At 68.3% G+C, this 227,467-nt stretch carries 221 protein-coding genes and 3 tRNA genes (2 of these 224 cut by a window edge); 123 read left to right on the forward strand and 101 right to left on the reverse strand.

Going from position 1 to position 227,467, the window contains the following annotated elements; genetic code table 11:
- Nucleotides 1-575, forward strand: the 3' portion of a protein-coding gene (locus tag AXZ95_RS02570) for a biliverdin-producing heme oxygenase (RefSeq protein ID WP_018189432.1). The gene continues 73 nt to the left of window position 1, outside the view; only the last 575 of its 648 coding nucleotides appear in the window; its start codon lies off the left edge, out of view; the stop codon is at nt 573-575.
- A gap of 12 nt (nt 576-587) precedes the next feature.
- On the opposite strand, the gene AXZ95_RS19555 is transcribed toward AXZ95_RS02570, so the two are convergent.
- Together AXZ95_RS19555 and AXZ95_RS02575 are read right to left on the reverse strand one after the other, a co-directional pair.
- On the reverse strand, nt 588-731 hold the full coding sequence (locus AXZ95_RS19555) for a hypothetical protein (protein WP_166645306.1): 144 nt from the start codon (nt 729-731) through the stop codon (nt 588-590).
- A 67-nt stretch (nt 732-798) separates the two neighbouring features.
- Nucleotides 799-1,281, reverse strand: coding sequence for a nucleoside deaminase (locus AXZ95_RS02575; protein WP_018189434.1), 483 nt, complete (start codon nt 1,279-1,281; stop codon nt 799-801).
- 128 nt (nt 1,282-1,409) lie between these two features.
- Here AXZ95_RS02575 and AXZ95_RS02580 point away from each other — a divergent pair, with 128 nt between their 5' ends.
- The 3 genes from AXZ95_RS02580 (at nt 1,410) to AXZ95_RS02590 (ending at nt 2,858) form a co-directional block, all read left to right on the forward strand.
- Nucleotides 1,410-1,760 carry a helix-turn-helix transcriptional regulator gene (locus AXZ95_RS02580; RefSeq protein WP_018189435.1) on the forward strand — a complete coding sequence of 117 codons (351 nt, stop codon included), beginning with the start codon at nt 1,410-1,412 and terminating at the stop codon, nt 1,758-1,760.
- Between the two features lie 110 nt (nt 1,761-1,870).
- Nucleotides 1,871-1,952, forward strand: a tRNA-Tyr gene (locus AXZ95_RS02585).
- Nucleotides 1,953-2,045: 93 nt separating this feature from the next.
- Nucleotides 2,046-2,858, forward strand: coding sequence for an inositol monophosphatase family protein (locus AXZ95_RS02590; RefSeq protein ID WP_018189436.1), 813 nt, complete (start codon nt 2,046-2,048; stop codon nt 2,856-2,858).
- A gap of 11 nt (nt 2,859-2,869) precedes the next feature.
- On the opposite strand, the gene AXZ95_RS02595 is transcribed toward AXZ95_RS02590, so the two are convergent.
- From AXZ95_RS02595 to AXZ95_RS02605, 3 genes are all read right to left on the reverse strand, one after another.
- Entirely contained in the window at nt 2,870-4,618 is a 1,749-nt protein-coding gene (locus AXZ95_RS02595) for a glycoside hydrolase family 13 protein (protein ID WP_018189437.1), read from the reverse strand.
- Nucleotides 4,619-4,643: 25 nt separating this feature from the next.
- On the reverse strand, nt 4,644-5,672 hold the full coding sequence (locus AXZ95_RS02600; RefSeq protein ID WP_018189438.1) for a LacI family DNA-binding transcriptional regulator: 1,029 nt from the start codon (nt 5,670-5,672) through the stop codon (nt 4,644-4,646).
- Nucleotides 5,673-5,805: 133 nt separating this feature from the next.
- Nucleotides 5,806-6,663: a pentapeptide repeat-containing protein gene (locus tag AXZ95_RS02605; protein WP_018189439.1), complete on the reverse strand. Its 858-nt coding sequence runs from the start codon at nt 6,661-6,663 to the stop codon at nt 5,806-5,808.
- A 110-nt stretch (nt 6,664-6,773) separates the two neighbouring features.
- Between AXZ95_RS02605 and AXZ95_RS02610 the strand changes: the two genes are divergently transcribed.
- The 3 genes from AXZ95_RS02610 to AXZ95_RS02620 all read left to right on the forward strand — a co-directional run bounded on the left by AXZ95_RS02610 (nt 6,774) and on the right by AXZ95_RS02620 (nt 8,039).
- A complete protein-coding gene (locus AXZ95_RS02610; protein WP_018189440.1) occupies nt 6,774-7,730 on the forward strand; it encodes an aldo/keto reductase in 957 nt (318 codons plus the stop codon).
- A gap of 118 nt (nt 7,731-7,848) precedes the next feature.
- Nucleotides 7,849-7,920, forward strand: a tRNA-Thr gene (locus AXZ95_RS02615).
- Nucleotides 7,921-7,965: 45 nt separating this feature from the next.
- Nucleotides 7,966-8,039: transfer RNA gene (locus AXZ95_RS02620), tRNA-Met, on the forward strand.
- A 79-nt stretch (nt 8,040-8,118) separates the two neighbouring features.
- On the opposite strand, the gene AXZ95_RS02625 is transcribed toward AXZ95_RS02620, so the two are convergent.
- Nucleotides 8,119-9,258 (reverse strand): site-specific integrase, encoded by a 1,140-nt coding sequence (locus tag AXZ95_RS02625; RefSeq protein WP_018189441.1) that lies wholly within the window; start codon nt 9,256-9,258, stop codon nt 8,119-8,121.
- A 71-nt stretch (nt 9,259-9,329) separates the two neighbouring features.
- On the reverse strand, nt 9,330-9,926 hold the full coding sequence (locus AXZ95_RS02630; RefSeq protein WP_026307015.1) for a helix-turn-helix transcriptional regulator: 597 nt from the start codon (nt 9,924-9,926) through the stop codon (nt 9,330-9,332).
- 103 nt (nt 9,927-10,029) lie between these two features.
- On the opposite strand from AXZ95_RS02630, the gene AXZ95_RS02635 reads away from it, so the two are divergent.
- The 14 genes from AXZ95_RS02635 to AXZ95_RS02700 all read left to right on the forward strand — a co-directional run bounded on the left by AXZ95_RS02635 (nt 10,030) and on the right by AXZ95_RS02700 (nt 24,207).
- Complete coding sequence (locus AXZ95_RS02635; protein ID WP_051087285.1) at nt 10,030-10,227, forward strand: hypothetical protein; 198 nt, start codon at nt 10,030-10,032, stop codon at nt 10,225-10,227.
- Between the two features lie 465 nt (nt 10,228-10,692).
- Nucleotides 10,693-11,436: a sigma factor gene (locus AXZ95_RS02645; RefSeq protein ID WP_133638755.1), complete on the forward strand. Its 744-nt coding sequence runs from the start codon at nt 10,693-10,695 to the stop codon at nt 11,434-11,436.
- Between the two features lie 197 nt (nt 11,437-11,633).
- A complete protein-coding gene (locus AXZ95_RS02650; RefSeq protein WP_018189446.1) occupies nt 11,634-12,536 on the forward strand; it encodes a hypothetical protein in 903 nt (300 codons plus the stop codon).
- An 86-nt stretch (nt 12,537-12,622) separates the two neighbouring features.
- Complete coding sequence (locus AXZ95_RS02655) at nt 12,623-13,276, forward strand: hypothetical protein (protein ID WP_018189447.1); 654 nt, start codon at nt 12,623-12,625, stop codon at nt 13,274-13,276.
- Between the two features lie 4 nt (nt 13,277-13,280).
- Nucleotides 13,281-13,436 (forward strand): hypothetical protein, encoded by a 156-nt coding sequence (locus AXZ95_RS19560; protein ID WP_018189448.1) that lies wholly within the window; start codon nt 13,281-13,283, stop codon nt 13,434-13,436.
- Nucleotides 13,433-13,756, forward strand: coding sequence for a hypothetical protein (locus AXZ95_RS02660; RefSeq protein ID WP_018189449.1), 324 nt, complete (start codon nt 13,433-13,435; stop codon nt 13,754-13,756). Before AXZ95_RS19560 ends, AXZ95_RS02660 begins: the two co-directional genes overlap by 4 nt.
- 4 nt (nt 13,757-13,760) lie before the next feature.
- Nucleotides 13,761-14,804, forward strand: a complete 1,044-nt coding sequence (locus AXZ95_RS02665) for a hypothetical protein (protein WP_133638759.1) — start codon at nt 13,761-13,763, stop codon at nt 14,802-14,804.
- A gap of 3 nt (nt 14,805-14,807) precedes the next feature.
- The gene (locus tag AXZ95_RS02670; protein WP_018189451.1) at nt 14,808-16,340 is read left to right on the forward strand and encodes an SCO6880 family protein; all 1,533 of its coding nucleotides are present in this window, start codon (nt 14,808-14,810) and stop codon (nt 16,338-16,340) included.
- A gap of 1 nt (nt 16,341) precedes the next feature.
- Nucleotides 16,342-17,790: an ATP-binding protein gene (locus AXZ95_RS02675; protein WP_018189452.1), complete on the forward strand. Its 1,449-nt coding sequence runs from the start codon at nt 16,342-16,344 to the stop codon at nt 17,788-17,790.
- A complete protein-coding gene (locus AXZ95_RS02680; RefSeq protein WP_133638761.1) occupies nt 17,787-19,592 on the forward strand; it encodes a type IV secretory system conjugative DNA transfer family protein in 1,806 nt (601 codons plus the stop codon). The genes AXZ95_RS02675 and AXZ95_RS02680 overlap by 4 nt, the downstream gene beginning before the upstream one ends.
- Nucleotides 19,592-19,996, forward strand: coding sequence for a hypothetical protein (locus tag AXZ95_RS02685; RefSeq protein WP_018189454.1), 405 nt, complete (start codon nt 19,592-19,594; stop codon nt 19,994-19,996). The genes AXZ95_RS02680 and AXZ95_RS02685 overlap by 1 nt, the downstream gene beginning before the upstream one ends.
- Nucleotides 19,993-20,463, forward strand: coding sequence for a hypothetical protein (locus AXZ95_RS02690; protein ID WP_018189455.1), 471 nt, complete (start codon nt 19,993-19,995; stop codon nt 20,461-20,463). Before AXZ95_RS02685 ends, AXZ95_RS02690 begins: the two co-directional genes overlap by 4 nt.
- Nucleotides 20,464-20,574: 111 nt before the next feature.
- Entirely contained in the window at nt 20,575-21,018 is a 444-nt protein-coding gene (locus AXZ95_RS02695) for a single-stranded DNA-binding protein (RefSeq protein ID WP_018189456.1), read from the forward strand.
- Nucleotides 21,019-21,348: 330 nt separating this feature from the next.
- Nucleotides 21,349-24,207 carry a TrlF family AAA-like ATPase gene (locus AXZ95_RS02700; RefSeq protein ID WP_347876568.1) on the forward strand — a complete coding sequence of 953 codons (2,859 nt, stop codon included), beginning with the start codon at nt 21,349-21,351 and terminating at the stop codon, nt 24,205-24,207.
- Between the two features lie 169 nt (nt 24,208-24,376).
- On the opposite strand, the gene AXZ95_RS02705 is transcribed toward AXZ95_RS02700, so the two are convergent.
- On the reverse strand, nt 24,377-24,790 hold the full coding sequence (locus tag AXZ95_RS02705; protein ID WP_018189458.1) for a hypothetical protein: 414 nt from the start codon (nt 24,788-24,790) through the stop codon (nt 24,377-24,379).
- 93 nt (nt 24,791-24,883) lie between these two features.
- On the opposite strand from AXZ95_RS02705, the gene AXZ95_RS02710 reads away from it, so the two are divergent.
- Nucleotides 24,884-25,285 (forward strand): hypothetical protein, encoded by a 402-nt coding sequence (locus AXZ95_RS02710; protein WP_133638763.1) that lies wholly within the window; start codon nt 24,884-24,886, stop codon nt 25,283-25,285.
- Nucleotides 25,286-25,294: 9 nt separating this feature from the next.
- Here the strand turns inward: AXZ95_RS02710 and AXZ95_RS02715 are convergent, their stop codons facing one another.
- The 6 genes from AXZ95_RS02715 to AXZ95_RS02740 form a co-directional block, all read right to left on the reverse strand.
- The gene (locus AXZ95_RS02715) at nt 25,295-28,018 is read right to left on the reverse strand and encodes an AAA family ATPase (RefSeq protein ID WP_231374312.1); all 2,724 of its coding nucleotides are present in this window, start codon (nt 28,016-28,018) and stop codon (nt 25,295-25,297) included.
- A gap of 525 nt (nt 28,019-28,543) precedes the next feature.
- Nucleotides 28,544-29,092, reverse strand: a complete 549-nt coding sequence (locus tag AXZ95_RS02720) for an XRE family transcriptional regulator (RefSeq protein ID WP_231374313.1) — start codon at nt 29,090-29,092, stop codon at nt 28,544-28,546.
- A gap of 142 nt (nt 29,093-29,234) precedes the next feature.
- Nucleotides 29,235-31,616 carry a glycoside hydrolase family 2 TIM barrel-domain containing protein gene (locus tag AXZ95_RS02725; RefSeq protein WP_133638765.1) on the reverse strand — a complete coding sequence of 794 codons (2,382 nt, stop codon included), beginning with the start codon at nt 31,614-31,616 and terminating at the stop codon, nt 29,235-29,237.
- 102 nt (nt 31,617-31,718) lie between these two features.
- The gene (locus tag AXZ95_RS02730; protein ID WP_018189462.1) at nt 31,719-33,881 is read right to left on the reverse strand and encodes a glycoside hydrolase family 3 C-terminal domain-containing protein; all 2,163 of its coding nucleotides are present in this window, start codon (nt 33,879-33,881) and stop codon (nt 31,719-31,721) included.
- Nucleotides 33,882-33,968: 87 nt separating this feature from the next.
- On the reverse strand, nt 33,969-34,649 hold the full coding sequence (locus tag AXZ95_RS02735) for a TetR/AcrR family transcriptional regulator C-terminal domain-containing protein (RefSeq protein ID WP_018189463.1): 681 nt from the start codon (nt 34,647-34,649) through the stop codon (nt 33,969-33,971).
- Nucleotides 34,650-34,741: 92 nt separating this feature from the next.
- A complete protein-coding gene (locus AXZ95_RS02740; protein ID WP_018189464.1) occupies nt 34,742-36,163 on the reverse strand; it encodes an MFS transporter in 1,422 nt (473 codons plus the stop codon).
- 227 nt (nt 36,164-36,390) lie between these two features.
- On the opposite strand from AXZ95_RS02740, the gene AXZ95_RS02745 reads away from it, so the two are divergent.
- The 5 genes from AXZ95_RS02745 to AXZ95_RS02765 are packed head-to-tail and all read left to right on the forward strand — an operon-like array spanning nt 36,391 to nt 43,735.
- Nucleotides 36,391-38,796: a glycoside hydrolase family 3 N-terminal domain-containing protein gene (locus AXZ95_RS02745; RefSeq protein ID WP_018189465.1), complete on the forward strand. Its 2,406-nt coding sequence runs from the start codon at nt 36,391-36,393 to the stop codon at nt 38,794-38,796.
- A gap of 15 nt (nt 38,797-38,811) precedes the next feature.
- Nucleotides 38,812-39,807: a Gfo/Idh/MocA family oxidoreductase gene (locus tag AXZ95_RS02750; RefSeq protein ID WP_018189466.1), complete on the forward strand. Its 996-nt coding sequence runs from the start codon at nt 38,812-38,814 to the stop codon at nt 39,805-39,807.
- A gap of 25 nt (nt 39,808-39,832) precedes the next feature.
- A complete protein-coding gene (locus AXZ95_RS02755) occupies nt 39,833-42,244 on the forward strand; it encodes a glycoside hydrolase family 2 TIM barrel-domain containing protein (protein ID WP_018189467.1) in 2,412 nt (803 codons plus the stop codon).
- Nucleotides 42,244-42,915 (forward strand): GDSL-type esterase/lipase family protein, encoded by a 672-nt coding sequence (locus AXZ95_RS02760; RefSeq protein ID WP_018189468.1) that lies wholly within the window; start codon nt 42,244-42,246, stop codon nt 42,913-42,915. Before AXZ95_RS02755 ends, AXZ95_RS02760 begins: the two co-directional genes overlap by 1 nt.
- 25 nt (nt 42,916-42,940) lie before the next feature.
- The gene (locus AXZ95_RS02765) at nt 42,941-43,735 is read left to right on the forward strand and encodes an SGNH/GDSL hydrolase family protein (protein WP_043742025.1); all 795 of its coding nucleotides are present in this window, start codon (nt 42,941-42,943) and stop codon (nt 43,733-43,735) included.
- 103 nt (nt 43,736-43,838) lie between these two features.
- Here AXZ95_RS02765 and AXZ95_RS02770 read toward each other — a convergent pair whose 3' ends face one another.
- The 8 genes from AXZ95_RS02770 to AXZ95_RS02805 form a co-directional block, all read right to left on the reverse strand.
- Complete coding sequence (locus tag AXZ95_RS02770; RefSeq protein WP_018189470.1) at nt 43,839-45,431, reverse strand: amidohydrolase family protein; 1,593 nt, start codon at nt 45,429-45,431, stop codon at nt 43,839-43,841.
- Nucleotides 45,428-46,261 carry an MBL fold metallo-hydrolase gene (locus AXZ95_RS02775; RefSeq protein ID WP_081626584.1) on the reverse strand — a complete coding sequence of 278 codons (834 nt, stop codon included), beginning with the start codon at nt 46,259-46,261 and terminating at the stop codon, nt 45,428-45,430. The genes AXZ95_RS02770 and AXZ95_RS02775 overlap by 4 nt, the downstream gene beginning before the upstream one ends.
- Complete coding sequence (locus AXZ95_RS02780; RefSeq protein ID WP_051087269.1) at nt 46,258-47,715, reverse strand: cytosine permease; 1,458 nt, start codon at nt 47,713-47,715, stop codon at nt 46,258-46,260. Before AXZ95_RS02780 ends, AXZ95_RS02775 begins: the two co-directional genes overlap by 4 nt.
- A gap of 145 nt (nt 47,716-47,860) precedes the next feature.
- Complete coding sequence (locus AXZ95_RS02785; RefSeq protein ID WP_133638769.1) at nt 47,861-48,517, reverse strand: TetR family transcriptional regulator C-terminal domain-containing protein; 657 nt, start codon at nt 48,515-48,517, stop codon at nt 47,861-47,863.
- 69 nt (nt 48,518-48,586) lie between these two features.
- The gene (gene speB / locus AXZ95_RS02790) at nt 48,587-49,534 is read right to left on the reverse strand and encodes an agmatinase (protein ID WP_026307020.1); all 948 of its coding nucleotides are present in this window, start codon (nt 49,532-49,534) and stop codon (nt 48,587-48,589) included.
- Between the two features lie 56 nt (nt 49,535-49,590).
- A complete protein-coding gene (locus AXZ95_RS19755; RefSeq protein ID WP_231374315.1) occupies nt 49,591-50,232 on the reverse strand; it encodes a zinc-binding dehydrogenase in 642 nt (213 codons plus the stop codon).
- A gap of 598 nt (nt 50,233-50,830) precedes the next feature.
- The gene (locus tag AXZ95_RS02800) at nt 50,831-52,294 is read right to left on the reverse strand and encodes a cytosine permease (protein WP_018189479.1); all 1,464 of its coding nucleotides are present in this window, start codon (nt 52,292-52,294) and stop codon (nt 50,831-50,833) included.
- Between the two features lie 36 nt (nt 52,295-52,330).
- On the reverse strand, nt 52,331-53,950 hold the full coding sequence (locus AXZ95_RS02805) for a N,N-dimethylformamidase beta subunit family domain-containing protein (RefSeq protein ID WP_043742028.1): 1,620 nt from the start codon (nt 53,948-53,950) through the stop codon (nt 52,331-52,333).
- A gap of 113 nt (nt 53,951-54,063) precedes the next feature.
- Here AXZ95_RS02805 and AXZ95_RS02810 point away from each other — a divergent pair, with 113 nt between their 5' ends.
- Nucleotides 54,064-54,417, forward strand: a complete 354-nt coding sequence (locus tag AXZ95_RS02810; RefSeq protein WP_018189481.1) for a cupin domain-containing protein — start codon at nt 54,064-54,066, stop codon at nt 54,415-54,417.
- Between the two features lie 9 nt (nt 54,418-54,426).
- On the opposite strand, the gene AXZ95_RS02815 is transcribed toward AXZ95_RS02810, so the two are convergent.
- On the reverse strand, nt 54,427-55,296 hold the full coding sequence (locus AXZ95_RS02815; RefSeq protein WP_018189482.1) for an ArdC-like ssDNA-binding domain-containing protein: 870 nt from the start codon (nt 55,294-55,296) through the stop codon (nt 54,427-54,429).
- 509 nt (nt 55,297-55,805) lie between these two features.
- On the opposite strand from AXZ95_RS02815, the gene AXZ95_RS02820 reads away from it, so the two are divergent.
- Entirely contained in the window at nt 55,806-56,111 is a 306-nt protein-coding gene (locus AXZ95_RS02820; RefSeq protein WP_018189483.1) for a hypothetical protein, read from the forward strand.
- Nucleotides 56,112-56,175: 64 nt separating this feature from the next.
- On the opposite strand, the gene AXZ95_RS02825 is transcribed toward AXZ95_RS02820, so the two are convergent.
- The 4 genes from AXZ95_RS02825 to AXZ95_RS02840 all read right to left on the reverse strand — a co-directional run bounded on the left by AXZ95_RS02825 (nt 56,176) and on the right by AXZ95_RS02840 (nt 58,920).
- Nucleotides 56,176-57,573, reverse strand: a complete 1,398-nt coding sequence (locus tag AXZ95_RS02825; protein ID WP_018189484.1) for a ParB/RepB/Spo0J family partition protein — start codon at nt 57,571-57,573, stop codon at nt 56,176-56,178.
- A gap of 279 nt (nt 57,574-57,852) precedes the next feature.
- Nucleotides 57,853-58,122 carry a hypothetical protein gene (locus AXZ95_RS02830; RefSeq protein WP_018189485.1) on the reverse strand — a complete coding sequence of 90 codons (270 nt, stop codon included), beginning with the start codon at nt 58,120-58,122 and terminating at the stop codon, nt 57,853-57,855.
- Nucleotides 58,123-58,322: 200 nt separating this feature from the next.
- Complete coding sequence (locus AXZ95_RS02835) at nt 58,323-58,613, reverse strand: hypothetical protein (protein ID WP_018189486.1); 291 nt, start codon at nt 58,611-58,613, stop codon at nt 58,323-58,325.
- 37 nt (nt 58,614-58,650) lie between these two features.
- Nucleotides 58,651-58,920 (reverse strand): hypothetical protein, encoded by a 270-nt coding sequence (locus AXZ95_RS02840; RefSeq protein ID WP_018189487.1) that lies wholly within the window; start codon nt 58,918-58,920, stop codon nt 58,651-58,653.
- Nucleotides 58,921-59,001: 81 nt separating this feature from the next.
- Here AXZ95_RS02840 and AXZ95_RS02845 point away from each other — a divergent pair, with 81 nt between their 5' ends.
- The 3 genes from AXZ95_RS02845 (at nt 59,002) to AXZ95_RS02855 (ending at nt 60,009) form a co-directional block, all read left to right on the forward strand.
- The gene (locus tag AXZ95_RS02845) at nt 59,002-59,346 is read left to right on the forward strand and encodes a hypothetical protein (RefSeq protein ID WP_026307022.1); all 345 of its coding nucleotides are present in this window, start codon (nt 59,002-59,004) and stop codon (nt 59,344-59,346) included.
- Between the two features lie 46 nt (nt 59,347-59,392).
- Nucleotides 59,393-59,704, forward strand: a complete 312-nt coding sequence (locus AXZ95_RS02850; protein WP_018189489.1) for a hypothetical protein — start codon at nt 59,393-59,395, stop codon at nt 59,702-59,704.
- 116 nt (nt 59,705-59,820) lie between these two features.
- A complete protein-coding gene (locus AXZ95_RS02855; RefSeq protein WP_018189490.1) occupies nt 59,821-60,009 on the forward strand; it encodes an excisionase family DNA-binding protein in 189 nt (62 codons plus the stop codon).
- A gap of 508 nt (nt 60,010-60,517) precedes the next feature.
- Here AXZ95_RS02855 and AXZ95_RS02860 read toward each other — a convergent pair.
- The 9 genes from AXZ95_RS02860 to AXZ95_RS02900 all read right to left on the reverse strand — a co-directional run bounded on the left by AXZ95_RS02860 (nt 60,518) and on the right by AXZ95_RS02900 (nt 70,385).
- A complete protein-coding gene (locus AXZ95_RS02860; protein ID WP_133638771.1) occupies nt 60,518-61,411 on the reverse strand; it encodes a hypothetical protein in 894 nt (297 codons plus the stop codon).
- On the reverse strand, nt 61,404-62,867 hold the full coding sequence (locus tag AXZ95_RS02865; protein ID WP_133638772.1) for a hypothetical protein: 1,464 nt from the start codon (nt 62,865-62,867) through the stop codon (nt 61,404-61,406). The genes AXZ95_RS02860 and AXZ95_RS02865 overlap by 8 nt, the downstream gene beginning before the upstream one ends.
- A 294-nt stretch (nt 62,868-63,161) precedes the next feature.
- Nucleotides 63,162-63,887, reverse strand: coding sequence for a hypothetical protein (locus AXZ95_RS02870; RefSeq protein ID WP_018189492.1), 726 nt, complete (start codon nt 63,885-63,887; stop codon nt 63,162-63,164).
- A gap of 505 nt (nt 63,888-64,392) precedes the next feature.
- The gene (locus tag AXZ95_RS02875; RefSeq protein WP_018189493.1) at nt 64,393-65,772 is read right to left on the reverse strand and encodes a HEPN domain-containing protein; all 1,380 of its coding nucleotides are present in this window, start codon (nt 65,770-65,772) and stop codon (nt 64,393-64,395) included.
- A 75-nt stretch (nt 65,773-65,847) separates the two neighbouring features.
- Nucleotides 65,848-66,612 carry a hypothetical protein gene (locus tag AXZ95_RS02880; protein ID WP_018189494.1) on the reverse strand — a complete coding sequence of 255 codons (765 nt, stop codon included), beginning with the start codon at nt 66,610-66,612 and terminating at the stop codon, nt 65,848-65,850.
- Nucleotides 66,613-67,096: 484 nt separating this feature from the next.
- Nucleotides 67,097-67,549: a MarR family transcriptional regulator gene (locus tag AXZ95_RS02885; protein ID WP_018189495.1), complete on the reverse strand. Its 453-nt coding sequence runs from the start codon at nt 67,547-67,549 to the stop codon at nt 67,097-67,099.
- 11 nt (nt 67,550-67,560) lie between these two features.
- Nucleotides 67,561-68,319, reverse strand: coding sequence for an SDR family NAD(P)-dependent oxidoreductase (locus AXZ95_RS02890; protein WP_018189496.1), 759 nt, complete (start codon nt 68,317-68,319; stop codon nt 67,561-67,563).
- A 141-nt stretch (nt 68,320-68,460) separates the two neighbouring features.
- The gene (locus tag AXZ95_RS02895) at nt 68,461-68,937 is read right to left on the reverse strand and encodes a nucleoside deaminase (RefSeq protein WP_018189497.1); all 477 of its coding nucleotides are present in this window, start codon (nt 68,935-68,937) and stop codon (nt 68,461-68,463) included.
- Complete coding sequence (locus AXZ95_RS02900; protein WP_018189498.1) at nt 68,934-70,385, reverse strand: cytosine permease; 1,452 nt, start codon at nt 70,383-70,385, stop codon at nt 68,934-68,936. Before AXZ95_RS02900 ends, AXZ95_RS02895 begins: the two co-directional genes overlap by 4 nt.
- Nucleotides 70,386-70,612: 227 nt before the next feature.
- On the opposite strand from AXZ95_RS02900, the gene AXZ95_RS02905 reads away from it, so the two are divergent.
- Nucleotides 70,613-72,037, forward strand: a complete 1,425-nt coding sequence (locus tag AXZ95_RS02905; protein WP_018189499.1) for an FAD-dependent oxidoreductase — start codon at nt 70,613-70,615, stop codon at nt 72,035-72,037.
- Between the two features lie 9 nt (nt 72,038-72,046).
- On the opposite strand, the gene AXZ95_RS02910 is transcribed toward AXZ95_RS02905, so the two are convergent.
- Both AXZ95_RS02910 and AXZ95_RS02915 read right to left on the reverse strand, forming a co-directional pair.
- On the reverse strand, nt 72,047-72,970 hold the full coding sequence (locus AXZ95_RS02910; protein ID WP_231374316.1) for a hypothetical protein: 924 nt from the start codon (nt 72,968-72,970) through the stop codon (nt 72,047-72,049).
- A 92-nt stretch (nt 72,971-73,062) separates the two neighbouring features.
- Nucleotides 73,063-74,229 (reverse strand): NAD(P)/FAD-dependent oxidoreductase, encoded by a 1,167-nt coding sequence (locus AXZ95_RS02915; RefSeq protein WP_043742033.1) that lies wholly within the window; start codon nt 74,227-74,229, stop codon nt 73,063-73,065.
- Between the two features lie 87 nt (nt 74,230-74,316).
- Between AXZ95_RS02915 and AXZ95_RS02920 the strand changes: the two genes are divergently transcribed.
- Nucleotides 74,317-74,622, forward strand: coding sequence for an NIPSNAP family protein (locus AXZ95_RS02920; protein ID WP_018189502.1), 306 nt, complete (start codon nt 74,317-74,319; stop codon nt 74,620-74,622).
- A gap of 28 nt (nt 74,623-74,650) precedes the next feature.
- Here AXZ95_RS02920 and AXZ95_RS02925 read toward each other — a convergent pair whose 3' ends face one another.
- Entirely contained in the window at nt 74,651-75,487 is an 837-nt protein-coding gene (locus AXZ95_RS02925; RefSeq protein ID WP_018189503.1) for an NAD(P)H-binding protein, read from the reverse strand.
- A 90-nt stretch (nt 75,488-75,577) separates the two neighbouring features.
- Here AXZ95_RS02925 and AXZ95_RS02930 point away from each other — a divergent pair, with 90 nt between their 5' ends.
- Complete coding sequence (locus AXZ95_RS02930) at nt 75,578-76,258, forward strand: TetR/AcrR family transcriptional regulator (RefSeq protein WP_026307025.1); 681 nt, start codon at nt 75,578-75,580, stop codon at nt 76,256-76,258.
- Here the strand turns inward: AXZ95_RS02930 and AXZ95_RS02935 are convergent.
- Genes AXZ95_RS02935 through AXZ95_RS02945 form a run of 3 tightly spaced genes read right to left on the reverse strand, consistent with a single transcriptional unit; the run spans nt 76,245 to nt 77,959 of the window.
- Entirely contained in the window at nt 76,245-77,198 is a 954-nt protein-coding gene (locus tag AXZ95_RS02935; protein WP_231374317.1) for an oxidoreductase, read from the reverse strand. The two genes, AXZ95_RS02930 and AXZ95_RS02935, sit on opposite strands and share 14 nt — an antisense overlap.
- A gap of 33 nt (nt 77,199-77,231) precedes the next feature.
- Entirely contained in the window at nt 77,232-77,597 is a 366-nt protein-coding gene (locus AXZ95_RS02940) for a DUF202 domain-containing protein (protein ID WP_018189506.1), read from the reverse strand.
- On the reverse strand, nt 77,594-77,959 hold the full coding sequence (locus AXZ95_RS02945) for a DUF202 domain-containing protein (protein ID WP_018189507.1): 366 nt from the start codon (nt 77,957-77,959) through the stop codon (nt 77,594-77,596). The genes AXZ95_RS02940 and AXZ95_RS02945 overlap by 4 nt, the downstream gene beginning before the upstream one ends.
- A 244-nt stretch (nt 77,960-78,203) precedes the next feature.
- On the opposite strand from AXZ95_RS02945, the gene AXZ95_RS02950 reads away from it, so the two are divergent.
- Nucleotides 78,204-79,454, forward strand: a complete 1,251-nt coding sequence (locus AXZ95_RS02950; RefSeq protein ID WP_018189508.1) for a low temperature requirement protein A — start codon at nt 78,204-78,206, stop codon at nt 79,452-79,454.
- A gap of 96 nt (nt 79,455-79,550) precedes the next feature.
- Nucleotides 79,551-81,344, forward strand: a complete 1,794-nt coding sequence (locus AXZ95_RS02955) for a DUF4832 domain-containing protein (protein WP_018189509.1) — start codon at nt 79,551-79,553, stop codon at nt 81,342-81,344.
- A gap of 51 nt (nt 81,345-81,395) precedes the next feature.
- On the opposite strand, the gene AXZ95_RS02960 is transcribed toward AXZ95_RS02955, so the two are convergent.
- On the reverse strand, nt 81,396-82,532 hold the full coding sequence (locus tag AXZ95_RS02960; protein ID WP_231374318.1) for an ROK family transcriptional regulator: 1,137 nt from the start codon (nt 82,530-82,532) through the stop codon (nt 81,396-81,398).
- Nucleotides 82,533-82,760: 228 nt separating this feature from the next.
- Between AXZ95_RS02960 and AXZ95_RS02965 the strand changes: the two genes are divergently transcribed.
- From AXZ95_RS02965 to AXZ95_RS03060, 20 genes are all read left to right on the forward strand, one after another.
- Nucleotides 82,761-83,687, forward strand: coding sequence for a sugar ABC transporter permease (locus AXZ95_RS02965; protein WP_018189511.1), 927 nt, complete (start codon nt 82,761-82,763; stop codon nt 83,685-83,687).
- Between the two features lie 9 nt (nt 83,688-83,696).
- Complete coding sequence (locus tag AXZ95_RS02970) at nt 83,697-84,653, forward strand: carbohydrate ABC transporter permease (protein ID WP_133638775.1); 957 nt, start codon at nt 83,697-83,699, stop codon at nt 84,651-84,653.
- Between the two features lie 58 nt (nt 84,654-84,711).
- Nucleotides 84,712-86,052: a sugar ABC transporter substrate-binding protein gene (locus AXZ95_RS02975; protein ID WP_018189513.1), complete on the forward strand. Its 1,341-nt coding sequence runs from the start codon at nt 84,712-84,714 to the stop codon at nt 86,050-86,052.
- 74 nt (nt 86,053-86,126) lie between these two features.
- A complete protein-coding gene (locus AXZ95_RS02980; protein WP_018189514.1) occupies nt 86,127-87,629 on the forward strand; it encodes a glycoside hydrolase family 36 protein in 1,503 nt (500 codons plus the stop codon).
- An 81-nt stretch (nt 87,630-87,710) separates the two neighbouring features.
- A complete protein-coding gene (locus tag AXZ95_RS02985; protein WP_018189515.1) occupies nt 87,711-88,880 on the forward strand; it encodes a Gfo/Idh/MocA family oxidoreductase in 1,170 nt (389 codons plus the stop codon).
- Nucleotides 88,877-89,521 carry a hypothetical protein gene (locus tag AXZ95_RS02990; RefSeq protein WP_018189516.1) on the forward strand — a complete coding sequence of 215 codons (645 nt, stop codon included), beginning with the start codon at nt 88,877-88,879 and terminating at the stop codon, nt 89,519-89,521. The genes AXZ95_RS02985 and AXZ95_RS02990 overlap by 4 nt, the downstream gene beginning before the upstream one ends.
- Nucleotides 89,518-91,305, forward strand: a complete 1,788-nt coding sequence (locus tag AXZ95_RS02995) for a DEAD/DEAH box helicase (RefSeq protein ID WP_018189517.1) — start codon at nt 89,518-89,520, stop codon at nt 91,303-91,305. Before AXZ95_RS02990 ends, AXZ95_RS02995 begins: the two co-directional genes overlap by 4 nt.
- 80 nt (nt 91,306-91,385) lie before the next feature.
- On the forward strand, nt 91,386-92,411 hold the full coding sequence (locus tag AXZ95_RS03000; protein WP_018189518.1) for a LacI family DNA-binding transcriptional regulator: 1,026 nt from the start codon (nt 91,386-91,388) through the stop codon (nt 92,409-92,411).
- Nucleotides 92,412-92,571: 160 nt separating this feature from the next.
- Entirely contained in the window at nt 92,572-93,900 is a 1,329-nt protein-coding gene (locus AXZ95_RS03005) for an extracellular solute-binding protein (RefSeq protein WP_018189519.1), read from the forward strand.
- A 60-nt stretch (nt 93,901-93,960) separates the two neighbouring features.
- A complete protein-coding gene (locus AXZ95_RS03010) occupies nt 93,961-94,872 on the forward strand; it encodes a sugar ABC transporter permease (RefSeq protein ID WP_018189520.1) in 912 nt (303 codons plus the stop codon).
- On the forward strand, nt 94,869-95,765 hold the full coding sequence (locus tag AXZ95_RS03015) for a carbohydrate ABC transporter permease (RefSeq protein ID WP_018189521.1): 897 nt from the start codon (nt 94,869-94,871) through the stop codon (nt 95,763-95,765). The genes AXZ95_RS03010 and AXZ95_RS03015 overlap by 4 nt, the downstream gene beginning before the upstream one ends.
- 39 nt (nt 95,766-95,804) lie before the next feature.
- Nucleotides 95,805-96,899 (forward strand): hypothetical protein, encoded by a 1,095-nt coding sequence (locus AXZ95_RS03020; protein ID WP_018189522.1) that lies wholly within the window; start codon nt 95,805-95,807, stop codon nt 96,897-96,899.
- 31 nt (nt 96,900-96,930) lie between these two features.
- Nucleotides 96,931-101,517, forward strand: coding sequence for a polysaccharide lyase family 8 super-sandwich domain-containing protein (locus AXZ95_RS03025; RefSeq protein WP_018189523.1), 4,587 nt, complete (start codon nt 96,931-96,933; stop codon nt 101,515-101,517).
- A 16-nt stretch (nt 101,518-101,533) separates the two neighbouring features.
- Nucleotides 101,534-102,595: a LacI family DNA-binding transcriptional regulator gene (locus AXZ95_RS03030; protein WP_018189524.1), complete on the forward strand. Its 1,062-nt coding sequence runs from the start codon at nt 101,534-101,536 to the stop codon at nt 102,593-102,595.
- Nucleotides 102,595-103,338 carry an HAD-IIB family hydrolase gene (locus AXZ95_RS03035; protein ID WP_018189525.1) on the forward strand — a complete coding sequence of 248 codons (744 nt, stop codon included), beginning with the start codon at nt 102,595-102,597 and terminating at the stop codon, nt 103,336-103,338. The genes AXZ95_RS03030 and AXZ95_RS03035 overlap by 1 nt, the downstream gene beginning before the upstream one ends.
- A 450-nt stretch (nt 103,339-103,788) precedes the next feature.
- Nucleotides 103,789-105,072, forward strand: coding sequence for a hypothetical protein (locus tag AXZ95_RS03040; protein WP_133638777.1), 1,284 nt, complete (start codon nt 103,789-103,791; stop codon nt 105,070-105,072).
- A 13-nt stretch (nt 105,073-105,085) separates the two neighbouring features.
- Nucleotides 105,086-105,862 carry a hypothetical protein gene (locus tag AXZ95_RS03045; protein ID WP_133638779.1) on the forward strand — a complete coding sequence of 259 codons (777 nt, stop codon included), beginning with the start codon at nt 105,086-105,088 and terminating at the stop codon, nt 105,860-105,862.
- A gap of 251 nt (nt 105,863-106,113) precedes the next feature.
- On the forward strand, nt 106,114-106,545 hold the full coding sequence (locus AXZ95_RS03050) for a VOC family protein (protein WP_018189529.1): 432 nt from the start codon (nt 106,114-106,116) through the stop codon (nt 106,543-106,545).
- 90 nt (nt 106,546-106,635) lie between these two features.
- Nucleotides 106,636-107,199 (forward strand): TetR family transcriptional regulator, encoded by a 564-nt coding sequence (locus tag AXZ95_RS03055; protein WP_018189530.1) that lies wholly within the window; start codon nt 106,636-106,638, stop codon nt 107,197-107,199.
- An 86-nt stretch (nt 107,200-107,285) separates the two neighbouring features.
- On the forward strand, nt 107,286-108,050 hold the full coding sequence (locus AXZ95_RS03060; RefSeq protein ID WP_018189531.1) for an SDR family NAD(P)-dependent oxidoreductase: 765 nt from the start codon (nt 107,286-107,288) through the stop codon (nt 108,048-108,050).
- Nucleotides 108,051-108,069: 19 nt separating this feature from the next.
- Here the strand turns inward: AXZ95_RS03060 and AXZ95_RS03065 are convergent, their stop codons facing one another.
- From AXZ95_RS03065 to AXZ95_RS03085, 5 genes are all read right to left on the reverse strand, one after another.
- Entirely contained in the window at nt 108,070-108,372 is a 303-nt protein-coding gene (locus AXZ95_RS03065) for a YciI-like protein (RefSeq protein WP_018189532.1), read from the reverse strand.
- A gap of 72 nt (nt 108,373-108,444) precedes the next feature.
- Nucleotides 108,445-108,840, reverse strand: coding sequence for a RidA family protein (locus AXZ95_RS03070; protein ID WP_018189533.1), 396 nt, complete (start codon nt 108,838-108,840; stop codon nt 108,445-108,447).
- Nucleotides 108,841-108,934: 94 nt separating this feature from the next.
- Nucleotides 108,935-110,824, reverse strand: a complete 1,890-nt coding sequence (locus AXZ95_RS03075; RefSeq protein ID WP_231374319.1) for an amidase family protein — start codon at nt 110,822-110,824, stop codon at nt 108,935-108,937.
- Nucleotides 110,821-111,558 (reverse strand): cohesin domain-containing protein, encoded by a 738-nt coding sequence (locus tag AXZ95_RS03080; protein ID WP_231374320.1) that lies wholly within the window; start codon nt 111,556-111,558, stop codon nt 110,821-110,823. The genes AXZ95_RS03075 and AXZ95_RS03080 overlap by 4 nt, the downstream gene beginning before the upstream one ends.
- A gap of 229 nt (nt 111,559-111,787) precedes the next feature.
- The gene (locus AXZ95_RS03085) at nt 111,788-112,228 is read right to left on the reverse strand and encodes a MerR family DNA-binding transcriptional regulator (RefSeq protein ID WP_231374321.1); all 441 of its coding nucleotides are present in this window, start codon (nt 112,226-112,228) and stop codon (nt 111,788-111,790) included.
- On the opposite strand from AXZ95_RS03085, the gene AXZ95_RS03090 reads away from it, so the two are divergent.
- The gene (locus tag AXZ95_RS03090) at nt 112,227-112,997 is read left to right on the forward strand and encodes an SDR family NAD(P)-dependent oxidoreductase (protein WP_018189537.1); all 771 of its coding nucleotides are present in this window, start codon (nt 112,227-112,229) and stop codon (nt 112,995-112,997) included. The genes AXZ95_RS03085 and AXZ95_RS03090 overlap by 2 nt on opposite strands.
- Nucleotides 112,998-113,011: 14 nt before the next feature.
- Here the strand turns inward: AXZ95_RS03090 and AXZ95_RS03095 are convergent, their stop codons facing one another.
- Nucleotides 113,012-113,425, reverse strand: a complete 414-nt coding sequence (locus AXZ95_RS03095) for a MarR family winged helix-turn-helix transcriptional regulator (RefSeq protein WP_018189538.1) — start codon at nt 113,423-113,425, stop codon at nt 113,012-113,014.
- A gap of 50 nt (nt 113,426-113,475) precedes the next feature.
- Here AXZ95_RS03095 and AXZ95_RS03100 point away from each other — a divergent pair, with 50 nt between their 5' ends.
- On the forward strand, nt 113,476-114,255 hold the full coding sequence (locus tag AXZ95_RS03100) for an alpha/beta fold hydrolase (protein ID WP_018189539.1): 780 nt from the start codon (nt 113,476-113,478) through the stop codon (nt 114,253-114,255).
- Between the two features lie 57 nt (nt 114,256-114,312).
- On the opposite strand, the gene AXZ95_RS03105 is transcribed toward AXZ95_RS03100, so the two are convergent.
- The 5 genes from AXZ95_RS03105 to AXZ95_RS03125 form a co-directional block, all read right to left on the reverse strand.
- Complete coding sequence (locus AXZ95_RS03105; protein WP_018189540.1) at nt 114,313-114,726, reverse strand: ATP-binding protein; 414 nt, start codon at nt 114,724-114,726, stop codon at nt 114,313-114,315.
- Nucleotides 114,719-115,051, reverse strand: a complete 333-nt coding sequence (locus tag AXZ95_RS03110; RefSeq protein ID WP_018189541.1) for an STAS domain-containing protein — start codon at nt 115,049-115,051, stop codon at nt 114,719-114,721. Before AXZ95_RS03110 ends, AXZ95_RS03105 begins: the two co-directional genes overlap by 8 nt.
- Entirely contained in the window at nt 115,048-116,991 is a 1,944-nt protein-coding gene (locus tag AXZ95_RS03115) for a glycosyltransferase family 2 protein (RefSeq protein WP_133638843.1), read from the reverse strand. The genes AXZ95_RS03110 and AXZ95_RS03115 overlap by 4 nt, the downstream gene beginning before the upstream one ends.
- Before the next feature lie 5 nt (nt 116,992-116,996).
- Nucleotides 116,997-118,172 carry a SpoIIE family protein phosphatase gene (locus tag AXZ95_RS03120; RefSeq protein WP_018189543.1) on the reverse strand — a complete coding sequence of 392 codons (1,176 nt, stop codon included), beginning with the start codon at nt 118,170-118,172 and terminating at the stop codon, nt 116,997-116,999.
- A gap of 86 nt (nt 118,173-118,258) precedes the next feature.
- Entirely contained in the window at nt 118,259-119,035 is a 777-nt protein-coding gene (locus tag AXZ95_RS03125) for an SDR family oxidoreductase (protein WP_018189544.1), read from the reverse strand.
- 122 nt (nt 119,036-119,157) lie between these two features.
- On the opposite strand from AXZ95_RS03125, the gene AXZ95_RS03130 reads away from it, so the two are divergent.
- The 16 genes from AXZ95_RS03130 to AXZ95_RS03205 all read left to right on the forward strand — a co-directional run bounded on the left by AXZ95_RS03130 (nt 119,158) and on the right by AXZ95_RS03205 (nt 137,129).
- Nucleotides 119,158-119,760: a TetR/AcrR family transcriptional regulator gene (locus AXZ95_RS03130; RefSeq protein ID WP_018189545.1), complete on the forward strand. Its 603-nt coding sequence runs from the start codon at nt 119,158-119,160 to the stop codon at nt 119,758-119,760.
- 112 nt (nt 119,761-119,872) lie between these two features.
- Nucleotides 119,873-122,710, forward strand: a complete 2,838-nt coding sequence (locus tag AXZ95_RS03135) for a discoidin domain-containing protein (RefSeq protein WP_231374323.1) — start codon at nt 119,873-119,875, stop codon at nt 122,708-122,710.
- Between the two features lie 97 nt (nt 122,711-122,807).
- Nucleotides 122,808-124,184 carry a GH1 family beta-glucosidase gene (locus tag AXZ95_RS03140; protein ID WP_018189547.1) on the forward strand — a complete coding sequence of 459 codons (1,377 nt, stop codon included), beginning with the start codon at nt 122,808-122,810 and terminating at the stop codon, nt 124,182-124,184.
- A 58-nt stretch (nt 124,185-124,242) separates the two neighbouring features.
- Entirely contained in the window at nt 124,243-125,490 is a 1,248-nt protein-coding gene (locus AXZ95_RS03145; protein ID WP_269209382.1) for an extracellular solute-binding protein, read from the forward strand.
- 53 nt (nt 125,491-125,543) lie between these two features.
- A complete protein-coding gene (locus AXZ95_RS03150) occupies nt 125,544-126,422 on the forward strand; it encodes a sugar ABC transporter permease (protein ID WP_018189549.1) in 879 nt (292 codons plus the stop codon).
- Entirely contained in the window at nt 126,409-127,320 is a 912-nt protein-coding gene (locus AXZ95_RS03155; RefSeq protein ID WP_018189550.1) for a carbohydrate ABC transporter permease, read from the forward strand. The genes AXZ95_RS03150 and AXZ95_RS03155 overlap by 14 nt, the downstream gene beginning before the upstream one ends.
- A 25-nt stretch (nt 127,321-127,345) precedes the next feature.
- On the forward strand, nt 127,346-128,788 hold the full coding sequence (locus AXZ95_RS03160) for a cellulase family glycosylhydrolase (protein ID WP_018189551.1): 1,443 nt from the start codon (nt 127,346-127,348) through the stop codon (nt 128,786-128,788).
- 17 nt (nt 128,789-128,805) lie between these two features.
- The gene (locus tag AXZ95_RS03165) at nt 128,806-130,038 is read left to right on the forward strand and encodes an ROK family transcriptional regulator (RefSeq protein WP_018189552.1); all 1,233 of its coding nucleotides are present in this window, start codon (nt 128,806-128,808) and stop codon (nt 130,036-130,038) included.
- A 167-nt stretch (nt 130,039-130,205) separates the two neighbouring features.
- Nucleotides 130,206-131,162, forward strand: coding sequence for an ABC transporter permease (locus AXZ95_RS03170; RefSeq protein ID WP_018189553.1), 957 nt, complete (start codon nt 130,206-130,208; stop codon nt 131,160-131,162).
- Nucleotides 131,162-131,989, forward strand: coding sequence for an ABC transporter permease (locus AXZ95_RS03175; RefSeq protein WP_018189554.1), 828 nt, complete (start codon nt 131,162-131,164; stop codon nt 131,987-131,989). Before AXZ95_RS03170 ends, AXZ95_RS03175 begins: the two co-directional genes overlap by 1 nt.
- Nucleotides 131,990-132,027: 38 nt before the next feature.
- On the forward strand, nt 132,028-133,092 hold the full coding sequence (locus AXZ95_RS03180; RefSeq protein WP_018189555.1) for a spermidine/putrescine ABC transporter substrate-binding protein: 1,065 nt from the start codon (nt 132,028-132,030) through the stop codon (nt 133,090-133,092).
- Between the two features lie 46 nt (nt 133,093-133,138).
- Complete coding sequence (locus AXZ95_RS03185) at nt 133,139-134,290, forward strand: ABC transporter ATP-binding protein (RefSeq protein WP_018189556.1); 1,152 nt, start codon at nt 133,139-133,141, stop codon at nt 134,288-134,290.
- Nucleotides 134,291-134,328: 38 nt separating this feature from the next.
- Nucleotides 134,329-135,123, forward strand: coding sequence for a carbon-nitrogen hydrolase family protein (locus tag AXZ95_RS03190; RefSeq protein ID WP_018189557.1), 795 nt, complete (start codon nt 134,329-134,331; stop codon nt 135,121-135,123).
- Between the two features lie 31 nt (nt 135,124-135,154).
- Nucleotides 135,155-135,823, forward strand: coding sequence for an RraA family protein (locus AXZ95_RS03195; RefSeq protein WP_018189558.1), 669 nt, complete (start codon nt 135,155-135,157; stop codon nt 135,821-135,823).
- 39 nt (nt 135,824-135,862) lie between these two features.
- Nucleotides 135,863-136,594, forward strand: coding sequence for a 3-keto-5-aminohexanoate cleavage protein (locus AXZ95_RS03200; RefSeq protein ID WP_018189559.1), 732 nt, complete (start codon nt 135,863-135,865; stop codon nt 136,592-136,594).
- A 49-nt stretch (nt 136,595-136,643) separates the two neighbouring features.
- A complete protein-coding gene (locus AXZ95_RS03205) occupies nt 136,644-137,129 on the forward strand; it encodes an Lrp/AsnC family transcriptional regulator (RefSeq protein WP_018189560.1) in 486 nt (161 codons plus the stop codon).
- 9 nt (nt 137,130-137,138) lie between these two features.
- Here AXZ95_RS03205 and AXZ95_RS03210 read toward each other — a convergent pair whose 3' ends face one another.
- Complete coding sequence (locus AXZ95_RS03210; protein ID WP_018189561.1) at nt 137,139-137,657, reverse strand: Lrp/AsnC family transcriptional regulator; 519 nt, start codon at nt 137,655-137,657, stop codon at nt 137,139-137,141.
- Between the two features lie 31 nt (nt 137,658-137,688).
- Nucleotides 137,689-138,270, reverse strand: coding sequence for a TetR/AcrR family transcriptional regulator (locus AXZ95_RS03215; RefSeq protein WP_018189562.1), 582 nt, complete (start codon nt 138,268-138,270; stop codon nt 137,689-137,691).
- 79 nt (nt 138,271-138,349) lie between these two features.
- Here AXZ95_RS03215 and AXZ95_RS03220 point away from each other — a divergent pair, with 79 nt between their 5' ends.
- Nucleotides 138,350-139,267 (forward strand): aldo/keto reductase, encoded by a 918-nt coding sequence (locus tag AXZ95_RS03220; RefSeq protein WP_018189563.1) that lies wholly within the window; start codon nt 138,350-138,352, stop codon nt 139,265-139,267.
- Nucleotides 139,268-139,275: 8 nt separating this feature from the next.
- Here the strand turns inward: AXZ95_RS03220 and AXZ95_RS03225 are convergent, their stop codons facing one another.
- The 7 genes from AXZ95_RS03225 to AXZ95_RS03255 form a co-directional block, all read right to left on the reverse strand.
- Nucleotides 139,276-139,794, reverse strand: a complete 519-nt coding sequence (locus tag AXZ95_RS03225; protein WP_018189564.1) for a hypothetical protein — start codon at nt 139,792-139,794, stop codon at nt 139,276-139,278.
- A 21-nt stretch (nt 139,795-139,815) separates the two neighbouring features.
- Nucleotides 139,816-140,922, reverse strand: a complete 1,107-nt coding sequence (gene mraY / locus AXZ95_RS03230; RefSeq protein WP_018189565.1) for a phospho-N-acetylmuramoyl-pentapeptide-transferase — start codon at nt 140,920-140,922, stop codon at nt 139,816-139,818.
- 115 nt (nt 140,923-141,037) lie between these two features.
- The gene (locus tag AXZ95_RS03235; protein ID WP_231374325.1) at nt 141,038-143,152 is read right to left on the reverse strand and encodes an RICIN domain-containing protein; all 2,115 of its coding nucleotides are present in this window, start codon (nt 143,150-143,152) and stop codon (nt 141,038-141,040) included.
- Between the two features lie 83 nt (nt 143,153-143,235).
- Nucleotides 143,236-144,519, reverse strand: coding sequence for a family 1 glycosylhydrolase (locus AXZ95_RS03240; RefSeq protein ID WP_018189567.1), 1,284 nt, complete (start codon nt 144,517-144,519; stop codon nt 143,236-143,238).
- Nucleotides 144,516-145,400 (reverse strand): carbohydrate ABC transporter permease, encoded by an 885-nt coding sequence (locus tag AXZ95_RS03245; RefSeq protein ID WP_018189568.1) that lies wholly within the window; start codon nt 145,398-145,400, stop codon nt 144,516-144,518. Before AXZ95_RS03245 ends, AXZ95_RS03240 begins: the two co-directional genes overlap by 4 nt.
- Nucleotides 145,397-146,347, reverse strand: a complete 951-nt coding sequence (locus AXZ95_RS03250) for a sugar ABC transporter permease (protein WP_043742038.1) — start codon at nt 146,345-146,347, stop codon at nt 145,397-145,399. The genes AXZ95_RS03245 and AXZ95_RS03250 overlap by 4 nt, the downstream gene beginning before the upstream one ends.
- Nucleotides 146,348-146,403: 56 nt before the next feature.
- Nucleotides 146,404-147,663, reverse strand: a complete 1,260-nt coding sequence (locus AXZ95_RS03255) for an extracellular solute-binding protein (RefSeq protein WP_018189570.1) — start codon at nt 147,661-147,663, stop codon at nt 146,404-146,406.
- A gap of 239 nt (nt 147,664-147,902) precedes the next feature.
- On the opposite strand from AXZ95_RS03255, the gene AXZ95_RS03260 reads away from it, so the two are divergent.
- Nucleotides 147,903-149,126, forward strand: a complete 1,224-nt coding sequence (locus tag AXZ95_RS03260) for an ice-binding family protein (RefSeq protein WP_166645311.1) — start codon at nt 147,903-147,905, stop codon at nt 149,124-149,126.
- Here the strand turns inward: AXZ95_RS03260 and AXZ95_RS03265 are convergent.
- Complete coding sequence (locus tag AXZ95_RS03265; protein WP_018189571.1) at nt 149,123-149,791, reverse strand: winged helix-turn-helix transcriptional regulator; 669 nt, start codon at nt 149,789-149,791, stop codon at nt 149,123-149,125. The genes AXZ95_RS03260 and AXZ95_RS03265 overlap by 4 nt on opposite strands.
- 78 nt (nt 149,792-149,869) lie before the next feature.
- Here AXZ95_RS03265 and AXZ95_RS03270 point away from each other — a divergent pair, with 78 nt between their 5' ends.
- Nucleotides 149,870-151,366 (forward strand): DHA2 family efflux MFS transporter permease subunit, encoded by a 1,497-nt coding sequence (locus AXZ95_RS03270; RefSeq protein WP_231374326.1) that lies wholly within the window; start codon nt 149,870-149,872, stop codon nt 151,364-151,366.
- Here the strand turns inward: AXZ95_RS03270 and AXZ95_RS03275 are convergent.
- Genes AXZ95_RS03275 through AXZ95_RS03290 form a run of 4 tightly spaced genes read right to left on the reverse strand, consistent with a single transcriptional unit; the run spans nt 151,363 to nt 153,629 of the window.
- Entirely contained in the window at nt 151,363-151,836 is a 474-nt protein-coding gene (locus tag AXZ95_RS03275; protein ID WP_018189573.1) for an SRPBCC domain-containing protein, read from the reverse strand. The two genes, AXZ95_RS03270 and AXZ95_RS03275, sit on opposite strands and share 4 nt — an antisense overlap.
- A gap of 9 nt (nt 151,837-151,845) precedes the next feature.
- Nucleotides 151,846-152,490 (reverse strand): dihydrofolate reductase family protein, encoded by a 645-nt coding sequence (locus tag AXZ95_RS03280; RefSeq protein ID WP_018189574.1) that lies wholly within the window; start codon nt 152,488-152,490, stop codon nt 151,846-151,848.
- A 1-nt stretch (nt 152,491) separates the two neighbouring features.
- Nucleotides 152,492-152,839 (reverse strand): metalloregulator ArsR/SmtB family transcription factor, encoded by a 348-nt coding sequence (locus AXZ95_RS03285; protein ID WP_018189575.1) that lies wholly within the window; start codon nt 152,837-152,839, stop codon nt 152,492-152,494.
- Between the two features lie 43 nt (nt 152,840-152,882).
- Nucleotides 152,883-153,629, reverse strand: coding sequence for a hypothetical protein (locus AXZ95_RS03290; protein WP_018189576.1), 747 nt, complete (start codon nt 153,627-153,629; stop codon nt 152,883-152,885).
- A gap of 159 nt (nt 153,630-153,788) precedes the next feature.
- On the opposite strand from AXZ95_RS03290, the gene AXZ95_RS03295 reads away from it, so the two are divergent.
- The gene (locus AXZ95_RS03295; RefSeq protein ID WP_018189577.1) at nt 153,789-154,655 is read left to right on the forward strand and encodes an AraC family transcriptional regulator; all 867 of its coding nucleotides are present in this window, start codon (nt 153,789-153,791) and stop codon (nt 154,653-154,655) included.
- 7 nt (nt 154,656-154,662) lie between these two features.
- On the opposite strand, the gene AXZ95_RS03300 is transcribed toward AXZ95_RS03295, so the two are convergent.
- The 3 genes from AXZ95_RS03300 to AXZ95_RS03310 form a co-directional block, all read right to left on the reverse strand.
- Complete coding sequence (locus tag AXZ95_RS03300) at nt 154,663-155,754, reverse strand: epoxide hydrolase family protein (protein ID WP_018189578.1); 1,092 nt, start codon at nt 155,752-155,754, stop codon at nt 154,663-154,665.
- Nucleotides 155,755-155,806: 52 nt separating this feature from the next.
- A complete protein-coding gene (locus tag AXZ95_RS03305) occupies nt 155,807-156,103 on the reverse strand; it encodes a DUF2277 domain-containing protein (protein WP_018189579.1) in 297 nt (98 codons plus the stop codon).
- Nucleotides 156,104-156,238: 135 nt separating this feature from the next.
- Complete coding sequence (locus AXZ95_RS03310; protein ID WP_018189580.1) at nt 156,239-157,198, reverse strand: zinc-binding dehydrogenase; 960 nt, start codon at nt 157,196-157,198, stop codon at nt 156,239-156,241.
- Nucleotides 157,199-157,282: 84 nt separating this feature from the next.
- Between AXZ95_RS03310 and AXZ95_RS03315 the strand changes: the two genes are divergently transcribed.
- The gene (locus tag AXZ95_RS03315; RefSeq protein WP_018189581.1) at nt 157,283-157,861 is read left to right on the forward strand and encodes a TetR/AcrR family transcriptional regulator; all 579 of its coding nucleotides are present in this window, start codon (nt 157,283-157,285) and stop codon (nt 157,859-157,861) included.
- A 10-nt stretch (nt 157,862-157,871) separates the two neighbouring features.
- Here AXZ95_RS03315 and AXZ95_RS03320 read toward each other — a convergent pair whose 3' ends face one another.
- Nucleotides 157,872-158,435, reverse strand: a complete 564-nt coding sequence (locus tag AXZ95_RS03320) for a TetR/AcrR family transcriptional regulator (RefSeq protein ID WP_018189582.1) — start codon at nt 158,433-158,435, stop codon at nt 157,872-157,874.
- An 81-nt stretch (nt 158,436-158,516) separates the two neighbouring features.
- Between AXZ95_RS03320 and AXZ95_RS03325 the strand changes: the two genes are divergently transcribed.
- Together AXZ95_RS03325 and AXZ95_RS03330 are read left to right on the forward strand one after the other, a co-directional pair.
- Nucleotides 158,517-159,416, forward strand: a complete 900-nt coding sequence (locus tag AXZ95_RS03325) for an NAD(P)H-binding protein (protein WP_018189583.1) — start codon at nt 158,517-158,519, stop codon at nt 159,414-159,416.
- A 7-nt stretch (nt 159,417-159,423) separates the two neighbouring features.
- Nucleotides 159,424-160,212 (forward strand): thioesterase family protein, encoded by a 789-nt coding sequence (locus tag AXZ95_RS03330; RefSeq protein WP_018189584.1) that lies wholly within the window; start codon nt 159,424-159,426, stop codon nt 160,210-160,212.
- Nucleotides 160,213-160,218: 6 nt separating this feature from the next.
- Here the strand turns inward: AXZ95_RS03330 and AXZ95_RS03335 are convergent, their stop codons facing one another.
- Genes AXZ95_RS03335 through AXZ95_RS03345 form a run of 3 tightly spaced genes read right to left on the reverse strand, consistent with a single transcriptional unit; the run spans nt 160,219 to nt 162,412 of the window.
- The gene (locus AXZ95_RS03335) at nt 160,219-160,623 is read right to left on the reverse strand and encodes a RidA family protein (RefSeq protein WP_018189585.1); all 405 of its coding nucleotides are present in this window, start codon (nt 160,621-160,623) and stop codon (nt 160,219-160,221) included.
- Between the two features lie 29 nt (nt 160,624-160,652).
- Nucleotides 160,653-161,399: an IclR family transcriptional regulator gene (locus tag AXZ95_RS03340; protein WP_026307033.1), complete on the reverse strand. Its 747-nt coding sequence runs from the start codon at nt 161,397-161,399 to the stop codon at nt 160,653-160,655.
- On the reverse strand, nt 161,396-162,412 hold the full coding sequence (locus AXZ95_RS03345) for a sugar kinase (protein WP_018189587.1): 1,017 nt from the start codon (nt 162,410-162,412) through the stop codon (nt 161,396-161,398). Before AXZ95_RS03345 ends, AXZ95_RS03340 begins: the two co-directional genes overlap by 4 nt.
- 98 nt (nt 162,413-162,510) lie before the next feature.
- On the opposite strand from AXZ95_RS03345, the gene AXZ95_RS03350 reads away from it, so the two are divergent.
- The 6 genes from AXZ95_RS03350 to AXZ95_RS03375 all read left to right on the forward strand — a co-directional run bounded on the left by AXZ95_RS03350 (nt 162,511) and on the right by AXZ95_RS03375 (nt 167,883).
- A complete protein-coding gene (locus tag AXZ95_RS03350) occupies nt 162,511-163,761 on the forward strand; it encodes an alanine racemase (RefSeq protein ID WP_018189588.1) in 1,251 nt (416 codons plus the stop codon).
- A gap of 8 nt (nt 163,762-163,769) precedes the next feature.
- Complete coding sequence (locus tag AXZ95_RS03355) at nt 163,770-164,393, forward strand: bifunctional 4-hydroxy-2-oxoglutarate aldolase/2-dehydro-3-deoxy-phosphogluconate aldolase (RefSeq protein ID WP_018189589.1); 624 nt, start codon at nt 163,770-163,772, stop codon at nt 164,391-164,393.
- Nucleotides 164,390-165,991 (forward strand): D-aminoacylase, encoded by a 1,602-nt coding sequence (locus tag AXZ95_RS03360; protein ID WP_018189590.1) that lies wholly within the window; start codon nt 164,390-164,392, stop codon nt 165,989-165,991. The genes AXZ95_RS03355 and AXZ95_RS03360 overlap by 4 nt, the downstream gene beginning before the upstream one ends.
- A 102-nt stretch (nt 165,992-166,093) precedes the next feature.
- The gene (locus tag AXZ95_RS03365) at nt 166,094-166,606 is read left to right on the forward strand and encodes a hypothetical protein (RefSeq protein WP_018189591.1); all 513 of its coding nucleotides are present in this window, start codon (nt 166,094-166,096) and stop codon (nt 166,604-166,606) included.
- Between the two features lie 113 nt (nt 166,607-166,719).
- A complete protein-coding gene (locus AXZ95_RS03370; RefSeq protein WP_018189592.1) occupies nt 166,720-167,415 on the forward strand; it encodes a YafY family protein in 696 nt (231 codons plus the stop codon).
- Nucleotides 167,416-167,502: 87 nt separating this feature from the next.
- Nucleotides 167,503-167,883, forward strand: a complete 381-nt coding sequence (locus AXZ95_RS03375) for a VOC family protein (protein WP_018189593.1) — start codon at nt 167,503-167,505, stop codon at nt 167,881-167,883.
- A gap of 23 nt (nt 167,884-167,906) precedes the next feature.
- Here AXZ95_RS03375 and AXZ95_RS19565 read toward each other — a convergent pair whose 3' ends face one another.
- Nucleotides 167,907-168,167, reverse strand: coding sequence for a hypothetical protein (locus AXZ95_RS19565; protein WP_166645307.1), 261 nt, complete (start codon nt 168,165-168,167; stop codon nt 167,907-167,909).
- A 112-nt stretch (nt 168,168-168,279) separates the two neighbouring features.
- Here AXZ95_RS19565 and AXZ95_RS03380 point away from each other — a divergent pair, with 112 nt between their 5' ends.
- Nucleotides 168,280-168,897, forward strand: a complete 618-nt coding sequence (locus AXZ95_RS03380; protein ID WP_018189596.1) for an XRE family transcriptional regulator — start codon at nt 168,280-168,282, stop codon at nt 168,895-168,897.
- Nucleotides 168,898-169,023: 126 nt separating this feature from the next.
- Here the strand turns inward: AXZ95_RS03380 and AXZ95_RS03385 are convergent, their stop codons facing one another.
- From AXZ95_RS03385 to AXZ95_RS03400, 4 genes are all read right to left on the reverse strand, one after another.
- The gene (locus AXZ95_RS03385) at nt 169,024-169,959 is read right to left on the reverse strand and encodes an NADP-dependent oxidoreductase (protein ID WP_018189597.1); all 936 of its coding nucleotides are present in this window, start codon (nt 169,957-169,959) and stop codon (nt 169,024-169,026) included.
- A 72-nt stretch (nt 169,960-170,031) separates the two neighbouring features.
- Complete coding sequence (locus AXZ95_RS03390; protein WP_018189598.1) at nt 170,032-170,607, reverse strand: TetR/AcrR family transcriptional regulator; 576 nt, start codon at nt 170,605-170,607, stop codon at nt 170,032-170,034.
- A 70-nt stretch (nt 170,608-170,677) separates the two neighbouring features.
- A complete protein-coding gene (locus AXZ95_RS03395; protein WP_018189599.1) occupies nt 170,678-172,828 on the reverse strand; it encodes a phospholipase C, phosphocholine-specific in 2,151 nt (716 codons plus the stop codon).
- Nucleotides 172,825-175,311, reverse strand: coding sequence for a hypothetical protein (locus tag AXZ95_RS03400; protein ID WP_018189600.1), 2,487 nt, complete (start codon nt 175,309-175,311; stop codon nt 172,825-172,827). Before AXZ95_RS03400 ends, AXZ95_RS03395 begins: the two co-directional genes overlap by 4 nt.
- Before the next feature lie 291 nt (nt 175,312-175,602).
- On the opposite strand from AXZ95_RS03400, the gene AXZ95_RS03405 reads away from it, so the two are divergent.
- Nucleotides 175,603-176,340, forward strand: coding sequence for a GntR family transcriptional regulator (locus AXZ95_RS03405; RefSeq protein WP_018189601.1), 738 nt, complete (start codon nt 175,603-175,605; stop codon nt 176,338-176,340).
- Nucleotides 176,341-176,518: 178 nt separating this feature from the next.
- The gene (locus AXZ95_RS03410; protein ID WP_018189603.1) at nt 176,519-177,262 is read left to right on the forward strand and encodes an alpha/beta hydrolase; all 744 of its coding nucleotides are present in this window, start codon (nt 176,519-176,521) and stop codon (nt 177,260-177,262) included.
- A 56-nt stretch (nt 177,263-177,318) separates the two neighbouring features.
- Here the strand turns inward: AXZ95_RS03410 and AXZ95_RS03415 are convergent, their stop codons facing one another.
- A complete protein-coding gene (locus AXZ95_RS03415; protein WP_018189604.1) occupies nt 177,319-178,143 on the reverse strand; it encodes an alpha/beta hydrolase in 825 nt (274 codons plus the stop codon).
- A 123-nt stretch (nt 178,144-178,266) separates the two neighbouring features.
- Between AXZ95_RS03415 and AXZ95_RS03420 the strand changes: the two genes are divergently transcribed.
- From AXZ95_RS03420 to AXZ95_RS03485, 14 genes are all read left to right on the forward strand, one after another.
- A complete protein-coding gene (locus tag AXZ95_RS03420) occupies nt 178,267-178,701 on the forward strand; it encodes an MSMEG_6728 family protein (RefSeq protein ID WP_231374327.1) in 435 nt (144 codons plus the stop codon).
- A gap of 9 nt (nt 178,702-178,710) precedes the next feature.
- Nucleotides 178,711-178,938: a hypothetical protein gene (locus AXZ95_RS03425; RefSeq protein WP_018189606.1), complete on the forward strand. Its 228-nt coding sequence runs from the start codon at nt 178,711-178,713 to the stop codon at nt 178,936-178,938.
- A 91-nt stretch (nt 178,939-179,029) separates the two neighbouring features.
- The gene (locus tag AXZ95_RS03430) at nt 179,030-180,043 is read left to right on the forward strand and encodes a LacI family DNA-binding transcriptional regulator (protein WP_018189607.1); all 1,014 of its coding nucleotides are present in this window, start codon (nt 179,030-179,032) and stop codon (nt 180,041-180,043) included.
- A 421-nt stretch (nt 180,044-180,464) separates the two neighbouring features.
- Nucleotides 180,465-181,472: a LacI family DNA-binding transcriptional regulator gene (locus tag AXZ95_RS03435; RefSeq protein WP_018189608.1), complete on the forward strand. Its 1,008-nt coding sequence runs from the start codon at nt 180,465-180,467 to the stop codon at nt 181,470-181,472.
- Nucleotides 181,473-181,542: 70 nt separating this feature from the next.
- On the forward strand, nt 181,543-182,793 hold the full coding sequence (locus AXZ95_RS03440) for an extracellular solute-binding protein (RefSeq protein WP_018189609.1): 1,251 nt from the start codon (nt 181,543-181,545) through the stop codon (nt 182,791-182,793).
- Nucleotides 182,794-182,830: 37 nt separating this feature from the next.
- Nucleotides 182,831-183,802, forward strand: coding sequence for a sugar ABC transporter permease (locus AXZ95_RS03445; protein ID WP_018189610.1), 972 nt, complete (start codon nt 182,831-182,833; stop codon nt 183,800-183,802).
- The gene (locus AXZ95_RS03450) at nt 183,799-184,617 is read left to right on the forward strand and encodes a carbohydrate ABC transporter permease (protein ID WP_018189611.1); all 819 of its coding nucleotides are present in this window, start codon (nt 183,799-183,801) and stop codon (nt 184,615-184,617) included. The genes AXZ95_RS03445 and AXZ95_RS03450 overlap by 4 nt, the downstream gene beginning before the upstream one ends.
- 2 nt (nt 184,618-184,619) lie before the next feature.
- A complete protein-coding gene (locus AXZ95_RS03455) occupies nt 184,620-186,335 on the forward strand; it encodes a hypothetical protein (protein ID WP_018189612.1) in 1,716 nt (571 codons plus the stop codon).
- Nucleotides 186,332-188,287 carry a beta-L-arabinofuranosidase domain-containing protein gene (locus AXZ95_RS03460; protein WP_018189613.1) on the forward strand — a complete coding sequence of 652 codons (1,956 nt, stop codon included), beginning with the start codon at nt 186,332-186,334 and terminating at the stop codon, nt 188,285-188,287. The genes AXZ95_RS03455 and AXZ95_RS03460 overlap by 4 nt, the downstream gene beginning before the upstream one ends.
- A 158-nt stretch (nt 188,288-188,445) precedes the next feature.
- A complete protein-coding gene (locus AXZ95_RS03465) occupies nt 188,446-189,180 on the forward strand; it encodes a DUF4397 domain-containing protein (RefSeq protein ID WP_018189614.1) in 735 nt (244 codons plus the stop codon).
- Nucleotides 189,181-189,196: 16 nt separating this feature from the next.
- The gene (locus AXZ95_RS03470) at nt 189,197-189,610 is read left to right on the forward strand and encodes a hypothetical protein (RefSeq protein WP_018189615.1); all 414 of its coding nucleotides are present in this window, start codon (nt 189,197-189,199) and stop codon (nt 189,608-189,610) included.
- Nucleotides 189,611-189,618: 8 nt separating this feature from the next.
- Nucleotides 189,619-189,807 (forward strand): hypothetical protein, encoded by a 189-nt coding sequence (locus AXZ95_RS03475; protein WP_018189616.1) that lies wholly within the window; start codon nt 189,619-189,621, stop codon nt 189,805-189,807.
- Between the two features lie 54 nt (nt 189,808-189,861).
- On the forward strand, nt 189,862-190,317 hold the full coding sequence (locus AXZ95_RS03480) for a hypothetical protein (protein WP_018189617.1): 456 nt from the start codon (nt 189,862-189,864) through the stop codon (nt 190,315-190,317).
- The gene (locus tag AXZ95_RS03485) at nt 190,318-190,659 is read left to right on the forward strand and encodes a hypothetical protein (RefSeq protein ID WP_018189618.1); all 342 of its coding nucleotides are present in this window, start codon (nt 190,318-190,320) and stop codon (nt 190,657-190,659) included.
- A gap of 31 nt (nt 190,660-190,690) precedes the next feature.
- Here the strand turns inward: AXZ95_RS03485 and AXZ95_RS19760 are convergent, their stop codons facing one another.
- The 5 genes from AXZ95_RS19760 to AXZ95_RS03510 form a co-directional block, all read right to left on the reverse strand.
- Nucleotides 190,691-191,365 carry a class F sortase gene (locus tag AXZ95_RS19760; RefSeq protein ID WP_231374328.1) on the reverse strand — a complete coding sequence of 225 codons (675 nt, stop codon included), beginning with the start codon at nt 191,363-191,365 and terminating at the stop codon, nt 190,691-190,693.
- The gene (locus AXZ95_RS03495; protein ID WP_026307035.1) at nt 191,362-192,216 is read right to left on the reverse strand and encodes a DUF4397 domain-containing protein; all 855 of its coding nucleotides are present in this window, start codon (nt 192,214-192,216) and stop codon (nt 191,362-191,364) included. The genes AXZ95_RS19760 and AXZ95_RS03495 overlap by 4 nt, the downstream gene beginning before the upstream one ends.
- Before the next feature lie 133 nt (nt 192,217-192,349).
- Complete coding sequence (locus AXZ95_RS03500) at nt 192,350-193,123, reverse strand: anti-sigma factor (protein WP_018189622.1); 774 nt, start codon at nt 193,121-193,123, stop codon at nt 192,350-192,352.
- Nucleotides 193,113-193,655, reverse strand: coding sequence for a sigma-70 family RNA polymerase sigma factor (locus AXZ95_RS03505; protein ID WP_018189623.1), 543 nt, complete (start codon nt 193,653-193,655; stop codon nt 193,113-193,115). The genes AXZ95_RS03500 and AXZ95_RS03505 overlap by 11 nt, the downstream gene beginning before the upstream one ends.
- 65 nt (nt 193,656-193,720) lie before the next feature.
- The gene (locus tag AXZ95_RS03510; protein ID WP_018189624.1) at nt 193,721-193,987 is read right to left on the reverse strand and encodes a lipopolysaccharide assembly protein LapA domain-containing protein; all 267 of its coding nucleotides are present in this window, start codon (nt 193,985-193,987) and stop codon (nt 193,721-193,723) included.
- Nucleotides 193,988-194,043: 56 nt separating this feature from the next.
- Between AXZ95_RS03510 and AXZ95_RS03515 the strand changes: the two genes are divergently transcribed.
- Nucleotides 194,044-194,787, forward strand: coding sequence for a phosphotransferase (locus AXZ95_RS03515; RefSeq protein WP_018189625.1), 744 nt, complete (start codon nt 194,044-194,046; stop codon nt 194,785-194,787).
- Between the two features lie 77 nt (nt 194,788-194,864).
- On the opposite strand, the gene AXZ95_RS03520 is transcribed toward AXZ95_RS03515, so the two are convergent.
- The gene (locus AXZ95_RS03520) at nt 194,865-195,704 is read right to left on the reverse strand and encodes a helix-turn-helix transcriptional regulator (protein ID WP_018189626.1); all 840 of its coding nucleotides are present in this window, start codon (nt 195,702-195,704) and stop codon (nt 194,865-194,867) included.
- A 102-nt stretch (nt 195,705-195,806) separates the two neighbouring features.
- Here AXZ95_RS03520 and AXZ95_RS03525 point away from each other — a divergent pair, with 102 nt between their 5' ends.
- From AXZ95_RS03525 to AXZ95_RS03560, 8 genes are all read left to right on the forward strand, one after another.
- Nucleotides 195,807-196,490, forward strand: a complete 684-nt coding sequence (locus AXZ95_RS03525; protein WP_018189627.1) for an SDR family NAD(P)-dependent oxidoreductase — start codon at nt 195,807-195,809, stop codon at nt 196,488-196,490.
- A 40-nt stretch (nt 196,491-196,530) separates the two neighbouring features.
- Complete coding sequence (locus tag AXZ95_RS03530; RefSeq protein WP_018189628.1) at nt 196,531-197,529, forward strand: LacI family DNA-binding transcriptional regulator; 999 nt, start codon at nt 196,531-196,533, stop codon at nt 197,527-197,529.
- A 142-nt stretch (nt 197,530-197,671) separates the two neighbouring features.
- On the forward strand, nt 197,672-199,774 hold the full coding sequence (locus tag AXZ95_RS03535; protein ID WP_018189629.1) for a beta-galactosidase: 2,103 nt from the start codon (nt 197,672-197,674) through the stop codon (nt 199,772-199,774).
- 28 nt (nt 199,775-199,802) lie between these two features.
- The gene (locus AXZ95_RS03540; protein WP_231371112.1) at nt 199,803-201,161 is read left to right on the forward strand and encodes a sugar ABC transporter substrate-binding protein; all 1,359 of its coding nucleotides are present in this window, start codon (nt 199,803-199,805) and stop codon (nt 201,159-201,161) included.
- A gap of 71 nt (nt 201,162-201,232) precedes the next feature.
- Nucleotides 201,233-202,186, forward strand: coding sequence for a sugar ABC transporter permease (locus tag AXZ95_RS03545; RefSeq protein ID WP_018189631.1), 954 nt, complete (start codon nt 201,233-201,235; stop codon nt 202,184-202,186).
- Nucleotides 202,179-203,120 (forward strand): carbohydrate ABC transporter permease, encoded by a 942-nt coding sequence (locus tag AXZ95_RS03550; protein ID WP_018189632.1) that lies wholly within the window; start codon nt 202,179-202,181, stop codon nt 203,118-203,120. The genes AXZ95_RS03545 and AXZ95_RS03550 overlap by 8 nt, the downstream gene beginning before the upstream one ends.
- Nucleotides 203,117-205,114: a beta-galactosidase gene (locus AXZ95_RS03555; protein ID WP_018189633.1), complete on the forward strand. Its 1,998-nt coding sequence runs from the start codon at nt 203,117-203,119 to the stop codon at nt 205,112-205,114. The genes AXZ95_RS03550 and AXZ95_RS03555 overlap by 4 nt, the downstream gene beginning before the upstream one ends.
- Before the next feature lie 86 nt (nt 205,115-205,200).
- Nucleotides 205,201-206,283, forward strand: coding sequence for a LacI family DNA-binding transcriptional regulator (locus tag AXZ95_RS03560; protein WP_018189634.1), 1,083 nt, complete (start codon nt 205,201-205,203; stop codon nt 206,281-206,283).
- A gap of 12 nt (nt 206,284-206,295) precedes the next feature.
- Here AXZ95_RS03560 and AXZ95_RS03565 read toward each other — a convergent pair whose 3' ends face one another.
- The 4 genes from AXZ95_RS03565 to AXZ95_RS03580 form a co-directional block, all read right to left on the reverse strand.
- Nucleotides 206,296-207,282 (reverse strand): aldo/keto reductase, encoded by a 987-nt coding sequence (locus AXZ95_RS03565; RefSeq protein WP_018189635.1) that lies wholly within the window; start codon nt 207,280-207,282, stop codon nt 206,296-206,298.
- Between the two features lie 87 nt (nt 207,283-207,369).
- Nucleotides 207,370-208,071 carry a type 1 glutamine amidotransferase domain-containing protein gene (locus AXZ95_RS03570; RefSeq protein ID WP_018189636.1) on the reverse strand — a complete coding sequence of 234 codons (702 nt, stop codon included), beginning with the start codon at nt 208,069-208,071 and terminating at the stop codon, nt 207,370-207,372.
- 91 nt (nt 208,072-208,162) lie between these two features.
- Complete coding sequence (locus AXZ95_RS03575) at nt 208,163-209,032, reverse strand: LysR family transcriptional regulator (protein WP_018189637.1); 870 nt, start codon at nt 209,030-209,032, stop codon at nt 208,163-208,165.
- Between the two features lie 26 nt (nt 209,033-209,058).
- Nucleotides 209,059-210,063 carry an amidohydrolase family protein gene (locus AXZ95_RS03580; protein ID WP_018189638.1) on the reverse strand — a complete coding sequence of 335 codons (1,005 nt, stop codon included), beginning with the start codon at nt 210,061-210,063 and terminating at the stop codon, nt 209,059-209,061.
- A gap of 104 nt (nt 210,064-210,167) precedes the next feature.
- Here AXZ95_RS03580 and AXZ95_RS03585 point away from each other — a divergent pair, with 104 nt between their 5' ends.
- Complete coding sequence (locus AXZ95_RS03585) at nt 210,168-210,704, forward strand: TetR/AcrR family transcriptional regulator (RefSeq protein ID WP_018189639.1); 537 nt, start codon at nt 210,168-210,170, stop codon at nt 210,702-210,704.
- Between the two features lie 40 nt (nt 210,705-210,744).
- Here the strand turns inward: AXZ95_RS03585 and AXZ95_RS03590 are convergent, their stop codons facing one another.
- A complete protein-coding gene (locus AXZ95_RS03590) occupies nt 210,745-211,215 on the reverse strand; it encodes a MarR family transcriptional regulator (RefSeq protein ID WP_018189640.1) in 471 nt (156 codons plus the stop codon).
- Nucleotides 211,216-211,271: 56 nt separating this feature from the next.
- Here AXZ95_RS03590 and AXZ95_RS03595 point away from each other — a divergent pair, with 56 nt between their 5' ends.
- Nucleotides 211,272-212,174, forward strand: coding sequence for an alpha/beta hydrolase (locus AXZ95_RS03595; RefSeq protein WP_018189641.1), 903 nt, complete (start codon nt 211,272-211,274; stop codon nt 212,172-212,174).
- A gap of 20 nt (nt 212,175-212,194) precedes the next feature.
- Here AXZ95_RS03595 and AXZ95_RS03600 read toward each other — a convergent pair whose 3' ends face one another.
- Complete coding sequence (locus tag AXZ95_RS03600; protein WP_018189642.1) at nt 212,195-212,590, reverse strand: helix-turn-helix domain-containing protein; 396 nt, start codon at nt 212,588-212,590, stop codon at nt 212,195-212,197.
- Nucleotides 212,591-212,683: 93 nt separating this feature from the next.
- Here AXZ95_RS03600 and AXZ95_RS03605 point away from each other — a divergent pair, with 93 nt between their 5' ends.
- On the forward strand, nt 212,684-213,553 hold the full coding sequence (locus AXZ95_RS03605; protein ID WP_018189643.1) for an SDR family oxidoreductase: 870 nt from the start codon (nt 212,684-212,686) through the stop codon (nt 213,551-213,553).
- An 81-nt stretch (nt 213,554-213,634) separates the two neighbouring features.
- On the opposite strand, the gene AXZ95_RS03610 is transcribed toward AXZ95_RS03605, so the two are convergent.
- Both AXZ95_RS03610 and AXZ95_RS03615 read right to left on the reverse strand, forming a co-directional pair.
- Nucleotides 213,635-215,581 carry a potassium transporter Kup gene (locus AXZ95_RS03610; protein ID WP_018189644.1) on the reverse strand — a complete coding sequence of 649 codons (1,947 nt, stop codon included), beginning with the start codon at nt 215,579-215,581 and terminating at the stop codon, nt 213,635-213,637.
- 26 nt (nt 215,582-215,607) lie between these two features.
- Complete coding sequence (locus tag AXZ95_RS03615; RefSeq protein WP_026307036.1) at nt 215,608-216,642, reverse strand: LacI family DNA-binding transcriptional regulator; 1,035 nt, start codon at nt 216,640-216,642, stop codon at nt 215,608-215,610.
- Between the two features lie 318 nt (nt 216,643-216,960).
- Here AXZ95_RS03615 and chvE point away from each other — a divergent pair, with 318 nt between their 5' ends.
- The 4 genes from chvE to AXZ95_RS03635 all read left to right on the forward strand — a co-directional run bounded on the left by chvE (nt 216,961) and on the right by AXZ95_RS03635 (nt 221,787).
- A complete protein-coding gene (chvE, locus tag AXZ95_RS03620) occupies nt 216,961-218,082 on the forward strand; it encodes a multiple monosaccharide ABC transporter substrate-binding protein (protein ID WP_029042853.1) in 1,122 nt (373 codons plus the stop codon).
- 75 nt (nt 218,083-218,157) lie between these two features.
- On the forward strand, nt 218,158-219,702 hold the full coding sequence (gene mmsA / locus AXZ95_RS03625; RefSeq protein WP_018189647.1) for a multiple monosaccharide ABC transporter ATP-binding protein: 1,545 nt from the start codon (nt 218,158-218,160) through the stop codon (nt 219,700-219,702).
- On the forward strand, nt 219,699-220,874 hold the full coding sequence (gene mmsB, locus AXZ95_RS03630) for a multiple monosaccharide ABC transporter permease (RefSeq protein WP_018189648.1): 1,176 nt from the start codon (nt 219,699-219,701) through the stop codon (nt 220,872-220,874). Before mmsA ends, mmsB begins: the two co-directional genes overlap by 4 nt.
- A 103-nt stretch (nt 220,875-220,977) precedes the next feature.
- Entirely contained in the window at nt 220,978-221,787 is an 810-nt protein-coding gene (locus AXZ95_RS03635) for an NADP-dependent oxidoreductase (RefSeq protein ID WP_018189649.1), read from the forward strand.
- Nucleotides 221,788-221,814: 27 nt separating this feature from the next.
- Here the strand turns inward: AXZ95_RS03635 and AXZ95_RS03640 are convergent, their stop codons facing one another.
- The 5 genes from AXZ95_RS03640 to AXZ95_RS03660 all read right to left on the reverse strand — a co-directional run bounded on the left by AXZ95_RS03640 (nt 221,815) and on the right by AXZ95_RS03660 (nt 224,783).
- Nucleotides 221,815-222,219 (reverse strand): hypothetical protein, encoded by a 405-nt coding sequence (locus AXZ95_RS03640; protein ID WP_018189650.1) that lies wholly within the window; start codon nt 222,217-222,219, stop codon nt 221,815-221,817.
- A gap of 9 nt (nt 222,220-222,228) precedes the next feature.
- Complete coding sequence (locus tag AXZ95_RS03645; protein ID WP_018189651.1) at nt 222,229-222,894, reverse strand: DUF433 domain-containing protein; 666 nt, start codon at nt 222,892-222,894, stop codon at nt 222,229-222,231.
- A gap of 104 nt (nt 222,895-222,998) precedes the next feature.
- Nucleotides 222,999-223,331 (reverse strand): carboxymuconolactone decarboxylase family protein, encoded by a 333-nt coding sequence (locus AXZ95_RS03650; protein ID WP_018189652.1) that lies wholly within the window; start codon nt 223,329-223,331, stop codon nt 222,999-223,001.
- Nucleotides 223,328-223,735 (reverse strand): cupin domain-containing protein, encoded by a 408-nt coding sequence (locus AXZ95_RS03655; RefSeq protein ID WP_018189653.1) that lies wholly within the window; start codon nt 223,733-223,735, stop codon nt 223,328-223,330. Before AXZ95_RS03655 ends, AXZ95_RS03650 begins: the two co-directional genes overlap by 4 nt.
- Nucleotides 223,736-223,760: 25 nt before the next feature.
- A complete protein-coding gene (locus AXZ95_RS03660; protein ID WP_018189654.1) occupies nt 223,761-224,783 on the reverse strand; it encodes a zinc-dependent alcohol dehydrogenase family protein in 1,023 nt (340 codons plus the stop codon).
- Nucleotides 224,784-224,909: 126 nt separating this feature from the next.
- Between AXZ95_RS03660 and AXZ95_RS03665 the strand changes: the two genes are divergently transcribed.
- Together AXZ95_RS03665 and AXZ95_RS03670 are read left to right on the forward strand one after the other, a co-directional pair.
- Nucleotides 224,910-225,839, forward strand: coding sequence for a helix-turn-helix transcriptional regulator (locus AXZ95_RS03665; RefSeq protein ID WP_196802418.1), 930 nt, complete (start codon nt 224,910-224,912; stop codon nt 225,837-225,839).
- Nucleotides 225,840-225,871: 32 nt separating this feature from the next.
- Nucleotides 225,872-226,648 carry an isocitrate lyase/phosphoenolpyruvate mutase family protein gene (locus tag AXZ95_RS03670; RefSeq protein ID WP_018189656.1) on the forward strand — a complete coding sequence of 259 codons (777 nt, stop codon included), beginning with the start codon at nt 225,872-225,874 and terminating at the stop codon, nt 226,646-226,648.
- Nucleotides 226,649-226,685: 37 nt separating this feature from the next.
- Here AXZ95_RS03670 and AXZ95_RS03675 read toward each other — a convergent pair whose 3' ends face one another.
- On the reverse strand, nt 226,686-227,467 hold the 3' portion of the coding sequence (locus AXZ95_RS03675) for a CBM35 domain-containing protein (RefSeq protein WP_018189657.1). Its footprint extends 1,927 nt past the window's final position; the window shows 782 of its 2,709 coding nt (coding positions 1,928-2,709); its start codon lies beyond the right edge, outside the window; its stop codon occupies nt 226,686-226,688.

A 227,467-nucleotide genomic window follows, 5' to 3' on the forward strand; every position in this document is an offset into this window, starting at 1 on the left:
CCGGGTTCATGCAAGACCTGATGAGCGGCCGGGGCTGCCGCGACGACTACATCCAGCTTCTCTCGCAGCACTACTTCATCTACGAGGCCCTCGAAGAGGCGGCCGTGTGGATGCGCGAAGACCCGGTCGCCGCCCTGTTCATCAGCCCCAAGCTGACCCGCCTGCCGGCGATCGAGGCCGACCTCGCCTTCCTGCTCGGCGACGACTGGCGCGAGCGGATCGCGCCCCTGCCCTCGACGGCGCGGTACACGGCCCGCATCCGCGAGGTCGGGCGCACCTGGCCGGGCGGCTTCATCGCGCACCACTACACGCGGTACCTCGGCGACCTGTCCGGCGGCCAGATCATCCGCACTCTGCTTCAGCGCCAGTACGGGTTCGAGACCAACGGCGTCGGGTTCTACCTGTTCGCCGACATCGCCAAGCCGAAGCTGTTCAAGGACACCTATCGGTCGCAGCTGGATGCGGTCGAGTGGACCGAGGAGGAGCGCGACCGCGTCATCGGCGAGGTGTCGCTGGCGTTCCGCTTCAACACGGAACTGTTCGACGACCTGGCGACGGCGAAGGCCGCCGCCTGACGCTGACCGGGATCAGGCCGTCTGCGCGAGCTCGGCGTAGTAGGTGACGTGGCAGCCGTCACCGTTGCACTCGACGCAGAGGGTGATCTCCTCACTGCGCTGGGCGGGGTCGGCCCCGGTCCCGTCGCACCGTTCGCAAATCTCCAACGTTCTCATGCCCCCGATTGTGCGCCCGACCACCGACATCGGCCGCAGGCCCGTCGGGGTGTCGCGATCACGGCCTTCAGTCGTGCCAGAAGCCGCGGTGCGGATCGGCCGCTTCGTCTTCGAGGACCGGGCCGAGGACAGTGACCTCGCGGCTCCCGTCGGCGAAGATGAGGCGGCACGGGTGGTCCAGCGTCGGATTCTCGGGGTGGTCGCCCGTCAGGGCGCGCAGCCCCTGCTCGGAGAGGCCGTAGACCACCGTGCCGATCCCGGCCCAGTAGATCGCGCCGCTGCACATGGCGCACGGCTCGCACGAGGTGACGAGGGTGTATCCGGGGAGCTCGGCGTGCGGGATGGCCTCCCACGCCTTTCTCACCAGATTGGTCTCCGCGTGGCCGGTGATGTCGTTCTCGGTGACCACGGTGTTCTCCGCTTCGAGGGAGATCGTGCCGTCGGGAGCGACGAGGATCGCGCCGAACGGGTGGTTGCCGTGGGCGCGGGCGTCGAGGGACACCTGGATCGCGCGTCGCACGTGGTCTTCGGTCGCTGCTGCTGCGGTCATGGGTCGGGTCCTCCTGAGTGGATGCGCGGGCGGCTGGGCCCGATACCTGTCTATCGGTGATTCTGCCCAGAGCAGAACCGCCGAAATCGACGGGCGCGGATGCGGCCGAGCCGACATAGGCTGGCGGCATGCTCGTACGGCATGCGATCGGATCGGTGCTCCGCCGGATCAGGACGGAGCGCGGGACGACGCTGCGCGAGCTCTCCGAGACCTCGAGGGTGTCGGTCCCGTACCTCTCCGAGATCGAGCGGGGCCGCAAAGAGGCGTCGTCCGAGATCCTCGCCGCGCTGTGCCGCGTGCTCGGGATCAGCGAGGGTGAGCTCCTGACCCGCGTCGCGGCCGAGTTCGCGGGCGCGCAGGTGCTGACTCTGGTGCCGGAGCGGGAGATCGAGCGCGAGCCCGCATCCACTCTGGAGCTGCAGTCCGCTGCGGTCGGCGGCACTGCGCAGACCTCCGGAGTCGTCGCGCTCGCCGCCTGACGCCGGCCGTGTGGCCGCTGAGCGGGCGCTGATTTCGTCTGCAGCCGCCCGCCGAGTATTCTTGTGTGGCGCCTTCGGTCACGAGTGAACTGGTGGTCGAAAGCGCCAATGGCGAGTTACCCAAGCGGCCAAAGGGATCTGACTGTAAATCAGCTGTCTACGACTTCGGGGGTTCGAATCCCTCACTCGCCACCGCGTTCAGAACGCTTCGCGACAAGCCCTCGGCCACCGGCCGGGGGCTTTCGTCATGAGACGCATGCCACACAGGTCTGACAGGCTGGAGGCATGACCTCCAACGCCGAGCTGCTCGAGATCGCCGCCACCGTCGCCCGCCGCGCCGCCGCCTTCGCGCTGCAGCGCCGTCAGGACGGGGTGGAGATCGCCGCGTCCAAGTCGTCGCTCAGCGACATCGTCACGCGCGCCGACCGCGAGACGGAGCAGCTGATCCGCGACGCGCTCTCGGCCGCACGCCCGCGTGACGGGTTCCTCGGCGAGGAGTCCGGCGGCGGCAGCAGTCAGAGCGGTCTGACCTGGGTCGTCGACCCGATCGACGGGACGGTCAACTACTTCTACGGCATCCCGGCCTGGGCCGTCAGCATCGCCGTCGTCGAGGGCGATCCGGAGCCCGCGACCTGGAAGGCTCTCGCCGGTGCCGTGGTGAACCCCATATCCGGAGAGGTCTTCACCGCGTACACCGGGGGAGGGGCGCGGCTGAACGGGGAGCCCATCCACGTCACCGAAGGGGTGGAGCTGCCGCTCGCCCTCATCGGCACCGGCTTCGGCTACGACGCCGAGGTGCGGCGCCGGCAGGCGGGATTCGTCGCCGAGCTGATCGGCGACGTGCGCGACATCCGCCGCATCGGCGCCGCGTCTCTCGACCTGTGCTCGGTCGCCGCCGGCCGGCTCGACGGGTACTACGAGCGCGGACTGAACCCGTGGGATCACGCCGCCGGCGCCCTGATCGCCCAGGAGGCCGGAGCGCGCGTCGCCGGAATCGGCGGAGGCCCGGCCGACCGCCGCCTCACGGTGGCGGCCGCGCCGGACCTCTTCGAGCAGCTGCACCCCCGCGTCGAGCGCTTCTACGCCGACTGGGAGTGACGCCGAGCGGCTCAGACCAGCCAGGCGGTCGTGTCGCGGGGAAGGGTGCCTCCGTCGAGCGCCCCGCTCGCCAGGACGACCTCGCCCTCGGGCAGTTCCACCGGCTCCTCCCCGAAGTTGACCACCACGGTGACCTCGCCGGAGCGGAAGGCGAGCGTGTCGCCGCCCAGGTCGATCCATTCGGGGGAGCCGAACGCCAGGTCGTAGCGACGGCGAGCCTCCAGGGCGTCCTGGTACATCGTCAGCGTCGAACCCGGAACGCCCGCCTGCGACGACCGCGTATATGCCGCCCAGGTCGCCGGCTGGGGCAGCCAGCTCGCGGCGGTCGGACCGAAACCGTACGACGCCTCGGTGCCCTCCCACGGGATGGGGACGCGGCAGCCGTCACGGCCGTACCGCTCGCCGTTGGTGCGGAACCACGTCGGGTCCTGGCGCGCGTCGTCCGGCAGGTCGATCGCCTCGGGCAGCCCGAGCTCCTCGCCCTGGTAGAGGTAGGCGGAACCGGGCAAGGCCAGCATGAGTGCCGTCGCCGCCCGCGCCCGATGGAGAGCGAAGACCGGGTCCGGGAGCCCGGTGGTCTTCGGACCGATGCCGTGCCCCTGCAGGTTCTCGCCGTGCAGAGCGAGGCGCGTCGCGTGGCGGACGACGTCGTGGTTCGACAGCACCCAGGTGCTCGGGGCGCCGACGCTGCTGAACGCGGCGATCGAGCGGTCGATCACGCTGCGGAGAGCGGACGCGTTCCACGGGGTCTCCAGGTACGCGAAGTTGAAGGTCTGCTGCATCTCGTCCGGCCGGACCCAGCGGGCCAGCTTGTCGAGCGGCTCCACCCAGGCCTCGCCGCACAGCACGCGGTCGCCGGTGTACTCATCCAGGACCTTGTGCCAGTCGCGGTAGATGGCGTGCACGCCGTCCTGAGCGAAGTAGGGAGGCGTCGGCGGCTCGCCGTCGGCGTGCGCCGCGATCTCCGGCTCCAGCGGGATGCCGCCGGTCTCCTGCGTCGACGCAGTGCCGCCCATGCTGCCCATGTGCGCGGGCGGGGTGTAGTCGGGGAGGCCGGCCTCCTTCACCATGCCGTGGGCGACATCCACCCGGAAGCCGTCGACACCGCGGTCGAGCCAGAAGCGCAGGACGTCGCGGAACTGCTCCCAGACCCACGGGTTCTCCCAGTCGAAGTCCGGCTGCGACTTGTCGAACAGGTGCAGGTACCACTGGCCGGGCCGCCCGTCGGCCTCGGTGATGCGCGTCCACGCAGCACCGCCGAAGATCGACTCCCAGTTGTTCGGCGGCAGTTCGCCGTTCTCGCCCTTCCCGTCACGGAAGATGTACCGCGCCCGCTCGGGGCTTCCCGGACCGGCCGCGAGCGCCTCCTGGAACCAGCGGTGATCGCTCGACGAGTGGTTCGGGACGATGTCGATGATCACGCGCAGACCGAGGTCGTGCGCGGTCGCCAGCATCGTGTCGAAGTCGGCGAGGGTGCCGAAGCGGACGTCGACGTCGCAGTAGTCGGAGACGTCGTACCCGGCGTCGCGCTGCGGCGAGCTCTGGAACGGAGACAGCCAGACGGCATCCACACCCAGCTCGCGGAGAGCGGGGAGGCGGTGGGTGATGCCGGGCAGGTCGCCCATCCCGTCGCCGTCCGAGTCGGCGAAGGAGCGCGGATACACCTGGTAGATGACGGCGGAGCGCCACCATTCGCGGCCGGGGGCCGACGGCGTGAGCTCGGTGTGGGGGAGGGGGGTCGGAGCGGCGATGGTGGTCACCTCGTGTTCGTGTCGGTTGTGATGGTCAGGGGTGGACGGCGGTGCTGGACCGCACGATCAGATCCGCCGGAGCGGTGTGGCTGAGGGGTTCGGGGCGTGCCCGGGTCGGAGCGGCCCGCGCGGCCTGGAGGGCGTCGAGCAGCAGGGCGGCGGCCTGTTCGCCCTGCCGGTCGGGATGCTGCGCGACCGTGCTCAGTCCGAAGAAGTCGGCGAGCGGATGGTCGTCGATGCCGATGATGGAGACGTCGCGGGGGACGGAGAGCCCGAGGTCGCGTGCGGCGAGGATGGCGCCGATGGCCATCTCGTCCGAGGCCGCGAAGATCGCCGTCGGGCGCTCGTGCGGCGACCCGAGCAGCTGCTTCGCCGCGTCGTATCCGCCGGGGAGCGTGAAGTCGGAGGCGCGGTGCAGCTGCTCGTCGACGGGGAGGCCCGCATCCCGCAGCGCCTGCTCGTAGCCGAGGCGCCGGCTGGTTGGGATGTGGAAGTCGAGGTCGAACTCCTGCGAGCCGCCGATGTGGGCGATGCGGGTGTGCCCAAGCGAGATCAGGTGATCGGTCGCGAGGCGGGCGACGGCCAGGTCGTCGATGGTCAGGGTGCTGACGCCGGGGAGGGGGCCGCCCACGCCGACGACGGGCTTTCCGAGCGCGAGGAGCCGGCCGACCTCCTCCTCCGCCAGCTCCAGCGAGACGGTGAAGACCGCATCCACCCGGTTGCGCAGGAGGTGGTGGTCGAAGACGCGACGGCGCTCGCCGCCGTCCCCGCTGAGGTTGTAGAGCGTGAGGTCGTAGCCCTGTCCGAGCAGGACGCGCTCGGCACCCTCGATGACGGACGTGAAGAACCAGCGGTTGAGGTGCGGCACGACGGCGCCGATGTTGCGGGTGCGGCCGGAGGCGAGGCTCGACGCGTCGGAGGAGACGACGTACCCGAGCTCCGACGCCGCCTGGACGACGCGTGCCCGTGTGCCGTCGGAGACCGGGCCGTTGCCGCTCAGGGCGCGGGAGACGGTGGCCGTGGAGACGCCGGCGAGACGCGCGACATCGTCGATCCCGGGCATCCCACCTCCTGCGTCTCGCGTCGTGTCTGATGCGGTGGAAGCGTTTGCGTCCGCCGGTGTCCCGCGGTCGGCCGCGCACAGCGGCAGTATAGCGAGTGGGGTGGAAGCGTTTGCACTCTGTGACGCGATGCGGTCACGCCCAGTGGCCGGGGCGGTCGAGCGTCGGCGGCAGGAGGGTGCGGCCGTCGCCCGTCGCGGCGTTGACCTGGACCTGGGTCAGATAGATCGCCTCGCGGAGGTCGGCGCCGTCGAGGCGCGCGTCGCGGAGGTCGGCTCCGATCAGTTCGGCACGGGACAGGTCGGCGTCGCGGAGGTCGGCGGCGATCAGGAGAGCGCCGCGGAGTTCGGCCCCCCGGAGGTCGGCCCCGCGGAGGTCGGCGCCCAGGAGGTCTGCGCCCGGTTGGATGCGCGAACGCGCGGTCCGCTTCCTGCCGGCACCGAGGGGTCCGGTGCCGACGGGTCCGGCCTCGCGGGTGAGCCGAGCGGCCTCGCGGAGGAGCTCGGCGGCCGGTGCGCGCAGGTCGTCGATGTCGGAGTCGACGATGACCGCGCTCGGCGCGTCTGTCAGCTCCAGCACCTCCGCACGCGCACGGCGGAGCGCGGGATGGATGCGGGCTGCCGCGGGTAGTGCGAGCGCCTCCTCGAGGTACCAGAGGAGCTCGTGCAGCTGGCGCATGAGCGGGAAGACGGCGAACATCTCGCGACGGCGGTCGGCGTCGCCGCGCCACCCCATCCCGTCGAAGGTGTGCTGCGTCACCTGCTGGCCGGCTCCGAAGCAGTCGAAGACCGTGCAGCCGCGGAAGCCGCTCTCGCGGAGCCTCGGGTGGATGGTGCAGAGGTCGTCGTGGGCGAGGTTGACGCAGGGGTCGCCGGCGGGCTTGTCGAACGCGAAGTCGGCGGAGCGTGCGAAGGCGAGGGCGACGCAGCAGAGTCCGACGCACCGGGAGCAGTCGGCTCTCAGCTCGCGGCGGGGTTTTTCAGCGGTGCGCACCCGTCCACAGTACGGGTCCGCTGCAACCTTTCCACACCCTCAGGAAGAGCCGGAATAGCCCTGGGCCGACCGCGTTAGCGTGGAAGAACGACACAACGAAGGAGAACAGCATGACTGCACCGCGCCGCACGATCGGTTCGTCCGACCTCGAGGTCTTCCCGCTCTCTCTGGGGGGTAACGTCTTCGGCTGGACGGCCGACCGCGAGACATCGTTCGACGTCCTCGACGGGTACACCGCGGCGGGCGGCAACTTCGTCGACACCGCCGACGGCTACTCGGCGTGGGTCCCTGGCAACACGGGCGGCGACTCCGAGCGCATCCTCGGCGAGTGGTTCGAAGCACGCGGCAACCGCGACCAGGTGGTGCTCGCCACGAAGGTGAGCCAGCACCCCGACTTCAAGGGACTCGCCGCCGACAACATCCGTCGGGCGGCCGACGCCTCGCTGGAGCGGCTGAAGTCGGACTACATCGACCTCTACTACGCCCACTTCGACGACGAGACGGTGCCGTTGGAGGAGACCGTGGCGGCGCTCTCCGGCCTCGTCGATGCGGGGAAGGTGCGCTACATCGGCATCTCGAACTACTCACCGGAGCGCATCGAGGAGTGGTTCCGGATCACCGAGCGCGAGGGGCTCCACCGCGCCGTCGCCCTCCAGCCGCACTACAACCTGGTCGAGCGCGGGTACGAGACGACGTACCGCCCGATCGCCGAGCGCGAGGGCCTCGGTGTGATGCCGTACTTCGCTCTCGCCGCCGGCTTCCTGACGGGCAAGTACCGCGAAGGCGTCACGGTCGACAGCGCTCGCGCCGGCGGTGCCGCGAAGTACCTCGACGACACCGGCCGCGCCGTCCTCTCGGCCCTGGACGAGGTGGCCGCCGCCCACGGCGCCTCCGTCGCATCGGTCGCCCTCGCCTGGCTCGCCGCGCAGCCGACCATCACCGCCCCGATCGCCAGCGCCCGCACCACGGAGCAGCTGCCGGACCTCCTCGCGTCCGTCGAGCTCGAGCTCACGGGCGACGAGCTGGAGGCGCTCGCCGGAGCCTCGGAGGCGGCCAAGGCGGCCTGACCCTCGCAGGGGGCGGGGCCGCCGCTGCCGGGCGTCCGCAATGGTACGGAGCACCCTGTCGTGGGTGGTATCCTCGAACGGTTGCCGAAAACGACGTGCCTCCGGCCGTCACGGCTCCGCCCCCTTAGCTCATTGGTAGAGCACTTCCTTGGTAAGGAAGAGGTAGTGGGTCCGATTCCCACAGGGGGCTCCGTCTCCCGTCCTGCGACTGGCTCGCTCGACGTGGGGATGCCACGGCGGGGTAGCTCAGGTGGTTAGAGCACACGGCTCATAATCGTGGTGTCGCGGGTTCGAGTCCCGCCCTCGCTACAAAACCCCCGGAATCTCAACGGTTCCGGGGGCTTTTTCGTCTCTGCGGAAGGCGGCGCCCCGCATAAACCCCGCACATTCATTTCGCTCCCACGACCGTGTTGAGCGCTGCTGCGGCCCGTGCGCCGCCGGTGTTCTTGGCCATGTAAACGTCCTGGGTGAGAGAGGGATTCTCATGCCCGAGGTACTCGGCGATCTCGCGCGCAGTCATCCCAGCCTGGTCTAGCGCGGTTGCAACGGTCTTCCGGAAGCTGTGACTGGTGACCTTAGGAAACCCGAGCCGTTCCCGTGCGTCGCGCCAGTCGCGGGAAGTGTTGCGGGGGTCGCGGATCTTGCCCCGGATCGTCGGGAAGATTAGGTCATGCGCGTTGGCCACCTTGAACTCGGACTGGCGGCGACGCAGCAGCTCGACGAGGGAGTCAGCGATAGCGATGGTCCGAGTGCCAGCCGCGGTCTTGGCATGGTTCTGGATGATCACCCCTTTACCGTGTGCTCGGACAACGTTCGCCTTGATCGTCAGCAGGCGTGCATCTAGGTCGACGGCATCCCAGGAGACTGCCAGTACTTCGCCGAGCCGGCAGCCGGTGCTGGCGAGGAAGAAGATCACATCGACTTGGTCGAGTTGACGGAGGCGTTCGTCGTTCTTGACCGCGTTGAGAAGCGCCGGCAGCTCGTCCAGCGTGATCGCCGTAGCACCCTCACGCGCGCGCTTGATGTGGCCGATCTCGCGCACCGGATTTGTGCGCACGAGGTCTGAGCGCGCGGCAAGACCCATCATTCCGGACAGGACGGCCCGGCATGCTTTGGCGGCCCCTGGGCCGCTCGTGGAGCTCACGCTAGTGATGAAACGGTCGAGTCGTTCGGTGGTGGCTTCCGAGACGGCGAGCGAGCCGATCCTCGGGCGGATTAGGTGTTCGATCGTCTGACGGTACGTGTCCACGGTACGGGGAGCTCGATCTGCTTTGCTTTCCAGGAAGGCGTCCGCGAGGGCAGAGAGAGTGGTCTCTCGTTTGAGACTCTTGCGGGTGCTGGGCTCGACGGTGGTGAGGGCGCGCTGAAGTGAGTTGCGCGCCTTCGCCCTTGTGGAGCCGAATCGCTCGATCTGTCGAAGGAAGCCATCGTCGAAGCGGTATCGCGTCCGGGCGCGCCACTTCCCGTCTTCGATCTGCGCCACCGAGACGTTGCCATAGCTTCCGATCGGCGTTCTCGGCCGAACCATGTTGCACTCCTTCCGACTGCTGGATGCGCCGGCGGTCGCTCGGGTGCTGCCTGTGCCCGCAGGCTGACCGCCTAAACTCCCGCCCGTTCGCTAGCGATTCCGATAAGCCCGGCGCTCTCAAGCAAGCCGCTCACTCGGGCCGCCTCCCGTGTAATGCGGTCGATCCGCTCGTCGACTTCGGCGCTCGAGGCCGAGAGTTCCGGGTCGCCAGACGTCAGGTGGACGTCGCGGACGATGCGGAGCCGGTTGACCTCCCGGCGCAGTGTTCCGAGCTCCCGCAATGACGTCAGGATGTCGATGTCGAACCGTTCGGCGGCCAGGCCAGGAACGTAAGAACTGGCCGGTGTCGCGGAAAGCCAGCAATCGAACTCGGCGGCCGTCATGCCATTGAAGTCGTCACTTAGGTTGGGCAGGTCCAGTTCGGTGTTCGGTCGGCCGATCGGGGCGAGGAGCATGGTTGGCGGAACGCCGAGGGCACGTGCGATGTTCAGGAGCTGGCTGACGCTGATGTCAGCCTTTCGCCCGGACTCGATGTTCTCCAGGATCGCGGCGGTCACGTTGCCGCCGGGGATCGCCTCGGCCAAGTCCCGAGTGGTGCGGAAGCCCCGCTGTCGTCGGGCGTGTTTGATGCGAGCGCCCACGCTGCTTTCCGATCGAAAGTCCGTCATTTCGACAGAGTAACCCTGAAGGTCTTGTCAAAGCAACAGATGCACGCTATTGTCACCGTGACAAGCAACTGATCCGTCAGTTGTCGAATCGGAGGTGATCGAAATGACGGGGGACTTCATCCAGCCCGCGGAGGTGACTGAATTGACCGGCCTCTCCATCGCGGCGCTAGCTCAGCTGCGCCATCGCGGGCAGGGGCCACGGTTCTATAAGCCGACGCCGCGGACGGTGCTGTACAAGCGCGAGGAGGTGATCGCATGGCTGGAGGCGAGCGCGCAGACCGCGACGACGGCGTACGCGTAAGCCCGCCGACGACTCAGTCGGCTGGCGTCATCCAGGACTTCGTCGACGGCTACGTCGTGCCGGTCGATCCGATGGATGACCTGCAGTGCGAAAGCTGTCAGTAGAACCCGCCGTCCACCCCGGCGTGGCATGTTGGAGCAACCCCCGAATGGGGGTAGCGTCCGGCACCAAATGGAGCGGCCGATCCTTACCCTCTTCACCGTGACGCGCGACTCACAGACCGAGTCCGGGCGGCGGTGACGCATCGTGGCTGAGACTGCCGAACCGCAGAGTCCGCCTCGCCACTCCATCTCCCAATCCGGGCACGCCGCCCACTTGAATCCCCGGCGTGATCCTGGCTCACCGTCCTCGCTCATTCAGGGCTGCCGCACACCCATGCGCGCCGGCGCCCCGCACTAACGGGTCCTCAGACCCGAACCCGATCCTTCACACAAGCCACCTCCGCAAAAGGAAGGTAGAGATCTCGTGGCTGAAGGAATCCAACTCCGCACGCGTGCCGATGACCGACTGACGGAGCTACTCAGCGAAGTAGACACACTGCTACCGTATGTCCGCTTTCAACTGCGCGGCTGGCCGAACGAGGTCGACGCAGTGCTACAGCTGGCCCGGGAGACGGTATGGCACCGAAGCTCTCGGTACGACCCTGAACGCGGCTCACCCCACGCGTTCGTGTTCGGCATCACCCGCCACGTCGTACTTCGAGAAGTCGCGCGGAAGCACGTCGTCATGGACGAGGTTCCGATCGACGTCGAGTCCGATACGGACATTGACCCCCTGGATGCGCTGATCCGTCGATTCGACGCGCACCGCTGGATGGTGCTGGTCGCCGACTTCGTCGGTCCATCCGACTGGCACGTGATGAGCGACCTGAGCTTGGCCAACGGCGACGTCGACCGGGTGGCGCACGCCCATCAGATATCTAAACGGGGTCTCCGCTCGGTGCACGACCGCGTGTGCCAGACCGCCCGAACCGTACTCGCCGCCCTGGCAGCCGCAGACGCCGGGCTACCGCTGACCGGGTCCGTCATCGTGTCTTGCATCCCTGAGATCGGTGGCTTCCGGGAGGTCGCCGAGATGATCGGCGAGGACGCCGCCAGCATCGCCGCCACCCTGCAGATCCACCCTGGCTCGGCGCGGGCTCGGATCGCGACCGCGAAGCGGCTGCTGATGATCGCCCGGATCGTCCTCGAGCAGGAGGCCGCTGAATGATCAGCGCTGGGGCGGCGGCAGTTCACGGGGTAACGCATCCAAAGACGATTCGGAACCTGCTGATCGTTGCCGCCGTCATCGTCCTCGTTGTCCCGCTGGCACTGGTTGTGGTGCCGGTCACCCTGGTGGTCGCGATGGGAGCCAACGGGTTCGGGGGTGGTGGGGGAGTTTGCGGGGGATCCGCACCATCGGTGAGTGTGGGTAGCACGGTCGATGGGTACGGGCCGGAGCAGCTGAAGATAGCCGCGACGATCATCACCGTCGGCCAGCAGATGAGCGTTCCCCCGCACGGCCAGACTCTGGCGCTCATGGTCGCGATCGGCGAGTCCGGGCTCCGCAACCTCGACCACGGCGACGCGGTCGACAACAGCACCATCGGTGTCTTTCAGCAGGGCACCAGTTACGGCACCCGGGCGCAGCGGATGGACCCGGCGACCGCGGCCGCCGCGTTCTACACGCGGATGCTGCACGTCCCGGACTGGCAGACGCTCGCGCCGACCCTGGTCGCTCACGCGGTTCAGATCAACGCCGACCCGAACCACTACGCCCTGTTCTGGGCACCGGCCGAGCACGTGTTGGCGGCGCTGACTGGGGCGGCCACGGGCAGGTGTGAGGTGCCGGCGGATGCCCGCGCCGCTGCCGCCGTCCTGGTCGGTGCGATCCAGGCGAAGAAGCTGAACTTCCTCGAGCCCCGCTACCAACAGCAGGTCATCAACATGGCCGACGGGACCGCGACCCCCGACTGCACGATCGACGCCCACGTCCTCCAGCTGATCGTCGTCGCCGTCCAGTCCTTCCAACAGGTCGGCGTCAGCGACCTGAACCGGCGCTGCACGGGCATGACCCCCGGCGCCGGAACCAAGTCGGCGCACTGGAAGGGCAAAGCGGTGGACTTCTACGCGATCAACCGGCAGTCCCTCACCGGCGCGGACACGCTTTCGGTCCAACTGATCCACGTGCTGGACCCGTACGCCCCACACGGGTCATCGGCCGGTCAAAGCGACTGCCGCGCACGCGCCCACGTGTCGCTGGGCGTCTTGGCGAACATCACCAGCGACTTCCCCGACACCTGCAACCACCAACACATCCAGGTGCCCTGACCAACGAAGTCCGGAAGGTGCGCGCCAAAAGCTGCGCCGAACCGGAAGTTCCAAGTGAAGGCGCATACGAAATCGAGGAGAACCAGATGAACAAGAGGCTGATCGCAATCGCGGCTCTCTTCCCATTCCTTGCCCTGACGGGCTGTGCAGCAAGTGCTCCAGCCCCGAAGCTTTCGTTCACGACCGTCGCACCGGCCACACCGACCGCGACGCCGTCCAGCGACGCGACGCCCGCAGCTGACGGCATCGTCGACACCGTCTACGTGCAGGTCTTCCCCGCGAAGACCTTCAAGGCGAAGCACGGCTGCCGATGCACCCTTCCGGATTCGAACCAGGAACTTTTCCCGATGGGGACGCCCGTAATCTTCGTGAAGTTCTCGATGACCGGCGAATGGAAGCCCTCGCAAGGAAACCAGACCTACCAGGACGTCACCGGCGCCACGCTCAAAGGCACGCAGTTCGACGGACGTCCCGAACCGGCCGTCCTGGACACCGCCGACGGACCCGCCGCCGCCAAAGCCGCCGGCCTTGCGTGGCTTCCGAGCGGGCTCTTCCACGGCAAATCGACCTGGACAATCCCGAACGACAAGGAACGATCCTTCGCCGCCGCGTGGTATCTCCCGCCCGGCGTCGACCGGCTTCTCCTCACCATGAACGTCCCCTCCGAGGGGCAGCCCCTTCGTCTCATCGTCCCGCTGCCAACCTCCGCGACCGACGCAGCGAATGCGAGCGGGGAGTAACCCCATGGAGCTCCTGCTGAACGTGCTCGGCCTCCTGCTCATCATCGGCATCACCCTCCTCGGGATCGTCGGTTCCGGGTTGCTGGCGGCGAAACGGATGACTGAGACCGAAGAACCCGAGTTGAGAACAGATACCGCCGAAAGGAAGACCCAATTATGAACGCACTCAACGAAGCACTTGTCACCGCGCACTCCCGCGCGATCAACGTGCTGACGGTAAACAACCCGTCACCCGACTTCTCCGGTCCTGGCGTTGGCGCCCTCCAGTCGATCGCGAACGTCGTGTTCGCCATCGTGCTCACCCTCGGCGTGATCGGCGGCCTCATCGCAGCCGGGTTCATCGTCGTCGGCCACATCTCCAGCAACGGACGCGTCCAAAAGATGGGCATCGTCGGCGTGGTGAGCTGCGTCGCCGGGGTCGCCGTCGCCGCCGGAATCGCGGGACTGATCAACTGGGGCCAGTCACTTCACGTGGCGTGACATCATGCTCGCCATTGCTGCTGCTGCTCCGCCGGATCCGTTCTCGCCGAACTACGGCTGCTTCATGGCCGACTTCGGCTGCCAAGCCTCGCAAACCGTCGCCCAATTCATGGGATCCACGATCCGCAACCTTGGCGACTTCATCGCCACCATGATCGCCGGTTCGTTCAATACGAACATCGACCCGAGCAGCTGGGAGATCGCCCACTCGCAGTTCCTGTTCTGGATCGCCGTCACCGCCCCCGTCATCCTCATCGTCGCGCTCGTGCAGATTGGGATCGCGATGATCTTGCAGGACTGGTCTCGGATTGGGCGCACCGCCGCCGGCGCTGCCCTCGCCATCCCGTTCTCGGCGATCTGTGTGTGGGGTATGCAGAAGGCATCGGGAGTCACCGACGCCGTGACCACCAGCCTCACCTCCACCGTCCAAGGCGGCGATCTCAGCAAGGGGCTCTTGCGGGTGGTGGGGCTTCTTGACATCACCAAGCAAGCCCCCAACGCGGTCATGCATAACGCTCAATTCACGCAAGGCGGGGCCATCTTCACCATCGCCGCCCAAGGCGCCCAAGGTCCCGGCTCAGTCGGCGAGTACGTGATGGCCTTGCTCGTAGTCGGGCTGATGATGATCGCCTCGCTCTTCCTCTTCATCGCCATGTCGATCCGCGAATTCGGGCTCCTCGCCCTGGCGGCGATGGCTCCCGTGGGGCTGATGATGATCGGCCAGCCCAAGCTCACAGCTTGGGCGCAACGATGGATGAACTTGACCATCGGCTTGCTGATCGCCAAACCTCTCGCCGCCGGTGTCGTGCTCCTCGCCGTGGAGCTGACGAAAGCCAGCCTCAGCATCGGAGTCATCCTCGTCGCTGCCGGGGCCGTGATCGCTGCCTCGTTTTCCCCGTTGTGGGCGACGAAACTCGTGTCCTTCGCCGGCGCCGAGGTCGGCACAGCTCTTCACCATCGATTCTCCGTGCGTGACCAGTTCTCGCGGGTGAACACCGCCGCCGGTCCGGTCCGGTCCGCCGCCCGGGTCATCAAGGTTGGGAGATAACTCATGACCAGCTTCACCGCCGACCAGCTGATTAGCGACGAAGGCGCACCCCGCGTCCGCTTCGCCGCCCGGGAACGACGAGGTATCTTCCTCGGCCTCACCTTCCTGCAACTCGTTGTCATCGGCGCCGCGGTCGCCGTCTTGCTGGCAACCCTGTTCATCAACCCCAACGCGTTCTGGGTGATGCTCCCGCTCATCGCACTCGTGGTGTTCTTCGCGCTCGCCACCTACCGGCGTGAGCCCGTGCTCATCATCGCAGCACAGGCCGCCCGCTACGCCTACCGCAGCCTCACCGGTCAGACCGCCTTCCGCCGCGACGTCTGGCTCCGGGTGACCATGGCATCCCTGAACGTCGGCCAAGCCAAGCTGGCCGCCGTGGCACCCGTCGTCACCTCCAAATTCCTGCTTCCCGGTGCGCTCGGCGACGTGCAGGTGATCCAGATCCCGGGCGCGGGCGGATTCATCTATAACGCCCGCGGCCGACTCGCATCCGTCACTGTCCGAGTTGGCTCCAGAGCGTGGGCGCTGCGAGACAAGGGCACACAAGAGGCCGCCTACGACGGATTCGTCGAATGGCTCAGCTCCCTCGAGAACCTCCCCGGTGTGCGCGAGACCACGATCCGGATCCGGGTTGACCGTGCGTCGTCGACACAGCTGAAGGACTACCTCGTTGCTCGCGAGGACGAGTTCGACCCGCAGGTGAGCGCGGAGCTTCGGCAGGAGTACTGGGCGCTGACGCAGGCGGCGTCGAAGCGATCGATGGGGTTCACGAACTACATTACTCTGACCTTCGATACAGCCGCCCTCAACGGCGCTATCCGCGACGCCGGCAAGGGTCTCACCGGTCTCGCCGCCGTCCTCAAGGAACGCGTCGCGGGTATCGAGACTTCGATGGAGCACGCCCGGCTCACTCCGGCCGGCTGGCTCACCGCTGACGAGCTCGACGAGTTGAACGCGCTGTCCTCGGATCCGGTCGCTGCAGCGACGCGGCGCGAGCAGGACTCCGACGTCGTCTCGGCGCCATCGCCGGTGATGGGGATCGACGAGGGGTGGGATTCGATGCGGGTCGACGAGTCCTGGCATCAGACGTTCTGGGTCGCTGAATGGCCGCGCACCGACGTCCGCACTGGCTTCCTGGAGCCCCTGCTCTACGCCGGGGATGCGACGCGGGTGATCACGCTGCAGGTTCGCCCGGTGGCCACGCACAAGGCGCTGGCCCAGCTGAACCGTGCCCAATCGGATATGGAAACTGCCGCGACGATCCGGATGAAGCTGTCCTCCCGGATCCCGCTCACCCACCTTCGCGAGGAGGAAGACCTGGCGGTGCGCGAGCACGATCTTGTCGACGGGTTCGGCGATGTCCAGTACCGCGGCTTCGTCACCATCTCTGCCGAGTCCAAGGATGCCCTCGCGAAGGCACGCACGGACATCGAGCAGGCCTCGCACCCCGCCCGCCTCGTGCTCGCATCAATGTCCGGCCAGCAAGCGGCAGGGTTCGTCACCGCGGCGCTACCGGTCCCGCTGGAAGGGGAATGAGATGAAGCAGTCAGCCGTCATCGGCCGCATCCCAGCAAACGAAAAGCCCGGCGCCAACGGCCGCCACCGCCAGCCCACCCTTTCGGCCAAGAAGTCGGGCTGGAAGGTTCAGTCCGCGGAGCTGCCCGCATCGAAGATGCCGACCTGGGGGTGGAAGCAGCCGCACAACCTGCGCGGCCCGCTGCGCGCCACTCCACCCGCACACCGCTGCTCCTCGAAGGTCCTCGGCGGGGCGTATCCATTCCTGGCGGAGACCGGAGACATCCTGACGGGGGCGTACATCGGGGAGAACCTCCTCTCGCGGGCGCCGTTCTGCTTCGACCCCTGGGACGCCTACTCCGCCGAAGCCGTCCGCTCCCACTCGGTCGCCATCCTCGGCGTGAAGGGAACCGGCAAGTCGATGCTCGCGAAATCCTGGTCCTCGCGGCTCGCGCGGCTTGGACGCAAGATCGCCGTTCCGCACGACCCGAACGGGGAGTGGGTGCGCGTCGCCGCCTACGTCGGCGGCACGTCCATCTCCGTCGGCCCCGGCAAGGCCGCCCGAATCAACCTCCTCGATGAGGGCCCGCGGGACGCGTCGTTCTCTGATGAGGACTGGAGCCAGAACGTCCTCCAATACCGGCGCGCCACCGTGAAGACGATAATCCGCCGCCTCCGGGAAGGCGGGAACCTCGAACCGGTCGAGCACACCGCCCTCGACGTCGCCCTCGATGCCCTGCGCGGCCAGTCCACCGTCACCATCACGCACGTGTACGACCGTCTCGTCGATCCCGATCAGAGCCAGCCGCTTGAGGTGGTCGAGGCTGGCCACCGGCTCGCGCACTCGCTGCGCCGCATGGTCTCCGGCGACCTCACTGGGTTCTTCGACGGACCCTCCACCGTCCGCTTCGACGCCGACGCCCCGATGATGGTCGTCGACACCTCCGCCCTGAAAGGAGCCTCGCCCGAGGCGCAGGCGCTGGCCCGGCTGGCGACAGCGAACTGGATCCGTCGATCTTCCCTGGGTGCGAACCGGCAGGCCCGGGTGATCATTCACGAAGAGGCCGCCGTTGAGCTGCTCAACGACGTCTCCGGGGGCGACGGCCTCGCCGACCGGGTCGAGGACGAGAAGGTCGCCCGTCACCTCGGCACCTCCAACTGGTACCTGCTGCACCGGGTCGCCGACCTTGACGCGCTGGGCGACCGCAACAGCGCCCTCCACTCACGGGCGCTCGGTCTCCTCGCTGACTGCGAGACCCGGATCTCCTACGCGCAACACTCCGGTGAGATCGCGAGGTCGCGGGAGATCCTGGGCTGGAACGACACCCAGGCCGACCTGGTCCGCAAGCTTCACAAGGGCGAAGGGCTCTGGCAGATCGGGCAGGACCGGGTCGCAAAGGTCCGCAACATCTGCACCGACTACGAACTCGGCATCTTCCGCACCGACGCGATGGGCGGCGAACGCGCATGAGACCCCACAGCTCTTCCTGGACGCACGCTGCCCTCTACAGCCTGTTCGCCATCGTCGTCGCGGGCGCCCTTGCGACCGGTGTTGCGAGCGCGACCATCACGTCCACCTGTGGCGGGGGCGGCCGGCCCGGCAGCGTCTTCGCTGGCCTGCAACTGGCAATAGGCGGCGACTCGAGCGGGTTCGCCCTCGTGCCCGGATGCACGGCTCCCGTGACGTCGATCCGCGTCCTCGATCTGCTCGCGGTGCTTCTCCTTCTCGGCGGGATTGCAGTCGGGGTGATCTGGTGGCTTCGGTATCGGCAGTCCGACCGGTACTTCATCCGCGATCTCCGGGGGCGTGACGGACTCGCTAAGCCCGGCGAAGTGCGCAAGCACACATCCGCGCGCACAGCTATCCGTCGAGCCAAGACGCTTCGCCCGTCGCTGGTCGATCCGTCCCCAGCTGCGGCGGGGTGGAAGGTCGGCAGCGCCCATGGGCAGGACGTTTACGTGTCGATCGAGGACTCCATCGTCGTGGAGGGTGCGCCTCGTTCCGGAAAGGGGTACCGGTTCATCATCAACGCCATCCTCGACTGGTCCGGTCCCCTGATTACCACCTCCACCCGGAACGACAACCTCTCCGCCACGATGCGCGAACGCGCTCGGGTCGGCGAGGTCACCGTCTTCGACCCTCAGCAGCTCACGGGCATTCGCTCCGGACTGCGAATTTCGCCGGTGGCCGGATGTGAGGATCCGCTCGTCGCGGACCAGCGGGGTCAGGCGATCATCGCCGGCACCGCCCTCGGAGCGTCCAAGACCAATCAGGAATGGGCGCAGGTGTCCTCCAACGTGCTGTCCCGGCTCCTGCACGCCGCCGCAGTCTCGGGCCGCGGCACCGACGCCCTGGCGCGGTGGGGATCCAATCCCCGGATCGCACGGGAAGCCGTCAGCGTGCTCGCCAGCCAAGGAACGCCGGGCTGGTCAGAGGACCTGGACGCGATCATCAACGGTGACGAGAAGCTCCTGGCCAACACGTGGTTCGGCGTCTTCGGCGCCCTGCGCCCGCTATCTATCCCTGCGATCCGGGGCGCTATGACGCCTGGGCCGGGGGAGCAGTTCGACCTCGACGCGTTCCTCGCCGGATCCAACAGCCTCTATCTCGTCGGCACCGGCGCTGGCGCCGGCTCCGTCGGGGGGTTCCTCGGCGCGGTCCTCGACGACATCGTCGAGACCGCGCGCCGCAAAGCGCTCGCCTCACCCGGCTCCCGCCTCGACCTCCCACTCGCGCTGATTCTGGACGAGATCGCGAACATGTTCTCCTGGCCGGCGCTGCCGCGGATCATGGCCGACGGCGGCGGCATCGGCATCTCCACCATCGTCGTGCTCCAAGCCATCTCGCAAGCCGAGACCGCCTGGTCCCGGTCGGAGGCCGACACGATCTGGTCTGCCGCCACGGCCAAGCTCCTGCTCGGTGGGGCGTCCGACGTGGACCACCTCCGTGACATCGAATCGCTTCTCGGAACTCGTCGGATCCGGAACACCGGGCACTCGTATAACGACAACGGGTCGTCTACGAACGTGCAGAACGAGAAGGTGCCCGTGATGACACTCGACGAGATCCGCCGCATGCCAGAAACAGTTGGGCTCCTGGCTTACCGGAACCGTCGCGGGATCCTCCTCGACCTGCGCGGGTGGACCGACCGCGACGACGCCCGTCAAGTCAGCGCGGGTAAGAAGCTCACCGAGCTCGACCAGCAGGTCGTATTCGCCGAACAGTATCAAGCCGCGCTCGATCGCCGAGATTCAGCGAGGGAGGGAAACTGATGTCCAACCGTCGCCGGCCTTCACGGGACAACAGCTACCGTAACCGCTACCTGCACTCAGGGGCCTGGTTCGCCCGCCGCGACCGCTGGTTCCTCGACGAAGAACACCGCAAGGGCACTGTCCGCTGCGCCCTCTGCCTTGGCACCGGCAGCGCCCGCTCCCTCGAACTGCACCACCTCGACTACCGAGGCGTCACCCAGACGCCGCTTGGCTGGACCGCTCACGAGCGACACGAGGACCTGACCGCGCTGCACCCCCGCTGTCACGAGTACGTGCACCAGCTGATCGAACGCGACAGCGCACTCTCCGGGTTCGTCTCCCGCCGCACCGCCTCCGTCCAAGCGATCGCCCGCCTGCAGGCCAAGATCGCTCACTACATCGAAGCCTCGCTGGAACAGCAATGACCGAGGACATCCCACTCGACGACCTCGTCGCCTCCCTCGCCGACGGATGGGAGGACCAGGCGCCCCGGCAGAGCCCAGGGATGCTCGGCATCCGCGCCATCAACTGGCGTACCCTGGAGGATGAGGACGCTCCTCAGGTCTGGACCGATCTGCGGAGGTGGGTGATCTGGTTCACGCACCGCTACAACATCGCTACCCGGAAGATCCCGCCGTGCTGGTTCCAGCACGGTGCCCTCGTCGAAGAACTCTCCGCCCTCCACACCGCCTGGCTGGTCTCCTACGACAGCCTCGACGCCGGCTACGGACCCATCGGCTGGCACGAACGCCTCGCCGTCGCCCTCCCGCGGCTGGGCACTTGGTACAACGGCGAATGCCACAACGGCCACACCGAACTGCCACAAACCGGCGACGACGCAGTCCCCGCCGAGTGGGCCGACTGGATCCGCCAAAGTCACGCCCAGCCGTGAGATGTGCTGGCGAGATTTGCGCGCCATCTGCGCGCATTCTTCGATGTCGAATCGGAAGTTCTAAGTGAAAGCGACCCAACCACCGGGCGCGCGAAGGAAAGGAACGGAATCATGAGCACACGAGTCCCGATCAGCATCGAAGGCAACCTCGTCGCCGACCCCGACTACGGCGAATCCCAGAACGGCACCAAGTTCGCCAAGTTCACCGTCGCAGTCACTGACCGCAAGCTCGAAGACGGCAAATGGGTCGACGGCGACACCCAGTACCACCGCACCACCGTCTTCGGCCGCACTGCCGAGAACGTCCGCGCCAGCCTCGCCAAAGGTGACACCGTCATCGTCAACGGCAACCTCGAGTTCCGCCACTGGACCGACCAAGCCACCGGCGAACCCCGAGCCGCAACCGAAGTCGTCGCCGACAGCGTCGGCCCCTCCCTCCGCTACACCACCGCGGAGGTCACCCGTCGCGCCCCAAAAGCTGACGGCCCGGACGCATCCGCGACCGGGCCGCGCGCAGCCATCCAGGACCGCACCGATCCGGCTGCGCTGGTGTAGGCCCGGTCACCGAAACGCCCAGCGCGCAAGTAGAATCGGGCGTTAGCGAAAACCCTGATCAGAGCAAAAAACGTTAGGGGCAGCCGGCCAGTAAGCTCGCTGTTGCCTCCGTGATCCTGCTTGAAGCGGAGCGCGGCGAGCTTACTGGCCGGAGTCGCGTTCTCGTAGTCGCCGCGCCAGCCTTTGAGTGAACTCGAATTCTTGCTACGCGCCTAATATCTCGCAGCCGTGAGGCGTCGATCTTGCGTGTACAGCGAAAGGGGGGTGGGGCAACCGCCCATAGCATCGTGGCTGTCCTCTAGGCTCACGCGAGGAGGAGGAGACACGCGCGTGACTCGATGGTGGAAGTGTGACCTGCAGGTAGCGACGCCGGGGGAAGCACGATTCCGAGGCGAGCCCAGTTGGGATCTAAACACTCCCGAAGGCCGTGCAAGAGCCGCGGACGAGTACATGGACAGGGCGCAGGCAGCTGGGCTTGAGGTGCTCGCGCTCGCTGATCACAACAGCGTGGAATGGGTCGACGAGATGGTGTCCGCCGGCAAACGCCGGGGCATTGTGGTCTTTCCGGGCTTTGAAGTCACGACCGCTAGCGGATCAGATGGCGCGCACCTCATTGTCATAGCTGACCCCAATGCGGATACTCCCCAGTTGGGTGAGTTGCTCATCTCTGCATGTGGATTCGACATGAACAACCCGAGATTCAACCCGGCCCAGCCTGGCAATCCGGCATCTTCGCCTCGAACACTGCCTCAAATACTTGATTTTCTCGACGACCGCTTCTTGGCGATCGCACCCCACGCGTTCACGGACAACGGGGTCGCGAGCGGCGAAACTCTCAAGGGAGATCTCCGGTGGAAGGTCCTGCACCACGACAGGCTCGCAGCCATCGACGTCGGCGACATCGCCACCCTGCTCGAGGGCGAACTGTCCCCGAAGGCGGGGTATAGGGAGCGATTCGTTCGTCGGGAGCTCGACCACCTTCCCGCTCTCAAGCGTCTCCCGTTTGTATCGACGAGCGACGCCTATTCGCTGGACGAGCTTGGCGCCCGGTACACCTGGATCCGCATGGAATCTCCAAGCCTTGAAGCGCTGAGACAGGCATTTCTTGACTTCGAGGCGCGCGTAATTTGTGATTGGGATCCGCGTTACGTGGGGACGGACAAGACCCCGAACGACATTACTCACGCGTGGGTAAGGCAGGTGACGCTCACCGGAGCGAAATCAACCCAGGTGCCTCTAGCGGTTCAGTTTGATCCGCGTCTGACTGTCTTGATTGGGGGTAGAGGCGCCGGAAAGTCGACGGTCGTCGCAGCGTTGCGGCACTTGTACGGGGACATCGCCGCTTTGCCTGCCCAAGCGCGCCTTGAAGCCGAACAGCTTCGAGAGGCGGTCTTTTCTAACGCCGTGCTGACATCGACCCACGTACTTCCATACAGCGGGGAAGAACAGAGCGCTTCTTGGACGCTCTCCGCAGGCTCCCAAACGGTTCGCGGCGACGGTCGAGAAACTCCGACCGAATTCGCTGTTCGAGTCATCAGCCAGAAGGAATTGTTCGAGCGCGCTGCAGTGAGTGCGGACGGAGCCGATTCCTCATCGCGGAACCTACTCAAGTTGGTTGACGACGCTCTTGCAGCAAGTGGCCATCTAGCCCTGTCCCGGTTCTCCACGCAACTGGACGAACTCCGCACGAAGTGGGTGACGTCGGCACGCAGGGCTCAAACCGAACGAGATGCGATTGGCACGCGTACGAGCCTCTTCGAGGCGGAGCAAGAGTTGAGCCGTCAGGTCGCGGCGTTCGATGATGAGAACAACAAATCACGGCGAGCCGCAAACGACCTCGCAGATCGTGAGGCCATCTGGCTGGACGCTTTTCATTCGCGTCTCCTCACGGCTCTCGAGGATGTTGCCTCGAACATCGAGGGTGAGCTCGGGAACACCGAAGCCGGACTCCCGCCTGAGACCGTCGACTTCAGCGACGAACTGAAGGAGCACGTTCGAACCCTGCTTGCTTTGCAGCGCCAGGTTAAGTCGGACCTCGACAAGACGGTTGAGCGGGGTCACTCCGAATTGGCGCGGATCAAGTCCAAGCTCGAGGAGTCCGATTGGCCAGCTCGTATCGCCGCCGCACGAACAGACAGTGCCTTGTACCTCGCGGAGCTCGCGGAAATTGGGCTGGATCCGACCGCCTACGAAGCGGTTAGGAAGGCTTGGGTGTCAAAGCAAGCAGAGCTCGCCGACATCGACCGCCGGGCACGGGAGCTTCCTGAGGTTGAGGCTCAAGCCGCACGAGACTGGGCCTCTTTCCATGACTTGATGGAGCAGCGTTATGCCGACCGCTCCTCCCTCCTCGACGAAGTCTCGCGCCGCAGTGCAATGCTCCGTTTCAAGACCCGCAGAAGGGCGGATGTTGGGTCCTGGGTTGAGTCCGTGCGTTCCCTACTGAATCTACGTTCGGATGGCTTCTTGGAGGATGTTCCCGAGCTCGGTAAGTGGCTGTGGGGCGGGGACGCAGCGGAGCAAACCCTGAGGTTTCAGGCTTGGCAGGAAGCTTGCATCACAGGTGACTTCTCGGACGTCGCCGCACAGGCAGCGCTTCGAGCGACGTGGGTCCAGCGGCTCACAAATCTTGATCCGTTGATTCGGGTACGACTGGCAGCAGAGATTGCGGATGATGCCGTCGATATGGAGTTCCTGCGCTACGGCGACCCGGCGGCGGGAATCGAACGGTGGGAACCGCTGATGACCGGTTCGCCCGGCCAGAGAAGCGCGGCGATGCTTAGCTTTGTGCTTCATCAGGGCATGGAGCCTCTGGTTCTTGATCAACCCGAGGACGATCTGGACACCGAGTGGATTTCTGAACTAGTCGTCAGACAGCTTCGCGCGAGTAGATGGACGCGGCAGGTAATCGTCGTAACGCATAACGCGAACATTCCTGTGAACGCGGACGCCGAGCGTGTGGTTGTCCTTGAAAACAAGAGCGACGCAATCCATGTGAGAACCTCGGAGGGCGAGGCCGGCGTCCCCGTCAAGCACGTAGGCGCACTCGAAAACGAGCTCGTCCGGTCGGACATCCAGAGAATCATGGAGGGCGGTGTTGAAGCATTCGTTCGGCGTGAGCGTCGATACAACAACGAAGTAAACACCTATCGCCTCGCGATGCAGGAAATCTCTGAAGAGACCAAGCCGTGACTTGCACTATCGGAACCGACCCCCTGCGCATGGGGACGCATTACCCGGCGCGTCACGTCCAGTCGGCATCAGTTCCGAGGGGTCGATGTCTTGCTGCGCCTGATCGCGGGGCGATTGCATCTGACACCGCACCGCTTGCGACTGTTGGGAGATCAAGTAGGAGGGGTACCTACTCGTATCGAACCCCGTCGTCCTTGTAGAGCAACTTAACGGCCAAGCGGCTTAGAGCGATCCCCAGCCCTACCAACATCGAGGCCGCACCCACCCACATAAGAAAGTCGTTCTCCCAGCCCGTGAACTGCCAGATGGCGAGAATCACGCTGCCCAAGGCCAGCCAAAACAACAGCACCAATGTCCGGGCAATCCCCGACCGCTTCCACCTGTGACGACGCAGATACTCGACGGCTAGATCTTGCCTGGCCTGGTGTAGAGCATCGACCAGCTCCTGATCGTCCTTCCCCCACTCGCCGAAGCTGCTCGAAAGGCGTTGCAGATCTCGGAGCGCAGTCTGTTCTCGGTTCGCGTTCCAGAATGCAAGGGCGAAGGTAAGCAACGGTGCGAGCGGAAGAAGCCAAGCAAACACTCACCGATGATATTGGTACCAGGCCGAGCTGCCGGGACGGCCATCCGCGCTCAGCGCCGCTCAAACCTCCGTGGTTGGGTGGACACTGTTGTCGTGACTATTGATGCGCCACCGCCTAGGTCGTTCGGTGCTACCGACCGCGAAGCCGCGGAGGTCTGCCGCCAGTGGATGGCCCACCTGGGGGCGGTCGACGCTGTCGTAGCCGATGGCTCTGCCCGCGAGATTTGTGACTTGTACAGCTCGCTGTATCTCGGATGGGTCGAAAGTCGCCGGGGAAACCTCAATCTTGGCGTGGTCGAGCGTGCTGCGGCCGTCAGTGCTGCGGATGGTCGCGCACCGCTTGTCTTTCTTGCCGGAGGTGTTTTCCCATCGGTCCAGGACCGCGCCGATGCGTTGGGGGTAGGACTTCTTCGCTTCAACCCTCGCGCCGGTGATCTGGATGGCGCGAACACCGTCGGTCGACGGTTGCTCGCGAGCGGCCTAGCCGTGCCATAGCCGATCCAGCTAGAGCAGGCCCGGACCAATTGATATGAGAGGCAACTCGCTGTTTACAGGGCCCGAGTGAGAGCGAGCCGCGCGGTTGAGTTCGGTTCGCGCAGCCGCGCGCGACTTCTCGATCGTTTCTTCTACGGTCTGACGTTGCATGGTCTCGACTAGTTGAGTCCGAGCCGACGACACCGTTGGAGCGACAACGACCACTTGATTACTTGCCTTGCCTCTCGTCATTCCAACGTACAAGCCGGCCGCATCCACGCCCGGGCCAACCATAGATCGGTCTGTCGTCTCGCCTTGCACGCCGTAAACGGTAGTGGCGTACGACAAGTGGAGGTGTGAACCCGCATATTCGTGACTGATTCTTCTCAGGTCTGTCGAGTCGGTTGCGGACGCCAACGTTACATATTGGTCAGTAACGCTCTTCACTATCCAGCTCTGGCGATTCTGCACATCCATCGTGCTGTCGTTCCGTCGCGTTTGGACCACATCACCGACAAAGATCGGCTGTCCCGCCTGTCCCAAGACCGCTCCACTGGTGTCGATCTCGCCGCCCGAGATCCGACGCGCCTGGATATCTTCGCTCAGCGACTGTGCCTCGGCGTGGCTCGCGGCGACGATAGCGATCGACAGGCGTGCTCTGGCCGCGTCAAACCATGCACTCACGAGGGCATCGTGAGCTTCCCTTTCGCTGTTTGAGAGCACTACGTGCCCTGTGCCTAACAGTTCATCGGCGGTACGAACTGCCTCTTCTTGGTCATCTGGTTGCCGAAGTCGAAGGCTCAAATCGGCCCACGTTGGGTCCGTGAATCGGTGGATAGTCAGGAGTTCGACCTGGCGAGTTGCGCGGCGCCAGAACAGCGCCATGGCGCCGGAGTGGCCAACCGGAAGAGCTTGGTGCTGATCTCCCACGAGAGCGACGCATGCGCCGGTACGGCCGACGACGTCAAGCAGAGCGTTTGCCGCCTCGAGGTCAAGCATGCCGGCCTCGTCCACGACGATGCGGTCACCCGGTCGAATGCGGATGCGCGGACCGAGGTAACACCCGCCTGTTGTCGGATCGGCTTCGCCGATCGAGAGGCATGACCACTTTGTAGCCCCGGCACGATCGCTGATCCACCGCCACCCGTAGTCGTGCAAGAGCTGATGGAGGGATGATGACTCGCTCCCGGTTTCGCGTCCCGCGACCGCGGAGGCCTTCTTCGTCGGAGCGACGATGATCATGGTTCGACCGATGCGGCGGAGCGCCGCTCCCGCCACCTTGAGCATGGTCGTTTTGCCCGTGCCAGCGGCGCCGGAGATCGCCACTACCCGGTCGGAACCAGCGATCGCGGAGGCGCCCTCCAACTGCCCCTCATCCAACGCGCGGTTGGGATCAAGGGCCTTCGCTACTGCGGTGATCTCGGCAACAGAAGGTACCGCACCAGGCGCGGCGAGGGACTCCGTCCGATGCGCGACGGTCGCCTTCAGAGTTGCGGTGGCAATGGCCATCCGGCTCTTGATGTGTGTGGGAATGTCGGCCTCCGACAGCAGAGTCACCGTGTACGTCCGAGTGGCGTAGGAAATCACTTCGTCGACGATCCTGTCTAGCTGGGTCCGCTCAGAGATCAGGCCCGCTTCGGCGATCGCTCGGATGGCTCCGGCCCGGACGTCCAAGTCGCTGAATCGCCCTCCGGTCCCGGTCGACCGACCGTCTGCATCGACGATCGCCTTCGCCGCGAGTAGCTCGATGTCGAGGTCATCGATGGCGACCGACCGTGCCACTCTTGCCCTTCGTGGCAGCCCGAGTCCTGGATCGGCATGTAGAAGCTCAGCCGTCATTATGGCCGTCCAGTACTCCTCGTCCAACTGCCCCGGCTTGTTTGGCCGCCCAGCCGCCCAGGCCCACTGATCGATCTGGGTCAGGACGGTCGCGGAGGGCTCCTCGCCGGGGTGCTGTTCCTTCCATTCGCGCACGTGAGCTGCTTTGTTAATTTCGATCTGTGCGGACCGCTTCGATAGCGGCCGCACCAGATGGTGCAGCTGCTCGATCTCCCCGCCCGAGGTCAGGGTGAAGCCCTTCGACGCCAGGGCTGCGATCCATATTGGGTCAGTCCGCGACGCTAGATCGCCTTCGGCGTTCACGACGTTCTGGAACCGGAGGGCGACCCGGGTGTCAACGTTCGACCACTTCCCGTCGCGTCCTTGGACTTTGACGTTCAGCCATAGGTGGCGGTGCTTGTGCGGGTCAAGTGATCGGGATCGTTCGTGCCGGAGTTCGACGACTTCGATTCGAGAGAGGTCCTCGCGGATGGCACCCTGTTTCCCGCGACGGGCGTTGAGCTCGGTCTGCCACAGCTTGATTATCCGATCCCGCAACCGGTCCTGCAGATCTTCGTACGCCGCCGCCAACTCCGGGTCCAGCATCGCCGCGATCGAGAACGACTTCGGCGCGTTGATCGTCGCATCCAGAATCAGATCCGCGACCGGTGACTCCAGGTCACGGCCCCGGCGCTCACCAGTGAGAGGGTCGACGCCGTCGACCCAATCCTTCAGCTGGGTGCGGGTGAGCAGGTCGTCACGGATGACGCCGTTCTCGACGATGTACCGCGTCATCACGGCGTCCGCGTAGCCGGCTGCAGCGAGGGCGCCGTTAGCGGTCCTCGCAGTCAGGGTCGCGTCGCAGACCCCGCCGAAGGCGTAGCGCACCGCTTGCTTGACCCCTTGGGCAGCCTGCCCGCGCTTCCAGCGCGCCACTCCACCTCTCACACTTAGAACTTCCGGTTGCGCGCGCTTTCTGGCGCGCATCGCGCGCGCACATCTCGAAGAGTGCCTACGTGCATTCAGCTTTTCTTCTCGATGTGTCGATCCGTCGCTCTCGGGTTCGTCGCCGCCGCATGTTTTTCCCGCTCGTGTCTTTGGCTAGTGCCCTGCTTCGTTACCGGCCTGCTTTCAGTCGAGTTCGGCCCTGATGACCTGGCTTTGGTCCTTGCTACGAAGTGCGCACAACGTCGACTAAGCAATGCTTCGGGCTCGTCCCGGGCGCGTTAGGACTACGGCGTTGCGCCGGTCGGCGGTCCCCCCGGGTGGGATCGGGCACGATTGCCAAGCAGCGTGGCCGCTGATTGAGGTTCGTTGTGCGCTGGACTTCACGGCGTCAGAAATCCTCACTCTTGGGCGCTGCCCGTTCGTTGGAGCGGGCACTGCTCCGTCGCGGATGTCGCAGGTCGCTCTACAAAGAGTCGGTCGCGAATTCGAGGTGTGTCGACGCCGCACCGCCGGCTACTGTGAACCGCTCCACGCCGCCGGGATCATGGTCCAGCTGACCTCAGCCACCTCGGAGCCGTCATTGCGCCAGGTGTGCGGCACGCGGCCAGGGAACGTGAGGGTAGCGCCCTCGCCTACGCTTAGCTCTTCCTCCACGAACACAACAGTGAGTGTTCCCTTGAAAACGTGTAAGACCTCGACTTCGCAGTTGATCGTATAGAGCTCTTGACCGCCACTTGCCCCAGGATTCACCGCGGAGCGGAGCATCTGTAAGGCCGCCTGGCCGCGCGGTGTGACCAGCCGGTCAGTCGTTCCCGCTCCGCCCATATTGATGGGTGGAGCATCGTCCAGCTCGATCAGGGCCGTGTCGGCGGCCTCGAAGAGGGCTCCGATCTGGAGAGAAAGCGCTTGGCAGATCATGACCAGGGTGGCGACGCTAGGCGAGGATTCGTCTCTTTCCACGCGGCTGATGAAACCCTTGCTCAACCCAGTAGATGCTGCCAGTTGGTCGATGGTTATCTGTTGCGCGAGTCTACTTGCCCGGAGTTTGGCGCCGATCTTCACTGGGGCACCTGAGGGCTCGGGATGTACTGCGCGCACTCTCCTACTCTCGCAGATTGCTGGCCTCGGTGCGCAGATCGAGTAAGCAAGCCGATCTGGTTCCGGTGGGTGTTGCATTCGCGCGACAGCATGAGTGGCGGGGACCTCAGCGAGAAATCGCGGCGGCCGTCGTCGACTCGCGCGAGAAGACGACGGGGCTGCATCCTTCTGCATCGACCGTAACGGTGACGGGGCCCTGTTGTAACGTCGTCCGCAGAATGGCTTGTGCTCGTCCTTGGAAGGTGGTGTGCGTGTCGACTTTGAAGCTCTGAATGGAAGAGGGGGCAGCGGAGCCCAACGCGAGCGTTGCGGGCCCGTCGATGGAGATTGTCACCGGTCGGTCGAAGGTCGGTTTGACGATTCCGGCGGGGTCGACCAGTTCGATGCCCAGGTAGAGCAGAGACTGCCCGTCGGCGCGAAAGTCGTCGGCCTCGGCGGTGACCTTGATCCGCAAGTCGGTCGACGCGCTCGCGAGCCGATCACGTCCGACCTCTCTGCCTCGGCCATCGTAGGCAGTGGCCACGAGTACGCCCGTGCGGAATGGCATCCGGAATGTTGTAAGGAAGTTCCCCCGCCGCTTACCGCGGCCCACCGGAATGCCGTTGAGCTCGAGCGTCACCCGAGCGGCACGTGCGTAGACCTCGACCGTGGCGGGCGTGCCTTCAAAACCATCCCAACTCCAGCTGCGGATGGCGTCAGTTGCTCGGAAGAGAGAGGGTGTTCGCTTGTCACGTGAGTGATTGACCGGGCGTACGGCGATGTAGGGGTCGGTGCGTAGGCCCCAGATGATCTCGTTGACGTAGGTCTGCGTCTGGCGGTGGCCTGTGATGTCGAAGTTTGACGTGTCGGCGAGGCGCCCGGGCCAGGGTGAGAACAGGCGGGGCCGGTCGTTGTAGCGGATTGTCCCGATTCCGGCTTCGCCGAGGTAGTCCCACCCGGTCCAGACGAAGTCGCCGATGATCTGCGGATGCGACTCGACGAGCGGCCAATTCTGCTCGAGTTGTCCGGGGCCGGTCTCCGTGCCGACGATCGGCTTCACAGGGTACCGCTTGGCGTCCTGCACGTAGCGGGCGCCCCCGTAGTTGTAGCCGGCGACGTCGAGCGCGTCCATCACTGCCCGGATCTTGGTGTCGGTGAACTTCCTGCGCAGGATGATCGGCGTGATCTTCTGCATCGCCGACATGAGCAGGTTCAGCACGGTGATGAGGCTTCGTCCGCTCCCCTTGCCCGGTCGCTCGTCCTCGTCGCCCGGTTTGGCGGATTTCGCGAGTTGGGCCGCGTGCTTCTCGTCGCTTGGTGCGAGGAGGTTCAGGAAGGGATTCACGCCGTTGGTGATGGGTCGCGTAGCGTCGGCGGCCCGGAGGATGCTGACTAGTCGTTGGTTCAGACCGATGCCGGAAGGCTGCCCGGTCTCAGCGATCTCATTACCGATCGAGTACATGATCACCGACGGGTGGTTGTAGGCGTTCGCGACCATCGCTTCCAGGTCTCTCTCGTGCCATTCCTCGAAGTCGGTGGCGTAGTCGTGGGTCGTCTTGGCGCGCGTCCAGACGTCGGTGAACTCCTCCATCACGAGCAGCCCGTGCCGGTCGGCGGCGGCTAGGAGTGCGCGTGCTGAGGGGTTGTGGGCGGTGCGGATGGCGTTGAACCCCGCGGACTTGAGGAGGCGTGCCCGGCGGTCTTCGGCCTGGTCGAGCGTGACCGCGCCGAGAATTCCGTGGTCGTGGTGGACGCAGGCGCCGCGAAGTTTGGTGACGTGACCGTTGATTCGGAGGCCGTGCTCGGCATCCACGGTGACGGTGCGGATGCCGATGGAGTCGACAACTTCGTCCTGGATGGCAGAGTCAACCGTAACCGTCGCGTGCACCTGGTACAGGTTGGGGTCGTCGGGTGACCAGAGCGCAGGGTGGTCGATTCCTATTTCGGCCGTCGCCGTCCCGGTCCCGAATCCGTCGACCGGCACATGTGCGCGGCCGGATGCGACCTCGCGGCCGTTCCGCTTCAGCGTGACGACGACCTCCGCTTCTGTCGCGTCCCTGGTCCCATTCTCGACGGCGACGGACACGGCGACGGTCGCTTGCTCGGCGTCGGCGGAGAGGGTGGTTGCTCGGAGGCCTGTCGGAAGAACTCGCACGGGTCCGCCGGTAAGCAGGTGCACCGGCCGGTAGATGCCGCTGCCGGTGTACCACCGGCTGTTGGGCATGTCGTCGTTGTTCGCGACGACCTCGATGACGTTCTCCTCCCCGAAACGCAGGTGCGTTCCGAGCGGCACGTGGAACAGCGCGTATCCAGAAGGACGGCCGCCGGCGAGGACACCGTTCACGAAGACCCGCGACCGGTGGTAGACGCCCTCGAACTCGAGCGTGGGATGCTGGTCCTGCCATTCCGGCGGCGCGATGAAGCGTTTGGTGTAGCGGTATATCCCGCCCGGATAGTAGCCGGTGTTGTGCCCGTTCGGCGTGTGCGGAGAGCGAGTCTCGGTGATCATCGCATCGTGCGGGAGCGTGATGGGGCCGAGGTCGTCCCGTCGGTCGTCCTGGTCGCGGCCGACGAACCAGTCGTCGTTGAAGGAGGTGCGCAGCACGGGCGGTCAGTGGAGGTCGAGGGCGGTGGTCGCAGCGTCGGGATCGCCGGCATATGCCGCCGCTTCAAGCGTGGCGTGGGTCGCGGCGGGGACGAACCCGTCGCCGGTCCAGCGCTGCAGCGGCCGCGTCGATGCTCCGACCTCGACGGTGCGCGTCTGGCCCGGCTCCAGTTCCACGGTCGCGAATCCGAGTAGGACGCGGGAGGGGAAGTCGGCGGCGTGGATCACACCATAGAGCTGCACGACGTGGCGACCGCGGCGGCTGCCGGTGTTGGTGACCGTCGCCGCGGCGGTGAAGTGTTCGCCGTTGACGGGGTGCGCCTCGACCTGATCGATGTGGAATGTCGTGTAGCTGAGGCCGAAACCGAGCGGGTAGGCGGCGGGGTGGCCGTCGCGGTCGAGCAGCCGCTGTCCGAACCAGCGGTCGTAGACGATGCTTGTCGCCTCGCGGTCGAAGAAGGGCAGGTGCTCCTCGCTGGTGGGGATGGAGTAAGGCAGTCGGCCGGAGGCGTCGACGCGGCCGAGCAGCACGTCGGCGAGGGCGTGACCGCCTTCGCAACCGGAGTACCAGGAGATCACCGTGGCCGGGACTTTGGTCCGCCACCGCTCGGTGATGACCGCGCCGGCGGTCACGACGACGACGACGGTTCGGGGGTTTGCTGCCGCGGTGGCGAGGATGATCTCCTCGTCGATGGGCCGGAGTCGCAGACTCGCCCGGTCGCCGCCCTCAGCGCTACCCATTGCGGTCGCGGTGGCGCCCGGCTCTCCGCCGAGCATCATGCCCTCGGGCATGGGCGGGAACAGAGCCAGCAACTCGGGATTGTTCATGGCGTCGGTGCCGAGGTACTCACCTTCGTCGTCCGCGGTGTATCCGACGACGACGATGGCGACATCAGCTTCCGTGGCGGCGACGGCGGCGGCGGCGGGGTCGTCTGCTTCGACATGGGTCACGGTCGCGTTGGGAAGCGCGGCGACGATGCCGTCGAGTGCGGTGGTCACTTCGGGGCTGTGAACGTCGGAGGACCCGTGGTCGCCGGTGTTCGGAACGCCGGCGAGCCGCCCGATGACGGCGACGCTTGAAAGCGAGCTGGCGTCGAGCGGGAGAAGGGGACCGTCGGCGACGTTCTCGTTGCGGAGCAGGACCATGCTGCGCTGAGCGACCTCGTGGGCCAGGTCGCGGTGCTCGCGCGAGAAGACAACGGACGGCTCCGGCTGCGGCTCCAGGTCGGAGGCGTAGTAGGCGAGCTGTGTGCGGAGGATCCGGCGTGCTGCCCGGTCGACGTGCTCCCATGAGGCCTTGCCGGCGACGATCTCGTCGGGCAGGTAGGCTGCGCGCTGCTGGCGGGCCGGCTCTTCGACATCGAGCCCGGCGACGAGGGAGACCGCCGCACCGCGGATCCCGGAGATGAAGTCGGAGACGGTGACACCCTGGAACCCCCACTGTTTGCGGAGGATGCCCTCGAGGAGCACGTCGTTCTGTCCGGCCCATTCGCCGTTGACCGAGTTGTAGGAGGTCATGATGCCGTCGGCACCTTCTTCGACCGCGCGGCGGAAGTGCGGCAGGAACACCTCGTGCAGTGTGGCGTCGTCCGCCCGGACGTCGACGGTGAAGCGGGCGTTCTCCATGGAGTTCAGGGCGTAGTGCTTGGCGACGGCCATTGCGTTGCGGTGCACGCCGCGGATCAAAGCCGCGCCGAACTCACCGAGCAGGTACGGGTCCTCACCGTAGGTCTCCTGTGCGCGACCCCAGGCAGGATGCCGCGGCAGGTTGATGCAGACGCCGCCGAAGAAGTTGGCGCCCTGCGCGCGCAGCTCGCGGCCGATGGCGATGCCGATCCGTTCTTCGAGGTCGAGGTCCCATGTCGCTCCGCGGGCCATGGAAACCGGGAACGCCGTGGAGGCGCCCATAACGACTCCACGCGGGCCGTCGCTGAACCGGAGACCTGGGATGCCGAGGCGCTCGACCGCGCCCATGGTGATCGGGCGGGCGTTGTAGGCCTGTGACATCTCGGCGATGGCGGCCCAGAACTCCTGGTCACCGTCCAGGAGCCAGAGCTTCTCCTCCGGGGTGAGTTGAGCGAGAAGTGCTTCGACGGCAGTCTCCAGCGATTCTCCACGCTGGATCTGTCGGACTGCGTCCTCAAAAGCGGTGGTGGTTGTCGTCGACATGAGATGAGTTCCTTATACGTGCGGGTATGCGAAAGGCGTGGGGCATCCACGCGAGACGGCGAAGAGAATGGCGGCGAAGGCCGGTGGTCAGGAGTCCGCGTGACGGTCGGCGACGAGCTTCTCGACGCCGAGCATGATCAGGTTGAGGTCGAAGGCGAACTGCTCGTCGCTGCCCAAGGAAGCGGAGTGCGCGCCGACGAGACGCCGCACCAGAGCGAACTCGCCTTCCGGCGCTGCTTCAAGGGCGACCTCGAGCTCGGGTTCCTGTGGGTGGGTGCCAGCGCCCGTGATCGCCCGATCTCGGGCGGACGTGTAGGCGAGCTCGGCGAGGAGAGCAATGACGCGGCCGGCCTCATTCTCCGGCAGTCCGGCTGACACGAGCGCACGTCCGGCGGCTTCGGCCGGCCGCACCGCTTCGAGGTCTTCTTCCTTCTCCATCGCGACGTAGCTTGCCCATGCGCCGGCGCTGATCACGGCCTCACGAGTGATGGTGGCAAAGGCTCGCAGTGCGTCGCGCCAATCGTCTTGAGGCGTGAAATGGTGCTGCATCAGGGCTTCCCGGAAGGCGTCCGCCGCGACCATGCGGAGCAGGGTGGCCCGGTTCTCGACGTGGTAGTGCAGCGTCTTGCGGTCCACCCCCATTTCGACCGCCAGTTGCTGCATCGTCAGAGTCGACGGGTCCAGGGCCCGTGCGGCCTCGATGATGCGTTCGCGGTCGACACGCCGCGGCCGACCCCGTCGGGGTGTGGCGCTGCTCGTGTTCGTCATCCCGTCACTTCCGCTTCCTGTTCTTGATTATGTCGGCCGCCGCCGCTGTTTTCCACCGGGCGGGAGAAAACAGCGGCGACCGCTGCGTCGGGCTATCGGACTCGCTTGACCCGCAGGACCAGCAGGGATGCGATGGTGACCAGTGCGAAGGCGATCGGCCAGACGGGCGCGTAAGCGCCGGCGAAGATGCCGACGACGGCGCCGGCGACGATGGGGCCGAGAGCGTTTCCGAGGTTCTGGCCGAGCGAGGAGAGTCCGAGGTCGCGTCCGGCGGCCTCCTTGTCGGGAAGGACATCGATGAACAGTGCCTGATCGACGACCACGAAGGTCCCGTATCCCAGGCCGGTGACCATCACCTGGATGAACATCGCGGGGAGTGTAGGCGAGATGAACGGGATGAGGAAGCTGCCCGCCATGAGCAGGCCTGCGGCCACCACGAACGGCTTGCGGCGCTTGATCTTGTCGGACCAGCGTCCGCTGATGAACATGGCCAGGAGGGTTGTCGGCAGGGCGGCGAACTGGAGCAGCGGTGCGGTCTGGGCGGCCTGGGTCGCTGACAGGGCGGGGCTGATGTAGCTCTGCAGCATGTAAAGCGAGTAGACGCTGCTGATGCCGTAGCCCAGGTAGAGCAGGACTTTGGAGATCCAGGCCCAGCGATAGTCTGCGTCGCCCAGCGCCACCCCATAGGACTTCACGACCGACTTGAAGCGCAGTCGCTTGGTGATCATTTCCCGGGACGTGTTGTCTCGAGCGAAGAGGACGAACGCCATTGTGGTGAGCAGGAGCAGGATGCCGATCGGGAAGTAGGCTGCCAGTCCGATGCTGGCGAACAGGCTGCCTGCGGCCACGGCGCCGATGATGGCGCCGAAGTAGGACGCCAGTCCCGAGATTCCGGAGACGACTCCGATGCGGGCTTCGGGGACGCGGTCGGCCACGGTGGCCGTCAGCGGGCCCTGCGCTACCCCGACCAGTACTTGCAGGAGCGACCAGATGACGACCATCACCGCGATTGTGGGCGCAACAGGCATCAGGCAGATCAGGGCGGTCCCACCGATGCCACCTGCTGCGATCCACGGTGCTCGTCGCCCCCACCGCGACTTCGTCCGATCGGAGAGCATGCCGATGATCGGAGAGAGCAGCATGCCGAGCAGCACGCCGACCGAGGAGACGATCGACAGGCTGGTGGCGCGGGAGGAGTTGAACTCTGCCAGCAGCCCGAGCTGTCGCTGCTGATCCGGGTCCGGTGTCACCGTTCCCGCGGCGACCTTGCTCTGCAGGGTCGTCAGCGCTTGGAGGTCCACTCCGGAGTCTGCTCCCGTAAAGATGCGGTGGAACTCGATGCCCTGTACCTGCAGGGGGACGAGGATAGCGAGCAGCGAGCCCCAGAGGAGCGCGATGCCCAGCGAGGCCAGCGAGTAGAAGGTGATGTAGCGGCGCATCGCGCGGGTCTTCACCTGGTACTGCACGGCGTTGGAAGCCGTCTTCGGTGCAGCTTCGGAGGAGGCGTTGGTCATGGTCTTCTTCCTTGAAGTCGGGGCGGGCGCCGGTCGCGGCGGGGTTTTTCCCCGGAATGGGGGAAAATATAGATCGCCCCGTGCCTCGTCGTCAAGCCCGAGGAAAAAAACTGTGTGGGGCGCGACTTGACGCTTTGCCGATGCGCTGTCTAGAGTTTTCCCCACCACGGGGAAAAACCGTGCGTCGCCGCGCGAGGCGCGCGACTTCAACGACGAAGGAACGAGTGATGGCGAACCACCTCGAGACCAGCCCCCGCGTCGAGCTGGGGATCGACGAACTTCTCAGCGAGATGACGCTCGAGCAGAAGGTGGCGCAGCTGCAGTGCACCATCCTGGTGGCCGGACACGACGAAGCCGGCCTCGCGAACTTCCCCCACGGCACCGGCGCACTCGGCAGCATCAGCACCGGCAACGGCCCGGCGGCCGATGCGGAGTTCTACGGTTCTCTGCAGCGCGAGATCGCCGGGCGTAGCGGGCACTCCATCCCGCCTCTCATGCACGGCGAGGCCGTCTCCGGGTGGACCGGCCCGGGCGGCACCGTGTTCCCCTCGGCCATCGGCCTGGGGGCGACCTGGAACCCTGCGACCGTCGAACAGATGACCGAGATCGTCCGCAAGCAGATGCTCAGCGTTGGCGTCCGCCAGGCACTGTCCCCGGTCATGGATGTCGCGCGCGACCCCCGGTGGGGCCGAGTGGGCGAGACTTACGGCGAGGACCCGACCCTGTGCGCGGCCATGAGCGTCGCGTTCGTGAAGGGCCTGCAGGGAGACCGTCTGGAGGATGGGGTCGCCGCGACGGGCAAGCACTTCCTCGGCTTCGGCTTCTCCGAGGGCGGCCTGAACATGACCTCCAACCCGATCTCGCCGCGCGAATTGCGGGAGGTGTACGCCAAGCCGTTCCAAGCTGCGATCAGCGAGGCGGGTCTCGCGTCGATCATGAACTCGTACGGCACCATCGACGGCGAGCTCATCATCACGTCCAAGCACATCCTGCAGGACCTCCTGCGCGACGAGATGGGCTTCGACGGCCTTGTGGTCTCGGACTACATGTCGATCAACCTCGCCGTCGACCTCAACGTAGGCGCCGACCCGGCCGACGGCGGCATCAAGGCGATCAGCGCCGGCCTCGACGTCGAACTGCCGACCCCGTTCGGGTTCGGAGCCGGCCTGATCGACGCCGTCCGGGACGGGCAGCTCGACGAGGCGGTCATCGACCGCGCCGTGAAGAACATGCTGACGCTCAAGGCCAAGCTGAACGTGTTCGAGAACGGCGCGCCCCGCACCGAGCTGATCGCCGAGGCCTACGACCCCGAGCGCACCACCGCGCACAGCCTCACCGCCGCGCACGAGTCCATCGTTCTGTTGAAGAACGACGGCATCCTCCCACTCCGCCGGGACACGAAGAAGATCGCCGTGATCGGCCCGCACGCCGACTCCGTCCGGCTCTTCTTCGGCTGCTACACCGGGCCCGCCTCCATCGACCTCGCCATGAGCGGCACCATGTCCGAGATGGCAGGCATGCTCGACCTGCCGGAGCTGACCGCATCCCTCGAACTGCCGCCGCTGGCGCCGCTGTTCGAAGGCAGCGACGTCCGCTCGGAGCCCCCGTTGGTCGAGCAGACGCTGCGCGGAATGTTCGGCGACAAGACCCCGACCATCGTCGACGCGATCCGCCGCGCAGCGCCCGACGCCGAGGTCGTCTACGCCAAGGGATGCGAAGTCGCGGGCACCGACCGCACCGGATTCGATGCCGCGGTCGCGGCCGCCCGTGAGGCCGACGTCGTCATCCTCACCGTCGGAGGCAAGTACGGGTGGGGAAGCTCCTCCACCTCCGGTGAAGGAATCGACACCGCCGATGTCGGACTGCCCGGTGTGCAGGAGGAGCTGGCCCGCCTCATCCACGCGACGGGCACGCCCGCCGTGCTCGTGCACATGGACGCCAAGCCGCTCTCCAGCGAGTTCATCGCCGAGAACTACGCGGCCGTACTGGAAAGCTGGTTCCCCGGCGAAACCGGCGGGACCGCCCTCGCCGACGTGCTCTTCGGGGACTACAACCCGGCCGGGCGGCTGCCGATGACGGCCGTGCGGCACGCGGGCCAGATCCCGATCTACGCCGCCCACCGACGCAGCAACAGCGTCAGCAGCCGCGGCACCATGATCATGAACCGCTACGTGGACGGGACCAAGGAGCCGCTCTTCGTCTTCGGCGAGGGCAAGAGCTACACCACCTTCGACTACTCGGACCTGACCATCGATTTCGACGGCGACCCCGAAAGCGTCGTCACGATCTCGTGCCAGGTCACCAACACCGGCGCATATGACGGCGACGAAGTGGTCCAGCTCTATGTGCGGGACGAGCTCTCCAGCATGGTCCGCCCCGTGCAGGAGCTCGCCGGCTTCGCCCGCGTCCACCTCGCCGCCGGGCAGTCACGAGCGGTGACTTTCGAGGTGCGCGCCTCCCAGTTCGCTTTCCTCGATCTGGACATGCGGTGGATGGTGGAAGCAGGCGAGATGACCGCCCGCATCGGCGCTTCGTCCGAAGACACCCGCCTGACCGGAGCGTTCACCATCGACCGGACCGCGTGGGTCGACGGCAAGACGCGCGGCTTCTTCGCCCGCGTCGCGGTCGACTGACCACGAGCATCGCTGATGTCGGCACAACCGATCCGGGTAGGCATCGTCGGAGCAGCGCGCGTCGCCCCGAGTGCGCTGCTCCGACCCGCCGCCGAGGTCGACGAGGTCACGGTCACGAGCGTCGCGTCCCGAGATCACGCGCGTGCCCGATCCTTCGCCCGCCGACATGCCATCGCGAGAGCACACGCCAGCTACGAGGACTTGCTGAACGACGACGAGGTGGACGCTGTATACATCGCCACCCCGGCAGCACACCACGCACGCTGGATAATGGCGGCCATCGCAGCGGGCAAACACGTTCTGTGCGAGAAGCCCTTCACCAGCAACGCCACCTCAGCGCGCGCGGTCGAAGCGGCAGCGTTGGACGCGCCCGGACTGATGGTGATGGAGGCGTACCACTCCGCCTACCACCCGTTCCAACAGAGACTCCGGGACGTCATCGCCTCCGGCGACCTGGGCACCGTTGTCTCGGCTCGCGCCACCTTCGCGATCCCCCTCATCTCCAGGAAAGCGATCCAGTGGAATCCCGCGCTCGGCGGAGGCGGGCTGCTCGATGTCGGGTACTACCCGCTCCGACAGTTGCGCGAGCTGTTCGGTGAACCCGAGGGAATTCTGAAGTCGCGCGCCTGGGCGAAAGGCGACGTGGACCGCCGCCTCGAAGCGACCCTGCAGTTCCCGCACGGCGTCCGAGCCCAAGTGATCTCCGCCATCTGGTCCCACCGCGTCCTGGCTTCACACCTCGAAGTCGTCGGCGAGAGGGGTCTCCTCCGAGCGTCCTGGCCGTACCACCCGCAGAGCGGAACGCGCATGGTCGTCGTATCCGGCCAGACCCGGCGCAAAGAAGTGGCCGATCGCCGGCCCACCTACGCGTTCCAACTCGAAGCCTTCCGCGACGCCATCCGGTCCGGGGTCCCACCGATCACCGGGCCGGCACAGGCTGTCGCCCAACTCGAAGCCATCGACGCCCTCTACGGGGCGGCGGGGCTCCACCCTCGAACCTCCATCAACTGACCGCACCCCGACGATAAGGACAACCGTGCGCAAGACGAGCTTCAACACCGACTGGGGCGTGCGCCACCAAACCAGCCCCTTCCTCGAAATCCTCGGGCAGGCTGAAGCCCCCCAGCCCGTAACCCTCCCGCACGACTGGCTGATCTCACAGCCGCGCTCCGCCGAGAACAAGCCAGGCGCTCTCACCGGCTACCACGGCGAAGACGTCGTCGAGTACGTGAAGACCTTCACCGCCCCCGGCGGCTTCGAGACCGGGCGCGTCGAAGTGCAGTTCGACGGCATCTACCGCGGCGCCATGATCTACATCAACGACGCATTCGTCGCACAACGCCCATACGGCTACATCCCCTTCTCGGTGCGCATCGACCCCTACCTGCACGAGGGGGAAAACCAGATCCGCGTCGAATGCCGCAACCACCTCGATGCACGCTGGTACTCCGGACTCGGCATCTACCGCGACACCTGGCTCCTCACCGGTGGTGCGACGCACATCGCACGAAACGGCGTCCGCGTCCGCACCCGCGACGCCGACGCGTGGAAGGCCGTCATCGACGTGACCACCACCATCGAGAACGACTCGCAACGCCTCGACACCGTCACCGTGGTCACCGAGGTCGTCGCCCCGACCGGTGAGGTCGTCGCCGCCGAGTCGGCCCGGCTCTCGGTCCGACCGGGTGAGGCGGCACCGCTGCGGCAGCGGTTCGCCCTCTCCAAGCCGTCGCTGTGGAGCCCGCAGACCCCATCGCTCCACACCATCCGCACCCGGCTCGTACCAACCAGTGGTGGCGAAGAAGTGCACGAGGAACGATTCGGCATCCGCACCCTCAGCTGGGACGCGCATGACGGCCTGCTCATCAACGGCCAGCCGGTCAAGCTCCGCGGCGGCTGCATCCACCACGACAACGGCGTGCTCGGCGCGGCGACGATCGCGCGGGCGGAGGAACGCCGCGTCCAGTTGCTGAAAGATGCCGGCTACAACGCCATCCGTTCCGCCCACAACCCCATCAGCACCGCCTTGCTCGAGGCGTGCGACCGCCTCGGCATGCTCGTGCTCGACGAGTTCACCGACGGCTGGACCACCCCCACCCTCGGCTTCGGCTACGGTCTCGACCTCAACGAATGGTGGCAGCGCGACCTCACCGAACTCATCGAACGCGACTACAACCACCCCAGCGTGATCATGTACTCCATCGGCAACGAGGTCGCCGACACCGGCAACAGCTGGGGCGCCACGTTCGGACGCGACCTCGTCGACTGGATCAAGAGCATGGACGACACCCGCCCGGTCACCAACGCCATCAACCCCATGATGACCGTCCTCCACGACCTCAAAGCCGAACTCGGCAAGGATGACAGCGCTGGCGTCAACGCCTTCATGCGCGACCTCGGCGAGCAGACCCACGACCTGGTCGTCTCCGACCTCGCCACCGAACGTCTCGAGGAGCCGATGTCGCAACTGGACATCTCCGGCTACAACTACGCCTACGGACGATACGAGCTCGACATCGAGCGGCACCCACAGCGTCTGCTGCTCGGCACCGAGGGACTGCCGGGCAAGCTTGACGAGGTATGGCCGTACGTGGTGCGCTACCCACAGGTGATCGGCGAATTCAGCTGGACCGCCTGGGAGTACGTCGGAGAGGCCGGACTCGGCGCCGACAAGCCTGCCGAGGAGGCCTTCTTCGGCAACTACCCGTGGCGGTTCTCCGGGACCGGCGATCTTGGCATCACCGGGCAGCGTCGGACCATCTCGTATTGGCGGGAGACCGTCTGGGGGCTGCGATCCGCTCCGTTCATCGCCGTACACCGCCCGGACGCCGGCGACCGGGACCAGCTCAGGCCGTCCATCTACACATGGAGCGACAGCGTCAACAGCTGGAGCTGGCCCGGCAACGAAGGCGCGACCCTCACCGTCGACGTCTATTCCGACGCTGACGAGGTCGAACTGCTGCTGAACGGAAACACGATCGGCCGGGCGCCGGTTGGAGCGGAACACCGCTTCATCGCTTCGTTCCAGCTGCCCAACCAGCCGGGTGAGCTCACCGCCGTCGCGTATCGCGGCGGTACCGAAAGCGGCCGGTCGACCATTCGGACAGCGGGTGGCGACGTCACCTTGACGCTCAGCACCGAGCGCAACGAAATCATCGCCGACGATCGAGACCTCGCGTTCATCGAGATCGCCTTCACCGACGGCCAGGGAACGGTGCACATCTCGCGAGACGACGAAGTCACCGTCACTGTCTCCGGCAGCGGGGTTCTTCAGGGGCTTGGGAGCGACAACCCGGCGTCCGAAGACGACTACACCGGCGCCAGCTGCCACGCCTACCGCGGACGAGCTCTCGCGGTCATCCGGCCGACCAGTGCCGGTCTCATCACCATCCGCGTCGAAGCGGGAGATCTCTCCTCTGAGATCACCGTTACTGCTGTGGAAGCGTGATGAAGACCAACCGTTCGCGAATCACGATCAGCGTCCTCGGCTGCCTGGCACGTCACCTCGGAAACCCTCTCGTCGAGAAGACCATCCGCATGCGTCGCGATCAACTCGATCACCTCCCGCCGGCCCCTGGCAGCATCGTCATGCTCGGCGATAGCATCACCGATCAGGGCGAGTGGCAGGAGCTGCTTCCCGATCTCGCTGTCGTAAACCGTGGCGTCGGCGGAGAAACCAGCGCCCAGGTACGGGACCGTGTCGCCCGCTCGATCCACGAGCCGACCGCCGTCAGCGTCCTCGTCGGCACCAACGACCTGACCGCAGGTACTCCTCACTGGCAGATCGCGGCGAATGTCGCAGCGATTCTCGATGAGATCCAGGCACTCACCCCGGGCACACCCGTGCTTCTCAACGCCATCATGCCGCGAAGCGACAAGTTCGCCCGGGAAATCCGCTCCGTCAACGCGCTGTACAAGCAGGTGGTGGAGAAGCGCCCTACCGTCGAGTTCATTGACACATGGTCCGTGCTAGCAGAAGGAGAACACATCCGCGCGGACGTCAGCGACGACAACCTCCACCTCAACGGGTCAGGTTACGCCCGGTGGCTGTCGGTGCTTCGGCCGGCGCTCGATCGGGCGTTGCACAGGCCTTCCCGCGCATCAGCAAGCGGCACGTGAGGGAGAAGCCGTGGCTGTGAGACACATGGTCGCGTTGGGAAGCTCCTTCGCAGCCGGGGCAGGCATTGCGCCCATCATTGATCGGCATGCCAATAGGTCCGCGAGCAACTACCCGCACCTTGTAGCCGGCGCGATTGGTGCGCACCTCACTGATGTCACTATCAGCGGAGCGACGACCGAAACGATTCTTCGCAAGCCGCAAAGAGTGGGGTTGCGACGTCTGGCTCCCCAGATGGAGTCGTTTCCGCCGCACGCGGACGTTGACCTGGTAACAGTCACGGCCGGTGGGAACGACCTGCGCTATCTTGGCACCCTTATCTCGGTGGCTTACGGCAGCTGGCTCGAGGCCCGTCCGGCTACGCGGATGTGGGGCCGTCGCTTACGGGCCGCGGTCGTAGCATCGCCGCCTACGCAGCGGGACGTTGAGGCCGCCGCTGAAGGGCTCGCCTCCATCGTGGAGGCCATCCACGAGCGAGCGCCTTCCACACGTGTGCTGCTCGTCGACTACCTCACGGTCGTCGGACCCGATACCGCCCCGTCGAGGGCTGCGCCCTTCACGTACTCGGAACTGGATGTGTTTCGGAGGATCGCCGGCCAGCTCAGAGAAGCTTCTGCCATGGCTGAGGGTTCGTCCGCTGCTGAGCTGGTTGATGTGGCGTCGATGAGCGAGACGCATGGCCTGGGGTCGGCTGATCCGTGGGTCCAGGGTTTCGCTCCGCGCAGCACGCGACAGGCGGCGCGATTTCATCCGACACTCGAGGGGATGCGTGCAGTTGCCGGCGCAGTTGTTGACCATATTGGGTCTGTGAATCGACAGTAGGGACTTACTAAGGGTGGTGTGCGGCGGCGTAAGCCGCGCCGTGGTGTCGCCGCCGCACACGTTCATGTGGTCGCAAATTGGCGACCGGCGTTATTGGTTACCTCTAGACGGTGCGGTGACTGAAGGTGCCGTCCACCATGGTCGCTAGCACTCGGGTCTCGAGAAGCTCGTCCGGAGGAGTCGTGAGCGGGTCGCGGTCCAACACGGTGATGTCCGCTTCGGCGCCCACAGTGACGACGCCCTCGGATCGACCGATGGAGGCGTACGCGCTCGTCGTGTAGCCGGCGAGTGCCTCGCGCGCTGTGAGGCCCTGTTCCGGGTGAATCGGGGATTGCTCCGGGCGACCAGCGACTCGTCGAAGTTGTGCATCTGCCATTGTGGCCAGCGGTGCGAACGGTGCGATCGGCCAGTCGGATCCGAGGGCGAGGGTGGCCCCCATGTTGAGGATGTCGCGAGTTCTCCAACCGGCGTCGGCGCGCTGCCGCCCGAGACGGACGGACCAATTGTCTTTGCTGTCGGCGCTGGTGAAGTGGGTGCAGTGCGTTGGTTGGACGCTGGCTGCGATGCGCGGGTGGGCGAGCAGGCGAACCGTTTCGAGGGGCATCGTCTCCAGATGCTCGATGCGGTGATGAGTTCGCAGTAGCTGGCGGTGCAGTGTCTTCAGCGCGTGGGCGATCGCCGCGTCGCCGATCGCGTGTGTAGCGGTCGGGATGTTGTGCTCATCGAACCACAGGACGCGCTCTGCGTAGGCCTCGGGGTCCGACCACGTCGACTTGGTCGATTGGCCGAACTGGTCGGGGCTCTCCAGCCAGGCCGTACCGTTGTCTATCGTTCCGTCGAGGAAGAGTTTCACTCCTTCGATGCACCACCGGCGGCCGTGCCGCCCAAGGCGTTTCGTGATCTCGTCGACGGTTTGCTCAGGCATGCACCAGGGGGAGAGTCGCAATTTCACGGGCAGGTGGCCACTATCCTCGATGGCCGTGAGAAGGCCTTCTGGGTCGTCTGACGCGTCCATTGCGAATGCAGCAGTCAAGCCGGAGGCGGCCATCTGGTGCAGCAGTTGGATTAGCCGTCTTTGCCGGGCGGTTTCCGGCTCAGCAGGGATATGCTCCTCGACCAGCGACATGGCTTCGAATTCCTGGAGTAGCCCGGTTGGCGCTCCGCCGGGCTCTCGAATGATGTCTGAGTGGTTCCTTCCGTCTGTGACGCCGATGTGAGCTAGCTGCAGCGCCGTTGTGTTAGCCAATGCCGAGTGTGAGTCGGCGAGCCTGATCAGTCCGGGCAGGTTCCCGGTGACGTCATCGATGCTCTTGCGATGCGGTGCGTGGCCGGCTTCGAAGAGGTTGGGGTCCAACCCCCAGCCGAGGACCCATCCGCGTGTCCCACCTCGGCTGGCCTCGTTCGCAATTCTGCGCCGCGCGTCCGCGAGATCGCGGCAGCCTGTGAGGTCTACCCCTTCGGTGAGGGCGAGCCCGCTGATGGGGTGGCTGTGGCTATCGACGAGTCCGGGCACGAGGATGGAGTCTGGGGGCAGGTGGACGATTTGTTGAGCAGTCCAGTCCTTGGCGGCGCTGGCAGGTGCCATGCGCACGATGCGACCACCACTGATGGCGATGGCGGTTGGACCTTTCGGCAGTGCGTCCGTCATGGTGTGGAGGCGTGGCGCGATCAAGACGACGTCGGGGCGGTAGTTCATGTGGGCAGCTCTCCGCCTGGTGCTGTTGGCGGCTCATGCTCGGGTTCACGCAGGATTTTCGTCGGCATCGGGTGAGGTGCGCGGATCCGGAGGTAGTTGTCGATGATCTCGATCATTCGGGAATGGTCGAAGGGGTCGCCGTGCCCGGGGTAGACGGTTCGTATCGGCAGGGAGCGGAGGCGCAGCATGCTTGCGACGTACTGATCGATGTCCGACTCGTGGAGTTCGTCGAGAAGGATGTCGTCGTAGATGACGTCCCCGCTGAACAGGTCTCCGCTCTCGTCATCGAGAAGGCAAATGCTTCCTGGGGTGTGCCCGGGCAGATGTAGCACCCGGAGGCGTCGGTCACCCAGGTCGATGACATCGCCGTCGCTGACCGTCCTGGTAGCGGGTGCTGTCCTGATCTGGTAACTGTCGGCGGTGAAGCCCGTCGGCACGGCATCTACCAACACGGCGGGGAGTTGAGTTGCATCGAGGCCCAGAAGCGCGGCGAGCTCCGGCCCGAAGAGCGACGCCGCAGTCTCTCCGTTTATCTGGCTGTGGCGGTGCATTCGCCGATCCGAGAATTCATGTGCCGAGCCGACATGGTCGAGATGCGCGTGCGTTACTGCCAGGATCGGATCTTTTTTGAAGAGGTCAGGGAAGGTGTCTTGCAGCGAGGCGACGCCCAGGCCTGCGTCGACCACGAGGTCGCGGTCGCGGCCTTTGATGAACCAGACGTTGGATCGCAAGAATTCGTGCACGTGTGGCTCGTGGATGCGCTCGATATTGGGCGCGATTAGCTCTCTCCGGAACCAGGCGTGATGTGTTGGGCGAATTGTTGTCGTCATGCGGGCAGCTGATCTCCGACGGCAGGCTGGGTGGGCTTCTCAGCGGGCAAGGTGCGGGCAATCCGGATGCGGCGCGCCTGGGTGGCGGCGTAGAGCCCTCCACCCACAATGGCTCCCGCGAAGACGGAGATGTCTGCGCCTCCGAGCGCTTGCGTTATCGGCCCAACGTAGAAGGTCGTATTGAGGCACAGCGATGCTGCCGCTGTACCGAGCAGGAGAGCTCCGCACCCTCCAAGGTTGAAGCCACCGGTGAACCAGTAGCGACTGCTACGGCTGGTGTTCTGGAGCGAAGGACCGTCGTATTGGTTGCGCCGGAGGAAGGTGTCGACGGCGTAGATCGCCATTCCCGGTGCAAGGACGGCCAGGCTCACCTCCAGGAGTCCGGAGAGGGTGTCGAGGAAATTGGAGATGAATAGGGCGTACAAGGTCACGCCGATCGCAACGATGGCGTCGAAGATAACGGTGACGGAGCGCCGCCACGGGATCCCGGTGGCCAACAGTGCAAGTCCTGTGCTGTAGGCGGTAAGCGCGTTATTCGAGATGGAGCCGATGATGATGACGAGAAGGAAGACGACGTAGAACCAGGGCGGAACGATCTTCGCCATGGCTGTTTCCGGGTTGCTCATGTCCACGGCGGTGGCGGCAAGTGCGCCAAGAACCGCGATGCCGGTCGCCGGCAGGAAGCCACCGAATCCGGTCCAGAATGCTGTCGCGCGAGAGCTCGTCTGCGTCGGCAGGTAGCGGGAGTAGTCGGCGCCGACAGACCACGACAGTGGACCCGAGGCGATCAGACCGAATCCGGTAGCGGCGACCGCCCACAGCGCTGGACCAGACAGTACTCCGCCGTCCGGTACGAACCCGAAGTTTGCGTGTGTGAGGACGAAGTAGGCGAGGATGGCGAGCGCGGCGAGGAGAACCCAGGTGAACCAGGGTGCCAGTTTGACGATGGTTGCGTGGCCATAAACGCTGATGGTGAAAGTGACCAGCGCGAGTCCGACCACGATGGCACCTTGGAGCAGGACGGGGGCGGAGCCGAAGAAGTGGGTTACAAGGGCGACTCCGGCGAGGGCTCCGACTGAGAGGTTGATGGCTTCGTAGAGCACTCCGATCACCCATCCGATGGCGATCTGGATCACTCGGTTGCCGTTGACCCCGAAGAAGGCTCGGTTGATGACCTCGCTGGGGCTTCCAGAAGCGGGGCCGCTGATCGCCAGGTAACCCACTCCTGCCCAGAGCAGGTTGCCGGCAACGATGACGAGTACTGCCTGCCAGAGGTTCAAGCCGAGGATGATCAGCAAGCTTCCGAGGACGAAGTAGAGGTAGATGATGTTCGAACCCGCCCAGACGGAGAACAGCGATCGGGGAGACCCGTAGCGCTCAGACTCGGGAACATAGTCAGCGCCATGCGTTTCTATTCTGCCTGGTAGGTCAGTGGCCGGTTCCTGAGGTGACATCTTCGCTCCTTCGCGCCATCCAGCTTGTTGCTCGTGTGAGCAATAAGAATTGGGTGAACGGTAGCAGCTCTTGAACAAGTGAGCAATAGCGGAGATGTCGCGGGCATCGGGAGTGCCTGTGTAAGACCCCGGGTGCAGCCGAGGGCTACTGACTGGCGCGCAGAGTTCCGTGCGGTAAGCCGAGCTCCCGCTCTGTGCTGGCAGCGAGGAGGCCTTCAACAGCCGGGTAGTCCAGGCTGGAGTCGGCCAATGCGCTGCGCACGGCGCTCGCGGCGACCTGTCCGTCGAGCAGTGCGAGGATCCGCATTGCAACGACCGATGGCGCATCCTGCAGCCGGAATTCACCGGTTGCGGAGCCGGCCTCGATGGTGGCTGTCATGTCGGCCAAGTCAAGCTCCATCTGGTGAACCACGGCGGTGCGAACGACGGGCCGGTCGGCGGCTTGCCGCCACGCGTCCAGCCAGAGCAGACTCAACGGGTCGCGTGTGGGACTGGTGTAAGCCGCGATGGTTTCCCGGAGTCGTTCCGTTGCTGTGGGCAGGTTGCCGACCCTGTGTGCGATAGCGAGCCTCTCTGTAGCCACGACTTGGGAGAAGGCGGCCGCAATGAGCTCGTCAATGGCGCTGAAGTAATGCGTTACCAGCCCGTACCCCACGCCCACATACGTGGCGACACGGCGCGCGGTGATCGCGTTGAGGGTTTCGGTGAGCGCGATCGCGGCGGCGGCGTCGATAATCTCTTGTCGACGGTCTGCGGGGGTTTTTCGCCGGACAGTAGGTGTCGCGGAGCGCAGCGTACTCATGGACAAAGCGTAGGCGAAGGAGTGCCAGCTATCGCCAAGAGCTTGCCCGGCGCGACCGAGCCGCAACTGTCATTCCTGGACGTGCTGCCGCAGCGCGAGGAGGGAGACGAGGTCGTAAGCGAGGTGCGCGGCGGCGACGCCAGTGATTTCGGCATGGTCATACGCGGGGGCGACCTCCACGACATCAGCGCCGACAAGGTTCAGTCCCCGCAGACCGCGCAGGATCTCCAGCAGTTCGCGACTGGTCATGCCGCCGGCTTCGGGGGTCCCGGTGCCGGGTGCATGCGCGGGATCCAGGACGTCGACATCGATGGATACGTAGAGGGGACGGTTTCCGATGCGATCTCGGAGCTTGGCGGTCACCTCGTGCACGCCCTGATGGAGGACGTCGGAGCTGGTCACGATGCCGAACCCGAAGCGCCGATCGTCCTCGAGGTCGCGCTTGCCGTAGAGAGGTCCGCGCGTGCCGACATGGCTCAGTGCCTCGCTGTCGATGACGCCTTCTTCGAACGCCCGTCGGAATGGGGTTCCGTGCGTGAACTCAGCGCCGAAGTAGGTGTCCCACGTGTCCAGGTGAGCGTCGAAGTGCAGCAGTGCTACTGGGCCATGTCTCGTGGCGGCGGCACGGAGCAGTGGGAGTGAGATGGTGTGGTCGCCGCCGAGGGTGAGGAGGAGTGCACCGTCGGTGGTGAGGTCGAGTGCGGCCTGTTGCACCGTCTCGATTGCCTCTTCGATGTTGAATGGGTTGACGGCGATGTCGCCGGCGTCCGCCACCTGGCTGATTTCGAATGGCGACACATTGAGCGCGGGGTTGTAGGGGCGCAGCAGCCGGGAGGCTTCGCGGATGTGATTCGGCCCGAAGCGGGCGCCCGGACGGTATGACACCCCGCTATCGAAGGGGATCCCCGCGACGACGATGTCAGCCTGCTCCACTTGATCCAACCGTGGCAAGCGCGCGAAGCCATCTCGTCCGGTGAAACGGGGGGTGCGAGAGCTGTCGATGGGACCAAGGGGCATGAGTAGTCGATCTCCTGAAGGAAGCGGTACGAAAGTGGTGAGGGTGAGAACGCCGCTCAGAAATGCACTATTGATCTGAGTCCGGAACCATTGCGCATTTGGTCGAAAGCGTCGGCAACCCCGTCGATGCTGAACCTGCCGCCGATCAGGCGGCCCAGCGGCAGAGCGCCGGAAAGGTAAAGGCGCGCGATTTTCTGGATGTCAATCTGGGCGACGCTCGAGCCGTAATTGCAGCCCACAATGCGTTTGCCCTGATCGGCGAGATCGAACGGGTCGATCTCGACTCGAACCCCGTTAGCCGTCATACCCACCAGCACGGCGGCTCCGCCCGAAGCGACCATGCGGGGCAGCGCTTCGATGGTTTGCGCTCGGCCAATAGCTTCGAAGGCGTAATCGGCGCCGCCCGTGGTTGCGGCGAGCACCGCCTCCACCGGGTCCTCCTGGTCGGCCCGAATAAGGGTTGTTGCACCGAATGCGGAGGCGGCTTCGAGCTTCTCGTCGGAAACGTCGATGGCGACGATCGGATTCGCTCCAACCAGATGGAGGCCGGCGATGATCGAAAGCCCCACACCGCCGCATCCGATTACTGCTGCTTTCTCACCCGGGCGGACGCCCGCCGTATTGACTACCGCGCCCACGCCAGTGGTCACAGCACATCCCAGAAGTGCGCCGATGTCGAAGGGGAGTTCTTTCGGCACTGCGACTGCTGCGGATTCCGGCACAACTATGCGGCTTGTGAAGGCGCCCAGGCCTAGATACGGCCAGATTTCTTTACCGTTGTGGTCCCGAAACGCGGTTCTGCCGTTGGGGAGCGTATTCGCGAGTGCGGTAGTTCCAGTGCAGAGCCACCCGCGCCCTGCTACGCAATTGGTACATCGGCGACACGGGGCGAACCATGAGAGGACGACATGGTCACCAGGTGCCAGGTTATCAACGTGTGTGCCGACGGCAGCTACGACGCCGGATGCCTCGTGGCCGAGGACGAGCGGCTGCTCGGTAGCCCAGTCGCCGTCGAGGACATGTAGGTCGGAGTGGCACACGCCGGCTGCTCGGATGTCAACGGAGATTTCGCCGGGCCCTGGGGCGGCAACACTGATGTGCTCGATGGCGGCCCCCGCACCTCGAACAACGAAGGCTTCCTGTGAGGGGATCACCGTAGTCTTTCCTTTAGGGACTCAACGCTCTGCCGGACCTGCAGTGCGCTACAGATGTTCGGTTCGCGACGACGTGATGAGGCACAAGCCCAGGCTCGTCGCGCCGTTGCTAACCGGCATGCCTGCTGGCGAAACCGCATATTCACGCCCGGATCCCTCCTTCTTGACTCGCCGGGTCATGTGGGCGCACCTGAACTGGCAACTGGGAGGCGGCTCGAATGCGACGTGCTTCAGTGGCCGCGTACAAGCCGCCGCCCACCAGGCTGCCGACAAAGAATGAGATGTCGGCTCCGCCGACTGCCTGCGCAACAGGGCCAACGTAGAACGTGGTGTTGAGGCACAGCGTCGCCGCCGCTGTTCCGATGACTAGAGCAGCGCAGCCGCCGAGGTTGAATCCTCCGAAGAACCAATAGCTACTGGATCGGCTTGTGTCTTGAAGCGCGGGCCCGTCGTATCGATTGCGTCTGAGAAAGATATCCACCGCATAAATCGCCATTGATGGGGCCAACACGGCGACGCTCACTTCGAGCAGTCCGCTCAAGGTATCCAAAAAGTTCGAGACGAAGAGTGCGTATAGCGTCACAGCGATGGAAACGGCAGCGTCGAAGATGACCGTGATGGAGCGACGCCACGGGATACCGGTGGCGAGCAACGCAAGCCCGGTGCTGTACGCGGTCAGGGCATTGTTGAAGATTGAACCGATGATGATGATCAGCAAGAAAATCACGTAGAACCAGGCGGGCATGATCTTGGCCATCGCCTCTTGGGGGTTGGTCATGTCTACTGCCGTGGCGGCGAGCACGCCGAGGATCGTAATTCCGGTGGCGGGCACGAAACCGCCGAATCCGGTCCAGAAGGCGGTGGCCTTGGCGCTGGTTCGGGACGGTAAGTAACGGGAATAGTCTGCTCCGATTGACCAGGACAGTGGTGAAGAGGCGATTAGCGCAAAACATGTCGCTGCTGCCGCCCATAGAGCTGACCCGGATAGGGCACCGCCTTGAGGCTGATAATTCATGTCGGCGTGGCTTATGACGAAGTATCCGAGGATGACGAGCGCGGCCAGCAGCACCCAGGTGAACCATGGGCCGAGCTTGACGATTGTGGCGTGACCGAGAACGCTAATGGTGAAGGTGACGACCGCGAGGCCGACGATTATGGCGGCTTTGATCAGGTCGGGCGCGGATCCGAAAAACTGAGTCACGAGCGCAACCCCGGCTAGGGCACCGACTGCGAGATTGATCGCCTCGTACAGCACACCGATGACCCATCCGATGGCGATTTCGTATACGCGGTTTCCGTTTACGCCGAAAAATGCTCGGAGGATCACCTCACTTGGGCTCCCCGAGGATGGGCCGCTAATTGCCAAGTAGCCGACGACGGCCCAGAGCAGGTTTCCCGCTAGGACGACAGCGATAGCTTGCCATACGTTCAGGCCAAGGATGATCATCAGCCCGCCAAGGACGAAGTACAGGTAGATGACGTTTGATCCTGCCCAGACGGGGAAGAGGGATCTGGGGGAACCGTGCCGTTCTGCCTCAGGGATGTAGTCGGCTCCGTGGGTTTCGATCCGTCCAGCGCGGTCGGTTGCTATCTCGGATTCAGACATGAATGCGCTCCTTCGCGACGACGATTGTGTTTGAGGTCACTCGTGCGGCCCGGCCCCGAGGCGCTCCAGCACGTTCTTGGTGACTTTCTCGACGAACCAGTCCCGGTGCAGGAGGCCGGCGACCCATTCAGTTGTTCCGGAATTGAAGACGGTGCCTTTGCCTCGAGTGAAGCAGGCCATCATCCCGGACCCGTATCGCGGTCGACGGTGACCTGGGGTGTCTTCGAACCACTCAATGTCCCGCAGCTCGTCGATGCTCGCGGATCCGGCGTCACCGAGTGGCACGCGGCCGGAGAAGTGATCCTCTTCAAAGAGGACTGCGGTTGTCATTGCCAGAATCTCGAGCGTGTCCGGCGTTCCGTCCGTACCCGTCGGATAAGGGAGGCCGCCACGGAAGACGTAGTCGCAACCATCGACCTCAAACGTTCCGATTCGAGACGGCGCCGCGCCGAGCACGTCGCCGTAGTAGCAGTCCGCGTCGTCGAATACCCAATGTTGCGGCCGGTAGATGACTAGGCCACCGTGTCCGCGTGGCGCGCTCGCCCCATAACCGGTATAGACGCCGGCATCGCCACTGAGCCCGAACGTTTGCGCGCTAGGACGCCCGGTGACGGGATGGTCCCAAGACGTGGTGGATCGTTCCTTCTGAGCGGTGTCGAACAGAGGGTCCTCCGTCGGCGCCGCGGTCTTGTAGGCGATTTGCGTCGTTCCCTCGATGCGAACTTGCCAATCGAAGTTGGCCGCGAATCGAGCGATGTTGCCGCCGGCGTCGACGAAGCGGTCGACCTCGTCCCGCATCTCCCAAGTCCAGTACTCGTCGTGCCCGACGATGATCGCGCAGTGGTACGGACTCAAGATGTTCGGATTGCGGTGCAGATCGTCCTGGGTGAGGTACTCGAGGTCGTACCCGTTCTCCTCGGCCCAGAGAACAAAGGGGCGCTCGTAAGTCGCCCAGAACGCGTCAGCGTGATGGCGACTGTATCCGTTGAGTCGTGCCCACTCGAGGGTCTCGTATCGAGGCACCCCGAAAGGCGGTAGCGGCTGCTCGTTGCGGTTCCGTGGCGCGTTGACGGGTTTGCGAAGCATTCCCTTCGCGACCGGACGCAGCATCGAAACGACGGGTGAGGGGACGTCGATGGTTGGATCGTCTCCGCGACCCCGGTAGTGGTTGGCTCCGCCCCAGTCGTTGTAGGCAAGCATGGTGCTTGTCGTAAGCACCAGAACGTAGGGGGTCTTGGCCCCGGGCCGCGACGCACGCACCACCAGGAAGTGTTCACTCTCGACGACTGTGCCATCGACCTCAGCGCTGAGCAGAAGCAAGTACAGCCCCGACTGCCATTCATGGTCTACCTGGAACGTCGTTGAGATGTCCCATCCGCAGCCGGCTGCGTAGGCGTCTTCGGGAGTGTGCTGCGTCTGACCGGGAAGGTCGCCTATCCTCAGCACCTCGCGCGGATCAAGGCCATCCCGGACCACCTTGACGGAATACCTGTCGGCGGTCGTGTGCACTCGCAGGTTGACGGTGTCGCCGGGCAGATAAGAGAACTGATCGGTGTATCCCCATATTTCGGGATCTTGATTCGTCGGGCGCTCCGGCACCCAGCCGGCTCGAGACCAGGCGCTGGCGGGAAAAGGGTAGGGCGATTGTTTGGTCATCTTTTCCTACGTGATGTTCGCGGGGGTTCGGCGATGGTTCACACTATGGCAGGATGTGTCGTGCTAGACAACACTTTTTGTTTAATAGTCAACAGCGAAGGAATGGGAAACCGATGAGCATCGAGCTGGTCAAGCGTCTCCGAACCGGTGCGGGCGCACCCGTCGTGCCCGCTCTAGAGAGCTACGACGACGCTTCGGACGGGTGGTCCGAGACGGAATACCATGCTGAGGCTTTCGGCTCGGTGCTTTGCGGAACGTGGGAGGGCGCACCCGGATGGGTCCGCATCGACCATTGGCCCTACAACGAAATCTGCCTGATCCGCTCGGGCTCGGTGGAGATCGAAGACTCGCGTGGCGCATCCGCGGTCTTCTCGGCTGGAGACGCCTTTGTCGTTCCGGCGGGGTTCCGTGGCGTGTGGCGCACGCTGGAACCCTGCGAGAAAGTGTTCGTGGCCGTGCCTCAGTGACAGTCGCGGTTACTTCTCAAGCGCTCCATCTGGCGCGAGCGCCGGGTGAATTGCATGGACGGCTTCCAGGACGTGGTTGGCGGTTTCGCGGACTAGGTCCGGGTCGGCTGCGGACCATCCGGTGATGTATCCGATGCTGTAGGTGCTGGTGTCGAGGCCGGCGAGGCCGGCAAGGATGTAGGCGACCGATTCGGCCTCGACTTCCATGCGTCCGAGGTGCGTGCGGTACTCCTTAAGGTCGGCGGTGTGGTCGAGCTGGATGTGGGCGGTCTCGTGAAGAAGGGTCTTCGCGGTTTGGGCGGGGCTGAGATCGCGGTCGATCACGACTAGGTGCCGGGCCGGGTCGGTGTATCCGTTCGCGTGCCCGAGGTGTTCGCGTGCGATCGCCCATCCGGCGGTGCGCAGGTGTTCGGTCAGTGGCGTGAGGATTCCGTGGTCGTTGTCCCCGGTGAGTTTCTCCACCGGGTCGGTTGGTATGGCGGGTGCCCCGTCGATGGCTTCCGTTTGGGCGATGTCGAACACGGTGAGGACGGGGAAGTAGTCCACCGCCCGCGGGTCGTCCTCGGTGTCGTCCTGTGTCTGGGGGAGCTTGTTGGTGCTGTGGCCGAAGATGCGGATTCCGGTTTCGCCTTTTCGGACTTGGCGGCCTTTGTCTTGCCATTGCCGGTATCCGGCGACCATGGTCGCGTCGGGGCGCTGGGCGAGGATCAGCAGGACGTTGTTGAGGCTGTACTGGTGGAAGGAGCGGGCGAAGTCCAGGAAGCTTTGCCATTGCCCGCTGTCGGTGAGCTGCTGGACTTGTTCGATGATGGATGCGTTTAGCGCTTCGGCTTGGGCTTTGCGTTCTTGCGCGCTGCGCTTCGTCGACGTCTTGTTCATGATCCGCTTCCTTCTATGGTTGCCCGGTTTGGTGGGCTATTCGGTAGAGGGAAGAAGTGGGAGTAGGCGCGCCGGGAGTGCCCGCCGATCTGTTCCGAGATAAGCCCGGAGGGCGCGGGGCAGATCGGCGGGAACGGCAGGGTGCGTCAGCGACCTACAATGACGGATCCGGACAGCCCACCCATCGTCGGTGCGACCGTGCTGGGGCAGCAGCTCCAGCGGCACGACAAGAGTTTTGAGCGCGGAGCTCGGCTGGTCGCGTGACCCGGGTTGTCGGGTGTGGTTTCTGGAGTGGTGCCGCCTGCGGCGGCGCTGCGCTTGCTCGTTTTGTTTGTCTTTCCGCCGGCCGATCGTAGCTCGTTCCCGTGGCGTCCGTTCCGGGCTTTCGCGGCATATCCTCACTCGCTATCGCTCCCTCCGGTATTCCACGGTCCCGGCACTGCCGCCCCTCCCACTCGCTCTCGATCTCTCCGCCGGAAGGCAAACAAAAACGATCGACAGGGGAGTGAATGATGCGGGTATTCATCATCGACGCCAGCAACATGGGCCCGGAACTGCAAGGCGGACTGATCGGAGTGGTCGGCTCGATGTTCCCGACCGCGGAAGAGAAGAAGGAATGCGTGGAAACGGTGAGCCGGTACGCGGGGGATGGGTGGGCGATCGCTGCTGACCCGCGCACGCTGATCGGCCGGCTCGCCGCGTTGACCGCGGAGACGGCATGCGTCCCGTTTCTGGCGCTCGACCGGGTTGCGGAGCGCGGGGGATCAGTGAGGGGCCCACAGCCGGCGGCGTCCGCGGACCGAGGACTGTCCTGATTCGGTGGCGCGTGGACGAGAAGGGTAGGCCCGGCCCTCCGTGGCGGGACCTACCCCGTTATCCTCAGTCGTCCTTTGCCGTGTCGCCGGCAGCTTCGGCGCCAGTTGGTTCTGCCAGGGTGGCTTCGGTCACGATTTGCTCGATGTCGCTGAGGCTGTATCCCCATGCGGCGAGTCGGGTGAGGTAGGCGGCGTCTGTGGCGGTGGGGTAGCGCCACCTCTCTTTGCTGGTGACGGACTCGCAGGCTCCGAGCACGACCGCGAGGGCGACATGCTGCGCCTTGGCTGGCGTGTGCTCGATGAGCGCGGTGAGCTTGTCCGCCTCGAGGTAACTACTGGGTTCGAGTCCGAGCAGCTGGTGGGCGAGCTCGTTGCCATCGCGGGTGGCGGAGCTGACCGCTTGCCGGTGGACGGTGAGTCCACGAGCGATCACCACCGCGGCGTCCTTGGGAAGGGTCTTGCGGGTGAGGAGGGTGGTGAGCCATTCGCGGCGGACGGTTTCGGCGGACGCCCACGCCTTGTTGTTGGCGATGAGGGTGCGGCGTTCCGCCTTCTGCTCGTCGGTCATCGGGCCGGACTTGGGTTGGCTGCCGCCGTAGCTGTGGAACCCGGCCGCTTTCGCGTCCTTCACCAAGTAGGTGATGTTCGCGTCACCGTCTGCGTAGACGCGGACGTGGGCGGCGCGCCCGTCGACGTTCTCGATGTCCTCGACGGCGACGCGCTGGTCGTCGGCGGTGAGGAGTTCGCTGATCCGGGTGTATTCGGTGTCGTAGTAGCCGGGATCGGTGTCGAGGATGGTATACCCCCGACCGGCGAGCTCGGCTTCCGTGTCGGCTTTGGTTGTGGCGCGGGCTTTTTCGTCTCGTGCCCGCTGGGCCGCATGCCCGAACTGGGCCGGGTCGGTGGTCGCCACCTGGATGAGGTCGGCTCGGATGTCGTCGTCGCCGTCGAATTCGATCAGCACCGCCGCTTGCTCCAGCGTCAGCTGGTGCTCCTTGATCGCCAACGCTGCCGCCTGGTTGGCGGTGACGGCTATCGCGGTCTTGACCTCCTTCTGCCGGGTTCCGGTGCGACGGGCGATCGCGGTGACGGAGAGGCCTTCGAACGCGAGTTGCTGGAACGCGGCGGCACGGTCGCTGTCGGTGAGGGCTTCGCGTTGCTCGTTCTCGACCATCTGCTGCACGATCCGCTCCGCCGTGGCGTCGTCCGCGGCCACGAGGTAGACGGGGATGGTCGTCAGGCCTGCTTCGCGGGCGGCGAAGACGCGTCGTTGTCCGGCGCGGACGGTGACGGTTCCGTCGTTGTTACGGTGTGCGAGGACGGGGGTGAGGACCCCGTTCTCTTTGATGGACTGCACGAACGCGGGGGTGATGGGGGCGGAGGGTCGCACGTTGTCCTCGATGGTGAGGGTGTGGGGGTCAAGGTGTTCGATGCTGCCCGCAACTGTGGTGGTGTCGCTCATTTCGTTTCGCTCCTTCAACTGTTGTTGTTCGCCTGTCTGGCAAGGGGATCGCTGGTGAGCGGGAGCGGAGCGCAGTGCCGGGTCGTGGAATACCGGAGGGAGCGGCAGCGAGTGAGGATATGCCGCGAAAGCCCGGCACGCAGCGTGTGTGAGCGAACTACGATCGACTGGCCAGGCAGACGGACAAACTCCGGGAAGCAGGGTGCCGCTTGCGGCTCCGCGTATGTTCTTTCTGCGTAGACCGAGCCCGCGCCTTGAGTGGCGTGGGCTCGGGAGTGGTTACTGGCCCAGGTCGTCCATCGGGTCGATCGGGACCAGGTACTCGAGCGTGTCGCCAAGGTAGTGCGCGTCACCGATCTCGTCATCGGTGGCGTGCTCCTCGAGCCAGGTGTCCGCGGTTGCGGGTTCGCCGAGTGCCCGGAAGAGGCCGGCGAGGGCTTCGATTTCGGTGCAGCTGAGTCGTGGAGCGAGGTCGGCGGCGAGGTCGTGTTTGCTAAAGACGGCGGTGAAGTGGGTGAGTTCGTTGCTGTCGGTGATGAGGGTGCTCATGATCGGTTTCCTTCCTGCTGGTTGGTGTGCCGTGAAGGCACGTAGTGCCGATCAGGGAGCCCGGCCGGAGTGCCACCCGGCAGGGCGACGTCAGTCGGCCCCTTAGGGGCTTGCGCCTAGGCGGGGTGACCGCACAATCGCCGCAGGCTTCACGGTGCATCAACCGGGCACGGGGAACGGGTGAGCTAGTGGAGGTTGGGTCAGCGGCGTGGTGGGATGCTGCGTCGGGGTTTGCTGCGGACGGCGTCTTTCCACACCCACCCTTCGTGGGTTTGCCCATCGCGGGTGGTGAACCGGATCTTCACCGCGTGTTCGTTCCACGCCACGACTTCGACCTCGGGTTGGACGACGGCTTCGTGGAAGCGGACGAACGCGACCGCCGGCGCCGGCGCCGAGGGCACGACGGCTGGGTCGTGCTCGAGGTCGACTTCTTTCTCGGTCAACCAGACTGGGCGAGGCCGGGTGACGATCTGCTCGATGACCCGGTCCATCCCCGCACCGGGGTAGCGGCGATTCTGTCCCACCGGTTCAGGCCGAGTGCACATCGACCAGCGCCCACCCGGAGCCGGTCGATTGGATCTGCATCATCCGCACCTCAGAGGGCTCTTGCTCTCCCGCGGCTACGAGCGACCAGCCAATGAGGCGTTCAGCGGGTTGGGTGAGCGCCTCATGGATTACGGTTGCGCGGATGGGTTCTGCGGCGACGATGCGGTAGCGCCGGTCGCGCCAGACTAGCCGGTCGAGGGTTCCGGAGTCGGTCCACACGTGGACGATGTCGGCGGCGGGAGCGATGCTCATGACCGGTTCCTCCGATCGGGTTGCTGAACGGGTGCTGCAGCCCACAATAGAACATATGTTCGATTGTCGGAGTCCGGGTCGGTGAGGATGCTGCAGGCGGGAGAGCGCGTTTGGCTGGTGTTGGAGGAGCGCCCGCTGCGGAGCCGGTTCGTCATCGAGTACGGCCCTGCCGTCAATCAGCGCACCGGCGAGACGCTGATGATGGACCGGGTGGATCACTTCACGGTGAAGCGGTCCGACCGGTGGCCGCTGGGCTTTTACGAGGAACTCCGTCAGGCGGAAGCCGCGTGTTCGAGGGAGCTTGGGATGCCGTCCTTTCTCGCCCCGGAGCGGGCGCCGGACGGGTCGATCGTCACGCTGGCAGAGCAGCGGGCTCGCCGGGAGGCCGGGCTTGACCCGCGCACAGGGCTTCCGCGCCACCGTTGAGCAGGGATGACTATCGGGGTGCGCGGTCGACTGGGATGGTGGCTTCATGTCTCGCATTTCCGAGACCGGCCGGCTGGCCGGTCACACGCTGGTCGACGCCTTGAGCGCGAGAGACGAGAGCGCTAGCCCCGCGGTGCGGGAGGCGGCGACAGAGTTGGCGTTGCAACGGCTGCGGGACATTGATGCGGTGGTGGTGCGCCTTGATGAAGCTACCGGTCGGGTTGATGTCGATGTGTCCGGCATCGTCACACCGGCGGTGATGGCGATCGTCTGGCTTGCGACTCGACTCTCGGAAGCGACGGGGGAGGAGCAGATGGAGATTTGCGCGCGCCTGCGCGAGTACTTCGACCGGATCTGACTCCCGGCGTAGTCCGTGCGGACGCTTGGTCTTGGACGAGAGGCGGTATTCGTGGATGTGGCGTGCTGGCCGAGCTGTCTAGCCGGTCCGGCGCGATGCGGAGGTAGCATGCGCGGGTGGATGAGCGGGATTGGTTGCTTCCGCAGGTCGCGGCTGAGCGGCTTGGCGTTCCCGAGCTGAAGGTGCACCGCTTGATCGCCGACGGCACCCTTCGAACGGTTTTCTTTCGCGGCGCGGTGCGTGTTTCGAGGAGTGAGATCGACCTGCTTCGCTCGGACGGCGAGGGCGAATCGCAGCCGTGTTGAAAGCCGGAGCGTGGCCGTCGTCAGTTGGCGCGTACAAGCGGCGGCTGCTCTCCTCGTGTGAGGCGACGTTGTTGCTGTGAAGCGCCGCTCTGAGTTGGGACCAGTTGATGATTCCGAGTGAGGCACCCACAAGCAGCGTCTCAGCGGCGTCCATGAATGGAGCCCGGTCCTCAGGCTCGCACGGTAACGCGGAATGCGGGATGCCGGGCTGAGTAGAAGGTTGCACTTTGCGTGCGCTATTGCGGCTCGGATACCGGCTGTTACGGTCGGCGCGTGAACAGTCGAAGAGAAGCAATTGCGCAGCTCCGGAGGATCGCGACGCAACCCGGCCGAGCAACTCTGGACGACCTGAGACGGGAGGTCGATGCTATTTGGGAGCTGCTACTTGACCAGGCGCAGACCCTCGATGACCGAAGCGAATGATGCGCTCCTAGTAGGCGGGGCGCACAGTGGGCTTGCCCCCCAGTTTCCCGCAACTGAACCGCAGGCTTGGTCATCGCGTCGGGATCTACTTGTTCGGGAGTTCCTGGATCGGCCCCGTGGGCGATTGGGTGCCGAAGGCGATTGAGTAATCAGGTGAGACGGCGGTCACTGCGAATCTTTGATCGCTCGGGACCGCACTGGCCTTCGGATACGTCTTCCCATTTTTCCCCGAATACACAGTTGCGGACCTGTCAGGCCCAATGAGAACCGCGAACTTGAGCACCCACGAGTAAGAAGTGCCCTTCGGAGGCTTGGCAGCGAAGTAAATCATCGCGCTCTCCGCCGGGCGGAGAGTGATTGTTTGCTGCCGAAAGTAGTCGGCTCCGGCGGTGTCTAGCGTCCGTCCAGAATCGAGATCAACGACGAGGTTGTAGACGGGCGTGTCGCCGCCGCGTCCTCCCTCGGAGAGGGAGGCGAAGGCGCCCGCTAGCGCTTGACTCGCGTGAGCATCTGCAATCGAAATCGACTCGATCGTTATCTTATCGTCTGAGGTGTTCCGGATGGTCCAGCCATCGACTCGATCGCCTGCGGGTGTCCAGCCGGAGGGCTCACGATTCGACACGATGTAGGCGCGTTCTCGTTGACTGACGTCGGCGTCTGCTTTTGCATAGGTCGACTTGGAGGCATATGAGATTGATCGCAAAACGGCGAACGGCTGGCCCGCGTCCGCATGGTGATCAAAGGCTTGCGATATACCGGCCTTCATCGAGGTGCCGAGCTTGTCGGCGGTGGGCGTGAATGCGATCACGATCAAAGGAGCGATGACCAAGCTTGCGATGCCGGCTCCAATCGCGACCCTTCGGTTCTTGCTCTTCGGTCTCTCGTCCGGCGCGGCCACGCCCTGAGCCTGAGCCTGAGCGGTATTGCCAGCCGCCAGCTCGCTGTCCCGAGCTTTATTGCCCTTCTTTTTGCTAGCCATTCCTGCACTCCTTGGCCGCGGCAGAACTCAGAGTCGCGACCGCGATCTCGGCCCTTTCGGGCTCGGTCGGAGCGCTGTCGTGAGTGATCTCAACTAGGCATCGTCCGAATTGGGCCCAAGTAGTTTTGTCCGCGCCTGCGACTTTCGAACGGCCGGCCGGGACGCTTACTAACCCGTTGCCGCCACGCGAGGTCGTTAGTCGCCAAGCGTCGACGGCATCAGCGTCCGTGGCCGCGATGGCGAGTCTGGCCATAGCCAGTTCTGGTCCGCCAGCTGGCCTGGTGAGAACGATGTTGGTGTCAATCTCGCCAGCCGTACCGTCGGTTCCCACATTTGTGAGTTGAAGCTTCTGGCCATCGCTTGTCCCGATTGTTTCCGAGACGCCAAGTTGCGAAGTTGCCGCCTGCGCGGGCTCTGATCCAGGTTTGGAGTCGAGATGTAATTGTTCGAGCGTTGTCAGGCCGCTCTTTCCTTCGTACTGGAACAGGTAGGTATTGTCGTCCACCCGGGTGAGGTGCTGCGATCGCCCCACTACGGTTGTCGCCGATCCCACCCTGCCGTCGGGTGAGTGGACTTCGATGCGTAAGAGGGGCAGGACCGACGTTCCGATCGTCACGTAGGGGCTTGGGTGCAGAGGCACATCGGGCCGGACATCGACGAGCGCGCCGCCAACTTCTTGAACTGCCAGGCCCATGCCCTGTGCTGCGTCCAGTGTGCCTGAGACAGGGACGGCCCGGCCCGCCGACGTGTCGATCACCCAGCCGCCTCCGACATCGTTGACACCCACGGCCCCACCGCCTTTGGCGAGGGACTGGACGGATGGGGCGACCTTGATCACATGTTGCGGAGTCAGGCTGTCGCTGAGCACAGCCACGGACATTTGGCCATGGTCGCATTTCTGAAGTGCAACTACAGTGCGATGCGCTCGTCCTTCACCCGCTGCGTCCACGATGGTGCAATCTTTAGTCGGCCTCCAAGTCGGCCAAGCAAGAATGCCTGCGGGGTCGGAACGCTTGATTTCGTTCCCGACCCACGCAATCACGTCCCCAGATGGTTCGATCGACAGCATGGTGGCAACGTCGACCGTCCGTTGCCAGGCCGTATCCCCAGTCCCAGCGTCAAGCGCAGTCAGGACGGTTTGATCCCCGACTGACTGTGTGAGCGCGAAATTGTTGCCGGAAACGCTCGCATCGTCCGGCGGGGGCATCATCGGCTTCGCCCACACTCGATGCCCGTCGCCAATGTCCAGGGCGAAGAGCATTTTCGAAGACTTGCCATAGATGAGTGCGGTTGACTCATTTGTCGCGATGACGTTGACTGGCTGCTCAAACTTGAGTGTCCACGACGTGGAGTAACTTGGGCGACCTTCGGCTGTGCACCCTGAAAGCATGAGTGCAGCCAGGGCGGCCACCGAGGCGGTAGTCCGCATGCTTTGCTTGCACACCCCCCGCTTCATACGCGTGATCATAGCCATAATGCGAGGCGACGCGCTCCGCGTAGCGCCTAATCAGTGTGGTGCCGTGGATGTACTCGTTTTCGTCGCGCCACTATCTGAGAACGAGGCGGATGTTATCCAAAAATTTGGACACACTCGCACAAAACGGGTCGTTGAGAGTTGGTCCAGTGATCGGAGAACCGCGGAATTCAGCGAAATATATGAGCGGTTCAGTGCGGAATACGCGATCGATGCGAGCACACGGCTCTAAGCAGATGTTGCGGCAGCGAGTGTCGAGTGGCGAGTCTTCTGTGCTCAAAGGCTCCTCGGCAGGTCGGACTTCGCAAAATCGAACATAGTGGACCGCAACAACTGCTTCCGCTCTTCCAACCAGGCGGATCGACCTTCACCGGGAGGGCAGGTAACCATTTGGCCGTTGTAGTGAATTTCAGACGGAACGGGCCAGTCACCATGACCGTCCCAAACTACGAGATCGCTAGCGAAGCGCCGGAGGCACGCTTCCGAGGGATACAAAACCCTCTTGAGAGCTTGCTCAAACGGATATGCGAAGGAGTCTCGCTCGAAGTCGCTCGACTCTCTGAGAGCGCGGATCAACTGAACAGCTTGAAGCCAGAGCAACTCACGTGTCTGAAGTAACTCGAAGTAAGGATGGACGACGAAAGGATTAGCGACGACCAGCCCGAGTTCTCTATCGACTTCGCGCAACTCGCGCCATCCGGGCAAGGGGTCCGAGCGGAGCGCAATGTCAAGCGTCTCATCACTCGTGTACATGGGCGCGTCAAGTCCGTCGTAGATGCGTCTGCCGATCATCTCGGCACGGTCAGCCGACCGGTCAGCCGCCGCCTGTTCCAGGTCCTGAAGACGTTGGTCACGGGCGATAGCTCGGTCATGCCGAAGCTGTCGGCGCAGCACTATGACAGCCGCGCCGAGCGCGATGCCCGCACCAATCAAGGATTGGAGCATCGTTGCCCACCATCCCGGCGCCGCGAGGGCGGCCCAAAACTGCGCCCACCAGTTCACATTGCGGAGTCTAGAGCTTCGTCGCCGGGGACGGGCAAGTGACCTCGGGCTCGCGTTGCAGGGTGTTGACATCTCGCCGGCGGCCAATTTGCCATCGCGGTCATGTGTCCGGATCGCTGGCATGGTCCGAGAAGCGCTGCAGCGATGTGATGAGGTGGGCAGCCGACAGGGCGTTGTCTTTGGAAACCTGCGGACACTGGTGATCACGACCCCAACTCTCTCGGAAGCGCCATGCGGGAATCCCTCGACAGACATCGAAGGCAGACGGCCAGGGGCCCCCACGAAAACCCCACAACTGCAGTAATCCAGCGCGGCGTGATGTCATCGAGGAGCCGTGGAGTTCCGCGGTTTTCCGGGCATTTTGAGATGGGTGACGTGCCTCGTCAGGTTTCAAATCCCTGCGTCTCCGCCGCAGGGCTCGCATCAATTCGCCGAATCTGTCCCAGGTATTCAGCTCGTCGGCAGAAGCGACTCTCATCAAGTTTCCTGAGGGGTTTTCGTGGGCTCACAACCAGCTGCTCGTCAGGCGCCGCATTGCCGTTACTTGCTGCTCATCGCTCAGGCCAAGTTCGGCGAGGTAAACCAGCCGTATCAGCGCTTGGCCGATCCGGACAAGCTTGTATTCCGCGCCTGCACCACCGCCAGTATGTGTAATTCCGTTTCGAGCGGGGATGAACCACCCGATCCAGTTTTCAATGTCGGGAGTAAGGAGACCAAGCGCTTCGGCTGAGGGCACCCCGCCGAGTTGGCGCAGTCGTTGACGGAGGGTGTGCCCATTGTGGAAAGTCCTTTTCACCCATGCTCGTTCATCGGCATCGTCGAGTGCCGCAAGCATCGTCGCCTTGATTCGTTTGTAGTCCTCGTCTGTCACTTCTTTAGCGTCGGCATATAGTGCAGCGTGAAGGGCCTCTGCGGCGATCCCAATCGAGATCAGGCGCGTTTCCATAAACCCGCCCGGCGAGTATTCGGTGCCAAAGAAGACGTTGCTGGCGTTGGACGTCTTACGGCGGAGGGGCAGCCAGCCGCTGATAGTGTCCGCGAACGGCTTCTCGGCGCAGGTAAACAAGAGGGAGTTGTTTGCTGATTCGTTTGGTTTTGCGGTGTGAATCCGTTGCGCGAAAGCCTCCACCCAGATGGGCGTCTCGATGGTCTCATCTTGGGATACCTGTGTCGTGTTGGTCTCTGTCAGCTCGAGCGTGATGCGAATGAGCCCGCATGCCTCTCCGGCGGCGAGGGTTAGGAGGTCGGTTAGCTCGAGGGTCAGTGTGTCGAACTCTTCAAGCGATGCCGGATGCGGCGGTATTGCTTGGATGACACCGCGAGCTTCAGCCTCGAGCTGAACACCTTGTCGGGTGCTCTTGTGCTGGAAGCCCCTAGTAGCTCGGTCCGCACGAATGGTCCAACCGTCGACCTCAACCGATTCCGGCACAGCCTTTGTGAGGAAGGCCCCATTCTTACCGTCAGCGCGGTCGTACGTCGCGATATGAGCCGCTAGGAACGCTGTCAGGTTCTCGATCTCGATCGCGGCGGATCGGAACGACGGCGTCTGCTCACGTTCGATGTGCGCCCCGATGACGACCCGATGGGCGTGGAGGCGCTGGAAAGTTGGTTGGCCCCCGCCAAAGAAGACTCCGCGGTTGTTCAGCTCGAGCAAGCGAAACAGGGTGACTGCTTCACCTTCGCAGTCACCGAAGAGGGTCTCGATGTCTCTCGATCCTGCACCCACGGCGTAGCCGCGTTCAACCGGCTCAATGACTCTGAGGTCGAAACCGCCGATGAGTTCCAGAGATGCCTTGCCGTCTTCTTGGATGCGCAGCACGCCCGGCTGTGCTTGTTCCCCCTGTCCGGGTTCCCACCAGCGCCCAATCTTTGTGATCTCGGTCATGCCCTCATCGTGCCAGGCGACGTATCGAATTCCTCCGGAAAGGCGGCCACCGACGCCCCGAGCGCGTCGAGCACGCTATTCCTGGCGACCGACGCTGTCTGGATGCGCTTCAAAGCCGAACGCTCTATTGTCATCGCCAAGCACGCCATGCCGCCCTAAAACGCAGATGACTTCCCACCATCGATGGATGCTGTCCGCGATCGTGTTGTTGAGTGCCGTGATGAAGCTGTCCCATAGGGTCTGGTCCCGGAGATCCTCAAGGGCACGCGAGCGCATCGCTTCCAACTCGGCATTTGAGTCGACCGCGATGTTCTCTGCCTCGTCCCACATCCGTGCTGGGTCTTCGAGGCGCTGCGGCTCATCGCCGAGGATGTCCAGATAGTGGAAGCGGCCGGAGCGGCCGTAGCGGTCGAGCGCATCAAGGATCGCCGGCCAGATCGGATCGTCTTCCAGAGTCTGGAGCAGTCCTGAGATGAAGTGCTCGTACTCTTTGCCGCGTACACCATCGCGCAGCCGCGTTCGTAGGTTGGCGTCCATCTGCTTCAACCCGTGGCGGAACTCGGACTTCATGGTCTGCGCACTGGGCCATGAGCCTGTTGCGTTAAGGATCGAGAGGCCCAGAGACACCTTGAGGAGCTTTTCCACTCCGATCGACAGCATCGTCAATGAAGGGTCACGCGTAGTGTCGGCGAACGGGGCGGTTCGCACCACCCGCTCGCCATATGCCAGAAGATTTCGAGCCGAATTGATCTCGGCAAGGAGAGCCAACGTCTGAGTGGTCGTCAATCCCGGAAAAGGCATGCGGAAAACGTACCGTTCTCCGTCGGCGGTTACGACCATATTCACATGGGAGTAATCCTCTAACCCACGCAGCCGCGATACCGAGCCGGAGCTAGACGAACGCACCGGGTACGAGCAGTGGAGAATAGTGAACGCCGGAGCTCCTGGAACTCGATAGCGTTCGAATCCCAGGCCCCGCGCCAGATGGGGTTGCGTCGGCATCGTTCTTGTCGACGTCGCGAAGTGGATTCGAAGTCTTCGCCCCGTGTGTGACGTACGACCCCGCATTTACCCCGCACATTGAGGCGAATCCAGGATGACTCAAATAGGACTTGTGCGAACGAAAACCGCGGAAAATCAAGCCAAACGCGCCTCGTGTGACCCTACGAGATCCATCGGAACCTAATCGTGGTGTCGCGGGTTCGAGTCCCGCCCTCGCTACAGGTTCTTGAAACACGGAAACGGCGGCTGATCATCAGCCGCCGTTTCGTGCTTTGCAGAGGGTTTCGCGCGCAACGTGGACGCACTCCAACGTCGTGCTGGCTCATGAGTCCCCGAAGGTGTGGGCCTCGACCTGTTCGGTCGCTGTGCGCAGCACGCGAATGGCCGTTGCGAGGTCGTCGGGGTCGATGCCGACGAGCGCGATGGAGCGTACTTCAGCGAACGGGTCGGGAAGGGTGCTCCACAGGGCGCGACCGTCGGTGGTCAGGGTGACGAGCCGCTGCCGCTGATCCGTCGCAGAAGGGGCCTGGTCGACAAGGCCTTTGCGTACGAGCGTCGCGATGATGCCGCTGAGACTCGCCCGTTCGATGTGCAGTGCGCGGCCGAGGTCGCGCTGCGAGGTCGGTCCGCTGGTGGCGAGCTGGTAGAGCACCGCCCACTGTGTCGATCCGATGCCTCTCGGTCGAAGAACGCGATCGACGGCGCCGCGGTTGGCGTAGTAATACCGTTTGGCCCAGGTGCCGACGGTCTCTGGCTCGGAAACGGGCTCGGTCATGCGTTCAGTATTCACCAGGGGATGGGTGTGTTCTCCCAACGCGTGAACGTTCCGCTCGGACCCTCCGGTCCCAACAGGCACACCCGCACCACCTCGCGGGAGCCGTCCTCGACAGACTCGGTCCCCGCGAAGTTGTTCAGGTTCGTGGCGGTGAAGGCCGGCGAGACCAGGTTGACTTTGATGTCCGTCGCCTCCAACTCGACCATCATGGCCAGGGTGATCGCGTTCTGGGCCGCTTTGGACGCCGGATAAACCGGTCCGAACATCGAATGGTACGGGTAGTCGGGGTCCGCGTTGGCTGTCAGCGACCCGACCCCGCTCGACACGTTGACGATCCGGGCATCGGCCGACTTCCGCAAGAGCGGCAGCATCGCCTGGTACACCGCGAGAGTGCCGAAGACGTTGGTCTCCCACACTGTTCGGATCTCGTCCAGGGACGCGGTGCTGGCCTTGTTCGCCGCGGCGTAGTCGCCGAGGAAGTCCCCATCGCTGCGGCGGGCGCGGGAGATGCCGGCGTTGTTGACGAGAAGGTCGAGCCGCCCGAACCCGTCCGTGATGCGCTGGGCGGCGGTGGCGATCGAGGCGGCATCCGTCACGTCGATCTGGATCGGGTGGGCTCCCTCCCCGATCTGCTCAGCCGCGGCCTGTCCGCGCGCAGGGTCGCGAGAGCCGAGCAGCACGGTGACGCCGTTCGCCACGAGTTCCTTCGCGACCTGGAACCCGACTCCCTGATTCGCCCCGGTGATCAGGGCGATGCGTTCTCCGGTCATGTTCTGCTCCTATCGATTCGGTACCGAACGATTGTCGTTCGGTACCATACGAATGTCAAGAGGCTCGAAACACCGGAGACGGCGGCTGATCATCAGCCGCCGTCTCTTCGTTCTCGGGGGAGGAGGTGCGACCCGCCTCAGTCACTCCTCCCCGATGTCCTCGTTCCAGAGCTCGGGGTTGGACTCGATGAATGTCCCCATCATTGCGATCAGCTCCGGGTCGTTGACGACCGTGACCTCCACGCCGTGCTCTGCCAGCCAGTCCTGGCCGCCGAGGAAGTTGCGGTCGTCGCCCACGATCACGCGGCCGATGCCGAACTGTCTGACCAGGCCGGAGCAGTACCAGCACGGCGACAGGGTGGTGACCATGACCGTGTCGCGGTAGCTGCGCTGGCGTCCGGCGTTGCGGAAGGCGTTCGTCTCGGCGTGCATGGAGGCGTCGCCGTCCTGCACCCGGCGGTTGTGACCCCTGCCGAGCAGTCTGCCCTCCGCGTCGAACAACGCGGCGCCGATGGGGATGCCACCGGCCTCCGCGCCGCGCCGTGCCTCCGCCGTCGCGACGGCGAGCTTCTCGGCGTCCGTCGCGTAGATGCGGTCATCCGCGTCGGCGGCGGTCACGCGACCGTGTCCGCGGCGTCCACCCCGACGATCACCGACGGTTCCGTCGCGAGATCGGCGCCGAGCCGGACTTTGAAGGCGCGGAACAGGATCCAGTAGAGCGCGGCCGCGAGCACGAACCCGACGAGCGGCGTCAGGTCGCCGATCGGCGCTGCCGCTGCGATCGGGCCCGTATAGAACGTCTGAGCCGAGAACAGCCAGATCGACACCGCGCCGGCGACCAGGAGCGAGATCCAACCCGCCGGGTTGCGGTAGTTCGCGTGGCTCGTGACCAGGCTCGCTATCTCGGTGCCCCGGCGCAGGAGTCGGTCGGTGAGGACGACGCCGAGCCACGGCGCGATCCAGTAGGCGATGACGAGGAGGAAGTTCTCGTACTTCGCTCCCGCGTCCGGCAGAGCGCTCCACGCGATGAAGAACCCGATGACGCCGAAGCCGAGTGCGACGATCGCTCGACGCCACGCGAAGGGAATCTTGATGCCGGCGGCGAGGAACGACATCGCCCCGGAGTAGATGTTGAGCGCGTTCGCCGCGATCGCTCCGACGGCGATGGCGAGCAGCGTGAGGTCGCGGATGATGACCGGCATATGGGCGGTGAACGAGGCGGTCGGGTCGTCGGGGTTGAATCCCGCGATCGTCGCCGCCGCCGCGCCCGCGGCCATGAGCACGACGCAGCTGATGAAGTTGCCGAGGCCCGCCGCCCAGCCGATCGCCCGGCGGCTGGAGTTCGCCGGAAGGTACCGGCTGTAGTCGGACGCGTACGGGTTCCAGCCCGCGGCATAGCCGAACGCGGCAGCGGCGGTCAGAGTCCAGCCGGCGAAGCTGAAGCCGCCGCCCTTGACCGGAGCGCCGAGGTTCGCATGCGCGAACACGGTGATCGTCGCGACCAGGAAGATCGCTCCCAGGATGTAGGTCGCGTACCGCTCGAAGAGCTGCACCAGGTCGTGGCCGATGAAGGCGACGACCACCTCGACGACGACGACGATCAGCAGCGACAGCACGGCGGGCATCCCGGTCAGCGTGGTGAGCGCAAAGGCGCCGCTGACGGAGTTGACCGCGAACCAACCGAGCCCGGCCATCACCGTGTTCAGGGCCGACGGCAGGATGTTGCCGCGGCTGCCGAATGCCGTGCGGCCGATCACCATCTGGGCGAGCCCCTCGCGGGGACCCCAGGTCGACAGGATGCCCTGTGTGAGGGCGCCGAGCGCCGTGCCGAAGACGAGCGCGGTCATCGACTGCCAGAAGCCCAGCCCGAAGAACGCCACAGCTATCACGCCGACGAAGATCGTGGCGAACTCGAGATTCGGGGCGGTCCAGGTGGCGAAAAGCTGCCATGGAGAACCGTGCCGGCGCTCCGGCGGAATGGCTTCGATGCCGCCCGATTCGACGCTGGTGACGCTGACGTGCTGCGCGTCGGCGGGCGCTATCCCTGCCGTGGGGGAAGTGGTCATGGAGGCAGCATAGGAAGATCCGATCCGGCGAGCTTCTTCGCGGACGGAAAAGTCACATGTTGTTTACATGAGGCAAGCACAAGCCCCGGGGGCTCGGTCCGCGGCCGCGACAACCTGTTGCGGCCGTCGCAGAATGCCGACGCACTGTCCGAGCCTCCACGGGATGCGTTCTCCTAGTGTGGAAGGTGGGCAGAGCGTCCAGCGCCACCGCTTCCACAGGAGACCCCGTGTCCGCACCGATTCCCGCCTACGACCTCGACCTCCGCAGCGACCCCGCCGTCATCGACCGCGCGCTCCGCGGTGCGAAGAACGTCTCGTTCTGGCTCGACGACCCGCGCCGGCCCGCCGCGCGATCAGCGCTGTCGGGCGACGTCAGCGCCGACCTCCTGGTCGTGGGCGGTGGCTACTGCGGCCTCTGGACCGCTCTCCTGGCGAAGGAGCGCAAGCCGGACCTCGAGGTGGTCCTCGTGGAGGGCAAGGAGGTGGGCTGGGCCGCGAGCGGACGCAACGGCGGTTTCGTCGAAGCGAGCCTGACGCATGGCTCCGAGAACGGCGAGCGGTACTTCCCGGCCGAACTCGAGACCCTGGACCGGCTCGGGATGGAGAACTGGGTCGAATTCGCCGCCGACCTGAAGCGGCACGGCATCGAGGCGGAGTACGAAGCGACCGGCGTCCTGACCGTCGCCACCGAACCGCATCAGGTCTCCGCGCTCCGGGAGGCGGCCGGAGAGCACAGCGAGTTCCTGGACGAGGGTGCGCTCCGGCGCTACGTGACGTCGCCGCTCTTCCGCGCGGGACTCTTCGAACGCGACGGCGAGGCCCTGGTCCATCCCGCGCTGCTGGCGTGGGGACTCAAGCAGGCGTGCCTGAGCCTTGGCGTGAAGATCTACGAGCACACTCCGGTGCGCGGGCTGTCGGACGAGCGCGATCGGGTGCGCGCGACGACCTCTGGCGGTGTCGTGTCGGCGCGACGCGTCGTGCTGGCCACCAACGGCTTCCCGTCGCTTCTGCGCCGGAACCGGTTCCGCACCATCCCCGTCTACGACTATGCGCTGATGACGGAGCCGTTGAGCGAGGAGCAGCTGGAGGCGATCGGCTGGACGGAGCGCTTCGGGATGACCGACTCCTCCCGCCAGTTCCACTACTACCGGAAGTCCGCCGACAACCGGATCCTCTGGGGCGGCTACGACGCCGTGTACCATCCCGGCGGCCGGATCAAGCCGTCGTACGACGTGCGGGACGAGACGTTCCGGCGCCTCGCCGACCACTTCCTGCGGACGTTCCCGCAGCTCGGCGACATCACGTTCACGCACGCGTGGGGCGGCATGATCGACATGTCCAGTCGCCTGGTGGCGTTCCACGGCACGGCGATGGGAGACAAGGTCGCCTACAGCAGCGGCTTCACCGGCCTCGGCGTCGCGGCCACGCGGTTCGCGGCGAAGGTGATGCTCGAGCTGCTCGACGGCGCGGACACCGAGATCACCCGGACGCGGCTGGTGCGGACCAAACCGCTCCCCATCCCTCCGGAGCCGGTCGCTTCGGCGGCCGTCGCGGTGATCAAGCGGGCGATCGTCCGTTCCGACCGGAACGGCGGTCGCGACGGCGTGATCCTGAAGGTGGCGGACGCCCTGGGGTACTCGTTCGATTCGTGACCGGCGTTCTCAGGCCTCGGGTTCGGCGAGCGTCTCACGTCTGCGTCCACCGCGGGCGATGGCCCAGCGGACGACGACGATGGCCGCCCCCAGAAGCGCCGCCAGAATGACCGGGCCGACGCCGATGTCGAGTGCGGCGGGGAAGATCTTGACGGCGACCTGCGCCATTTCTCGGAGGTCGCCGTCGAGCACCCGCATGCCGAGCGCGTTCGAAACGGCCGTGAAGAGAGCGGGCGTCACCCAGAGCGCGATCAGCCCCACCGCCCACACGCCGAGGCGGCGCAGCGGGACCACGCCGCACCACCCGAGCACGGCACCGACGATGACGGCGGGCAACCAGCGGAAGATCGACCCGAGTGCGAGCGCGACGCTGTACGGGTCGACCAACGCCGTGACGGCGCCGACGATCCAGGAGGTGACGGGGACCGCCGCCAGCACCAGGCCCAGCGCCGCGGGACCGACGGCGAGCCGGGAGACCAGCCAGAACAGTCCCTGAGCCAGCAGCACGGAGACGATCGCGCCCCCGAGCATCCCGGTGAAGTAGAGCGAGGCGCGGCTATCGACGCCGGGTCGACCGATGCCCAGCCCGTCGGCGATCACCACGAACGCCTGCACGAGGGCGGCGAGCTGGAGCAGCAGCAGCCCGACGGACACGCTCCACGCCTCCACCTGTCCGGTCCGCTGCAGCAGCCGGGTCGCGCCGCCGGCGAGCACCGCGCCCACCAGGAGCAGGACCAGGAGCGTCGTGGCGGAGTACTGGCTCACCGGCAGCAGCGCGAACGGCATCTCGTCCGGCGGCGTGTCGGTCTGCCAGAGGTTCTGCAGCGGAAGGCGGCCGCCCGTCACGAGCCAGGGCAGCAGGCCGATGACTCCGGATGCGAAGCCCAGCGCCCCTCCCATGACGAGCGACTCGGCTCGGCCGCGTGGACTCACAGACGTCAGACCATGACGTGACGATGACATGAAACAGCGCTCCCCCCGAGGCGACATGCAATGACCAGAACGGTACAGTATCCCGTCGCTGCTCACCGGTCCGACTCGATGGTGCTCGTCGTCGCAGCGGCGATCTTTCTGGCGTCGATCCCGAGCTGGCGCAGGTTGCCGGTCAGCGGATTCGAGTATCCGAGGAAGAACAGGCCCGGGTAGGCGGGCAGTTGCGCGTCCGCGTTGATCAGCGGACGACCGTTGGAGGAGAGAACGCCGAGACCGCCGACCAGCGACTCGAGGCCGCGGCGGAACCCGGTCGCGAGGACGACGGCGTCGGGATGCAGTTCGGTGCCGTCGGCGAGAACCACGGCATCCGGGGTGAACCTCGCGACGGCCGCCACGACCGTGACGCGACCGGCTTTGAGGGCCCGCAGGAGACCCACGTCGAGCGTTGGCGTGACATCGTCGCGGGCCTGTTGAGTGGCGATCCCGCGTGGCGCCTTCGGGATGCCGTACGCGCGCAGGTCGCCGACGGCCATTCGTTGAAGCGCGCCGGCGAGCACATCCTGCGCCTTCAGGGGGAGCGGCGCCATCGACAGGATGAGTGCCTGGCTGGGGATGCCCAGCACGGCGCGTCGCACGATGTTGGGCGGCGTACGCACCGCCAGGGAGACCGTGACACCTGCCTCTGCGAGGTCGGCGGCGATCTCCGCTCCACTGTTTCCCGGCCCGACGACGAGCACGTCGCGAGCTCCGAGCGATGCGGGATTCCGGTACGCGCTCGAATGCAGGACCGTGCCGGAGTAATCGCCCAGCCCGGGCCAATCGGACATCTTCGGGCTGTGGTTGTAGCCGGTCGCAACGACGACGGTGTCGGCCGCGATCACGCCGCGCTCGTCTCCTCTGCTCCACGCGACCCGCCACTGGTCCTCCGGCCGCTCGACAGACAGAGCGGCGACTCCGAGTCGGATGTCGAGATCATGCACGGCGGCGTACTGGGCGAGGTAGCGCAGCACGTCGTCGCGCGCGACCCAGCGACCGTAGCGGCGCGGGATGCGGAGGCCGGGCAGTCCGGAGAGCCTGCGCGCGGTGTGCAGATGGAGGCGGTCGTAATGTCCGGCCCAGCTCGCCCCGACCCGGTCGGCCCGGTCGATGACGACAGCGTCGACGCCCGCGCGCTTCAGTTCGACGGCAGCGGCGAGACCGGCGGGGCCGGCCCCGATCACCGCCGCCGGAACACGAGCGGGGAGGGCGTGGGCGCTCACGCGAGCCACCTTAGCTCCGCCGACCCGCGCCGGCCGCACCCTCTGTCAGGATGGGCTCGCCCCTTTGACCGACGAGAGAGAGCATCCGTGATCACCGTTCACCTGCGGTACCAGATCGACGACAGCAAGCTGGCGGACTTCGCCGAGTACGGGCAGCGCTGGATCCGCCTCGTCAACAAGCTCGGCGGGACCCACCACGGGTACTTCATGCCCAGCGAAGGCGACAGCGACGAAGCCTTCGCCCTGTTCACCTTCCCGTCCCTGGCGGATTACGAGCGCTACCGCGAGGCGTCCGCATCGGACCCCGAGTGCCAGGAGGCCTTCCAGTTCGCCCGCGACACCGGGTGCATCCGACGGTACGAGCGCCGCTTCCTCACGCCGGTCTTCGAGTAGGGAGCGGACCGCCTCCGTGGGGCGGGCTCTAGCGGAACAGCTCGACGTGATCGCTGACCCAGGTGCGGAACGTGCGGGATGGGCGTCCGGTGATGCGGGTGTACTCGCGTGACACGTCCGGGCGGGTTCCAACGGCCTCCCGCCAGTCCGTGACGATCTGCGTCACCCAGACCTCCGGCACGTACTGCGACAACATCGCGACCGACTCCGCCTCCGTCTGCTCGACCACGGCGACGGGTCGGCCGATCACCGAGCCGATCGTCTCGACCTGCTGGCGCAGGGTCAGCCGCTCCGGACCCGTGAGCACGGGTGTCGCGTTCAGCAGGGCGTTCTCGGTGAGGGCGATCACGCCCACCTCCGCGATGTCCGCCTCGTGGATGGGGACCTGCACGGCGTCCGGGTAGGGCAGCGGCACCGCGCTCTCGCCTTTCACGCTCCAACTCCAGCGCGCCGCGTTGCTGGCGAAGCCACCCGGACGCAGGAACGTGTAGCTCAGCCCGGATGATTCGATCGCCCGCTCGACGCGCAGGAACCTCGCACCGTTGAAGTCCTCTTCGGCCCCGGGGAACGTCACGGCGGAGGATGACAGCAGCACCACGTGCCGAACTTCCGAGCCCGCCAGCTGCGCGACCACGGCTTCCGGGTCGTCGAGATCCGCGTACAGGAACACGCGATCAACGCCCGCCAGCGCCGGCCCGAGCGTCGGTGGGTCGTTCAGGTCCACGGCCAGCACCTCGACCCGCTCCGGCAGCGTCAGGTTCTCCGGTCGCCGGCTCGTCGCCCGCACCCGCTCTCCGCGCTCCAGCAGCCCGGCGACCACCAGGCCGCCGACCGCACCGCTCGCGCCGACTACCAGTACCGACATGGGTTCTCCTTCTCATAGAGCTTGACGAACAGCGTTCGCGAACAATGTTCGTAGAGAATGGCGATCGTGTCAATTCGCTACACTGGGGGAATGCCGCTGCCCGCTGAGCCCGTTTCGCGCCGTGACCGCCCGGCGAAGCCGCCTTTGTCGCGGCGCTCGATCCTCGACGCCACCCTCGGGCTGATCCGCGAACGTGGAGTCGAGGCCGTGACGCTCCGCGACGTCGCCGCGGCGGTGAACACGGGCCCGGCGTCGTTGTACGCGTACTTCGGGGGTCGGGATGTGCTGCTCGAGCACGCGCTCGACGACGTCTACGCGGGCATCGAGCTCGTCGCTCCGGTCGACGGGGACTGGCGGGCGGCGTTGGCGGCCACGGTCGTCAACACGGTCGACGCGCTCGAGTCGTTCCCGGGCCTCGGCGCGGTCGCGCTCGGCACCATCCCGACGCTTCCGGGGGCGCTGCGTCTCGCAGAGCACGAGCTCGCGCTCATGGAGGCCGGCGGCATCCCCGATGCGGATGCCGCGCTCGCCGTCGACCTCATCGCGCAGTTCGCGGCGTCGACCGCCGTCGAACGCACCGTGCGTGATCGCTCGGCCGTCGCCGGCATCCCCGATTCGGATGCTCTCGCCGTCTACTCGACCGCGGACCCGGAGCTGTTCCCGCGCGTCCGGCGGCTGGCCCCGGCGCTGACCGGAGCGGACGAGCGCCGTCGGCGCGACTTCGCGATCGACGTCATGATCTCGGGACTCACCTCGATCAGCCGGGCGTGACCGCCGCGGGCCCGGCGTCGCTTCCCGTTCCATCGCTCGCTGCGGCGAGAAGGGGAACGAGCACATCGCTGATCGGAGTCGGGATGCCATGAGCGCGGCCGAGGCGCTGGACGACACCGTTCCGTGCGTCCCACTCCAGAGGGCGACCCGCTTCGCGGTCGGCGAGGATGGAGGTGCCCAGGTCGGCGGGGAACGACTGGAACCGCGCGAGCAGCTGGGTCGGGACATCGTCGTCCAGCGCAGCCCCTTCGGCCCGCGCGACGGCGAGACACTCGTGGAGGTAGTCCAGCGCCAGTCCGGCGATGTCGTCTCGCCGGAACATCCCCGCCCTGCGGCCCGTCAGCACCATGAGACCGGCGACGGCGTTCTGGAGCAGCTTGCGCCACGCGACCGACGCGAAATCCGTGGACAGCTCGACCTCGCACCACGTGGTGCTCAGCGCCTGGGCCGCGACCGACGCTGCCGGGGAGTGCGGCAGGGTGAGGCGCGCGTCGCCGCGCAGCAGTACGGAGCCGTCGGGCTGCGTCTCGGCGGGGAACCACACGACGGCGGGGACGACACGTCCTTCCGGGAGGAGCGGCGCCAGCGCCGCCTCCTGTTCGACGCCGTTCTGCAGCACGCAGACGACGGTCTGCGGCCCGACCAGTGCCGCCAGCCACGGTGACGCGGCCTCGAGCTGGGTGGTCTTCACCGCGAGGAAGACGAGATCTGCCGGACCGGCGACCTGCGACACATCGGTGATGACGGGTCCAGGGACCACGATGTCGTGATCTCCGCGATGAAGGACGAGCTGGTCTCGGGCCGTGCGCCCGTAGAGCTGAACGGAGGTGCCCGCCTCCTGCAGCGCCGCGGCAACGGTGGTGCCGATCGCGCCGGGGCCGATCAGGGCGATCGTGTCCGGCGCCGACGAGGTGCCGCCTCGCGGATGGACTGCGCTCATGCCGACCACCCTATTCCGCGGGTGCGTCCGACCTCATCGCGCGAGCGAGGCGCCGAGGGCACCGCTCACTGCGAGCACGATCACGACGATGATGCTGACGAGGGCGCCGCCGAAGACGAAAGCCGCGGTGGCCGCGATGAGGCGACCTTCGGCGATCGGGGCACGATCGCCGGCGGTGGTGAGCTGTCCGTGGTGCCCGCGATAGCGGCGATGGATCATGGCGAGCAGGATGCCGGCGATCACCACGCCGGTCAGCCCGAGGAGCGCCGACCAGGCGCCGAGCAGTTCGGGCAGGATGCGCGCGGCGACGAACGATCCGACGAGAAGGGCGAGCCCGGTCCGCCGCCACGCGAGAGCGGTGCGTTCGGGTTGCAGGCCCGGGTCGAACGGGGCGTTCATCGCAGCAGGACGCCCACCAGGACCAGCACACCGACCGCGGTGACGACGACGCTCAGGACGACGGTCAATGGTGCCGACGGCAGCGGGGTCCCGTGCCGCAGAGCGGACTCGGTGCGCTTCCAGCCGTACCAGGCCTGGACGGGCACGGCCGCGCCGGCGATCAGCAGCAGGAGGGACGCGGCGAGGCGGAACCCGGGGTGGATGCCCAAACCGAGGGCCTCGAGCGCGACACCGCCGGCGAGGAGAGCGATGCCGGTGCGGAGCCAGGCGAGGAATGTCCGCTCATTGGCGAGGGAGAAGCGCGCATCCGGCTCGTCGCCACTGGAGAAGACGGACCGCGGGAAGCGTTTGTCGTGCGTCATCCGCGGCCGTCCGAGGGCCCATCGCCTCCGGCGGCTGCAGGAGCGCAGCAGTCCGGAACGGACTCGGCTGGGGTGTGCTGATCGGTGTCGGAGGTCATGGGGTTCTCCTCGTCATTCGGCGTCGCGGACGGCGACGGTTCGGAACCCGGCGTTGGGCGACCATCGTAACCTGCCGAACCGACGAGACCGGGCGCAGAATAGGGCCACCCGGCCGCGGGGGCCGGGCGTCCGTTCGGGAGGCCACATGTCCGAGACCACGCGAGACGACCTCGGTCACCGGCTGCTGCGTATGAGCGGCCGGGACCCGGGCGAGGCGCACCGCGCGGCGACACCGCTGGAGCTGCTGTTCGATCTGACCTTCGTGGTCGCCTTCGGGCAGGCGGGGGACCAGCTCGCACACCTGCTCTCGGAGGGACACGTGTGGCCGGCGATCGGGGCGTTCTCGTTCGCGATGTTCGCGATCTGCTGGGCCTGGATCAACTTCTCGTGGTTCGCGTCGGCCTACGACACCGACGACTGGTTCTACCGCGTGACGACGATGGTGCAGATGGTCGGCGTTGTCATCCTGGCGCTCGGATTGCCGGAGATGTTCGCGTCGGTCGACGCCGGAGGCGAGTTCGAGGTCGGTGTGCTCGTGGCGGGCTACGTCGTCATGCGCATCGCCCTTGTCGCCCAGTGGCTGCGCGCGGCGGCACAGGATCCCGCCCGGCGGCGCACCGCCCTCGTCTACGCCGCATTCGTCACCGCGGCCCAGATCGGCTGGGTGCTGCTGGCGTTCGCGCGGCCCAGCTTCGAGACGGTGCTGCTGGTGGCGCCGCTCCTCTATGTTGTCGAGCTGGGCGGCCCCGTCCTCGCCGAGGTGCGGCTCGGCGGGACGCCCTGGAACGCCGGCCACATCGCCGAACGCTACGGCCTTCTCACGATCATCGCGCTCGGCGAGGTGCTGTTCGGGACGGTCACGTCGGTCGCGGCGCTCGTCGAGAAGCAGGGATGGAGCATCCAGGCCGCCCTGATCGCCGTGGCCGGCGTCGGGCTGACCTTCGGGCTCTGGTGGACGTACTTCATCATCCCGTCGTCACAGATCCTCCGACGGCACCGCCGGCGCGCGGTGGCGTGGGGCTACAGCCACATCCTGCTCTTCGCCTCGATCGCAGCGACCGGGGCGGGGCTGCACGTCGTCGCGTACGAGATCGAGGGGGTCGGGGAACTCGGCGTGGCCGGCGCCGTGGCGAGCGTGGCCGTGCCGGTGCTCGTGTTCTCGGTGGTCCTGTTCCTGCTGTACACGTATCTCGTTCACGAAGGGGACCCGTTCCACATCGGGCTGTTCGTGGGGACGGTCGTCGCGCTCGTCGCGTCGGTGTGGCTTGCGGCCGCGGGGGCTCCGATCGGGGTGAGCCTCATCGTCATCGCCCTGTCGCCCGCGGTCGTCGTGGTCGGATACGAGACGATCGGGCACCGGCACCAGGCTGCGGCGCTGGCGCGTCAGCTCGCCTGAGACGCTCGGGGGACGACCCGGGATTCCGTCATTGCGCATTATTACTGCAAGTTGCAGAATTATCGGACTACTCGTCATCGTTCAGAGAGGAACACCATGAAGAGGATCATCCCCACGGTGATCGCGTCGCTGGCGCTCGCCGCAGCGGCCGTGATCGCGCCGGCGGTCGGAGCGGCGCCGACACCGCCCTCCACCGCAGGAACACCCGGCTGGACCGCGCTCGCCGCGGGTTCCGAGCCGCAATCCAATCCGCTCAAGGGCTTCATCCCGTACCAGGGGTCGTACTCGGCCTTCCCGTACACGATGGAATGGGCCTACTTCCCCGTCAACGCCGTCATGAGCGGGCCCAACACCTTCAACTGGTCGTCGGTCGACAGCGTGCTCAACGACATCGCATCGCGCGGACACCAGACGGCGTTCCGGTTCTACCTCGACTACCCGACCAAGCCGAGCGGCATCCCGCAGTACCTGCTCAACGGCGGGCTGGTGACGCACTCCTACAACGACTACGGCAACAACGGCGTCAGCGTCTCGCCGAACTACGACGACCCCAACCTGCGCACCGCCATGGACCAGTTCATCGCCGCGCTCGGCGCCCGATACGACGGCGACGCACGCGTGGGCTTCGTCCAGGCCGGCCTCCTCGGGTTCTGGGGGGAGTGGCACACCTACCCGTACAACGGGACGAACGGCCAGCCGGACTGGTTCGCCTCGAGCGCGACGCAGGGCGAGATCCTCAACGACTTCGTCAACGCGTTCCACACCACGAAGCTCGAAGTGCGGCAGCCGAACACGCAGAACGCCTCCCTGCCGATCGGCTACCACGACGACTCGTTCGCCCTGGAAACCAAGACCAGCTCGCTGGGATGGCACTTCATGGACAACATGGCCGCCGCGGGTGCGACGAACAAGTGGAAGACGCAGTCCATCGGTGGAGAGCTGCGGCCGGAGCTCCAATCGTGCATCTTCAGCACGTCCGGATGCCCGGTGATCGAGGACGGCGGGGACAACGACTTCCCCGGCAGCGTCAGCCAGACACACGTGAGCTGGCTGCTGAACCAGTACGCCTTCCAGACCGGCTACTCGTCGTCGGACAAGCCGCGCGCCCTCGCCGGCGCGCAGTCGATGGGCTACTCGCTGCGGGCCACGGAGGCGCTGGTGCCGGCGACGATCGCGACGGGGAGCAGCGCGTCCGTCGGGATGACGATCTCGAACATCGGGATCGCGCCCTTCTACTACAGCTGGCCGATCACCCTCGCCCTGGTGGATGCGTCGGGGGCGATCGTGAAGACGTCGACCTCCTCCTGGCACGTCTCCGACATCGCGAGCGGTGCGTCCGTGCAGTTCACCGGGACCTTCCCGACGAGCGGTGTCGCGAACGGCACGTACCGGATGGTCGCCCAAGTGACCAACCCGCTCAGCGGCGGCGCCCCGATCCGGTTCGCCAACGCGACACAGGACTCCGTGAAGTCCGGATGGCTCACGCTCGGCACAACGACGATCTCGACCGGCGGGTCGACCGCCGCCAGCTATGAGGCGGAGTCGGCGTCGAACACGCTCACCGGCACCGCGGTCGTGGCCTCGTGCTCGGGATGCTCCGGCGGCGCGAAGGTCGGCTACGTCGGCAACGGCGCGACGCTCGCCGTCACCGGCGTGACGGGCGGCGTGGCGAGCTTCCGCATCGCGTACGCCTCGGCGGTCGCGCGGACGGCGACAGTGAAGGTCGACAGCGGCACGTCCACCTCGGTCAGCTTCCCGGCGACGGCGGACTGGAACACGGTCGGCACAGTGACGGTGAACGTGGCCATCCCCTCCGGCGGTGGGCACACGATCACCATCGCCAACCCGACGGGATGGGCGCCCGACATCGATCGGATCACCACCGGCTGACGGCCACGGCGGCCTCGGGGAGTGCGCTCGCATCCCCGGGGCCGCCGTCGTTCAGCCCCGGAGCAGCGCCTGCGTCTCCGACGGGTTCGGGAACGACTCGCGCTCGCGCACGGCTCCGTCGAGCACAGCGGCGAGGTGGTCGGCCGCCAGGCTGATGCCGCCCATCGCAACCGCCTCGGAGCCGAGCGTGGAGGCGACGACGGTCGGCGCGAGCGGCACGATCGACCGCAGGGACTCCTCGAGCCGCGGCAGGAAGACGTCGGCGCTCGGAGAGCTTCCGCCGCCGATCACCAGGAGTTCGGGATCGATTGCCAGCGTCATCGCGGCCGCGCCCGTCGCCAGGTCGTCGGCGAACTCGCGGACGGCTTCGACCGCTGCGGGGTCGCCCGAGCGCGCCAGGTCGAAGATCTGCTCCCGGCTGGGCCGGGGGCTGCCCAGCACCGCCGCTCCGTACTGCTCGTTCAGCTCCGCCCAGCGCAGTTCCGGCATCTCGCCGACGATGCCGGCCGCGCCGTGGACGCCGCGGTGAACCCGGCCGTTGACGATGGAGGCGCCGCTCGTGCGGGCGCCGCAGAGGATGTAGACGACATCCGTGTGACCGCGGGCTGCTCCGATGGCGAGCTCCGCCTGCGCGCCGAGGGCCACATCCCCCTCGACCAGGACGGCGGCGTCGTACTCGCGCCGGAACCGCTCCCGCAGATCGAGGCCGATCCACCCCGGCATGCCGGTGCCGCCGAAGTGCAGCACCTGGCCCGTCGTGCTGATGGCACCGGGGGAGCCGACGGTGACCGCCCACAGGTCGGCCCGCGTGAGGCCGAGCTCGTCGAGCAGGTCGTCTCCGACCTGGAGTGCCGTCGTGATCCGCTTCTCTGCGGCATCCGACTCCGCCGTGGCTGTCGTGCGGTGTCCGCGCACCTGGCCGGTCAGGTCGGTGACGACGGCGTAGATGTGGTTGGCGCCGATGTCGAGCGCGAGGAAATGCGCGAGTCCGGGAGCCGGCCGGTAGGTGGCGGCCGGCCGGCCCAGGCGGCCGGCGGGGGCGCTGTCCGACCCGACGACCCAGCCGGCCTCGGTCAAGTCGGTGATGATCGCGTCGATGGCGGTGCGGGACAGGCCGGAATCCGCTGCGAGGTCGCGCATCGTCTGAGGGCGCTCCAGCACGGCGCGCAGGATTCCCCACGAGTTCATCCGCCGCAGCAGAGAGCGGCTGCCCACGGCCGGTTCGACACCGCGGATAAGGGCCTCTCGAGCCATATGATCCTCACTCTTGCACTTTATAACGGCAACTTGCATAATTAACCCGTCCACCCGACTTTACCGCGGATGGGCGAACCAACGGCCAGCGAATCGCTCGCGAACCGATCCACCCCTATCGCGCCAACGACGGCAGCACGCCCGCGGCGCCGAGAGGATGCCATGACAGCCCTGCTCCCGAGAGCCGCGCACCGGACGGGCGGCGCGCCGAGGGTACGACGCCGGCGGGACGACCGCAGAGTCGCCTGGCTCTTCATCGCGCCGGTCCTGATCGGATTCGCGGTCTTCTACCTGTACCCGACGGTCCGTGGAGTGTGGTGGTCGTTCACGGACTACAGCCTGCTGGGCGACCCGACGTTCGTCGGCCTGGAGAACTACACGGCCGTGCTCCAGGACAAGGAGTTCTGGAACTCGATGGGCGTCACGCTCTACTACGTGATCGTCAACGTGACGACGCAGACCGTCCTCGCGCTGCTCCTCGCGGCGCTCATGCACCGCCTCACGCGTTCCGTGATGCTGCGGACCACCCTGCTGCTGCCGTGGCTGGTACCCAACGTCACCGTCGGGTTGGTCTGGCTGTGGCTGCTCGACACCAACCTCGGGTTCGTGAACCACCTCATCACGTCGATGGGCTTCCCCGCGGTCGGCTTCTTCACCAACCCCGCCCTCGGCATCCCGACGATCTCGATCGTGAACACCTGGGCCTTCACCGGCTACACCGCTCTGCTGTTCTACGCGGGGATGCTGCAGATCCCGGCCGATCTGTACGAGAGCGCCTCGCTCGACGGAGCGGGGGAGTGGCGCCTGTTCACCCGCATCACGCTGCCGCTGCTCCGCCCGGTGATGGCCCTGGTGCTCGTCGTCTCGCTGATCGGCTCGTTCCAGATCTTCGACACGGTGGCCATCACCACGAAGGGAGGCCCGGTCAACGCGACACGGGTCATCTACTACTACATCTACCAACAGGCGTTCAACTTCTTCCACATGGGCTACGCCGCGACCATGGCGATCGTCCTGGTGGTCATCCTCGGCGTTCTCACGGCCGTCCAGCTGCGCCTCCTCCGCGCCTCCGAATCCCAGCTCGCCTAGGACCACACCATGACCATGACACGACCTGTGACACCCGTCCTCGCTCCCGGCGCGGAGCAGCCCGCCCGTCCCGCGCGCGACACCGTCCGCCGCCGCTTCTCCATCGGCCGCGCCCTCGGCTGGGCGGTCCTCATCATCTCGCTCGTCCTGACCCTGTTCCCCTTCTACTGGATGCTGAAGACGGCCCTCACACCCGCCGCCGACGTCATCCGGGACTCCGGCTCGTTCTTCCCCGGCAGCCCGACCCTGATCAACTTCGCCCGGGTGCTCGGCTTCCTCAGCCCGGCCCAGGATCAGGCTGCGGGCGGGTCCGGCGCCTCGATCAACTTCCTCCTCTACCTGTGGAACTCGATCATCTACTGCGCACTGATCGGGTTCTTCCAGACGCTGTTCTGCGCGATGGGAGGGTACGCGTTCGCGCGGCTCCGGTTCCCCGGGCGCAACGCCCTGTTCGCCGTCCTCATCGCCGCGCTCATGGTCCCCGGCATCTTCACGCTGCTGCCGAACTTCGTGCTCGTCCGTGACCTGGGCCTCCTCAACAACCTCTTCGGGATGGTCGCGCCGAGCCTGCTGATGACCCCGTTCGCGCTCTTCTTCCTGCGCCAGTTCTTCCTCAACATCCCCGTGGATGTGGAGGAGGCGGCGATGCTCGACGGCGCGGGCAAGGCTCGCGTGTTCTGGCGCATCGCCCTCCCGATGAGCCGCGGTCCGCTCATCACGATCGGCCTCATCACCGTCGTCTGGGCGTGGAAGGACTACCTCTGGCCGCTCCTCATCGGGCGTGACGAGAGCGTCCGCACCATGACCGTCGCCCTCGGCGTGTACCTGCAGCAGTCGCCCAATACCCAGCCCGACTGGACCGGGCTGATGGCCGGCTCGACGCTGTCCGTCATCCCCGTGCTCATCCTGCTCATCTTCCTCGGCCGGCGGATCGTCGAGTCGCTCAACTTCACCGGCATCAAATGACCAGCCCCACCTTCTGAACCCCCATCCCGATGCACCACCCACACAGAGAGAGAAACCAATGACCAAGGTCCGTCGCGTCGCCGCCATAGCCGTCGCCGCCGCACTGCTCACCGGAGTCACCGCGTGTTCGTCCAGCGGGTCCGGCTCGAACGACAAGGTGACCCTGCAGTACTGGATGTGGGACGACACGCAGGTGCCCGCCTACCAGCAGTGCGCCGAGCAGTTCACCAAGGAGAACCCGAACATCACCATCAAGATCAGCCAGTCGGCCTGGGGCCAGTACTGGACGAATCTCTCGACCCAGATCGCGGCGGGCAGCGCCCCGGACGTGTGGGTGGACCAGGCGTCGTATTATCCGCAATTCGTCCAGGACAAGCAGATCGTCGACATCCAGCCGATGGTCGAGAAGGACAAGGTCGACCTCAGTCAGTACGTCGACGGCCTGGCGGACCTCTGGAAGGTCGGGGACGCCCGGTACGGGCTGCCGAAGGACTGGGACACGATGGGCCTCGTCTACAACAAGGCCGACCTGAAGGCCGCGGGCATCGACGAGGCGTCGCTGGCGGACCTGACGTGGAACCCGCAGGACGGTGGCACCTTCGAGCAGACCATCGCCAAGCTGACCGTCGACAAGAGCGGCCACAACGGACTGGACCCCGCCTTCGACAAGAACAACGTCAAGGTCTACGGCTTCCTGCCGGAGTGGGCCGACGGATCGCAGGGCCAGAACGGCTGGGGCAACTTCGCCTACTCCAACGGCTGGACCTACGCGAACAAGAACCCCTTCGGGACGAAGTTCCACTACGGCGACTCCAAGCTCACCGAGACCGTCCAGTGGCTCGCCGACCTCTCCGACAAGGGCTATGCCCCGAAGCTCGACGTGCAGTCGACGCTGGCGCGCTCGGAGGTGCTCGCCAACAACGGCGGGGCTCTGACCACCCTCGGCTCGTTCAACCTCTCGTCGTACAAGGGCAAGACCGACCAGTTCGGTTTCGCGCCGCTCCCGATCGGCCCAGAGGGCAGGAAGTCCGCGATCAACGGCCTGTCCGACGCCATCTACGCGGGGAGCAAGCACAAGGACGAGGCCTGGAAGTGGGTCAAGTACCTCGCCTCGGCGGACTGCCAGAACACTGTTGCGGCCACCGGAGTCGTCTTCCCGGCCATCAAGGAGGCCTCGGAGAAGTCGGCGGAGGTGCGCGAGAAGGACGGCCTGAACGCCCAGGTCTTCCTCGACGAGCAGCAGGCGAAGGACGGCACGTTCATCATCCCGATCAGCTACCACGGCACCGAGATCAGCCAGATCGTTCAGGACGCGATCCAGAGCGTCGCCCTCGGCCAGCAGGACGCGAAGTCCGCGCTGGGCAAGGCGAACGACCAGGTCAACGCGCTGTTCAAGTAGCACATGAGCGGGGCGGCCACCGGGCCGCCCCGCCCCTCCGACCGGCCCCAGGCCCTTCCCCCAGAAAGCAGAGCATGCTGTACACCTTCGACTTCGCCGGCCTCCGCATCCCGGCCAACGTTTCGGGGCAACCGGAGGCGGTGCCGGGCGGCTTCGTCGTGCCGGCCGGTCCCGTCGCGCTCCTGCATCCTTTCGGCGACACCGAGTTCTACCGGCACGGCTGGAACTCCTGGAGCCCGTCCGGGTGGGCGCGGACCGACGGCGAGACCATCGGCATCAAGGACAGCCCGAACCGCCTGCTGACCGCGGACGACGCGGCCAACGAGACGCCGCACAGCCACTCGGGTGCGGCGGTCGGGGCCGTCACGGGCAGGGGCGGGGACGTCCTGCTGCTCGGCGCCCTCGGCCTCGGATCCCCGCGCGTCGGGGCCGACCGCAACGTGCTCTGGGGCCGCGCCGAGGACGACACCGCCGACTGGTTCGTCGCTTACGGACCCGAGCGGCAGGTGTTCGCCGACTACGCAGACCTGGTGTCGCAGCGCCTCGGCCGGCGGACCGGCCGGGCAGGAACGGTGTGGAGCAGCTGGTACTCGTTCTTCGAGGGGATCGACGAAGAGCTCGTCGCCCGGACCGTCGCAGACCTCGAGGGCTACCCTTTCGACGTCTTCCAGCTCGACGACGGGTGGGAGCCGATCGTCGGCGACTGGACCGCCGGCCCGAAGTTCCCGTCCGGGATGGCCGCGACCGCCCGCACGATCGCCGACGCGGGGTTCACTCCCGGTCTCTGGCTGGCCCCGCTGATCGCCCTGCCCGGATCGGAGCTCGCGTGCAGCCGTCCCGACCTGCTGGTGCAGGGGGAGGACGGGCGTCCGCTGGTCACCGGCTACAACTGGGGCTCGCACTACTACTCGCTCGACACGACCCAGGACGAGGTCAAGGATCACCTGCGCGAGGTCTTCGAGACGGTCGTCGGCTGGGGCTACCGCTACCTCAAGCTCGACTTCATGTACGCCGGGGCGGTGGCGGGCGAGCGCAGCATCCCGCTTCACCGCGAGGCCGTCTACCGCGAGGCGGTGCAGCACATCCGCTCGGTGGTCGGGGACTCCGTGTACCTGCTGGGATGCGGCGTCCCGATGATCCCGAGCGTGGGCGTCTTCGACGGCGCCCGGGTGGGGCCGGACGTCGGCGCATTCTGGGACAACGCGGAGCGGGTCGGCGATCCCTCCGGAGTGGGCGCCCGCAATTCGATCGTGTCGTCCATCAACCGCACGTGGATGAAGCGGCTCTACGAGGTGGATCCCGACGCCGTGTACTTCCGCAGCACCCGCAGCCTGCTCGACGACGCCGAACGGCAGGCGCTGCGGGACACGGCCGCGATCCTCGAGTTCCGGTCGACCTCCGACCCGATCGCCTGGCTGAACGACAGCGAGCGCGAGCAGCTGCGCCGGTACATGCTCGAGACGTCCGTCATCGAGCAGACGGGACGGTACACGTTCCGCATCGACGGGCGCGATGTCGACCTGACCCCGATCGTGACAGGCGAGGCCGTGACGGACGCGGCCTCGCTCGTCGTCTAGACGTGGAGGCACGGCGCCCCTCACTTCCGCCGTGCCTCCACTGCCGCACCAGGAGAGAGCGTTCTGGAGAAAGATGGACCCATGGCAGACCTGAGGATCGGCGTCGTCGGCTTCGGCAATCGCGGGTCACTCGCCCGTGAGGCCCACCGTCCGGGCGCCGGCTCCCGTGTGGTCGCGGTGTGCGACCCCGCCGAGCGGGCGCGGGAGGAGGCGTCCACGGCGTTCCCGGACGCCGCCGTGACGGCGAGCCTGGACGAGCTCCTGGACGCCGGCGTCGACGCGGTGATGGTGCTGACCCCCGACCACCTGCACGCGGCCGTCGCCATCCCGGCACTCGCGGCGGGCGCCGCCGTGTTCTGCGAGAAGCCGCTCGCGATCTCGCTCGACGACTGCGATCGCATCCTCGACGCCGCACGCCGCACCGGCTCGCGGCTCTACGTGGGGCACAACATGCGGCACATGCCGGTGATCACCCTGATGCGCGGGCTCATCTCCAGCGGCCGGATCGGGGAGGTCAAGGCGGTCTGGTGCCGGCATTTCGTGGGCAACGGCGGCGACTACTACTTCAAGGACTGGCACGCCGACCGGTCGCGGTCCGTCGGGCTGCTGCTCCAGAAGGGAGCGCACGATCTCGACGTCATCCACTGGCTGGCGGGCGGATACTCGGCGCGTGTGAGCGGGGTCGGCGCGCTCGCCGTGTACAGCGCGATCGACGATCGGCGCGACCGCAGCGCGGAGCGGGTGGAGGAGTGGTTCAGCCTCGACAACTGGCCCCCGACCGCCGCTACCGGCCTCAATCCGGTCGTCGACGTCGAGGACATCTCGCAGGTGAACCTGGTGCTCGACAACGGAGTCCTCGGCTCCTATCAGCAGTGCCACTTCACCCCGGACTACTGGCGCAACTACACCGTGATCGGGACGGAGGGCCGGCTGGAGAACCTGGGCGACACCCCGGGATCCGAGGTGCGGCTCTGGAACCGGCGGCACGGCACCGCGGCTCCGGCCGACGAGACGTACCTTGTCCCCGACGCCGCGGGTGGACACGGCGGTGCGGACGCCCTGATGATCGCGGAGTTCGTCGCGTTCGCGCGCGACGGCGGTCCGACCCTGACGTCACCGGTCGCCGCGCGCCAGGCGGTCGCCGCCGGCCTGCAGGCGACCGCCTCGATCCGCGGCGACGGCGGTCTGCTGCCGGTTCCGCCTCTGGACCCCGAACTCGTCGCCTACTTCGATGCGGGACAGCCGGCGTGACCCTGGATCGGGAGGACATCCTCGCGCTGCTGGAGGAGCGCCCGGGCGAAGCCGTCGCCGCCCTCGTGGCGGAAGGCATCCCGGCCGAGGTGGCGGAGGCGTCGCTGGCCGACATCCCACGCAAGGTCGCGCTGTACGGCGACCTCGTCGACGACGACTGGCTGCAGCAGGTGCTGTCCGGGAGGGTGCTCGCGCTCGGCCGCCTGCAGTTCGAGCGCGAACCCGGCCCGCATGGCCGGCACATCCACATCCCGGAGAGCGGTCGTCTCGATCCCGCGCAGGTGGATGCCTCGCTGGCGTGGGCCGCGCGGTACTTCGGCGACGGCGCGCCGTTCGTCTGCGAGAGCTGGATGCTCGACCCGGCGCTGCGGCAGCTGCCGCCGACCTCCAACGTCCGCCGCTTCGCCGCGCGCTTCGACGTGACGCCCGCGCCGCGCACGACGGAGGGTGCGCGCTCGCTGGCGAAGTTCGTCTTCCGGTCGACTCCGGAGGAGGTGCTGTCGCTCCCTCTCGCGGAGGGCGCGACCGCCGTCGAGCGGATCGCCTACGCTGCGCTCGCGGGCGACGGCGTGTGGTCGGAGCCGCTCGGCGTGCTTCGCCACGCCGAGAATCCGCCCCCGGGGACTACCGTGGGACAGTGACCACGCCAGATTCCGCACACAGCGGCTCCGAAACCGCCGACGATGCTCCGACCTTCTCGTCGTTAGGGCTGGATGGGGCCGTCCTTAAGGCTCTGAAGGATGTCGGCTACGAGACGCCGTCCGCCATCCAGGCCGCCACCATCCCGCCGCTGCTGCAGGGTCGCGACGTCGTCGGTCTCGCTCAGACGGGAACCGGCAAGACGGCGGCCTTCGCGCTGCCGATCCTGTCGCGCCTCGACCTGTCGCAGAAGAGTCCGCAGGCGCTCGTGCTCGCCCCGACGCGTGAGCTCGCGCTGCAGGTGGCGGAGGCGTTCGAGAGCTACGCGACCCACCTCAAGGGCGTGCACCTGCTGCCGGTCTACGGCGGGCAGGGATACGGGGTGCAGCTGTCCGCGCTGCGCCGCGGCGTCCACATCGTCGTCGGAACACCCGGACGCATCATGGACCACCTGGAGAAGGGAACGCTGGACCTTTCGCAGCTGAAGTACCTGGTGCTCGACGAGGCCGACGAGATGCTGAAGATGGGCTTCGCGGAGGATGTCGAGACCATCCTCGCGGACACGCCGGACGACAAGCAGGTCGCCCTCTTCTCGGCGACGATGCCTGCGCAGATCCGGCGCATCTCCAAGAAGTACCTGCACGACCCCGAAGAGATCACCGTCAAGTCGAAGACGACGACGTCGGCGAACACGACCCAGCGCTACCTCGTCGTGTCGTACTCGCAGAAGGTCGACGCGCTCACGCGCATCCTCGAGGTGGAGAACTTCGAGGGGATGATCATCTTCGTCCGCACCAAGAACGAGACGGAGACGCTCGCGGAGCGGCTGCGCGCACGCGGCTACTCGGCCGCGGCCATCAACGGCGACGTCGCGCAGGCCCAGCGGGAGCGCACGGTCGACCAGCTCAAGTCCGGCAAGCTGGACATCCTGGTCGCCACCGACGTCGCGGCGCGCGGCCTCGACGTCGAGCGCATCAGCCATGTCGTCAACTTCGACATCCCGGTCGACACCGAGTCGTACGTGCACCGCATCGGCCGCACCGGACGCGCAGGCAGGAGCGGCGCGGCGATCAGCTTCGTGACGCCCCGCGAACGCCGGCTCCTGACCGCGATCGAGAAGGCCACGCGCCAGCCGCTGACACAGATGCAACTGCCCAGCGTCGACGACGTGAACGTCACCCGTCTCGCCCGCTTCGACGACGCCATCACCCAGGCGCTCGCCCAGGAGGACCGGATCTCGCGCTTCCGCGAGATCATCGCCCACTACGTCGAGCACCACGATGTGCCGGAGACGGATGTGGCGGCGGCGCTCGCCGTCGTCGCTCAGGGCGACGAGCCGCTCCTGCTCAGCGAACGGGACGAGCTGTCGCAGCCGGTGGAGCGCGAGACGCGCGGCGACCGGGCGGGCGGCGATCGTGCAGGCGGCCGCGGCGCTCGGGGCGACCGGCTCGACCGTCCGGGGCGCCGCGAGCGGAACGACACCCCCATGGCGCCGTACCGCCTCGAGGTGGGCAAGCGCCAGAAGGTGGAGCCTCGCCAGATCGTCGGCGCGCTCGCCAACGAGGGCGGCCTGAGCCGCGAGGACTTCGGACACATCCGGATCATGCCCGACTTCTCCATCGTCGAGCTGCCGGCCGACCTCCCGGGCGACACCCTGTCGCGGCTCTCGGGCACGCGGATCGGCGGCAAGCTCATCCAGCTCCGTCCCGATCGCGGGCGAGGCGGCAGTCGGTCCGGCTCGTGGCAGGACGACGACCGGCCGCCGCGCAAGCCGCGGCGCGGCTGAGGGCGGCTGAGGAGCGCCCGCCGCCCTCTTCGGCATAGGATGTCCGTCGCTCGATGCAGGGCGGAAGGCGAGGCGGGTCGGTGGGCGATGAGCGGGTGACGATCGTCGACGTCGCGAACAAGGCCGGCGTCGCGATCAGCTCCGTCTCGAGCGCGCTCAACGGGCGGCCCGGGGTCTCGGACGTCACGCGCGAGCGCATCATCCGGATCGCGTCGGAACTCGGCTTCGTCCCCTCGCTCCGGGCCAAGAGCCTGTCCGGGCGGCGCGCGTTCACGGTCGGTCTTGTCCTGCACCGGGATCCGGATGTGCTCGAGCTCGACCCGTTCTTCGGCGGGTTCATCGGCGGCATCGAGGATGCGATCGATCCCCGCGGGTATGCGCTCGTCCTCCAGATCAGCGCCGAGTCCGACAAGGTGCTCCAGCGGTACGAGAAGCTCGCGGCCGACCGTCGCGTCGACGGCGTGTTCATCAACGACCTGGAGGTCGACGACCCGCGCATCGCGTTGGTCCAGCGGCTCGGGCTGCCCGCCGTCGCCATCAACCCGGGCAGCGGCTTCCCGATCCCCGCGGTGCGCGAGGACCCTGACGCCGGGATCCGGGCCACCCTCCGGCACCTGGTCGACCTCGGGCACCGGCGCATCGCCTACGTCAGCGGCCGCCCGAACATGACGCACTCGGTGGAGCGCGAGAACTCCTGGCGTGCGGGGCTGCGCGAGCTGGGGCTGGAGCCCGGACCGGTGGTCCCCGGCGAGTTCACCTACCTCGGCGGCGCGGCTGCCGCATCCATCCTGCTCGACTCGGCCGACCCGCCGACCGCGGTGATGTGCGCGAACGACCTGTCGGCCATCGGCCTCATCGCCCAGGCGCAGCACCTCGGCGTGGATGTGCCGGGCCAGCTGTCGGTCGCCGGCTTCGACGACATCCGGCTCGGCACCTACGTTCGGCCGTCCCTCACCACGGTGCACACCTCGCCGCGGACGCTGGGGAGGGAGTCGGGCAGGATGCTCGTCGACCTGATCGAGGAGGGCGTCGTCGACGACGTCCGGATCCCCGATGCCGAGATGATCGTCCGCGATTCGACGGGGCCGGCGCGCGCGCAGCGCTGATCGCGATCGGGCGGTGTGCTCGGTCGGGCTTGCATTTGCATGCCGGGGCGTGCCACCATGTCGTCACCGAAACGTTTCGGTAACCTGCGCTTGCAGAACCGAAACGTTTTTGTACCCGATACACCTGCACACATCCCGAAACTCGACGAGGAGACAACACATGGCAACGAAGAGGTTGCGCGGCGCGACCCTGGGCCGGCGGCTGATCGCCGGCGCGGTCGCCGCAGCCACGATCGGCGCACTCGCCGCCTGTTCAAGCGGCGGCGGATCGACAGATGGAGAGCCGAGCGGGAAGCTGCAGCTTCTCGTATCGAGCAGCGACGCCACGGACGCCGGCTTCCGGGCGATCAACGAGGCCTTCGAGAAGCAGTACCCGAAGGTGGACGTCGTCTTCTCCACCGTCTCGAACGACAACTATCCCGCGACCAAGTCGTCGCGCCTCACGGCGGGCAACCTCGACCTCTTCGTCGTGAAGGGCCTCATGGAGACGCCGTCGTACGCGAAGGACGCGGCCACCGACGACGCTCGTCTCGCCAAGGCGGGCGGCCTGGTCGACCTCACGGGCGAGTCGTTCCTCAAGCAGTACACACCGACCCTGCTCGACACGCAGGCGATCGACGGCAAGCAGTACGCGGTCCCGACCGGCGTCAGTTACTACACGGGCGTCTTCTACAACAAGAAGATCTTCGCCGACAACGGGCTCACGATCCCGACGACCTGGAGCGAGTTCACCGCAGTGGTCGACGCCCTCAAGGCCAAGGGCGTCACGCCGTTCGGCATGGGCGGAAAGGACAGCTGGCCCGCCGGGCTGCCGATGCTCGCCTCCGTCACGGCGAACTATCCGACGCTCGCCGACAAGCAGCAGCTGGCCAAGGACCTCTGGACGAACAAGGCCAAGCTCACCGACCCGACCGAGGTCAAGGTGCTGAAGCAGACCGAGTACGTGCTGCAGAACTCGCAGGAGGGAGCTGCGGGAGCCGACTACACGTCCATCCCGTCGGGCTTCGCTGCAGGTGACTTCGCGATGACCGTCGACGGCACCTGGGACCAGCCGACGATCGACGCGGCCGTCGCCAAGAAGTTCGACTACGGGTACTTCCCGTTCCCGGGTTCCGACAACGCGGCGGACAACGCCCTGCTCAACGGCAAGACGGAGCTCCAGCTGGCCGTCCCGACCTCGGCGAAGAACAAGACGGCGGCGCTCGCGTGGCTGAAGTTCTTCTCCGACAAGAAGAACTACGAGCTGTTCCTGCAGAAGTCCGGCTTCTCGTCGGCTCAGCCCGGAATCTCCACCAGCGCGTTCCTCCAGTCGATCGGCGACTACACCAAGTCGTACGAGCCCGCCTGGGACCAGGTCTGGTTCGCCAACAACAAGGCGGGCCAGGACGCGGTCTTCCCGTTCAACTACCCGGCGCTGAGCCCGCTCGGCTCCGCAACGCCCGAGCAGGCCGCCGAGGCCGCGCAGAAGGCGTGGTCGGCCGCCGGCTGACCCTCTGTCGGGAGGGTGGCCGACCACGGGCCGTCCACCCTCCCGGGAGTCGAGAGACACATGACTGAATCGTTCCCCTTCCCCCGCCGCACGCCGGTCCGCGTCACCTTCGGGCTCGGGATGCTGCTGCTGGGCATCTTCGGCTTCGTTCCGGCGGTCGGCGTGCTGATCGCCTCGCTCACCGACCTGCGCGGCCTCCCCGGCCTCCCGATCAACTTCGTCGGCCTGCAGAACTACATCGACTTCTTCTCGCCCGCCAAGTGGGCGGACAGCGCGAACGCCCTGCGCAACACGATCATCTTCGCCGTCGTGAGCACGGTGCTGCAGATCGTCGTCGCTCTGGCCGTCGCGGTGCTCCTCAACCGTCGGCTGAGGGGCCGTAACTTCTACCGGGCCGTGGTGTTCATGCCCACGATCCTGGGCGTGACGGTCACTGGGCTGGTCTGGTCGCTGATCTTCAACGTGAGCGGCGGACCGGCCGCATCCCTGCTGGGTCTCTTCGGCGGGCACTCCGCGTTCTTCGGAGACCCGAAGCTGGCGCTTGCCCTGGTGATCCTCGTCCAGGTGTGGATGGTGCTCGGCGTCTCGGTCATCATCTTCCTGTCCGGCCTCCAGGCCGTTCCGGAGGAGCTCAACGAGGCGGCGGAGATCGACGGGGCGAGCGGCTGGCAGCGCTTCCGCAGCATCACCATCCCCCTGCTGGCACCGTCCATCACCGCGAACGTCCTGCTGGGCATCGTCAACGCGCTCCAGAGTTACCAGCTCATCTACGTGCTCAGCGGTCCGAACAATCGCTCCACCCAGGTGCTCTCCCTGCTCGTCTACGTGCAGGGCTTCGGCGGCGCCTCGGGGACGACGCTGTCGCAGTCGCAGGGCTATGCGGCGGCCGTATCGATGGTCCAGTTCTTCCTGGTGGCCATCGTCTCGATCATCGCCCTGCTGATTCTCCGCCGACGGGAGGCGAGACTGTGACGACGACCACCGAACAGGTGACGACCCCGACGACCGAGTCGCTGCCGGAGGCATCCGGCCCACACCGCGCCACGGTGTCGCGCCGTCGCCGGCGCCGGCCGATCGGCGCGTACATCTGCGCGCTCATCCTCATGGTCGTGTTCCTCTTCCCCCTGCTCTACCTGCTCAACACCGCGCTGAAGTCGCAGGCGGAGTTCGTCGCGAACCCGGTCGGGATCGTCTCCAACCCGCAGTGGGGCAACTTCGCGACGGCGTGGGAGAAGGGCGACTTCGGCGCATACATCCTGAACAGCGTCCTCTACACGGCGGCCGGGTCGGCGATCGGCACCCTCCTCACCCTGGTGCTGGCGTTCCCCGTCGCACGCGGTTACATCCGCGGCGCGAAGTACTGGTCCATCGTCTTCGTTCTGGTGCTGTTCCTGCCGAACGCCCTGATCACCCAGTTCCAGCTGCTGCTGCGGCTCGGGCTCTACGACACGCAGCTCGGGTACATCCTGCTGGTCGGTGTGGGTGTCGGCGTCGGGCCCCTGCTGCTGAGCGGGTTCGTGAAGTCCATCCCGCGCGAACTCGACGAAGCGGCCGCGATGGACGGCGTCGGCTACTGGCGCTACCTCTTCACGTTCATCCTGCCACTGGCCCGGCCGGCGCTGGTGACCGTGTTCATCCTGCAGGCCGTGTGGATCTGGAACGAGATCATCCTCGCGACCGTCCTGCTCGCCGACCCCACCAAGTTCCCGGTGACCGTCGGGCTCTACGCCTTCAAGGGGACGTACGGCAACCAGTGGCCGCTGCTCGCGGCCGCGACCTTCATCGTCGCCGCCCCGCTCATCGTCGGCTACATCTTCATCCAGCGCTACCTGGTCAACGGCGTCGTCGGCGCCGTCAAGGGCTGACCCCGTCCACGCATCACCCCATCCGCTAGAGAGGTCCTGTTGTCCACCACCATCCCCGCCCGCACCGCCGCCGTCGCCATCCCGTACGCGCTGGAGCGCATCGGCATCGTCATGGAGCCCGACCCGGCCGACCCGCGCCAGGTCGAGGGTGTGCTGAACCCCGCGACCGTGCAGGACCCGGACGGCACGGTGCACCTGTTCCCGCGGCTGGTCGCCGAGCAGAACGTGTCGCGGATCGGGCGGGCGCGTGTCGTCGTGACCGACGGTGTGCCGACCGGCGTCGCGGACCTCGAGATCGCCCTCCAGGCGCAGCGGGGATGGGAGCACGGCACGGCCCACGGCGGCGTGGAGGACCCGCGCATCACCCCGCTGAACGACCTCGGCGTCCACGTGATGAGCTACGTCGCGTTCGGGCCGCTCGGACCGAAGCCCGCCCTCGCCGTGTCGACCGACGGCCGCGAGTGGACGCGGCTCGGCCCCATCCAGTTCGCCTACGACGACGCCCTCGACACCGACCTCAACCTCTTTCCGAACAAGGACGTCGTGTTCTTCCCGGAGGTCGTTCCCGACCCGGAGGGTCGCCCGAGCTTCGCCATGCTGCACCGGCCCATGTGGGACTTCGGGTTCGTCCGGCCGGACGAGCGACCGCCGCTTCCCGCGGGCGTGACGGACGACCGCGCGAGCATCTGGATCTCCTACGTGCCGGTGGACGACGCCGTGCAGGACATCACCGCGCTCACCCGCCCCGGGGGCCACCGCTTCGTCGCAGGCCCCGAGTACGAGTGGGAGGCCCTGAAGATCGGCGCCGGCCCCGCTCCGCTGCGGGTGCCCGAGGGCTGGCTGCTGCTCCACCACGGCGTCACCGGCAGCCTGCCGGGCGGATCGTTCGTGCCCCAGGCGTTCACCGTCCGCTACGTGGTCGGCGCCATGCTCCTCGACGCCGACGACCCCTCGCGCGTGCTCGCCCGCACGAGCGAGCCCCTGATGGCCCCGGAGACCGCGGACGAGACCGCGGGAACCGTGGCGAACGTGCTCTTCCCCACGGCGATCGAGAAGATCGACGGAGAGCATGTCGTCTTCTACGGCGCAGCCGACACGCGGATCTGCGTCGCCCGGCTCGTCCGCATCCCCTGACCCACCTCCAGCGAACAAGGAGTCCAACGCAATGACGCGTCATCCCGAAGACCCGAACGCTCCACGTCCAACGCTCCTCCGCCGCTCGCGCCTCTCGGCGTTCGTGGCCTTCCTCGTCGCGGCCCTCCTGAGCGCGGCCGGTCTCGCAGCACCCGCCCAGGCGGCGGACCTGCAGACGGACGTCTCCACGATCGTCACCCGGCTGCAGGACTACTACCTGAGCCAGGGGGATGAGGTGCAGATCGCCAACGGCATCTACCTGGCGCAGACCAGCAATGCGCTCGATTACGTCGCTTCGCAGAACGCGGACGGCTCGTGGTCGGACGTCAACTACCAGGACACGACGAGCTCGGCGAACGGCAAGACGTGGGATGCCTACAAGGCGCTCTACCGGATGGTCGCCATCGCCCAGGCCTACCGCGAGACGTCGGCGAAGGGCTACCACGACCCCGCGCTGATCGCCGCGGAGGAGCGCGCACTCGCGTACTGGGATCAGGTGAACCCGGGGAACACGAACTGGTGGGAGACCGAGATCGGCGAGTCGATCGCGATGGGCCGCATCTCGATCTTCGTCGGCGACGAACTCAGCGCCGATGCCGCAGCTCTGGCGATCAAGCACAACCAGGGCAAGCTGGACCCGGCCGGCGCGAACGGCGCCTGGCGCACCTCCGACTACCTGTACAAGGCGCTCGCCACCCGCGACGCCGCCGCGATCACGGCGGGATTCGCCACGATGGTGCAGACGGTGGCCGTCGACGACTCCGGCACGGTGCAGGAGGCGGTGCAGCCGGACTCGACGTTCTGGGCGCACGGCGCGCAGCTCTACAGCGAGGGCTACGGGATGGCCCTGTTCACCATGGTGGCGATGTGGGCGGACTCCGCCCGCGGCACGAGCCTGGCCTTCACGCGCGACCAGCTGGACACGATCGCGTTCTACATCGTCGACGGCACCCGCTGGCTGATCCGCGGCGAGATCGAGATGCTGTACCTCCTCTACCGGCCGGCGACCACGGTCGACGGGGTCACCAGCTACGGCGCCGTCTTCCTGGATCCGCTGGACCGGATGGCGCGCACCGACCCGCTGTACGCGACGGCCTACCGGCAGATGGCCGACAACATCCGCGGGAAGACGGCCGGCAACGGCGTCACCGGCGACAAGTACTTCTGGCGCTCCGAGTTCTCCTCGCACCAGCGGGCGGACTACGGCATCGTGACCGGTCTGAACTCGAGCCGGACGGTGGGAAGCGAGTACCGCTCCACCCTCCGCAAGGACGTCGGCAACGAGGTCGTCTGGAACCGCACGGGCACGACGGCGATCCAGGTGACGAACAAGGAGTACACCGACCTTGGACCGGCGTTCGACTGGTATCACTACCCCGGCACGACCGTGCCCTACGTGAAGGAGACCACGCTCGGCAAGGACGGCCGCTCCGCCAACGGCGGCGCGTTCACCGGCGGCGTCTCGGACGGCACCTACGGTGCGAGCGTGGAGAGCCTCGACCGCGCGGGCACGCAGGCGCAGAAGAGCTACTACTACTTCGACGACGAGATGGTGGCGCTCGGCGCGGGCATCCAGTCGTCCTCGACCGCGCCCATCCACACCACGGTCAACCAGGTCGCCGCGAAGGACAACGCCTCGGTCGACGGTCAGAAGGTCGCGCCCGGCACCGACGGGAAGGTCGTCTCCGATCCGTCGTGGGCCTACAACGACAAGGTCGGGTACGTGTTCCCGTCCGACCAGGCGGTGACCGTGTCCGACAAGACGCAGACGGGCAGCTACTACGGCGACCAGCCGGAGAGCCACGACGCGTTCACGCTGTACTTCGATCACGGGACGAAGCCGAGCGCCGCCGGATACCAGTACATCGTGCTGCCGGCGAAGTCGGCAGCGCAGACCCAGGCCTACGCCGCGAACCCCGCCGTCAAGATCCTCCGCAACGACACCTCGGTGCAGGCGGTGCAGCATCCCGGGCTCAAGCGGACGATGGCGACGTTCTACCGCGCCGGCTCGCTCGACCTCGGCGACGGCCGCACGCTCTCGGTGAGCCAGCCGAGCATCGTGATGCTCGACGAGTCCTCCGGCACCCCGGTCGTGAGCCTGTCGAACCCCAGCCAGCCCGGCCTGCTCGTGGATGTGGCGCTGAGCGGGGGCGCGTCGGCGTCGCGCGGCACCTTCGTGCTCGGCACCGGTGCGAACCTCGGGAAGACCGTCACGGAGCCGCTGGTGGCGGACGACTCGGACGGCTCGCCCTACACGGCGAGCGGTTCGGTCGCGGGCCACGGCCCCGCGCGTGCGGGTGATGCCGACCAGACGACCGCGTGGCAGTCGTCCGGTGCGGCCCCGTGGCTGAGCCAGCGGCTCGCCGCCGGCACCTACGCCATGGGTGCGGACATCGACTGGGGCGCCGACTACGCCACGCGCTTCCTCATCCAGACCTCTCTGGACGGGACGACCTGGACCGATCAGTCGCTGGTCCAGAACGGCACGGGAGGACACCAGCACGTCGACTTCCCGGCGGTCGCGGCGAACTTCGTCCGCATCCTGCCCGTGGACGGACCGGGAGGCGGCTCCTACACGGTGACCGAGTTCGCGGCGTTCGCCCGCGCGAACCTCGCGCTCGGCGCGCCGACCACCGCCTCCGATGGGACGAGTCCGGCGAGCGCGACCGACGGGAACGCGACCACCCGCTGGATCGCCGACCGGACCGGATCACCGGATACCTCGTGGCTCCAGGTCGACCTCGGCAGCATCCGGAAGATCGGCGCCGCGAGGCTGTACTGGGAGGCGTCCTACGCCAGCCAGTACAAGATCCAGGTCTCGGATGATGGCAGCACCTGGCGCGACGCCTACACGACGCCCGCCGCCGGAAGCGATGGCGGCACCGACCTCGTCGCGCTCAACGCCACAGGACGGTACGTCCGGATGCAGACCGTGAAGCGGGCGCTCACCACCTACGGCGTCTCGGTGTGGGAGTTCGAGGTGTTCGGCGACAGCGCCATCACCACTGCGCCCGCCTCGGCCGGGCGGGTGAACCTCGCTCTCGGGAAGCCCACCACGGCGGACAGCGTGTACAACAACCTCGCGAACGTGCAGGCTCCGGCGGCGACGGACGGCTCGAAGACCACCAAATGGTCTTCCGCCCGACCCTCCGGCACGGCGCCGTACACCAACCGCAACTGGCTGCAGGTCGACCTGGGCACGGTCCGTCCGGTGTCTCAGGCGGTGGTCGAGTGGGAGAGCGGCAACTCCACCGACTACCAGCTCGAGGGATCGGTGAACGGCAGCGACTGGACGCCGCTGGCCCGCGTGCAGAACACGGGCACCGCCGACCACCGCCGCGATACCACCTCGTTCCCGACGGCAGAGGTGCGGTACGTCCGCGTCATCGGGTCGCCGGCGACCAAGTACGGACTCAACATCTGGGAGTTCGAGGTGTACGGCGGATACAGCCTGGCGTGCCCGGCGCCGGTGAACGCGGACAGGGACAGCATCGCCACCCTCGCCGCGACCGTCACCCCGCTCGTCGGCGGCGACTCCTTCACGGCGTACTCGCTCGACCCGTCCGTCGCTGCGGTGGCGTCCGCACCCCAGGCAGCCGCCGATGGGACGGTCTCCGTCGGCCTGAAGACCGGGGCGCCCGGCACCACGTCCGTCGTGCTCGTGCACAGTGCAGGGGACGAGTTCGTCCGCTGCCCGGTCACGGTGGCGGTCGACAAGAGCGCTCTGCAGGCACAGGTGGATCGGGCCAACGGTCTCGACAGCACGGTGTACACGCCGGCCACCTGGTCGCCCGTGCTGCCCGCGTTGGAGGCCGCGAAGGCGACGCTCACGGCGGCCGATGCCACACAGCCCGCGATCGACGCGAGCACCGCTGCGCTGAAGGCGGCTCTCGACGGTCTGCGCGCCACCGCCGTCGTCAGCGCACCCGCTGTCAGCACGAAGTGGGGGACTGCGGCGACGGTCACCGTCACGGTCACCTCACCGCTCCCGGTCTCCGGGAAGGTCGCTCTCACCGAGGGGGACAAGGACCGCGGGGTCGCATCCCTGACGGGCGGTGTCGCCACGTTCACCCTGCCGCCTGGTCTCGCAGCGGGCGACCACGTGCTGACCGCGACCTACAGCGGCAGCGACACGGTCGCCGGTGCCAGCACGACGCTGACCGTCACCGTGGTGCTGCCTGCCGCCTGGAGCAAGACGACGTCCTACAAGACGGGCGACATCGTCAGCTACAAGGGTTCCGTCTACAAGGCGGGGTGGTCCACGAAGGGCGAGCAGCCCGGGCTCAGCAACACCGGAGCCTGGCAGGAGCTGGCGATGACGGAGAGCGGTGCCGCCGTGTGGACGCCGTCCCGCGTCTTCGCTGCGGGTGACACCGTCGTGTACCAGGGCAAGACCTTCCTGGCCGGCTGGTACAGCCGTGGCGATGTCCCGGGGTCGGTGACGGGACCGTGGCAGGAGATGGCCGCCGCACCGGACGGCACCGCGTTGTGGACGCCGTCGCGCATCTTCACCGCGGGCGACCGGGCCAGCTACAAGGGCGTCGTCTACGTCGCGAAGTGGTGGACCCGCAACCAGGCTCCGGGTGACGTCAACGGCCCGTGGGCCGTGGCGCGGTAGCGGACGGGGCGCCGAGGTGGGAGCCGGTTCGGGTCCGGATCCCGCCTCCGGCGCCGCCCAGCAGCCGGGGGAGCGGCGCATCACCATCGCGGACGTCGCCGCGCGAGCGGGTGTCTCCAAGAGCGCCGTCTCGTTCGTCTTCAACGGTCGTCGCGGCCTCAGCCAGGTGACGACCGACCGCATCGTGCGGGCGGCGCGGGAGCTCGGCTGGCGGCCGAACTCCCGCGCCCGGGCGCTCTCGGCGCGCCGGCCGCGGAGTGCGGGCGTGGTGATCCGCAGTGACGGTTCGGGAGCGGACTCCGATCTGGGCGGGTTCCTCCACGGGCTCGGGGATGCGCTCGCCGCGACGGGCGCCGTCCTCGTCGTCCGCGTCGTCACGACGGGCGTGGAAGAGCAGGAGGTCTACGCCGGATTCGTCCGCGAGTCCCAGGTCGACGTCGTCCTTCTCCTCGGCATGCGGATCGGCGACGAGCGTCCGAACGTTCTGACGGCTCTCGGTCTGCCGTTCGTGGTCGCCGACGATGCGGGGGCGTCCGGGGCCGACGCGGAGGGGATGCGGCTGGCGATCCGTCACCTGCACGCGCTGGGCCACCGGCGGATCGCGCTGGTCGCCGACGGAGCGCTTGCCCGGTCGGTCCGGCGGATCGCCGTGTTCGTCGAGGAGTCGCGCCTCCTCGACGTGGACGCCCGCGTGGTCTGTGCCGACTCATCTCCGCCCTCCGTCGCGGCCGCCAGTGTAGGTCTCCTCGATGGAACCGTCCCGCCGACCGCGATCCTCTATGAGTGCGACGTCCTCGCGGCCACCGGGATGCAGGCCGCACAGCGTCGGGGCATGGCCGTCCCGGAGGAGCTGTCGGTCATCGGTCTCGAGGACGGCCCGATCGCCCTCGCGACCACACCCTCCCTCTCCGCCGTGTGCAATGACGCCGACGCCTGGGGCCGGGCATGCGGACGCCTCCTGGCCGACCGCATCGGCGGTGGAGAACCCCACGAACTCGTGCTTCCTCCCCTTGAACTCGTCGCGCGGGGCAGTACCGGCCCGCGACCCCATCCACTCGACCACGAAAGGTCCCGCTGATGCCCCGTCTCGTCGCCTTCGATCTCGACGACACCCTCGCTCCGTCGAAGTCGCCCGTCCACCCGCGGATGGCCGCGCTGCTCGGACTCCTCCTCGAGGTGAAGGAGGTGTGCGTGATCTCGGGAGGCCGGTTCGAGCAGTTCCGGGACCAGCTGCTCTCCCGTCTGCCCGCGTCTGCGCCGCTGGAACGCCTCCACCTCATGCCGACCTGCGGGACGCGCTACCTGAACTGGGACGGAGCCCACTGGCGCCTCAGGTACGCCGAGAACCTGAGCGACGCCGAGCGGGAGGAGGCGCTCGCCGTCGTCGAGGAGGAGGCGTCCCGCCTGGGATTGTGGGAGGCGGGCACGTGGGGGCCGGTCATGGAGGACCGCGGCTCGCAGATCACGTTCTCCGCGCTGGGCCAGTTCGCCCCCGTCGCCGAGAAGTCCGCCTGGGATCCGGCCGGAACGCGGCGCAGCAACCTGCGCACGGCGGTGCAGTCCCGGCTTCCCGGGCTGGAGGTGCGCGCGGGCGGTTCGACCAGCATCGACATCACGCGGCGTGGCGTGGACAAGGCCTACGGGATGAGGAGGCTCGCGGCGATCACGCACATCCCGTTCTCGGACATGCTCTTCGTCGGGGACCGTCTCGACCCGGACGGCAACGACTATCCGGTGCTCGCGCTCGGCATCCCGACGCGTGCCGTCAGGGACTGGACGGAGACCGCGTCCCTCATCGAGGAGGTGATCGCCGCGGCGTGATGTGGCGGGGCGCGGTCGCTAGCCTCGTCGCGCCCGAATCGCGAGCGTGACCTAACCTCTCCGAGAATCCCGCCGAACGGGCGCGCTTCTGGAGCGCTGTGGCGGACCACATGCCGCTGGGAGTCGGTACGCGCGTAGCCGATGAGCTCCATCTCGACCGCGCACCTGTCTCGTAAGCAATCTTCATGACGCTGGTACCGGCTCTGGGCTGGACACAGACTCATGAGACTCGAAAGCACTTGGTTTCGTGACCTCAGCAAGCTCGCGGCATCCCAGTGAGACATTTTAGAACCGTAGGGTTGTAGGACGGGGATCGTTATTGCTCGCCTCCTTTTACTCCTCGGTCCTTGGTGACCACTAACGTTCAGAGTGACTCTCATTGAGGGCCAGGAGGAGGTGAACCGGCATATGCCAACTGAGGGAGTGGACCAGGCGCGAAGGGGCCCTGTGATGTCGGTACTCGACGTCATAGAGAACTTCTTCGGGGAATACCCGACGGAGCATCAGGTCATGTCCTTACAGCTGTCGAAGGTCGATGAGCTGCGAGATCGGGTTCTTGAATATGCGGCAGCGGCCGTTGAGGAGCCAGTCCCAGAGGGTTGCGTCTATCTCGGCGGGTGGCTCGGTGCACATTGGGGCACAGGTGCCATGGAGCCCGAACGGACGCTCGCTCTGCTCTACTACTTTCGTGTCCTCGTTCATGATCCGCTAGCCGACTATTTCTTCTCTGACACCGATCGGTTGCGCTCAAACCATCCTGTGCACATGGGGCGGGGCGTGACCGTTCAAACGGTTGGCCCCCGTGAAATGGCTGAGACTCAGTCGTACGGGGCCATTCGAGCGGATCCAGACGAGGCGAAGTCGCGGCTCTGGCAGATAATCACCTCTGTTGTGTCTGCTGAGCCGCTGCTCCGTTCGGGTGTTCTACAAGCGAGGCCCCAATTCCCGGTTTTACTCTCCCGGAGTCAACCTTTGGAAGCTTCCGTGCGGCATGACCTGCGGGACCCTGCGATGTGGCAGGTCTATCGCCGCTACGACGATGCACCAGCAGAGCAACAGCTGCAGGTATGGGACAACATTCGCGGCGGCCGGGTAACAATCAATGAACGCGGTTACCACAATGACTCGAGTCTGGTGGCTGAGCCCTCGTACTACTACCTCGCAAAGACCCTCGGTATCGCGGACAACTACGGCGCGGTGTATGCCCCAGACACGCCGGCGTCGCTCGATCTGTTAAGGGCTAAAGCATCCCGCCTCAGCGCCAAAATCGATGGCCGGAACGTTCCTCTAACAACGTTGCCGACCGTCGCAGAGCTACTCGTTCCCGGCCTTGCACTCGATCTGCGAACGGCGGTGAAGATGAGACAGTCTGAAGCGGACTTCGAGGACTGGCGGCGAAGCCTCCGAGAGCTCGAACGAGCATGCCGTGATGATGATCCCGCCGAATTGGTGGCGCACGTCGAGGATTCGTTGCTTCCGCAGGTCGAGAAGCTGAGCAAACGGGTGAACGCGTCCTCGACGCTCTCGTCCTTGAGGACTATGGGGTCCAACTTTGCGATCACTGGTGGTGTCGACCTCGCTGCCGCTGGCATGACGGGGGACGCATCGGTTGCCAAGGCTATTGCGGTTTCCGCAACTACCGGAGTGCTTCAATGGATCTACTCCGCGTACAAGGCGCCCAGACTCGGGGGCCGCGATGCGATCCTCGGAGCTCTCTTGAAAGGGACGCGGTGAGGTGCAACGGACCGTGGTGACAACCGCTACTGGCATTCTGGCTGCGCTCAACGGGCTGTCCTCGGGGGTTCAAACGGTCGCGAGCCTACTTGCCGTCATTTTGGCGGTCTGGGGGATTAGAATCGCCGGCCAGGCCGCCCGAGATCAGCGAGACAATCGAAATTTCGGCCCTGAAAAGGCGGCCGCCGACGACTTCGAACTTGCCCTATCCAAACTCAGCCCAGAGGCGTTCCTCGAGGTCGGGGTCGCCCCAAACATGACAACTGGCTTCACGGCCTTAGGGGAGGCTCAGACGCGCTTCTCAAGTGCGATTCGAGATCCAACCATTGGGGGCTACTTCACGTCGCGAGGCGTGCAAGTCATCTACGTAGCGCGAGATTGGAGCGAGGGCCGACTCTCATTTGAAGAAGCGCGGGTCACTATCGCGTCGGCCCTAACTGGGATACGACTCGCGGTGCACAACTGGCCGTATCCGGAGCGGAGGCGTGACGTCCTGCTTGAGGTTTATGAATGGATGATTCAGAACCACTATGACCAATCAGTCGTCATCAAAAACCGTCACCTTCAGATCGCAAGATGGATGCAGACTTCTTACCCTTCGCCGAGCCGCACCCGGCAAAGGGTTCGAGGGGCCATGCTGTGGCTGCGCGTGGTCCTTTACGACATTCGCGCCGGCCAACTGGGTGCGCGCATCTCTGAATGGCGCACTGCGCGCAAAGAGGACGTGGCTGCACGAGCAAAGTGGGGCAAGCCGGCGAAGACGCGGCAAAGCACTCTCCGATGGTGGTGACGGAGAGCAGCTGGCACTAGCTGGAATCGCACATATTGGACCGGCTGCGAATGGAAATCAAGGCTCTGCTGTCCTTGAAGTATGAATACTCAAGCCCAATAATGGATTGCCCCATCCGGTACGCGTGCGCGGAAGGGCTCTGCGACGTCAACCTTCTCGATCGCAAGGAGGTCGCTCGTCCGTATGGCCCACGGGGAAAGCGGCCTCCCAGCGATGCGGCGGCTGAGACCGCGGATCGCTATCCTCGACGCATGACCGCCCGGATTGCGAACGTGACGTTCTTCGCCGAGAATCCCACCGAGTTGGCGCGCTTCTGGAGCGCCGTGATGGGCTACCCGGAACCCACCGGCTGGGACCCGGAGGATGTGGCAGAGCTCAAGGCCTCCGGGATGACCGACGAGGAGATCGCGGATCGCGCCGAAGCGTGGGATCAGAACCCGGCACATCAACGGTTCTACTTCAGTCGGTACCGGCACGAGCGACGGCAGCGCAACCGCGTGCACCTCGACATCACGCCGTTCGACGACCGCCGCGCCTCGCGTGAGGAGCTCGAAGCGGAGCGCGACCGCCTGATCGCCCTCGGCGCCACCGAGGAGAAGACCCTTCTCGGGTACTGGGGCCCCTACGAGGAGTTCGTGATCATGATGCGCGACCCGGAGGGCAACGAGTTCTGCCTGCAGTAGCTCCGCGTCGGTCGCCTAGGATCTAAGCGGAGCTAGATCCGCTTACGGCGGAGGATGAGACGACATCGTCCATCCGGCAAGGAGGACACAGTGGCTCGACCCCTGAGGGCCGATGCGCAGGCCAATCACGAACGACTGCTGGAGGTCGCCGCGGCGGCCTTCACGCGGGAGGGCACGGACGCCTCGCTGAAGGCGATCGCCGCGGAAGCGGGCGTGGGGATCGGCACGCTGTACCGTCGCTTTCCCACGCGCGAGGACCTGATCGAGGCCGTGTACCGGAGTGAGAACGCTCGGCTGGCCGCAGCGGCCGAAGAACTGCTGGAACAGCAACCGCCGATCGATGCGCTGCGGGCGTGGATGGAGCGCTTCGTCGACTACATGCTCACGAAACAGGGGATGTCGGACGCCCTCCCGATGATCCTCGCCGCTCGCGACGGGCTGAGGGCGCAGAGCCGGGAGGCCCTCGAGGGTGCGGTGAGCGCGCTCGTCGACGCCGGCCGGCGAGACGGTGTGCTCCGTCCTGACATCGTTCCCCACGATGTGCTGATGGCGCTCGGCGGCATCACCCTCATCGCGGAGCACGAGCGTCAGCGTGAACTCGCCTCGCGCCTCGTCTCCCTCCTGATCGACGGGCTGGTGGCGCAGCGACCCTGACTCGTTTTGCTCCGTATACGGAGTCGGCTCCGTTTGTGCTACATTAACCGGAGTCGGCTCCGCATGCCGTCAGTCAGGAGAGGGAGATGTCGAACGCACTCACAGGGACAGTCGCGCTGGTCACCGGCGCTAGCAGCGGTATCGGCGCCGCTACGGCTCGCAAGCTCGCCGCCGAGGGCGCCGCGGTCGTACTCGTCGCGCGCCGTGGCGAGCGCCTGAATCAGGTGGTCGAGCAGATAGAGTCGAACGGTGGTGCGGCGAGAGCGGTCGTCGCGGACATCACCACTCGCGCGGGCGCGGACAGCGCCGTGGAGCAGGCCGTCGCAGCGTTCGGGCGGCTGGATGTGCTCGTCAACAACGCCGGCGCGATGCTCGTCGGGCCTTTCGCGGATGCGCCGGAAGGCGAGTGGGAGCGGATGGTCGACGTCAACATCCTCGGGCTCCTGTACATGTCGCGCGCGGCATTGCCTCATCTGGTGAAGGCGGCCTCCGACGCACCGCGGCGAACCGCGGATCTCGTGAACATCAGCTCCTCGGCCGGGCGCGTCGCCCGTCCGGGGACGGCGGTCTACAACCTCACCAAGTTCGGCGTCAACGGTTTCACCGAAGCCCTTCGGCAGGAGATGCAGGCACAGCGGGTCCGCGTCAGTGTCGTCGAGTCCGGGAACGTCGACACCGAACTCGCATCACATACGCGAGAGGAACTCCGGGCCGGTGTCGAGGCGCAGACCGGCGCCATCGAACGGCTGAAGCCGGAGGACATCGCGGACGCCGTGGCCTACATCGTGACGAGCGACCGGCGCGTGGCCGTCAACGAGGTCTTCGTCCGCGCGGCCGATCAGAGCTGGTGAGCTGAGAGCCGAGCTGCGCTTACGGGTGCACCGGCGTGGCTGCGTCGTTTCCGACGACGGTGCGCCAGGGGCGGGCGGTCCAGGATCTGACGACGCCCTCCGTGACGTACGGATCGACGGCGGCGAAAGAACGCGCGGTCTCGAGCGCGTCCTCGCCGGTGAAGATCAGGAGGCCGGTGAACGGGCCGTCCCCGGCAGCGCCTCCGAGCACGAGCTCCCCGCGATCGACGGCAGCCCACGCTGCCGTGAGATGGGCCGAGCGGTGCGCCTCCCGAGCGGTCAGGTAGTCGTCGCCGTAGGTGTACTCGAGCACGGCATGCATGCGTCTATTCCTCTCTGCTCACGGTCGGCTGCTGCGATCGAGCCTACCGACGCGAGGTGTCAGAGAAACGAATCAGGAGCCGCTCCGGCGTCCGCCGACGTAGGCGGTCATGCGGATGGAGATCAGCACGTCGGGGATCACGGCGCCGAGTTTCGCCGCATACCGAGCGGGCGGCTCGCTCGGGAACCATGATCGGTACTCTTCGTTCATGCCGGCGAAGTCGGCCGGGTCGCTGAGGAGGATCCCGACTTCGACGACGTCGTCCAAGGTGGCGTCCGCCGCCGCGAGAACTGCGCGACAGTTCGCGAGTGCCTGCCGCGTCTGCTCCTGGATCGTGGGGCCGACGGGTCTCCCCGTCTTCACGTCGACTCCCACCAGGCCCGAGATATGGATGAAGTCCCCCGACTTCACGCCTTGGCTGTAGAACGGGGAGCTCGGTGCATCCGGGGTGCTGATCACTTCGCGCATGCGCTCACTATGACCTGTGGCGTCCGCGGTGGCCAGGGGCAGACGAGCGCCCCGGCGGGATGGCCGGGGCGCTCGTCTCGAACGGGCGGTCGCCCTACTTCAGCGGGCCGTAGAGCGGCGCGGTCGCCCGCGCCTGCGTCGCCTGCTCGAACGCGTAGGCCAGGCCGATGATGCCGCTCTCGTCGTAGTCGCGCCCGAGGAACTCGAGGTTGACGTTGGCGCCGACGACGGGGTTCGTTCCGTCGGCGGCGACGGCCTGCCCCATCGGCACCGTGATGGCGGGCATCCCGGTGTTGGGGCTGAGACGCATGTTCGTGCTGATGGTGCTGTACGGGGATCCGCTCGGATACACCAGCGAGTCCAGCGCGTTGTCGTTCATCAGCTGCGTCACGGTCGCGTTGCCGGTGGCGATCGCCGCCGTGTGCGTTCCGCTCGGGCCCGCCCACGCCTGGTACTGCGCGTCGGTCACGTTGTTGCGCGAGGTGTAGATGCTGTTGCGGGAGGTGACGTTGCGCCCGCTGGCCAGGATGTCGTCGATCGACCGCGCGGTGACGTTCGGGGCCAGGTGGTTCTGGATGTAGATGTTCAGGTCGTGCTTGAACTCGTTGGTGCTGCCGCTTCCCTCGTTCAGCGTCGCCGTGAAGGCGGCGGGAACGGTGGTGATCTCGACGACCGTCGCCCCCTTCGCTTCCAGCTTCGCCTTCGCGTCCGCCCACAGTCGGAGGACCGTCGCATTGCTGCCGAGCATGGAGGTGACGATGCCGATCCGCTTGCCCTTCAGCGCCGTCGGGTCGAGAGCTGCGGTGTACGAGTCGGGGACGTGGCCCTGCTGCTCCGCCGTGATCGGGTCGGCTGCATCCACTCCGGTGACGGCGTCGAGCGCGACCGCCGCGTCGGTGACGCTGCGGGCGATCGGGCCGCCGGTGTCCTGGGTGAGGGCGAGCGGGATGATGCCGTCGCGGCTGGTGAGGCCGACGGTGGGGCGGATGCCGACCAGCGAGTTGTAGGTCGACGGCACGCGGATCGAGCCTCCCGTGTCGGTGCCGAAGCCGATGCCCGCCAGGTTCGCCGCGATGGCCGCGCCCGTCCCGCCGCTGGACCCTCCGGCGGTCTTCGTGGTGTTCAGGGGGCTGGCGACGAGCAGCGTCTTGCCCGGGTCCTGGAACGAGGAGAACTCGGAGACGAACCCGTACGCGAACTCGTCCAGGCTGGCCTTCGCGAGGATGACGGCTCCCGCCGCGCGGAGGTTCTTCACCATGGTCGCGTCGTCGCTCGTCTGGTTGGCGTCCCAGCAGCCGCATCCACCGGTCGTGGGCATGTCCGCGGTGTCGTAGTTGTCCTTGACGGCGATCGGGACGCCCAGCAGCATGCTCGTCATCCCCTTCTGCGCGCGGGTGGCGTCGGCCTGCGCTGCGATCGTCAGCGCCTGGGCGTTCGTCGAGATGATCGAGTTGAGCGCGCGGCCGCCGGCCCCCGGGTCGACCACGGTCCGGTCGAGCGCGGCGATCCGGTCGAGGTACTCCTGGGTGATCTTCACGGAGGTGGTGACGCCGGCGTTCATGGCGGCCTGCATGTCCAGAGCGGAGGCCTCGACCAACTCGAACGGCCCGTCGTCGTAGATCATCCGCTGCGACAGGGCGACGACGTCCTTGACGGTGATGACGCCGTCCGTGTCGGAGTCGGCAGCTGCGACGGTGGACCAGCCCGCCGATGCAGGGGTGGCGCCCAGGTGGTTGGTCAGCACGTCGAGGTCGGCCTTCGTGACCTGCTTGTCCCCGGTCAGGTCGAGAGCCGTGTAGTACGGCGCGAGGAACGGCTCGGCGGCGCTCGCCGCGGGGGCGGCTGCGGCGGGAGCGACGACGGCGCCGGTGGCGACGAGAGCGGCAAGCGCTGCGACCGCGCCGACGGTGGTCGTGGCGCGGCGGGCAGTTGTTCGGGTGTGCATGGCGGTGTCGCTCCTCTGGGCGGGTCTGCGGGCGGTCATCGGGCTTCTCCTGCACGGCGGCGGCGGACTGCGATCAGGACGACGGCCGCGCCGAGCACGACCAGCACGGCGCCGGCGATCAGGTACGGAGCGACATCGGAGCCGGTCGAGGCCAGGTCGTCATCGGAGGTGGATGCGGACGAGCTCGTCGCCGCGCCCGCGCCGGAGCCCGAGCCAGGCGAGGACCCGGTGGACGGACCGCTGCCGGTGGGCGGGCCGGGGACCGAGGCGGGCGAGACCACGACGGCCGGGCTCACGGCGGCGTTCGACAGCGGCGTCACGGCCGAAGCGGGATCCACCAGCGAGAGCGAGCCGAGCGTAAACGCCGTCGAGCCCGCGGCCTTCGCGGTGAACGTCAGGGTGTACGCGATGGTGCCGGAGAGCGCGGGGGAGGTGCCGAGCCGCGTGTAGACGACGTCCACGGTGCCCGAGGAGGTGGTGACGGCGTCGTATCCTCCGGCGGGCACGACCGCGCTGCCGTCGACATACGCCACGACGGCCGGGTCGAATGCGAGTACCGCTTCGTAGCCGAAGACGTCGGTCGCGCCGGTCAGGGTCACGGTCACGGTGAACGAGTCGCCGGCGGTGACGGCGGACGGCGCGGAGACCGTGGTGCCGGTCACCGCGGGCGCCGCGACAGCGGGCGCCGCTGCGCCGACCGCGAGGCCGAGGCCGGCGAGCGCGGCCGCCGCGGCGGCGAGGAGGCGCACGAGTCGCCTGGGGGTGTGATGCATCGGGTAGTGCCTTCCGGAGCGGGCGAGGGGGCTCGCGGGCGGGTGGGGTCGCCGATGCGACCGCCGTCAGCGGCAGGAAGGGGAGACTCGCGGCGTCGAAGAGCACGACCGGCGAACGGTCCAGTACCGGCCCCGGGGGTGGGCCGGCGGCTGAGAGAGCGGCGCCATCGACAGGGTCGACGCTAGGGGGCCGCTGTTTCGCGGAGCGGGCGAACGTGTTTCTGAACGATTACACAGACTGGGACTCGTGCACGGCGGCGGCTCCGGACGGGAGCAGCCGGCCGGCGAGGTAGTCGTCGAGCGTCGTTCGGCGCTCGCGGAGGCGACGCTCCTGCCGGAGGAGGTCGTCGCGGACCGCCATCACGCGGGCGAGGAGATCCTCGGGCGGGGAGGACGTGCCGCCCTCGGCGACGCACGGGATGATGTCGCGAAGCAGCCGAGACGGGAGGCCGACGGCGAAGAGGTCCTGGACGAACAGCACGACGTCCACGGTCTGCGGGCCGTAGTCTCGGTAGCCATTCGGGAGGCGGCGACTGTGGATGAGGCCCTGCTGCTCGTAGTAGCGGAGGGCTCGCGTGCTGACACCGGTCTGCGTGCTCAACTCGCCGATCCGCACGATCCACCTCCGTTTGACCTTGACATTGACGTCAATGTTTAGGTTAGCCCTCATGACATCACTGACGCAGCTGAAGGATCGCCATGCCCTGGTCACGGGCGGCTCGACCGGGATCGGCGCGGCCATCGCCGCGGAGCTCGCACTCAACGGAACCCACCTGGTCCTCGTCGCCCGGGATGCGCGTCAGCTGGAGGTCGCGGCCGCCGACCTGCAGATGCGGTTCGGCGTCGCCGTGCTCACGATCGCCGTCGACCTCGCCGAGCCGGGAGCGGTCGCCCACGTGCTCGAGGCCGTCGAAGACGCCGGCATCGAGATCGAGCTCCTGGTCAACAGCGCGGGCATGAGCTCGCGGGGGTTCGTGGCGGACTCGGATCCCACGGTCCTCCGCCGACTCGTCGAGCTCAACGTCGGTGCGCTGACCGAACTCACCGCATCCGTCGTGGCCGGAATGGTGGAGCGCGGGCACGGCGCGATCGTGAACGTCGCGAGCACGGGCGCCTACGCTCCCGCGCCCGTCCTGGCCGCATACGCCGCATCGAAGGCCTACGTCCTCTCGTTCACCCAGGCGCTGTGGGCGGAGACGAGGGATGCCGGGGTGCGGGTGGTCGCCGTCAGCCCGGGACCGACGCGGACACCGATGAACTCCTCGCAGAGGAAGGGGATGCGTCAGCCCGCCCAGGTGGCGCGCACCGTCCTGCGGGCGCTGGAGGGCGCGGGCCCGGCGGTGGTGGATGGCGCCGCGAACGCCGTGACCGTTGCGGCAATCCGGCTGCTTCCTGCCCGTGTCATCACGGCCATCGCCCGACGCGCGATGGGCGCCTAGCCGACTCCCGCGCTCTACTGCTCTTCCGTGAGGAGCCGGAGTCCGGCGGCAAGCGCGGCACGTTGGCTCTCGTCGAGGGGTGCGAAGAGATCCTCGAGCACGTCCGCGGCGACGCGGTGCCCCGCGCGCAGCGCATCCCTCCCGGCTTCCGTCAGCGAGTGCTCGATGCGTCGCCCACGCCCGGCGGCGCGCGAGATGAGACCCCGTTCGACCAGGCGATTCGCCAGCGTGCCGAACGCCTGATCGCTCTGGAAGGTCGTCACGGCGAGGTCGTGGCCGGACGCGCCGGGCATCCGTTCGATCGCCCGTAACGCGTCCCACTGCACCAGGCTCACGCCGACGTCGCGCAGAGCGGCGTCCATCGTCCGGTGGTTGCGGTACTGCGCGCGCTTGATCGCCAGGCCGAGCTGTTCCAGATCCGTGGTCACGGTGCTACTGTATCAACATTCGTAGATAAACATGTTTAGATAGGCGCATCATGAATCCCTCACTTCCCAAAGATCTGCCCACCCTCCAGGCCGGCGACCCGAGCGGCCGCACCGCGTTGGTGCTCCACGGCGGCGGCGGCCCGCAGACCGTCGCCCCGATCGTCGGCCATCTCGGCGCCACCATGCACGCCTCTGCGCCGACCCATCCGGGCTGGGAGGGAACCGCCCGCCCGGAGGACATCGCGTCGATCCGCGACCTCGCCTCCGCGTACCTGACGCGTCTCCTCGATGGCGGCGAGCACGGCGTCGTCCTGATCGGATCGTCGATCGGCGGCTGGATCGCCCTCGAGATGGCCGTTCAGGCCGCTGCCGACGAACGGTATGCCGGGGTGATCGGCGCGGTGATCGACATCGACGGCGTCGGCGCGGTCGTCGAGGGGGAGCCGGTCGCCGACTTCTTCGCCCTCGACGCCCGAGGGCTGGCCGAGGCCGCGTGGCACGACCCGGACCGCGGATACCGCGACCCGGCCCAGCTCACGGACGAGCAGCGTGCCGTGCAGCTGTCCAACGGCCGGACCATGGCCGCCGTCGCCGGGGGGAGCATGAGCGACCCGACGCTCCTCGACCGGCTCGCGACGATCGCCGTTCCGACCCTCGTCGTGTTCGGCGAGAGCGACCGCATCGTCACGCCCGCCTACGGCCGTGCGGTCGCCGCCGCGATCCCCGGTGCGGAGTTCGCCGAAGTGCCCGCCGCCGGGCACCTCCCGCACCTCGAGGCGCCGGACGCGACCTGGGCCGTCATCGACCCGTTCCTCGCCCGCGCACGGTGAGACCGGCGACGGTGAGACCGGCGCGAGGGTGAGGCCCGCGCGCCGGCCGAACGCGGCCTAGCCGAGCGCGAGCAGCCAGCGGTTGCCGGTCCCGTCGAGAGTGTCGTGCTCGAAGCGGTCCACGAGCATGGTGATCAGCGCAAGGCCACGACCCGATTCGGCGAGGTCCTCCGCCTCCGGCATGGCCGGATCGGCCACATCCACATCGGCGGGAGGTGCGTCATCCGTGATGATCGCCTCCAGGCCACCGGTCGTGGTCCGGATGACGAGCTCGACGCGGACCGGACGGTCGTCCTCGCTGTGCGTGACGACGTTCGTCACCGCCTCGACGACGGCCAGCTCGAACGCCCCGCGGACCTGCGCGGGGAGGTCCGGCCGCTGCTCCGCGAGCCGCTCGAAGCTCTCGTGGACGCGACCGATCGTCTCCAGGTCGGCCGGCGCCCGGAACGCGTCCCGGAACGGCTCAGTCACGGTAGGCGTCGTCCGGCGACGGGTAGACGCGCAGGATGCGGTCGAGGTTGGTCAGCTGCAGCACGCTGGTGACCTGCTCGGTCGCAGCGGCGAGCCGCAGATCGCCACCGGCCGTGCGGGCGGTCTTCAGGCCGCTGATGAGAGCGCCCAGGCCGGAGGAGTCGATGAACTCGACGGCGCTGAGATCGACGGCGACGCGCGCGCTGCCCTCGTCCACGACGCTCTGAACGGCGCGCCGGAGGTCCGGGGCGCTGACGAGGTTGATCCGCCCCTCCACCGCGAGGACGGCGACGCCGTCGTCGCGGAGTGTCGTCGTGATGTTCATCGCGGGGGGTTCTCCTTCCTCGCCGCGTGAGCGGCGGGGCCTCGGTACAGGGCGGCGCGGGGGATGATGCTGAGCACGACCAGGTCGTAGACGACCCACACCGTGTTGACCAGTGTCCCGACGCCGTCGGCCGTCCCCGCGATGACGCGCAGGATTCCGACGATCGCGGCGATGACGAGCAGTGCCATCGCGGTCAGCTGCGGCCAGATCTCGCGCCATGGGACGGGCGCACGGCCGTTGCGCTCCTTCGGAGTCACGACGAAGCCGAGGGGACGCTTGAACCAGACGTTGGCTGCGGAGGTCCAGCACGCCTTGATCCACAGCGGGAACAGGGCGAGCGCGTACTGCTGGCCGCGCCACGTGCGGATGCCGTGCGCGCCGATCAGGAACATCAGCTGGCTCAGCACGAAGTACGGGATGAAGCGGGCGAAGAAGTCGACGCTCCAGGCGGTCACCGGCATGACGCCCGCCAGCAGGTAGATCGCGGGGGCCGCCAGGTAGACGATCGCGGCGAAGCCCGCCAGGTAGCTCCACATCGTCGCGAAGTACATGAGCCGCTGCCCGGCGTCGAGTCCGCGCTTGAGGAGCGGATTGTCCTTGAGCATGACCTGGAGCGTGCCCTGTGCCCAGCGCAGGCGCTGCTTCAGCATCGTCCCGAGGTCTTCCGGGGCGAGCCCGGTCGCGAGCAGCTCGTGGTGGTAGACGCTGCGCCAGCCGTTGGCGTGCAGCTGCATCGCTGTGGCCATGTCCTCCGTGACGGAGATCGTCGCCATCGGCATGACCGGCTGCGCCTGGTCCGGACGGTCGACGGCGAGGGCCTCGGTGATGCTCTGCACCGACTCGATGGCCCCGAGGGGCGACCAGTCGCGCTCCGCCAGGCGGTCGAGGGCGACCTCGTCGACGACGAACGCCGGCAGCTCGGAGTCGGCCTGGACGGGCAGTTGAGCGATCGCCGCGAGGTCCGCCTCGACCGAGGTCAGGTGGCCGCGCACGGCGGCGCGCGAGACCGCATCCACCTGCTCCCGGAGCCGGAAGGTCACCTCGCCGACGCTCTGTCCGGCGCGCAGGCTCTCGCTCGCCTCGTGCACGTGTCCGCGCAGCTCGCCGACGAGGGCGGCCGCTTCCGGGTCGAGGTGGGAGGCGCGCTCGGTCTTGGTGAGCATCCGCTCGGCGGCGCGCAGGGACGTGCGCACGGTCCGTTCGACGTCCCGGACGTAGCCGGAGATGCCGAGCTGCATCAGGGCGTCGCGGCGCAACACGGCGTTGGACCCGCAGAAGAAGGCCGCGTTCCAGCCGTCCTTGCCCTGCTGGATGGGTCCGTAGAACAGGGGCGCCTGGTTGCCGAGCAGGTCGGCGTCGTCGACGTTCGAGAAGAACTGGGGTGTCTGCACCAGCGCGACCTTCGGGTCGGCGAAGTAGCCGAGCGTCCGCTCGAGGATCTCCGGCTCGGGGATCTGGTCGGCGTCGAGGATGAGCAGGAACTCGCCGTCCGTCTGCAGCAGGGCGTTGTTGAGGTTGCCGGCCTTGGCGTGCCGGGGCTTGTCGGTCCAGTCCTCGGTGCGCGTGATGTAGCCGACGCCCTCCCGGGAGGCGGCGGCGCGCATCTCGGGCCGGTCGCCGTCGTCGAGCACCCAGGTGGTGTGCGGGTACGGGATGCGCCGGGCCGCGGCCGCTGTGGTCATGACCAGGTCGACCGGCTCGTCGTAGGTCGTGATGAACACGTCGACGGTGCCGGCAGCCGGGGCGTCCGGACCGTTGCGGATGCGGATGCGCCACATCGTGAGCGCGAAGAAGAAGGTGTCGACGAGGCTGTACGTCTCGGCGATGACGAGCGGGACGGCGATCCACCACGCTTCCCAGTTGACCGACGCGAGCCACCGCCAGACCACGTAGTTCACGCCCGCGAGGACGGCGAGCAGCGCGACGACGCGCAGCAGCACGGGCCTCACCGATCGCTCCGTCGCACGACCACGGCCGTCATATCGTCGATCGGGATGCCTTGCCGGGCGGCGCTGAGGATGCGGGACACCGCACCCGCCGCTGTCGCCGATCCGCGCACGATGGCCTCCAACCGGGTCAGGGCGTGGTCGCCGCCGAGCGCATCGAGGATGCCATCGCTGACGCACAGGAGGGCGTCGCGCGGGCCGAGCTGGATGCGTCCGGGCGTCCGCGGCTCGAACACCGGCAGACCGAGCGGCAGGGATCCGGCGGGAAGCCGCTCGAACCGCCCGGTGTGCCGCACGATGATCGCCAGCCCATGACCGGCGTCGAGGTAGTCGATGGTCCCGTCCGGATGCACGCGGGCGTGGAACAGGGTGACGAACGTCGCCAACTGGTCGAGGTCCTCCTCGACGACGCGCGAGGCCGCCTCGACGGACGCCTGCAGGTCGGCGAGGTCCATCGCGCTGCGGAGAGCGGTGCGCACGGAGGCGGCGACGATCGCGGCGGCCATTCCCTTGCCCATGACGTCGGCGACCGAGACGCAGAAGTCGTCGTCGACGTCGTACCAGTCGTAGAAGTCGCCGGAGACGCCGCGCGACGGCTCGCACGCCGCAGCGACGTCGAAGCCGGGAGCGCGCGGCTGGCGCCGGGGGAGGAGCCCCTTCTGGGCGATGGCCGCACGGTCCAGTTCGTCGTCGCGGTCGAGCTCGGCCTGCACCCAGTCCGCCAGGTCGCGCAGCACGCGCTCCTGCTCCGGGCTCAGCTCGCGGGGGACCGTGTCCAGCACGCACAGCGTGCCGACGGCGTCGCCGCCGGGGGCGTGCAGCGGCTCGCCCGCATAGAAGCGGAGGTGGGGGTCGCCGAGGACGAACGGGTTGTCGCTGAACCGCTCGTCCACGGAGGCATCGCTCACGATGAGGGCGGCATCCTGCCGCACGGTGACATCGCAGAACGCGCCTTCGCGCGGCGCCTCGGCTGTGAGGCCCAGCTGCGACTTGCGCCACTGGCGGTTCTGGTCGATGAGCGTGATGCTCACCATGGGCACGTCGAAGAGCTGCTGGGCCAACCGCGTGATGCGATCGAACCGTGCCTCCGGCCCCGAATCGAGGATGCCGAGGCCTGCGAGCGCCCGCTGTCGCCGGAACTCTGCCTGCTGTACCGAGTCCGCGTCGACGACCATGCCCCCATCGTACCGAGCGGTCTACCCCGCGCCAGGCCTGCGGCCGAAGTCGATCGATGTCCGACTTCGGCCGCGGGCCGATCGGCTCAGGCCGTCCAGCCGCCGTCGATCGTCACCGCGGAGCCGGTCATGTAACCCGCGGCGTCGGACGCGATCCACGACACCAGCTCGCCGACGTCGGAGCTGTGGCCGAAGCGGCCGAACGCCGTGAACCCGGCGAGGTAATCGCCGGCCTCGCCCGAGGCCGGGTTGCCGTCGGTGTCGATCGGGCCCGGCTGGACCACATTGGCGGTGATGCCGCGCGGGGCGAGGTCGCGCGCGAGCCCCTTGGTGAAGCCGACCATCGCGGCCTTCGTGAGCCCGTAGACCGCACCGCCGGTGAAGGGGATCCGCTCGGCGTTGACGCTGCCGATCGTGATGATGCGCCCGCCGTCGGGGAGGCTCTCGAGCGCCGCCTGCGTCGTGTACACGGTGCCGCGCACGTTGAGGTCGATGGTGTGCTCGATGTGCTCGTCCGGCGTCTCGGTGAACGGCTCGAACCATCCGCCTCCCGCGTTGTTGACCAGGATGTCCAGGCCGCCCAGCGCCTGGACGGCGTCGCGGACGCCCTGCCGGGCCGCCGCGGCGTCCCCGTTGTTCGCTCGGATGGCGACAGCCGTTCCTCCGGCGGCGGTGATCTCATCGACCAGAGCCGTCGCGCGCTCGGGCGACGACCAGTAGGTGATCGCGACCTCGGCGCCGTGGGCGGCGAGCGAGCGGGCGATGCCGGCGCCGATGCCGCGGGAGCCCCCGGTGACGAGGGCTCGCTTGCCGGCGAGGGTGAGGGGCGTGGTCGGTGCTGCGGTGGTGGATGCGGTGCTCATGATGATGTCCTCCGGTTCTCTGTCCTGGATTCTGTTCCAGTTGGTACAGAAAACCACGAGCTTGCCCGAGTATTCCGTCTGAGCGATAATTTTTTCCAGCTCAGTACAGAAAGGGATCGCAGATGACGGCGACGCGAGGGCGCCCCCGGGGATTCGACACCGATGACGCGCTCGATCGCGCGATCGAGGTGTTCTGGCGCCAGGGGTATGAGGGGACGACGCTCGACGATCTGACGGATGCCATGGGCATCAAACGGCCCAGCCTCTATGCGGCCTTCGGCAACAAGGAGGCCACGTTCCGTCGCGCGGTCGAGCGCTACTCGGCGGTCGACATGGCGTACGTCTCCGAGGCGCTGGCCCAGCCGACGGCACGGGCCGTCGCCGAGCACTACCTCCGCAGCAACGTCGTGGCGATCACCCGGCCCGGCAAGCCGGCGGGGTGCCTCTCGGTGCAGGGCGGCCTCGCGGGCAGTCCGGAGGACGAGCGGATCGTGCGCTTCCTCGCCGACAGCAGAGCAGCAGGCGAGCGGAGGTTCGCCGAGCGTTTCCGGCGCGCGCGGTCGGAGGGCGACCTTCCGCCGGGGGAGAGTCCGACCGAGCTCGCGCGCTACCTCTCGACCGTGAGCGCCGGCCTCGCGGTGCAAGCGGCCGCCGGCGCATCCCGCCGCGCCCTGATGGCGGTCGCGGAGCGCGCGCTCCGGGCCTTCCCCGGCGGCTCGGCGTGACGTCGTCGCTTAGGGTTTGGCTTAATTTAAGCTCTTGACAAAGTGACACGGTCCTCGCGATGCTACGTGCGACGGAACGACCAGACGTTCCGCGTACCGATCAAGGAGGATCGTGAAACGATACGTAGTGGCCGCGCTGGTGACAGCCGCGGCCGTGGCGGCGACAGCCGTCCTGCCCGTCACCGCGGCCAACGCCGCGGCTCTCACCGCCACCGACTTCCTGAAGGCCAACGGGAACGTCCTGAAGAAGGCGTCGGGGACCGGATCCACCGTCAATCTCCGCGGGACGAACATCGGCGGCTGGCTCACGCAAGAGGACTGGATGTCGCCGCTCGGCGAGTTCGCGGCCGACCGGACAGGATGGACCGTGACTGCGTCGGCCGGCACCGCCGCGAACGCCCTCGACGGCTCCGGCACCAGCCGCTGGACGACCGGGGCCAACCAGGCCGGCGGGGAGTGGATCCGGCTCGACCTGGGCGCCAACACGCTCTTCAACCGGCTCACCGTCGACAACACGGCCAACGCCGGCCAGTGGCCGCGCGCCCTGAACATCGAGACGTCCACCAACGGCACCACCTGGACGAGCGTCGCGACCCAGGCGGGGACGGACGGTCTGACCACGGTCAAGTTCACTCCGCAGGTCGCCCGGTACGTGCGCGCCACTCAGACCGGCACGGCGGCGACGCCATGGTCGGTCGGGGAGATCAACCTCTACAGCGACCCGGTGCTCTTCAACGGAACGCACACCGCCACAGCCTCCGCGAGCGCGCCCGGCACCACCGCGCAGATGGTCCTCGACGGAAACACCTCGACGGTGTGGCAGACGGGGGCGGCCCAGGCGCCCGGGCAGAGCCTCACGATCGACCTCGGCCGCAACGTCGACATGGACAAGGTGCTCTTCGACGCCGGCGCGGCCACGGCCAACGACTACCCGCGCATCTACGACGTGTTCACGTCCTACGACAACACCACCTGGACCCAGGTGGCGAGTGGATACGGCTCGAACCGGGTCACGCAGGCGGACTTCCAGGGCAGCAAGAACGGCCGCTACCTCCGGATCGTCTCGAACGGGACGTCCACGCAGTGGTGGTCGGTCGCGGAGGTCGCGATCTCGAGCGGCACTTCCCTCGACCGCGGCGGCTGGTCCGTCGTCTCGTCGGTCGGCGCGACCCCGGCCGCCATGCTCGACGGCAACACCGGAACCCGCTGGACGACCGGGGCGGCGCAAGCTCCCGGGCAGACCGTGACCGTCGACATGGGCGCGCTCGTGACGCTCAACAACGTGACCACGGACACGGCGAAGAACACCACCGATGAGGACGACTGGATGCGCGGCTACAGCCTCCAGCTGTCGCGGGACGGCTCCACCTGGAGCACCGTGGCCTCCGGTGTCGGAACGCGGAAGGCCACCACGATCGGGTTCACGGCCCAGGCCGCGCGCTACGTGCGCCTGACGCAGACCGGATCGGCGGGCAACTGGTGGTCGATCGGCGAGCTCACGGCGGGCCTCTACAACGACGACTACTCGCTGACGAACACGATGACCTCGCGGTTCGGCACGGCGACGACGGCCTCGGTGGTCGGCACGCATCAGGACACCTGGTTCACCGCGACCGACCTGGACAACATCCAGGCCACCGGGATGAATTTCATCCGCGTGCCCATCGGCTGGAACGTGTTCCTCAACCTCGACGGGACGTGGAAGTCGAACCCGTGGACCAAGATCGACTGGGTCGTGAGCCAGGCCGCCTCCCGTGGCATCTACACGCTCATCGACCTGCACACGGTGCCGGGCGGAGGCTGCCCGTGGGGCTCCTGCGGCCGGATCGGTCCGAACCCGAACGGGTTCTGGGGCAGTGCCACCTACCAGAACTGGGTCGAGGACATCTGGAAGAAGATCGCGACGCGCTACAACGGCAATCCCGCCGTCGCGGGATACGACCTCATCAACGAGCCGCTGATCGACTACGGCGAGGACACGGACGACGTGGCCCAGAAGAGCGCGTACTACGACCGCCTCTACGACGCCGTCCGGGCGATCGACGCCGACCACACGATCTTCCTCGGGGCGTTCTTCGGCCTCGACAAGATCGCGCCGCCGTCGACGTACGGCTGGACCAATGTGGCCTACGAGTACCACCCGTACGACATGCCGAACTCGAAGGACTGGACGGCGCAGAACCAGCTCGTCACGAACGAGCTGGGCGGCCTCGCGGCCAAGCTCTCCGACCCCGGGGTTCCGATCCTCTACGGCGAGTACTCGCTGTACTACAACGACGACGTCTGGGCCCGGTTCATGGCCGGTCTGAACGCGTCGAGCGTCTCGTGGTCGAACTGGTCGTACAAGGTCAAAGGCTCCGCCGACGACGGCTTCGCCTACTGGGGTCTCTACTACGACAACCGCAAGCCGGTCCCGGTGATCAACAGCGACGACGCCGCCACGTTCCAGTCGAAGCTCGCGCAGTTCGGAACGTCGAACTTCACCCAGAACACCCGGTTCGTCGGAACGATCGCCAAGTACGCGGGTGGCCTGTCCACCTTCTCGCCGGCGGCGATCAGTCACACCGGGTGGACAGCGACCGCCTCCACGACCGCGGCGGGCTCGTCCGCGGCCGCCGGGATCGACGGCGCCAACGGCACGTCGTGGCAGAGCGGGCAGGCGATGGCCGGCGGTGAGTGGTACCGGATCGACATGGGCGCGAACCGCACGGTCGCCATGGTGACCGTGCAGACCGCGAGCGGTTCGAAGTGGGACTACCCGCGCGGTTTCACGGTGGAGACGTCTCTCGACGGCTCCACCTGGTCGACCGCCGCCACCGGAATCGCGTACGGCTGGAAGCGGCCGATCTCGATCGCCCCGACCACCGCGCGCTACATCCGGATCACCCAGACCGGCGTCGCGCCGCAGTGGTGGACCATCGACGAGGTGACCGTCTACTCGTCGTACTGAGAACACGGGGACAAGAGGCCGGCCTGCGGGCCGGCCTCTTGCATCCCTGCTGATCCATGCCTTATTCTAAGACCTAGAGAAAGAACGAAGGAGTTCCATGACTCTCACCGACCCGAGCGGCCTCCCGGTCGACTTCCCCCCGGACTTCCTCTGGGGCGTCGCCACCGCGGCCTATCAGATCGAAGGCGCAGCGGCCGAGGGCGGACGCGGCCCGAGCATCTGGGACACCTTCAGCCACACGCCCGGCCTCACGCATCGCGGAGACACGGGTGACATCGCCTGCGACCACTATCACCGGCTCGACGCCGACCTCGACCTGATCGCGTCGCTCGGTCTCACCGCGTACCGGTTCTCGCTCTCCTGGTCGCGACTCCAGCCGAGCGGGAGCGGCCCGCTCAACCCGGAGGGCGTCGCCTTCTACCGGCGGATGCTGACGGGGCTCGCCGAGCGCGGCATCCGGCCCTTCGTGACCCTCTACCACTGGGACCTGCCGCAGCCGCTGGAGGACCTCGGCGGCTGGCCGGAGCGGGAGACCGCGCTGCGCTTCGAGGAGTTCACCGCCCGCGTCGCCGACGCGCTGGGCGACCTCGCACAGGACTGGATCACCCTCAACGAGCCGTGGTGCTCCGCCTTCCTCGGCTACGGCTACGGAGCCCATGCGCCGGGCCGGCGCGACCTCCGGCTCGCCACCGCGGCCGCACACCACCTCAACCTCGCGCACGGGCTGGCCCTCCGCGCTCTGCGCTCCGCTCTGCCCGGTGCGCGGGTAGGCGTGACGGACATCGTCACCGACATCGTCGCGGGGGAGGGGCCGGACGACGCCGCTGCCGCGGACCGCCTCGACGCCGTGAGCAACCGGGTGTTCCTCGACCCGGTGTACCGCGGGGAGTACGGCGCCGGCGTGCACGCCCTCCTCGATCCTCACGGGCTCGCGGACCTCATCCACGACGGCGACCCCGCGCTCATCTCGGCACCCGTCGACTTCGTCGGCCTCAACCACTACCAGCGTGTGATCGCCACGGCCGACCCGGCCGCCCCGTTCGGCGTGCGCGAGACCCCCGCGCAGCCGGCGACCACCTCGTTCGGCTGGTCCGTCATCCCGGACTCGCTGCACGCCGTGCTGCTCCGCATCTCCCGCGAGTACTCCGGCCTGCCGGTCTACATCACCGAGAGCGGCGCCAGCTTCGACGACTACGTCGACCCGGAAGGCGGTGTGGACGACACGGACCGCGTCGCCTACCTCGCCGGCTACTTCGCCGCCGCATCCCGGGCGATCGCCTCCGGCGTCGACCTCCGCGGCTACTTCGTCTGGTCCCTGCTCGACAACTTCGAGTGGGCGGAGGGCTACTCCAAACGGTTCGGGATCGTCTACGTCGACTACCGCACCCAGGAGCGCATCCCCAAGCTCAGCGCCCGCTGGTACCGCGACCTCGTGTCGCAGCACGCCCGTCTCACCACCGCCGACCTCCCATAGCCGGCATCCACCACCCGCACCCACCTGCACACCCCTGCACACCCGAAAGGAAATCTCGATGAAGAGAATGCGCTGGCTCGCCCTGGGCACCGCCGCCCTGGCCGCCGCCACCCTCGCCGGCTGCTCCTCCTCCGGCTCGTCCGGCGACGCGACCGCCGGAAAGGACCTGACCGTCTGGGTCATGGGAGACAGCTCCGCCCACTTCGACGCGCTCGTGAAGCCGTTCGAGGAGAAGAGCGGGATCGACGTCAAGACCGTCGCGATCCCGTGGGACAACGTCGACCAGAAGTTCACGACGGCCGTCGCCTCCGGAGACGGACCGGACGTTGTCCAGATCGGTCTCTCCAAGCTGCGCACCTACGCTGACAGCGGCGCGCTGATGACCCTGGACGACGCCACGCTCGGCGACTACCCGAACCTCGCCGCATCCAACTTCGTCGAGGGCGTCGCCGGCGATGCCACCGCCATCGGAGGGAAGGTCGTCTCGGTGCCCTGGGTGTCCGACACCCGCGTGCTGTTCTACCGCAGCGACATCCTCGGCGCCGCGGGAATCGACGCTCCTCCGGCCACCTGGGACGAACTGCGCGCCGACGCGAAGAAGCTCACCGCGCGCGGCAACGGCTCGTACGGCTACTACATCCCGCAGTGGGACAGCGCCCTCCCCGTCATCATGACGTGGGACCAGGGCGGCGAGATCGTGAACTCGAAGGGCACCGTCGACTTCGACTCGCCCGAGTTCGAGAAGGCGGTCGACCTCTACACCGGCCTCTACGCCGACAAGAGCGTTCCCACCAACAGCGACTTCGACCAGACCCAGGGGTTCGTGACCGGCACGACGCCCATGCTGGTGAGCGGACCGTACCTGGCCGCGGCGATCTCGCAGGCGGCTCCCGAGCTCGCCGGCAAGTGGAACGTGACGACGGTCCCAGCGGCCGAGAAGGACACGTCCCTCCTCGCCGGCTCCAACCTCGGCGTCTGGGGCTCCACCAAGAACAAGGCGGGTGCCCTTCAGCTGCTCGACTACCTCTCCCAGCCCGACGTGCAGGTGAAGTGGTACGAGTCCGACGGGCAGCTCCCGACGGTCACGAAGGCGCTGGAGGACGAGAAGCTCTCCGCCGACCCGATGGTCGCGGTCTACACGAAGCAGCTCGCCTCGTCGCGGTTGCTGCCCCTCGTCCCGAACTGGGACGGTGAGACCGGCAAGGCGCTGCTCGACTCGCTGAACTCCATCGTGCTGACCGGCGCGAATCGCGACGAGACGCTGAAGAACCTGTTCACCACCACCAGCGGAACGTCCGCGAAATGAGACCCGGCGGTGCGCGGTGGCCCCGGTCGCCGCGCACCGCCGACCATGAGGCCATGAAGACCCGACTCGTCCCCTACACGTTCGTCGCCCCGGCGATGCTGCTCCTGATCGCGTTCGGCATCCTGCCGATCGCGGTCGCCCTCCTCGTCAGCTTCACCGACATGAACCTCGCCGGACTCGGCAACTGGTCGCGCATCCAGTTCGTCGGAGGCGACAACTACGCGGCCCTGTTCGCCGATCCCGCCTTCTGGCAGGCGCTGGGGAACACCGCGCTGTTCGCCTTCATCGGCGTGCCCAGTGTGATCGTGCTCTCGCTCCTCATCGCGCTCGCCCTCAACCGGTCGCAGGGGCGGTTCTTCCGTGCGCTGCGCTCCTTCTACTTCGTCCCGGCCATCACGGCCATCGTCGCCGTCGCGCTCGTGTGGGGGTACCTCTACAACACGCAGTTCGGCCTCTTCAACTACCTGCTGTCGCTGGTGGGGCTGCCGCCGGTGCCCTGGCTCTCCGACCCGACGGTCGTCAAGTTCTCGGTCGTGCTCGTCGCCGTCTGGCGGGGGCTCGGCCTCAACGTGATCATCTTCCTCGCCGCCCTGCAGGGCGTGCCGAAGGAGTATCTGGAGGCCGCATCGATCGACGGGGCCTCCGGCGCGCGCCGCACCTGGTCGATCGTGATCCCGCTGCTGCGGTTCGCGATCTTCTTCGTGACCATCACGACGGTGATCGCCTGGCTCCAGTTCTTCGACGAGCCGTTCGTGCTCACCAAGGGCGGCCCGCTCGGCGCCTCCACTTCCATCTCGCTCTTCCTGTACCAGAAGGGCTTCTCGTCGAGCCAGTTCGGCTACGCCAGCGCCGGCTCGGTCGTGCTCGTCGCGATCATCGCGATCATCACCGTCGTCCAGCTGCGCCTGAGGAGATCCGATGTCGACTACTGAGCTGCTCGCCCGCGGAAGCCGCCGGCTCGTCACCGACGGGCCCGGCGACGACGAGCCCGCGGCCGCACCCCGTCGCCGTGTGCGCCGCGGCCGCGTCGGCACCGTGATCATCGGCGCGCTGCTCGCCATCGGCGCGCTGGCGACCGCGTTCCCCTTCCTCTGGATGGTGTTCGCGTCGGTCAAGCCGCGCAGCGAATCCGTCGCCTACCCGCCACAGCTCCTGCCGAAGGAGCCCACCTTCCAGTACTTCGTCCAGCTCTTCACCGAGCTCGACTTCGGCCGGTACCTCCTGAACACGCTGATCATCGTGGTCATCTGCATGGCGGGCCTTCTGCTCATGGCCGCGGCCGGCTACGGGTTCGCGAAGTTCCGCTTCCCGGGACGCGACGCCCTGTTCTTCCTCGTGCTGGTGACCATGATGATCCCCGGCCAGGTCACGATGATCCCGAGCTACCTCATCCTCAACGGGATGAAACTGACGAACACCTTGATCGGCATCGCCCTGCCGATGCTCGTCTCGGGCTTCGCGGTCTTCCTCTTCCGGCAGTTCATGGCGACCATCCCCACCGAGATCGTCGAGGCGGCCCGGATGGACGGGGCGGGGGAGTGGCGTATCTTCTTCCGCGTCATCCTGCCGATGTCCGGCCCCATCCTCGCGGTGCAGGTCGTTCTCACTTTCATCGCCGGCTGGAACAGCTTCCTCTGGCCGCTGATCATCGCCAACGACCAGAACCTCTACACGCTCTCCGTCGGACTCTCCCTGCTCAACCAGCAGATCGCCACCAACCCGTCGCTGCAGATGGCCGCCTCCACGCTGATGGTCGTTCCGATCCTGATCGTCTTCGTCGTCTTCCAGCGCTACGTCGTGCAGGGCTTCGCCCTCTCCGGACTCAAGTGACCCACCCGAACCGATGAGGAACACCATGGACTCTTCCCTCCGCCCCCGCCCTGCCGGCTTCGTGCGCGCCGAGGGGACCCAGCTGGTCGACGACTCCGGCCCCCTCCTGCTCCGCGGGGTGGGGCTCGGCAACTGGCTGCTGGCCGAGGGGTACATGTGGCGGTTCGGCGACGAGATGTCCTCCCCGCGCCAGATCGAGGCGCGCATCGAAGCGCTGGTCGGCACCGAGCGGGCGGAGGCGTTCTGGCGGCGCTTCCGGGACTCGTTCGTGACGGAGCGGGACTTCGCGCTCATCGCCGAGCGGGGGTTCGACCATGTCCGGCTCCCGATCAACGCCCGCGGCGTGATGGACGACGACGGCGGACTCCGGGAGGAGGGCTTCGAGCTGATCGAGCGCGCGGTGCGCTGGAGCGAGCAGCACGGCCTGCGCATCCTGCTGGACCTGCACGGGGCGCCCGGCGGTCAGACCGGCACCAACATCGACGACTCCCCGAACGGCCTGCCCGAGCTGTTCATGTCGCCCCGCTACCGCGCGCAGACCGTGGAGCTGTGGCGCGAGCTCGCGCGTCGGTATCGCGACCGGGAGGCGGTGCTCGGCTACGACCTCCTCAACGAGCCGCTCCCGAACGAGTGGCAGCACCGCTACAACGACGAGCTCGTCGACCTCTACCGTGAGCTGACGGCGGCGATCCGTGCGATCGACGACCGGCACCTGCTGATGTACGAAGGGAGCCACTGGGCCACCAACCCGGAGCCCGTGCGCCATCGCTTCGACGACAATCAGGCAGTCCAGTTCCACCGCTACTGGTGCCCGCCCGACGAGACCAGCATCGCCGACTTCTTGCAGCTGCGGAACGAGCTCGGCGTCCCGATCTACATGGGCGAGGGCGGGGAGAACACCCCCGGCTGGATCTACGCGGCCACCCGGTTGTACGAGCGGCACGGCATCGGCTGGAACTTCTGGCCGTGGAAGAAGCTCGACACGCTCACCTCTCCGCTGTCCGTGCGGCCACCCGAGGGATGGGACCGGATCGCCGACCCGGCCGAGCATCCCGAACCCGAGGAGGCCGCACGCACCCTCGATGCGTTCCTCGCAGCTGTGCCGGCGGATCGCTGCGACGTGCGCACACCGGTGCTGGACGCGCTCTTCGCGCGTCCCGACCTGCACCTCCCGGCCTGGACCGGCGTCCGGGACGCGGCCGAGACGCCCATCGACGACCTCACTCCGTCCGTGGTGCCGGACGGCATCTGGCATCACACCGCCGGGCGCCCGTACGCCCACGACGAGTACGTGCCGGTGGAGTTGCATCCCGGCTCCCGGCTCTCCTTCGGGTTCTCGGCACCGCCGCGATCGTGGACCGTGGACGCCGACCGGCCGCACGCCGTCACCGCCAGCTGGGACGACGGCGCGCTCATCCTCGCGGTCGCCGAGCGCGTGCTGGTGCGCAGACTCGAGGTCAGCGTATGACGGGATATCGTCGAGCCATGAGCGGACAGTCACGGCCCGCGGCACCCGGCATCCGGGAGTCCGCCACCGTGACGTCGCTGCGCCATCAGAACCGTGCCGCCGCACTGAGGTTCGTGCTGCAGCAGCGCGAGACCACGCGCGCCGAACTGGCCCGTCGGTGCGGCTTCTCCTCGGCCTCGGCCGCGAACATCACCGCCGAGCTGATCGAGGACGGCCTGATCGCCGAGGTGGGCTCTGTCGCATCCCGGGGCGGGCGCCCCATCTCGCTTCTCGCGCCGCGCGCCGACGGCGCGTACGCCATCGGGGTGGACGTCGGAGAGCGTGGCGTCGCCGTCGAACTGTTCGACCTCTCGCTCACGATGGTCGACCGGGAGTTCCGCGGCGGCCGGCGGGAGGAGTCGCCCGACGGCATCCACCGCGACCTCAGCGAGGCGATCGCCGAGCTGCGCGAGCGCAACCGCGAGCGCTGGCCGCGCGTCCTCGGCATCGGGCTGGGCCTTCCCGGCGTGGTGGAGACGGAGGCCGACGGCACCCAGGTGCTGTACGCCCAGAGCCTCGGCTGGGCGCCCCGGCCGATCCCGCTCGACCTCGACCCCGACCTCCCCGTCTACGCGGAGAACGGAGCCAAGACGCAGGCGCGAGCCGAGCTCTGGTACGGCGCGGCGCGCGGCATCGACCATGCCGTCGTCGCTCTCCTCGGCCGTGGCGTCGGTCTCGGCGTGATCACGGACGGTGAGCTGGCGCACGGCGCACACAGCAGCGCCGGCGAGTGGGGCCACACCAAGATCCGCTACGGCGGCGCGCTCTGCCGGTGCGGTCAGCTCGGCTGCGTGGAGGCGTACCTCGGCGCCGACGCCATCCTCGAGGCGTGGCGCGCCCGCGGCGGCTCCTTCGACGGCAGCGGCTGGCAGGCCCTCGGCGCGCTGCTGGCGGCGGCGGCCTCCTCGGACCCGGACGCGACGGCCGTGCTGGACGACACGATCGACGCGCTCGGAGCCGCGCTCGGCAGCGTGGTGAACCTGACCAACCCGCAGCGCGTGGTCATCGGCGGCTGGGTCGGGATGCGCCTGATGGAGCAGCATGCGGACCAGATCGCGGCAGCGGTGCGCCGGAACTGCCTGGATCGCCTCGGCGCCCAGTTCGAGCTCGTGCCGGCGACCTTCGGCGGCGACACGGTCGCCCTCGGTTCCGCGCTCATGCCGATCACCGCCCTGATTGACACTCCGCGGGCGGAGCTCTTCGCGAGCTGAGTGCTCTCTCCGGCCGCCGGGGCGCCGGCGACGGCTGCGATATGCGAAAGCATGTAACGGGGACGCCACTGATCTCGCAGCACCCTCCTGTATCGAGCAGGTGAACGGGACACCAACAATGGATCAACCCCGCTCACGCCGCTGAGATGCCACGAAGGAGGAGCGCAGTGACGACCACCGACACCTTCGTCCCCGCCGACGACGACACACTCGACGTGGCGACTCCCGCGGATGCGCCGAGCGCGGGACCACGCTCCCGCCGCGTGCGGGGCTCGGGTCGTCGGACCGCGACGGGCCTCCTCCTGCTCGCCCCCGCGATCGTCGCGGTGCTCGGCCTCGCCATCATCCCGATCGTCATCGTCGCCCGCAACTCGTTCGCCGAGAGCAACCTGTACGGCGGGATCACCGGCGGATTCACCTGGGCGAACTACGCGCAGCTGGTCGATCCGGCCTACGCCAAAGTGCTCGGATACAGCCTCGGGATGGCCGCGATCAACACCGTCGTGTGCCTGGTGATCGGCTACATCGTCTCGTACTACATCGTCTCGCGGCCGCCGCAGCGCCAGTCCCTGCTCCTGCTGCTCATCATCGTGCCGTTCTGGACGGACTTCCTGGTGCGCACGTTCGCCTGGATCTCGGTGCTCGGCCGCGGCGGTCCCGTCTACGGCGTGCTCGGAGCGCTGGGCGTCGACACGGGGAGCCTCTCGCTCATCCCGAGCCAGGGCGCCGTGGTCATGGGGCTGCTGTACGCGTTCCTCCCGACGGCGATCTTCCCGATCTACGCCAGCATGCGGGCGATCGACCCCTCGGTGAAAGAGGCAGCGGCCGACCTGGGCTGCGGGTGGTGGCAGACCCACCTGCGCGTGCTGATCCCGCTCAGCAGCACCGGGATCGTCGCCGCGGCGATGCTCACGTTCGTCCCCACCCTGGGCGTCTTCGTCATCCCCGTGCTCCTCGGCGGCGGCAAGGACCAGCTCGTCGGGAACCTGATCGTCACCCTCTACACGGAGTTCCGAAACCAGCCGATGGGCGCGGCGGTCTCCATGGTGCTCCTCGTGCTGATGCTGCTCGCCATGGTGGTCGCCGGTCTCATCGCGCGCCGCGGACGGAAGAAGGTCGCCTGATGGATCGCGTCACCTCCTGGATCGCCCGCATCGTCCTGGTGTTCCTCTACATCCCGATCGTCGCCGTGATCGTGTACTCGTTCAACTCGGCGTCCGGCGGGTACCAGTGGAAGGGATTCACCCTCCAGTGGTACGGCCAGCTCTTCAGCGACGGCGCCCTGCTCCAGACCCTCCTCATCAGCGTGATCGTCGGCGTCCTCGCCGCATCCGTCGCCACCGTGATCGGCCTGCTCGCCGCCATCGGGATGGTGCGCTTCCCGTTCCGGGGATCGGCCGCGATCCTCGGCGCGATCGCCCTTCCGCTGATCGTGCCCGAGATCGTGCTCGGCGTCGCCCTGCTCAGCGTCTTCAGCTTCCTCCACATCCCGCTCGGCATCCTCACGCTGGTCCTCGGCCACATGATCATCACGCTGCCGCTGACCACGCTCATTCTGATCGGCGCCTTCCGCACCCTCGACCCGAGCCTCATCGAGGCCGCCGCCGACCTGGGCTGCACGCCGTGGCGCACGTTCACGCGGGTCCTCTTCCCGCTTCTGCGCTCCTCGATCCTCGCGTCGTGGCTGCTCGCCTTCACCGTCTCGCTCGGCAACATCGTGATCTCCACCTTCGTCAGCGGAGTGGGATCCACGACCATGCCGCTGCGCGTCTACTCGCTGCTCAAGTCCGGACTCACCCCGGAGCTGAACGCGCTCGGGACGCTCCTGATCGTGCTCACGTTCGTGGTCGTCCTCTCCGTCGGCATCCAACAGATGCGACGCATCCTCGCGAGCCCATCCGGCGCCGCCGCACCACCCGACACCAGCACCACCTCCATCCGCACCCGCTAGCCCTCACCCCCGCACCCCCCCAGAACGGGAGAACCCTCATGAAGCGCACCTCCGCCCTCATCGCGGTCGCCGCGGTCGCAGCCCTCGGCCTCACCGCCTGCTCGTCCGGCTCCGGCGGCTCGTCCTCGGCGCCCTCCACCCAGCTCAACATCTACGCGTGGGCCGACGAGATCCCGAAGTCCGTGATCTCGGCCTTCGAGAAGAAGACCGGCATCAAGGTCACCATCGACACGTTCGACGCCAACGAGACGATGATCTCCAAGCTCGCGGCCGGCGGATCCGGTTACGACATCGTTGAGCCCAGCCAGTACGCGGTGCAGCAGCTGGTCGGCCAGGAGCTGGTCGAGAAGCTGGACCACTCCAAGATCACCGGGCTCGACAACCTCGGCAAGAAGTTCGCCGACCCCAGCTACGACAAGGGCAACGAGTACAGCGTCCCGTGGATCTGGGGCACCACCGGGCTCGCCTACAACCAGGCGTGCACCGGACAGGCCGTGGACAGCTGGGACGCCCTGTGGGACCCGGCGTACAAGGGCAAGATCTACATGCTCGACAACATGCTGAGCGCATACATCCCTGCCCTGCAGTACAAGGGCCTGAAGGCGACGACCACCAGTGAGAAGGACATCGAGAAGGGCACCCAGGCGCTTCTCGACCAGAAGCCCCTGCTGGCGGGATACAACTCCTCCAACTACTCCGACCTGCTCGCGTCCGGAGACGCCTGCGTCGCGGAGGCGTACGGCGGCAGCGCGATCGCGAAGGTGACGGCCGCGAACCCCGACGTCAAGTTCGTCATCCCGAAGGAGGGCGGCACCCTGTGGGTCGACGGTTTCTCGATCGCCAAGGACGCCCCGCACGCCGACGCGGCGTACAAGTGGCTTAACTTCACCCTCCAGCCGGAGATCGCGGCCATGGCCACGAACGACGGCGGCAGCGCCTCGGTGAACGAGGCGGCCAAGGCCCACATCACCGACAAGGCGCTCCTCGAGAACGTCGCCGTGTACCCGACGGACGAGCAGCTCGCGAGAGCCGAGTTCATCGTCGACCCCGGCAAGGCGCTCGCCTACTTCCAGCAGGGCTGGACGAAGGTCAAGGCCTCCTGAGCCCAGGCCGCCGACACCACACGGACGACACCACGAGGACGACACCATGACCACGCCCGCCAGCCCGACCGTCACCGCCCCGGCACCCGCCGGAGCGGCGGACCGGAAGACTCCGGCCATCCGTCTCACCGGCGTCACGAAGACGTTCGGGAGCACGACCGTCGTGCAGCCCGTCGACCTGACGATCGGGGACAACGAGTTCTTCTCGATCCTCGGTCCGTCGGGATGCGGCAAGACGACGCTGATGCGGATGATCGCCGGCTTCGAGACGCCGACCGGCGGCTCGATCGAGCTGGCGGGCCGGTCGGTGGAGTCGCTCCCGACGCGCAAGCGCGACCTCAACATGCTGTTCCAGAGCTATGCGCTGTTCCCGCACCTCTCGGTGCGCGACAACATCGGCTTCGAGTTGAAGGTGCGCGGTCGCAAGCGCTTCCCCGACCGGGAGGTCGCGGTGGATGCCGCACTCGCCCTGGTGCGGATGGAGCGCTTCGCCGACCGCAAGCCGAACGAGCTGTCCGGCGGCCAGCGGCAGCGCGTCGCGCTGGCTCGCGCCATCGTCTCTCGACCCGCCGTCGTGCTCCTCGACGAGCCACTCGGCGCCCTCGACCAGCAGCTTCGAAAGGAGATGCAGGTCGAGCTCAAGCGGATGCAGCGCGAGGTCGGGATCACGTTCGTCTACGTGACCCACGACCAGGAGGAGGCCCTCACGATGTCCGACCGGATCGCCGTGATGTCGGAGGGACGCGTCCAGCAGGTGGATGCGCCCCGCGCCATCTACGACCGCCCGGCGAACCGCTTCGTCGCCGGCTTCATCGGCACGTGCAACCTCTTCGATGCCGTCTATCACGGCACTCCGGCCGGGGCCACGGTCGACATCGCCGGCCTCGGATTCGTGCCCGCCCGCACCGACGCGGCCGGACCGGGCGCCGAGGTGACGGTGGCCGTCCGTCCCGAGCGCGTCGCCCTGCGCGCCGGCGCGGAGCCGTCGCCGGTCGGCAGCGGCGCGGTCGCGGCGACGCTTCTCGACGCGGTCTTCCTCGGCGACGAGTGGCGCTACATCGTCCGCGCCGATCAGGGCGCCGAACTGGTCGTCACGCGGCCGAGTGGCCCCGGCGACGACGCACTCACCCGGCTGGTGCCCGGCGACGCGGTCACCGTCTCCTGGCACGCGGACGACGCCCACATCCTCGCCGCCTGAGCGCGCGAACCCCCGCTCCCCTCCCCGAAAGGATCACCATGAAGGTCGCAGCAGGCCAGCTCGCACCGACGACGGACCTCGCCGCCAACCGCCGGACGATCGAGACCCTGGTCGATGAGGCCGCGGCGGACAACGTCGACCTCCTCGTCCTGCCCGAGGAGGCGATGCTTCTCGCGGACGGCGTCGACCTCCCGCTGGGCGACATCGCGCGGGCGGAGTGGGGCGGGTTCGTCGAGTTCGTCTCCGGGCTCGCCAAGCGCTCCGGCATGGCCATCATCGCCGCCGGGTACGAGGGCACCGACGGCGACCGCCCCTACAACACCATCGTCGCCATCGACGAGCGCGGCATCGAACGTGCGCGGTACCGCAAGCTGCACCTGTACGACGCGTTCGCGTACCGGGAGTCCGACTACGTCACCCCGGGCGACGCGAACCCGGTCGTGGTCGAGCTCGCCGGTGCCTCCGTCGGGCTCGTCAACTGCTACGATCTCCGTTTCCCCGAGCTGACCCGCAACCTCATCGACCAGGGAGCCGACCTCATCTCGGTCTCGGCCGCCTGGGTCTCCGGCGCGATGAAGGAGGACCACTGGCGCACACTCCTGCGCGCCAGGGCCATCGAATCCACAACTTGGGTCGTCGCGGCGGGATCGGCGTCACCGGACTGCATCGGCCAGAGCATGGTCGTCGACCCGTTCGGCATCGTGCGCTCGTCGCTCGGCGGTGAGACGTACGGGTTGGCCGTGTCCACCGTGTCCCAGCGCCGCACGGACGAGGTCCGCGCCGTGCTGCCCGTGCTCGAGAACCGCCGGCTGAACACATCCATCAGCCTCTGACCCCGTCCGCCCCACCCCGCGAGGAACATCCATGCCCGTCACCATCGGCCCCACCCCGTCCGCGCTTCCCCAGGAGCTCCTCGAGAAGCTCGCCCGCGTCTCGTTCCCGACACTCGGCCACTACCTCGAGGAGGGGTTCGCCGACCCGGGGATCGTCCGGCTCGCCGGCACGACGCGCGTGATCGGTCGCGCCGTCACGGTGCGGACGACGGCCACCGATTCGACCATGCTCCACCACGCCGCCGGCCTGGTGGAGGCCGGCGACGTGATCGTCGTCGACACCGGCGGGGACATCCGCCATGCACCCCTCGGCGAGGTCGTCGCCTCCGCGCTCACCTTCCGCGGAGCGGCCGGAGCGATCGTCGACGGTGCGGCCACCGACATCGACGAGATCGCGGGACTCGGGCTGCCGGTGTACGGGCGCGGATTGAGCATGCTCACCACGAAGCTCCACGACATCGACGCCGGGGGACTCAACATCCCCATCGTCTGCGGTGGTGTCGTCGTGCGCCCGGGCGACGTAGTGCTCGCGGACGCGAACGGGGTGCTCTTCGCACCCGCGGCGGTGCTCGAGCAGCTCATCGACACCGCGCTCGAAGACGACGCGGAAGAGCCGGATCTCGTGCAGGCGCTGCGGGACGGCGGACGCCTCGGCGACCTCACGGGCGCCAGCGCGACCATCGCCGGCTTCGCGTCCTGAACTCCCCTCACTCCTCTCTCCCGCCACCGAAAGGACCCCATGCTCCTCAAAGCCGCCATCAACGGAGGGAGGACTCCCGACGAGTTCCCCGCAGTCCCGCTGACCGCGGAACAGATCGCCCGGGAGTCCGCCGCCGTGCTCGCGGCCGGCGCCGACGTCGTCCACGCTCACGCCCGCGCGGCGGATGGCGCCCAGACGATCGACCCGGAGGCGATCGGCGCGATGGTGCGAGCCTTCCGTGCCACGGTCCCGGACGGGGTGATCGGCACGACGACCGGACTCTGGACGTGCTCCGGGCACGCGGAGCGGATGCGGCTCATCGCGGCGTGGCCCGAGGACGCCCTGCCCGATTTCGCGTCGGTCGCGTTCAGCGAGGAGGGCGCGGCCGATGCGGCCCAGCTGGTCCTCGACCGCGGAATGGTGCTGGAGAGCGCGGTCTGGTCGATGGGCGACGTGCCGGCACTGCTCGCCTCGCCGACGCTGCACCGCAACGTGCGCATCCTGATCGAACCGGAGACGGAGGACGCGGAGGAGGCGGTGGCTGCGTGCCGCACGATCGCCCGCACTCTCCGCGACGCGGGCGTGGAGGCCCCGATCCTCTACCACGGGGCCGACCTGACCGTCTGGCCCGTCGTCCGCGCCGCGATCGAGGACGGCTGCGAGACACGGGTGGGGCTCGAGGACGGGCTCACCCGCGAGGACGGCTCTCCGACCGCGGGCAACGTGGAGCTGATCGGCGCGGTGCGTGCGCTCGAGCCGATCATCGCCTGAGGGTGCTCCGGCTCCGGCGTTCTCAGGATGAGCGTTTAGGGTGCTTGCGATGATCGACGACACCGACCGCAAGCTCATCGAGCTGCTCATGCGCGACGGTCGCCGGCCGTTCACCGAGCTCGGCGCCGAGCTCGAGGTGAGCGAGGCGACGGTGCGCGGGAGGGTCGCGCGCCTGCAGGAGTCGGGCATCCTCAAGATCGTCGCCCTCTGCAACCCGCTGACGCTGGGTCACCAGTCGGTGCGCCTGATGATCGGCGTCGGGGGCCACTCGCCGAGGGCGGTGGCGAAGGCGCTCGCCGACATGGCGATGGTCAACCACGTCGCCCTGGGGACGGGCGCGCACGACGTCTACGTGGAGGCGACCTGCCGCGACCTGGACCAGCTCGTGACCCTGCTCGACGACGTTCGGCGCGTTCCCGGCGTGACGGACATCGACCAGTTCGTGCTGCTGGAGCTGTTCAAGGACTACTCGTGGGTGGGTCTGCGCGACAAGGCCGGCCAGAGCGCGGGTCAGGGCACCGGCCAGACCGACTGAGCCCGAGCGTCAGAGCTTGGGGAGCTGCGGCCGGGCCGTCCGCCGTTTGATGATGGCCTCGTCGACCGGCGCCGAGTCCTCGCGGAAGCCCGCCCAGAGGTAGGTGTCCTTCATCACCTCGAGCACGGTCATCGTCTCGACGTGCTGGACGCCGTTGACCCTCCGGACCTTCTCGTTCAGGATGCTGGAGAGGTGGATGACGTCGTCGCAGCGCAGATCGGCGATGAGGTCGTAGGCTCCGACCGCGCTGGCGACGAACTTGATCTCCGGAACCGTCACCAGCTGTTTCGCGACCGCGGCGACGGCGACACCGCGGATGCGGATGGCGATGTGCACCTCGATCTCGCCGAGCTTCGGGGCGTCGGGCATCCCGACAACCTGGACGATCCCGGCCTTCGAGAGGCGGCGGTACCGGGCTCGGACGCTCGGCTCCGAGAGGCCGACGTTTCGGCCGATGACGGCGAACGAACGGCGCCCGTCGACGCGCAGCTGATCGATGATCTTGCGGTCGATCGTGTCGATGTCCATGCGGGGCTCCCGGGGCGTCGGTGGTCCAACTCTATGCGGTCCGCAGCCCCCGCACGACGAGATCCAGCAAGCGCTCGACCTGCGCGCTGTCCGTCGATTCCGCGGTGGTGAGGAAGACGCCGACCATGGCGGCGGTCACGTCGTCGGCCGAGACGTCGTCGCGGAAGAGCCCGCGCTCGATGCCGGCAGCGAGGAAGGGCTGAACGGCCGCGTCGACCCGCTGCCGGGTCTGCGCCGAGGCGGCTGCGGTTCGTGCCCCTCCCGCCCGGAGCGACTCGGCCATCCCGCGCTTGGTGGCGATGAACCCGGAGTAGAGACGCATGAACTCGCGGAGTGCGACATCCGGCTGTTCCGTCGGCAGAAGCGAGGCGCCGCGGTCGAGGACGGCGTCCAACTCGTTCTCGTACACCGCGGCGACCAGGTCTTCGCGGGTCGGGAAGTTGCGGTAGAGCGTCCCGATGCCGACCCCGGCCGCACGTGCGATGGCTTCGAGGGAGGCATCCGGGCCCTCGGTCGTGAGCGCCTTACGGGCGGCGTGGAGGATGGCCGACCGGTTGCGTGCCGCGTCGGTACGCGGTCCGCGCGCGCGAGTAGATGCGGGATCGGCGCTCAAAGTGGAGGTACCTCCGGTTTAAGTGGTAGCGTCATGGCAGCGGAGGGGCCTCCGCTTCTGACCCAGTCTAGGAGGAGACATGACCGACACGACGATCCGACCCGGGGGGACGTTCCATCTCGGCGGCCGTGACGTCGCCCGCGTGGGCTACGGCGCGATGTCCCTGGAGCGCTACGAGGACGACCGCGAGACCGGGGTCGCCCTGCTCCGCCGTGCGGCCGAACTCGGCATCGACCACGTCGACACGGCCGACTTCTACGGCGCCAGCGTCTCGAACGACATCATCCGGCGGGCCTTCGGAGACTCCGGCACGGTCGCGATCGCCACGAAGGTGGGTGCCGTGCGCGTGGATGCGCCCGTGCCCCTCGCGCTCGCCCAGCGACCCGCGGAGCTGCGCGCGCAGGTCGAGGACAATCTGCGGACGCTCGGGCGGAGCAGACTCGACGTGGTCAACCTGCGCCGCCCGGAGGTCGGGCCGGGTCTCACGGTGCCGGTCGAGGAGCTGGTCGACCTGGACGACCAGCTCGCCGAGCTCATCGCGCTGCGAGACGACGGCCTGATCGGCGCGATCGGGCTCAGCGCCGTCGGTGCGTCGACCCTGCGCCGCGCCGTGCCCGCCGGGATCGCCTGCGTGCAGAACGCCTACTCCCTGCTCAGCCGGGAGCACGAGGACCTCCTCGCCCTCTGTCTCGCCGAAGGGATCGCCTGGGTGCCGTTCTTCCCGCTCGGCAGCGGTTTCGCGCAGTACCCGAAGGTCGCCGACGACCCCACGGTCCGGCGCATCGCGACGGAGACGGACGCAACACCTGCCCAGGTCGGCCTCGCGTGGCTGCTCGCGCACGCGGCGAACGTCCTGCTCATCCCGGGCACGGCGAGCATCCCGCACCTGGAGGAGAACGTGGCCGCCGGCGCGCTGGTGCTCACCGCGGAGCAGCTGGCCGAACTGGACGCCGTGGCCGGTGCGACGGCCGGTCCGTCGGATTCCGTGCGGCGTTAGTCCCCACTTCAGAGCGCGCCGTCGAGCACCCGCGCCGCCGCCTCGCGGGGCGTGAGCCGGCTCGTGTCCACCACCGGACCGGGGATGCGCGCCGCGTCGAGCACCGCATCCAACTCTCCGAAGCGGTGCAGGTGCCAGGCGGCCGTCGCGTCGTCGTCGCGGTGCCGTGCGCGCAGCCGGGCCTCGCCGATCACCGGGTCGACCGTGAGGCGGACGACCCTGAGAGGGAGTCCGCCGAGTGCGTCGCGATAGCGGGGCAACTCTGCGGCGTCCTCGATGACGCCGGGGAGGATGAGGACCTGAGCGCCCGCGGCACGATGGTTGGCGGCGACCGGGCGGAGGTTCGCGAGCTCCAGCGCGGAGTTGAACGGGTCGCCCTCCGGGGCCGGCCAGCCCGCGCGGAGTGCGTCCAGATCGATGATCGCGTGCGGGACGCCGCGCTCGATCAGGAGCGCGCTGACCGCATCCGCCGTCGTGCTCTTGCCGACACCGACCGTGCCGTTGAGGAAGAGTGCCTGCTCGCGCATGGGATCAGTCAACAGCACGCGCTAGGCGAGCCACTCGAAGTAGAACGACCCGACGCCGACGGCGATCAGCACGCCCGCGATGATCCAGAACCGCACAACGATCGTGACCTCGGGCCATCCCTTCAGCTCGAAGCTGTGGTGGATCGGCGTCATCGGGAAGAGACGCCTGCCGTGGGTCGCCTTGAAGTACGCGCGCTGGACGATGACCGAGCCCGCCTCGATGACGAAGAGGCCGCCGATGAGGATCAGGAGCAGTTCGGTGTGGGTGAGGATCGCGAGGGCGCATAGCGCTCCGCCGAGACCGAGCGCGCCGGTGTCTCCCATGATGATCTTGGCGGGACTGGTGTTCCACCAGAGGAACCCGACCAGAGCGCCGCAGATCGCCGCGGCGACGATGGCCAGAGACAGCGGGTCGCTCGTCGGATAGCACTTGGCCACGTTCGCCGGGTTGATGTTGGGGTTGAAGCAGGACTGGTTGAACTGCCAGAAGCCGATCAGCGTGTACGAGCCGATCGCGAGGACCGATGCGCCCGTCGCCAGTCCGTCCAGACCGTCCGCGAGGTTCACGCCGTTGGTGGTCGCCGACGCCAGGAGGTTGATCCAGACCAGGTAGAGGACGAAGCCGACCACGGGCACCACGGTGGCGATCCGGGCGAAGTCGAGTGCGGGGATGTCGCGGATCGCCGAGACGGCCATGGATGCCGGCGTCGTGCCGTCGGCGGTGGGGAACTGGAGTGCGAGCACGGCGAACGCGGTCGCGACGATCGCCTGCCCCGCGATCTTCGCCCATCCACCGAGTCCGAGGCTGCGCTGGTGGTGCACCTTCAGGAAGTCGTCGACGAACCCGACCGCCGCCATGCCGAGGAACATCAGCAGCACCAGGAGCGACGACGGGGAGATGCCGTCCCCGCCGTTGAGGAGGGCGGACACGAAGAACCCGAAGAGCGTCGCGAGGATGAAGACGATGCCGCCCATCGTCGGGGTCCCGCGCTTGACGTGATGCGACTGGGGTCCGTCGTCCCGGATGAACTGCCCCCACTCCAGCCGTCGGAACAACCGGATGAAGAGCGGCGTCAGGAAGAGCGAGAAGGCGAGGGCGAGACCGCCCGCCGTAAGTAGGGTCCCCACGCAGCGAGTCTGGCAGGCGGCGCCTCGCCGGACGTGATCCGCGCCGAGCACTCGAAGAGTCGACGCGCCGGGAGGGGCGACGGCGGCCCGATCGCCGTCGCCCCGGTCGGATGGACTACTGGATGCCCTCGCGCACGAGCCGCCACTGCTGCGTCGCACTGCCGTCGGCGGTGCGCTGCTGGGCGAAGGCGCCGTCGGCCGTCGACGACCCGGCGATCTCGAGCGGTTTGCCGCTGTTCGCGTTCGTCAGCGTCCACCAGCCGCCCGAGGTGCTCGGCGACCACACCTGGGTGGCGTTGCCGGTCGGACCCCATTGCGCCGCCCGCACACCGTCTGCGGTCTGAGCTCCCGGGATCTCGAGCAGCTTGCCGCTGTTCACGTTGAACAGCTGGAGGCCGTTCGACACGGGGTGCACGTTCCACACCTGGCACGCGTTGCCGGTGTCGCCCCACTGCCCGGCTCCCGCGCCGTCCGCCAGGGACGCACTCGCGATCTCCAGGTACTTGCCGCTGTTGCGGTTCACGACGCGGAACTGCGGATCCAGGGCGGTCCCCGGCTTGTAAAGCTGGATGGCGTCGAGTTCGGCGAACGAGGTGCCCCTCGTGAAGGCGATCGTGTTCGCGCCCGCGTTCAGCGTGACCGTCTTCTGCACCCAGCCGTAGCGTCCCCAGTTCACCGTCGCCGGGTAGCTGAGGGTGGATGCGGTGCCGCCGTTGACGCTGACGTTGTGCGTGGAAGCCGCGCCCGTTCCGTTGTCGTAGCGGACGTTCATCGTGTACGAGCCGGCCGACGGGACCCGCACGGTGAAGGTCACCGAGCTGGTCGTGTTGTTGATGTTGCCGACCTTGCTGCCGTTCGACGCATCCGGATCCGTGACGAGGGAGGTGTCCGATGTGCGGGCGGCCTTCTCGGCCTCGTACTGCTGGGCGTCCAGCGGGATGGAGCCGACGCGGATGTCGTTGTAGGTGGTCGTGAGATTCTCGACGTTGGTCGCCTGGTACAGGGTGCGGCCGTCCACCGAGTAGTCGATGCTCTGGGCGAAGCCGCTGAAAGTGCCGCCTTCGGCGTCCGGTCCGTCGTACGTGACCGCCATCGGCAGTCGCTCCCATGGCCCGTCGCCGAGGTTGTAGTTGACGTAGAAGTTCTGACCGCCGTCGATGGTGCCTGTGGCATCCAGCGACCACTTGGATGCGACGACGACCATGCCCTTCGGCCCGCCGCCCGGGACCCACTTCACGTACGGCGACGATCCGATGCCGCGGCCGTTGGCGAGAGTGATGGGCGTGCCGATGCTGGTCGTCGGCGACCAGTTCAGGCCGTCGGGCGACGTCTTGAAGTACACCGGCGCGGTGTTCTTGCTCTGCGACGGCCGGTTGACCACCTCGAACGTGGCGAGGTAGCGGCCGTCGGGGAGCTTGGTCACCGTGATCATGCCGGGCCGGTCGGACTGGTTGTTCGGGGCCGACACGTTCGACTCAGAACCCCAGGTCGCGCCGCCGTCGGTGGACCGCCGATACGACACCGCCTGCAGGACGCCGCTCGCCTTCTGCCGCTCGTCCGAGAAGTAGGCGACCAGGCCGCCCTGCCCGTCGATGGCCAGCGACGGCTCCCACACGGTCGAGGTCGTAGAGGTCGGGCTCGGGTCGTAGACGGCGGGCCCGCCGGTGTCGATGGTGCTCAGATACGACCACGACGTGCCCTGGTTCGTGCTCTTGTAGACGACCAGGCGGCTGCTCGAGCGGTCCTCCGGCATGATCATCCCGGCGAGCAGGATGGTGCCGGCGGCCAGCCCGCCCGTCGCCTGCGAGACCTCGAACAGGAACGGCTGGGAGGTGCGGGTCAGCGTCGGGAACGTCGCGCTCGGCACGACGTCCGTGACGTGCGTCCAGCTGGTCCCGTCGTCGGTACTGCGGTAGATCGGGTAGACCTGCACGCCGTTCACGAGCACGAGCTGGTCGTAGGTGACCAGTTGGGTGCCGTTCGCCGCCCCGCTGTTCTTGAGCACGATGTTCTTCGCGTACGTGGTGCCGGCCGCACGGCCGCCCTCCGGGTTGAACGACGTGCCGGCGGCGGGGGAGTAGACGAGCGATCCGTTGCCGGTCGTCACGGCGGAGGCGGGCGCGGCGGTCAGTGTCGCCGCGACGAGGGCGCCGGCGACGGCGCCGGCCACGGCGAGTGCCCGGAGTCGTCGCCGCGGCGACGCGCCCGATGTGGTGCGTGATGGAAACATTGTCGGTTCCTTCTCTCACTGGTGACCCGTCCGCGGGCGCGGGCGGGCCGTCACGACGTCGGGCTCGTCGTCACGTCTGGACGTCAGGTCAGCAGGCTGACGTCATCGGCAGGCAGAGGGGCGCGCCGGGCGGCGTACTCGCGGAAGCGGTCGGCGACCGGGTTCGGCCGCCGCAGCAACCCGGCGGGCGACTCGACCAGGTCGTGGAGCCCCATGGTCAGCAGGTGGTCAGCACGCGGGCGGTCGCTGTGCCGCCACGTCCACTCGTACATGTCGAACAGCGGCCACCAGACGTACCCGACCACCGGTGCACCCTCGGACCGCATGCTCTCCACGAGGGCGAGCGACTCATCCAGCCAGTGGATGCGCTCCTCGATCGTTCCCGTCACGCACGTCTCGGTGACCATCACCGGTGCGCCGTACCGCGAGGCGAACCGCTCGAGCGCCTCGCGGAGGCCCTGCGTTCCGCGGTCGACACTCGGCCGCGGGTCGGCGAAGCCGCCGCCGTGCCGGACGCCCGCCTCGAACAGCTCGGTGGAGTGGCGCGGGTAGTAGTTGACGCCCATGATGTCGGGGCGCACGGCGTGGGCGGCGAACCAGTCCAGCTCGGCGTCCGTGACCGCCGGGGCGAGCCGGTCGCGGAGCGGGTGGGCATCGTCGACCCGGCCGGTCACGAGGTCTTCGACCAGGTGCACCTGGTGGCGCAGCCGCTCGGCCTCCGCGTGATGCTCCGGTGCGATGTCGTCTCCGACGTAGCTGATGGCGGCATCGACGTGCACGAAGGTCGCACGGTCGCCGATGCGGGCGGCCAGAGCCTCCTGGCTGAGCACGAAGCCGCGCGCCAGGTTCGCGGCGATGGTCGCGAAACCCTCGGCGCCGGTCCGGTAGGGCGGCCAGTAGCCGTACTCTCCGGAGAACAGCGCGTGGATGACCGGCTCGTTCACCGGCGTGTAGTCCACGACCCGGTCGCCGTAGCGCTCGCCGAAGCGGTCCGCGAACTCGGCGACATGCTGCGGGTAGTCCGGCGAGGCGAACTGGTCGGCCAGCCAGGTGGGGGTGCCGTAGTGCAGCAGGTCGATGATCGGCCGGAGGCCGGCGCCGAGCAGCGCATCCACCGCCCGGTCGGTCCAGCCCCAGTCCCAGCGGCCGGGCTCCGGCGCGATCCGGTACCAGGGAACGCCCCAGCGCAGCACCTCGGCGCCGACGCCCGCCGCGAGGGCGAAGTCCTCGCGGTACCGGTCGTAGTGCTCGGTGAGCTCGTACTCGTCGATGGCGCGCTCGCCGGGCCGCTCCTGCGGCACGAAGGTGTCCTCGATCCCGAGTCCGAGGTGCAGGCGGCCGTCCTCGAACCAGCGCGGGGCCGTCACTTGAGCCCCGTGGTCGCGACGCTCTCGATGAAGCGGCGCTGCATGATCAGGAACATGACGGCGAGCGGCAGGACCGCGATGAGCGATCCGGCCATCATCGTGCCGTAGGGGATGATGCCGCTCGGCCCGGTCAGCAGGGTGAGGCCCGACGTGATCGTGCCCATCTCCGGCGACGTCGTGAAGACGAGCGGCCAGAGGAGGTCGTTCCAGTTGTTCACGAAGGTGAAGATGGCGAGCGTGAGGAGGGCGGGGACGGCGTTCGGGAGCACGATGCTGCGGAAGATGCGGAACTCGCCGGCCCCGTCGATCCGCGCGGCGTTGTCGAGGTCGCGGGGGAGGGCGATGAAGAACTGGCGCAGGAAGAAGATGCCGAAAGCGTCGGCCGCCCGCGGGATGATCAGCCCGGCGAACGTGTTGACCCAGCCGAGCTGCGCCACCAGCTGATAGACGGGGATGAGGGTCGCCTGGAACGGGATCATCAGGCTGGCCACGATCACGATCAGCACGACCCTGCTGCCGCGGAAGTCGATGCGGGCGAGGGCGTAGGCCGCGAGCGAGTCGAAGACGAGGGCGAAGACCGTCACTCCGCCTGCGAAGACGAGGCTGTTGAGGAAGAGCCGCCCGAACGGGAGGTCGCTGAAGATCTTGGTGAAGTTGTCCAGCGTCCACGTACCGGGGAGCAGTGTCGGCGGATAGGCGTTGATCTCGGACGCCGGCTTGAACGCCGTGAGGACGATCACGATCACGGGGAGCAGCACGATGGCGGTCAGCACCAGGGCGGCGGCGAAGAGCAACCAGCGTTCTGCGGTCCGGCCGACGCGCCGGCGGCGGGTCGTGGTTGCGGCCCGGGCCGGCGCAGCGGGGGCGAGGGTGGCGGTCATGCGAGGTCCTTCTCACGGCGTCCGAAGAAGCGGAACTGGATGAGGCTGAGGAGGAGGGTCGCGGCCAGCAGCACGTAGGAGAGCGCTGTCGCGAGCCCGAGGTCGAGCTTCTTGAAGCCCTCCTGGTAGATCTCCATGACGACGGTCTGCGTCGAACGGTACGGACCGCCGCCCGTCATGACGTAGATCTGGTCGAAGGCCTGGAGGGCGGCGATCATCGCGAACACGACGACGAACGCGAGGGTGTTGCTGAGCTGGGGGAGGGTGATGCTGATGAAGCGCCGCCAGGCTCCCGCGCCGTCGATCTTCGCCGCCTCGTACAGCGACTCGGGGATCTCCTGCAGACCGGCGATGAAGATCACCATGTAGAAGCCGAAGCTCTTCCAGATGGCCACGAGCACGACGGTCGGCATGGCGAGCGCGGGATCCTGCAGCACGTTTCCGAGCTGGATGCCGACGCTGCGCAGCCAGTAGTTGAGGAGGCCGACCTGCGGGTCGAGCAGGTACGTCCAGGCGAAGGCGGCGACGGCGAGAGAGACGATGAACGGGAGGAACAGCGCCGTGCGGAAGAAGCCGCGACCGAGCAGGCGGCGGTTGGCGAGGAGGAGCGCCAGCAGCAGCGCTGCGATCAGCGCCGTCGGGGTGAAGAGCACCGTGTAGAGCGCGGTGTTGCCGAGGGTGGCGAGCACGCGCGGGTCGGTGAAGACCTGCACGTAGTTGTCGAAGCCCACCCACTCCTCCAGGCCGAAGCCGCTCGCGTTCGTGAACGAGAGGCGCAGGGCCGACAGCATCGGCCATCCCACGAACGCGATCAGGACGACCGTCGCGGGGAGCATGAAGAGCAGGGCCATCGGTCCGCGGCGGCGGCCCGAACGCGGCCGGCCGCCGAGCGGGGCGGGCGGGCGATACGGCCTGCGGCCCGTGCGGGAGCGAGTGAGTGTGGTCATGGTCGCTTTCGGAAGAGGGTGGTGGACCGCCGGGGTGCGGCGGTCCACCGGGTGGATCACTTGCCGAGTGCCTGCTGCACCTGGGTGGATGCCGACTTCAGCAGCGCATCCGGGTCGCCGCCGGCGAGGGCCTTCTGCGTCGCTTCGTCGACCGCCGAGAGCACATCCGTGCTGTTGGCGACGCCGGGGAGCAGGGGACGCGCATCCCCGACCAGGTCGGTGAGCGTCGCCACAACCGGGTTCGACGACACGTCGGAGGACGGGATGTCGGTGCGCAGCGGCGGCCACGCCGAGCCGAGCGACCACTTCGTGGCGACCTCCTTGGTGAAGAAGTACGCGAAGAACTTCTCCGCCGCGGCCTTCTTCGCCGCGTCGGCCTGCGCGGTCACCGCGGCCGAGATGCCGATCGCCGAGGCGGCGGCGCCCTTCGGTCCGGCGGGGATGCCGGCGATGCCGTAGTCGATCTTGTTCTCGGTGGCGACGCCCGCCATCCACGGTCCGCCGATCTCCATCGCGGCCTTGCCGGAGGAGAAGAGCTTGTCGGAGGCGACGCCGTCGAGGCCCGTCGGCGAGATCTTGTCGGCGGTGACGGCCTTCGCCCAGTACGACAGCGTCTCGGCGTTCTCGGAGGAGTCGAGCACCGACTTCGAGCCGTCGACGATCTTCCCGCCGTTGCCGTAGAACAGGCTCGCCCAGACGCCGTTGCCCACGGTCGCGTGGTCGGGGAGTGCCAGGCCGTACTGCTCGGGGGTGCCGTCGCCGTTCTCGTCGACGGTGAGCTTCTTGGCGTCGGCCACCCATTCGTCCCACGTCTTCGGGAACTCGGTGATCCCGGCCTTCTCGAAGAGCGACTTGTTGTAGATGACGGAGAGCGGCACGAAGCCGGTGGGGATGCCGTAGTAGGAGTCGTCGACCTTCTCCATCTCGACCGCTGCGGGCCGTAGCGACGCGCTCTTCGTCGCGCTGCTCGCGTAGAAGTCGTCGAGCTTGGCGAAGGCGCCCTTGGATGCGTACACCGGGAGGGTCTCGGCCGGCATCGCGACGATGTCCGGCCCCTTCTTGGCGGAGAGCGCGGGGAGCAATGTGTCGCCGATGACGGCCCAGGTCTTGGTCGTGGTCTTGATCGTGATCTTGTCCTGCGACTTGTTGAAGTCGTCGACGATCGCGTCGAGCACCTTGCCGTCTGCTTCGGTGTAGCCGTGCCAGAAGGTGAGAGTGACGGGGCCGGAGTCGCCGGAGCCGGGGGAGGTGGAGCAGCCGGCCAGCGCGAGAGAAGCGCCGGCCGCGACGGCCAGCGTCGCGAGCAGTTTCTTCATTGAATGCCTCTCATGGGACCGACCGCTCATCGTCGATCGGATCGGGTTTACAACGATGTAATCAACGTTGTAAATGGGAGTATAGGCAGGCGGCGGAGCGGGCGTCAAGCCGAAAACCGCTTACCCCCCGTTCGGCCGGATCCGGCACGGAGCCCGGAACTGTGCCAGACTCCGCGCCAAGGGGTGTGGAAGACGAATCTCGTCGTATGCCAGGACCCCTCACTCGGGCGGGGGCCTTCGTGGCCGATTCGACATCCACTCCTTCTTCACGTTCTTTCGGCGCGCGCATCGGCGTGGGCGCGACGGCGGCAGCTCTTCTGACGCTGCTCGCCCTGTGCTTCGGCCCGGGCGCGGCGCACGCGGACACCACCCTCGGCGGGCCGGTGGACATCGGGACTGCCGCGCCCTTCGGCGTGCTCGGGGCGAGTGAGGTGACGAACACCGGGCCGACCGTCGTCGACGGCGATGTGGGCGTGTCTCCTGGCTCGTCGATCACCGGGTTCGGGGGCGCTCCCGACGGCACGTTCACCGGAACCCTGCATCAGACCGACGCCGTCGCGGCTCAAGCGCAGAGCGACGTGACGACGGCCTTCAACACCGCCAGCAGCCTCACGCCGACGACCTCCGGCATCGGCGAACTCAACGGGCTGTCGCTGACGCCGGGCGTCTACTCCGGCGGCGCGCTGTCGCTCGCGGACAATGGAGCACTGACCCTCGCCGGCAGTGCGTCATCGGTGTGGGTCTTCCAGGCGGCCAGCACGCTGACCATCGGATCGGCGACGCACATCACGATGACCGGCGGCGCGACCGCCTGCAACGTCTTCTGGAGGGTCGGGTCGTCGGCGACGTTGGGCACGGCCGCGCAGTTCATCGGGACCGTGCTCGCCGACCAGTCCATCACCGCGACGACCGGCGCGACGATCGTGGGCCGCCTGCTGGCGAGCAACGCGGCGGTCACCCTCGACACGAACACCGTGACGGCCCCGACGGGATGCCCGCCGCCGGGCACACCCGTCACGACATCGAGCCCGTCCATCACCTCCGGAACGCCGACCGCCCCGGTCGCCGGGACACCGTACGCGTTCACGGTGACCGCCTCCGGCACGCCGTCACCCACGTTCACCGTGAGCGCCGGGGCTCTCCCGGCCGGTCTCACCCTGAACGGCACCACCGGAGTCATCTCCGGGACGCCGACCACGCCGGGTTCGTCGACCGTGACCATCACCGCTTCCAACGGACAGGGCCCCGATGCATCGGCGACGTACACCTTCGTGACGGCGCCCGCGGCAGTGCTCGTCGGGACGGAGGGGGTGCCGGCAATCGGCTCGGAAGGCGCGACCGCATCACTCGCAGACAGCGGGAGCGACCCCGTCCTGCCGTTCGTCGCGGCTCTCGCGCTGGTCGTCCTGGGGCTCGCGGTGAGCCGTCTCGGAGTGTCCCGTTCGGCTCGCGGCCGGCTCTAGGCGGGCACGTTCGGGCTGTACGGCACGTGGAGCGTGTCGGCGAAGCGGGCGAACAGCGAGGCGTCGCCCTCCAGCTGTACCGCACCGGTCGCGATCGCGGTGTCCGCATCCAGCTCTCCCGCGAGGAGGTCGCGGATCTGCGGGCCCGCGGTGATGACGAGGTCCGGTGCCTCGGCCGCGCCAGGGCCCACGGTGATGACGCCGTCGCGCATGATCAGGTGCGTCACCACCTCGCCGACGCGGACGGTGTAGGCCGTGTCCCACTCCTTCGGCACGACTCCCTCGCCCGCGGCGACCTTCAGCGCTGAGGCGATGGATGCGGTCGTCACGATCTCGCCGTCGCGCGGAGTCCGCATCCCTCCGGCGCCCCAGCGCGACAGTGCGTCCATCGCCGGGCCGAGCTCCTCGCCGCGCGGCGTCAGCCGGTAGACGACCGCCCGCTCACCGCTTGACGGAGCCATCCGCTCGACGATGCCCTCCTCCTCGAGCTCTTTCAGCCGGGAGGCGAGGGTGTTCGTGGGGATCCCGGGGAGGCCGGAGACCAGGTCGGAGTAGCGCTGCGGGCCGACGCTCAGATCGCGCAGGATCAGCAGGGTCCATCGCTGCCCGACGATCTCGGCTGCGCGTGCGAGACCGCAGAACTGCCCGTAGTGCTGGTTCGTCATGAATCTCACAGTAGCACTTGACTTCATTATTTGCAGTGTGCTTTATTTTTTGAAGTACATCCGATGAAGGAGAACGCCATGACCGACACCATCGACCGCGCAGAGCTCGCCAGCGAGCCGACCCCGGTCGCCACCGCAGCACGCAACCGCACCGCGCTCGCCCTGCTCCTCGCCGCCGTCTTCGTCGTCTTCCTCAACGAGACGATGATGGGTGTCGCGCTCCCGCGCATCCAGGAGTCCCTCCACATCGACGCCACCCAGGGGCAGTGGCTCACGACGGCGTTCGCGCTGACGATGGCCGTGGTCATCCCCGCGACGGGCTGGCTGATGCAGCGGCTCAACACGCGGCCCGTCTTCATCGTCGCGATGTCGAGCTTCGTGATCGGAACCCTCATCGCGGCCCTGTCGCCGGTGTTCGAGACCCTGGTGATCGGCCGGGTCGTCCAGGCGGTCGGCACCGCGATCATGATGCCGCTCATGATGACGACGGTGATGACGATCGTCGCGGAGGAGCAGCGCGGCCGGGTCATGGGGCGCGTCTCGATCGTGATGTCTGTCGCTCCCGCGATCGGGCCGATCGTGTCCGGGGCGCTGATCCAGGTGCTCCCATGGCAGGGGCTGTTCTGGGTGATGCTGCCGATCGGACTCGTCATGCTCGCCATCGGGGTGCGCCGGGTGCCGAACGTGTCGGAGACCCGGAAGGTGCGCCTGGACACCCCGTCGGTGATCCTCTCGGCGCTCGCCTTCTCGGCCCTCGTGTTCGGCCTCAGCCAGATCGGCTCCGCGGCGGTCGGCTCGGCGGCGGTCCAGCCGTGGATCCCCATCGTGGTCGGGCTGATCACGCTGGCGTTCTTCGTGTGGCGGCAGCTGGTGCTGCAGCGCACGGACTCGGCGCTGCTCGACCTGCGCACGTTCCTCTCCCGCGACTTCGCGGTCTCGGTCTCGATGATGACCGCCGCCATGGTGTCCCTCTTCGGCGCCTTCATCGTGCTGCCGCAGTTCGCCCGCTACACCCTGGGTCTCGAGCCGCTCTGGGTCGGCGCGATCCTGCTCCCCGGCGGCCTGCTGATGGGGCTGGCCGGTCCGACCGTCGGCCGGCTGTACGACCGGTTCGGGCCGCGGCCGCTCGTGATCCCCGGGTCGATCGGTCTCGCCGTCGCCCTCTGGACGCTGGCGCTCGGTCTCGGCGAAGGGTCGTCGTGGGTCGTGCTGCTCGGGGCGCACATCGTCCTGATGCTGTCTCTGGCGTTCCTCTTCACGCCGGCGTTCAGCTCGTCGCTGGGCTCGCTCCCGCCGCGGCTGTACTCGCACGGCAGCGCCACCATCGCCACTCTGCAGCAGGTCGCGGGCGCCGCAGGAACGGCCATCTTCGTCGCCCTGTACGCGACGGGCGTCGCCTCGACCGGAGGCGCCGACCCGGACCTGCCGACGGCCGCCGCCGCCGCGCACGGTTCGCACCTCGCGTTCCTCGCTGGCGGCATCCTGTCGCTCGGGGTGGTCGTGCTGGCGCTCTTCGTCCGGAAGCCCGCCGCGGGCGCCGCGGAGGTGCCGGAGCTGGAGGTCGCGGAGGCCTAACCGGCCGAGCGTTCGAGATAGGCGCCCAGGGCATCGAGCAGGCCCCGGGTGCCGCTCTCGCGTCCGGGGCCGTCGGCCCAGAACCGGTCGAAGAAGACGCCGTGCTCCACGTGCGTGAAGCGGGTGCCCTGCTCGATCGGGTCGAACTCCAGCGACGCGACGGACGTCGACATGTGGTCTCCGTCGATCCACATGTCGTAGGTGGTGACGATGCGGACGTGCTCGACGATGTCGGTGTAGGTCGCTTCGTACCGAGAGACCGGGCCGTGGTGGAACTTCCCCTCGGCGACGTCCCGTCCCCCGACGCGGAAGTCGAACGACCACTCGCGCGGCTCCATGGCGTCGCCGGCTCCCCACCAGCTGAGCTTCTGCTGCTCGTCGGCGAAGGCGTCCCAGACGCGCTCGGGCGGGGCGGGGTAGTCGCGGGTGAGGGTGAATCCGGCGCGGGCGAGGCGGCGTTCGATCGTCATGGCTGCGTCCTAGCGGGTCAGGGTGACGTGGATGGTGCCGCTCTCGGCGACCTCGGTGGTCACCGTGTGCGTCGAGTCCATGCCGGTCAGGTCGTCGAAGAGCCGATTGCCGCGGCCCAGGAAGATCGGCGTGATCATGAGGTGGAGGTCGTCGACCAGTCCGGCCCGCAGGAAGGCGCGGGCCGTGCGGTACCCGCCGCCCACCCGGACGTCCTGGCCGCCAGCGGCCTCGGTCGCCTCGGCGAGCACGTCCTCCGGGGAGGCGTTGCGGAAGTGGAAGGTCGTGCCGCCGTCCATCTCGATCGCGGGGCGGGGAGCGGTGCTCGTGAGCACGAAGACCGGGGTTCCGAAGGGCGGCGTGTCTCCCCACCATCCCTTCCAATCCGGGTCGTCGGGGAACGAGTGGAGGCCGAACATCCCGGCGCCCAGGATCTCGGCGCCGATACCGTCGAAGAACTCACGGCCGACCCGGTCGTCGATGCCGGTCGTGCCGGCCCCGCTCGTGTCGCCGAAGATGCGCTCGCGGAACGTCCGGGTCGATGCCCAGGCGGCCGTGAGGCGGCCCCAGTCCTCGCCCATCGGAGAGTCGGGGGAGGCGTCGGACGGCGTGTAGCCGTCGAGCGAGGCGAAGAGGTTCATGCGGACGCGGGTCATGTCAGGAGTCCTTCGAGGTCGGCGCCGAGGCGCGGGCGAGGTGGATGCCGAGGCGGTCGGCCTGGTGCTCGGCGGGTGTGCGTTGCTCGCCGAGCCAGAGGTGCAGGATGTCGAGAGCGCCCGGCCGCAGGCTCACAGTTCGGACGCGCCCGTGCTTCTCGGAGGTGATCACTCCGGCGTTCTCGAGCACGCTCAGGTGCTGCATGAACGACGGCAGCGCCATCGGGAACGGTTCCGCGAGCTCGCTCACCACCGCCGGTGACGCCGCCAGCCGCTCCACGACGGCTCGCCGCGTGGGGTCCGCGAGGGCGCGGAGCACGGCGTCGAGCTCGTCGTAATACTTAGGCACATGCCTAAGTGTGGCGGCGACGGCCTCGTTCGTCAACCTGTGGTCAGGGTTTGGCGCCGTTGCTGAACGAACCGTGCAGGGTGGTGTCGGCGAACACCGTGGTGTCGATGACCGCGCGGACCGCATCCAGCGTCGCCGGGTCCGCGCCGTCGACGAGCACCGTCAGCGAGCCGTACTCGACGCGCATGGTGTACGGGATGGACGCCTCCAGTGAGGTGACATGCGGCGTCGCCGCCAGACGCGCGAGGCCCTCTGCGACGTCCGTGGAGGTCTCGATCGGGATGGTCTGGTCGAAGGTCCGGCTGTAGTGGACCGTCGTCTCGATGTGCCCGGGGCCGGCCGGCACCGTCAAGGAGAGGCTCACACCCGTCCACGCGAGATGCTGCGCCATCGTCGTCGGAACTGCCGCCGCCTGAGCCGGTGTCGCCTCCGCCTCCATCACGACGTCGACCTGGCTGGAGAAGTGGTTGGAGACGACCCGGCAGTCCGGTCGGTTCGGATCGTCCGAGGCGGTTCGTGAGTTCGATGTGCGCTCGCTCACCGTGTCGACGCGCGCGAGCTTTCGGACGGCGGCGACGGCCTCCCGGACCTCTCCGGCGACATGCGGATCGAGCGTCGGGGCCGGCGTCGGGGATGGATCCGGCTCGGCGCCGCGGGGAAGGCAGGCCTCCGCAGGCGCGGCGGAATCCCGGCCGGTCGCATCCCGCGCCAGCCCCTCGATCATCGAGCACCCGGACATGAGGGCGGCAGCGCAGACGATGGCCAGGATGGTGGCGGCGCGGCGAAGCATAGGCTCGAGGCTAGTGCGGTGGCCCGTTGCGGGCGTCAGCCTCCGGGATGAGCTCGGCCAAGCGGGTACACCAGGCCGACCCGGCGGCGATCGTTTCGGACCGCGATAGTCGGGTGCGGCGTCCCACGGCCTACCAGGCTGAAAGGCGAAGGAGGGACCGTGATCGCGATTCTCAACCGGGTGGTCGAGGTGATCGAAGACCACCTCGCCGACGACCTCGACCTCGCCGGGGTCGCCCGCGGACTCGGCACCACGGAGTACCACGTCCGTCGCATGTTCTCGTCGCTGGCGGGGATGCCGCTGTCGGAGTATGTGCGCCGCCGTCGTATGACGGTCGCCGTCGCCGACCTGCTCGGAGGTGACGACCTGCTCGCCGTCGCCGTGCGCCACGGCTACGGCTCCACGGAGGCGTTCAACCGGGCGTTCCGGTCGGTGCACGGCACGAGTCCCGCCACCGTGAGACGCGATGGCGGCCCCCTTCGCACGCAACCGCAGCTCAGGTTCCGCCTGACCGTAGAAGGGAACACCCCCATGGACACCCGAATCACCGACCGACCGGCCTTCCGGCTCGTGGGCCACGCAGCTCGCGTGCCGCTCATCCACGAAGGCGTCAACCCGCACATCCAGGCCCTCATCGCATCCATCGAGCCGGAGGAACACGCGCGACTGAAGGGTCTCAGCGACACCGAGCCGGCCGGCCTGCTCCAGGTCAGCGCCGACGTCGATCCCGACTACACCGAAGGCACCGAGCTCACCTATCTCCACGGTGTCGCGCGAACGCCGGACTCGCCGACACCGGACGACCTGGACGCCATCGCGGTCCCGGCCGGGACCTGGGCGGTGTTCCGCATCGACGGGGACTACCCCGCGGCGCTCCAGTCGGCGTGGGCCGCGACGGCGAGCGAGTGGTTCCCCTCCAACCCGTGGCGTCTGCGGCCGGGTCCGTCGATCGTCGCGGTCCTCGACCGATCGGCGGACTTCACCACCGCGACCTGCGAGTTGTGGCTGCCGGTGGAGCGCGCCTGACAGCGGATCAGCTGACCGCGCCGAGCGCCCGGCGGACACCCTCGACGTAGTCGGTCGGCTGCTCCCAGGCGGCGAAGTGGCCGCCGTGCGGGAACTCCAGCCAGTCGACGACGGAGAAGAACCGCTCGACGAACTGCCGCGGGGCGTTGACGAGGTCGCGCGGGAACACCGTCATGACCGTCGGGATCTCGATCCTCGGCCAGTCCTTCGGCGCCGCGGCCGCGTACGGAGTGAACGAGGTACCGATCGCGCCGGTGTACCAGTACGCCGAGATCCAGGTCAGGGCCTCGTCGGGGGTGAACGCCCGGCGGAGGTCGCCGCCGGAGTCCGTCCAGTCGATGAGTTTCTCCGAAATCCACGCGGCCATCCCCGCGGGGGAGTCGCCGAGCCCCACCGCGAGGGTTCGGGGGCGGGTGGACTGCTCGTGCATGTACCCGCCCTCGCGCTGCTGCCAGTCGCGGCCGCGCTCCACGTAGGCGCGCTCCGTCTCGTCGAGGTCGTCGGGGAGTCCGACGAGGAAGTGGTACTGCGAGAGGTCGGTCAGATGCAGGGCGCTGACGTGAGAGCCGTGGCGGCCGGCGATGGCCTCCCCGACATCGCATCCCACGTCGCCCGCCGAGATCACATACCGGTCGAACCCGAACTCAGCCATGGCGTCGGCGACGGCGTCCGCCATCTCGACCGACGACATCCCGCCGGCCTCCACCGGTGCGGCGAACGGATACCCGGGCAGAGCGGGGAGCACGAGCGTCACGTCGTCGAGCAGGGGCAGGATGCGCTCGAAACGGAGCACGGAGTCCGGCCAGCCGTGCAGCAGGAGGAGGACCGGCGCATCCTCGCGGTCGGCGGGCCGGACGAGCGCGCGGATGGGCACCGCGGTGTGTTCGGTCTGCACCCACGGCCAGGAGGCGATGCGGCGCTCGTGCTCGCGCCAGTCGTAGTCGTCCGCCCAGTACCGCAGCAGGTCGGACAGCACCTCGGGGTCGACTCCGCCGAGTCCGTCGCGCTGTGGCAGCGGCACCCTCCGGAACCGCTCGAGGCGCGAACGGAGGTCGGCGATCGCCTCCTCCGGCACCGGGATGAGGTCGTGACGCTTCATCGCTCCTCCTCCGCAGCCGCGCTGCGCGTCGTTGCTCTCACGCCCGATGCGCTCATGCCGACGCCGTCCGGATCCTCACCTCGCGCTCCATGCGCTTCTCGTGGCGTTGTCGGCCCTTCGCTGCCTCGAGCTCGCGGCTCTTCGGCGGGGCGTTCGTCACCAGCTGGTCGAGCATCCGTCTGGTCGCCTCGGCGATCTCGTCGATGGCCTGCTCGAACGCCGCGGTGTTGGCGCGGGAGGGATGCGTCGAGCCGCTGACCTTGCGGACGAATTGGAGTGCGGCCTCCCGCACCTCATCGTCGGTCGTGGGCGGTTCGAAGTTGTGAAGGCAACGGATGTTCCGGCACATGCGGCGACGATATACCGCCCACCGCCCTCCTCCCAACCGCCCACCGTCGAGTCCGCGATCTTTGCACGCTGAGGGTGCGAAAAGCGGTAAGTCTGTGCGGACTCGACGGTGGGCGGAGGGGGCGACGGCGACGGGTCAGGGGGTGAGGACGATGCGGCCGAAGACGGCGCCGTCATCCATGAGGCGGTGGGCGTCCGCCGCGCGGTCGAGCGGCAAGACCTCATGGACGACGGCGTGCAGCTCGCCGCGGATGGCGGCCTCGAACAGCTCGGCGCGTGCGGCGGAGCGCGCGAGCGGAGGGATGGAGTCGAGGCTGAAGGCGGCGACGGAGCGCGAGGCCTGGAAGCCCTGGAGGAGGCGCGCCCCGAAGTCGGCGGGCGGGAATCCCGCGACCGCACCGACCAGGACCAGGCGGCCATTGGGGGCGAGCCGGTCGATGAACGCCGGCATGCCGTCGCCTCCGACGATGTCCACGATCACGTCGAACGGACGGGAAGCCCCGTCGGGCCCGTGGCCGGACCGGTCGAGCACGTCCGTCGCCCCGAGCGCCGCAAGCCGACGGCCCCGCTCGGCGGACGAGGTCGTCACGGCCACCGCGGAAGCCCCTGCGCGCGCCGCCAACTCCACCGCGGCGATCCCGATGCTGCCGCTGCCACCGCGGATGAGCACCGAGTCGCCGGGCGCGAAGGGGGCGCGGGCGAGCGCGAATCGCGCGACGGGGGCCGCGCTGCCGATCGTCACCGCATCCACCGCCGACAGGTCGTCGGGGAGCGGGGTCACGTCCTCCACCAGGGCGACAGCGCGCTCGCTGTAGCCGCCCGATCGACCCGTGAACGCCCAGACGCGCCGACCGATCCAGGCGGGGTCCACGCCGTCGCCGACCCCGGCGACCGTCCCGGCGACCTCACTGCCCGGGATCATGCCCAGCGGGTAGCTCGAGCCGAGCGTCCCGCGCCGGATCACCGCGTCGACGCCTCCGACGCCGATCGCCTCCGTCTCGATCAGCAGCTGCCCGGCACCGGCTTCCGGCTCGGGGGCGTCGAGGACGGCCATCCCGCTCGGGTCGCCGTATTCCTGGATCGCAATCGCTCGCACGTCTTCTCCTTCTCGTTGCGGTACTCTCGCACGGTAGTGGACGCCCCCGTCCACTTGATCGAAGTGAGACCGTCGGGAGGACGAGTGACTCAGATCCTCCGCTCGGATGCGCAGGACAACCGCGACCGCATCCTGGCGGCGGCGCGCACCCTCTTCTCGGAGCGCGGACTCGACGTCGGGATGCGGGAGGTCGCCCGCCACGCCGAGGTCGGCCCGGCGACGCTCTACCGTCGGTTCCCCACGAAGCAGTCGCTCATCGACGAGGCGTTCCAGGTCGAGATGCGGACGTGCCGGGCGGTCGTCGAGGAGGGCTGCGCCGATCCCGATCCGTGGCACGGGTTCACATCGGTCATCGAGCGCCTGACCGCGCTCGACGTGCGGAACCGGGGTTTCGTCGACGCCTTCCTGTCGATCGCGCACAGCTCCGCAGCCTTCGCGCAGCACCGCCGGGAGCTGCTCGGGATGCTGGACGGTCTCGCGACGCGGGCGAAGGCGCAGGGCCGGCTGCGCCCCGACTTCGTCGTCGACGACCTGGTGCTCATGCTGCTCGCCGGCCGCGGCCTGGGGTCCGTGTCGCTCTCGCGGCGGGATGCGGCGGCGCGGCGCTTCGCGGGTCTCGCGATCGACGCCTTTCGGACCGACCGCGCCGCCTCCGCCGGCTGACCACCGGCGCTCAGCCGGCGGTGCTGCGGATCCCGTCGAGCTGGAGGTCGAGGTAGCGGCGCCAGTCGCCGCTTCCGGACATGTTGGCCATGGCTCCGCGGGTGATCAGGATGAAGTCGTCGGGCCGGAAGTCGGGGCGCAGCAGCCCGGCGTCGACGGCGCGCTGCACGACCCGGTCGACGATCTCCGAGAACGCGTGCTTCTCGGCGGCGATGTCGGCCCAGGTCGGCTCCTCCGGGCTGAGGATGGCGAAGCGGAACGCGGCGTCGGGCTGCGCCGATTCGAGGTAGCCGACGAGGAGGGTCTCGAAGGCCGCCCACGGGTCGTCGAGCTGTTCGGCCGCCCGGGCGAGTTCGGTGACCGCCGCGAACCGGCGCGCGATGATCGCCGCCCGCAGGGCCCGCTTGTCGGCGAAATGCCGGTAGAGCGTCCCGACGCCGAGCCCCGCCCGCGCGGCAATCTCATCCATCTGCACGTTGTCGCCGTGGCGTGCGAAAAGGTCGCTTGCCGCGTCGAGGACCGCTTCACGGTTGCGCCGGGCGTCGGCGCGCAGCGAGCGTTCCGGTGCGGTCATGATCCCTCACTGTAGTTGACGTCAGGGAGACGCCGGGGTTACATTCGGAACCGGAATTCAGGTTCATCTTATGGAGGTCTCATGATCGTCGTCACCACTCCCACCGGCCGGATCGGCAGCCGGCTCGTCACCCTGCTGCTCGAGCGGAGCAGCGACGTCCGCGTCATCGTGCGGGACGCATCCCAGCTCGACGACGCCGTCCGCACCCGCGTGGAGGTCGTGGAGGGATCGCACGCCGACCCGGCCGTCCTCGACGCGGCCCTGCCCGGCGCGGACGCGCTGTTCTGGCTCGTTCCGCCGAACCCGGCGGCACCGAGCGCCGAGGAGCACTACCTCGCCTTCGCGCGTGCCGCCTCGGCCGCGATCCGCCGGCACGGCGTCGGCTGTGTGGTCGGCGTCACCAGCGCCGGACACGACTTCCGGGAGCCGGCGGGCGTGCTGTCCGCCGCGTTCGCGATGGATGCGGAACTCGCCCGGTCCGGCGCGGCCTACCGGGCGTTGTCCCTGCCGTTCTACATGGAGAACCTGCTCGGGCAGGCCGACGCGATCGTGCGCCGCGGGGCCTTCTCGCTCACGTGCGCCGCCGATCGGCCGCTCGCGATGGTCGCGACCCGCGACATCGCCGAGCGCGCGGCGGACCTGCTCACCGATCCCACCTGGCACGGGCAGGAGAACCTCCCGCTGTTCAGCCCGGACCGCCTCGCGCCCGACGCGATCGCCCGCGTGATGAGCGAGGAGCTGGAACGCCCGGTCTCCTACGAGCCGATCGCGATGGACGACTTCGCCGAGCTCCTGCGGTCCCGAGGGGCGAGCGGGCAGGCGATCACCGACACGATCGAGATGTTCGCCGCACAGGATGCCGGCATCTACGACGCGGACTGGGCGACGGCCGAGATCGCCCCCACCGACTTCCGTACCTGGTGCCGCGAGGTGCTGCGCCCGGCGGTGGAACGAACCGCTGCGACGGTGGCCGCGAAATAATCGGGGGATGGACTCCTACTTCCAGCGCATCGACGACACCCGTTTCCGCCCGACCGTCGATGCGGGGGGAGCCTGGAACGACGGCGAGATCCACTTCAGCCCGCTCGGCGGCCTCATCGTGCACGCGATGGACCGCCACCGCGCCGACCGCGACGCTGCTCCGCTCTCGCTCGCGCGGGTGAGCTTCGACATCCTCGGCTTCCTCGCCGCCGACGTGTGCGACATCGCCGTGGAGACCATCCGTCCCGGCCGGACCATCGAACTGGTGGAGGCGACCGTCGTCATCGCAGGCCGTGCGGCCGTGCTCGCGCGGGCCTGGTACACCGTCGACGGCGACACGAGCGAGGTGGCGGGAGGCGAGCCGGAGCGGATCGCCGTTCCCGGTCCCGACCGGCGCTGGCCGATGACGGAGACCTGGCCCGGCGGCTACGTGGCCTCGCTCGAGATGCGCGCGGCCGAGGACCCGCGCCCGGGCCGCGCGACCGCGTGGCTGCGCACCGATCGGGCGATCGTCGCCGGTGAGGAGGCCAGCCCGCACGCCGCCTTCATCGCGCTGGTCGACACGGCGAACGGAATCGCCGTGCGCCGGCATCCGACCGAGTGGATGTTCCCCAACCTCGACCTGACCATCCACCTCTTCGCGCAGCCGACCGGGGAGTGGGTCGGCCTCGACACGACCGTCATCTTCGGGTCGACCGGGCAGGGCCTCACCAGCACCGCGCTGCATGACGTCTCCGGGCCGGTCGGCCGGGCGGAGCAGATCCTCACCGTCCGGCCGCTGCCCGGACGCGCCTAGGCCGGCTCAGTCGAGCACGGCGAGGGCGTCGATCTCCACCAGCATCTCCGCGCGGGGGAGTCCGGTGAACACCGTGGTGCGCGCCGGCAGAACGCCCGAAGGGACGCGCGACGAGAGGAACTCGCCGTACGCCTCGTTCATCGCCGCGAAGTCGTCGCGCGTGGTCAGGTAGACGCGCAGCATCATCACGTCGTCGAAGGTCGCACCGCCGGCCGTGAGGATCGCCTCCACGTTCTGCAGGGTCCTGATCGTCTGGCCCTTCACGTCTCCCTCGTGCACGTACGCGTTGGTGGCGGGGTCGACGGCCCCCTGCCCCGAGACCTGGAGGAACGGACCGCGCCGCACCCCCTGCGAGAAGACGTGCGCGGGGGCGGGGGCCTCGGCGGTGAAGACGGCGATGCGTTCGGACATGGCTTCCTTTCGAAGGGGGGATGGCTGGGTCAGGCGGCGCGGGCGCCCAGCTCCGCGGAGACACGCCCGGCCGCGGCCTGGAGCGCCGGGAGGAGCTCGACGACGCCCTCATACGGGAGGACGACGTTCGGGACGGAGATCGAGATGGCGGCGACGACACGACCGTCGGGGCCGTGCACGGGCGCGCCGATGCAGTTCATGAACGTCTCATGCTCCTCGTGGTCTTGCGCCCAGCCCCGTCGCACGCTGCGGTCGACCTCGGCGAGCAGGGCCTCGGGCGTGGTGATCGTCCGGTCGGTGAAGCGCTCGAAGTCGAGGCCGGAGACGACCGCGCCGCGCTCTGCGGCATCCAGCCCTCCCAGCAGCACTTTGCCGACCGCGGTCGCGTGCAGGGCGGCGGGGAGGCCGATCCGCGAGTACATGCGGAGCGGTTGCCGCGACTCGACCTTGTCGACGTAGGTCGCGACGCCGTCGTCGTAGGTCGCGAGGTGCACGGTCTGCCCGGTCTCGGCGGCGAGTGCCCGGAGCTCCGGACCGGCGGCGCCGCGCACATCCAGCGCATCCAGTGCACCGGAGGCGAGGGCGAGCACGGCCGGGCCGATCCGATACCGGTGGTGGCTGTCGCGGCCGACGAACCCACGCTGCTCCATCGTCTGGAGCAGGCGCAGGACAGTCGTCTTGTGGACGCCGAGCTCCGCGGCGAGCGGATCGAGGGTGGCGGTGCCCCGGGCGATGAGCCCGAGGAGGTCGAGCGCGCGGCCGAGCGACTGGCTCACGACGACACGCTCCAGGGAATCATGCCCGGACCGACGGACCAGCTCGCCCACTCGTCGTCGGACGCGCGCACGATCCTGTCGCGTTCCGTCTCGTTCGGAACGGCGGGCGGGCGGTCTCCGCGGCTGGTGAGGGTCAGCGCCGCCAGCGCGTGTCCGAGGCGGAGGCTGGCGGCGTCGTCGCGTCCCTCCGCGACTCCGCAGAGGAAGCCGGCAGCGAACGCGTCGCCGGCGCCGACGGGCTCCACCACGTCCACGGTGAGGCACGGGACGTGCACCTCTGCACCATTTCGCCGGTGGACGGACGCGCGACGGACGTCGTCCTTCACGACGATGGTGTCGAGCCGGGGATGCGCAGCGAAGAGCCGACCGGCGTCGCCGTGCCCGAAATACGCCTCGGCCTCGTCGCGACCGACGAAGAGGAGGTCGGCCTGGCCGACCAGGGCGGTCAGCGCGGAGGTGTCGCCGTCGCTCCAGAGTTGAGGGCGGAAGTTGAGGTCGACGCTGAGCCGGGTGTCCGCACCGAGCGCCTGCCGCAAGCCCGAGACGGCGTCGGCCGCAGTGCGGGACAGTGCCGCCGTGATGCCCGAGGTGTGCACGAGTTCGGCCCGGGCGAGGAGGGCGGCGACGGGCGGAGCGGCCACGGTGTCCGGCGACAGGGCAGAGGCCGCGGATCCGCTGCGGTGATAGTGCATCCGGGTGCGGACGCCCTCCGCGGCCCGGATCGTCTCCTTGATGTAGAGCCCCGTCGGCCGGATGGGATCGAGTTCGACGGCGGACGTGTCGACTCCCGCCTCGTCCGCGACACGACGGATGCGCTCGCCGAACCCGTCGGTTCCGAGCCGCGACACCCACGACGTGGGCACGCCGAGGCGCGCGAGGCTGGTCGCGACGTTGAACTCCGCGCCGCCGACGTCCGAGCCGAAGGTGCTCGCGTCGGCCAACGATTGCTGCGCGTCCGGATAGAGGACCACCATCGCCTCGCCGATCGTGACCTGGAGACCGGCGCTTCGCATGCGGTGTGCCCTTCCTCGATCGACGGACTCCATGCTAGACAGGGATGCACACAAGACGCAATTACCGTTGCATATCGTGCAACCACCGAGGGAGGCCTGTGCCGGACGTCAAAGCGATGCCCCTCGGTGGGCCACCCGCCGCCATCGACACCCTCGCGGCCGATCGCCCGTCGTTGTCCGCCTTCCCGACCCCTCTCGTCACCCTCAGCGAGGATGCGCTCGCACACAACCTCCGGACGATGGCGGCCTGGTGCGCCTCCGCGGGAGTAGGACTGGCGCCGCACGGCAAGACCACCATGAGCCGGGTGCTGTGGCAACGGCAGCTGGATGCGGGCGCCTGGGGGATCACGGTCGCAACGCCCTGGCAGGCGTCGGTGGCGCTCGACTGGGGCGTCCCGCGCATCCTGCTGGCCAACGAGCTCGTTCAGCCGGCGGCGATCCGCGCTCTCGCCCCGTACGCCGCCCGGCTGACCGTCTGGGCCGACTCGGTGCGTGCCGTGGAACTCCTCGCGAGCGTGCTGGACGAGGTGGATGCTCCCGTGCCGCTGGCGGTGCTGGTCGAGCTGGGAGGCGCGGGAGGCCGGACCGGGGCACGTGGCGTCGACGCGGCTCTCGAGGTCGCGCGTGCCATCGCCGCTGCTCCCACGCTGCGGCTGGCAGGGGTCGGCGGGTACGAGGGTGCGCTGGCGCACGATGCATCGACTTCATCGCTCGACCGTGTCCGGTCGTACCTCGCCGAGATGGTGCGGCTGCACGAGGAACTGGATGCGCAGGATCTCTACCCGGCGGAGGGCCCGGTGCTGCTCACCGCCGGTGGCAGTGCGTACTTCGACGATGTCGCGGCTGTCCTGGCTCCGCTCCGCGACCTGGAGGGCGAGCGCGGGCGGCCGGTCGATGTGGTGCTCCGGTCCGGCGCGTACATCACCCATGACGACGGCTTCTACCGCGGCATCACACCGTTCTCCCGTGGTGGCTCCGGCGAGCGGCTCCGCTCCGCGATCCACGGCTGGGCGACGGTCCTGTCGCGGCCGGAACCGGGCCTCGTCCTGGTGGATGCCGGCAAGCGCGACCTGCCCTACGACGAGGGCCTCCCGGAGGTTCAGGCGGTGCGGCCGCTGCGCGGAGGACCCGCTGTCCCGGTGGAGGGAGCGGAGGTGACCGCCATGAACGATCAGCACACGTTCATCCGGGTCCCCGCCGACGCGCTCGTCGAGGTGGGCGATGTCGTCCGGCTGGGCCTGTCGCATCCCTGCACCGCATTCGACAAGTGGCGCGCGCTGCCGCTCGTGGACGACGCGCTCGCCGACGACCCGCGGGTCATCGGGCTGATCGAGACCTTCTTCGGCTAGGAGTCCTGATGCTCATCCCCACCCTCGAGCGCGACCGCGCGCTCGCCGTCGTCCGCGCACCACGCGTCGACGACCCGGCAGCCCTGTGCCACGCGCTGTCGGCGGGCGGCATCCGCACGGTCGAGTTCACGTTCACGACGCCGGGCGTCGAAGCGGTGATCGCCGAGGCGGTCCGCGGTGCCGACGACGTGATCGTCGGCGCCGGCACGGTGACGGATGCGCGCTCGGCCGAGGCGGCGGTCGCGGCCGGTGCGCGGTTCCTCGTCACGCCCGGCATCAGCGAGGGCGCGGCGGGGGTCGCGCGCGAGGCGGGCATCCCGATCCTGCTCGGAGCGCTGACACCGTCGGAGGTGATGCGCGCGCTGGCGCTCGGAGCCGCCGCGGTCAAGATCTTCCCGGCCGGGCTGGTCGGCCCTGCCTACCTCACCGACCTGCGGGGCCCGTTCCCGGGTGTGCCCGTCGTGCCGTCCGGCGGCCTTGATGCCGCCAATGCGGCCGACTGGATGCGCGCGGGCGCCCTCGCCGTCACGGCCGGCTCCAGCGTGGTCGGCGCCGCGCTGGTCGAGGCCGCCGACTGGGCGACCGTGACCGCGCGGGCGCGGGAGTTCTCGACGGTGGCACTGAGCGCGTGAGCGGCATCCTCCTCCGCGACGCCCTGATCCTGGACGGCTCGGGGAGCCCGGGCGTCATCGGCGACGTCCTGATCGAGAACGGGCGGATCGCCGGGGTGGGAGGCCGCATCCATGCCGGGGACGCCCGCATCGTCGCTGCGGAGGGACTGGCCGTCGCTCCCGGGTTCATCGACATGCACGCCCATTCGGACCTCGCGGTTCTCACCGATCCGGAGCTTCGGGCGAAGACGACGCAGGGGGTCACCACCGAGGTCCTCGGGCAGGACGGACTCTCCTACGCACCCGCTACCGAACGGACGCGGGGGATCCTGCGCGAACAGCTCGCCGGCTGGAACGGCCTGCCCTCCGGCAGCGACGTCGGCTGGCGCCGTGTCGCCGACTACTTGGACGAACTGGAGCGGCATCCACTCGCGGTGAACGCCGCCTACCTGCTTCCCCACGGCACCATTCGGATGAACGTCATCGGAACGGAGGACCGGCCGCCGACGGCGGAGGAGCTCGAGACGATGCGCGCGGAGGTGGACCGGGGGATGCGCGACGGCGCCTTCGGGCTGTCGGCGGGGCTGTCGTACGTGCCGGGGATGTTCGCGAGCACGGATGAACTCGTCGCCCTGTGCGCGGTCGTCGCCCGCCACGGCGGCTTCTTCGCCCCGCACCAGCGGTCGTACGGAGCGGGCGCGCTCGACGGCTACGCCGAGATGATCGACATCGCCGCACGGTCGGGGAGCGCCCTGCATCTCACGCACGCCACCATGAACTTCGACGTGAACCGGGGTCGAGCGGGCGAGCTGCTCGACCTGGTCGACCGGGCGGTCGCCGCCGGCGTCGACGTGACGCTCGACAGCTACCCCTACCTCCCGGGGTCGACGACGCTCGCCGCGCTCCTGCCGAGCTGGGTGCAGACCGACGGCCCGGAGGCCACCCTGCAGAGACTGCGCGATCGGGAGGTGCGGGTCCGGATCGCTCACGTGCTCGACACGACCGGGAGCGATGGGAGCCACGGTGTCCCGGTGGACTGGGCCGCCGTGCAGGTGGCCGGGGTGCGGGACGGATCGCTCGCCGACCGGGTCGGCCGCACCATCGCCGATCTCGCTCGCGACGCAGGCCTTCCGCCTGCGGAGGTGTACCTCGACCTGCTGGAGCGGGACCGCCTGGGGACGACCATCCTGCACCACGTGGGCGACGAGCAGAACGTCCGCGCCGTCATGCGCCACTCCCGGCACACCGCAGGCAGCGACGGGATCCTCGTCGGCGACCGGCCGCATCCCCGCGCCTGGGGAACCTTCCCGCGCTACTTGGGCCGTTACGTGCGGGAGGAGGGGGTCCTGACCCTCGAGGAGGCGATCGTGCACCTCTCGGCACGACCGGCCCGTCGGCTCGGACTCGAGGACCGCGGCCGCATCGCGCCGGGCTTCGTCGCCGACCTCGTTCTGTTCGATCCGGATCGAGTCGCCGACGCCGCCACGTTCGACGATCCGCGGCGCCCTGCGGAGGGCATCCCGTGGGTCCTCGTCGCCGGCGAACCGGTGATCGAGGATGGCGAGCGGACGCTCGCGACCCCCGGCCGCGCGCTCCGTCGCGGCGCGGGACGTTGCTAACCGCGCCGTGAAGGGATAACGTGAGCGGCGCTCAAATGCAATGGCCCAGCGGCCGTCGCATCCATCAGCTCCAGAACCATCTGCTTCAGAAGGAGACCCACCGTGAGTGATTCCAACCTGCCCCCGAGTTACCCCGCCTCGTCGTCGCCGGCCCCTGCCGCCGGCGGTCCGGTCACCCCTCCGCAGCAGGTGAACATCGCGTTCTGGCTGTACATCGTCGGTGCGGCCCTGAGCCTCATCTCGCTCATCGTCTCGCTGGCCACGGTCGGTTCGCTGAAGGATGAGGTGCAGCGTCAGCTCGCCGCGCAGGGTCAGCAGATCTCCGACAGCGCGCTGAACGCCACGGTCACCGCATCGGTGACGTTCGCCATCGTCTTCGGCATCCTCTACATCGCCGCCTACGTGCTCTTCGCGTACTTCATGCGCCGTGGCGCGAACTGGGCGCGCATCGTCCTTCTCGTCGTGACGGTGCTGTCGCTGTTCGGCATCCTCGGCGGCTTCGGCATCGGCGCCGCGCGCGTCGTCGTCGGCGTCATCGCCACCATCCTGATCTTCCTGAAGCCCGCGAACGACTACTTCCGCGAGGTCAAGGCGCGCAAGCAGCCGCGGGCCTGACCGCCGCTGCTCCCCAGGGCTCAGCGGGATGCGCTCCGGCGCTCCCGCTGGGCCCTTCGCCGTTCGCGAGCCCTCCCGGCGCCGACCGTTGCGGCGCTCGCTAGAGTCGACGGATGAACCGCACCGACCGGCTGTACGCCATCGTGGAGGCGCTCCGCGCCGTGGCGCCGCGCCCGCTCAGTGCGCGGCGGCTGGCCGAGCGGTTCGAGGTCAGCACCCGCACCATCGAGCGCGACCTGTCGTCGCTTCAGCAGACCGGCGTCCCCATCTGGGCGGAGCCAGGCCGGACCGGCGGCTACTGCCTCGACACCGCGCACACGCTCCCTCCGCTGGGGCTGACGGTCGAGGAGGCGCTCGCCGTCACGATCGGGCTCGGGATGCTCGCGTCCAGCCCGTTCGGAGCCGAAGCGTCAGCGGCGCTCGGCAAAGTGCTCGCGGTGATGGACGGCAGCAGGGCCGAGGAGACGCGGGCGCTCGCGGCGCGCGTCCACCTGCTCCAGGGCGACCCGCCCGCGCCTGCGCCCGACGGGTTCTCGGACGCCCTGCGCGCCGGGACGGTGTTCCGGCTCCGCTACCGCGACCGGGCGGGCGTCGAGACGGAACGCGAGGTCGAGCCGCAGGGATACGTCGGCCGGGACGGGACCTGGTACTTGATCGCCTGGTGCCGCACGCGGGGTGCCATCCGGGCATTCCGCGGCGATCGCATCGTCGCCGCCGAGCCGACGGGCGAGAGGCCGCCGCGGCGGGAGCTCACGGCCGCCGACCTCGACATCCCGTACGGAGACCTGCGCCCGGTACTCGGACCCTGAATCCTGGAAACACCGACAGGACGCTGTCGCCGGGGCACGCGACCATGGTTCTGCGCGGGTCGAGCGGCCCGGGCGGAGAGGTTCACCATGGCTTTCAGCTCGATCAGGATCATCACCCACGACGTCGATCGACTCGTGCGGTTCTACGAACTCGTCACCGGGAAGACGGCGTCCCGTCCCGCCCCGGTGTTCGCCGAGTTCCGGGAGGGAACGGTGGCGCTCGCCATCGCCGACGTCGCGACGGTCGCCATGCTCGGCGACGACGCTCCCCGGCCATCGAGTGGCGGACCGGCCATCGTCGAGTTCGAGGTGGACGACGTCGACGGCGAGTTCGACCGCCTGCGTGACGCCCTCACAGACATCGTGCTGGAGCCGACGACGATGCCGTGGGGCAACCGCTCCACGCTGTTCCGCGACCCCGACGGCACCCTCGTCAACCTGTTCGCGCGCCCGCAGCCCGCTCCCTGAGCGAGGCACGTGACGGCGCTCTGTCACCGACGGCGGCCGCGCACCTTTCCGTGCAGCCTCATCAACCGGGGGACCACCAGGTAGACGGCCGTCGGCACGACGATGAGGGTGAGGACGAAAGCCCGCAGGATCGGGTGCCAGTCCTCCGCGAACGGAGCGATGGCGTAGAAGCCGAGCGTGACCAACGGGAAGATGGCGATCCACGTGATCAGCGCCCTGACGTGGATGGAAGGCGGCGGTGCCGAAGGCGGGATGCGTGTCGGTGCTGTCGCGGGCTGAGACATGGTCAGGGGTCCTCTCGAATCGGGCCGTGCGGTCGAGGACCACGATGTCAGCACGGTCGACGCGCGACTGTGATTCGTTGCCGAAACAGGAACGGGCTGCTTGGATGACCGGGTGAGCATCTCCCAGCGCATCGCGCGCGAACTGGGCAGCATCCCTTCCCGGCTGCGCCACGCCCGTCAGAAGCAGGACATGACGCTGGAGGAGCTCGCGCAGGCGACGGGAATCTCCAAGAGCACCCTCTCGCGGCTGGAATCCGGCCAGCGCAAACCCAGTCTGGAACTGCTGCTGCCGGTCGTCGCCGCACTCGCGATCTCGCTGGATGACATCGTCAACGCCCCCACGATCGCCGACCCGCGCGTGCAGCGGAAGGCGACCCACGCGGACGGCCGCGAGCTCACCCGCCTCTCCCAGCCGCACAGTGAGCCGCAGGCGTTCAAGATCGTCATCCCGGCCACCGAGCGGGAGCCCGCGCTGCGCACCCACGACGGGTTCGAGTGGATCTACGTGCTCGACGGGCGACTCCGGATCGTCCTGGGTGAGCACGACATCGTGATGGGTCCCGGCGAGGCCGCCGAGTTCGACACCAGGAATCCGCACTGGTTCGGTTCGGCGGGCAGCGGGCCGGTCGAGATCCTCAGCATGTTCGGCAAGAACGGCGAGCGGATCCACCTTCGGGCCCGCTCGCGAGGGGCGGCATCGACACCGCCCGCTGACAAGCCCACCCGCTAGGGCGATCCGCCTCTCTTGTGCGCCGCGGCCGCTGGGTGAACGGCCAGATCATCTACGTCAACGGTGGGGCCATCTGACGCGACGATCCGCCGCCCACCCTGCGCCCACCTCAAGCGCGCCGGGCGCCTACGGCAGGGCGACAACCTTTCCGCGCAGCGTGCCGGCGGCGGCCTGCTCGTGGATGCTGCGAAGCTCGGCGAGCGGCACGCGGTGGGCGACGTCGACCCGGAGGTCGCCGCTGTCCACGAGGGAGACGAGCTCGGCGAGCTGCTCCGCATCGCTCCGCACGAAGACCACCACGCTGCGGACATTCCGCTCCGCGTCGTCGGGGGCGGGCATCCATGCGGTCGTGCTGACCACCACGCCACCGTCGCACACCCGTGCGACCAGGGCCGCGAACTCGTCGGGCTCCAGCGGGGCCAGGTTGAGGAGGACGTCGACCGGTTCGGCGACCGCGTCGAGCACCGAGCGTGCGGTGTGGTCGATGACCTCATCCGCGCCCGCCTCACGGACGGTCGCGCTGCTGCGCGGGCTCGCTGTGGCGATGACGTACGCGCCGGCACGCTTGGCGAGCTGCACCGCGTAGCCGCCGACGGCCCCGCCCGCACCCGTGATGAGGATGCGCTGGCCCGACGTGAGTCCCGCGTCGTCGAACAGCGCCTGCCGCGCGGTCAGGGCGACCGAAGGGAGGGCGGCCGCATCCGCCAGCGGGATGGAGTGCGGGGCCCGGGCGAGCACCTCGGCGGGGGCGATGGCGTACTCGGCCGCCGAGCCGTCGGCGGTCATCGGCAGGAACCCGACGACCTCGTCGCCGACGGCGAGACCCTCGACGCCCGCGCCCAGCGCATCGACCGTGCCCGAGACGTCGTAGCCGGGGATGTGCGGCAGCGTGATCGGGATGGGCAGGCTGCCCGCGCGGATGCCGTTGTCGGCGGGACTGAACGCCGAGCCGGCGACGCGGAGCCGCACCTCGCCCGCGCCCGGGACGGGGAGCTCGGCTTCCTCGTAGCGGAGCACGTCGGGTTCGCCGGTCTCGTGGAAACGGATTGCCTTCATGGTCATGACTTCCTCTCAGGATGGTCGCGGCACCCGTCCTCGGCGTCGCACTCTCATCAAGCGGAGGAAATCATCCGTTTATTCCCCGGTATCGGGAGAGATCCCGCGCAGGAAGATCGCCCGCTGCTCCTCGGCGGCCCGCGGCCAGTCGGAGACGTTCGGCATGGGCTGTGCGAGCATGGCCCCGAAGCGGACAACGGTGCCCGCGTCGACCTCCCGCCGCACGGAGCCGTCGGCATGGCCGCGCCAGACGATGGCGGCCATCGTCTGCTGCATCCGGCCCCGCAGCTCCGCCGACTCCGTCCCCTCGGTCATCGGGCCGCCGTGCAGGGGGAGGACCAACTGGTCGCGGTGCTCGAACGACTGCCGCAGGAAACGGGCGATCGCATCCCGACCCGTCTCGCCGGACGCGAGCGCGTCCTCCGCCTCGGCGAGGATGAGGCGGTAGGCGCGCACGGCCATCGCCTCGAGCAGCGCCTCCCGGTTCGGGTACCGGCGGTACAGGGTGCCGATGCCGACCCCGGCGTCGGCCGCGATCTTCTCGAGCGGGACGAACCTGCCCTCGGCGAGCCCGGAGCGGACGGCCGCGGCGATCAGCCGGTCGGCGTTCTCCGCCGCATCCCTTCTCAGCTTCTTCGGTTCGCTGCCCGCCATGACCTGCCCTCGGATCCACTCGACGTCGTCGCCCCACGATAGTTGCTCGAGGGTCGTCGAGCGGGGCGCGTCAGACCCGCCCGGCGAAGCGGTAGCGGAAGCCCGTGCCCGTCCCCGCGGTCACGACCACGTCGTAGTAGCCCCACTCGTCGACCGGCCAGTCGACCGATCGGGATCCGCGCGGCGGCACCGTGACCTGCTCGGCGTGGTCGGTGAAGTCGTTCCCCACCAGGCGGAACCGGACGGCCGCTCCACCCTCGTTCGTGAGCGTGAGGCGGAGGCTGCGCGACCCGACCGCACCGACGGCGGCCGTCGTGTGCGGGACGCCGATGTCGCGGCGGTCACCGCGCACGACGGTTCCGGCGAACCGGCGCAGGAAGCGGTCGGGACCATAGACGCTGACGTCGTACAGACCGTCGGTCGCCGCCGCGTCCCACACCCAGTCCGCCGTCGCACCGGCCGCCAGCGTGTGCGGGTCGGCCTGGAAGGGCAGCGCGATGTTCGGGAAGACCTGGTGGTTGACGCCTACCGTGCCCTGGTTGCGCATGGTCAGCGTGACCCGGCCGCTCGTGCGGTCGACCGCGACGTCGGCGCTCTGCCGGTAGGGGAGCGTCCGGTGGCGGGGCGCGCCCGCATCCTGTCCGGGCATGGACTGGGCGCCGACCGCCGGCACGGCCACGGGCGGCTTGCTGCGGTCCGCGTCGGCGGCGGCGACCAGCTGCTGCGTCTGCGCGAGGCCGGGCACGACGTCCGTCCCCGGGATGCTGAAGTCGGGATGCGCGAAGTCGAAGCAGCTCAGCAGGTCGCCCGAGACGGTCCGCCGCCACTGCGAGATGTTGGGCTCGGTGACCCCGGTGATCGCCTCCAGGAACCGGATGACCGACGTGTGGTCCGAGGTCTGCGAGTTGACCCATCCACCGCGCGACCACGGCGAGACGACCGTGAGCGGCACGCGGGAGCCGAACCCGATGGGCAGGCCGTTGACGAACTCGTCCGCGGTCCCCGCCTGCGGGAACGGCGGCAGCACGTGGTCGAAGTAGCCGTCGTTCTCGTCGTAGTTGATGAGCAGGACGGTCGAGGCCCAGGTCTCCGGATTGCTGAACAGCGCCTGCACGACGGCGTTCGTGTAGTGCGCGCCGTAGTCGGGGCTGGCCGACGGGTGCTCGCACCAGCCGTACGGGGCGACGATGTACGAGACGGTGGGGAGCGAGTTCGTCGCGCAGTCCCGGCCGAAGTCGGACAGCAGGTAGGTGACGTCGAGCCCGCGCCCGGAGTCGGCCTTCCAGCCGTCGTGCAGCCCGCCGTTGAGCGCGAGCTGCCGCGTCGCCGGATCGGAGGAGGCCAGCGCGTCGTGGTACTGCTGGAACAGCCAGAGCGGGTTGTCGCCGTAGTCGCCGACGTACGGGTGGCTGCCGCTGTCGCCGACCTCGTCGTTGGCGTAGGTCTTCCAGCTCACGCCCGCCGCCTGAAGCCGTTCGGCGTAGGTGCCCCAGCGGTACACCGGGTTGTAGTCGGCCGGGTTGTCGATGGCCGGGCCGCCGAGACCGCCCGCCGGGTTGATCATCCCGGACCACTGGTAAAGGCGGTTGGGGGTCGTCGGGCCGTTGAGCGAGCAGTGGTAGTCGTCGCACACGGTGAAGGCGCTGGCCAGGGCGTGCTGGTAGGGGATGTCGTCGCGGGTGAAGTAGCCCATGGTCTGCTCGCCCTTGGCGGCGACCCAGCGGTTCCAGGCGCCCTTGTTCCACGCGGTGTGCCCGCCGCTCCAGCTGTGATCGAGACCGCCCGCGTTCTGCGAGTTGTACTTCGTCGAGTCCATGCGGAACGGCAGCATCACCTGCCCGTCGGCGCGCGATGCATCCGGCTGGTGGAAGATGTCCCCGCCTCCGGGGTACTCCAGGATCTGCTTGTCGGCGAACCCGCGGACGCCCGGGAGGGTGCCGTAGTAGTGGTCGAACGACCGGTTCTCCTGCATCAGGACCACCACGTGCTTGATGTCCTTGTAGGTGCCGGTGAGTTTCGCGGCCGCGGCGGCGGGGAGGGCGGCCCGGCCGGCGGTCCCGTAGGCGACACCGGCCATGATCGCCGCGGCGCCGCCGAGGAGGAGCGTTCGACGGCTCACCCCGCGCGGGACGGAGCTGACGTACGCGGCGTTCTCGTCGAGCGGCGGCGCCGCGTCGAACGTGACTTCGGGCGCGTGGCGCTCCGGCTTGGATCGGCTCATGGGTTCGCTTCCTCCGGGTGTGCGTTCGGTTCTGCTGCTGCGATGCCGGAGGGAGTGGATGCGTCCATCCGGCGGCGGATCAGGATCGTCAGGGCGCCGATCACGACGGCCGCCATCGCGAGGCCGGCCATCACCAGGCCGAGCACGTCGCCGGTGCGGGCCAACGCTCCGGGCAGGCCGGCGTGCGGGGCGGTGGCGCTCGTGCCCGGGTCGGCAGGCGCGGCTCCGCCTCCGCTGCCCGCGCCGCCGCCGGTCGGGGGCGCTGCGAGCACGATGGTCGCCTCCACCGCCGCCCGATCCGACACCCAGCGGTTGGCGTTCGACGGCGATGCCTGCGGGAACCCGTCGATGACGAGGTTGGCGTCCTGCACGGTCATCGCTCCGGCGACGTACGCGTAGTCGAGCCGGTCGAGGAGGGCTGGTCGTGCCGCCGCCGCACTCACGGTGCCGCCGAGGATGCCGGCCGTCGCGCCGGGGTCGGCGGCGGTGTCCGTGCGGGCTGTGCGGAACGCATCCACCAGGCCGGCCGCGTGGAGCTCCGACGTGACCGGCCAGGCCACCGGGCCCGCTGCGCAGTTCGCTGCCGAGGCCGCGCCGGCCCAGTCGACGTCCGACGGCGACTCCAGGTCGCCGAGCAGCAGCAGCCGGCCCTCCGGCGCCGAGGCATGGGCGGCGCGCGCGGCTCGGGCGATCGCCTGCGTCTGCGCGTACCGCGTGCTCGCCTTCTCGGCGGAGACGGCGGCCGCGGCCCCCTCGGTGCAGACCGCCGCCCGGTCGGGGCCGCCGCCGTCGAGGGCGACATCCCATACGGGCAGGTCCGTCCCGCCGATGGCGGCCGACACCGCGAGGACGGCCCCGGCCGGCGCAGGGAGCGCGGTCAGGGGGAAGGGCGCGATCACGGCGAGGCCGGTCGGGTCCTCGACCACGTTCCAGCCGAGCCGCTGCGCCACCGCGGTGGCGTTCCCGCCGGTCTCCTGCAGCGCGACAAGGTCGAAGCGGTTGACGAGCACCGACCGCGCCAGCTTGCCGACGGCGTCGTCGACGTGGGTTCCGCCATCCCACATGCTCAGCGTCGCGGCGTGCACGGCCGGCGGAGCACCGGGTTCGCTGATCGGCAGCTCGATCGTCAGGGTTGCGGTCAGGCCACTGGCCTCGGTGGCGAGCACCGTCAGCAACGGGGTCTGCGCCGGGATCGACGCGGGCGTCGTGCCCGCCACCGTCCCGTCGGGCGCGACCGCGAGCCAGCCCGGGCCGTTTTGTGCGGTGAACGTCGCCGCGGCGGGAGCCGCGCCGCGCACGCCGGTCCACATCCCGGCGACGGAGAAGCGCACGGCCGTCGACGGCGCGGCGGCAGGCCGGACGATGTCGTCGGTGAGGAAGTGGTCGACGGTCGGCTCGGTGGACCCGGTGAGCGGCGGTTCGGCCTTCAGGGCGAACGTGATGGGCGGTGCCAGGTTCACATAGCCGTCGTCGTAGAGCAGGACGGCGGCGACGGTGTGGCCGCCGGTGAGCGCCCCCGCCGGGATCGTGACCGTCCCCGATGTCGCGTTCGGCACGTACGCCCAGGTGGTCGATGCTCCGTGCGACGCGCCGCCGCTCGGCGCCGTTGCGGGATCGTCGTAGATCCCGATCCAGTTCTTCGCGTTGGGGGTGGCGGTGGTGAACGAGAAGGTCAGCGGCTTCCCGGCCATCGGATCCTGTGTGAGAAGCGTCAGCGTCCCGCTGTCGGTCGGTCCGGAGGCCGCTGGGGCGAGCCGGAAGACGACGGGCTGCGCGAGCCAGGTGTAGCCGTCGTCGGCGAGCAGGTACGCGATCACGTCGTGTCCCGACGTGAGTGCGCCCGCCGGGATGGTGACGGTGCCGGAGGTGCCGGACACGTATGACCACGCGGTCGAGCCGGCTCCGGGGTAGGTCTGGTTCAGCGGGGATTTCTTCGGGTCGTCGTAGATGGCGACCCAGTCGGTCCCGGACGCGTTCGCGTCACCGGTGGAGTACGAGAACGTCAGGTCGCCGCCGACCCGCGGGGTCGCCGTCGTGAGGGCGAGCGAACCCCCGGTGGCGTACCCGACGTGGAAGGTGACGGGCTGCGCGAGCCAGGTGTAGCCGTCCGCGTACAGGAAGTACGCGACGAGGTCGTGGCCAGGAGTGAGCCCCGCGCTCGCGACCGTGACCGTGCCGCTGGAGGCCGCCGTCGTCGCGTTGACGTACGCCCAGTCGGTGGAGGAGCCGTGGCTCTTCTCGTCGGTCGGGCCGGTGGCGGGGTCGTTGTACACCGCGACCCAGTTCTTCGTATTCGGCTTGTCCGTCGTGTACGAGAACGTGAGCGGATCGCCGGGCGCCGGCGTGGTGTTCGTGAGCGTCAGCGTCCCGTTCGGAGTGGGCGCTGCGGCGGCCGGCTGGGCGACGACGCCGAGTGCGGCCGTCGCGGCGACGACGGCGCCGATGAGGGCCGCGGCGACGGTCGACCGGGTGATCCTGCGCACGGGTGCTCCTTCGGGTGAGGCCGCGGGCGGGGCGGGATCCCGAACCCGCACCGCGCCCGTCGGCACAGGTCCCCACCCAACCGACCGCAACGGTCGCGGACCCTGCGGGCTCGCGACGTACGGGTGAACGGCCGTCGAACCGGAGCCGTCAACCTGGCACCGTCTGCGCACTCAGCAGCGGGGAGCACGGGCACGGGCACGCGGGATACCGGGGAGAGCGGTCACACTGGTCTGTACAAGTGTTTGCACCCGGGCGGATGCACGCGACCAGGATGAGCGGAAGGACCGAACATGCCGACGCTGTACCGAGAGATCGCCGAAGACCTGGGCGCGCGCATCCTCCAGGGCGAGTTCGGCGCGGGCACCTCCCTGCCGTCGGAGAACCGGATGGCGGAGACCTACGGCGTCGCCCGCGGCACCGTGCGACGGGCGCTCGCCCTGCTGCGCGCCCGCGGCGACCTGACCTCGCGCCAGGGCTCCTCGTGGGTCGTCGCCGCGGCGCGCCAAGGGCAGGAGTTCGACGAGCTGCGCTCCTTCGCCCAGTGGGCACGCAGCAGGGGGATGACGCCGGGCGGCCAGGTGGTGTCGCTCCAGACCGCGCCCGCCCGCGTCGCCGAACGCCGCCGCCTCCACCTCGACGAGGGGGACGAGGTGCTGCGGGTGGTCCGGGTCCGCACACTCGACGGCCGGCGCGTGATGCTCGAGCGGACCACGTACGCCACCTGGATGATCCCGATCATCCAGTCGCTCTCGCCGCGCGAGGCATCGGTCGTGCAGGTGCTCTTCGACCGCTTCGGGATCGTCACAGGCCAGGCCGACAACACGCTGGACGCGACCGCCGCGACGAGCGAGGACGCCCAACTGCTCGGCGTGCGCCGTTCGTCCCCGCTGCTCCGGCTGCGCCGGGAGAGCTCCGACGCGGGAGGCCGCCCGATCGAGTACGGCGAGGACCGCTACGTCCCCGGAACGGTCGCCTTCCAGGTGCACACCCGGCTCACCGCCGCGGCGATGCGGAGGATGGGCGGCTGAGTCGATCGGGCACGGGGATGATCGCAGGGCGAGCCGGTGCTAGGCTTCCGGCGTCCGTGCAGCAGATCGAGGAGGTGATACCCATGAACGAAACGACGTGGGTGCTCTTCTCTGAGGACACGGTCGGGCGATAGGTCGTCCGGGAGCGCCCTTCAGGCACTCCACGAAAGGCACGACCATGCACTTCGACTTCACTTCAGCACCACACCTCGTCGACGGCGTCACCGAGCGCCGCTTCACCCTCGGCGGAATCCCGGGCATCCTGTGGACGCCCGAATCCGCATCCTCCTCCGCGCCCGTCCCGCTGATCCTGCTGGGGCATCCCGGCGGCGTCGAGCAGATGCACCCGCGGCTCGTCGGGCGAGCGCGACAGGCCGCGGCCGACGGCTTCGCTTCGCTCACCATCGAGCTGCCCGGGACGGGCGACCGCCCGCCATCGGCGGTGACGGAGGAGGCGCGCGCCGACCTCCGTCGCACGCTCGCGGCGGGAGACCCGGTCGGCCCTGACCTCGTCGACCGTCTCGTGCTCCCGCTCGTCGAGGGGGCCGTCCCAGAATGGCGGTCCGCGATGGATGCGGCGCTCGCACTGCCGGAGATCGCCGGTCCGGTCGGGTACTCCGGCGGATTCATCTCGATCGGCGTCCGGCTGGCTCTCACCGAGCCACGGGTGGTCGCGGCCGGGCTCTTCGCCGGCAGCTACATCCCGTCCGTCATCCAGGAGGAGGCGCGGCAGGTCACCGTCCCGCTGCACGTGCTCCTGCAATGGGATGACGAGGGCAACGACCGGCAGGCGGCGCTCGACCTGTTCGACGCGTTCGGCTCGGCGGAGAAGACGTTGCAGGCGAACCTCGGCGGCCACCGCGGAGTCCCCGCGTTCGCCGGCGAGGACGCGGCCCGGTTCTTCGCCCGGCACCTGCGCTGACGACATCGGGCCACCCGCCGAAAGGCGGGTGGCCCGATCCTTAGCGTCGGCGGACGCTACGACTGGAGCCACTCCAGCAGGTCGGCGTTGATGGTCTCCGCCTGCGTGGTCGGCATTCCGTGCGGGAAGCCCGGGTACGACTTCAGCGTGCCGTTCTGGACGAGCTTCGCCGAGAGAGGCCCGGCGTCGGCGTAGGGAACGATCTGGTCGTCCTCGCCGTGCATGACGAGGACGGGCACCGAGATCTTGTTGAGGTCCTCGGTGAAGTCGGTCTGCGAGAACGCGACGATCCCGTCGTAGTGCGCCTTCGCGCCGCCCATCATGCCCTGACGCCACCAGTTCTCGATGATCGCCTCGGACGACTCGACGCCCGGCCGGTTGAACCCGTAGAACGGGCCGGACGGCAGCGCCCGGTAGAACTCCGACCGGTTCTTGGCGAGCTGCGCCTGCAGGTCGTCGAAGACGCTCTTCGGCAGACCGCCGGGGTTGTTCTCGGTCTGCACCATGATCGGCGGCACAGCGCTGATCAGCACCGCCCGGGCGACGCGGTCCTCACCGTAGGTGGCGATGTAGTGAGCGACCTCGCCACCGCCGGTGGAGTGGCCGACGTGGATGGCGTCGTGCAGGTCGAGCGCCTCGACCACGGCGCGCAGGTCGGCGGCGTAGTGGTCCATGTCGTGCCCGTCGCCGGACTGCGTGGAACGGCCGTGGCCCCGGCGGTCGTGGGCGACGACGCGGTAGCCGTGCTCCAGGAAGAACAGCAGCTGGGTGTCCCAGTCGTCGGCCGAAAGCGGCCAGCCGTGGCTGAAGACGATGGGTTGACCGGTTCCCCAGTCCTTGTAGTAGATCTCGATGCCATCTGACGTGGTGACAGTGCCCATGGTTCCCTCCGGGAGTGGCGAAGCGGGGTGCTGTGGGACGTGCTGCGGAACGCTCGGCGCGCTCTCAACCTAGCCGTCGGTACGGAGCGAGTGCCAGGGGGTGACGCGGGTACCGTGACGGGCGTGCAGACCTTCCTGCCCTATCCGTCCTTCGCCCGGAGCGTCCGCGTGCTCGACCGCGCGCGCATGGGCAAGCAGCGCGTCGAGGCGCTGCAGGTGCTGCGGGCGATCACCGTTCCCGGGTACGGCTGGCGCCACCATCCCGTCGCGAAGATGTGGCGCGGTTACCTCCCCGCCCTGACGAAGTACGCCCTCGAGTCGACGGATGCGTGGATCGAGCAGGGCCACGCCGATACCGTGCGGCCGCAGGTACTGGCTTTCGCGCCGGAGGTCGAGGCGCTGTCGCAGGAGGAACTGGAGCTGCCGCCGTGGATCGGCGACCCGGACTTCCACCGCAGCCACCAGTCGAACCTGGTCCGCAAGGACGCCGAGTTCTACGGGCCGCTGTTCCCAGGGGTGCCGAACGACCTGCCCTACGTGTGGCCTGGGCCCCGCTAGCATGACCGCATGGCTGACCCGACACAGGACCAACTCGAGGCGTCCGACAAGCTCGAGAAGCGCACGGTGGGCGATGAGATCCGCTACTACGTGAAGAACATCCGCGAGCACTGGCCCGCCGTGGTCGAGAACGATCCAGACGCGGCGGGGCACGAAGCGTGGTGGACTCCGGACGGGAAGTTCCACGCGACCCACGCGCAGCTGCGGCGGGACGCGGTGGTCGGCGGCATTGTCTGACCCGGTGCCGCGCGCCGTTCCGGACGGCTTTCGAATCGGTTCGATCCTGCTGCCCGTGTGAGAATTGACACGGCGAACGGCTGGAGGGGCGATGGCGGCGACGATCCGGGATGTGGCACGGGTCGCGGGGGTGACCCCGAGCACGGTGTCGTACGCGCTGTCGGGCAAGCGGGCCATCTCCGAGGAGACGCGGGAGCGCATCCAGCGGGCCATCGTGGAGCTCGACTTCACGCCTAACGCCGGCGCCCGCGCCCTAGCGCTGTCGCAGACGAACGTGCTCGGGCTGTTCCTCCAGTTCCAGGAGGACGAGTTCGCGCCCGCGATGCTGCAGTATGTGCTGCCGGTGTCGACGACGGCCCGTAATCACGGGTTCGACCTGCTGATGGTGACGGACCCCGACGTGGATGCGGCCATCCGCCGCACGACGTCGTCGGCCATGGTCGATGGAGTGGTCCTCCTCGACGTCACTTACGACGACCCGCGGCTGGAGCCGCTTCGGCAGACGCGTCAGCCCGCTGCACTCATCGGGTATGCGAAGAACGCCGAGGGTTTCGACGCGGTCGACCTCGACTTCGGCGAGGCGGCACGGAATGCTCTCGATCACCTGCACGGACTCGGGCACAGGGAGGTCGTGCTCGTCACGCCGCCACGGCACGTCTCGGAGCGCGGCGGCTCGTACGCCTGGCGGTTCAGCGATGCGGCGGCGGAGCGGGCAGCGCGCCACGGCATGCAGCTGCACATCGTGGAGGGGGAGTCGCGCCAGCCCGCTCTCGGGCAGGCTGTCACGGCCGCGCTCGACCGGTATCCGTCCGCGACGGCTCTCGTCGTGCACAACGACGCAACGATCGCCGCGCTGCCGTCGCTGCTGCATGAGCGCGGGATCTCGGTGCCGGACGACCTCTCCGTGGTCGGCATGTTCTCCGCCGAGTTCGGGACGGCGTTCTCGCTGCCGTACACCTCCGTGGACACGCGTCCGGAGCTTCTGGGGGAGTGGGCGGTGTCCCGCCTCGTGGAGCGCATCGCCGATCCCGAGGGTGCCGAGCCGCCTCAGGTGCGCCTGATCGAGCCGGGGTTCGTCGACCGGGGCAGCACGCGCGCGGTCTGAGCCGCGCCGCGCACATTCGCGCCGCCCTCATTCGTGCCGAATGTGCGTTTTGAGCGCTCCTTTCCGCACATTCGTGCCGAATCTCCGCCCGTCCCCGCGCGAGATTTGCGCCAAATCTCGGTTATCGGGGCTACTTACCCGCGATTTGCGCCAAATCTCGGTTATCGGGGCGCGTTTCCCGCGATTTGCGCCAAATCTCGCGGGGTGGGGATGCGTCGAAGCGGTTCGGTGACGAGGTCGGACACGCCCGGAGAGGGGGTGTAACGGGCCGTCTGCGGGCTGAATCGGAGCGAGAAAGGCGCGATTCGCGCAGGAGCGAAGCGGTTCGACTTGTGCAGCACGCGTGAGCGCGCTATCTTCATCGAAGCGGTTCGACAGCAGTCGGGCCGACGACTTCCCGATGGAGCGAAGGAGGGGCGCGATGGCCGTCACCATCACCGACGTGGCACGTGCAGCCGGCGTCTCCACGAGCACCGTCTCGTACGCCCTCTCCGGCAAGCGCTCCATCTCCCCGGACACCCGCCGCCGCATCGACGAGGCGATCACGAACCTCGGCTTCATCGTCAACGCGGGTGCCCGCGCGCTCGCCACCTCGCAGACGATGGTCATCGGCCTGCTCACCCAGTTCCACGCCGACGAGTTCGCCCCCGCCATGCTCGAGTACATCCTCCCGGTGTCCGACACGGCCCGCGAGCTCGGCTACGACATCCTGCTCGTCACCGAACTCGACAGCGTCGCCGCCCTGCGCCGGGTCACCAGCTCCGGGATGGTCGACGGCGTCGTCCTGCTCGACGTCGTCCACGAAGACCCGCGCCTGGCCACCCTCCGTGACGCCGCGCAGCCCGGAGCCCTGGTCGGCCTCCCGAAGCACACCGAGGGCCTCGACGTCTTCGACCTCGATTTCGGCGAATCCGCCCGCATGCTGGTCGACCACCTCTACGCGCGCGGCCACCGCGAGATCATCGTCGTATCGCCCCCACTTCACGTCTTCGAGCGCGGCGGCGCGTACGGCTGGCGGTTCCGGGATGCGGCCCTCGAGCGCGCCGCCCGTTACGGCCTGCAGATGCACCCGTACTACGGCGAGGCGCGGCAGCCCGAGATCGGCCGGAGCATCAACGCCATGCTCGACGCCCGGCCGACCGCCACCGCGCTCATCGTCCACAATGACGCGACGATCGCGGCGCTGCCCTCGGTGCTCACCGCACGCGGCGTCAGCACGCCCGACGACCTCTCGGTCGTCAGCCTCTACGCGAAGGACTTCGGCCGAGCGTTCTCCCTGCCGTACACGGCAGTCGAGAGCTCACCCGATGAGCTGGGCCGCTCCGCGGTCCGGCAGCTCGTCCGGCGGATCACCTCACCCGATCTCGCCGGTCCGGCGGTGACGAGATTCGTCGCCCCCGAAATCACCGACCGTGGGAGCACCCGATGAACCGCCCCACGCAGCACGCTCAGCGCCCCCGGCCGGACTCGCCCCAGTGCACGATTCAAGGAGGAATACTGTGATCACCAAGAAGACCTCGCGCCTGCTCGGCGCAGCGGTCGTCGCCGCGGCGGTCGTCGCCGGCGTCGCCGCCTGCTCGGGCTCGGGCTCCGGCTCGAGCGGAAGCGCCGGAGGCACCTACACGTTCTGGGACCCGTACCCGCAGTTCGACGCATCGGCCGACTGGACGAAGCTCGTCGAGCAGTGCGGAACGGAGGCCGGAGTGACCGTGAAGCGCACCGGCTACGACACCAGCGACCTGACCAACAAGGCGCTGCTCGCCGGCCAGCAGGGCAGCTCCCCCGACCTGCTGCTCGTCGACAACCCGGTCGTCTCGACGCTGGCCGAGGCCGGCATCCTGACCACCACGTCGGAGAACAAGCTCGACACGTCCGACATCCAGAAGAACATCCTGGCCGCCGGTCAGCTGGACGGGAAGACGTACGGCGTGCCGATCGGGGCCAACACCCTGGCGCTCTACTACAACAAGGCCGTGCTGTCGGCGGCCGGTGTGGACGCGAGCTCGATCAAGGACTGGTCGACGCTCACCGACGCCCTCGCCAAGGTCACGGCCGCCGGCAAGAAGGGCATCACCTTCTCGGCGATCGGGACCGAGGAGGGCAGCTTCCAGTTCCTGCCGTGGTTCTGGGGCTCCGGCGCCAACCTGACGAAGCTGGACTCGGACAAGGCCGAGCAGGCGCTCTCGCTGTGGACGGACTGGGTGAAGAAGGGATACGCCCCCAACTCGGTCATCAACAACACGCAGACGACGTCGTGGCAGGAGTTCGCCACCGGCGACTTCGCGTTCGGTGAGAACGGCACCTGGCAGCTGGGCAACGTGAAGAAGGCCGGGATCGACTACGGCATCCTCAGCATCCCGGCGATGGATGGGGGAGCGGCTCCCGCTCCGACCGGCGGCGAGTTCATGACGCTCCCCGTCCAGAAGGACACCGCCCGCTACGCCACCTCGAAGAAGATCGCCGAGTGCCTCACCAGCACGAAGAGCTTCGTGAAGACCGACACCACGCTCTCCTACATCGCCCCCACGGAGGCGGCGCAGAAGGATCAGGTCGCCGCGAACCCGGAGCTGCAGCCGTGGGTCGACGCCGTCGCCGCCGCGAAGGGCCGCACCAGCGACGACCTCGGCACGAAGTACCCGAAGATCTCCAAGGAGCTCTGGACCGCGGTCCAGAACGCCCTCAGCGGAGCGCAGTCGCCCGCGGACGCCCTGAAGGCGGCCCAGACGGCAGCGGCCGCAGCCACCAAGTAACCCGAGCACGACCAGCAACGCAACTGAGGAAACACCGATGACGACAACTCAGACAGCGTCGCGCGGCACGGCCACGGACGGGGGTGGGACGGTGCGAGCCACCGTCCCGCCCGCGCCCCGGCGCCGGCGTCGGCGCGGCTCGTGGACGGCGTGGGCGTTCCTCGCCCCCGTCGTGATCTACCTGGTCGTGTTCTACGCGTGGCCGCTCTATCGCAACGTCGAGCTCAGCGTCCGCGACTACACCGTCCGGTCGTTCGTGATGGGCGACGCCCCGTTCGTCGGGCTCGACAACTACATCAAGGTGCTGCAGGATCCGACCTTCGGGCCGGCGTTCTGGCACACCGCCGTCTTCACTCTCGTCTCGATCGCGTTCCAGTTCACGATCGGGCTGGCGCTGGCGGTGTTCTTCCACCAGAACTTCCGCCTCTCGGCCACGCTGCGCGCCCTCTTCCTGGTGCCGTGGCTGCTTCCGCTGATCGTCTCCGCCTCCACCTGGTCGTGGATGCTGAACAGCGACTCCGGCGTGGTCAACGCGGCGCTCGAGGCGTTCGGACTGCCCGGGATCAATTGGCTGACCTCGCCGGACTGGGCGCTGACCAGCGTCATCGTCGCGAACATCTGGATCGGCATCCCCTTCAACCTGGTCATCCTCTACTCGGGCCTGCAGAACATCCCGCAGGAACTGTACGAGGCGGCGTCGATCGACGGGGCCAACGGCTGGCAGCGCTTCTGGCGCGTGACCTTCCCGCTGCTCCGCCCGGTGTCGGCGATCACCCTGCTGCTCGGGCTGATCTACACGCTCAAGGTGTTCGACATCATCTGGATCATGACGCGCGGCGGGCCCGGAACGGCGTCCACGACGTTCGCGACCTGGTCGTACCAGCTCGGGTTCGCCTCGACCCTGCCGGACTTCAGCCCGGCGGCCGCGGTCGGCAACCTGCTGATCATCCTCGCGCTCGTCTTCGGCTTCGTGTACATCCGCACCCAGAGGAAGCAGGACCTCGCATGAACGGCAAGCGGCCCTGGTGGAAGACCGTCGTCGGTGTCGTGCTGACGCTGGTGATGCTCTTCCCCGTCTATTGGATGATCAACGTCTCGCTGACTCCGACCAGCCTGATGCGGAAGAGCCCGCCGGACCTGTTCCCCATCCACGCCACCTTCGAGGGCTATCAGGCCGTGCTTGACCAGCAGCTGCCGTACCTCGGCACGAGCCTGCTCGTCGGGATCGGCACCGTGATCCTCACGGTCGCGATCTCGGCTCCGGCCGCGTACTCCCTGGCGAAACTGCGTCCGCGCGGCCGCGGCGTCCTCAACTTCCTGCTGCTCATCGCGCAGATGATCCCCGGGATCATCATGGCGATGGGGTTCTACGCGATCTACCTGAACCTCGGCATCCTGAACACGCTGTGGGGCCTGATCATCGCGGACTCGACGCTGGCCGTGCCGTTCGGCGTGCTGATCTTCAGCGCGTTCATGTCCGGCATCCCCGACGAGCTGATGAATGCCGCGAAGATCGACGGTGCGAGCACCTGGCGCACGTTCCGCTCGATCGTGCTTCCGGTGAGCCGCAACTCCATCGTCACGGTGTCGCTGTTCGCGTTCCTCTGGGCGTGGTCCGACTTCGTGTTCTCGTCGACGCTGAACAGCGGCGGGGCTCTGCAGACGATCACGCTCGGCATCTACAAGTACATCGGCAACAACAACCAGGAGTGGAACGCCATCATGGCGACCGCCGTGGTCGCGTCGGTGCCCGCCGCCGTGCTGCTGGTGCTCGCGCAACGCTACGTCGCCGCCGGTGTCACCGCCGGGGCCGTGAAGGACTGACCGTGACGAACCTCAACACCATCGCGTCGACCGACGTCGCCGTCGACCTCTCGGAGATCCCGTTCTCCGTCCGGGGCAGCTGGCTGGACATCTCGCCGGTGATCGGCACGCACCAGGTCTCGGACGACCTCCATCTCGTCAGCCATGTCACCGGGATGCACGCCGTGCTCCGGCTCACACCGGTCGTCGGCGCCGCCACCGCGGCCCGTGTCGAGGCCACCGCCTCCCGCGTCGCCTGGACGTCGGGCGACGGGCTCGTCGAGGCCGTGTTCGAGCATCCCGGAGCCATACGCTTCCGCGGCCGGGGGCTCGGGATGCGGTTCGCCGCCTCCGACGAGCTGACCCCGTTCACCGGCGGGTACCTGTTCACCGATCCCGTCGACGGCGCCATCACGCTGACCAGCTACGAGACCGGCCGGCGCTACCGGTTCACGGTCCTGGCCGGTTCGGCGGAGGTCGTGGGCGACGGGCTGCTCGGCAGCGGAGCCCGGGAGGTGGCGTTCGGCGCCGACGACCTGTGGGAGGTCCGGCTGGAGCAGACCGAGGCGGGTGTGCGTCCACTCGACGCCACCGCATCCTTCGACGACCTGGTCCGGCACCGCCGTGCGGAGTTCGCGGCGTACTGCTCCGGCCTGCTGGCCGGGGCGGAGGCGACGCCCACCGCGGTGAAGGCCGCGTACGTGCTCTGGTCGGCCACCGTCGAGCCCGGCGGCTTCGTCGGCCGCGAGGCGGTGCTGATGTCGAAGCACTGGATGGACAAGGTCTGGTCGTGGGACCACTGCTTCAACGCCCTCGCCCTCGCACCGCTCGATGCGGAGGCCGCCCTCGACCAGTTCCTCCTGCCCTTCGATCACCAGGACGCGGGCGGAGCGCTGCCCGACTCGGTCACGCACTCCGAGGTGCTCTACAACTTCGTGAAGCCGCCCATCCACGGCTGGGCGTTCCGGCTCCTGCGGGAGCGCGTCTCCACACCCTTCGACGACGGCGCGCTGCGCCTGGTGTACCGGAGGCTCTCCGCCTGGACGCGGTTCTGGCTCGACAGCCGCCGCGCACCCGGTCATGCGCTCCCGTACTACCAGCACGGCAACGACAGCGGGTGGGACAACTCCACGCTCTTCGACCGGGATCGGGTGGTCGAGTCGCCCGACCTCGCCGCGTTCCTCATCCTGCAGCTGGAGGAGCTGGGCAGTCTCGCGGTCGAGGTCGGAGAGTCTCCGGCGGAGTGGGAGGACGAGCGCATCGCGATCGAGCGGGCGCTGTTCGACGAGTTGTGGGCGGGAGATCACTTCGTCGCCCGGTCGGTCGCCTCGGGGCGGCCGTCCACCTCCACGAGCCTGCTCGGGTCGCTCCCCATCGTGCTCGGAGACCGTCTTCCCGCCGACATCGCGTCCGCGCTCGCCGCCGCGGTCGAGGCCCACCTCACACCGTGGGGACCGGCCACCGAGCTGCCTGACTCGGCGCAGTACACCGCCGACGGCTACTGGCGCGGGCCGGTCTGGGCGCCGAGCACCCGCCTCATCGTCGACGGCCTGCGCCGCGCCGGGCACGGCGAGCTGGCCGACCGGGTCGCGGACGGCTTCCTCGCCGCCTGCGAGCGCTCCGGATTCGCCGAGAACTTCGACGCCCTCACCGGCGACGGCCTGCGCGACCGCGCCTACACCTGGACGGCGGCGGTCTACCTGCTGCTCGCCACCCACCGACCGTCGGGAGAACGATGACCCTCACCTCGACCGCCCTGCTGACCGGGGGACCGGTCGTCCCCTTCCGCAGCCTCCTCCGGCCGCTCGGACCGGACGAGGTCCGCATCTCGGGCGGGTTCTGGGCCGACAAGCAGCAGCTCAACGCGACCGTCATTCTCGACCACTGCGAGACGTGGATGGAGCGGATCGGCTGGATCGGCAACTTCGACCGTGCCGCCGCGGGCACGGTCGCCGAGCACCACGACGGGATCGAGTTCGTCGACTCGGAGGTCTACAAGCTGCTCGAGGCGATGGCCTGGGAGCTCGGCCGTCGTCCCGATGCCGGGCTCGATGCGCGCTACTCGGCCTTAGTCGCCCGGGTGGCGGCGGCGCAGGAGCCTGACGGCTACCTGCACACCGCCTTCGGGCGTCCCGGTCAGCGTCCGCGGTACAGCGATCTCGAGTGGGGCCACGAACTGTACTGTTTCGGCCACCTCTTCCAGGCGGCGGTCGCGCGTGCCAGGAGCGGGCATCCCGACGACGTGCTCGTCCGGACCGCCCGGCGGCTGGCCGACCACGTCGCCCGCGAGTTCGGCGAGGGCGGCCGGGATGCGATCTGCGGTCACCCGGAGATCGAGTCGGCGCTGGTCGAGCTGGGGCGTGCCCTCGGTGAGCAGCGGTACATCGAGCTGGCGCGGATCTTCGTGGAGCGCCGCGGCCGCCGGACCCTCGCCACGACCCTGTTCCAGGGCAGCGACTACTTCCTCGACGACGTTCCGGTCCGCGAGGCGACCGTGCTGCGCGGGCACGCGGTCCGCGCCGCCTACTTCACGGCCGGGGCGGCCGATGTCGCCGTCGAGACCGGCGACGACGGCCTGCTCGCCGCCGTGCAGAACCAGTGGCGACGGACGGTCGCGCACCGCACCTATCTCACGGGCGGGATCGGCTCGCACCACCAGAACGAGGAGTTCGGCGCCGACGACGAACTGCCGCCGGATCGCGCCTACGCCGAGACCTGCGCCGCCATCGGCTCCGTCATGGTCAGTTGGCGCCTGCTCCTGCAGACCGCCGACCCGGCTCACGCGGACCTCATCGAGCGGACGCTCCTCAACGCGGTGCTCGTCTCTCCCCGCGAGGACGGCCGCGCGTTCTACTACGCCAACACTCTGCACCAGCGCGAGCTGGCGTCGGAGACGCACGACGACGAGCTGAGCGAGCGCGCAGAGGCCAACCTCCGCGCACCCTGGTTCGAGGTGTCCTGCTGCCCGACGAACGTCGCCCGCACGCTCGCGAGCGTGGGCGCGTACTTCGCGACGGCCGACGACGACGGCGTCCAACTCCACCAGTACGCGGATCTGGATGTGGACACGGCCCTCCCGGACGGCAGGCACGTCGCGCTCGCCGTCCGCACCGGCTACCCGTTGGAGGGTCGAGTGGTCGTCTCGGTGGCCGAAGCGTCCGAGTTCACCCTGAGCCTGCGCATCCCCGCCTGGTCTCGCGGCCGGGCGCGCGCGAGCCTGAACGGCGAACCCGTCCCCGTCGACGGCGACACCCTGCGTCTGCGCCGCGCCTTCGCTCCGGGCGACGAGCTGGTGCTCGACCTCGACACCTCCCCGCGGTTCACCGTCGCGCCCGACGCGGTCGACGCCGTGCGCGGGACCGTCGCCGTCGAGCGCGGGCCGCTCGTCCTGTGCCTCGAGTCGGTCGATCTCCCCGAGGCGGCAGCGTTCGATCGCCTCAGAGTCGACACGGAAACTGCGCCGGTTTCCACCGCAGACGGTGCGTCCGTGCGGCTGATCGTGGAAGATGGGCGCAACGACGACCGCGACGATGCCGACCGCAACCCTACCGACGACTGGCCGTACCTCCGCCTCGACTCCGCCGTGACCGCCCGGTCGGGCCAGGCGGTCACGGCGGGCCTCATCCCCTACGCCCACTGGGCGAACCGCGGACCGAGCCTGATGCGGGTGTGGATCCCCGCCGCAGGCTGACGACGCTCGGCTGCCGGCGAGTCATCGGGGCCGGCAGCCGAGTCCTTCTCTCCCCGGTTCGGGATTTTCTCCGGACCGGTGCATCCGATCGCCCCTCTTCAGCCGAATGAACCCGTGGGAGCACACACGGTTCTTCCGCGGAGACGAAGGGGTTCATCATGACGAGGACTCGGAAGTGGCGGATCGGCGTCGCCATCGGCGCAGCGCTTGCCCTGATCGGGGTAGCGGCGCCCGCGAACGCGGCGCCGCATCCATCCACCTGGCGCCCGTTCGGCATCTCGCAGGTGTCGGTCTTCCACGGCGTCCCCGCGACGCCGGTGGATGTGTACGTGAACGGCCTGCGGGTGCTGAACGACTTCCAGCCCGGCACGTTCGCCGGACCGTATCTGCTGCCCTCCGGCACCTACCGCCTGGCGATCACCGCGGCCGATGCGCGTAACGACCGGAATCCCGTCATCGGACCGGTGACGGTCTCGTTCGCTCGGAACACCAGCTACACCGTGGCCGCGCACCTCACGCCGACCGGGACGCCGACGGCGAGCGTCTTCACGAACGACCTGTCCGTCTCGCCGTCCGGCACCGGCCGGTTGGTTGTACGGCACACCGCGGCTGCTCCGGCGGTGGATGTCCTCGCGGGTGGCAGTCCGGTGATCACCGGACTGACGAATCCGAACCAGGCGGCACTGGTGCTGCCGGCGGGCGCGGTGGATGCGTCGGTCGCGCTCGCCGGAACGACGACCCCGGTCATCGGCCCGGCAGCGGTCCCGGTGACGGCCAAGACGGACACGATCGTCTACGCCTGGGGGAGTGCGAGCGCGGGCACCCTGACGGTCGCCGTCCAATCGCTGCGGCAGGGGCGCCTCTTCGACGTCCCGTGGATGCTGCATCGCTGATCCCGAGGAGGGTGCCGTGCGGGTCGTCGAGGCGCACATCACTGCGACGGTGCACGAGTTCTTCTCGCAGCAGTGGGTCCTGCTGCTCGCCGGCCGCGTGACCACGCGCGGCCGGCGGGAGTTCCGGAGCCGCCTCACCGGCCCTGTCGTCCTGAAGGACGGCAGCGCGCTCGACGTGAGCGCGCTGCCCGAGCGCGACGTGCACGCTCTGCTCGTCGCGCGTGGGGCGCCCGACACCTGCGTCCTGGTCAAGGACGGACTCGTGGAGGACGAGATCACGACGCTCACGTCCGCCGTGCACCGCGTCTTCCTCTCCCGGGAGGGCGCGCTCATCTCGTGCATCCCCGGTCGCCTGGGCTTCCTGCAGTCCGACGGCGGCCGAACCCGGTTGCTGCTCGGAGCATCCGCAGCGCAGAGATCACACCACTAGGAGGAACCATGTCTTCAGCCACCGCGGACGACATCGCGGCCGCCCTCGGCGACCTCGCCGATCGTCTCCCCGCCGCGCCGACAGTCGAGCAGCTGGCCCCGATCGTCGCGCGCCTCAGCCGCCGCGAGCGAGCGGTGCTCGCCCTCGTCTTCGAGCGGCTGGCGGAGGAGTCGGCCGGGGAGCAGCTCAGCGCTTGAACGCTCTAACCGCGTTCCCTTTATTCAGAAGTAGTTCTGAACTAGGATGGCATCATGCTAGCCACCGCGCGACCCGAGCGGGTCTTCCATTCCTCTGAATTGAGCAGGAATTCGACCCGCGTCTTTGCTGCGGCCGAGGCTCAGCCCGTCGAAGTCACTCGCCGCGACGGCGAAGATCTCGTGCTCATGTCGAAGAGCGAGGCGGAGGCACGCGAATCGTTGCTCCAGCTCGCGGCGACGTTGGTCGGGGTGGCCAGCGACACCCGTGGCACCTTCGCAGAGCGCCTGACCGAGGCGATGCCGTGGATGCTTGCCCTCAACCTGAAGGACCGCGAAAGCTGCGCTCGGGGACTCCTCGACGCCGCCCGCGCGTCTTTCGCGACGGGTCAGGCGCATCTCGCCGAAGCTGAACTGAATTCCTGGATGGAGACTGCCACCGCTATCGCGGCCGGACTCGGAACCGCGTCGGTCGAATGGCTCGACTCGGTCGCCCCGGTCGAGCGCCCGTAGGTGGCGCGCGAAAAGAAGGTCGTGCGCCCGACCAAAGGCACCGAGTTCGTCATCGAGTTCGCCACCGTGCAGGCGCAGAGAGGCTGGACCGATCTCTGCGCGACGATCCGCAACCCGCTTGCAGACGCGTGGGACTTCCTAACCCGTACACCTCTCGTGGTGACCCCCACCAACTATCCGCTGAAAGGTGAGCTCGGAACCATCACGCGCGCGGGAGAGACCCATGCACGCTGGCAGCACAAGCCGACCATGAAGGGCGACGCCCGCATCTGGTTCTACGTCGACGAGAGAACGGTGTATCTCGAGCAGGTGCACACTCGCCACCCGAACCAGACGAAGTGAGCAGGCGCGCTCGGTGGGATGCCTCCGCGCGTCACGGCCCGATCGGTGTCGCCGTCACGATCACGTTGTCGCGGTAGTGGCCCGTGGCGTCGTCGAAGACGCCGCCGCACGTGATGAGTACGAGCTTGGCCGGGCTGGTCTCGACGAAGTAGTCCTTCAGCGACCCGGGCGCCTTCTGCGGCTGGGCGACGCCGTCGACCCGGAAGCTTCGAGGGCCGGAGCCATCGGTGAGCACGACCTCTGCGCCGGGCGCCACATCCTTGAGGCGGCTGAACGGGCCGATGCCGTCCCAGGCGTCGACATGCGCGACGAGCACGATCGAGCCCGTCGCGGCGGATGCGCCGGACGAGTAGCGGTACCAGCCCGCGGTGTGCGATTCGGGCGGGATGGTGACGTCGCCCGTCGGGTCGAGGCCGACCGGCACCACCGGCATGTCGATGCCGAGCGACGCGACGGCCACTCGCACGGGCGCCTGCGCCGGTGGGACGGGCGGGGCCGATCGCGTGTCGATCGGTGTTCTCGGGATGTCAGGCACAGCTGGCGCCGCGGCGGGCGACGGCGACGTTCGGGCCGGGGCGGGGGTCGGCGTCGGTGTCGGCGTCGGCGCCACGCTCCCGCTCGCCGAGCATCCCGCCAGCACCACCAACGCGAGGGCGGCGCCGAACACGGCGGCCGCCCTCGCGTGGGCTGTGGTGTGGGGACTCATCCCCGGGTGGACTCCGCACGGGTGCGGCGGACGACGAGACCGGCCGTGACGGCGGCTGTCAGCAGGAGCGCGATGGCGCCGACCCACAGCGCGGTCTGCTCCGACCGGGCCGCCTGGTCTGCGCGGAACGCGGCACCGGTCGTGCCGGCCTGCACGCCGTTCGGCGGCGTCCCCAGACCGCCGATGGTCTGGACCATCAGCGCCAGGTTATTGTCGGTGGCGCTGCCGTAGGCGTAGACGATCGTGTTCGTTCCGTCGGCGATCGTCACGTCGGCTGGGCCGATCAGGGCGGGCTCGGTCGTGCCCGCGGCCGTCACCGAAGCGGAGACGGTGGATGCGGGCAGGTCGAGCTTCGCCTCGTTCGGGTTGATCAGGTTGCTGACGACGGTCTTGCCCCCGGCGACGACGTCGACCGCGGGAGCTGCCGCGACGTGCCGGACGGTCAGGCGGCCCTGGCCGGCCGACGTGGCGGACATGTCGTTGGTGAACAGCGTGGCCGTCGGCTTGCCCGACGCGTCGAGGTGCGCGACCGCCGAATAGTCGCCGCCCGCTGCGAGCGGCAGGTCGATGGGGCCGATCACCGGGCTGTCCGTCGCCGAGGCGGCGCCCACCTTGGTGATCGAGACGCTGTAGGTCCCGGCCGGCAGGGTCAGCGGACCGGCCATCGTGCCGGGCTGGAAGTTCTTGATCGTGTCGGTGCCGTTCACCCACACGTCGACGGGCGTGCCGGGCACTCCGTGGATCACGGAGAGCTGGACGTCCGACTCGGCAGCCGTGGCGGGGGCGGCGCTCACCGCGAACGCGAGCGCGGCGATCACCACGGCCGAAGCGGAAACTGCTCTGATCTTCATCGATCCTCCTAGGGATGTCGGACGCGGGATCGCGTCGCATGCCCATACATTCCGGGCGGAGGGCGAATCGGATGCACCTCCTTCGGATTCGCGGGGGAACCGGAGGAAACAGAGGAAGCGGAGCTGGGCCGGGTCAGCGTGCCGCGGACAGGGTGCCCCGGACGATGCTGTCGCCCGAGTGCGCCGGATCGCCGTTGAGCGGCTGCTGCGAGATGTCGACGACCGGGTAGTCGGCGGCGGCGATGTTGGGCGGCATCACGAAGCGACCCGTGCCTCCATCCAGGAGTCCGACGCTGATCGCCTTCGTGAGGTCGCTGTTCATCAGCCACACCTCGCGGTACGCGGTGCCCGGGGAGTGCACGGCCGGGGAGTCCAGCTCGACCGCCAGGACCGTCGTGCCGTCGGGCTCCCGCTCCATGGTGGCCTGACCGTTGGAGGTCGACCACGCGGGCAGTCCGGCCAGCGTGGCCTGCGCCTCCACCTGGGGCGCCGGACGGATGAACACGACGAGAGCCACCGCGACGGCGACGAGCACGACCGCTGCGGCGGAGACCAGGTACGGCCAGCGACGACGGCCGCCGCGTCCCCGGCGACGCGGGGCGACATCCCGGGTCGGGGAAGCATCAGCCCGAGTGGCCGAGGGGATGCCGTCGTCGACCGCCACGCTGGAGGTCGCGGGCGGTTCGAGCGTCAGCTGCGCGTTGATGTTCTCCCACACGCGGGGAGAGGGCTCCTGCAGGGCGAAGTCGACAGGGCCGTTCTCACGCGCCGCACGCGTCACACGCGTCAGGCGCTCCAGCTCCGTCCTGCACTGCGGGCAGGTCATCACGTGGTCGACGTCTCTCGCGTCGATGTCGGTCTCGCCGAGGGCGAGCATCGCGAGGACATCCGGGTCGCTATGCGTCATCCGCGTCCTCCAACCGTGCCCGCAGCCGGAGGAGGCTGCGCCGGATATGACTCTTGACCGTACCCAACGGAAGGTCGAGTTTCGCCGCGATCTGCGTATGGGTCAGCCGATCGTAGAAGGCGAGCCGCATGATCTGCTGCGCCACCGGCTCCAGCTGGTCGAGCTCCTGGCTCATGGCGACGCTGTCGGCGATCTCGTCCGTCCAGCTCAGCGACTGGAGGTAGACGCTCTCCATGAAGGCCTCCAGTTCGCGCTGACGTTTCGCCCGCGCCTCGTACGCGTCGACGATCTTATGGCGGGTGATCGCCATCAGCCACGTACTGAGCTTCGCGCGCTCCGGATCGAATCCCGCGCGTCCCTGCCAGGCGGCGACGAACACCTGCTGCGTCACGTCCTCGGCGTCGGCGACGTTGCCGAGCGAGCGCAGCGCGAGCGTGTAGACCAGCCGTCCCCAGCGCTGGTACAACAGCTCGATCGCGGACACATCGCCGGCATGCAGGGCGCCGACGAGTGAACGCTCGGTGTCATCCACGCAGTCATCATCGCTCCCAGGTCCGCATAAAGCGAGGAAACGGCCGTGTTCTGGCGAAAAACGCCTCAGCGCCGCGCGCGCCTGGCCGCACGGTTGCGCGCGAGCACCCAGCCGACGACTCCGCCGATCAGGAAGACCAGCACCACCAGCAGCCAGGTCGGCACCTGAACCTGCGTCCACAGCACGAAGATGGTCGCACGGTCGCCGCCGACGAGGTTCTGCACGGCCACGATCACCAACAGCAGGATGAGGACGATCGCCAGCCACTTGCGTTTCAGGAACCGCGTCAGACGGTTCTCGTCATCCCGGCCGGTGTTCCCCGCGCTGCTCATCCGGTCAGTATGGCGGCGAGGAGGGGTGGGTCGCCAGGGGCGGCTAGCCTCGACCTGTGGATGAGGAAGAGGCGCTCGCCGGGGGAAACGCCGGGGGCGCGGTGGTGCGCATCGGCGACACGGTCCGGAAGCCGTGGACGGCGGCGGCGCCGAGCGTCGTGTCGTTCGTCGAGCACCTGCGGGAGTCCGGTGTGGATGCGCCCGCCCCGTTGGGCCGCGACGACGAGGGGCGGCAGGTCCAGGAGTTCGTGCCGGGCCGTCTGGCGATGGATGCTGACCCGCTCACCCTGTCCGAGCTGCATCGGGTCGGGGAGATGGTCCGCGCCATCCACGACGCGAGTGCCGCGTTCGTCCCGCCGCCGGGCGCGGTCTGGGAGACGGCGATCCCTGCACCGGGCGCGGAGCTCGTCTGCCACAACGACCTGGCCCCCTGGAACCTGATGGTGGGCGACCGCTGGCTGTTCATCGACTGGGACGCCTCCGCCCCCAGCACCCGCCTCTGGGATCTGGCCTACGCCGCCCAGGCATTCACGCTCAACGATCCCGGTCGCGCCGCCGAGGACGCCGCCCGGGCGCTCGCGGCATTCGTCGACGGGTACGGCGCCGACAAGAGTCTGCGCGCCAACCTCCCGACCGAGATGGGCCGTAGGACGCAGGCGATGTACGACCTGCTCCACTCGTCGAACCGCGCGGGTCGGGAGCCGTGGGCGACGATGTACGAGACCGGGCACGGAGCGCACTGGCAGGCGGTGACCCGCTACGTCACCGCGCACCCCGACATATGGGCACGCGCCCTCTAAAACCCGGGCCGAGATTCGTGCCGAATGTGCGCTTTGAGCGGCGCAAAGCGCACATTCGGCACGAATCTCGGGGGAGGTCAGGGCGTGGGGGCGAACCGCTCCACGCCTGCGACGCGCAGCAGGTCGAGCTTGGCTGCATCCTCGCTGCCCGGCACCGCGGTGTAGACGACGATGCGCAGGTCCCCGTCGGGCACGGTCAGCACGTCGCAGTCGACGGTGATCGGGCCGACGATCGTGTCGGTCATCGTCTTCCTGCTGGAGCGGTGCGCGGCGACGCGGGCCGTGGCCCAGCGGCGCTCGAAGTCGGGCGAGGCGGCACGCAGCCGGCCGATCAGGCGTTCGAGGTCGCGGTCGGCGGGGTAGCGGCCGTGCGCCTGGCGGAGGTCGGCGACGAGGTCGGCCGAGAACTCCTCGGCATGGATGTCGTCGAATTCGACCCCCGAGTGGCCGTGGGTGAAGTGCCGCCAGACCAGATTGCGGTCCAGCCCCGTCATCTCCGACGGATCCTTCAGCAGCGCCGCCCACAACGGGTTCCAGACGAGGAAGTCCCACGACGCCGTGAACACCGCGAGCGGCACATCCCCGATCCGGTCGAGGATGCGCTGCACGCCCGGCGTGAGGTGCCTCGGGATGCTGCCCGCCGGCGACGCCGCAGCACCGGCCACCCGGAACAGGTGGTCGCGTTCCTCGGCGGAGAGCCGAAGGGCACGGGCGAGCGCGCTGAGCAGTTGGGGTGACGGGTTCGTCGCGCGACCCTGCTCCAGGCGCACGATGTAGTCGACGCTCACGCCGGCGAGGGCGGCGAGCTCTTCGCGGCGGAGGCCCGGCGTCCGTCGGCCCGGGCCGGCGGGGAGCCCTACCTCGACCGGGTCGACCCGGTCGCGCCACGACCGCAGCACCGCCGCGAACTCGCTCATGGCCTCATCGTACGTCCGGTCGCCCGCCCGACCCTGGTACTGCCGGTACCCCCGAAGGCCGGTGCCTGGGCACCCGCGCGGCGGGCGCGCAGGATCGAGGTCATGACGACGACACTGATCACAGGAGCCAACCGCAGCCTCGGCCTCGAGACCGCCCGCCGGCTCATCGCAGCCGGGCACACGGTCTACGCCGGGATGCGCGATATCGCGGCAGGAGACGAGGCGCGAGCGCTGGGCGCCATCCCGCTGGCCCTCGATGTCACCGACCAGGGCAGCGTGGATGCGGCGGTCGCCTCCCTGCCGGAACTGGATGTGCTGGTCAACAACGCCGGCGTGCTCGGCGGCCGACGGCAGGGTGCCGACGACCTCGACATCGAGGCGATGCGGCAGACGCTCGACACGAACGTCGTCGGCGTCGCCCGGGTCACGCAGGCCTGCCTTCCCCTGCTGCGCCGCTCGGCGGCGCCGGTCATCGTGAACGTCGCCTCGGGAGTGGGCTGGCCGCGCTGGCTGTCGACGCCCGGGCACGACGAGCATCCGGTGCTCGGCATCGCCTACGCGGCATCCAAGGCGGCGGTCATCGCCCTGACCGTGCAGTACGCCAAGGGACTGCCCGGGTTCCGGGTGAACGCGAGCGATCCGGGCTACACCGCGACCGAGTTCAACGGGTACAGCGGGCACCAGACCGTTCAGGAGGGGACGGACGCAACGGTCGCGCTGGCCACCCTCGGTGCCGATGGCCCGACCGGCGAGTTCCACAACCGCTTCGGACGCATCGAGTACTGACCGGACGGGGCCCTCGCGCGGTGTGGCTACACTTCATTCCATGAAACGCGCCACCATCTACGATGTGGCACGCCACGCGGGGGTCTCGCACCAGACGGTCACCCGGTTCCTCAACGGCTTCGAGGGGATCCGGCCCGCGACGCGGGAGAAAGTCCAAGCCGCGATCGACGAACTGAACTACCGGCCGAACGGCGCCGCCCGCTGGCTGCGCTCGCGGCAGTCCAACCGGATCGGCATCCTCGCCCACCGGATGGAGCTCTCCGGACCCGGGCGCATCATCGCCGGGGCCACGACCGCGGCGCGGAGCCGCGGCTACGTTCTCGACATCGCGTCGATGGACGGGGAGGACGCCGACTCGGTCGACGCCGCACTGGATGTGGTGATGGAGCACCAGATCGCGGGTGTCTTCGCGACGGCCCAGACCGACGTGGTGCGCGAGGCCGTCGCCAATCGCGGACTCGACGTCCCGATCTCGATCGACTCGGGGGAGGGGCTCTCGTCCTCCGGCACCAACCCGCGGGCACATCCCGGCCGGCTCGCGGCGGCGCATCTCGCCGACCTCGGGCATCGCCGCGTCGCCTTCGTGAACGGGCCGGGTGTCTGGATCGCGGCGGGGGAGCGGCGCAGCGGCTTCTTCGCCGTTGCGGCGGAACGAGACCTCGATGTGGTGTGGGAGTACGAGGGCGACTGGTCGGCCGAGGCCGGCTACCGCGCCGCACAGGAGCTCCCGGACGACGTGACGGCGGTCGCGCTCGCCAACGACAGCATGGCGATCGGCCTGATCTTCGGCCTTGCGGAGCGCGGCCGCCGGGTGCCGGACGACGTGAGCGTGATCGGGATGGACGACGCCCCCGAGTCGCGCTTTCACCTGCCGTCGCTGTCGACCATCCGCCTCGATTTCGAGGGCGAGGGCGCGTACCTGATGAACGTGCTGATCGCGAAGATCGAGGGCGCAGACACAGCCGACGTGCCGGGCTACCGCCTGCCGGAGCTGGTGCAGAGGGGCTCGACGGCCGAAGCGCCGACAGCCGGAAAGTAACCATCCGGTCTCGGTGGTTGTGCGCCGAGCATCGGTCTGTGTAGCATCACGACCAGGAAATGTTGTCGACAACATTCAGTGCACGCGCTACAGGATGTTGTCGACAACACACAGCACGACGCAACGATGCGGAAGGTCGACGATGACGCAGAACCCCCCGTTCCCCGGTGTGCTCTTCGGAGCCGCCTACTACGCCGAGTACCAGCAGGAGGGGACGCTCGATCGTGACCTCGACCTGATGTCGGAGGCGGGGTTCACCGTCATCCGGGTCGGCGAGTCGGTGTGGTCCACCTGGGAGCCGCGGAACGGCGAGTTCGACCTCGACTGGCTGCAGCCGGTGCTCGACGCAGCCCACGCCCGCGGCATCGCGGTCATTCTCGGGACGCCGACCTACGCCATCCCGCCGTGGCTGCAGACGCTCCACCCCGAGATCGCGGCGATCGACGGGCGCGGGCACGCCATCGGCTGGGGAGCCCGCCAGGAGATGGACCAGTCGTCGACCGTCTACCGCTGGTACGCCGAGCGCATCATCCGGAAGGTGGTCGCGCGCTATGCCGACCACCCGGCCGTGATCGGCTGGCAGGTCGACAACGAGCCGGGCAACAACCTCCCGCACAACGAGACGACCTTCCAGGCGTTCGTCTCCTGGCTCCGGAGGCGCTACGGCACGGTCGAGCGCCTCAATGACGAGTGGGGGCTCGTCTACTGGTCGCACCGCATCGCCGAATGGTCGGAGCTGTGGCGCCCGGGCGGCAACCTGATGCCGCAGTACCAGCTGGAGTGGCGCCGGTTCCAGGGCGAGCAGGCCACCGACCTCATCGCGTGGCAGGCCGAGATCGTGCGCGAGTACGCCAGGGACGACCAGTTCGTCACGACCTGCATCTCGTACTCCCGGCCGCAGATCTCCGACGACGAGCTCGTCTCCTCACTCGATATCACCGCGGGGAACCCCTACTACCTGATGCAGGACGGTCTCTCGGCCGACGTCGACCTCCCGCGCCGCGCCCAGTGGTGGCACACCGGCCCGTGGGCGCTGTTCCAGTGGGGCGACCGCGCCTTCTCATCGGCGCAGGAGCGGTTCCTCGTCACCGAGACCAATGCCCAGTCGATCGGCGGACCGTGGCAGAACCAGCCGCCGTTCCCCGGCCAGATCAAGCAGGCAGCGTATGCGCTGATCAGCCGCGGCGCCCGGATGATCGAGTACTGGCACTGGCACACCCTCCACTTCGGGGTGGAGACGTACTGGGGCGGTGTCCTCCCGCACAGCCAGGTGCCCGGCCGCATCTACCGCGAGGTCGCCGAATTGGGCGCGAGCCTGGGGCGGCTGGGCGACGCGCTCGACGGGTTCGTGCCGGATGCGGACGTGCTCATGCTGCACTCCACCGACACCCTGTGGTCGTTCGAGACGTATCCGCCCCTCGCGACCGACGACGGAGGACCGGACGGCACCTCCTACGCCCGCATCGCCGATGCGTTCTACCGCGGCTTCAGCGAGGTCGGCGCGCAGGTCAGGGTGCAGCACACCCAGCAGTTCGTGCAGCGGTCCGCGGCCGACCTCGTCGCCGAGCATCCCATCCTCGTCGCTGCCGCTGAGTACGTCGCCGACGACGCGACTCTCGATGCGTTGCGCGCCTACGCCGAAGCGGGCGGACACCTCGTGCTGGGCATCCGGACCGGGTACGGCGATGAGCTCGCCCGTGCCCGCCGCGCTGTCGCTCCCGATCGGCTGCACGACGCCGCCGGCGTCTGGTACGACGAGTACAGCAACCTCGCCGAGCCGCTGGCGGTCACGGCCGCAGACGAAGGATTCGACCTCGAGCCGGGCGCGCAGGCGACGGCCTGGGTCGACGTGCTCAACGTCGAGGCGGCCACAACGCTCGTGTCGTACGAGCCCACCGAGCTCGGAGCCGACGCCGCCATCACGACCGCGCCGTTCGGCGCGGGCCGCGTGACCTACGTCGGAACGGTCCCCAACCGGGAACTCGCCCGCAGCCTCGCGCGCTGGCTGGTCCCCGAGACCGCCGCCGCGCGCTGGCAGACCGCGTCACCCGTCACCGTCAGCACCGGGCGCACCGGCGGCCACGACGTCGCCTTCGTGCACAACTGGTCCGCGACCGAGCATGTGGTCACCGTGCCGGCGGACAGCATCCACCTGGACACCGGCGAGCGGTTCGCCGCCGGGTCCCGTTTCACCCTCGAACCGCGCGGCGTCGCCGTGTTCGAGGTCGCCGGTTCACAGGCGTGACCGGAACACCAAGAGAAAGAGAACGCTCATGAGGAAGAAAGCACCGAGAACAGCAGTGGCGCTGGGCACCGGCCTCCTGGCCGTCGCCCTCGTGCTGACCGGCTGCACCGGCGGTGGAGGCGGAACCGCCGACAACACCAAGCCGGTCTCGCAGTCCGACATCGACAAGGCGATGAAGACGCCGACCACCCTCACCTTCTGGACGTGGGTGCCCGACATCAAGAACGAGGTCGCGCTCTTCGAGAAGAAGTACCCCGCGATCAAGGTCAAGGTCGAGAACGTCGGCCAGGGCGCTCCCCACTACCAGAAGCTGCGCACGGCACTGAAGGCGGGCAAGGGCGCCCCGGACGTCGCGCAGATCGAGTTCCAGTACATCTCGTCGTTCACCGTCACCGACAGCCTCCTGAACCTCACGCCTTACGGCGCGAACGACCTCGGCGACCAGTACGTGCCGTGGGTGTGGAACCAGGTGAAGCAGAACAACGGCGTCTACGCCGTGCCGCAGGACTCCGGCCCGATGGGCAACCTGTACCGCAAGGACATCCTCGACAAGGCCGGCGTCACCACGCCCCCGACCACGTGGGACCAGTACGCGACCGACGCCGCGACGGTGAAGGAGAAGACCGGCGTCTACATGTCGAACCTCGCCTCCAGCCAGGCGGGTCAGATGCTCGGCCTCCTCTGGCAGGCCGGCGTGAAGCCGTTCGGCTACGACGGCAAGAAGGGCGTCACGGTCGACGTCAACAGCGCAGAGGCCAAGAAGGTCGCGTCGTACTGGCAGGACCTCATCCAGAAGGGATACGTCTCCACCGACCCGGACTTCACCGACAGCTGGTACCAGGGTCTCGCCAACGGCAAGTACGCCGGCTGGCTGACCGCGGCGTGGGCTCCGGTGTTCCTCCAGGGCACCGCGGCCAAGACCTCCGGACTCTGGCGAGCGGCCGAGCTGCCGCAGACACCCGGAACGAAGCCGGCCTCGGGCAACTGGGGCGGGTCCTCCGACGCGGTCCTCAAAACCACGAAGAACCCGATCGCGGCCTACGAGTTGGCCAAGTTCATCAACAACGACCCGGAGTCGACGCTGATGTTCGCCAACAAGCAGTTCCTCTTCCCGACGCTGAACTCCACGCTGAAGGACCCGGCGTTCGTCGACCAGAAGGCCGAGTTCTACGGCGGCCAGGAGGTCAACAAGCTGTTCGCGAACATCTCCACCACCGTCGACACCAAGTTCGACTGGCTGCCCTACATGGACTACGCCTACTCGAGCTACACCGAGACGATGGGCAAGGCGCTCGCCGCGAAGGGCGATCTCTCCGCCGGGCTCGACGCCTGGCAGAAGGCGCTGGTCAGCTACGGGACCCAGCAGGGCTTCTCCGTCAACAAGTAGGGGTCGGGGCCGGCGGTGGATGCGCCATCCGCCGCCGGCCCGCACCCTCGGCTCGAACAAGGGAGTTCACCATGACCCAGTCCGTCGCACCCGGGAGGGTGCGCACGCGCGAGCACGCGGAGAAGCAGCGGCCCCGGCGGAACGCGAACCAGCGCCGGCTGAACATCGCCGCCTACTTGTTCGTGGCGCCCTTCATGATCGTCTTCATCGTCATGCTCCTGCTGCCGCTGTTCTACTCCGGCTACCTCAGCCTCTTCACGACGCAGCTGATCGGCGGCCAGACCTTCGCCGGCTTCGCCAACTACGTCCGGGCGTTCACCGACCCGGACTTCCTCGCGGGCGTCGGGCGCATGGCGCTCTTCCTCGTCATCCAGGTTCCGATCATGCTGGCGCTGTCGCTGTTCTTCGCGCTCGCGCTCGACAGCGGACGCGTGCGCGGCTCTGTCGCCCTGCGGCTCCTGATCTTCCTGCCGTTCGCCGTGCCCGGCGTGGTCGCGACGCTGATGTGGGGCTACCTGTACGGCAACGACTTCGGCCCGATCGCCCAGTTGTTCCGTGCGGTCGGCCTCGGAGCTCCCGACCTGCTGAGCGACCAGAACATGCTCGGCTCGATGATGAACATCGTCACGTGGGCCTTCGTCGGCTACAACATGATCATCATGTACGCGGCGCTCCGCTCGATCCCGACGGAGCTGTTCGAGGCGGCCGAGATCGACGGCGCCAGCCAGTGGCGGGTGGCGTGGAGCATCAAGATCCCCGGCATCCGTCCCGCCATCATCCTGACGGTGATCTTCTCGATCATCGGAACGTTCCAGCTGTTCAACGAGCCGAGCCTGCTGCACGCGCTCGCGCCGAACGTGATCGACAACGGCTACACGCCCAACTACTACGCGTACAACCTGGCGTTCACGAACCAGGACGTCAACTACGCCGCCGCCATCGCCTTCCTGCTCGGCCTGGTGATCGCGGTCGTGTCGTACGTCGTCCAGCTCTCAACCCAGCGGAAGGAGGCCCGCAATGACTGAGACCGCCACCGGCAGCCCGCTGCCGACTGTCGACGACGCCTCGCCGCGCCGCCGGACCGGGCGCCGCGGCGCACGGGCCTACAACCGGGAGACGCAGCGCAGCACCCTGCTCACCGTGATGCTCTGGATCTGCGCGCTGTACTTCGTGCTCCCGATCGTCTGGCTGTTCATCGCATCCACGAAGAGCAACGCCGACCTGTTCACCACCTTCGGGTTCGCCTTCGGACGCACCTTCGACCTGTTCACCAACATCGGTGCGGTCTTCACGGCGCAGAACGGCATCTACCTGCACTGGGCGATCAACACGCTCGTCTACGCGCTGGTGAGCGCGATCGGTGCATCGCTGCTCGCGACCATGGCGGGATACGCGTTCGCCAAGTACCGCTTCCCGGGTTCCGTGCTGATGTTCAGCGTGGTGCTCGGGGCGATCATGATCCCGTTGACCGCGCTGGCCCTCCCGACCTACCTGATGTTCAGCCAGATCGGCATCACGAACACCCCGGCCGCGGTCATCGTGCCGTCGCTGGTCAGCCCGTTCGGCGTGTTCCTGATGCGGGTGTACGCGGCGGATGCCATCCCCGACTCGATGATCGAGGCCGGCCGAGTGGATGGCGCGGGCGAGTTCCGCATCTTCTGGCAGGTCGGTCTCCGCCTCCTCGGACCGGGGATCGTCACGGTGTTCCTGTTCGCGCTGGTCGGCACCTGGAACAACTACTTCCTGCCGCTGATCATGCTGAACAGCTCCGAGCTCTACCCGCTGACGGTGGGGCTCGCCCAACAGCAGGCGACGAGCGCGGCGGGCGGGGGATCGCAGGCGCTGTTCTCCGTCGTCATCACGGGTTCGCTCGTGTCGATCATCCCTCTGGTCATCGCGTTCCTCTTCTTGCAGCGATACTGGACGACCGGACTAGCGAGCGGGAGTGTCAAAGAGTGAGTGGATTCTGGTACGGCGGCGACTACAACCCCGAGCAGTGGCCGGAGGAGGTGTGGCGCGAGGACGTGCGCCTGATGAACCGGGCGGGCGTGAACATCGCGTCGGTCGGCATCTTCTCGTGGGCGCGCATCGAACCGAGGGACGGCGAGTTCGACTTCGCCTGGCTGGATGAGGTGCTCGACCTGCTGCACGCGGGCGGAGTGCGCGTCGACCTGGCCACGGCGACCGCTTCGCCGCCGCCGTGGCTGGCGCTGAAGCATCCCGAGATGCTGCCGGTGACGGTCGACGGCGTTACGCTCTCGTCGGGGAGCCGGCAGGCCTACTGCCCGAGCTCGCCGGTGTACCGGCGCTACGCCGCGCGATTGGTCGAGCGGATCGTCGAACGCTACGCCGACCACCCGGCGCTGTCGCTCTGGCACGTCAACAACGAGTACGGCTGCCATGTCAGCCACTGCTACTGCGACGCGTCGGCGGCGGCGTTCCGGGTCTGGTTGGAGCGGAAGTACGGCACCATCGAGGCGCTCAACGACGCGTGGGGCACGGCCTTCTGGTCGCAGCACTACGCCGGCTTCGACGAGATCCTCCCGCCGCGTGCCGCCCCGACCTTCAAGAACCCGACCCAGGTGCTGGACTTCGACCGTTTCAGCTCGGACGAGCTGCTGGACTGCTTCCGCGCAGAGGCGGCGATCATCCGCTCGCACTCGGACGTTCCGATCACGACCAACTTCATGGGCTTCTTCAAGCCGGTCGACTACTGGACGTGGGCGCAGGAGGTCGACATCGTCTCCGACGACTCGTACCCCGATCCCGCCGATCCTCTCGCCCCGGCGTACGGCGCGATGCAGCGCGACCTGATGCGCTCGCTCGGCGGCGGCGCGCCCTGGCTGCTGATGGAGCAGTCGCCCGGCGCTGTGAACTGGCGCGAGCGGAACGCCGCGAAGCTCCCCGGGCAGATGCGGGCCTGGTCGTACCAGAGCATCGCGCGCGGGGCCGACGGCATCCTCTTCTTCCAGTGGCGGCAGGCGGTCGCCGGCGCGGAGAAATTCCACGCCGGGATGCTGCCCCACGGCGGCACGGACACGCGCGTCTTCCGCGAGGTCGAGCAGCTCGGATCCGAACTGGCGACGCTGTCGTCGGTCGATGGCCTGCTCGGGCGACCCGTTCCCGCTCAGGTCGCCATCGTCTTCGACTGGGACTCCTGGTGGGCGATCGAGCAGAAGGCGTCGCCGACCACGATCTCGTACATCGCCGACGTCCTGGGCTGGCACATCGCGCTGACCGCGGCGGGCGTGACGGTGGACTTCGTCCAGGCGACGGGCGACCTGTCCGGCTATCGGGCCGTCGTCGTCCCGTCGCTGTTCGTCGCGAGCGACGCCCAGCTGGAGGCTCTCGACGCGTACGCTGCGGCAGGCGGATCGCTGGTCGTCGGCTATCTCACCGGCATCCTCGACCCCGACCTCCACGTGCGCACCGGCGGATACCTCGGAGCGCTGCGCGAGACGCTCGGGCTCTGGGTGGAGGAGTTCGCCCCGCCCGCCGCGCCGGATCTCGCCGCGCTCGGCGGTGGCGAGCCGCCCGCCGTCGGTGTCCGCGGCGACCGCATCGGCGGCCGGGCCTCCGCGTCGCTCTGGTCGGAGTACGTGCGCGTCGAATCGGCCGACGTGGAGGCGGTCTTCGACGGCGGAGCGCTGGACGGGCATCCGGCCGTGACCCGCAACGCCCGTGGTTCCGGGCAAGCCTGGTACGTCGCGACCCGGCTCGATGCCGAACCGCTCGGACTGCTGCTGGATTCGATCCTGACCGAGGCCGCGGTGGAGCGGCTGCCGCGCATCCCGGGCGTGGAGTTCGTCCGCCGCGGCGCGTTCCTCGCCGCCATCAACCACGGTCAGGAGGCGGTGACGCTCGACCTGCCCGGCACGGACATCCTCACGGGAGGGTCGGCGGCCGGGCTTCGACTGGAGCCGCAGGGGGTGGCGCTCGTCCGAGAGGAGTGAGCGGGCGAGGAGCCGGGCCGCTGCGGCCACCGCCTCTCCGGATGTCCAACGTTGTACAGTTGGACGACAGCCCACCAGGAGGACGAATGGCAGCGACGCTGCACGACGTGAGCCGGCTTGCCGGGGTGTCGATCAAGACGGTCTCGAACGTCATCAACGACTACCCGTACGTCCGGGACAGCACGCGTCAGCGCGTCCTCGCGGCCATCGCAGAGCTCGACTACACGCCCAACCTCTCGGCGCGCAGCCTGCGGTCCGGGCGGACCAACGTGATCAGCCTCCTCATCCCGGAGCTGCGGAACGCGTACTTCGCCGAGCTCGCGGACTCGGTGATGCGGGCTGCGCGCGAGCGGGGGCTCTCGGTGCTGATCGAGCAGTTCGGAAACGACCGCGCCAGCGAGCTGTCCGTGCTGCGCAACCGGAGCGGCCGCATGGTCGACGGCATCCTGTACAGCGTGCTCGGCCTGGACGAGTCGGACCGTGACGCCATCGCCGAGGTCAACACCCCGATGGTGCTGCTCGGCGAGCGGATCTTCAACGGTCCGAAGGACCACGTGACCATGCAGAACGTCGAGGGCTCCCGGGCCGCCACCGAGCTGGTGCTGGCCGGCGGTCGCCGTCGGGTGCTCGCGATCGGCGCGCACCCCGGCGAGGTGATCGGCTCGGCCGGGCTTCGGCTTGCTGGGTACCGCGAGGCGCTGGAGGCCGCGGGCGTCGCCTACGACGAGCGCTTCGTCGTCCCCGCCGGCACCTGGCACCGTGCCGACGGCGCCCGTGCCATGCGTGCGTTCCTGGAGACGGGCCTCGAGTTCGACGCGGTCGTCGCCTTCAACGACACCCTCGCGCTGGGCGCGCTCCGCGTGCTTCAGGAGGCGGGTCTCCGCGTCCCCGACGACGTCGCCCTCATCGGCTTCGACGACATCGACGAGACGCACTACTCGATGCCGACCCTCTCGACCATCGACCCCGGACGCGACGAGATCGCCCGCCGGGCCGTCGAACTGCTGGTGCGGCGGATCGAGGAGGACGCCGACACCCTCGAGCCGGAGGAGATCGCGGTGCCGTTCCGCGTCATCCAGCGCGAGTCGACCCCGCCGGCGCCGGCCGCCGCGGATGCTGCCGACGAGACCCCGGTGGCCACGGAGACGCCGGTGGCCGCCGAGGCGTGAGCCGCCGCTTCGTCAGACCAGCGCCGCGTCGATCGCGGCGAGCACGTCCTCCGTGAGCTCCGGCCCGTCCAGCGCGCCGAGGTTCTGCTCCAGCTGCTGCACGCTGCTCGCGCCGATGATCGCCGAGACGACGACCGGGTTGCGGAGCACCCACTGCAGCGCGAGCTGGGCGAGCGTCTGGCCGCGGCCGGCAGCGATGTCGTTGAGGGCACGCACCCGGGCGAGCACGTCCTCGGTGAGGTCGGACTCGTGGAGGAACGCGCTGGTGACCGCGCGCGATCCCTCCGGCACTCCGCCCAGGTATCGGTCGGTCAGGAGGCCCTGGGCGAGCGGCGAGAACACGATGGCCGCGGCGCCCGCCTGCTCCACCGCATCCAGCACGCCGTCCTCGGGTGAGCGGTCGAAGAGGGAGTAGCGCGGCTGGTGCAGCAGCAACGGCGTGCCGGAACCGGCCAGCAGGGCGGCTGCAGCGGTGGTGCGTTCCGCGCCGTAGTTCGAGATCGCGGGGTAGAGGGCCTTGCCCCGCTCGACGGCGGTGGTGAGGGCGCCCATCGACTCCTCGAGCGGTGTCTCGAGGTCGGGCCGGTGATGGTAGAAGACGTCGACGTAGTCGAGTCCGAGGCGCGCGAGGCTCTGGTCGAGCGACGACAGGAGGTACTTGCGCGATCCGTGGTCGCCGTACGGGCCGGGCCACATCAGGTAACCGGCTTTGGTGGAGACGACGATCTCGTCCCGGTGCGCCTTCAGATCGGTGGCGAGGATGCGGCCGAACACCTCCTCGGCGGCGCCAGGGGGAGGCCCGTAGTTGTTCGCCAAGTCGAAGTGCGTGATCCCCGCGTCGAACGCCCGGAGCACGATCGCGCGCTGCGTCTCGAAGGAGCGGGTGCTCCCGAAGTTCTGCCACAGCCCCAGCGACAGCGGGGGCAGCAGCAGTCCGCTGCGGCCGGCGCGCCGGTAGGGCATGGAGTCGTAGCGGGCGGGATCGGCGACGAAGGTCATGCGGCGGGCTCCTGATCGGCGGGGGTGCGGAGCAACGGTACCGCGGATGCGATGCACCGGCGGTACCGCGCCGCCAGCATGCGCGTGTCAGGAGGCGAGCGCCTCCACCAGCGCCTTCGCGACCGCCTCGCTCGACTGCGGGTTCTGGCCGCTGATCAGATTGCCGTCCCGAACGACGTGCGAGGTCCACGCGTCGCCGTCCTCGACGAGCGCACCGCGCTCGCGCAGGGTGGAGGCGACGAACCAGGGGGTGTTCTCGCGCAGACCGCCCGTGCGCTCCTCCTCGTCCGTGAAGACCGTCAGGCGCCGGCCCGCGAAGGCGAACGCACCGGACGCGTCGACGGCGCTGAGCAGGCCGGCGGGTCCGTGGCAGAAGGGGGCGATCAGCGTCCCGCGCGCATCCGCCTCGGTCAGGAGGGAGCCGAGTGCGGCATCGAACGCCAGGTCGGCCATCGGGCCGTGGCCGCCCGGCAGCACGACCGCGTCGTAGTCGGCGGCGACCGCCGAGTCGAGCGCGAGAGGATGCGCCAGGTCGTCCGAGATCTGGGCGAGGTAGGCGCGGAAGTCGTCGACCTTCGCCTGTTCGCCGACGATCTCGACCGTCAGTGATCCGGGGTCGACGGTCGGGATGCAGCCGCCGGGCGTCGCGATGGTGATCGTGTGCCCCGCAGCCGTCAGGTCGCGGTGCGCGACGACGAGCTCTTCGGCCCAGAAACCGGTGGGATGCGCGGAGCCGTCCGCGAGGGTCAAGGAGTCGGCCGCGGTCACGACCATCAGGATGTTCGACATGGGGGTCCTTTCGACTCCCCGATTGTGGCGGGCCGCAACGGTCGCTCCCGATCGGTGCGACCGCACCCGGGCATCGGAAATCTTGGGATGGTCACCGCAGGCAGCGGCGGAGGAACTCCGCCGCTGCGCCGAGTTGCGCATCCCGCTCCCACTCCCGACCGCGCGTCGCCAGGTACAGCGTGTTGAGCGGCGGCACCTCGGGGGAGTGGAGGGCAACCAGCGATCCCTCGGCCAGGTCGCCCTCCACAAGGTAGCGGGGGAGGACGGAGAGGCCGGCGCCGGCGAGCACGGCCGAGCGGATGCCGCGGAGGTCCGGGATGATCGCCGCGATCGACGCGGGTTCCGGCCGCTTCCCGAACTCGCTGCGCCAGTACCGGCGAATGATCGGCAGGTTCTCGGCGTACGAGACCACGGGCACCTCGTCGAGTGTCGTGCCCGTCCACCGCGGCGCTGCCACCAGCACGAACTCCTCGTCGTACACGGGAACGCTGGTGATGCCGCGGCGGCGCGGGGGCACCGCGCTCACGACGATGTCGAGGGATCGAGCGGCCAGCTGGTCGAGCAGGTCGTCGGCGAGGCCGAACACGAACCGCAGGGTCGCATCCACCTCGTCCCGCGCCTCGGCGATGCGCGGCAGGACCAGCAGGGAGAGGATGTCGGCAGCGCCGCCGATGTGCACCGATCGACGCGGCGGGCCGGGCGCGCCGGACCCGGCGGTGGCATCCTCGATCGCGTCGAGATGCGCGGCCACCTCGCGGGCCAGCTCGGTGCCTTTGGGCGTGGCCGAGGCGCCGGCCGGCCCTCGGGTGAAGACGGCGTATCCGAGCGACCGCTCCAGCGCATGGATGTGCGCGGAGACGGTCGGCTGCGAAAGGCCCAGCAGGTCGGCGGCGCGGGTCAGCGAGCCGGTCCGCCACACCGTCACGAACGTGCGCAGGTGGTCGAGGCTCTGGCTGGTCACGGGGTCACCCTATGCGACGGCGGGTGTCATCCGATGCCGAACAGGGTTCTCGCGTTGCCGGATTCGAACGCGTCCCGAGCGGTCTCGTCGGGCAACGCATCGAGGAAGACTTCGATCTCGTCGCGGGTCGGAAGCTGGAACGGGTAGTCGGTGGAGAACAGGATGCGGTCCGGCGTCGTCACCGCGAGCGCATGGTGGAGCATGGCCGGGTCCAGCATCCCGGATGCCGTGATCCAGACGTTCTGCTGTAGGTACTCGGTGATCGATCGCTCGAGTCCGGCGGCGCGGGCGAGGCCGTCCGCCCGCTGGTGCCAGAACAGGAGCAGTTCGCCCCAGTGGCCGAGAACGAGCTGCAGGTCGGTGTGCCGATCGAGCACGCCGCGGGTCATCAGCCGGAGGGCCGCCGTGCCCGCTTCGAGGTGCCAGCCCCACCCGAAGGTGGCAAGGGCGAGGTCGGCGATGTCGCCGAAACCGCTGTAGCTGGCGGCACGCACGGAGGCCGGCGGGATCTGCGGGTGGATGAAGATCGGCTGCCGCAGCCGCGCGGCGACCGCCCAGAGGTCGTCGAAGCGGGGGTCGTCGAGCAGGATGTCGCCGGTGCGGCCGTAGACCATCGCGCCGGTGAGGCCGAGTGCGGATGCCCGTTCGAGCTCCCCGGCCGCGCTCGCGGGGTCGGCCAGCGGCAGCGTCGCCATCGCCCGGAACCGGTCGGGATGCGCGCTCACGATCGAGGCCGCAGCATCGTTGGCCTCGCGGCTGAGCCCCGCCGCATCCGCCCTCGAGAGGCCCTGTGCTCCGGGCGGCGCCAGCGACAGCACTTGCAGCGCGACGCCCTGCGCATCCATCGTCGCGATCCTCTCGGCGTCCACGTCGGCGAGCCGGCCTCGCGCACCGCCGTGGTCGTTGAGCGCGAGGCTCTCGTCGCGGAGTCCGAGCGGCTGCGCGCGGAGCGCTGCATCGATCCCGTCGAAGGTCCAGTGCTCCTCGATGCCGACCAGACCCGGGGTCGTGGCCTGCGTGGTCCCGCTCATGGCATCTCCTGTCTGTGTTCTCGAAGTCCGGGCGCTCAGAGCGATTCGCTCATCGACTGTTGAGTGACCGTACCACATTCGCTCACCAGCTGTAGAGTGAACGCATGGACGCCTCCCCCTCGCGCGCACAACGCCGCGCCGCGACCGCCGCCCGGATCCTCGACGCCGCACAGGCCGAGTTCGGTGCGCATGGCGCAGAAGGAGCGACCATCCGGGGCATCGCGCGACGCGCCGGCGTGGATCCGTCCCTGGTGCTGCAGCACTACGGCTCGAAGCAGGGGCTGTTCGCGCTCGCCGTCCGCCCGGCCGCCGATCTCACGGCCGAAGGGGTGCCGGCCCACCTGGCGGAGGTGCTCGAGGCCCGGTTGACGGACCTGTCGCCTGCGACCAAAGCGCTCATGCGGTCGATGCTCACCTCTGCCGAGGCGGCTGCGGTGATGCGCGAGTATCTCCAGGAGCGCACCGAGAACCTGGCCCGCACGTTCTCGGGTGACGACGCCGAGCTGCGCGCGGCGGCGATCGTGTCGAGCATCCTCGGCGTCACCATCGCCCGCCACTTCCTCGAGCTCGCGCCGCTGAAGGACGCCGATGAGGCTCAGATCGCGGCGCTGGCGGCCACCTGGCTGGCACCGCTCACCTGACGGCGCGCCGGTCGATCCCGGCGCGGGCTGACCTGCTCGGCTAGCCGACGGGCAGTCCGACCCGGCCGCCCTCCAGAGCGGTGCGGAGCCGCGCGAGGACCGGGCCCATCGCATCGATGTCCGACGGCGTCATCTCGGGGGACACGAGTTCGGCGAGGCGCTCGCGGAACGTGCTCTCGGCGTCGGCGACGAGGTCCGCGCCTGCGGGCGTGAGGCTGACCAGGGAGGAGCGCCCGTCCGCCGGATTCGGATGGCGGGTGACCCAGCCGCGGGCTTCGAGGCGGTCGACACCTTTGCTGATCGCGCCGATCCCCGCGGCGAAGTTCGTGGCGACATCCGCGATGCGGGAGCCGGGGTGGTCGCGGAAGTAGCGGAGGAACTCGTATTGCGAGGTCGCGATGCCGTGCTCTCGGCGCAGTGTCTCGCCGATCGCGTTGTACAGCCGCGTCTCGCACCGGACCAGGTCGTCGAACAGCTGGATGAGGCCATCGGTTGCACTTTTAGTTGCCACGGCATACATTCTATGAGATACATGCCGCGGCAAGTAGTTGGCGACGAGGAGAGAACATGAGCAGGGAACAGCGACGAGCACTCGACCGGCAGTTGCGGGAGGCGCCGCAGCCGGACGGACCGGCCTCGGTCGAGAGCATGCGAGAGGGCTTCGCCCGGCTGATGAGCCAGTTCCCCATCCCCTCCTCCGTCCGCCGGACCCCCACCGAGGTGGCCGGCCGACCGGCGGTTCTCGTGGAGCCGTCGACGGGGCAACGCGCAGGCACGATCCTCTACTTCAACGGAGGCTCGTTCTCGCTCGGTTCGCCGGAGACGGCGATGGCGCTGACGGCGCATCTGGTCGAGCGGACCGGGGTGCGGGCGCTCTCCCTCGACTACCGACTCGCGCCCGAGCATCCCTTCCCCGCGGCGATCGACGACTGCCTGTCCGCCTATCGGGCCCTGCTGGACGACGGCGCCGACGCCGCGTCGATCGTGCTTGCCGGCGACTCCGCGGGCGGAGGGCTGGCGGTCACGACGACACTCGCGGCGCGGGATGCGGGTCTCCCGGTCCCGGCGGGCATCGTCGCCTTCTCGCCGGGGCTCGACCACACGCGCTCCGGAGGGTCGATGGCGACGAAGGAGGGGATCGATCCCTTCTTCACCGCCGAGGGGATGCGCCGCACCGGCGAGCTCTACCTCGACGGCCAGGATCCGCACCAGCCGCTGCTCGCTCCCGCGATCCTCGGGGACCTGAGCGGGTTCCCGCCGATGCTGCTGCAGGTCGGCACCAACGAGCTGCTGCTCGACGACTCCGTGCGGCTCGCCGACCGGGCGCGGGAGGCGGACGTCGACGTGATCCTCGACGTGGTCGCGGACGTCCCCCACGTGTTCCCCGCCTTCGTGGGGATGCTCGACGAGGCGGACGAAGCCGTCGATCGGGCTGTCCTGTTCATCACGCAGCGGCTGCGCGCCGGCTGACGGTACAGCCTCGGCCGGGATCAGGCCTGCTGGGGGTGCTCGGCTTCCTCGTCGGCGAGGATATCGTCGGCGTTCGCCGCGATCCACGACATCAGGGGCAGTAGGTGCTCGGTCAGCTCGTGCCCGCGGGCGGTGAGGCTGTAGTCCACCCGGGGCGGGATGGTCGGCTGCGCCGTGCGGAGCACGAAGCCGTCGGCCTCGAGGGTGCGGAGCGTCTGCGCCAGCATTTTCTCGCTGATGCCCTGCACCGTCCGGCGCAGCTCGCCCCAGCGGAGGTCGCTCTGCGAGAGCGCCACGAGCACCAGCACACCCCAGGTGCTGGTGACGTGGTTGAGGACGATCCGGGTCGGGCACGCCGACGGGAGCACGCCGTCGGTGAAGCCGAAGCCGTTGAGTGACGCAAGACTGGTGTCCACGTCAGTAACTTACCAAAAAGTGGGTACCTGCGATGGGGAAGTAATGGACGCGGAGATGAGTTGCCTCCGATGTCCGATCGAAAGGAACCCATCATGACCATCGTCGTCACCGGCGCCACCGGCCACCTCGGCCGCCTCACCGTCGACTCCCTGCTCGCCCGCGGCGTCGCCGCCTCCGACATCCGCGCGGCCGGCCGTTCCGCCGAGCGGCTCGCCCCGCTCGCAGCGCGGGGCGTCCAGACCGCCGTCATCGACTTCGAGAAGCCCGAGACGCTCACGGAGGCCTTCGCCGGTGCGGACGCCGTGCTGATCGTGTCCGGCTCGGAGGTGGGCAAGCGGGTGCAGCAGCACCGCAACGCGATCGAGGCCGCCGAGGCCGCGGGCGTCGGCCGGCTCGTCTACACGAGCGCACCGCACGCGACCGACGGGGCGCTCGTGCTGGCGCCGGAACACAAGGCGACCGAGGAGCTGCTCACCGCGTCGTCGCTGCCCGTGACGATCCTCCGCAACAACTGGTACACCGAGAACTACACCGGCCTGATCGACCAGGCCGCCGCGACCGGCGAGATCGTCGGCAGCGCGGGCGACGGACGGGTCGCGAGCGCCTCCCGCAAGGACTACGCGGAGGCCGCGGCCGTCGTGCTGATGACCCCGAGCCACGAGGATGCGGTCTACGAGCTGAGCGGCGACTCCGCCTGGACGTTCGACGAGCTGGCGTCCACGATCGGCGAGCTGGTGGGACGTGAGGTCGTCTACCGGTCGGTCTCGCCGGAGGAGCACACGCGCATCCTCACCGAGGCGGGACTCGACGAGGGCACGGCCGGCTTCGTCGTCGCGCTCGACGGCAACATCCGCGACGGGGAGCTGGCCGACGTGCGCAGCACGCTGGCCGACCTGATCGGCCGCCCGACGACGCCGCTCGCGCAGGGCCTCGCGGAGTCGCGCTCAGAGGCCGCGGCCTAGTCGCACCCTTCCCGTCGGGCAGATTCGTGCCGAATGTGCGCTTTCGCGCCCGCTAAACGCACATTCGGCACGAATCGCGGCTCAGATCTCGACGTCGCTGCCCATCGTCACCGTCCGGAGCGGCGGCAGCCCGAATCGGGCGGCGGGGTCGGCGGCGTTGTGCGCCAGCGCGACGAACAGCGATCGGCGCCACCGCACCGTCCCCTTGGTCCGGGTGGTGCGGATGGCGCCCCGCGAGATGAAGTACGACGCACGCGGGAAGTCCGAGGGATCGAGCGGCAGTGCGCCCGCGCGGCACGCGGCACGCAGCGCGCGGGGGATGTCCGGCTTGTCCGAGAAGCCGAACCGGATGCTGAGGTGCTCGATGCCGTCGTCGGCGTACCCGAGGTCGTCGTACGTGAACGCCTCCGAGGTGGGCACGTGCGGCACCTGCGCCGTGCTGATCGACACGATGATCACGTGCTCGTGGAGGACGTGGTTGTGCTTGACGTTAGCCCGCAGAGCGAGCGGGGTCGTGTCCTTGTTGGGGTGCGGGAACACGGCGACGCCGGGCACCCGGGGGAGGTTCTGCTCGCGCAGGTTGTCGATGAACTCGGAGAGCGACCCCTCCTTGCGCTTGCGGTCCTGCTGCACCAGCTGGCGTCCGCGGCGCCACGTCGTCATCACCAGGATGACGGCCGCAGCGATGAGCAGCGGCACCCACCCGCCGTTGATGATCTTGGAGAGGTTGCCGGCGAGGAACGCGAGTTCGAGTCCGCCGAACGCAACGGCGGCGAGGATCATCTTCCACGGCGCCCAGTTCCAGAGCGGCTTGGCGACGAGGAGCAGCAGCAGGGTGTCGACGACCAGCGCGCCCGTGACCGAGATCCCGTACGCGGTGGACAGCCGGTCGGACGATCCGAACGCGAGCATGACGGCCATCACGCCGATGAAGAGCAGGATGTTGACTGCCGGCAGGTAAATCTGGCCGCCCTCGCGCTCCGACGTCTGCCGGATCGTGAGCGGCGGGAGCAACCCGAGCTGGACGGCCTGCCGCGACAGCGAGTAGGCGCCCGAGATGACGGCCTGGCTCGCGATCACGGTCGCTGCCGTGGCCAGGATGACGACGGGCAGCCTGCTCCACTCGGGGAAGAGCAGGAAGAACGGATTGCTGCGCGCGGCGGGGTCGTGGAGGATCAGCGCGGCCTGCCCCAGGTAGTTGAGCGTCAGCGCGGGGAAGACGAGCACGAACCAGGCCCTCCGGATGGGGGAGCGGCCGAAGTGGCCCATGTCGGCGTAGAGGGCCTCCGCGCCGGTGATCACGAGCACCACCGCACCCAGAGCGATGAACGAGATGGTCGGGTGGGAGACGATGAAGACGACGGCGTAGGTGGGCGACAGGCCGAGGAGGACAGCCGGATACTGCACCACCATCACGACGCCGGCCACCGCCATCACGACGAACCAGAGCACCATGACCGGCCCGAACAGCACGCCGACCTTGCCTGTCCCGAACCGCTGGACGGCGAACAGGACGACGATGATCACCGCGGCGATCGGGATGACCAGATGCGAGATCGCCGGGATGGTGACGTGAAGACCTTCGACGGCCGACAGCACCGAGATCGCCGGCGTGATGATCGAGTCGCCGTAGAACAGCGACACCCCGACGATGCCGATCACGAGCAGGATGCCTGCCTTGCCCGCCCGGCTCGCGTAGAGCCGCTGCGCCAGGGCGGCCAGCGCCATGACCCCGCCCTCGCCGTCGTTGTCGGCGCGCATCAGGATGCCGAGGTACTTGATCGACACGATGATGGTGATGCTCCAGAACATCAGCGAGATCACCCCGAAGACGTCGTCCTGGTTGGGACGCACCGCACCGCCGTCGAGCAGGAACACCGTCTTCAGCGCGTACAGCGGGCTCGTGCCGATGTCGCCGAACACGACGCCGAGTGCGGCGAGGGCGGCGGCCGCCAGCGCGCGCGGATGGTGAGGCGCACCCGCGGGCGCACCCGCGTGCGCCGTCGGCGGCGCTACGAACTCTCGCACTCCGGCAACGGTACGCCGATTCCGTGTCAGCCGGGCACACGCGGCGGCGCGGTGCTCTGCCGGACCACCAACTGCGGGATCGGGTACTCCGCCGCGATCGTCGACGCATCCCCTCCCTCGATCTGCGTGACCAGCACGTCGATCGCGTGCGCGCCGAGCCAGGCGAAGTCCTGGCGGATGGTCGTCAGCGGCGGTGCGAAGTGCTTCGCCTCCGGGATGTCGTCGAAGCCGACGATGCTGAGGTCGCCCGGGATGGCGAGCCCGAGGTCGGCGGCGGCGTGCATGAGGCCCAGCGCCATCTGGTCGTTGGAGGCGAACACCGCCGTGAAGTCGGGATGGTCGAGCAGCTTCAGTCCGACCTCGTAGCCCAGGTCGGCTGTCCAGTCGCCGAGGACCGGCGCGGTCGCCGGCAGGTCGTGGTCGGAGAGCTCGGCGAGGAAGCCGTTCATGCGGTCCTCTGCCTCGTTCCAGTCCTGCGGGCCGGCGAGATGCCGGATCCGGGTGTGGCCGAGCTCGATCAGGTGCCGTGTCGCGAGCCGTGCTCCCGCCTCCTGGTCGAATGCCGCGACACGGCCGTCGCTGTCGTCCTTCCAGTGCATGCTCACGAAGGGAACCCGCACGGCCACCCGCTGGAGCGCCTCGTGGGCGCGCTGCTGCGGCGCGATCACGACGACGCCGTCCACGCCCTGCGCCGCGAACGCGTCGAGCGCCTCCGAGATCGCGGCGTCGTCCTCGCGGGCGAGGGTGGCCGAGAGGATGGCGTAGCCGCGTGCGCGCGCCGCCTCATCGATCGCCGCGGCCGCGCTGAACGGTCCGTAGTGCGAGCGGGCGGAGACCAGCAGCCCGATCGTCTTCGAGCGGGAGGTGGCCAGCGCCCGCGCCGCGCTGTTCGGCCGCCAGGAGTGCTCCTCGATGACCTTCCGCACCTGCGCCTCGGTGGAGGCCTTGATGTAGCGCTCGCCGTTCAGCACCCGGGACACGGTCTGACGCGACACACCGGCCAGCCGGGCGATGTCCCGGATGGAGAGCGCGCGCTGCTCGTCGGGTGGGTGCTTGTCCATGCATCCTGTCTCGTCGGCGAGAGCGGCTGCGCTGCCACGCTCGGTGAACGTGTTCATCATATTTTTCCGCGGAGCACTTGACTGACGCCCGGCTCAGGTCATAACGTCTAACCCGTTCTGGGACCGGTCACATATATCGCGTACGGACCAGCATACGACGAGGGAGTCGCACATGACAGCAGCAATCGGGCCGCACAGCAGCGGCCGTTCCTGCAGCTCCCCGTCGCACGCTGCGACGGGGGCGCGTGACAGTTCCGAGCTCGGCGAGCTCGTGCGCAGTGGGCGCACGGGTCGCCTCACCGCTCGAAAGGAATCACAGTGAAGTTCAGGAAAGTGGCACTCGCTGCGGCCGCGCTCGGCATCGCCGTCGCGCTCGCCGCGTGCACCGGAGGCCGCGGCGGCGGAACAGGGTCGAGCACCGACAACAAGGGCGCGCTGGTCGGCGTCGCGATGCCGACGAAGGTGTCCGAACGCTGGATCGCGGACGGCAATGCGGTCAAGTCGGACCTGCAGAAGAACGGCTACAAGGTCGACCTCGAGTACGCCAACAACGACATCCCGACCCAGGTGCAGCAGGTCAACACGATGATCACCAAGGGCGCCAAGGTGCTCATCATCGCCTCCATCGACGGTGGCTCGCTCACCGACCAGCTCGACGCGGCCGCCAAGGCGGGCATCAAGGTCATCTCGTACGACCGACTGCTCACCGGCGACAAGAACGTCGACTATTACGTGTCGTTCGACAACTACAAGGTCGGCGTCTACCAGGCCAACTCGCTCCTCACCGGCCTCGGAGTCCTCGACAAGGACGGCAAGCCGACCGGGCAGAAGGGCCCGTTCAACATCGAGGTCTTCGCCGGAAGCCCCGACGACAACAACGCGACCTTCTTCTACAACGGCGCGATGGACACCCTGAAGCCGTACATCGCCGACGGCACCCTGGTCGTCAAGAGCGGGCAGACCAACTTCAACCAGGTCGCGATCCTGCGCTGGGACCCGGCGACGGCCAAGGCACGCATGCAGGACCTCATCGCCAAGTCGTACTCCACCGGCACCGAGGTGCAGGGCGTGCTATCGCCCTACGACGGTCTCTCCGACGGCATCCTGAGCGCGCTCGAGGGCGCCGGCTACGGGTCCGGCGGCAAGAAGCTCCCGATCATCACCGGTCAGGACGCCGAGGTCGCCAGCGTGAAGCAGATCATCGCGGGGACGCAGTACTCGACGATCTACAAGGACACCCGCAAGCTGGCGAACGAGGCCGCCAAGATGGCCAACGACCTGCTCTCCGGCAAGAAGCCCGAGGTGAACGACACCAAGAGCTACGACAACAAGGTCAAGGTCGTCCCGAGCTACCTGTTCCAGCCGGTCGTCGTCACCAAGGACAACTACAAGGAGATCCTGGTCGACAGCGGCTACTACAAGGAGTCCGACCTTCAGTAGGTCCGGCCTGACGGTCCGGGCCGGTCGGTGACAACGCCGCCGGCCCGGGCCTCATTTCGCCAAGCAAGGGAGACCATGGCCAACACGATTCTCGAGATGCGCAACATCTCGAAGTCCTTCCCCGGCGTCAAGGCGCTGCAGGATGTCTCGATCAGCGTCGAGGAGGGATCCGTCCACGCGATCTGCGGCGAGAACGGCGCAGGCAAGTCCACGCTCATGAAGGTCCTCTCGGGGGTGTACCCGCACGGGACCTTCGAGGGCGAGATCGTCATGAACGGCGAGCCCGTCGAGTTCCGGTCGATCAACGACTCCGAAGCGGCCGGCATCGTCATCATCCACCAGGAGCTGGCGCTGTCGCCCTACCTGTCGATCGCCGAGAACATCTACCTCGGCAACGAGCGGCAGAAGCACGGGTTCATCGACTGGAACGAGACGAACCTGGAGGCGGCCAAGCTGCTCGCCCGGGTGGGTCTCCACGACAACCCGATCACCAAGATCAAGGACATCGGCGTCGGCAAGCAGCAGCTGGTCGAGATCGCCAAGGCGCTGTCCAAGGAGGTGAAGATCCTCATCCTCGACGAGCCCACCGCGGCGCTCAACGACGAGGACTCCGCGCACCTCCTCGACCTGATCCGTCAGCTCCAGTCGCACGGGATCACGGCGATCATCATCAGCCACAAGCTCAACGAGATCAAGGCGATCGCCGACCGGGTGACCATCATCCGCGACGGCCGCACGATCGAGACGCTCGAGATGGGCACAGAGGGCACCAGCGAGGAGCGCATCATCAAGGGGATGGTGGGCCGGGATGTGGCGAGCCGCTTCCCCGACCACGTGCCCCACATCGGCGAGGAGCTGCTCCGGGTCGAGGACTGGACCGTCCACCACCCGCTCGACCGCACGCGCACGGTGGTCGACAACGTCAGCTTCCACGTGCGCGCCGGCGAGATCGTCGGCATCGCGGGCCTGATGGGCGCGGGGCGCACCGAGCTCGCGATGAGCATCTTCGGCCGCAGCTACGGGGTCGGGATCAGCGGGCGCGTCTACAAGCGCGGCCAGCAGATCTCGGTCAGCACGGTGTCCAAGGCGATCGCCAACGGCATCGCCTACTCGACCGAGGACCGCAAACACTTCGGGCTCAACCTGATCGACAACATCCAGCGCAACATCTCCATCGCCGCGCTCGACAAGCTCGTCAACTGGTTCAAGTTCGTCAACGACCAACGGGAGTCGCTGGTGGCGGAGGAGTACCGCCGCACGATGAACATCAAGACGCCGAACGTGCTGACGCTCACCGGGAAGCTGTCCGGCGGCAACCAGCAGAAGGTCGTGCTGTCGAAGTGGATGTACGCCGACCCCGATGTGCTCATCCTCGACGAGCCCACCCGCGGCATCGACGTCGGCGCGAAGTACGAGATCTACACGATCATCGACCGGCTCGCGGACCAGGGGAAGGGCATCATCGTCATCTCCTCCGAGCTGCCGGAGCTGCTCGGCATCTGCGACCGCATCTACACCCTGAGCGAGGGCCGCATCACCGCCGACGTCCCGCGCGAGAAGGCAACCGCCGAATACCTCATGCAATTCATGACCCAGGAACGCGAGAAGAACACCGCATGAAATCGCTCACGAAAGCCCTCAGCTACCTGACCAGCCAGCTGCGTCAGATCGGGCTGTTCATCACCCTGATCGCCATCGTGATCTTCTTCCAGATCGCGACGGGTGGCATCACCCTCGCGCCGATCAACGTGTCGAACCTGATCGTGCAGAACAGCTACATCCTCATCCTCGCGATCGGCATGGTGATGGTCATCATCGCCGGCCACATCGACCTGTCGGTGGGGAGTGTCGTGGCGTTCGTCGGGGCGATGGCGGGTGTGTTCATCTCCGAATGGCACCTGCCGTGGCCGCTCGCGATCGTGTTCTGCCTGGTGCTCGGAGCCCTGGTCGGAGCGTGGCAGGGGTTCTGGATCGCCTACTTCGGCATCCCGGCCTTCATCGTCACCCTGGCCGGCATGCTCGCGTTCCGTGGCGCGGCGCAGATCGCTCTGGGAAACCAGCAGATCTCGTTCTTCCCGAAGGAGTTCCGCGCGATCGGTTCCGGCTTCCTGCCGGCGTTCGGCACCACAGGCTACGAGCCGCTGACGATGGTCCTCGGTCTGCTCGCGAGCATCGCGATCCTGGTGTCGTCGCTTCGCCAGCGCGCCGTCCGGCGCAAGTACGACCTCGAGGACGAGCCGCTGTGGTGGTTCGTGGTGAAGCTCGTCTTCCTGATCGCCCTGGTGCTCGTGATGACGGTGCTGCTCGCCAGCTACAACGGCACCCCGATCGTGCTGATCATCCTGGCCGTGCTGGTCGTCGGCTACTCGGCGATCATGAACCGCTCCGTGTTCGGCCGCCACATCTACGCGATCGGCGGCAACCTGGCCGCTGCCGCCCTCTCCGGCGTCAAGACCAAGCGGGTCACCTTCCTGCTGTTCGTCAACATGGGCGTGCTGTCGGCCGTCGCCGGTCTCGTGTTCACGGCGGGCCTGAACCTGGCGAGCCCCAGCGCGGGCAACGGCTTCGAGTTGGATGCGATCTCCGCCGTCTTCATCGGTGGCGCGGCGGTCACGGGCGGTATCGGAACGGTGACCGGCGCCATCATCGGTGGTCTGATCATCGGCGTGCTGAACAACGGCATGTCGATCCTCGGTATCGACAGCGACTACCAGCTGCTGATCAAGGGCCTGGTCCTGCTCGCCGCGGTCGCGTTCGACGTCTACAACAAGCGGCGGTCCGTCGGGCAGTAACCTTCCGGCATGAAGGCGATCACCGTCAGCGATCCCGCCGCTGGAGTCGCGGGAATGAGAGTGGAGGAACGCCCGGCGCCGCACGCGGCCGAGCATCGTCCGCGTGCACGCCGCCGGGTTCACCCCGGGCGAGCTGGAGTGGCCGGCCACCTGGACGGACCGGGCCGGCCACGACCGCACCCCGGCCATCCCCGGGCACGAGCTCGCGGGCGTCGTGACCGAGCTCGGGTACGGCACGACCGGCCTGACCGTGGGTCAGCGCGTGTTCGGGCTGGCCGACTGGGCGCGCGACGGAACGCTGGCCGAGTTCGTCGCGGTGGAGGCCAGGAACCTGGCCCCGCTGCCGGCCGATGTTGATTTCGTGACCGCGGCGAGCCTCCCGATCTCCGGTCTCACCGCCTGGCAGGCGCTGTTCCAGCACGGCGGCATCCAGGCGGGACAGACGGTGCTCGTCACCGGAGCCGCGGGAGGCGTCGGGTCACTCGTCGTCCAGCTCGCGCGCGAGGCCGGAGCCGTCGTCATCGGCACTGGGCGGGCGGGTCACCGCGATCGTGCGACGGAAGCGGGTGTCCACTCGTTCGTGGACACGGAAGAGCTCGATGCGGCGGGATCCGTGGACCTGGTCGTCGACGTGCTCGGCGGCGACGTCGGTGCGCGAGCCCTGGGGCTGGTGCGACCGGGCGGCCGGTTCGTCACGATCGCCGCGCCGCCCGCGACGGAGCGGCCGGACGTCACGGCACTGTTCTTCGTCGTGGAACCGAGCCGCGTCGAGCTGGAGCAGCTGGTCGCCCGCGTCCGTGCCGGCGCGTTGCGCAGCTTCATCGGCGACGTGGTCGAGCTGGATGGCGCCCCCGCCGCGTTCGCCGGCCGCGGTTCGCGGAACGGCAAGACGATCGTGAGGGTGGCGGACTAGGGCCGGCCGTCCTCCGCTGGGCTGAACTCAGGTGAAGAGTTTGAGGGTCTCCAGCCCGCGTGCGCTGATGCTGACTACGTAGGGACCAGGCCGCGTCAACGCTCGCCGAAAGATGAGCTCCTCGTGCTGAAGAAAGCGGTGGGCCTTCTCGGTTCCGGTGAGCTGATTCTTTCCCAGAGCAAAGATGCGGGCTCCGGCGCTAACGACGGCCCGTGCCTCAAGCGGTCGTTTCGCCACGGCCTTGTCACCGGTCAGGAGGAATTCACCTTGTTCCGCCGCGTCGCGTATCCAGTCGACATCTGCCAGGCCTTGCGCGGTGCGAGAGCCATACCGTTCTCGCATGCTGACGATCTGCCACCCGGCGGCCCGGAGCGCACTGGGTACTTCATGGTCACCGAGACTGCGGTCGGTGAAGAACCGCAACCCGGTCATCCGTAGTACCTATGCAGCAGCCAGGACGAGGTTTTCGACCGTTGCAGCGGGGATGTCGTAGTCGTGCGCTACATCCTGGATCGTTTCGCCGGCAGCCAGCCGATCAAGCACATCATCGACCCTCACACCGTACTCGCTGAGGGTGGGCTGGCCGAAGTTGATATGCGGATCGATTGTCCAGCCAGCGCCGGATGCGCGGGGGATACGGACCTGGCCGATGAAACCGTCACGATATTCGACGAGTTTGAGGTGCTCTCGCACTATCTCACCGAATGCCGCTTGACCGTTGCGGACGACCACGAGGCGATTGTCATCGAACGCGGCATTCTTCTGCCGCAGGTCCCACAAGATCTCGGCACCGTCAGTTTTCAGCCGATCGCTGGCCAGGGCGTGCTCGACACCGATCTGGGTGCGCAACTGCTCCAGAGCGGGTCGAATACGCACCACGGGTACGCCAGCTTTGGTGAACGCTCTCACGATCCACGCCTCGGCAAGCCCTATGAAGGGAACGGTGAAGCCGCGCCCAGGTCGCTCAACCGTGATGAAGGGCGGCATTCGATTGCCGGACAGCGTCTTGTATCCGCTGGCCCAATGGTTGAAGGTCGACTGCGGAAGACCCAGAATGCGACTGGCTTCCCCTTGGGTATAGAGAGGAACCAAGCTGCGCTCGTCCATCGCGGGTCCTCCTCTCACGCTGCGTCCAGGCTAGCAGCGCGCCGACCAGCCGCTGGGAAATTGCGGTCACAGCAGGCGTGAGGCGTTGAACCATGGCAATGCATTCACGACGCCTTCCTGAAGACCTCCTTGGCCATCGCCATGGCGGACATCGCCTTCGGCCAGCCCGCGTAGAACGCGAGGTGCGTGATCGCCTCGATCAGCTCCTGCTCGGTCACGCCGTTGTCGCGCGCGAAGGCCAGGTGGAAGCGCAGCTGCTCCACGTTGCCGCCGGTCAGCAACGCGGCCACCGTGACGAGGCTGCGGTCGCGCTTCGAGAGCTCCGGACGCTCCCACACCTCGTCGAAGAGCACGCGGTCGGTGTAGTGCACGAGCCCGGGAGCGAAGTCGCCGAAGGCGCGCTGCCCGCCGGTCCAGCCGGTCGTCGCGTCGCTCATGCTGTCCGCCCCTCGTACTCGTCGTCGGTGATGTGCTCTTTCCAGGTGGTGGTGTCCGCCGGGTCGTCGGCCGACTCCAGCATCGCGATGTGCTCCATGAAGCAGCCCGGCGCGGCGGCGTGCCAGTGGTCCTGGCCGGGCGGTGTGTAGAGGGTCTCGCCGGGTCGCACCTCGAGGATGTTCCCGTCGCGGTCGCCGAACCGGGCCACACCGGCGGTGACCCGGAGGTACTGCCCGCGGGCGTGGCTGTGCCACGCGGTGCGGGCGCCCGGCGCGAACCGCACGAGGGCGACCGTCATGCGCTGGTCGGCCTCATGCGGCCCGGCGATCGGATCGACCCAGACGTCGCCGGCGAACTGCTCCGGCGGATTCTTGACCGTGGGGGTCCGTGGCTCGATGTTCATGTGGTTCCTTCCTCGGTGTTCGTGCTCAGAGGGTGAGCAGGACCTTGGTGGCGCGCCGCTCATCCATCGCCCGGTAGCCCTCCGCGGCGTCCTCGAGCGGCAGGGTGAGGTCGAAGACGGCACCCGGGTCGATCTCGCCGTCCATGATCAGCCCGACGAGCTCGGGGAGGAAGTGCCGAACGGGAGCCGGTCCGCCGTGCAGATGCACACCGGAGAAGAACAGTTCCAGGCCGGGGAGCTCGACGTCGTGCGAGACCCCGACATAGCCGACGTGGCCGCCGGCGCGCGTGGCGCGGATGGCCTGCATCATCGACTCCTGCGTGCCGACCGCCTCGATGGTGGAGTGCGCGCCGAGACCGTCGGTGAGCTCCTTGATGCGCTCGACGCCCTCGTCGCCGCGCTCCTCGACGATGTCGGTGGCGCCGAAGCGGCGGGCCAGCGCCTGCCGGTCGGCGTGACGGCTCATCGCGATGACCCGCTCCGCGCCGAGACGCCGGGCGGCGAGGGCGCCGAGCAGCCCGACCGCGCCGTCACCGACGACGGCGACCGTCTTGCCCGGTCCGGCCTCCGCAGCGACGGCGGCGAACCATCCCGTGCCGAGCACGTCGGAGGCGGCGAGCAGTCCGCGCAGCTGGCGGTCATCCGGCTCGCCCGGCACGACGACGAGCGTGCCGTCGGCCAGCGGGACGCGCAGGCGCTCCGCCTGCGTGCCCAGCGATCCCATCGGGACGCGGTGCACGCAGTGCGACTCGTAGCCGGCCTGGCAGATCTCGCACGTGCCGTCGGAGGCGAAGAACGATCCGACCACGACATCGCCGACCTTCACGGTCGTCACGGCGTCGCCGATCTCCTCCACCACACCGACGTACTCGTGGCCCATCGGCGTCGGCCCGTCCAGCGGGTCCGTCCCGCGGTAGGGCCACAGATCCGATCCGCAGATGCAGGCGGCGGAGATGCGGATGACAGCGTCCGTCGGCTGCTCGATGGTCGGGTCGTCGCGGTCCTCCACCCGGACGTCCCGCGGGGCGTGCATGACGACTCCACGCATATGGATGTTCCTTTCGATCGAGTGCCCCTCCATCACACCCTGCGCGTGCCGGCCGAGGGAGTCCCTGCCGTGACGTGTACTGAGAGGGCACCCCTCGGCGGTCCAGGGCGACGTAGCCTCGTTGTCATGGAAAACCGAGCTGAGGTCCGCGAGTTTCTGATGAGCAGGCGCGCGCGGCTCCGACCCGAGATGGCGGGGCTCCCGGCCGGCGACGGCCGCCGGGTGAGCGGCCTGCGCCGCTCCGAGGTCGCCATGCTCGCGGGAGTCAGCGTCGAGTACTACGCGAAGCTGGAGCGCGGCATGATCTCCGGCGCCTCCGCATCCGTCCTCGACGCCGTGTCGCAGGCGCTGCAGCTCGACGACGCCGAGCGCGCGCACCTGTTCGACCTGGCCCGCGCCGCCGACGGCATCCCCACCTCCGGGCGCTCCCGTCGCCGCGCGAGCACCCGCAACCCGGCGGGCCGGCCGAGCCTGCACTGGATGCTGGAGGCGGTGACCGAGGGGATCGCCGTGGTGCGCAACCCGCAGTCCGACGTGATCGCGTTCAATGCGCTCGCCCGGGCGTTCTACGCCCCGATGATCGGAGACGGCGGTCGCACCCCGAACTTCGCCCGCTTCCAGTTCCTCGACCCGGCGTCCCGCGACTTCTACCCGGACTGGGACCTCTTCGCTGACATGTGTGTGGCGATGATGCGGGCGGAGGCGGGCCGCGATCCCCACAATCCGGCCCTGCAGGAGCTCGTCGGGGAGCTTTCCACCCGCAGCGACGAGTTCCGGCGGCTGTGGGGGGCCCACAACGTGCGGACGCACGGCACCGGGACGAAGCGCTTCCATCATCCGGTCGTGGGGGACGTCACCCTCGCTTTCGAGGAGCTGGCCGTGACCGCGGAGCCGGGTCATGTCGTGCTCGTCTACACCGCGGAGCCCGGGTCGGAGTCGGCGCAGAAGCTCCGGCTGCTCGCATCGTGGGCGGCCGAGCACCCGGCCGCGCAGGAGGGGATCGCCGCCGCCGCCCTCGGCGGGCTATCCTCGCCCCGTGATGGTGAGGGCCGGTAGGGCTTTCCAGCGCGTCCCGTGAGGGGGAGCCGATGACGTTCCACGAACTCCATCGCGGCGACCGGCCGCTTCTGCTGCCCAACGCGTGGGATGTGGGGTCGGCGATCGCCTTCGCCGCGGCGGGCTTTCCGGCGATCGGCACGACGAGCTTCGGCGTGAACGCGGCATCGGGCCGCCCGGACGCGGAGGGTGCGGGCCGGGAGCCGACGCTCGCCCTTGTCGAGCGGATCAGTGCGCTCCCGGCGTACATCTCGGCCGATATCGAGGACGGCTTCAGCGACGACGCGGAGGAGGTCGCCGACCTCGTCGCAGGCCTGGGCGTCGCGGGTGTGAACCTGGAGGACTCCTCCGGCGGTCATCTCGTGGACCCCGCCATCCTCGCGGCCAAGATCACGGCGATCACTCGGAGCGCACCCGACGTGTTCGTCAACGCGCGCGTCGACTCCTACTGGTTCCACGAGGAGGCGACCGTCGACGCCGTCGCCGAGCGGGCGAAGCGGTACGCCGACGCCGGAGCGGATGGCATCTTCGTGCCGGGCGTCTCGGACCCGGCGACGATCGAGCAGCTGGCGGCGGCCATCCCGCTTCCCCTCAACGTGCTCGTCGTGCCGGGCCTCGGCCTCGACCGCCTCGGTGAGCTGGGGGTGCGACGGGTGAGCACCGGCTCCTTGCCGTACCGGGTCGCGATCGACGCGGCAGTGGATGTCGCGGCAGCGGTGCGGGACGGCCGCGAGTTCCCGACAGCGACCTCCTACGCGGAGGCGCAGCAGCGGCTGATCGACTTCGCGCGAGCGGCGCCGGAGCCGTGAGGCTCCGACGCCGCCCGCCGTCCGTTTCCGGTGCCGGCTACTTCGCGCCGAGTCCGGTCTGTCGCTTCGCGATCGACGGTGCCGCACCGACGAACTTCGCCAGTGTGACGGTGTCGACGTTCGGCCCGTACGCCGTGGCGTTGCCCAGGCTGAGCGCGCCGCCGTCGGTCGAGAGCGTCAACGGGACCGTCTTGTCCCAATAGCTGCTCCACGAGTAGTTGTGGCGGAAAGCGGCGCGGGTGGTGGCTCCGCCGGCCTCCGCCACATCCAGGAAACGGCTGATCACCTGCGGGTTGTAGTTGATCGCCGCCGACTTGTCGGCGTTGGCTGCTCCGATGACGAGCTGGTAGTCGCCCGCCGCGAAGCCGCTCGGCCGCGGAACGGTCAGCGTGTTCGCCGGGCCGTTTCCGAGGTAGCCGACGTGGCGGACCACGCCCTGCGCGTCCGCGGATCCGTTCGAGCCGGCCGGGTCGGTCTGCACGACCGCCGTGCCGGACAGGGGCAGAGCCTCGGCCTCACTGCGGAAGACGAGAGCCGCATCCGCGTCGGCCGCCTTCTGCGCCGCACCCCGGATCGTCGACACATCGCCGACCAGCACGGTGCCCGCCTCCGCACGGACGGTGAGCTCGTTCACTCCCTGCGGGAGGAACAGCCGCACGGTCGCATCGAAGACGCCCGGCCCGGTGGAGGCCGGAAGGGCCACGGTCCGGCCGTTCACGACCAGGGAGGGCGTCGCCCCGCGACCCGTCGACGCGAAGTGCGTCGTCACGTCGTAGTAGCCCGTCTCGGCAGTGGTCGCGTAGAAGGTGGCGGCGCCGT

Origin of the sequence: Leifsonia sp. 115AMFTsu3.1 (genome assembly GCF_004362795.1) — a bacterium.
GTDB lineage: Bacteria > Actinomycetota > Actinomycetes > Actinomycetales > Microbacteriaceae > Leifsonia.

Coding starts and splice junctions, on each gene's coding strand:
- AXZ95_RS19555 (WP_166645306.1), bottom strand. CDS start 731: ATGAGAACGTTGGAGATTTGCGAACGGTGCGACGGGACCGGGGCCGAC.
- AXZ95_RS02575 (WP_018189434.1), bottom strand. CDS start 1,281: ATGACCGCAGCAGCAGCGACCGAAGACCACGTGCGACGCGCGATCCAG.
- AXZ95_RS02580 (WP_018189435.1), top strand. CDS start 1,410: ATGCTCGTACGGCATGCGATCGGATCGGTGCTCCGCCGGATCAGGACG.
- AXZ95_RS02590 (WP_018189436.1), top strand. CDS start 2,046: ATGACCTCCAACGCCGAGCTGCTCGAGATCGCCGCCACCGTCGCCCGC.
- AXZ95_RS02600 (WP_018189438.1), bottom strand. CDS start 5,672: ATGCCCGGGATCGACGATGTCGCGCGTCTCGCCGGCGTCTCCACGGCC.
- AXZ95_RS02610 (WP_018189440.1), top strand. CDS start 6,774: ATGACTGCACCGCGCCGCACGATCGGTTCGTCCGACCTCGAGGTCTTC.
- AXZ95_RS02625 (WP_018189441.1), bottom strand. CDS start 9,258: ATGGTTCGGCCGAGAACGCCGATCGGAAGCTATGGCAACGTCTCGGTG.
- AXZ95_RS02630 (WP_026307015.1), bottom strand. CDS start 9,926: ATGACGGACTTTCGATCGGAAAGCAGCGTGGGCGCTCGCATCAAACAC.
- AXZ95_RS02635 (WP_051087285.1), top strand. CDS start 10,030: ATGACGGGGGACTTCATCCAGCCCGCGGAGGTGACTGAATTGACCGGC.
- AXZ95_RS02655 (WP_018189447.1), top strand. CDS start 12,623: ATGAACAAGAGGCTGATCGCAATCGCGGCTCTCTTCCCATTCCTTGCC.
- AXZ95_RS19560 (WP_018189448.1), top strand. CDS start 13,281: ATGGAGCTCCTGCTGAACGTGCTCGGCCTCCTGCTCATCATCGGCATC.
- AXZ95_RS02660 (WP_018189449.1), top strand. CDS start 13,433: ATGAACGCACTCAACGAAGCACTTGTCACCGCGCACTCCCGCGCGATC.
- AXZ95_RS02665 (WP_133638759.1), top strand. CDS start 13,761: ATGCTCGCCATTGCTGCTGCTGCTCCGCCGGATCCGTTCTCGCCGAAC.
- AXZ95_RS02670 (WP_018189451.1), top strand. CDS start 14,808: ATGACCAGCTTCACCGCCGACCAGCTGATTAGCGACGAAGGCGCACCC.
- AXZ95_RS02675 (WP_018189452.1), top strand. CDS start 16,342: ATGAAGCAGTCAGCCGTCATCGGCCGCATCCCAGCAAACGAAAAGCCC.
- AXZ95_RS02680 (WP_133638761.1), top strand. CDS start 17,787: ATGAGACCCCACAGCTCTTCCTGGACGCACGCTGCCCTCTACAGCCTG.
- AXZ95_RS02685 (WP_018189454.1), top strand. CDS start 19,592: ATGTCCAACCGTCGCCGGCCTTCACGGGACAACAGCTACCGTAACCGC.
- AXZ95_RS02690 (WP_018189455.1), top strand. CDS start 19,993: ATGACCGAGGACATCCCACTCGACGACCTCGTCGCCTCCCTCGCCGAC.
- AXZ95_RS02695 (WP_018189456.1), top strand. CDS start 20,575: ATGAGCACACGAGTCCCGATCAGCATCGAAGGCAACCTCGTCGCCGAC.
- AXZ95_RS02725 (WP_133638765.1), bottom strand. CDS start 31,616: ATGATCACCGAGACTCGCTCTCCGCACACGCCGAACGGGCACAACACC.
- AXZ95_RS02730 (WP_018189462.1), bottom strand. CDS start 33,881: ATGTCGACGACAACCACCACCGCTTTTGAGGACGCAGTCCGACAGATC.
- AXZ95_RS02735 (WP_018189463.1), bottom strand. CDS start 34,649: ATGACGAACACGAGCAGCGCCACACCCCGACGGGGTCGGCCGCGGCGT.
- AXZ95_RS02740 (WP_018189464.1), bottom strand. CDS start 36,163: ATGACCAACGCCTCCTCCGAAGCTGCACCGAAGACGGCTTCCAACGCC.
- AXZ95_RS02745 (WP_018189465.1), top strand. CDS start 36,391: ATGGCGAACCACCTCGAGACCAGCCCCCGCGTCGAGCTGGGGATCGAC.
- AXZ95_RS02750 (WP_018189466.1), top strand. CDS start 38,812: ATGTCGGCACAACCGATCCGGGTAGGCATCGTCGGAGCAGCGCGCGTC.
- AXZ95_RS02760 (WP_018189468.1), top strand. CDS start 42,244: ATGAAGACCAACCGTTCGCGAATCACGATCAGCGTCCTCGGCTGCCTG.
- AXZ95_RS02765 (WP_043742025.1), top strand. CDS start 42,941: ATGGTCGCGTTGGGAAGCTCCTTCGCAGCCGGGGCAGGCATTGCGCCC.
- AXZ95_RS02770 (WP_018189470.1), bottom strand. CDS start 45,431: ATGAACTACCGCCCCGACGTCGTCTTGATCGCGCCACGCCTCCACACC.
- AXZ95_RS02775 (WP_081626584.1), bottom strand. CDS start 46,261: ATGACGACAACAATTCGCCCAACACATCACGCCTGGTTCCGGAGAGAG.
- AXZ95_RS02780 (WP_051087269.1), bottom strand. CDS start 47,715: ATGTCACCTCAGGAACCGGCCACTGACCTACCAGGCAGAATAGAAACG.
- AXZ95_RS02785 (WP_133638769.1), bottom strand. CDS start 48,517: ATGAGTACGCTGCGCTCCGCGACACCTACTGTCCGGCGAAAAACCCCC.
- speB (WP_026307020.1), bottom strand. CDS start 49,534: ATGCCCCTTGGTCCCATCGACAGCTCTCGCACCCCCCGTTTCACCGGA.
- AXZ95_RS02800 (WP_018189479.1), bottom strand. CDS start 52,294: ATGTCTGAATCCGAGATAGCAACCGACCGCGCTGGACGGATCGAAACC.
- AXZ95_RS02805 (WP_043742028.1), bottom strand. CDS start 53,950: ATGACCAAACAATCGCCCTACCCTTTTCCCGCCAGCGCCTGGTCTCGA.
- AXZ95_RS02810 (WP_018189481.1), top strand. CDS start 54,064: ATGAGCATCGAGCTGGTCAAGCGTCTCCGAACCGGTGCGGGCGCACCC.
- AXZ95_RS02815 (WP_018189482.1), bottom strand. CDS start 55,296: ATGAACAAGACGTCGACGAAGCGCAGCGCGCAAGAACGCAAAGCCCAA.
- AXZ95_RS02820 (WP_018189483.1), top strand. CDS start 55,806: ATGATGCGGGTATTCATCATCGACGCCAGCAACATGGGCCCGGAACTG.
- AXZ95_RS02825 (WP_018189484.1), bottom strand. CDS start 57,573: ATGAGCGACACCACCACAGTTGCGGGCAGCATCGAACACCTTGACCCC.
- AXZ95_RS02830 (WP_018189485.1), bottom strand. CDS start 58,122: ATGAGCACCCTCATCACCGACAGCAACGAACTCACCCACTTCACCGCC.
- AXZ95_RS02835 (WP_018189486.1), bottom strand. CDS start 58,613: ATGGACCGGGTCATCGAGCAGATCGTCACCCGGCCTCGCCCAGTCTGG.
- AXZ95_RS02840 (WP_018189487.1), bottom strand. CDS start 58,920: ATGAGCATCGCTCCCGCCGCCGACATCGTCCACGTGTGGACCGACTCC.
- AXZ95_RS02850 (WP_018189489.1), top strand. CDS start 59,393: ATGTCTCGCATTTCCGAGACCGGCCGGCTGGCCGGTCACACGCTGGTC.
- AXZ95_RS02860 (WP_133638771.1), bottom strand. CDS start 61,411: ATGGCTAGCAAAAAGAAGGGCAATAAAGCTCGGGACAGCGAGCTGGCG.
- AXZ95_RS02865 (WP_133638772.1), bottom strand. CDS start 62,867: ATGAAGCGGGGGGTGTGCAAGCAAAGCATGCGGACTACCGCCTCGGTG.
- AXZ95_RS02875 (WP_018189493.1), bottom strand. CDS start 65,772: ATGACCGAGATCACAAAGATTGGGCGCTGGTGGGAACCCGGACAGGGG.
- AXZ95_RS02880 (WP_018189494.1), bottom strand. CDS start 66,612: ATGGTCGTAACCGCCGACGGAGAACGGTACGTTTTCCGCATGCCTTTT.
- AXZ95_RS02885 (WP_018189495.1), bottom strand. CDS start 67,549: ATGACCGAGCCCGTTTCCGAGCCAGAGACCGTCGGCACCTGGGCCAAA.
- AXZ95_RS02890 (WP_018189496.1), bottom strand. CDS start 68,319: ATGACCGGAGAACGCATCGCCCTGATCACCGGGGCGAATCAGGGAGTC.
- AXZ95_RS02900 (WP_018189498.1), bottom strand. CDS start 70,385: ATGACCACTTCCCCCACGGCAGGGATAGCGCCCGCCGACGCGCAGCAC.
- AXZ95_RS02925 (WP_018189503.1), bottom strand. CDS start 75,487: ATGTCGGTACTGGTAGTCGGCGCGAGCGGTGCGGTCGGCGGCCTGGTG.
- AXZ95_RS02930 (WP_026307025.1), top strand. CDS start 75,578: ATGCCGCTGCCCGCTGAGCCCGTTTCGCGCCGTGACCGCCCGGCGAAG.
- AXZ95_RS02935 (WP_231374317.1), bottom strand. CDS start 77,198: ATGAGCGCAGTCCATCCGCGAGGCGGCACCTCGTCGGCGCCGGACACG.
- AXZ95_RS02940 (WP_018189506.1), bottom strand. CDS start 77,597: ATGAACGCCCCGTTCGACCCGGGCCTGCAACCCGAACGCACCGCTCTC.
- AXZ95_RS02945 (WP_018189507.1), bottom strand. CDS start 77,959: ATGACGCACGACAAACGCTTCCCGCGGTCCGTCTTCTCCAGTGGCGAC.
- AXZ95_RS02950 (WP_018189508.1), top strand. CDS start 78,204: ATGTCCGAGACCACGCGAGACGACCTCGGTCACCGGCTGCTGCGTATG.
- AXZ95_RS02955 (WP_018189509.1), top strand. CDS start 79,551: ATGAAGAGGATCATCCCCACGGTGATCGCGTCGCTGGCGCTCGCCGCA.
- AXZ95_RS02960 (WP_231374318.1), bottom strand. CDS start 82,532: ATGAACTCGTGGGGAATCCTGCGCGCCGTGCTGGAGCGCCCTCAGACG.
- AXZ95_RS02965 (WP_018189511.1), top strand. CDS start 82,761: ATGACAGCCCTGCTCCCGAGAGCCGCGCACCGGACGGGCGGCGCGCCG.
- AXZ95_RS02970 (WP_133638775.1), top strand. CDS start 83,697: ATGACCATGACACGACCTGTGACACCCGTCCTCGCTCCCGGCGCGGAG.
- AXZ95_RS02975 (WP_018189513.1), top strand. CDS start 84,712: ATGACCAAGGTCCGTCGCGTCGCCGCCATAGCCGTCGCCGCCGCACTG.
- AXZ95_RS02980 (WP_018189514.1), top strand. CDS start 86,127: ATGCTGTACACCTTCGACTTCGCCGGCCTCCGCATCCCGGCCAACGTT.
- AXZ95_RS02985 (WP_018189515.1), top strand. CDS start 87,711: ATGGCAGACCTGAGGATCGGCGTCGTCGGCTTCGGCAATCGCGGGTCA.
- AXZ95_RS03005 (WP_018189519.1), top strand. CDS start 92,572: ATGGCAACGAAGAGGTTGCGCGGCGCGACCCTGGGCCGGCGGCTGATC.
- AXZ95_RS03010 (WP_018189520.1), top strand. CDS start 93,961: ATGACTGAATCGTTCCCCTTCCCCCGCCGCACGCCGGTCCGCGTCACC.
- AXZ95_RS03025 (WP_018189523.1), top strand. CDS start 96,931: ATGACGCGTCATCCCGAAGACCCGAACGCTCCACGTCCAACGCTCCTC.
- AXZ95_RS03035 (WP_018189525.1), top strand. CDS start 102,595: ATGCCCCGTCTCGTCGCCTTCGATCTCGACGACACCCTCGCTCCGTCG.
- AXZ95_RS03040 (WP_133638777.1), top strand. CDS start 103,789: ATGTCGGTACTCGACGTCATAGAGAACTTCTTCGGGGAATACCCGACG.
- AXZ95_RS03050 (WP_018189529.1), top strand. CDS start 106,114: ATGACCGCCCGGATTGCGAACGTGACGTTCTTCGCCGAGAATCCCACC.
- AXZ95_RS03060 (WP_018189531.1), top strand. CDS start 107,286: ATGTCGAACGCACTCACAGGGACAGTCGCGCTGGTCACCGGCGCTAGC.
- AXZ95_RS03065 (WP_018189532.1), bottom strand. CDS start 108,372: ATGCATGCCGTGCTCGAGTACACCTACGGCGACGACTACCTGACCGCT.
- AXZ95_RS03070 (WP_018189533.1), bottom strand. CDS start 108,840: ATGCGCGAAGTGATCAGCACCCCGGATGCACCGAGCTCCCCGTTCTAC.
- AXZ95_RS03075 (WP_231374319.1), bottom strand. CDS start 110,824: ATGACCGCCCGCAGACCCGCCCAGAGGAGCGACACCGCCATGCACACC.
- AXZ95_RS03080 (WP_231374320.1), bottom strand. CDS start 111,558: ATGCATCACACCCCCAGGCGACTCGTGCGCCTCCTCGCCGCCGCGGCG.
- AXZ95_RS03090 (WP_018189537.1), top strand. CDS start 112,227: ATGACATCACTGACGCAGCTGAAGGATCGCCATGCCCTGGTCACGGGC.
- AXZ95_RS03085 (WP_231374321.1), bottom strand. CDS start 112,228: ATGAGGGCTAACCTAAACATTGACGTCAATGTCAAGGTCAAACGGAGG.
- AXZ95_RS03100 (WP_018189539.1), top strand. CDS start 113,476: ATGAATCCCTCACTTCCCAAAGATCTGCCCACCCTCCAGGCCGGCGAC.
- AXZ95_RS03110 (WP_018189541.1), bottom strand. CDS start 115,051: ATGAACATCACGACGACACTCCGCGACGACGGCGTCGCCGTCCTCGCG.
- AXZ95_RS03120 (WP_018189543.1), bottom strand. CDS start 118,172: ATGGTCGTCGACGCGGACTCGGTACAGCAGGCAGAGTTCCGGCGACAG.
- AXZ95_RS03125 (WP_018189544.1), bottom strand. CDS start 119,035: ATGAGCACCGCATCCACCACCGCAGCACCGACCACGCCCCTCACCCTC.
- AXZ95_RS03130 (WP_018189545.1), top strand. CDS start 119,158: ATGACGGCGACGCGAGGGCGCCCCCGGGGATTCGACACCGATGACGCG.
- AXZ95_RS03140 (WP_018189547.1), top strand. CDS start 122,808: ATGACTCTCACCGACCCGAGCGGCCTCCCGGTCGACTTCCCCCCGGAC.
- AXZ95_RS03145 (WP_269209382.1), top strand. CDS start 124,243: ATGAAGAGAATGCGCTGGCTCGCCCTGGGCACCGCCGCCCTGGCCGCC.
- AXZ95_RS03150 (WP_018189549.1), top strand. CDS start 125,544: ATGAAGACCCGACTCGTCCCCTACACGTTCGTCGCCCCGGCGATGCTG.
- AXZ95_RS03155 (WP_018189550.1), top strand. CDS start 126,409: ATGTCGACTACTGAGCTGCTCGCCCGCGGAAGCCGCCGGCTCGTCACC.
- AXZ95_RS03160 (WP_018189551.1), top strand. CDS start 127,346: ATGGACTCTTCCCTCCGCCCCCGCCCTGCCGGCTTCGTGCGCGCCGAG.
- AXZ95_RS03165 (WP_018189552.1), top strand. CDS start 128,806: ATGAGCGGACAGTCACGGCCCGCGGCACCCGGCATCCGGGAGTCCGCC.
- AXZ95_RS03175 (WP_018189554.1), top strand. CDS start 131,162: ATGGATCGCGTCACCTCCTGGATCGCCCGCATCGTCCTGGTGTTCCTC.
- AXZ95_RS03180 (WP_018189555.1), top strand. CDS start 132,028: ATGAAGCGCACCTCCGCCCTCATCGCGGTCGCCGCGGTCGCAGCCCTC.
- AXZ95_RS03185 (WP_018189556.1), top strand. CDS start 133,139: ATGACCACGCCCGCCAGCCCGACCGTCACCGCCCCGGCACCCGCCGGA.
- AXZ95_RS03190 (WP_018189557.1), top strand. CDS start 134,329: ATGAAGGTCGCAGCAGGCCAGCTCGCACCGACGACGGACCTCGCCGCC.
- AXZ95_RS03195 (WP_018189558.1), top strand. CDS start 135,155: ATGCCCGTCACCATCGGCCCCACCCCGTCCGCGCTTCCCCAGGAGCTC.
- AXZ95_RS03200 (WP_018189559.1), top strand. CDS start 135,863: ATGCTCCTCAAAGCCGCCATCAACGGAGGGAGGACTCCCGACGAGTTC.
- AXZ95_RS03205 (WP_018189560.1), top strand. CDS start 136,644: ATGATCGACGACACCGACCGCAAGCTCATCGAGCTGCTCATGCGCGAC.
- AXZ95_RS03210 (WP_018189561.1), bottom strand. CDS start 137,657: ATGGACATCGACACGATCGACCGCAAGATCATCGATCAGCTGCGCGTC.
- AXZ95_RS03220 (WP_018189563.1), top strand. CDS start 138,350: ATGACCGACACGACGATCCGACCCGGGGGGACGTTCCATCTCGGCGGC.
- AXZ95_RS03225 (WP_018189564.1), bottom strand. CDS start 139,794: ATGCGCGAGCAGGCACTCTTCCTCAACGGCACGGTCGGTGTCGGCAAG.
- AXZ95_RS03235 (WP_231374325.1), bottom strand. CDS start 143,152: ATGTTTCCATCACGCACCACATCGGGCGCGTCGCCGCGGCGACGACTC.
- AXZ95_RS03245 (WP_018189568.1), bottom strand. CDS start 145,400: ATGACCGCCACCCTCGCCCCCGCTGCGCCGGCCCGGGCCGCAACCACG.
- AXZ95_RS03250 (WP_043742038.1), bottom strand. CDS start 146,347: ATGACCACACTCACTCGCTCCCGCACGGGCCGCAGGCCGTATCGCCCG.
- AXZ95_RS03255 (WP_018189570.1), bottom strand. CDS start 147,663: ATGAAGAAACTGCTCGCGACGCTGGCCGTCGCGGCCGGCGCTTCTCTC.
- AXZ95_RS03265 (WP_018189571.1), bottom strand. CDS start 149,791: ATGACGAACCAGCACTACGGGCAGTTCTGCGGTCTCGCACGCGCAGCC.
- AXZ95_RS03270 (WP_231374326.1), top strand. CDS start 149,870: ATGACCGACACCATCGACCGCGCAGAGCTCGCCAGCGAGCCGACCCCG.
- AXZ95_RS03275 (WP_018189573.1), bottom strand. CDS start 151,836: ATGACGATCGAACGCCGCCTCGCCCGCGCCGGATTCACCCTCACCCGC.
- AXZ95_RS03280 (WP_018189574.1), bottom strand. CDS start 152,490: ATGACCCGCGTCCGCATGAACCTCTTCGCCTCGCTCGACGGCTACACG.
- AXZ95_RS03290 (WP_018189576.1), bottom strand. CDS start 153,629: ATGCTTCGCCGCGCCGCCACCATCCTGGCCATCGTCTGCGCTGCCGCC.
- AXZ95_RS03300 (WP_018189578.1), bottom strand. CDS start 155,754: ATGAAGCGTCACGACCTCATCCCGGTGCCGGAGGAGGCGATCGCCGAC.
- AXZ95_RS03305 (WP_018189579.1), bottom strand. CDS start 156,103: ATGTGCCGGAACATCCGTTGCCTTCACAACTTCGAACCGCCCACGACC.
- AXZ95_RS03320 (WP_018189582.1), bottom strand. CDS start 158,435: ATGACCGCACCGGAACGCTCGCTGCGCGCCGACGCCCGGCGCAACCGT.
- AXZ95_RS03325 (WP_018189583.1), top strand. CDS start 158,517: ATGATCGTCGTCACCACTCCCACCGGCCGGATCGGCAGCCGGCTCGTC.
- AXZ95_RS03330 (WP_018189584.1), top strand. CDS start 159,424: ATGGACTCCTACTTCCAGCGCATCGACGACACCCGTTTCCGCCCGACC.
- AXZ95_RS03335 (WP_018189585.1), bottom strand. CDS start 160,623: ATGTCCGAACGCATCGCCGTCTTCACCGCCGAGGCCCCCGCCCCCGCG.
- AXZ95_RS03345 (WP_018189587.1), bottom strand. CDS start 162,412: ATGCGAAGCGCCGGTCTCCAGGTCACGATCGGCGAGGCGATGGTGGTC.
- AXZ95_RS03355 (WP_018189589.1), top strand. CDS start 163,770: ATGCTCATCCCCACCCTCGAGCGCGACCGCGCGCTCGCCGTCGTCCGC.
- AXZ95_RS03370 (WP_018189592.1), top strand. CDS start 166,720: ATGAACCGCACCGACCGGCTGTACGCCATCGTGGAGGCGCTCCGCGCC.
- AXZ95_RS03375 (WP_018189593.1), top strand. CDS start 167,503: ATGGCTTTCAGCTCGATCAGGATCATCACCCACGACGTCGATCGACTC.
- AXZ95_RS19565 (WP_166645307.1), bottom strand. CDS start 168,167: ATGTCTCAGCCCGCGACAGCACCGACACGCATCCCGCCTTCGGCACCG.
- AXZ95_RS03385 (WP_018189597.1), bottom strand. CDS start 169,959: ATGACCATGAAGGCAATCCGTTTCCACGAGACCGGCGAACCCGACGTG.
- AXZ95_RS03390 (WP_018189598.1), bottom strand. CDS start 170,607: ATGGCGGGCAGCGAACCGAAGAAGCTGAGAAGGGATGCGGCGGAGAAC.
- AXZ95_RS03395 (WP_018189599.1), bottom strand. CDS start 172,828: ATGAGCCGATCCAAGCCGGAGCGCCACGCGCCCGAAGTCACGTTCGAC.
- AXZ95_RS03405 (WP_018189601.1), top strand. CDS start 175,603: ATGCCGACGCTGTACCGAGAGATCGCCGAAGACCTGGGCGCGCGCATC.
- AXZ95_RS03410 (WP_018189603.1), top strand. CDS start 176,519: ATGCACTTCGACTTCACTTCAGCACCACACCTCGTCGACGGCGTCACC.
- AXZ95_RS03415 (WP_018189604.1), bottom strand. CDS start 178,143: ATGGGCACTGTCACCACGTCAGATGGCATCGAGATCTACTACAAGGAC.
- AXZ95_RS03425 (WP_018189606.1), top strand. CDS start 178,711: ATGGCTGACCCGACACAGGACCAACTCGAGGCGTCCGACAAGCTCGAG.
- AXZ95_RS03430 (WP_018189607.1), top strand. CDS start 179,030: ATGGCGGCGACGATCCGGGATGTGGCACGGGTCGCGGGGGTGACCCCG.
- AXZ95_RS03435 (WP_018189608.1), top strand. CDS start 180,465: ATGGCCGTCACCATCACCGACGTGGCACGTGCAGCCGGCGTCTCCACG.
- AXZ95_RS03445 (WP_018189610.1), top strand. CDS start 182,831: ATGACGACAACTCAGACAGCGTCGCGCGGCACGGCCACGGACGGGGGT.
- AXZ95_RS03450 (WP_018189611.1), top strand. CDS start 183,799: ATGAACGGCAAGCGGCCCTGGTGGAAGACCGTCGTCGGTGTCGTGCTG.
- AXZ95_RS03460 (WP_018189613.1), top strand. CDS start 186,332: ATGACCCTCACCTCGACCGCCCTGCTGACCGGGGGACCGGTCGTCCCC.
- AXZ95_RS03465 (WP_018189614.1), top strand. CDS start 188,446: ATGACGAGGACTCGGAAGTGGCGGATCGGCGTCGCCATCGGCGCAGCG.
- AXZ95_RS03475 (WP_018189616.1), top strand. CDS start 189,619: ATGTCTTCAGCCACCGCGGACGACATCGCGGCCGCCCTCGGCGACCTC.
- AXZ95_RS03480 (WP_018189617.1), top strand. CDS start 189,862: ATGCTAGCCACCGCGCGACCCGAGCGGGTCTTCCATTCCTCTGAATTG.
- AXZ95_RS19760 (WP_231374328.1), bottom strand. CDS start 191,365: ATGAGTCCCCACACCACAGCCCACGCGAGGGCGGCCGCCGTGTTCGGC.
- AXZ95_RS03495 (WP_026307035.1), bottom strand. CDS start 192,216: ATGAAGATCAGAGCAGTTTCCGCTTCGGCCGTGGTGATCGCCGCGCTC.
- AXZ95_RS03500 (WP_018189622.1), bottom strand. CDS start 193,123: ATGACGCATAGCGACCCGGATGTCCTCGCGATGCTCGCCCTCGGCGAG.
- AXZ95_RS03510 (WP_018189624.1), bottom strand. CDS start 193,987: ATGAGCAGCGCGGGGAACACCGGCCGGGATGACGAGAACCGTCTGACG.
- AXZ95_RS03520 (WP_018189626.1), bottom strand. CDS start 195,704: ATGAGCGAGTTCGCGGCGGTGCTGCGGTCGTGGCGCGACCGGGTCGAC.
- AXZ95_RS03525 (WP_018189627.1), top strand. CDS start 195,807: ATGACGACGACACTGATCACAGGAGCCAACCGCAGCCTCGGCCTCGAG.
- AXZ95_RS03530 (WP_018189628.1), top strand. CDS start 196,531: ATGAAACGCGCCACCATCTACGATGTGGCACGCCACGCGGGGGTCTCG.
- AXZ95_RS03535 (WP_018189629.1), top strand. CDS start 197,672: ATGACGCAGAACCCCCCGTTCCCCGGTGTGCTCTTCGGAGCCGCCTAC.
- AXZ95_RS03540 (WP_231371112.1), top strand. CDS start 199,803: ATGAGGAAGAAAGCACCGAGAACAGCAGTGGCGCTGGGCACCGGCCTC.
- AXZ95_RS03545 (WP_018189631.1), top strand. CDS start 201,233: ATGACCCAGTCCGTCGCACCCGGGAGGGTGCGCACGCGCGAGCACGCG.
- AXZ95_RS03550 (WP_018189632.1), top strand. CDS start 202,179: ATGACTGAGACCGCCACCGGCAGCCCGCTGCCGACTGTCGACGACGCC.
- AXZ95_RS03560 (WP_018189634.1), top strand. CDS start 205,201: ATGGCAGCGACGCTGCACGACGTGAGCCGGCTTGCCGGGGTGTCGATC.
- AXZ95_RS03565 (WP_018189635.1), bottom strand. CDS start 207,282: ATGACCTTCGTCGCCGATCCCGCCCGCTACGACTCCATGCCCTACCGG.
- AXZ95_RS03570 (WP_018189636.1), bottom strand. CDS start 208,071: ATGTCGAACATCCTGATGGTCGTGACCGCGGCCGACTCCTTGACCCTC.
- AXZ95_RS03580 (WP_018189638.1), bottom strand. CDS start 210,063: ATGAGCGGGACCACGCAGGCCACGACCCCGGGTCTGGTCGGCATCGAG.
- AXZ95_RS03585 (WP_018189639.1), top strand. CDS start 210,168: ATGGACGCCTCCCCCTCGCGCGCACAACGCCGCGCCGCGACCGCCGCC.
- AXZ95_RS03595 (WP_018189641.1), top strand. CDS start 211,272: ATGAGCAGGGAACAGCGACGAGCACTCGACCGGCAGTTGCGGGAGGCG.
- AXZ95_RS03605 (WP_018189643.1), top strand. CDS start 212,684: ATGACCATCGTCGTCACCGGCGCCACCGGCCACCTCGGCCGCCTCACC.
- AXZ95_RS03615 (WP_026307036.1), bottom strand. CDS start 216,642: ATGGACAAGCACCCACCCGACGAGCAGCGCGCGCTCTCCATCCGGGAC.
- mmsA (WP_018189647.1), top strand. CDS start 218,158: ATGGCCAACACGATTCTCGAGATGCGCAACATCTCGAAGTCCTTCCCC.
- mmsB (WP_018189648.1), top strand. CDS start 219,699: ATGAAATCGCTCACGAAAGCCCTCAGCTACCTGACCAGCCAGCTGCGT.
- AXZ95_RS03640 (WP_018189650.1), bottom strand. CDS start 222,219: ATGACCGGGTTGCGGTTCTTCACCGACCGCAGTCTCGGTGACCATGAA.
- AXZ95_RS03645 (WP_018189651.1), bottom strand. CDS start 222,894: ATGGACGAGCGCAGCTTGGTTCCTCTCTATACCCAAGGGGAAGCCAGT.
- AXZ95_RS03650 (WP_018189652.1), bottom strand. CDS start 223,331: ATGAGCGACGCGACGACCGGCTGGACCGGCGGGCAGCGCGCCTTCGGC.
- AXZ95_RS03655 (WP_018189653.1), bottom strand. CDS start 223,735: ATGAACATCGAGCCACGGACCCCCACGGTCAAGAATCCGCCGGAGCAG.
- AXZ95_RS03660 (WP_018189654.1), bottom strand. CDS start 224,783: ATGCGTGGAGTCGTCATGCACGCCCCGCGGGACGTCCGGGTGGAGGAC.
- AXZ95_RS03665 (WP_196802418.1), top strand. CDS start 224,910: ATGGAAAACCGAGCTGAGGTCCGCGAGTTTCTGATGAGCAGGCGCGCG.
- AXZ95_RS03670 (WP_018189656.1), top strand. CDS start 225,872: ATGACGTTCCACGAACTCCATCGCGGCGACCGGCCGCTTCTGCTGCCC.